At 55.4% G+C, this 213,936-nt stretch carries 178 protein-coding genes, 5 pseudogenes and 2 riboswitches; of the genes and pseudogenes, 83 read left to right on the top strand and 100 right to left on the bottom strand.

Annotated elements, in window-relative coordinates; all coding sequences use genetic code 11:
- Positions 1-186 precede the first annotated feature (186 nt).
- The 4 genes and pseudogenes from FDK21_RS12440 (at position 187) to FDK21_RS12455 (ending at position 6,853) form a co-directional block, all read left to right on the top strand.
- On the top strand, positions 187-822 hold the full coding sequence (locus tag FDK21_RS12440; RefSeq protein WP_138148761.1) for a LysE family transporter: 636 nt from the start codon (positions 187-189) through the stop codon (positions 820-822).
- Positions 823-904: 82 nt separating this feature from the next.
- The gene (meaB, locus tag FDK21_RS12445) at positions 905-1,855 is read left to right on the top strand and encodes a methylmalonyl Co-A mutase-associated GTPase MeaB (protein ID WP_210238767.1); all 951 of its coding nucleotides are present in this window, start codon (positions 905-907) and stop codon (positions 1,853-1,855) included.
- Positions 1,856-4,080: 2,225 nt separating this feature from the next.
- Positions 4,081-4,533: pseudogene (locus FDK21_RS20945) on the top strand (cell wall hydrolase); the annotation flags it as partial.
- Between the two features lie 292 nt (positions 4,534-4,825).
- A complete protein-coding gene (locus FDK21_RS12455; RefSeq protein ID WP_138148763.1) occupies positions 4,826-6,853 on the top strand; it encodes a methyl-accepting chemotaxis protein in 2,028 nt (675 codons plus the stop codon).
- A gap of 80 nt (positions 6,854-6,933) precedes the next feature.
- Here FDK21_RS12455 and FDK21_RS12460 read toward each other — a convergent pair whose 3' ends face one another.
- Entirely contained in the window at positions 6,934-7,854 is a 921-nt protein-coding gene (locus tag FDK21_RS12460) for a uracil-DNA glycosylase (RefSeq protein WP_138148765.1), read from the bottom strand.
- A 128-nt stretch (positions 7,855-7,982) separates the two neighbouring features.
- On the opposite strand from FDK21_RS12460, the gene FDK21_RS12465 reads away from it, so the two are divergent.
- Complete coding sequence (locus tag FDK21_RS12465) at positions 7,983-9,668, top strand: electron transfer flavoprotein-ubiquinone oxidoreductase (RefSeq protein WP_138148767.1); 1,686 nt, start codon at positions 7,983-7,985, stop codon at positions 9,666-9,668.
- Between the two features lie 321 nt (positions 9,669-9,989).
- Here the strand turns inward: FDK21_RS12465 and FDK21_RS12475 are convergent, their stop codons facing one another.
- The gene (locus tag FDK21_RS12475) at positions 9,990-10,709 is read right to left on the bottom strand and encodes a protein phosphatase CheZ (protein WP_171022067.1); all 720 of its coding nucleotides are present in this window, start codon (positions 10,707-10,709) and stop codon (positions 9,990-9,992) included.
- A 342-nt stretch (positions 10,710-11,051) separates the two neighbouring features.
- The gene (locus tag FDK21_RS12480) at positions 11,052-11,435 is read right to left on the bottom strand and encodes a response regulator (RefSeq protein ID WP_114009869.1); all 384 of its coding nucleotides are present in this window, start codon (positions 11,433-11,435) and stop codon (positions 11,052-11,054) included.
- A 558-nt stretch (positions 11,436-11,993) separates the two neighbouring features.
- Here FDK21_RS12480 and FDK21_RS12485 point away from each other — a divergent pair.
- Positions 11,994-12,449, top strand: a complete 456-nt coding sequence (locus FDK21_RS12485) for a MaoC family dehydratase (protein WP_114010401.1) — start codon at positions 11,994-11,996, stop codon at positions 12,447-12,449.
- Between the two features lie 86 nt (positions 12,450-12,535).
- On the opposite strand, the gene FDK21_RS12490 is transcribed toward FDK21_RS12485, so the two are convergent.
- Positions 12,536-13,978: an MATE family efflux transporter gene (locus tag FDK21_RS12490; RefSeq protein WP_138148769.1), complete on the bottom strand. Its 1,443-nt coding sequence runs from the start codon at positions 13,976-13,978 to the stop codon at positions 12,536-12,538.
- A 327-nt stretch (positions 13,979-14,305) separates the two neighbouring features.
- Between FDK21_RS12490 and FDK21_RS12495 the strand changes: the two genes are divergently transcribed.
- Together FDK21_RS12495 and FDK21_RS12500 are read left to right on the top strand one after the other, a co-directional pair.
- Complete coding sequence (locus FDK21_RS12495; RefSeq protein ID WP_138148771.1) at positions 14,306-14,740, top strand: hypothetical protein; 435 nt, start codon at positions 14,306-14,308, stop codon at positions 14,738-14,740.
- Between the two features lie 206 nt (positions 14,741-14,946).
- Entirely contained in the window at positions 14,947-15,939 is a 993-nt protein-coding gene (locus tag FDK21_RS12500) for a bifunctional riboflavin kinase/FAD synthetase (RefSeq protein ID WP_245418451.1), read from the top strand.
- A gap of 68 nt (positions 15,940-16,007) precedes the next feature.
- Here FDK21_RS12500 and FDK21_RS12505 read toward each other — a convergent pair whose 3' ends face one another.
- A complete protein-coding gene (locus FDK21_RS12505) occupies positions 16,008-16,865 on the bottom strand; it encodes an N-acetylmuramoyl-L-alanine amidase (RefSeq protein ID WP_138148773.1) in 858 nt (285 codons plus the stop codon).
- Positions 16,866-17,355: 490 nt separating this feature from the next.
- On the opposite strand from FDK21_RS12505, the gene ileS reads away from it, so the two are divergent.
- From ileS to FDK21_RS12535, 6 genes are all read left to right on the top strand, one after another.
- Positions 17,356-20,274 carry an isoleucine--tRNA ligase gene (ileS, locus tag FDK21_RS12510; RefSeq protein ID WP_138148775.1) on the top strand — a complete coding sequence of 973 codons (2,919 nt, stop codon included), beginning with the start codon at positions 17,356-17,358 and terminating at the stop codon, positions 20,272-20,274.
- Positions 20,275-20,340: 66 nt separating this feature from the next.
- Positions 20,341-20,847, top strand: coding sequence for a signal peptidase II (lspA, locus tag FDK21_RS12515; protein ID WP_114009864.1), 507 nt, complete (start codon positions 20,341-20,343; stop codon positions 20,845-20,847).
- A gap of 263 nt (positions 20,848-21,110) precedes the next feature.
- Entirely contained in the window at positions 21,111-21,872 is a 762-nt protein-coding gene (locus FDK21_RS12520; protein ID WP_138148777.1) for a hypothetical protein, read from the top strand.
- Positions 21,873-22,388: 516 nt separating this feature from the next.
- A complete protein-coding gene (locus FDK21_RS12525) occupies positions 22,389-23,474 on the top strand; it encodes a porin (RefSeq protein ID WP_171022068.1) in 1,086 nt (361 codons plus the stop codon).
- A gap of 114 nt (positions 23,475-23,588) precedes the next feature.
- Positions 23,589-24,233: a hypothetical protein gene (locus FDK21_RS12530; RefSeq protein ID WP_210238768.1), complete on the top strand. Its 645-nt coding sequence runs from the start codon at positions 23,589-23,591 to the stop codon at positions 24,231-24,233.
- Positions 24,234-24,292: 59 nt separating this feature from the next.
- Positions 24,293-24,751, top strand: a complete 459-nt coding sequence (locus FDK21_RS12535; protein WP_138148781.1) for an NUDIX hydrolase — start codon at positions 24,293-24,295, stop codon at positions 24,749-24,751.
- Positions 24,752-25,007: 256 nt separating this feature from the next.
- Here FDK21_RS12535 and FDK21_RS12540 read toward each other — a convergent pair whose 3' ends face one another.
- The 5 genes from FDK21_RS12540 to FDK21_RS12560 form a co-directional block, all read right to left on the bottom strand.
- A complete protein-coding gene (locus FDK21_RS12540) occupies positions 25,008-25,691 on the bottom strand; it encodes a glutathione S-transferase (protein WP_138148783.1) in 684 nt (227 codons plus the stop codon).
- A 108-nt stretch (positions 25,692-25,799) separates the two neighbouring features.
- On the bottom strand, positions 25,800-26,249 hold the full coding sequence (locus tag FDK21_RS12545) for a GNAT family N-acetyltransferase (RefSeq protein ID WP_138148785.1): 450 nt from the start codon (positions 26,247-26,249) through the stop codon (positions 25,800-25,802).
- Entirely contained in the window at positions 26,249-29,761 is a 3,513-nt protein-coding gene (smc, locus tag FDK21_RS12550; protein WP_138148787.1) for a chromosome segregation protein SMC, read from the bottom strand. The genes FDK21_RS12545 and smc overlap by 1 nt, the downstream gene beginning before the upstream one ends.
- 108 nt (positions 29,762-29,869) lie before the next feature.
- Entirely contained in the window at positions 29,870-30,526 is a 657-nt protein-coding gene (locus FDK21_RS12555) for a DsbA family protein (protein ID WP_114009856.1), read from the bottom strand.
- Positions 30,527-30,704: 178 nt separating this feature from the next.
- Positions 30,705-31,346 (bottom strand): class I SAM-dependent methyltransferase, encoded by a 642-nt coding sequence (locus tag FDK21_RS12560; protein ID WP_138148789.1) that lies wholly within the window; start codon positions 31,344-31,346, stop codon positions 30,705-30,707.
- A gap of 290 nt (positions 31,347-31,636) precedes the next feature.
- On the opposite strand from FDK21_RS12560, the gene FDK21_RS12565 reads away from it, so the two are divergent.
- A complete protein-coding gene (locus tag FDK21_RS12565; RefSeq protein WP_138148791.1) occupies positions 31,637-32,269 on the top strand; it encodes a hypothetical protein in 633 nt (210 codons plus the stop codon).
- A 111-nt stretch (positions 32,270-32,380) separates the two neighbouring features.
- Here the strand turns inward: FDK21_RS12565 and FDK21_RS12570 are convergent, their stop codons facing one another.
- The 3 genes from FDK21_RS12570 to FDK21_RS12580 all read right to left on the bottom strand — a co-directional run bounded on the left by FDK21_RS12570 (position 32,381) and on the right by FDK21_RS12580 (position 34,291).
- Positions 32,381-32,803, bottom strand: a complete 423-nt coding sequence (locus tag FDK21_RS12570) for an organic hydroperoxide resistance protein (protein WP_114009853.1) — start codon at positions 32,801-32,803, stop codon at positions 32,381-32,383.
- A 228-nt stretch (positions 32,804-33,031) separates the two neighbouring features.
- Positions 33,032-33,511, bottom strand: a complete 480-nt coding sequence (locus FDK21_RS12575) for a MarR family transcriptional regulator (protein ID WP_138148793.1) — start codon at positions 33,509-33,511, stop codon at positions 33,032-33,034.
- Between the two features lie 234 nt (positions 33,512-33,745).
- Positions 33,746-34,291 (bottom strand): DciA family protein, encoded by a 546-nt coding sequence (locus FDK21_RS12580; protein WP_157967665.1) that lies wholly within the window; start codon positions 34,289-34,291, stop codon positions 33,746-33,748.
- A gap of 533 nt (positions 34,292-34,824) precedes the next feature.
- Between FDK21_RS12580 and FDK21_RS12585 the strand changes: the two genes are divergently transcribed.
- A complete protein-coding gene (locus tag FDK21_RS12585) occupies positions 34,825-35,946 on the top strand; it encodes a site-specific DNA-methyltransferase (RefSeq protein ID WP_138148797.1) in 1,122 nt (373 codons plus the stop codon).
- 221 nt (positions 35,947-36,167) lie between these two features.
- On the opposite strand, the gene FDK21_RS12590 is transcribed toward FDK21_RS12585, so the two are convergent.
- Both FDK21_RS12590 and mutY read right to left on the bottom strand, forming a co-directional pair.
- A complete protein-coding gene (locus tag FDK21_RS12590) occupies positions 36,168-36,656 on the bottom strand; it encodes a GNAT family N-acetyltransferase (protein ID WP_114009849.1) in 489 nt (162 codons plus the stop codon).
- The gene (mutY, locus tag FDK21_RS12595) at positions 36,649-37,740 is read right to left on the bottom strand and encodes an A/G-specific adenine glycosylase (protein WP_138148799.1); all 1,092 of its coding nucleotides are present in this window, start codon (positions 37,738-37,740) and stop codon (positions 36,649-36,651) included. The genes FDK21_RS12590 and mutY overlap by 8 nt, the downstream gene beginning before the upstream one ends.
- Before the next feature lie 169 nt (positions 37,741-37,909).
- On the opposite strand from mutY, the gene tldD reads away from it, so the two are divergent.
- Both tldD and FDK21_RS12605 read left to right on the top strand, forming a co-directional pair.
- Positions 37,910-39,412: a metalloprotease TldD gene (gene tldD / locus FDK21_RS12600; protein WP_114009847.1), complete on the top strand. Its 1,503-nt coding sequence runs from the start codon at positions 37,910-37,912 to the stop codon at positions 39,410-39,412.
- Positions 39,413-39,646: 234 nt separating this feature from the next.
- Positions 39,647-40,594, top strand: a complete 948-nt coding sequence (locus FDK21_RS12605; RefSeq protein WP_138148801.1) for a proline dehydrogenase family protein — start codon at positions 39,647-39,649, stop codon at positions 40,592-40,594.
- Positions 40,595-40,677: 83 nt separating this feature from the next.
- Here the strand turns inward: FDK21_RS12605 and FDK21_RS12610 are convergent, their stop codons facing one another.
- Positions 40,678-42,357 carry a cache domain-containing protein gene (locus FDK21_RS12610; protein ID WP_138148803.1) on the bottom strand — a complete coding sequence of 560 codons (1,680 nt, stop codon included), beginning with the start codon at positions 42,355-42,357 and terminating at the stop codon, positions 40,678-40,680.
- Positions 42,358-43,144: 787 nt separating this feature from the next.
- Between FDK21_RS12610 and FDK21_RS12615 the strand changes: the two genes are divergently transcribed.
- The 3 genes from FDK21_RS12615 to FDK21_RS12625 all read left to right on the top strand — a co-directional run bounded on the left by FDK21_RS12615 (position 43,145) and on the right by FDK21_RS12625 (position 46,972).
- Complete coding sequence (locus FDK21_RS12615) at positions 43,145-44,935, top strand: DEAD/DEAH box helicase (RefSeq protein WP_138148805.1); 1,791 nt, start codon at positions 43,145-43,147, stop codon at positions 44,933-44,935.
- Positions 44,936-45,132: 197 nt separating this feature from the next.
- The gene (locus tag FDK21_RS12620) at positions 45,133-46,617 is read left to right on the top strand and encodes an MATE family efflux transporter (RefSeq protein ID WP_138148807.1); all 1,485 of its coding nucleotides are present in this window, start codon (positions 45,133-45,135) and stop codon (positions 46,615-46,617) included.
- A gap of 142 nt (positions 46,618-46,759) precedes the next feature.
- Complete coding sequence (locus tag FDK21_RS12625; protein ID WP_114009842.1) at positions 46,760-46,972, top strand: DUF2093 domain-containing protein; 213 nt, start codon at positions 46,760-46,762, stop codon at positions 46,970-46,972.
- Between the two features lie 50 nt (positions 46,973-47,022).
- Here FDK21_RS12625 and lpxK read toward each other — a convergent pair whose 3' ends face one another.
- The 6 genes from lpxK to FDK21_RS12655 all read right to left on the bottom strand — a co-directional run bounded on the left by lpxK (position 47,023) and on the right by FDK21_RS12655 (position 53,277).
- A complete protein-coding gene (gene lpxK, locus FDK21_RS12630) occupies positions 47,023-48,042 on the bottom strand; it encodes a tetraacyldisaccharide 4'-kinase (protein ID WP_138148809.1) in 1,020 nt (339 codons plus the stop codon).
- Between the two features lie 27 nt (positions 48,043-48,069).
- The gene (locus FDK21_RS12635; protein WP_138148811.1) at positions 48,070-49,398 is read right to left on the bottom strand and encodes a 3-deoxy-D-manno-octulosonic acid transferase; all 1,329 of its coding nucleotides are present in this window, start codon (positions 49,396-49,398) and stop codon (positions 48,070-48,072) included.
- 342 nt (positions 49,399-49,740) lie between these two features.
- Positions 49,741-50,445 (bottom strand): lysophospholipid acyltransferase family protein, encoded by a 705-nt coding sequence (locus FDK21_RS12640; protein WP_138148814.1) that lies wholly within the window; start codon positions 50,443-50,445, stop codon positions 49,741-49,743.
- Positions 50,446-50,679: 234 nt separating this feature from the next.
- Positions 50,680-50,916 (bottom strand): DUF4170 domain-containing protein, encoded by a 237-nt coding sequence (locus FDK21_RS12645; protein ID WP_114009838.1) that lies wholly within the window; start codon positions 50,914-50,916, stop codon positions 50,680-50,682.
- A 146-nt stretch (positions 50,917-51,062) separates the two neighbouring features.
- A complete protein-coding gene (locus FDK21_RS12650; RefSeq protein ID WP_246657570.1) occupies positions 51,063-51,875 on the bottom strand; it encodes a 3'(2'),5'-bisphosphate nucleotidase CysQ in 813 nt (270 codons plus the stop codon).
- A gap of 31 nt (positions 51,876-51,906) precedes the next feature.
- Positions 51,907-53,277 (bottom strand): TldD/PmbA family protein, encoded by a 1,371-nt coding sequence (locus FDK21_RS12655; RefSeq protein ID WP_138148818.1) that lies wholly within the window; start codon positions 53,275-53,277, stop codon positions 51,907-51,909.
- 388 nt (positions 53,278-53,665) lie between these two features.
- Between FDK21_RS12655 and FDK21_RS12660 the strand changes: the two genes are divergently transcribed.
- Positions 53,666-54,313 carry a DUF6101 family protein gene (locus FDK21_RS12660; protein WP_138148820.1) on the top strand — a complete coding sequence of 216 codons (648 nt, stop codon included), beginning with the start codon at positions 53,666-53,668 and terminating at the stop codon, positions 54,311-54,313.
- Between the two features lie 63 nt (positions 54,314-54,376).
- Here the strand turns inward: FDK21_RS12660 and FDK21_RS12665 are convergent, their stop codons facing one another.
- Together FDK21_RS12665 and FDK21_RS12670 are read right to left on the bottom strand one after the other, a co-directional pair.
- On the bottom strand, positions 54,377-54,994 hold the full coding sequence (locus FDK21_RS12665) for a hypothetical protein (RefSeq protein WP_210238769.1): 618 nt from the start codon (positions 54,992-54,994) through the stop codon (positions 54,377-54,379).
- Positions 54,995-55,111: 117 nt separating this feature from the next.
- Positions 55,112-55,948: a patatin-like phospholipase family protein gene (locus FDK21_RS12670; RefSeq protein WP_114009834.1), complete on the bottom strand. Its 837-nt coding sequence runs from the start codon at positions 55,946-55,948 to the stop codon at positions 55,112-55,114.
- A 220-nt stretch (positions 55,949-56,168) separates the two neighbouring features.
- On the opposite strand from FDK21_RS12670, the gene FDK21_RS12675 reads away from it, so the two are divergent.
- From FDK21_RS12675 to FDK21_RS12705, 7 genes are all read left to right on the top strand, one after another.
- Complete coding sequence (locus tag FDK21_RS12675; protein WP_138148822.1) at positions 56,169-57,425, top strand: AMP-binding protein; 1,257 nt, start codon at positions 56,169-56,171, stop codon at positions 57,423-57,425.
- The gene (locus FDK21_RS12680; protein ID WP_138148824.1) at positions 57,422-58,543 is read left to right on the top strand and encodes a thiolase family protein; all 1,122 of its coding nucleotides are present in this window, start codon (positions 57,422-57,424) and stop codon (positions 58,541-58,543) included. Before FDK21_RS12675 ends, FDK21_RS12680 begins: the two co-directional genes overlap by 4 nt.
- Before the next feature lie 41 nt (positions 58,544-58,584).
- Positions 58,585-58,782: a cation transporter gene (locus FDK21_RS12685; protein WP_114010399.1), complete on the top strand. Its 198-nt coding sequence runs from the start codon at positions 58,585-58,587 to the stop codon at positions 58,780-58,782.
- Between the two features lie 210 nt (positions 58,783-58,992).
- Entirely contained in the window at positions 58,993-60,480 is a 1,488-nt protein-coding gene (locus FDK21_RS12690; RefSeq protein WP_246657571.1) for a sigma-54 dependent transcriptional regulator, read from the top strand.
- Between the two features lie 115 nt (positions 60,481-60,595).
- Entirely contained in the window at positions 60,596-60,862 is a 267-nt protein-coding gene (locus FDK21_RS12695) for a hypothetical protein (protein WP_114009831.1), read from the top strand.
- A 42-nt stretch (positions 60,863-60,904) separates the two neighbouring features.
- Positions 60,905-61,393 carry a GNAT family N-acetyltransferase gene (locus tag FDK21_RS12700; RefSeq protein WP_138148825.1) on the top strand — a complete coding sequence of 163 codons (489 nt, stop codon included), beginning with the start codon at positions 60,905-60,907 and terminating at the stop codon, positions 61,391-61,393.
- Positions 61,394-61,844: 451 nt separating this feature from the next.
- Entirely contained in the window at positions 61,845-62,729 is an 885-nt protein-coding gene (locus FDK21_RS12705) for an AraC family transcriptional regulator (protein WP_138148827.1), read from the top strand.
- Positions 62,730-62,839: 110 nt separating this feature from the next.
- Here FDK21_RS12705 and FDK21_RS12710 read toward each other — a convergent pair whose 3' ends face one another.
- On the bottom strand, positions 62,840-63,376 hold the full coding sequence (locus tag FDK21_RS12710) for an EF-hand domain-containing protein (protein ID WP_138148829.1): 537 nt from the start codon (positions 63,374-63,376) through the stop codon (positions 62,840-62,842).
- Between the two features lie 374 nt (positions 63,377-63,750).
- On the bottom strand, positions 63,751-64,527 hold the full coding sequence (locus FDK21_RS12715; RefSeq protein WP_171022069.1) for an EF-hand domain-containing protein: 777 nt from the start codon (positions 64,525-64,527) through the stop codon (positions 63,751-63,753).
- 416 nt (positions 64,528-64,943) lie between these two features.
- On the opposite strand from FDK21_RS12715, the gene FDK21_RS12720 reads away from it, so the two are divergent.
- The 8 genes from FDK21_RS12720 (at position 64,944) to FDK21_RS12755 (ending at position 74,388) form a co-directional block, all read left to right on the top strand.
- Positions 64,944-65,711 (top strand): response regulator, encoded by a 768-nt coding sequence (locus tag FDK21_RS12720; protein ID WP_138148833.1) that lies wholly within the window; start codon positions 64,944-64,946, stop codon positions 65,709-65,711.
- Positions 65,708-67,258 (top strand): ATP-binding protein, encoded by a 1,551-nt coding sequence (locus FDK21_RS12725; protein ID WP_138148835.1) that lies wholly within the window; start codon positions 65,708-65,710, stop codon positions 67,256-67,258. The genes FDK21_RS12720 and FDK21_RS12725 overlap by 4 nt, the downstream gene beginning before the upstream one ends.
- Before the next feature lie 157 nt (positions 67,259-67,415).
- Positions 67,416-67,940 (top strand): GNAT family N-acetyltransferase, encoded by a 525-nt coding sequence (locus FDK21_RS12730; protein WP_138148837.1) that lies wholly within the window; start codon positions 67,416-67,418, stop codon positions 67,938-67,940.
- A gap of 250 nt (positions 67,941-68,190) precedes the next feature.
- Positions 68,191-69,456: a SulP family inorganic anion transporter gene (locus FDK21_RS12735; RefSeq protein ID WP_138148838.1), complete on the top strand. Its 1,266-nt coding sequence runs from the start codon at positions 68,191-68,193 to the stop codon at positions 69,454-69,456.
- 6 nt (positions 69,457-69,462) lie between these two features.
- Positions 69,463-70,044 carry an ATP-binding protein gene (locus FDK21_RS12740; RefSeq protein WP_138148840.1) on the top strand — a complete coding sequence of 194 codons (582 nt, stop codon included), beginning with the start codon at positions 69,463-69,465 and terminating at the stop codon, positions 70,042-70,044.
- A gap of 316 nt (positions 70,045-70,360) precedes the next feature.
- Entirely contained in the window at positions 70,361-70,648 is a 288-nt protein-coding gene (gene groES / locus FDK21_RS12745; protein WP_114009820.1) for a co-chaperone GroES, read from the top strand.
- Between the two features lie 61 nt (positions 70,649-70,709).
- A complete protein-coding gene (groL, locus tag FDK21_RS12750) occupies positions 70,710-72,362 on the top strand; it encodes a chaperonin GroEL (protein WP_138148842.1) in 1,653 nt (550 codons plus the stop codon).
- Positions 72,363-72,909: 547 nt separating this feature from the next.
- Positions 72,910-74,388, top strand: coding sequence for a PAS domain-containing methyl-accepting chemotaxis protein (locus FDK21_RS12755; RefSeq protein ID WP_138148844.1), 1,479 nt, complete (start codon positions 72,910-72,912; stop codon positions 74,386-74,388).
- A gap of 92 nt (positions 74,389-74,480) precedes the next feature.
- Here FDK21_RS12755 and FDK21_RS20650 read toward each other — a convergent pair whose 3' ends face one another.
- Entirely contained in the window at positions 74,481-74,690 is a 210-nt protein-coding gene (locus FDK21_RS20650; protein WP_171022070.1) for a SlyX family protein, read from the bottom strand.
- A 229-nt stretch (positions 74,691-74,919) separates the two neighbouring features.
- On the opposite strand from FDK21_RS20650, the gene FDK21_RS12765 reads away from it, so the two are divergent.
- From FDK21_RS12765 to FDK21_RS12775, 3 genes are all read left to right on the top strand, one after another.
- Positions 74,920-75,444, top strand: coding sequence for an Rrf2 family transcriptional regulator (locus FDK21_RS12765; RefSeq protein ID WP_157967660.1), 525 nt, complete (start codon positions 74,920-74,922; stop codon positions 75,442-75,444).
- 91 nt (positions 75,445-75,535) lie between these two features.
- Positions 75,536-76,000 (top strand): phage regulatory CII family protein, encoded by a 465-nt coding sequence (locus FDK21_RS12770; protein WP_138148850.1) that lies wholly within the window; start codon positions 75,536-75,538, stop codon positions 75,998-76,000.
- Positions 76,001-76,148: 148 nt separating this feature from the next.
- Positions 76,149-77,189 (top strand): hypothetical protein, encoded by a 1,041-nt coding sequence (locus FDK21_RS12775; protein WP_138148852.1) that lies wholly within the window; start codon positions 76,149-76,151, stop codon positions 77,187-77,189.
- On the opposite strand, the gene FDK21_RS12780 is transcribed toward FDK21_RS12775, so the two are convergent.
- Both FDK21_RS12780 and FDK21_RS12785 read right to left on the bottom strand, forming a co-directional pair.
- Positions 77,171-77,731, bottom strand: a complete 561-nt coding sequence (locus FDK21_RS12780) for a group III truncated hemoglobin (protein ID WP_138148854.1) — start codon at positions 77,729-77,731, stop codon at positions 77,171-77,173. The genes FDK21_RS12775 and FDK21_RS12780 overlap by 19 nt on opposite strands.
- Before the next feature lie 28 nt (positions 77,732-77,759).
- Complete coding sequence (locus FDK21_RS12785; protein ID WP_138148856.1) at positions 77,760-78,518, bottom strand: ChbG/HpnK family deacetylase; 759 nt, start codon at positions 78,516-78,518, stop codon at positions 77,760-77,762.
- A 1,083-nt stretch (positions 78,519-79,601) separates the two neighbouring features.
- A riboswitch (SAM-I-IV-variant riboswitch) is annotated at positions 79,602-79,713 on the top strand.
- A gap of 82 nt (positions 79,714-79,795) precedes the next feature.
- On the opposite strand from FDK21_RS12785, the gene FDK21_RS12790 reads away from it, so the two are divergent.
- Complete coding sequence (locus tag FDK21_RS12790; RefSeq protein WP_138148858.1) at positions 79,796-80,155, top strand: hypothetical protein; 360 nt, start codon at positions 79,796-79,798, stop codon at positions 80,153-80,155.
- A gap of 50 nt (positions 80,156-80,205) precedes the next feature.
- Here the strand turns inward: FDK21_RS12790 and FDK21_RS12795 are convergent, their stop codons facing one another.
- The 8 genes from FDK21_RS12795 to FDK21_RS12830 form a co-directional block, all read right to left on the bottom strand.
- On the bottom strand, positions 80,206-81,306 hold the full coding sequence (locus tag FDK21_RS12795) for a glycoside hydrolase family 3 N-terminal domain-containing protein (RefSeq protein ID WP_171022071.1): 1,101 nt from the start codon (positions 81,304-81,306) through the stop codon (positions 80,206-80,208).
- Positions 81,307-81,450: 144 nt separating this feature from the next.
- The gene (gene hisG / locus FDK21_RS12800; RefSeq protein WP_138148862.1) at positions 81,451-82,431 is read right to left on the bottom strand and encodes an ATP phosphoribosyltransferase; all 981 of its coding nucleotides are present in this window, start codon (positions 82,429-82,431) and stop codon (positions 81,451-81,453) included.
- An 11-nt stretch (positions 82,432-82,442) separates the two neighbouring features.
- On the bottom strand, positions 82,443-83,585 hold the full coding sequence (locus tag FDK21_RS12805) for an ATP phosphoribosyltransferase regulatory subunit (RefSeq protein WP_138148864.1): 1,143 nt from the start codon (positions 83,583-83,585) through the stop codon (positions 82,443-82,445).
- Between the two features lie 60 nt (positions 83,586-83,645).
- Positions 83,646-85,133: a histidine--tRNA ligase gene (hisS, locus tag FDK21_RS12810; protein ID WP_138148866.1), complete on the bottom strand. Its 1,488-nt coding sequence runs from the start codon at positions 85,131-85,133 to the stop codon at positions 83,646-83,648.
- Between the two features lie 293 nt (positions 85,134-85,426).
- Positions 85,427-86,254 carry a mechanosensitive ion channel domain-containing protein gene (locus FDK21_RS12815; RefSeq protein WP_138148868.1) on the bottom strand — a complete coding sequence of 276 codons (828 nt, stop codon included), beginning with the start codon at positions 86,252-86,254 and terminating at the stop codon, positions 85,427-85,429.
- A 168-nt stretch (positions 86,255-86,422) separates the two neighbouring features.
- Positions 86,423-87,073, bottom strand: a complete 651-nt coding sequence (locus FDK21_RS12820; RefSeq protein WP_114009805.1) for a DNA-3-methyladenine glycosylase I — start codon at positions 87,071-87,073, stop codon at positions 86,423-86,425.
- Between the two features lie 130 nt (positions 87,074-87,203).
- On the bottom strand, positions 87,204-87,992 hold the full coding sequence (locus FDK21_RS12825) for a hypothetical protein (protein ID WP_138148870.1): 789 nt from the start codon (positions 87,990-87,992) through the stop codon (positions 87,204-87,206).
- Between the two features lie 167 nt (positions 87,993-88,159).
- Complete coding sequence (locus tag FDK21_RS12830; protein ID WP_114009803.1) at positions 88,160-88,885, bottom strand: protein phosphatase CheZ; 726 nt, start codon at positions 88,883-88,885, stop codon at positions 88,160-88,162.
- A gap of 449 nt (positions 88,886-89,334) precedes the next feature.
- Between FDK21_RS12830 and FDK21_RS12835 the strand changes: the two genes are divergently transcribed.
- Together FDK21_RS12835 and FDK21_RS12840 are read left to right on the top strand one after the other, a co-directional pair.
- A complete protein-coding gene (locus FDK21_RS12835; RefSeq protein ID WP_114009802.1) occupies positions 89,335-90,120 on the top strand; it encodes a DUF2927 domain-containing protein in 786 nt (261 codons plus the stop codon).
- A 295-nt stretch (positions 90,121-90,415) separates the two neighbouring features.
- On the top strand, positions 90,416-91,144 hold the full coding sequence (locus FDK21_RS12840) for a L,D-transpeptidase (protein WP_114009800.1): 729 nt from the start codon (positions 90,416-90,418) through the stop codon (positions 91,142-91,144).
- Positions 91,145-91,348: 204 nt separating this feature from the next.
- On the opposite strand, the gene FDK21_RS20950 is transcribed toward FDK21_RS12840, so the two are convergent.
- Positions 91,349-92,665 (bottom strand): GGDEF domain-containing protein, encoded by a 1,317-nt coding sequence (locus tag FDK21_RS20950; protein WP_157967657.1) that lies wholly within the window; start codon positions 92,663-92,665, stop codon positions 91,349-91,351.
- A 415-nt stretch (positions 92,666-93,080) separates the two neighbouring features.
- On the opposite strand from FDK21_RS20950, the gene FDK21_RS12850 reads away from it, so the two are divergent.
- Positions 93,081-93,470, top strand: coding sequence for a cytochrome c family protein (locus FDK21_RS12850; protein WP_138148873.1), 390 nt, complete (start codon positions 93,081-93,083; stop codon positions 93,468-93,470).
- Positions 93,471-93,612: 142 nt separating this feature from the next.
- Here the strand turns inward: FDK21_RS12850 and FDK21_RS12855 are convergent, their stop codons facing one another.
- From FDK21_RS12855 to FDK21_RS12865, 3 genes are all read right to left on the bottom strand, one after another.
- The gene (locus FDK21_RS12855) at positions 93,613-94,200 is read right to left on the bottom strand and encodes a GNAT family N-acetyltransferase (RefSeq protein ID WP_138148875.1); all 588 of its coding nucleotides are present in this window, start codon (positions 94,198-94,200) and stop codon (positions 93,613-93,615) included.
- 288 nt (positions 94,201-94,488) lie between these two features.
- Positions 94,489-95,925 (bottom strand): TRAP transporter large permease subunit, encoded by a 1,437-nt coding sequence (locus FDK21_RS12860; RefSeq protein WP_138148877.1) that lies wholly within the window; start codon positions 95,923-95,925, stop codon positions 94,489-94,491.
- Positions 95,922-97,016 (bottom strand): TRAP transporter small permease subunit, encoded by a 1,095-nt coding sequence (locus FDK21_RS12865; protein WP_138148879.1) that lies wholly within the window; start codon positions 97,014-97,016, stop codon positions 95,922-95,924. Before FDK21_RS12865 ends, FDK21_RS12860 begins: the two co-directional genes overlap by 4 nt.
- A 610-nt stretch (positions 97,017-97,626) precedes the next feature.
- Between FDK21_RS12865 and FDK21_RS12870 the strand changes: the two genes are divergently transcribed.
- The 5 genes from FDK21_RS12870 (at position 97,627) to FDK21_RS12890 (ending at position 102,525) form a co-directional block, all read left to right on the top strand.
- The gene (locus FDK21_RS12870; RefSeq protein ID WP_138148881.1) at positions 97,627-98,415 is read left to right on the top strand and encodes an FCD domain-containing protein; all 789 of its coding nucleotides are present in this window, start codon (positions 97,627-97,629) and stop codon (positions 98,413-98,415) included.
- A gap of 94 nt (positions 98,416-98,509) precedes the next feature.
- Positions 98,510-99,331 (top strand): (Fe-S)-binding protein, encoded by an 822-nt coding sequence (locus FDK21_RS12875; RefSeq protein WP_114009793.1) that lies wholly within the window; start codon positions 98,510-98,512, stop codon positions 99,329-99,331.
- Positions 99,332-99,361: 30 nt separating this feature from the next.
- Positions 99,362-100,792, top strand: coding sequence for a LutB/LldF family L-lactate oxidation iron-sulfur protein (locus tag FDK21_RS12880; RefSeq protein ID WP_114009792.1), 1,431 nt, complete (start codon positions 99,362-99,364; stop codon positions 100,790-100,792).
- Entirely contained in the window at positions 100,789-101,481 is a 693-nt protein-coding gene (locus FDK21_RS12885; protein ID WP_114009791.1) for an LUD domain-containing protein, read from the top strand. Before FDK21_RS12880 ends, FDK21_RS12885 begins: the two co-directional genes overlap by 4 nt.
- Before the next feature lie 195 nt (positions 101,482-101,676).
- Positions 101,677-102,525 (top strand): hypothetical protein, encoded by an 849-nt coding sequence (locus tag FDK21_RS12890; RefSeq protein WP_138148883.1) that lies wholly within the window; start codon positions 101,677-101,679, stop codon positions 102,523-102,525.
- Positions 102,526-102,783: 258 nt separating this feature from the next.
- On the opposite strand, the gene FDK21_RS12895 is transcribed toward FDK21_RS12890, so the two are convergent.
- A complete protein-coding gene (locus FDK21_RS12895; protein WP_114009789.1) occupies positions 102,784-103,131 on the bottom strand; it encodes a DUF1127 domain-containing protein in 348 nt (115 codons plus the stop codon).
- A 412-nt stretch (positions 103,132-103,543) separates the two neighbouring features.
- Here FDK21_RS12895 and FDK21_RS12900 point away from each other — a divergent pair, with 412 nt between their 5' ends.
- Positions 103,544-104,434, top strand: coding sequence for a LysR substrate-binding domain-containing protein (locus FDK21_RS12900; protein WP_114009788.1), 891 nt, complete (start codon positions 103,544-103,546; stop codon positions 104,432-104,434).
- 108 nt (positions 104,435-104,542) lie between these two features.
- Here FDK21_RS12900 and FDK21_RS12905 read toward each other — a convergent pair whose 3' ends face one another.
- Both FDK21_RS12905 and FDK21_RS12910 read right to left on the bottom strand, forming a co-directional pair.
- On the bottom strand, positions 104,543-105,490 hold the full coding sequence (locus FDK21_RS12905) for an EamA family transporter (protein WP_171022072.1): 948 nt from the start codon (positions 105,488-105,490) through the stop codon (positions 104,543-104,545).
- Positions 105,491-105,689: 199 nt separating this feature from the next.
- A complete protein-coding gene (locus FDK21_RS12910; protein ID WP_114009786.1) occupies positions 105,690-106,220 on the bottom strand; it encodes a TetR/AcrR family transcriptional regulator in 531 nt (176 codons plus the stop codon).
- A gap of 126 nt (positions 106,221-106,346) precedes the next feature.
- Here FDK21_RS12910 and FDK21_RS12915 point away from each other — a divergent pair, with 126 nt between their 5' ends.
- Entirely contained in the window at positions 106,347-107,291 is a 945-nt protein-coding gene (locus FDK21_RS12915) for an oxidoreductase (RefSeq protein WP_210238770.1), read from the top strand.
- Positions 107,292-107,408: 117 nt separating this feature from the next.
- Here FDK21_RS12915 and FDK21_RS12920 read toward each other — a convergent pair whose 3' ends face one another.
- Positions 107,409-107,876, bottom strand: a complete 468-nt coding sequence (locus FDK21_RS12920) for a YHS domain-containing (seleno)protein (RefSeq protein ID WP_210238771.1) — start codon at positions 107,874-107,876, stop codon at positions 107,409-107,411.
- Positions 107,877-109,015: 1,139 nt separating this feature from the next.
- Between FDK21_RS12920 and FDK21_RS12925 the strand changes: the two genes are divergently transcribed.
- Positions 109,016-110,035 (top strand): lipocalin-like domain-containing protein, encoded by a 1,020-nt coding sequence (locus tag FDK21_RS12925; RefSeq protein ID WP_114009784.1) that lies wholly within the window; start codon positions 109,016-109,018, stop codon positions 110,033-110,035.
- Positions 110,036-110,339: 304 nt separating this feature from the next.
- On the opposite strand, the gene FDK21_RS12930 is transcribed toward FDK21_RS12925, so the two are convergent.
- Positions 110,340-111,719 carry a glutamate--cysteine ligase gene (locus tag FDK21_RS12930; RefSeq protein WP_138148886.1) on the bottom strand — a complete coding sequence of 460 codons (1,380 nt, stop codon included), beginning with the start codon at positions 111,717-111,719 and terminating at the stop codon, positions 110,340-110,342.
- Between the two features lie 180 nt (positions 111,720-111,899).
- A complete protein-coding gene (locus FDK21_RS12935; RefSeq protein WP_210238772.1) occupies positions 111,900-112,898 on the bottom strand; it encodes a DMT family transporter in 999 nt (332 codons plus the stop codon).
- Between the two features lie 224 nt (positions 112,899-113,122).
- Here FDK21_RS12935 and FDK21_RS12940 point away from each other — a divergent pair, with 224 nt between their 5' ends.
- Positions 113,123-113,659 carry a MarR family transcriptional regulator gene (locus tag FDK21_RS12940; RefSeq protein ID WP_114009782.1) on the top strand — a complete coding sequence of 179 codons (537 nt, stop codon included), beginning with the start codon at positions 113,123-113,125 and terminating at the stop codon, positions 113,657-113,659.
- Here the strand turns inward: FDK21_RS12940 and FDK21_RS12945 are convergent, their stop codons facing one another.
- Positions 113,660-114,631: a DMT family transporter gene (locus FDK21_RS12945; RefSeq protein ID WP_114009781.1), complete on the bottom strand. Its 972-nt coding sequence runs from the start codon at positions 114,629-114,631 to the stop codon at positions 113,660-113,662. It lies immediately after the preceding gene.
- 97 nt (positions 114,632-114,728) lie between these two features.
- The gene (locus FDK21_RS12950) at positions 114,729-115,379 is read right to left on the bottom strand and encodes a LysE family translocator (RefSeq protein ID WP_210238773.1); all 651 of its coding nucleotides are present in this window, start codon (positions 115,377-115,379) and stop codon (positions 114,729-114,731) included.
- A 213-nt stretch (positions 115,380-115,592) separates the two neighbouring features.
- Here FDK21_RS12950 and yghX point away from each other — a divergent pair, with 213 nt between their 5' ends.
- Positions 115,593-116,480, top strand: a complete 888-nt coding sequence (gene yghX, locus FDK21_RS12955) for a YghX family hydrolase (protein ID WP_138148888.1) — start codon at positions 115,593-115,595, stop codon at positions 116,478-116,480.
- A gap of 86 nt (positions 116,481-116,566) precedes the next feature.
- On the opposite strand, the gene FDK21_RS12960 is transcribed toward yghX, so the two are convergent.
- The gene (locus FDK21_RS12960; RefSeq protein WP_138148890.1) at positions 116,567-117,343 is read right to left on the bottom strand and encodes a 16S rRNA (uracil(1498)-N(3))-methyltransferase; all 777 of its coding nucleotides are present in this window, start codon (positions 117,341-117,343) and stop codon (positions 116,567-116,569) included.
- A gap of 204 nt (positions 117,344-117,547) precedes the next feature.
- On the opposite strand from FDK21_RS12960, the gene xseA reads away from it, so the two are divergent.
- Positions 117,548-119,350, top strand: coding sequence for an exodeoxyribonuclease VII large subunit (xseA, locus tag FDK21_RS12965; RefSeq protein ID WP_138148892.1), 1,803 nt, complete (start codon positions 117,548-117,550; stop codon positions 119,348-119,350).
- 66 nt (positions 119,351-119,416) lie between these two features.
- Here the strand turns inward: xseA and FDK21_RS12970 are convergent, their stop codons facing one another.
- On the bottom strand, positions 119,417-119,905 hold the full coding sequence (locus FDK21_RS12970; RefSeq protein WP_114009777.1) for a peroxiredoxin: 489 nt from the start codon (positions 119,903-119,905) through the stop codon (positions 119,417-119,419).
- A 68-nt stretch (positions 119,906-119,973) separates the two neighbouring features.
- Positions 119,974-120,702 (bottom strand): protein-disulfide reductase DsbD domain-containing protein, encoded by a 729-nt coding sequence (locus FDK21_RS12975; protein WP_171022073.1) that lies wholly within the window; start codon positions 120,700-120,702, stop codon positions 119,974-119,976.
- 385 nt (positions 120,703-121,087) lie between these two features.
- On the opposite strand from FDK21_RS12975, the gene FDK21_RS12980 reads away from it, so the two are divergent.
- Positions 121,088-121,720, top strand: coding sequence for a YqgE/AlgH family protein (locus tag FDK21_RS12980; protein WP_138148897.1), 633 nt, complete (start codon positions 121,088-121,090; stop codon positions 121,718-121,720).
- Between the two features lie 87 nt (positions 121,721-121,807).
- Here the strand turns inward: FDK21_RS12980 and FDK21_RS12985 are convergent, their stop codons facing one another.
- From FDK21_RS12985 to FDK21_RS13005, 5 genes are all read right to left on the bottom strand, one after another.
- Positions 121,808-126,004, bottom strand: a complete 4,197-nt coding sequence (locus tag FDK21_RS12985; protein ID WP_138149033.1) for an EAL domain-containing protein — start codon at positions 126,002-126,004, stop codon at positions 121,808-121,810.
- A 341-nt stretch (positions 126,005-126,345) separates the two neighbouring features.
- Positions 126,346-126,966 carry a GNAT family protein gene (locus FDK21_RS12990; RefSeq protein ID WP_246657578.1) on the bottom strand — a complete coding sequence of 207 codons (621 nt, stop codon included), beginning with the start codon at positions 126,964-126,966 and terminating at the stop codon, positions 126,346-126,348.
- A gap of 565 nt (positions 126,967-127,531) precedes the next feature.
- Positions 127,532-128,806 (bottom strand): pitrilysin family protein, encoded by a 1,275-nt coding sequence (locus FDK21_RS12995; RefSeq protein WP_138148899.1) that lies wholly within the window; start codon positions 128,804-128,806, stop codon positions 127,532-127,534.
- 124 nt (positions 128,807-128,930) lie between these two features.
- Positions 128,931-130,343, bottom strand: coding sequence for a threonine synthase (gene thrC, locus FDK21_RS13000; RefSeq protein ID WP_138148905.1), 1,413 nt, complete (start codon positions 130,341-130,343; stop codon positions 128,931-128,933).
- Between the two features lie 294 nt (positions 130,344-130,637).
- Positions 130,638-130,976 (bottom strand): type II toxin-antitoxin system ParD family antitoxin, encoded by a 339-nt coding sequence (locus FDK21_RS13005; protein ID WP_198662917.1) that lies wholly within the window; start codon positions 130,974-130,976, stop codon positions 130,638-130,640.
- An 826-nt stretch (positions 130,977-131,802) separates the two neighbouring features.
- On the opposite strand from FDK21_RS13005, the gene FDK21_RS13010 reads away from it, so the two are divergent.
- Entirely contained in the window at positions 131,803-132,129 is a 327-nt protein-coding gene (locus FDK21_RS13010; RefSeq protein ID WP_138148907.1) for a PilZ domain-containing protein, read from the top strand.
- 285 nt (positions 132,130-132,414) lie between these two features.
- Here the strand turns inward: FDK21_RS13010 and rnhA are convergent, their stop codons facing one another.
- Positions 132,415-132,861: a ribonuclease HI gene (gene rnhA / locus FDK21_RS13015; RefSeq protein WP_138148909.1), complete on the bottom strand. Its 447-nt coding sequence runs from the start codon at positions 132,859-132,861 to the stop codon at positions 132,415-132,417.
- Between the two features lie 274 nt (positions 132,862-133,135).
- On the opposite strand from rnhA, the gene FDK21_RS13020 reads away from it, so the two are divergent.
- The gene (locus tag FDK21_RS13020) at positions 133,136-133,978 is read left to right on the top strand and encodes a methyltransferase (RefSeq protein WP_138148911.1); all 843 of its coding nucleotides are present in this window, start codon (positions 133,136-133,138) and stop codon (positions 133,976-133,978) included.
- 17 nt (positions 133,979-133,995) lie between these two features.
- Here FDK21_RS13020 and FDK21_RS13025 read toward each other — a convergent pair whose 3' ends face one another.
- Positions 133,996-135,051: a trifunctional transcriptional activator/DNA repair protein Ada/methylated-DNA--[protein]-cysteine S-methyltransferase gene (locus FDK21_RS13025; RefSeq protein ID WP_138148913.1), complete on the bottom strand. Its 1,056-nt coding sequence runs from the start codon at positions 135,049-135,051 to the stop codon at positions 133,996-133,998.
- Between the two features lie 239 nt (positions 135,052-135,290).
- Positions 135,291-135,398, top strand: a riboswitch (glycine riboswitch).
- Between the two features lie 212 nt (positions 135,399-135,610).
- Here FDK21_RS13025 and gcvT point away from each other — a divergent pair.
- Both gcvT and gcvH read left to right on the top strand, forming a co-directional pair.
- Positions 135,611-136,747: a glycine cleavage system aminomethyltransferase GcvT gene (gene gcvT / locus FDK21_RS13030; RefSeq protein WP_138148915.1), complete on the top strand. Its 1,137-nt coding sequence runs from the start codon at positions 135,611-135,613 to the stop codon at positions 136,745-136,747.
- 79 nt (positions 136,748-136,826) lie between these two features.
- Entirely contained in the window at positions 136,827-137,201 is a 375-nt protein-coding gene (gcvH, locus tag FDK21_RS13035) for a glycine cleavage system protein GcvH (RefSeq protein WP_114009768.1), read from the top strand.
- Positions 137,202-137,288: 87 nt separating this feature from the next.
- Here the strand turns inward: gcvH and FDK21_RS13040 are convergent, their stop codons facing one another.
- The 4 genes from FDK21_RS13040 to FDK21_RS13055 all read right to left on the bottom strand — a co-directional run bounded on the left by FDK21_RS13040 (position 137,289) and on the right by FDK21_RS13055 (position 141,732).
- Positions 137,289-139,328 carry a bifunctional diguanylate cyclase/phosphodiesterase gene (locus FDK21_RS13040; RefSeq protein WP_138148917.1) on the bottom strand — a complete coding sequence of 680 codons (2,040 nt, stop codon included), beginning with the start codon at positions 139,326-139,328 and terminating at the stop codon, positions 137,289-137,291.
- Positions 139,325-139,783 carry a molybdopterin-dependent oxidoreductase gene (locus FDK21_RS13045; RefSeq protein WP_171022074.1) on the bottom strand — a complete coding sequence of 153 codons (459 nt, stop codon included), beginning with the start codon at positions 139,781-139,783 and terminating at the stop codon, positions 139,325-139,327. The genes FDK21_RS13040 and FDK21_RS13045 overlap by 4 nt, the downstream gene beginning before the upstream one ends.
- A gap of 366 nt (positions 139,784-140,149) precedes the next feature.
- Entirely contained in the window at positions 140,150-140,830 is a 681-nt protein-coding gene (locus FDK21_RS13050; RefSeq protein WP_138148921.1) for an HAD family phosphatase, read from the bottom strand.
- Between the two features lie 122 nt (positions 140,831-140,952).
- A complete protein-coding gene (locus FDK21_RS13055; protein ID WP_138148923.1) occupies positions 140,953-141,732 on the bottom strand; it encodes an SURF1 family protein in 780 nt (259 codons plus the stop codon).
- Positions 141,733-141,795: 63 nt separating this feature from the next.
- On the opposite strand from FDK21_RS13055, the gene FDK21_RS13060 reads away from it, so the two are divergent.
- Positions 141,796-142,125 carry a hypothetical protein gene (locus tag FDK21_RS13060; protein WP_114009763.1) on the top strand — a complete coding sequence of 110 codons (330 nt, stop codon included), beginning with the start codon at positions 141,796-141,798 and terminating at the stop codon, positions 142,123-142,125.
- Here the strand turns inward: FDK21_RS13060 and FDK21_RS13065 are convergent.
- From FDK21_RS13065 to coxB, 7 genes are all read right to left on the bottom strand, one after another.
- Positions 142,116-142,502 carry a DUF983 domain-containing protein gene (locus tag FDK21_RS13065; RefSeq protein WP_138148925.1) on the bottom strand — a complete coding sequence of 129 codons (387 nt, stop codon included), beginning with the start codon at positions 142,500-142,502 and terminating at the stop codon, positions 142,116-142,118. The genes FDK21_RS13060 and FDK21_RS13065 overlap by 10 nt on opposite strands.
- 145 nt (positions 142,503-142,647) lie before the next feature.
- On the bottom strand, positions 142,648-143,490 hold the full coding sequence (locus FDK21_RS13070) for a cytochrome c oxidase subunit 3 (RefSeq protein WP_114009762.1): 843 nt from the start codon (positions 143,488-143,490) through the stop codon (positions 142,648-142,650).
- 60 nt (positions 143,491-143,550) lie between these two features.
- Entirely contained in the window at positions 143,551-144,180 is a 630-nt protein-coding gene (locus FDK21_RS13075; protein WP_114009761.1) for a cytochrome c oxidase assembly protein, read from the bottom strand.
- A gap of 73 nt (positions 144,181-144,253) precedes the next feature.
- The gene (locus FDK21_RS20655) at positions 144,254-144,415 is read right to left on the bottom strand and encodes a hypothetical protein (protein WP_171022075.1); all 162 of its coding nucleotides are present in this window, start codon (positions 144,413-144,415) and stop codon (positions 144,254-144,256) included.
- A 39-nt stretch (positions 144,416-144,454) separates the two neighbouring features.
- On the bottom strand, positions 144,455-145,420 hold the full coding sequence (gene cyoE, locus FDK21_RS13080) for a heme o synthase (RefSeq protein WP_138148927.1): 966 nt from the start codon (positions 145,418-145,420) through the stop codon (positions 144,455-144,457).
- Positions 145,421-145,555: 135 nt separating this feature from the next.
- A complete protein-coding gene (ctaD, locus tag FDK21_RS13085; RefSeq protein WP_138148929.1) occupies positions 145,556-147,160 on the bottom strand; it encodes a cytochrome c oxidase subunit I in 1,605 nt (534 codons plus the stop codon).
- A gap of 27 nt (positions 147,161-147,187) precedes the next feature.
- Positions 147,188-148,033, bottom strand: coding sequence for a cytochrome c oxidase subunit II (gene coxB / locus FDK21_RS13090; RefSeq protein WP_171022082.1), 846 nt, complete (start codon positions 148,031-148,033; stop codon positions 147,188-147,190).
- Between the two features lie 651 nt (positions 148,034-148,684).
- On the opposite strand from coxB, the gene FDK21_RS13095 reads away from it, so the two are divergent.
- Together FDK21_RS13095 and FDK21_RS13100 are read left to right on the top strand one after the other, a co-directional pair.
- Positions 148,685-149,179: an invasion associated locus B family protein gene (locus tag FDK21_RS13095; protein WP_114010388.1), complete on the top strand. Its 495-nt coding sequence runs from the start codon at positions 148,685-148,687 to the stop codon at positions 149,177-149,179.
- A gap of 78 nt (positions 149,180-149,257) precedes the next feature.
- Positions 149,258-149,677, top strand: a complete 420-nt coding sequence (locus FDK21_RS13100; RefSeq protein ID WP_114009758.1) for a GFA family protein — start codon at positions 149,258-149,260, stop codon at positions 149,675-149,677.
- A gap of 30 nt (positions 149,678-149,707) precedes the next feature.
- Here the strand turns inward: FDK21_RS13100 and FDK21_RS13105 are convergent, their stop codons facing one another.
- The 3 genes from FDK21_RS13105 to ispH form a co-directional block, all read right to left on the bottom strand.
- Positions 149,708-150,352, bottom strand: coding sequence for a hypothetical protein (locus FDK21_RS13105; RefSeq protein ID WP_114009757.1), 645 nt, complete (start codon positions 150,350-150,352; stop codon positions 149,708-149,710).
- A 188-nt stretch (positions 150,353-150,540) separates the two neighbouring features.
- Positions 150,541-151,506, bottom strand: a complete 966-nt coding sequence (locus FDK21_RS13110; RefSeq protein ID WP_114009756.1) for a homoserine kinase — start codon at positions 151,504-151,506, stop codon at positions 150,541-150,543.
- Between the two features lie 77 nt (positions 151,507-151,583).
- Entirely contained in the window at positions 151,584-152,591 is a 1,008-nt protein-coding gene (gene ispH / locus FDK21_RS13115; RefSeq protein ID WP_138148931.1) for a 4-hydroxy-3-methylbut-2-enyl diphosphate reductase, read from the bottom strand.
- A 334-nt stretch (positions 152,592-152,925) separates the two neighbouring features.
- Between ispH and FDK21_RS13120 the strand changes: the two genes are divergently transcribed.
- Positions 152,926-153,558, top strand: coding sequence for a hypothetical protein (locus FDK21_RS13120; RefSeq protein ID WP_114009754.1), 633 nt, complete (start codon positions 152,926-152,928; stop codon positions 153,556-153,558).
- 75 nt (positions 153,559-153,633) lie between these two features.
- Here FDK21_RS13120 and FDK21_RS13125 read toward each other — a convergent pair whose 3' ends face one another.
- From FDK21_RS13125 to FDK21_RS13150, 6 genes are all read right to left on the bottom strand, one after another.
- Complete coding sequence (locus FDK21_RS13125; RefSeq protein ID WP_114009753.1) at positions 153,634-154,413, bottom strand: isocitrate lyase/phosphoenolpyruvate mutase family protein; 780 nt, start codon at positions 154,411-154,413, stop codon at positions 153,634-153,636.
- Positions 154,414-154,596: 183 nt separating this feature from the next.
- A complete protein-coding gene (locus tag FDK21_RS13130; RefSeq protein WP_138148933.1) occupies positions 154,597-155,121 on the bottom strand; it encodes a hypothetical protein in 525 nt (174 codons plus the stop codon).
- Between the two features lie 16 nt (positions 155,122-155,137).
- The gene (locus tag FDK21_RS13135; RefSeq protein WP_138148935.1) at positions 155,138-155,488 is read right to left on the bottom strand and encodes a diacylglycerol kinase; all 351 of its coding nucleotides are present in this window, start codon (positions 155,486-155,488) and stop codon (positions 155,138-155,140) included.
- A 173-nt stretch (positions 155,489-155,661) separates the two neighbouring features.
- Positions 155,662-157,635 (bottom strand): DNA mismatch repair endonuclease MutL, encoded by a 1,974-nt coding sequence (mutL, locus tag FDK21_RS13140; RefSeq protein WP_138148937.1) that lies wholly within the window; start codon positions 157,633-157,635, stop codon positions 155,662-155,664.
- A gap of 141 nt (positions 157,636-157,776) precedes the next feature.
- Positions 157,777-158,868, bottom strand: coding sequence for an alpha/beta hydrolase (locus tag FDK21_RS13145; RefSeq protein ID WP_246657572.1), 1,092 nt, complete (start codon positions 158,866-158,868; stop codon positions 157,777-157,779).
- A gap of 244 nt (positions 158,869-159,112) precedes the next feature.
- Positions 159,113-159,790, bottom strand: a complete 678-nt coding sequence (locus FDK21_RS13150; protein ID WP_138148939.1) for an outer membrane protein — start codon at positions 159,788-159,790, stop codon at positions 159,113-159,115.
- Between the two features lie 308 nt (positions 159,791-160,098).
- Here FDK21_RS13150 and FDK21_RS13155 point away from each other — a divergent pair, with 308 nt between their 5' ends.
- The gene (locus FDK21_RS13155) at positions 160,099-160,674 is read left to right on the top strand and encodes a DUF2975 domain-containing protein (protein WP_138148941.1); all 576 of its coding nucleotides are present in this window, start codon (positions 160,099-160,101) and stop codon (positions 160,672-160,674) included.
- Between the two features lie 132 nt (positions 160,675-160,806).
- Positions 160,807-161,025: a helix-turn-helix transcriptional regulator gene (locus FDK21_RS13160; RefSeq protein ID WP_114009748.1), complete on the top strand. Its 219-nt coding sequence runs from the start codon at positions 160,807-160,809 to the stop codon at positions 161,023-161,025.
- A 23-nt stretch (positions 161,026-161,048) separates the two neighbouring features.
- Here FDK21_RS13160 and FDK21_RS13165 read toward each other — a convergent pair whose 3' ends face one another.
- Entirely contained in the window at positions 161,049-161,531 is a 483-nt protein-coding gene (locus FDK21_RS13165; RefSeq protein ID WP_246657573.1) for a nucleoside deaminase, read from the bottom strand.
- A gap of 60 nt (positions 161,532-161,591) precedes the next feature.
- Between FDK21_RS13165 and FDK21_RS13170 the strand changes: the two genes are divergently transcribed.
- From FDK21_RS13170 to FDK21_RS13185, 4 genes are all read left to right on the top strand, one after another.
- Entirely contained in the window at positions 161,592-163,622 is a 2,031-nt protein-coding gene (locus FDK21_RS13170; RefSeq protein ID WP_138148943.1) for a pseudouridine synthase, read from the top strand.
- A gap of 29 nt (positions 163,623-163,651) precedes the next feature.
- Positions 163,652-164,281, top strand: a complete 630-nt coding sequence (gene rsmD, locus FDK21_RS13175; protein WP_281405410.1) for a 16S rRNA (guanine(966)-N(2))-methyltransferase RsmD — start codon at positions 163,652-163,654, stop codon at positions 164,279-164,281.
- Positions 164,282-164,847: 566 nt separating this feature from the next.
- Positions 164,848-165,684 (top strand): universal stress protein, encoded by an 837-nt coding sequence (locus tag FDK21_RS13180; RefSeq protein WP_114009744.1) that lies wholly within the window; start codon positions 164,848-164,850, stop codon positions 165,682-165,684.
- 358 nt (positions 165,685-166,042) lie between these two features.
- Complete coding sequence (locus FDK21_RS13185) at positions 166,043-168,757, top strand: bifunctional acetate--CoA ligase family protein/GNAT family N-acetyltransferase (RefSeq protein WP_138148947.1); 2,715 nt, start codon at positions 166,043-166,045, stop codon at positions 168,755-168,757.
- A gap of 279 nt (positions 168,758-169,036) precedes the next feature.
- Here FDK21_RS13185 and FDK21_RS13190 read toward each other — a convergent pair whose 3' ends face one another.
- Positions 169,037-169,414 carry a hypothetical protein gene (locus tag FDK21_RS13190; RefSeq protein WP_114009742.1) on the bottom strand — a complete coding sequence of 126 codons (378 nt, stop codon included), beginning with the start codon at positions 169,412-169,414 and terminating at the stop codon, positions 169,037-169,039.
- 368 nt (positions 169,415-169,782) lie between these two features.
- Between FDK21_RS13190 and FDK21_RS13195 the strand changes: the two genes are divergently transcribed.
- A complete protein-coding gene (locus FDK21_RS13195; protein WP_138148949.1) occupies positions 169,783-171,585 on the top strand; it encodes a hypothetical protein in 1,803 nt (600 codons plus the stop codon).
- 81 nt (positions 171,586-171,666) lie between these two features.
- Here FDK21_RS13195 and FDK21_RS13200 read toward each other — a convergent pair whose 3' ends face one another.
- The 5 genes from FDK21_RS13200 to FDK21_RS13220 form a co-directional block, all read right to left on the bottom strand.
- The gene (locus tag FDK21_RS13200) at positions 171,667-173,856 is read right to left on the bottom strand and encodes an ATP-binding protein (protein ID WP_138148951.1); all 2,190 of its coding nucleotides are present in this window, start codon (positions 173,854-173,856) and stop codon (positions 171,667-171,669) included.
- Positions 173,857-174,066: 210 nt separating this feature from the next.
- Complete coding sequence (locus FDK21_RS13205; RefSeq protein ID WP_138148953.1) at positions 174,067-174,582, bottom strand: GDYXXLXY domain-containing protein; 516 nt, start codon at positions 174,580-174,582, stop codon at positions 174,067-174,069.
- Complete coding sequence (locus FDK21_RS13210; RefSeq protein ID WP_171022077.1) at positions 174,575-175,822, bottom strand: DUF4401 domain-containing protein; 1,248 nt, start codon at positions 175,820-175,822, stop codon at positions 174,575-174,577. The genes FDK21_RS13205 and FDK21_RS13210 overlap by 8 nt, the downstream gene beginning before the upstream one ends.
- On the bottom strand, positions 175,815-176,858 hold the full coding sequence (locus FDK21_RS13215; protein ID WP_171022078.1) for a DUF2157 domain-containing protein: 1,044 nt from the start codon (positions 176,856-176,858) through the stop codon (positions 175,815-175,817). The genes FDK21_RS13210 and FDK21_RS13215 overlap by 8 nt, the downstream gene beginning before the upstream one ends.
- Positions 176,859-177,002: 144 nt before the next feature.
- The gene (locus tag FDK21_RS13220) at positions 177,003-178,277 is read right to left on the bottom strand and encodes a multidrug effflux MFS transporter (protein WP_114009736.1); all 1,275 of its coding nucleotides are present in this window, start codon (positions 178,275-178,277) and stop codon (positions 177,003-177,005) included.
- 640 nt (positions 178,278-178,917) lie between these two features.
- Here FDK21_RS13220 and FDK21_RS13225 point away from each other — a divergent pair.
- Complete coding sequence (locus FDK21_RS13225) at positions 178,918-180,660, top strand: cache domain-containing protein (RefSeq protein WP_114009735.1); 1,743 nt, start codon at positions 178,918-178,920, stop codon at positions 180,658-180,660.
- Positions 180,661-180,940: 280 nt separating this feature from the next.
- Positions 180,941-183,847: an EAL domain-containing protein gene (locus tag FDK21_RS13230; protein ID WP_171022079.1), complete on the top strand. Its 2,907-nt coding sequence runs from the start codon at positions 180,941-180,943 to the stop codon at positions 183,845-183,847.
- On the opposite strand, the gene FDK21_RS13235 is transcribed toward FDK21_RS13230, so the two are convergent.
- Both FDK21_RS13235 and FDK21_RS13240 read right to left on the bottom strand, forming a co-directional pair.
- Positions 183,840-185,234, bottom strand: a complete 1,395-nt coding sequence (locus tag FDK21_RS13235) for an MFS transporter (protein ID WP_138148961.1) — start codon at positions 185,232-185,234, stop codon at positions 183,840-183,842. The two genes, FDK21_RS13230 and FDK21_RS13235, sit on opposite strands and share 8 nt — an antisense overlap.
- A gap of 905 nt (positions 185,235-186,139) precedes the next feature.
- Positions 186,140-186,679 carry an acyl-CoA thioesterase gene (locus FDK21_RS13240; protein ID WP_138148963.1) on the bottom strand — a complete coding sequence of 180 codons (540 nt, stop codon included), beginning with the start codon at positions 186,677-186,679 and terminating at the stop codon, positions 186,140-186,142.
- 194 nt (positions 186,680-186,873) lie between these two features.
- Between FDK21_RS13240 and FDK21_RS13245 the strand changes: the two genes are divergently transcribed.
- The 3 genes from FDK21_RS13245 (at position 186,874) to FDK21_RS13255 (ending at position 190,772) form a co-directional block, all read left to right on the top strand.
- Positions 186,874-187,563 carry an SOS response-associated peptidase gene (locus FDK21_RS13245; RefSeq protein ID WP_138148965.1) on the top strand — a complete coding sequence of 230 codons (690 nt, stop codon included), beginning with the start codon at positions 186,874-186,876 and terminating at the stop codon, positions 187,561-187,563.
- 174 nt (positions 187,564-187,737) lie between these two features.
- Positions 187,738-188,763 carry a glycosyltransferase family 2 protein gene (locus FDK21_RS13250; RefSeq protein WP_246657574.1) on the top strand — a complete coding sequence of 342 codons (1,026 nt, stop codon included), beginning with the start codon at positions 187,738-187,740 and terminating at the stop codon, positions 188,761-188,763.
- A complete protein-coding gene (locus FDK21_RS13255; protein ID WP_138148967.1) occupies positions 188,760-190,772 on the top strand; it encodes a glycosyltransferase family 39 protein in 2,013 nt (670 codons plus the stop codon). Before FDK21_RS13250 ends, FDK21_RS13255 begins: the two co-directional genes overlap by 4 nt.
- Positions 190,773-190,844: 72 nt before the next feature.
- On the opposite strand, the gene FDK21_RS13260 is transcribed toward FDK21_RS13255, so the two are convergent.
- The 5 genes from FDK21_RS13260 to FDK21_RS13280 form a co-directional block, all read right to left on the bottom strand.
- Positions 190,845-192,557, bottom strand: coding sequence for a methyl-accepting chemotaxis protein (locus FDK21_RS13260; RefSeq protein ID WP_171022080.1), 1,713 nt, complete (start codon positions 192,555-192,557; stop codon positions 190,845-190,847).
- A 335-nt stretch (positions 192,558-192,892) separates the two neighbouring features.
- On the bottom strand, positions 192,893-194,989 hold the full coding sequence (locus tag FDK21_RS13265) for a cytochrome b/b6 domain-containing protein (protein ID WP_138148971.1): 2,097 nt from the start codon (positions 194,987-194,989) through the stop codon (positions 192,893-192,895).
- Positions 194,990-195,139: 150 nt separating this feature from the next.
- Entirely contained in the window at positions 195,140-196,630 is a 1,491-nt protein-coding gene (locus tag FDK21_RS13270; protein WP_210238774.1) for a multiheme c-type cytochrome, read from the bottom strand.
- Between the two features lie 461 nt (positions 196,631-197,091).
- Positions 197,092-197,784 (bottom strand): Crp/Fnr family transcriptional regulator, encoded by a 693-nt coding sequence (locus tag FDK21_RS13275; RefSeq protein WP_198662911.1) that lies wholly within the window; start codon positions 197,782-197,784, stop codon positions 197,092-197,094.
- A 270-nt stretch (positions 197,785-198,054) separates the two neighbouring features.
- Positions 198,055-199,509, bottom strand: coding sequence for a sulfotransferase (locus FDK21_RS13280; RefSeq protein WP_171022081.1), 1,455 nt, complete (start codon positions 199,507-199,509; stop codon positions 198,055-198,057).
- A 540-nt stretch (positions 199,510-200,049) separates the two neighbouring features.
- On the opposite strand from FDK21_RS13280, the gene FDK21_RS13285 reads away from it, so the two are divergent.
- From FDK21_RS13285 to FDK21_RS13320, 6 genes and pseudogenes are all read left to right on the top strand, one after another.
- The gene (locus FDK21_RS13285) at positions 200,050-200,970 is read left to right on the top strand and encodes a LysR family transcriptional regulator (RefSeq protein WP_138148975.1); all 921 of its coding nucleotides are present in this window, start codon (positions 200,050-200,052) and stop codon (positions 200,968-200,970) included.
- A 592-nt stretch (positions 200,971-201,562) separates the two neighbouring features.
- A complete protein-coding gene (locus FDK21_RS13295; RefSeq protein WP_138148977.1) occupies positions 201,563-202,765 on the top strand; it encodes a hypothetical protein in 1,203 nt (400 codons plus the stop codon).
- A 253-nt stretch (positions 202,766-203,018) separates the two neighbouring features.
- Positions 203,019-204,127, top strand: a pseudogene (locus tag FDK21_RS13300) (IS3 family transposase).
- Between the two features lie 273 nt (positions 204,128-204,400).
- A pseudogene (locus tag FDK21_RS13310) lies at positions 204,401-204,673 on the top strand (MerR family transcriptional regulator); the annotation flags it as partial.
- 214 nt (positions 204,674-204,887) lie between these two features.
- Positions 204,888-205,415: pseudogene (locus FDK21_RS13315) on the top strand (IS21 family transposase); the annotation flags it as partial.
- A gap of 2 nt (positions 205,416-205,417) precedes the next feature.
- Positions 205,418-206,179, top strand: a complete 762-nt coding sequence (locus FDK21_RS13320) for a tyrosine-type recombinase/integrase (protein WP_138148979.1) — start codon at positions 205,418-205,420, stop codon at positions 206,177-206,179.
- A 345-nt stretch (positions 206,180-206,524) separates the two neighbouring features.
- Here the strand turns inward: FDK21_RS13320 and FDK21_RS13330 are convergent, their stop codons facing one another.
- From FDK21_RS13330 to FDK21_RS13350, 5 genes are all read right to left on the bottom strand, one after another.
- A complete protein-coding gene (locus FDK21_RS13330) occupies positions 206,525-207,586 on the bottom strand; it encodes an ATP-binding protein (RefSeq protein ID WP_138148981.1) in 1,062 nt (353 codons plus the stop codon).
- A complete protein-coding gene (locus tag FDK21_RS13335) occupies positions 207,583-208,911 on the bottom strand; it encodes an MvaI/BcnI family restriction endonuclease (protein WP_138148983.1) in 1,329 nt (442 codons plus the stop codon). Before FDK21_RS13335 ends, FDK21_RS13330 begins: the two co-directional genes overlap by 4 nt.
- Positions 208,908-209,366 (bottom strand): very short patch repair endonuclease, encoded by a 459-nt coding sequence (locus FDK21_RS13340; protein WP_138148985.1) that lies wholly within the window; start codon positions 209,364-209,366, stop codon positions 208,908-208,910. Before FDK21_RS13340 ends, FDK21_RS13335 begins: the two co-directional genes overlap by 4 nt.
- Positions 209,359-210,612, bottom strand: a complete 1,254-nt coding sequence (dcm, locus tag FDK21_RS13345) for a DNA (cytosine-5-)-methyltransferase (protein ID WP_281405409.1) — start codon at positions 210,610-210,612, stop codon at positions 209,359-209,361. Before dcm ends, FDK21_RS13340 begins: the two co-directional genes overlap by 8 nt.
- 79 nt (positions 210,613-210,691) lie before the next feature.
- On the bottom strand, positions 210,692-211,933 hold the full coding sequence (locus FDK21_RS13350) for a MobA/MobL family protein (protein WP_138148989.1): 1,242 nt from the start codon (positions 211,931-211,933) through the stop codon (positions 210,692-210,694).
- Between the two features lie 100 nt (positions 211,934-212,033).
- Between FDK21_RS13350 and FDK21_RS13355 the strand changes: the two genes are divergently transcribed.
- Entirely contained in the window at positions 212,034-212,615 is a 582-nt protein-coding gene (locus tag FDK21_RS13355) for a hypothetical protein (protein ID WP_138148991.1), read from the top strand.
- A 233-nt stretch (positions 212,616-212,848) separates the two neighbouring features.
- Here the strand turns inward: FDK21_RS13355 and FDK21_RS13360 are convergent, their stop codons facing one another.
- Positions 212,849-213,625, bottom strand: coding sequence for a hypothetical protein (locus tag FDK21_RS13360; protein WP_138148993.1), 777 nt, complete (start codon positions 213,623-213,625; stop codon positions 212,849-212,851).
- A gap of 99 nt (positions 213,626-213,724) precedes the next feature.
- Positions 213,725-213,936 (bottom strand): annotated as a pseudogene (locus tag FDK21_RS20955) (IS701 family transposase); the annotation flags it as partial.

Genomic DNA, 213,936 nt, shown 5'->3' on the forward strand with positions numbered 1-213,936 from the left:
TCCTGCACTTGTTCGGACCAGCGTGGAATATTGAAATCATCCAAACCCTATATGGACAAGGGGTTGCGCGTTCTTCTCGCTTCACGAAGCTAAAATTCAGCAATAATTATTGACTGCCTCACATTTTTTGACATAATTTATTGAAACAGAGAGAAATTCAGTCAAGTTAATCAATTGGACGGCAATATGATGGAAATATTCCTGAAAGGCGGATTGATCGGTCTGGCGATTGCTGCACCAGTCGGGCCAATCGGATTGCTTTGTATAAGGAGAACCTTGCGTGACGGGCGTCTGGTCGGACTGGCGACCGGGTTGGGGGCTGCCACAGCGGACGGGTTTTACGGACTGGTGGCAGCAACCGGGCTGGCCGTGTCCGGACTGTTGATCAGCCACGGAGACTGGATGCGGATCGGCGGTGGCTTGCTCATTCTTTATCTGGGTATTGCGAGCTTTCGGCGTGGCCTTGACGTCCAGCCGCATGATCCGGCCAAAGCACCCGCTGGGCATGCCCCATTGAAAGCCTATGGTACGACTTTTCTTCTCACCCTGTCGAACCCGTCAACCATCCTCGCCTTTGTCGGCATGATTTCAGGTCTGACCGTGGGGGCAGCGGCAGGGAAAGGGGCTGCTTACTGGCTGGTGTTCGGCGTCTTCAGCGGATCGGCGCTTTGGTGGCTGTTTCTGGTGTCGATGACAGCGATGATGCGCCACTTTGTGTCCGATGGGCTGATGCGGATGATCGACTTTCTGTCCGGTGCGATCCTTGCTGTCTGGGGGGCATGGATGGCTTGGCAAGGGAGTTCCGCCTTAAGCCTATGGTAGATTAGAAGCGCCTTGCCACATGTGCTAGAGGTTGAAGACAGCACATTTTCAAGGCCATTCCAGCAGCAGAGGTCAGACCCTCGTGGCAAAGCCCCACCCCCTCACGCTTGACAGCATCCGAAAAGGCGGCAAACGGGCTCTTGCCCGTGCCCTCAGCGACATCGAGGCCCGCGACGGCAGTCCGGATGTCGCCGCCTTGCTGGATGACGCGACCAGAGCAGCTGCAGCGCATGTGGTTGGGCTGACCGGACCGCCCGGCGTGGGCAAGTCGACCCTGACCAATGCACTCATTCGTCATTGGCGCGCCGCAGACCTGAGCGTTGGGGTGATTGCTGTCGATCCCTCTTCGAAATTCACCCGCGGGGCCTTGCTCGGCGACCGAACGCGGCTCGATACCGATCCAGGAGATCAGAAGATTTTCGTTCGCTCGATGGCGGCGCGGGATCGACTTGGCGGCCTTTCTCACGAGGCACTGGCTGCCATCGTACTGATGCGGGCCGTGTTTGATCGGGTGATTGTGGAGAGCGTCGGCATCGGTCAGTCGGAGGCGGACATTGCCTATGCAGCGGATACGATCATTTTGTGCATCCAGCCCGGCTCAGGCGACAGTTTGCAGTTCATGAAGGCCGGGGTGATGGAATTGCCCGATATTGTCGCGGTAACAAAGGCGGACATGGGAGCGCCTGCCCGGCGCGCCGCCGCAGATGTCGAAGGTGCTTTGTCTCTGGCCCTGCGCAAGGCGGAAAGCTGGAGCGTGCCGGTGCTGTTGGTCTCCGCCACCGAAGGGGAGGGTTTGGAAGCCTTGGTCAAAGCGGTTCAGCACCATTATCATCATCTATGTGAAGGGGGCAGACTGGCGAGGCAACGAGCGTCACAAACCAGAGCATGGTTGATTGACCGGATCCGCTGCAAATTCGGAAGTTTTGGCCTGACGGTGGTTGATGCAGATGCCGTTTTATCGCGATCCAATGGTCCCTTTTCCGCCGATTCAAATATTACAAAGACCCTTTCCGACCGTTTGACGGGTGCGTAAAAGACACGTCGTGGCGGCTCAGGTCCGAAATTCAGGCGGCAATACACGCCTATACACAAGAAATTTACATCACTCACAAGCGCGATTTGCCTATTTTCGTACAGTTGCAGAAATGACCGATTACGCCCGCAAATGCGTAGATATTCAGGCAACCAAGCAACCTAACAAGCGTTTAAATTGCACCTCTGATAGTCACAATCACATATGGAAATTTGCCATAATCTGATAACCCACCCCTAATAATGCACACTTTTCAGGTGATTTCATCGCCATTTCGAGCTAAGTTTGTCAAGTCTGCAGCAAGGCTCGGAGCTTGGCACCGCTTTGGCTCTTGGTGCCGTTTGGACATTCTGCGGGGACTGTTCTTCTTTCGCTCCTGATGTCGGAATTCTTTGCTGGTTTGAATCCGATATGTGAGCCGATATGCAGACACACTTGCCCGGGCCTATCATATAGGTCCGGGCATTTTTACGTCTGGACCACAGTCGCCTTCCTTCTGAGGCCTTCCCCCAAAACCCTCCCTCAGTCAGCGTATTTCATTCAGCATTCCTTTGACGACATTCCCTGCGTGCCTCTCATCAACGCGGCTTTGCAAATTGCATATGTGCCTTTTCAATTTTCAGAGATCCTTTCGCAGTCGTTAAGCAATGACGTCCCGATTCTGAACATCACTCCTGCTGGCAGCCCATCCTGAAAGCTCCCGGTTCAAATGCCGCTCAACCTCGTTACTGGATGGCGGGTGTGCGTGAGCCTTTATCCGCTCGTAGGAACACACGCCAAGCGGGATGCACCACGCCTCCTCGCTCGCCACGCCCTCGCCTTAATGTCCCCTTAAGAGCCTCCCGGTGGGAAAGAGCGGCGTTAACGCTCTTTCAAGGTTAATAGCGCATTATAACTCCAACGGGACCCGTGTGTCTTGGTGTTCCCCGGCTCAAACCGCCCTGTTTGGCGGCGTGAGTGTGTTGTGTAGTTGCGTTGTGTAAATTGGTGACAGAATGTCCAAAACCACGCTTGGCCAGAAGAGCCTTGGTCTTACCACCCGCATGTTGCTGGCATCCGGGCTGGTCCTTTCCATCACGCAATCTCTTGACGAAAGAGGCATGGCAGGCAAGTCTTTGGCCGAGCTTCGGCAGGAAGCATGGACAAAGGAAATTCTCGCAGGCCACACGCCGCGCTTGCGCGGTGGCGACAAGGACGTCCTTGCTTTTCAAGCGCGAGAGGATGAGTTGGTCACCGGATCGATGGTCTCCCGGTTCAGAACCAATGGTCCTGTTGAGCAGGCGTCACTGGATGGTGCCATTATCAAACTGGCGACGACCAGCAAAGGCGAGAGCAACAGCGACACGCAATTTGTAGATCCAACCGCAGCCATGCTCCCCGAAACGCTGGCAGTCGATCGCTCGGCCAAGGGCGCCCGGCGCCTGCGCTGGCATTGGGAACCTTATCGGGTCAGCCATGGCCGCCGCGCCATCGCTCTCAATTGGTCCGGGTCGGTCTGGACGATGAGTGGACCCTTTTCACAGGCCTCCCATGTCGAACTGCCCAAAGCAGCCTTTGCTCCTTCTGATGATCTGAAGCTGGTGATGGCGGACGCCTCTCGCTTCCTGTTGCCAGAAGTGATTGAACAAGCCCCGGAGATCCTCTTCGCCAGCAATAAGAGCAATGATGCCAAACAGCCTGTTCAGCAGATTGCTGCCACCACAGGCAATGAGAATACTGCGCTTGCCTATGCGCCCAATTCCGCCGATGGGCTGGATGCCCCCTTTGATGCGATCCTGACAGAACAGCGGACCGGTCGGATTCATGAAGACAATCAGGTGACCATTCTGGGCGCCGTAGAAGACCTCAATCGCCAGCTGGATGGCGACGAGACACCGGCCAAGTCTGCGCCTGCCGATGCCACGTCCGAGGCCGTGACCATTGCCACCCTGCCTCGCATGCGTGCACCGCGCGAGGAAGAAAACAAAGTGTCCCAGCCCCTTGATGTTACCCCTGTGGTTGCTGCTCTTGAGGCCAAGCACGAGGCCGCAATACAGCAAGAACAGACAGCTCAGACCAAGAATGAAGGCTTGACGCTGGCCAAGAGCAAGGCCGTACGGGCCGAGCTGCAACTGGCCTCTCTGTCCGGTGACAAGGATGTGGTCGAAGAGAAGAAATCTCCCTTCGCTAGCTGGTTCAACTTTTCAAGCAAAAAGAAGAAAGTTGCCAAGATCGATGCGCGTGGCGAGCATGCATGGGTCACCAATCCTCTGCCGAAATCCTCTTTCTCGAAAAAACAGAAAACCTGCCTTGCCAACGCAATCTATTTCGAAAGCCGGTCAGAGCCTGTTGCAGGCCAGACTGCGGTCGCACAGGTCGTGATGAACAGGGTGAAAAATCCGACCTATCCGAACACAATCTGCGGGGTTGTCTATCAGAACAAGCACCGTCGCAATGCTTGTCAGTTCTCCTTTGCCTGCGATCGCATTCCTGATCGCATCCGCTCGAAAGAAGCTTGGGATACCGCTTGGAAAGTTGCCAATCAGGTGGTCAATGGCGAGGTCTGGATGAAGTCGATCGGCTCTTCGACCCACTATCATGCCACCTATGTGCGTCCGCGCTGGGCACGCACCATGAAGCGGCTGAAAAAAATCGGCCTGCATGTCTTCTACAAGACCTATGGCGGCGGCTGGAGCTAAGGCTCCCCACAGGACCAGTCAGACGTTAAAAGGCGGATTGTTAGCAATCCGCATTTCTCTTGATGATTGCAACAGCCGCACAGCCACGCTGCATATTGTCGCATTATACGAATGATAACTGTCTGTTCAGACTTTTTGGATAGTGCTGACAGAAGTCGCTTCCCCGCGCGGCAACGAGGCCGTTTGCGCCCGATCCTTGTTTGATGCCCGACTTTGAATGGCTTCCCCGATCAAGTGATCCACTGTTGCTGCAGGGGTGCGCATCAATGATTGCCCGCAGCAAGGTATCCACATGCTCAAGTCCGCTTATGTCCCCTCCCCCGAAGAGGCCTCCAAGATTGCCTCCGCTCCGACCCGTTTCGGTTTCCTGACAAACATGAAAATCTATTATCGCATCGCCGGTCTAACCTTGTTGGCGGTGCTGTCAGTCCTGATTTTGGGGGGAACCTACTATTACGGCATGACGATGAAAAGTCAGGCCCTGGCGACGATGCAAGGCAACAATTACATGGTTTCCAAAGTCAAGGATATCGAGATTGATTTCCTGCATTTGCGGAAGTTTGAGCAATCCTTCCTGACCAGTGGCGATGCGGCCAGACTGAAAGACTTCAAGGCCGAGATGGCAACCATCCGATCAACACTTGCAGATCTGATCAACCATAGCGCGGCTACTCATGTGGTCGCCGATCTGAAGGAAGTGGACGAGGATTTCGCGCATTACGACCAAGCCTTCGACGGACTGGTCGCGCAGATCAACACCCTTGGCACCCACGGCAAGGATGGATTGCTCGGGGCGGTCAATCAGTCGGCGGCGGCGCTGGAGCAATCCGTGCTGAAATCATCGCAGAGCAAGCTGATCATTCCCATGCTGGCCATGCGCGAACAGGAAAAATCCTTTGTCATCAGTCAGGAAGATGCCAACTGGCAGCAGTTCAACACGCTGCATGACGATTTTCTCGGCCAGCTCAAATATGCGATGCTGTCGAGCAAGGACAAGAAGGGTTTTTCCGCATTGCTGACGGAGTATAAGGCAGCTCTGGATGCCTGGCGCAATTTACAACTGACTGCGAGTGCGGAACAGGCTGCCCTGCATCAGTTGTTTGTCGAAGTTGATCAGGACTTTCAACAGCTGCTCACGATCGCCCATGACGGGTTCGACAAAGCCAATCAGGATCTTCAGGCTGCGAGCAATCTGGTCAATCGGTCCTTTCTCTGGATTGGTGGCCTGACCCTGATGTGCGCGATTGCTCTGGGCATTGTCATCAGCCGCAGCATCATCGGTCCAATTGGTGAGTTGATCTCGGCGATGAGCCGTCTGGCGTCTGGTGACATTGAAACAGACATCCCCTTCCGAGATCGACGCAATGAGATCGGAGATATTGCCAAGGCGGTGCAGGTCTTCAAGTCCAACTCCGTCGAACGGCGTCGCCTGATGTCCGAGACCGAGAAGGAGCAGGAAGCCCGTGCCATGCGTCAGAGTCAGATTGAAGACCTGATCAGCCGTTTCCGCGAGGCCTCGCAATCGATGCTGAATGGCGTCGTCGCGACCACCGACGGGTTGGAAGACACAGCCACCAGCCTGTCGTCAAACTCCACCCAGACCTCATCCCAAGCCGAAGCAGCAGCGCGTGCATCGAGCGAGGCCAGCAACAACATTCAGGCCGTTGCCGCAGCTGCTGAGCAATTGTCCAACTCGATCGCCGAGATTGGAGCGCGCAGTTCGGAAACCTCGCAGGTTGTTCAAAGTGCCGTTGATGCGGCTTCGGAAACCGATGCCAAGGTGGCTAGTCTGGCCAATGCCGCGCAACAGGTGGGTGAAGTGGTTACCATGATCCAGTCGATTGCTGAACAGACCAACCTGCTGGCGCTCAATGCCACCATCGAAGCGGCGCGCGCTGGCGATGCTGGCAAGGGGTTTGCGGTTGTGGCTGCCGAAGTGAAGGAGCTGGCCAATCAGACCTCGAAAGCCACTGAAGCCATTTCACAGCAGATTTCTGGGATCCAGTCGGAAACCGACCATGCAGTCCACGCCATTCGCGAGATTGCCACCACGATGCAGAATGTCGGGTCGGCTGCCACGATGATTGCCTCTTCGGTCGAGGAGCAAGGACAGGCAACCATCGAAATTTCCCACAATGTGCAGCGTGCCGCAGATGGGGCCAATGAAGTCAACCACAATATTGACGGTGTCACCCATGCCGCGGCCAGCAATTTGCAAGCCTCCGAAATGGTTCTGGTCGCAGCACGCGACGTGTCGGCACGAGCGGACGATCTGCAAGAGCTGGTTTCCGGCTTCCTCAATGATGTTGCTGCTGCTTAAGTCAGTCCAACAAAGACAAACCACTAGAGCCGCTCTCCTTCGGGGGAGCGGCTTTTTGTTTCGCTGAGCGAAGCGGATGGTTATCGCAAGCTGTCGAGTTTGGCGGCCACTTCGAGCAGATCCTGCCATGCCGCCCGTTTTTGAGCGGGAGTCCGCAACAGGAAGGCGGGATGAAGCGTCGACATGGCCGGGATTTCACGCCCGGACACCGCATAGGTCCGCCAGCGGCCCCGCAGCCGCATAATGCCCTCTTTGCTGTCGAGCAATTGCTGCGCCGCTGTTCCCCCAAGGAAGACCAGCAGTTTGGGATTGACCAGTTCGATATGGCGATGAATGAAGGGCTGCAGCATGGCCTGTTCATCGATGCTGGGCTTGCGGTTCCCCGGGGGGCGCCACGGCAAAATGTTGGTGATATAGCTATTGGACCGGTCAAGCTTGATCGCTGTCATCATCTTGTCGAGCAATTGCCCGGCCCGCCCAACGAAGGGAATGCCTTGCAAATCCTCATCCCGACCCGGCGCTTCGCCAATGAACATCACCTCACCGTCGGGATTGCCATCCCCAAAGACCAGTGATTTGGCCGATAGTTTCAGGCTGCAGCCCTCAAAGGTTGCCAGCGCCTGTCGCAGATCGGCAAGGGTCTGAGCCTGAGCTGCCATCTGTCGCGCATCCTCCACCACAGAGGCACTGCCGGGATTGAGGAAGGCTGGCGCCTGCCCCTCCTGTTGGCCATGCTGCGGTGCATTCAACGAAGGACGGGATTGATTTGATGATGACTTTGACGTAAGCGTCGACCCGACAGGTTGGGAAGGAGACGCGTTTGCCCTGTTGTCGAAAGCAGCCGCCTTGGCGGTGCGCGCAGAGGCTCTCTCACGGGCCTGACGCTGACTTTCCTCGAACCGATCCTGAGGCAGGTCATCCAAGGCGCAATCAGCCCCCATGGCGCCATACCATTCGATAAGGGCTGCGAGGTCATGAGCAGATGTGACAGTGTTTAGCATTTTGTGCACTTGGATTCCGGCTTCGTTTTCCGCTAGACATATCTTATAGGGCAACAAGTGACCATCGGCCAACTTGAAAATGCATGAAGCGCCAAGACGCTCGACCCAAGAACGAAGAGGACCTGCAGATGGCAGATATGAACGAACTCCCCGAACGCGAAAGCATGGAATTCGACGTTGTGATCGTCGGAGCCGGACCTGCGGGCCTGTCGGCGGCCATTCGAATCAAGCAACTGGCTGAAGAGAAGGGCGAGGATGTTTCCGTCGTCGTGCTTGAAAAAGGCTCCGAGGTCGGTGCGCACATCCTGTCCGGAGCGGTCATTGACCCGGTTGCCTTGACCCGCCTGATCCCCGATTGGCGCGAAGACGATAGTTGTCCGCTGAAAGTTGCCGTCAAAAAAGACACGTTCCGTTTGCTTGGACCTGCTGGCGGGATCCGCCTGCCGAACTTCCTGATGCCGCCACTGATGAACAATCACGGCAATTATATCATTTCACTGGGCAATCTGTGCCGCTGGCTGGCCGAAAAGGCAGAAGCCATGGGCGTCGAAATCTATCCCGGCTTTGCCGCTGCCGAAGTGCTGTATGACGAGCATGGCGCGGTGCGCGGTGTTGCCACGGGCGATATGGGTGTTGGCAAAGATGGCCAGCCGAAAGACACCTACATGCGCGGCATGGAATTGCTGGGCAAATATACCCTGATCGGTGAAGGGGTGCGCGGCTCGCTGGCCAAGAAGCTGATTGCCAAATATGACCTCGACAAGGATTGCGACGTGCCGAAATTCGGCATCGGCATCAAGGAACTCTGGGAAATCGACCCGGCCAAGCATGAAGAAGGACTGGTCGAGCATACCTTTGGCTGGCCTCTGTCTGAAGGCACGGGCGGAGGCTCCTTCCTCTATCACCTTGAAAACAATCAGGTGGTGGTCGGTTTCGTGGTCTATCTCAACTACAAGAACCCGCATCTGTCACCATTTGAGGAGTTCCAGCGCTTCAAGACCCATCCGGCTGTGCGCGAAACTTTTGAAGGTGGCACGCGCGTATCCTATGGTGCCCGCTGTATTGCCGAGGGTGGCTACCAGTCTGTGCCGCGCCTGACTTTCCCGGGTGGCGCACTGATCGGCTGTTCAGCAGGCTTCGTCAATGTACCACGGATCAAGGGTATCCATAACGCAATGGATTCCGGCATCGAGGTGGCTGAAGCCTTGATGGGTGCTGTAGCCGAAGGGCGCAGCCATGATGAATTGACCGCCTATGAAGATGGCTGGCGCAAAGGGCCGATTGGCAAGGATCTGTTCAAGGTGCGTAACGTCAAGCCTTTGTGGGCCAAATATGGCCTGACGTTCGGCGTCTCCCTTGGGGGACTCGACATGTGGCTCAACAGCCTGTTTGGCTTCTCGCCATTTGGCACTGTGAAACATGGCAAAACCGATGCGGAAAGCACCCTGCCCGCCGAGAAATGCCGACCGATCAACTATCCAAAACCGGACGGCAAACTGACCTTTGATCGTCTAAGTTCGGTTTTCCTGTCCGGCACCAACCATGAGGAAGACCAACCTTGCCATCTGGTGGTCGGCAATATGGAGCTGCAGAAGACGTCGGAGCATGATGTCTATGCCGGTCTGTCGAAGAATTTCTGCCCGGCCGGTGTCTATGAATGGGTTGAAGACGAGCAGGATCCGTCCAAGGTCAACTATGTCATCAACGCCCAGAACTGTGTCCACTGCAAGACGTGTGACATCAAGGACCCGAATGGCAACATCATGTGGACTGTGCCGGAAGGCGCGGGTGGGCCGACCTATCCGAACATGTAAGGATGTCACACGCATTCCTGCCGATAGGTTTGTCATGAGCGCCTAGCGCTCATGGCCTATCTGGTGACATCAAGGACCCGAATGGCAACATCATGTGGACCGTGCCGGAAGGCGCGGGTGGGCCGACCTATCCGAACATGTGATTTGATTCCGTCATCCCGAACGAGCAAGCCGCATATGGGGTCCTATGCGGCTTGTTGTCTTTCTTGGTCTGTTGCTTGTCCCTGTCGGGCTGAGGGATTTCCGGCCAGCACGAAAAAGCCGCGCAAAGCGCGGCTCCAAGTGGCATTTTGTCTGAATAATCGCTACGCCGATCAACACTCAGTCAAACAGGGCGTCGATCTGATCCTGAGCGGTCGCCTCTTCTGACTTGCTCGGCTTGGCGTTGAAATCGAGATCGGCCAGCATCGCATCGACGTCGTTCTGGTTGACACCTTCGCCGTCATGTTGCGGACCATGCAGGATTAGCTCGCGTTTGCGGCGATCATGCTCGCTTTCTTCAAAGTCATCGCCATCGATATTCTGCATCTTCATGCGATCCACAAAAGTGGACACACGCTCATCGATGACATTCAAAGCATGGACAACCTTGCTGATGCGCTGACCGGTGATATCCTGAAACGAGCAGGCTTCGAAGATCTCGATCACCTTGTCATTGACCAGAGCCTGATAGGCATCTGAGTCACTGGGATCGGCGCACATGATTTCCTCAGCCGAGGACATGATAACATTGGTAGCCTTTTCCGTCGCCTCGACCACAGCATCGAGCTCACGGCCGGCTTCGGGGATGGCATTGTGGCGCATTTGCGCTGGGCGAAGCGCCGCGATTTCGTCTTTCATATTCGAAATCTCAGCGGCAATTGCCAGAAACTCGTTGTAAAGCGTGCCGTCCATGCCCTTAAGATGGGAATCCAGACTGTCCGCCATGACCTCTGCCAGAGACATGATGTCTGTCAGGGAGACGTCCTCGCCCTTATTCTGTTCAAGAAAGGCGACCAGTTGCGCAACTTTGTCCGCGCTGATTTGTTTTGCCTTCGACATTTTATGCCCTCACAGGTCGGTTCGTCTGTTGCGTGTCAGCCCTTGCTGACGAAAAGGCTTCACCCTATCCGGCGCCCAAAACACTATCGTCGTTATCGGCCGCACAATCTCGCATTCAACAGCTACACCGGCTCTTTTTCGCACGGATATGTACGAAATGGCTTGCCGTTTTTGTGTTGAATGGGTCTGCAACTGCGCGCTTACCGTCCATCCGATCTGTCTGGTCCTGTCCGGGGCGTTGGGCCGGGCATATCGCCCGGCACCTGGCCCGACCAACCAATCGAAATGGCGACATGATCACATCAACAGTCTGGCGTTGATGCGATGTCGCACTGGTTTGACTTAGTTGTCGAAAACAGCGTCGATTTTGGTTTTCAACGTTGCCGCGTTGAATGGCTTCACGATGTAGTTGTTTACACCGGCCTTTTTCGCAGCGATCACGTTCTCGGTCTTGGACTCGGCCGTGACCATGATGAATGGGGTCTTGGACAGGCTGTCGCTTGCGCGCACCTGTTTGAGCAGCTCATAGCCGGTCATCGGTTCCATGTTCCAGTCGGAAATCACGAGGCCGTAACGACGGTCCTGCATTTTCGCAAGCGCTTCGGTGCCATCTGCTGCATCATCTACATCTTCGAAACCCAGCTGCTTGAGCAGGTTCTTGATGATCCGGATCATGGTTTTATAGTCGTCGACAACCAGTACCGGCATTGAAAGATCGAGGGCCATTTATTTACTCCAAACTCACACTGCTTTGCCGCCTTTAATAGCGGACTTTTCGACTTTTCAGACTGTTGGTCTCTTTGATGTCATCAGGGTCAATCGCCTCCCTGATCAAGATTGGAGACTAGCTCAAGGATTTAAAAAAGCGGTTAACTGGCCTCTCGTGCCGTCAGTAGAAATTATACGAAATTGACCCGAAATACTGTCAAACAGGCTGAAATTGCTCAAATATTTACTCAACTGTAGGGTTTTGTTTAGTCTTTCATAACCTTTATTTTGATTAACCATGTTTCAGCGATGTTATTCACCGCTTCGCCCCACAGGTGCGAATACGTGTCTTTACGTACATGCGCTGACGGCGGGTTTCTGCCAAGAAACAGGTTGGCAAGCGCTCTTTTTTGGTTTTATTGACAGTTTGTTGCATTGCACCATTTCCTATTGTTGCCTAAGCTCAAATCAAACGGCGCTGTAAAAAAAAGCAGGCTGACCATGCAATCAGTCATCCATGGTCCTGTTGCCCTGTTGAGATCATCGCCAAACAAGAAAAAAGAAGGAGGGGCACCCATGAAAGTGCAAGAAACCAGTCAGCCAGCAACCACCGTCTATTTCGAGGATATGTCTGTTGGCCAAAGTGTCAGCCTGACCCGGATTGTGACCGAGCGGGACATCGCCTCGTTCGCGGACCTGTCCGGCGACTATAATCCAATCCATGTGGACAAAGCCTTTGGCGAAGCAAGCCGCTTTGGAGGCAACATTGCCCATGGGATTTTCACCGCCAGCCTTGTCTCCACCCTGTTGGGCATGCAGCTGCCGGGTGTTGGCACGATTTATCTGGGTCAGTCCATGCAGTTCAAGGCACCCGTTCGTCCCGGTGACGAGCTGGTCGTCTCGGTGACCATCCGCGAGCTGGTGCCACGTGGTCGCCGCGTCATTCTCGATTGTCTGGCCAAGGTGGGGGATGTGGAGGTGCTGACCGGTGAGGCAACCGTGTTGGCACCGAAAAAGCCCCTTGCCGCTTAGGCGCGCCGACACCTGATCATACATATCTTATGCAAAAGGCCCGAACCGGTTGTTCGGGCCTTTTGTGTTGAAGCCAATGCTGACCATCAGAATTTGACCAATCCCAGTCTTTCTCTGTATTGAAAGCGGAACGCCAGAATGACGCCGGTCACGGCCAGTCCGATGGCCAAACCGGCCCAGATCCCCTCACCCTGCCAGCCAAACTTGAAACCGAGCAGATAGGCGATCGGGAAGCCACAGCCCCAATAGCCAAACAGGGCAATCAGCATCGGCCCACGCGTGTCCCCCAAACCACGCAGCGCCCCTGCTGTCATGGCTTGCAATCCATCGACGATCTGGAACAGGCCAGCATAAGCAAGAAAGGTAACCGCCAGGCCGTAAGGCACCAGATTGATCGCTTCATTCGGATCAAGGAACAAACCGATAAAGAAGGTTGGCATGGTCAGGAACAGAGCGCAGGTGCCGACCATAAAGCCGGTGCCCATGACAATAGACACCCAGCCAGCAACCTTGATGCCGTGGCGGGACTTACGGCCATAGGACAATCCGGTCCGGATGGTTGTGGCCTGACTGAGCCCAAGTGGCACCATGAAGGCAAAGGCGGCACATTGCATGGCGACCGTATGGGCGGCGAGCGCATCCTTACCCAGCCATCCCATCAACATGGTTGCGGCAGCGAACAGCCCCACCTCAATCATGATCATCAGACCGATTGGAATCCCGATGCGCAGCATTTCCCAAAAACGCGGCCAGTCGGGCTTCCAGAAACGGGCAAACAGATCATAGGGGCGGTAGGTCTTCTTTCTGGCGACATAGAACAGCATTGCAACAAAGACGAAGCTGTTGACGATAGAGGTCGACAAACCAGCGCCAGCCAGTTCCATGCGCGGAAAGCCGAAATGGCCGAACATCAGCACATAATTCCCCGCCGCATTGACAAAAATGCTGACAATGGTGATCAACAGAATGACGGCGGTTTCGCTGTGGGCAGCCACCAGTCCGCGCATCGCCAGAAAGCCGAGCGCCGGAAACAGGGCAAAGGCCGCATAATTGAGATAGGACTGGGCCATGGCCGAGGTGTCCTGTTCCTGCCCTGCGAGAAGAAAGATCTTCTCACCCTGAAACAGGATTATCATCAGCAAGACCGCAATCAGGAAAGCAATCCAGATGCCCTGCCGGGCGGTGCGGCGAATGGATGGCGTATCGTCGGCCCCAATCGCCTGAGCGACCATCGGGGCAACTGCGGTCACAGCCCCGATGCCGAAGACCAGAAGGGGGTGCATCAAGGCACTGGCCAGCGAGCCGCTGGCCAGATGATCACGCCCCAGCCACCCCATCATAATGACGTCGGTGGTTTGCAGGGAAAACTGGGCCACTTGGGTCAGAACCAGCGGCCAGGCAAGCGCCAATGTCGCGCGGAACTCTGCGCCGACAGATATATAGGTGCCTTTTTCATCGGGCGTGTAAGCAAGGGATGCGTCAAAGACAGATTTCCCTTGCCCTTCAGGCCCATTGGACTGGTCGAGCATAATGTATCACCAATTGAACTGAAGATCCGGAATGACTGCGTGATCTGGGGGCCAAACGCTTGGCGACAGGCCCCATCCAACAGAGTGAATCGGCTCGCCTGCCAAAGGGCGCCATAATCCGGCAGCACCGGAACTGTAACTTGAGCCGACACACTATCCATGTTGCCAACAGAAGTACAGGCATAAAGTTTGCTGCTTTACGACGGCGTGACTGGACATTGGCACGTTGCTGTCGCAGGGTTGAACGTGGCGTTTCACCCGCGCTTTAATCGAAAGACCAGACCCCATAGTGACCAGTTTATTTTCAAACCGATGCAAGAGGATTTCATGCTCAACACCAGATTTCTCCCAGTGCTTTCCCTGCTGATGATCGTGGGACTGTCGGCATGTCAGACCGTAACCGAGGGCGTTGGCTCGATGTTCCCGAGCGGCACGCGGGTTTCCGGCGAGGTGCAATGGTTGTTTGCGGCTTCGCAGGGAGACGTGGTCTATCTCTCGCTTCAGGATGGCTCGCGCACTTTGGTCGCGCAGGAATTGCTACCCACCCCCGGTGCCAAGCATGTGCCATTTGATCTGGTCCCCGCCAATGCGGATGCCCGAAACTGTGCGCATGGTCTGTGCGCCTATTCGGCGCGCCTGATGCGTGGTGAACAGGTGCTGGCGAGCGGTCAGGCCGCCTACCAGAGCAGTGGCAAGGTGCGGATCGTTCTCACCACCGCTGGGGAGACCCAGCAAGGCGATCCTGAAAGCCCATCGGAATGAGCAAGTCTGCGCTTTCCCCAATCGGCTGCCTTGATGTGCGTGGAAAAACGCCTAAATAGAAGTCCTCCCTTGACGTTGCCTTGCGAGTTGGGCAACGTCCCGCCAGAAACAGGATGGAGAGTCCGGGCCGCCAATGGCCGAATTGTCCGTCATCCCACTCAATCGACAGCCTTTTCGACACAGTCGGCAGGACGGACCTTGCCCGCATGATGGCCATAGCCCCTTCTTTCATCGATCTCCAGCATCCCCAGCAGCCGCTGCCTGAAGCTTTGCGCGGCGGAGTCGTGGCGATCGGCAATTTCGATGGCATGCATCGCGGCCATCAGGCAGTGTTGGAAGATGCCATGCTGGAAGCCCGCGATGCGGGCCTGAAAGCCATCATGCTGACCTTCGAGCCGCACCCGCGCTCGGTCTTTCGCCCGGACCATCCGGTCTTCCGGCTGACACCGCACGCGGAAAAAGCCCAACTGGCCAAGGCGCTCGGTCTTGACGGCATGGTCTCACTGGCCTTCACAACTGCCTTTTCGCAGCAATCCCCTGATCGCTTCATCGAAGACATGCTGATCGACGGGCTGGCTGCGAAGAAAGTGATTTCCGGTTATGACTTCCATTTTGGCAAGGATAGGGCCGGCACGCCTGACTATCTGCGCGATGCTGGCAAGGCACGGGAGTTTGGCGTTACCATTGTCGACATGAAAGCCGATCGTTCAGGGGACGCGGTCTCCTCAACGCGGATTCGGCAGGCGCTGGAAGATGGTGCGGTTGACACCGCCAACCGATTGCTTGGCTACAGGCATTTCTTTACCGGCACCATCGTTCATGGCGCCAAGAATGGCCGCAAACTCGGCTATCCCACCGCCAACATGACCCTACCGGACAATAGCCGTCTGCGAGAGGGTGTCTATGCGGTGCGACTGGTGCGAGAGAATGGCGAGATGCATAATGGCGTTGCCAGCTTTGGTCGGCGGCCGATGTTTGACAACGGACCGCGTATTTTTGAAGTCCATGTGTTTGATTTTTCCGATGATCTATATGGCGAAGAGGTCAAGGTGATCCTGTTTGGCCATCTGCGGGAAGAGGCAAAATTTGACAGCCTTGATGCGTTGGTCCAGCAAATGGACCGCGACAGCGCCCAAGCTCGTTGTCTGCTGTCTGCCGTCCCTCCCCTGTCCGAGCTGGAGCAGCGTCTCTGGCTCTAGCGCAAGCGCAGGCGTGGCCAGCGGGAAAAACTGCCACGCCTTCTTGCTTCAGGCCTTGTCTCCACGGATCAACCACCGAGATCGACCAGTGAATGGTGAAGCCAGCCTTGCTGGCCATCGGCTTCGACCAGATGCCAGATTTCCGGATGGCCGAGGGCATTGTAGGTGCCCGAGCGGATGATATGGATCGACGCGCCTTTCGCCAGAACCTTGATGATATTGTCGTGATAGGATGGCCAGCGGCGCAGATTGGCGTCGGCCATCAGAAGTGGTCCGGCCTGATCGTCTTTCTCTCCAAACAAGGTGGTACGCAGGTTTTGCAGCGGGAAGAGCGGGTTGGGATCGATCTTGCGACCCGGCGAAATTTCCCAGTGCCCTGCAATAAATGACAGATCATAGCGCGCAATCAGCACCTGACAGAGCGCAGTGAGGGTGCGCAACTGTGCCTCGGTATAATCAAGCCACCAGCCTTTGCCATGGGCCTTGCTGGAAGCAAAGGCAAAGGACAGGCCATCGGCGCCATCGCGATAGCGCTCCTTGAACCAGCTTTGCAGGTGGCTGTCGCGCAACTTGACGCATTTGCCGACATTGACCAGTTCAATGCCGAAGGCGAAGGCATTGACATTGTCCATGTCGCGATAGTGGCTCTTGCCTGCATGCCAGGCGCGGCGATCAAAGCCCACTTGCTGGGTGACCGAGCCGTCGCGCTCAATGGTCAGATGGGCGGAGGCGCGGGCCTCGGCCTTCAGGAACCAGTTGACCGCATGGCCCTTCTCCAACCGTCCGGCAGTGTCATGGAGAATGATGCCGCGGGGGGCAAAGTCTGCAGACTGGTTGGGGGAGCGCAGAAAACGGATCGGATTGCCCAAATGGAACAGGCGGTGATTGCGGATCGTGTAGGGATTGGGTGCGAAAAGATCGGTCATGACAGGCCCTTTTGTCGGTTGGCAATTGCCTTTGAGCCTTGCATGGCCGCAGCGAGTGGGAATAAGGGGGGGAAGGCGGTATAAGGGCCAAAAGAGAGGGCTTGTGCTCGTCAAAGGCTTGAATTAATGTCGCGCCCGAACCGGAAGGCAGACATGATGCTGATGAAAAGTGCGCCTTGCACGCTGTTTGAAATGAAATTTGCCAGTTTGCGGTGCCCGCCGCCGCTCTCCCCGATTGCCATAGGCCAGACCGCCAGTCGAATTACTGGCCCGGCCTTCGCGTGATCGGCGCATTGCCTTGCGCCCGCGAGGGACCGGGATTGATAGAAGGGTCGGAGCGTTTATCACGCGCGCCTGCTGCCCTCATCCCCAACTCATCAGATGACGAACCCAATTTCCTTGCCGGGCCTGACCGTCCCCTTACAAACAGAGAGTGATGGTCCCATTCAATGAGACACCCCGGCAATCCATTCACGAGAGTGAAAGAAAAATGACTGAAGCACGCGATTACTCCAAGACGCTTTACCTGCCCCAGACCGAATTCCCAATGCGCGCAGGCCTGCCCAAGAATGAGCCCAAGCTCACCGCCCGTTGGGACGAGATGGACCTTTACCGCAAGCTGCGCGACCAGTCCAAGGACCGCGAGAAATATGTGCTGCATGATGGCCCTCCCTATGCCAACGGCAACTTGCATATCGGCCACGCGCTGAACAAAACCATCAAGGACATCATCACCCGCTCCTTCCAGATGCGTGGTTTTGATTCCAACTATGTGCCCGGCTGGGACTGTCACGGCCTGCCCATTGAGTGGAAGATCGAAGAGAAATATCGCAAGAAGGGCAAGAATAAAGACGCTGTCGAAATCAACGAATTCCGTAATGAATGCCGTGAATTTGCCCAAGAATGGGTCGGCATCCAGTCTGGCGAATTCAAGCGCCTTGGCGTGATTGGCGACTTCAAGTCCCCTTACCTGACCATGAGCTATGATGCCGAAGCCCGGATTGCCGGCGAGCTGATGAAGTTCGCCATGTCCGGTCAGTTGTTCCAAGGCTCCAAGCCTGTCATGTGGTCAATCGTTGAGAAAACCGCGCTGGCCGAGGCCGAAGTGGAATATCAGGATCACACCTCGCACACCATCTGGGTGCGCTTCCCTGTGACCGGTGTCCATGGCACCGTGGCTGAAGATCAGCTGGATGCGCTGCTCGATGCGGATGTGGTCATCTGGACCACCACCCCATGGACGATCCCCGGCAACCGCGCCATCTGTTATTCAAAGGCCATTTCCTATGGTCTTTATGAAGTCACGCAAGCTGCGGACGACAATTGGGGCAAGGTGGGTGACAAGCTGATTGTTGCTGACGCGCTGGCTGAAAGCATCTTCAAGGCTGCTCGCGTCGATGGCTATGAGCGCAAGTTCGATGTTGACCCGAGCCAGATTTCCGAATGTGCCCACCCATTCAACGGGGTGGAAGGCGCTGAAGGCTATTATGACTTCGACGTGCCGGTGATTGATGGCGACCATGTCACCGACGATGCTGGTACGGGCTTTGTCCATACCGCTCCGGGTCATGGTGCAGAAGATTATGACGTCTTCATCGCCAACCGCGAGCGCTTTGCTGAATGCGGCACGCCGGAAGTGCCGCACACGGTGGCCGAGGATGGCTCTTATTATCCGCATGTCACCCTGTTCCAAGGTCTTTATATCCTCAACCGCAAGGGCGGCGAAGGCACCACCAATTCGGCGGTGATCGACAAGCTTGTGGAAGTTGGTTCCCTGCTCGCTCGCGGCAAGGTGAAACATTCCTATCCGCATAGCTGGCGCTCCAAAGCCCCGCTGATCTTCCGCAACACGCCGCAATGGTTCATCGCGATGGACCGTAACATTGATGGCGAAGGGGATACCCTGCGCAAGCGGGCCCTTGATGCGATTGACGCGACCCGCTTTGTGCCAGCCACCGGCCAGACCCGTTTGCGTTCCATGATCGAAACCCGTCCGGACTGGGTCATTTCCCGCCAGCGCGCATGGGGTGTGCCGATCACCATCTTCATCAAAAAAGACGACCCAACCGTTGTTTTGCAGGATGAGAAAGTCAATCAGCGCATCTTTGACGCCTTCATGGTGGAAGGGGCTGATGCTTGGTTCGCTGAAGGAGCAAAGGAACGCTTCCTTGCTGATGAATATGATGCGAGCGAATGGGACAAGGTCGATGACATTCTCGACGTCTGGTTTGATTCTGGCTCGACCCATGCTTTCTGCCTTGAGCAGCGTGAAGATCTGAAATGGCCAGCCGACCTTTATATGGAAGGCTCTGACCAGCATCGCGGCTGGTTCCATTCGTCCTTGCTGGAAAGCTGTGGCACCCGTGGTCGCGCGCCTTATGACGCGGTTCTGACCCATGGCTTCACCATGGCAGAAGATGGCCGCAAAATGTCCAAGTCTTTGGGCAACACCATCGCGCCTCAGGACATCATCAAGCAATATGGTGCCGACATTCTGCGCCTTTGGGTGGCGACCTGCGATTATACGGACGATCAGCGCATCGGGCCAGAAATCCTGAAAACCAGCGCCGATGCTTATCGCAAGATGCGCAACACCATCCGCTGGATGCTCGGCTCACTGGCCCATTATGATGGAGAAGCGGTTGCGCTTTCTGACATGCCGGAACTGGAGCGGCTGATGCTGCATCGGCTCCACGAGCTTGATGCCATGGTGCGCTCTGCCTATGACAATTTCGATTTCAAGCGGATCATGCATGAGTTGAACTATTTCATGGGCATCGAGCTGTCGGCCTTCTATTTCGACGTGCGCAAAGATGCCCTTTATTGTGATGCGCCAAGCTCGGCCCGTCGCAAAGCATCGCTCTATGTGATTCACGAGCTGTTCATGCATCTGACCGCATGGCTGGCCCCAATCCTGCCATTCACCATGGAAGAAACCTGGCTCAGCCGCTTCCCGTCTGACACGGATTCGGTGCATTTCCGTCAGTTCCCAGATGTGTCTGCCGATTGGCAAGATGCCGAGCTGGCAGCCAAGTGGAGCAAGATCAAGGCTCTGCGCCGCGTTGTCACTGGCGCACTGGAAATCGAGCGCAAAGAAAAGCGCATTGGCTCTTCGCTGGAAGCCGCGCCACAGGTCTTTGTTACCGACAAAGACATTCTGACCGCCATGGAAGGCATCGATCTGGCTGAAATCGCGATCACGTCTCAAGCGGAGTTGATCGAAGGCAATGCGCCTGAAGGTGCCTTTGCTATTGATGACGTCGCTGGTGTGGGGGTTGTCCCTGCTCTTGCCAAGGGCAACAAGTGTCAGCGCAGCTGGAAAATCCTGCCTGAAGTGGGCAGTGATGCGGAGTATCCGGATCTTAGCCTGCGCGATGCGGCCGCCATGCGTGAAATCGAAGCGGCCTGATCAGGCCGACAATTCTGCGCCGGGCCTAGCGGCCCGGCTGCGATCAGGTATCAATTGGAGTGCGCTATGTCTGCACGAATTATCGGCTTTGCCGTTGCCGCCTTTGGGCTAATCACCGATCAGGCTTTGAAATTGTGGCTGTTGCTGGAATTTGATCTGTACAACAAGGTCGCCAATAACGGCCCAATTCATCTGACATCCTATTTCGATCTTATTCTCGCTTGGAATAAAGGGGTGTCCTTTGGCCTGTTCCAACAGGATGATCCGCTGGGACAGATCGTGCTGATCATGGTCGCTGCTCTGGCTGCAGGCCTTCTGGTTGCCTGGATCCGCCGGATGCAGTTTGGTCTGCCGGCTGCCGCAGCCGGTCTGATCCTTGGCGGAGCCATTGGCAATGCCTTTGACCGGATTATGCATGGTGCGGTGGTTGACCTGTTTCACTTCTACTGGGGTGACTTCAGCTGGTATGTCTTCAATCTGGCTGATGTGTGGATTGTCCTCGGTGTGCTGTTGCTGGTCTATGACAGCTTCTTTGGCCCCAGCGCCAAGGCGGAAAAAGCGGCGGGAAAGTGATCGCCGCATTGATGCCGCAAAGTCGTGATTGGTGACGACGAGCAAGCCAAGTGCAGGCAGAATCGGCCCTGACTACCCATCCGCCGATGAATCAGGCGGATTGCAGTCTTGATCTCAAGCATCAATGCGCAGTATGTCTAGCGACACTTGGTTCATTGCATGGCTCAATGTCCCGTTAAGACGGGATTGCTGCCTTTGAAGCGCCAAGACGAAATGCTGCCGACCGGACGGTTTCGCCAGCGCGTGTGTAAAGTGAGTGTGACATGTTGAATGTGAAGAAACAGAGCGCAAGTGCTCCTGCTGCCGAAGCGTCGGCCGACCAGACCGCTCCGGTCGCGTCTCGTTTTGCGACTCTGGCTATCATCGGCTCGGTCAGCATCGCCTTAACCGCATGCTCCAGCATTGGCGGCACCACTTATGGCACAGGCAAAAGCCAGGAAGCAGAACTGCTGAAAACGGTCACCACCGGTTTCGGAATTCTCGGCGATGAAGAAAAGAAAGAGCCGATCGACTATTCCGCACGCGGAGGACTGGTTCTACCGCCTGAAGGCGCACCGATGCCGACACCGCAGACAAGCCAACCCGCCTCCAACAGTGTTGCGACTGACTGGCCACAGGATCCGGACAAGCTGCGGAAACTCTATCACAACCGCCTGACCAACATGACAGAGCAGGAACGCAAAGCCTTGCTTGCCGAAATCCGCAAGCTTCCAAAGGAACAGCGCGACCAAATCTTCAAGAATGACCCCGCGTCAACAGAATTTGCCAATCAGATCGAGGAACCCGACTATAGCACGCATGTCTCGCCCGCTCAGGCGAAGGCCTATAGTCGTCAGGTGAAAGAGCGCCTCGCCTTGATCAAGGAGAGGAATGGCGAGAATACAAAAGGCCGGAAGTATCTGACCCAGCCGCCGACACGCGTGACACAAGTTGGCCCGGAAGTGCAGCAGGAACTGGACAAGCTTGCGACCGAAAAACAAAAGGAAGAGAAAAAAGGTGGACTGAGACGCCTTTGGCCTTTCTGACTATAAGTTCTATTGCGTCGCCCCGCCCTCTGCCACAGATCGACAACAAACCTGCCTTGGTATCACCACGGCAGGTTTTTTATTGTGTCGCAGCCCTTGGGGGAATCGCCACTGCCGTATGCCTCACTCCGCGCGCATTTTGCGACTCGCATCCTACCCAAATCGGTTTTCGGTCGGTGATTCCGTATCTGGCAAGCAGATAAGTTTCTCGGATTCGTTCTTGTGAAGGCCCTCGGATCGGCCTTGATGCAAGAATGTCGTCTTTTGTTCAAGGCGATCATATAGGTAAATTCCATTAACCATTCGGTAACGAATTGGCAGAAATCCGGGGGTTAGAGGCATTTTTGTGTTTTTTGTGCAACAGTCGATGCAAAGCGATCCGGGCAAAGGGTGGAGAAGATTGCAACTCCGTGGGAAACGAGTATTGTCTCCCTTGTCGCAAGCAGTGAACGCAAATGTCTGACTGGACTGGTCACTGCCCTAAAAAAGTTTTTATGACAAATGAAGGTCAGAAACATGAACATCAAGAGCCTTATCCTTGGTTCCGCAGCTGCTCTCGTAGCAGCTCCTGCAATGGCTGCAGATCTGCCTGTAGCTGAGCCAGTAGACTACGTTAAAGTATGTGACGCATACGGCGCTGGTTACCACTTCATCCCAGGCACCGACACCTGCCTGAAAATCGGCGGTTATGTTCGTGCAGAAGCTCAGTTCACCGAGCGTTTCGCACGTGCTGACAACAAGTTTGAAATCTGGTCTCGTGGTCTCGTAACCGTTACCGCTAAAGAAGAAACCGAACTCGGTACCCTCGTTTCCTTCATCGAAATTCAGGGCGACACCGATGCTTCTGGCATCGAAATGACCAAAGCTTGGTTGTCCCTCGGTGGCATGTATGCTGGTTACATCACTTCCGCTTCCGTAGTTGACCACGTTGGCGGCATGTATCTCGGCGATTTCGACCTTGGTGACCAGACTGTTGGCGCAATCGGCTACAATGCTGACCTCGGCAACGGCGTATCCGCACACATCGCGATTGAAAACGAAATCGTAGAAGGTGCTTCTGCTGTTGTTGGTGGTATCGAAGCTGGTCAGTCCATGCCGGCTGTTGCTGCTCGCATCAAAGTAGACCAGGCTTGGGGTTCTGCTTCCTTGGGTGCTGTTGTTCGTCAGGTTAACTACAACAACGCTGCTACTGACTCCGATCTCGGCTTCGCAGTTGCTGCTGGTATCACCGGCAAATTCGACGCTCTGACCGCTGCTTTGAACGCTGTATATTCCGAAGGCGCTCTGGGCTACACCGCGTGGGTTGGTGGCGAAGACGCTCTGGCTGGCAGCCTCAGCGACGTATGGTCCATCTCCGGTATGTTGAAGTATGCATTCGCTGACAACGCATACGGCTTGGTAGCTGCTGGCTACGGCGAATATGACGGCGTTGGCGCTACTCCAGACTATGACGAATGGCAGATCACTGCTGAAGTTGGTTACACCCCAGTGAAAAACTTCACTGTTAAAGCAGCTGTTCTCTACAAAGATCGTGACTCTGTTGTAGCAGCTAACGACCTGGAAAGCTGGGAAGGCAAAATCCGCCTGCAGCGTGACTTCTAATCTAAGCCTAGCTTGGATTTAGAAACGCAAGTTTCTAGGGGCCCCGAGAGTTCATTCTCTCGGGGCCCTTTTTGTGTTGTTACTATGCTGAGCTGACTGCAGGATCATTGCAGCATGTTGGTGTTGTTGAGACTTTGCTCACCTTTTCCGGCAATTTTCGACATCTCGTCAAGCATTTGGAAACCTAGCGCTTTTAGTCTAGGGCTGATTGCACCTTGTCAATCAACAGACGGTCAAGGCGGGCCCAGTATGTCAGAACAAGCACCCCTTCCTGATGAAGCAACACTTCGCGCGGCAAACATCAATCCGACGACGTTGCTTGCGACGGATTATCTCAATCATTTCAATGAAGTTCTGATGCTGATTGAAATGCTACCGGATATGCCTGATTGCGCCGAGGATCTTTTTTCCTGGCGGCCCATGACCTATTGCGACTATTTCGCCCAATCCACCTTCAAAGAAAAGCAGTTGGCGATTTCGCTCTACGATTCGGTTGTCCTGACCATTCGGGAACGGTTCGAAAACTTGATCGCGGATATCGACGCTAAGGTTTTGCTTCTGATCGAGAAAATCAGCGCGTCGGATGGCACGCCAACGGTGGCCTCATTCGAAGCCTTGGCCTTTTCCGCCTCTACGGAAATTCGCCCCTTGATTGACCGTGCAAGCGCGCTGATCAATGATGCGGATACGGTGACCGACTGGATGCTGGCCATTGATCATCCAACCGCTCAGGATGAGGTTGATCGTCTCTTCGGATGATGCTGCTGGATCGTCTCGGATCCTGATACGTCACCGGAGTGATGAGAGGAATCGACACCATGGCCAATGATCGCTCCTATCCGGCTCGTCCCTTCTTGGGCGTGTCTGCCCTAGTTCTGCATAATGGCCGTGTTTTGCTGGCTCAGCGCGGCAACCCACCAGCAATGGGCGTCTGGAGCCTGCCCGGTGGTGCGGTTGAAACAGGCGAGGCCCTTTCAGCAGCGATCAAGCGGGAACTGATGGAAGAAGCTGGCCTACAGATAGACCCTCTTTATGTTGCCGACCTTGTCGAAATTCTTCGCCATGATGCCAGTGGGCGCTGTGAGCGGCACTTTGTCATTGCGGTTTTCTTCTGCACGGCGCGCGACGCCGATGGAATGTTGCCCCCTGTCGTGGCTGGTGACGATGCCATGGACGTGCGATGGGTGTCTCCAGATGCGCTTTCTGACTATGCCCTGACCGATGGCACGCTGGCGGTGATCGAAAAAATCCTGTCAGGAACACGCATGCTGACCTAGCCGGTCTGGTTTCGATCTCTCTTCAGCATCCCTCTCACAATTGTTTGACGCCAAGTGATTTGGCTTGGCTTTGTGTCTCTGCCACTCTGCTGCAGCGTGCCGACAGGCAAGCCGAGGGCCAGTAAGACAGATGCCCGAGAAATCTCTTTTTTCCAGGCTCACTATTTTCAACCAGATTGGGGACAGACTGTGCTGTATTTCGCATCCCAGACACAGTCATCCCCTTAGGAGGAGGGTGCGGCATACCCCAGACCCCTCATGCCTCATCCTCCTCCACTATCCAGCTTTCCTCAAGCGCTGCCGCTTCCCACGCTTGCCAGGATGGCAGCGCTTTCATGGCGCTCTTGTAGGCGTGAAAGACTGTGCTGTCACTAAGAGCATAGATCTCGAACCGGTTGATGACCGGAGCGAACATCGCATCCACAGCCCCAAACGCACCAAACAGGAATGGACCGCCCGAAGCGTTAAGGCATTCGGACCAGATGTCTTCGATCCGTTCGACATTCTTGACCACTGCGGCGGCACTATAGGGATCGAGATCAAGCGCTTTGACCGGACGTCGCATATTCATCGGGCAGGACCCGCGCAGACCGAAGAAACCGCCATGCATTTCCGTTGCAAAAGCGCGAGCCTTGGCACGCTCAATCGGATCAGTTGGCCAGAGCGCCGCTTGCGGGAACAGGTCGGCAACAGCCTCGACGATGGCGAGGCTCTCACAGATCGTGACGGGGTCCTTGCCTGCGCGCTCGATCTTGAGGGCAGGCACCTTCTTGGTCGGGGAGAATTCAATGAAATGGGCATGCCCGGTGGATTCATCAAAGGGCGACAAATGCTCAGTAAAGGGAATGTCTTTGGTCTTTAACGCCATCCAGGGACGCATGGACCAGGAAGAGTAGTTTTTGTTGGCAATGTAAAGCGTCAAGGCAACCTGATCGGACATTTGTTTCTCCCGTCTTTCTCATTGGGACCTCAGACTAGTGGGAATCCCCTTCAAAGCAAAGGATTTTTGCCTTGGAAAGCGGGTGGAGAATGAAGGTTGGCGTTGCAGCTACAGCGTAATTTCCATTTGCGGAAGCGAGCGATCCGGGTCCACTTCGGACGGAACGGCTCCGATTTGTTGCGCGCCATATTTGCGATAGAATGGCTCTGCAAAAGGATCCGAGGCGAGCATCATGCGCTTGGCGCCTGCGCTCCGGGCTTTGTCCATTGCCCATTCGAGCAACATCTTTCCCACGCCCTTGCCCACGGACTGAGGATCAATAAACAGCTTTTCAAGCTCCGCCTCGTCCCCCTCGATGCCAAGTTGGACGACTCCGAATATCAGGCTTCCTTCTTCGGCCACCATGACATGATCCGTTGTGAGGTCCGCAGGATGAATGGTCAAAGGCGTGCGGCAGCCTTCCAAAAACGCGGGTTCATAGTCCCACAGGCTCTTGGATCTTAAGCAAAGATCCGACAGGGCGGACAATTCGTCTAGGCGGGCTGGGCGAATGATCATTAAGAACCTACCGAAGGATGATTGGGTGGGATGGTGGCGACAGCGGCCTTTTGTTCATCTTCCGCGATCAGTTCCTCGGCCGCTTCAAGGCTAACGGAGACCAGCTGCGATATGCCCCGCTCGGCCATGGTCACCCCAAACAGCCGGTCCATCCGGGCCATGGTGATCGGATTGTGCGTGATGGTGACAAAACGGGTTTCAGTCAGCGCCCGCATTTCTTCGAGCAAGGTGCAGAAGCGCTCCACATTGGCATCATCCAGCGGTGCATCAACCTCATCGAGCACGCAGATCGGGGCCGGATTGGTCAGGAACACCGCAAAAATCAGCGCCATTGCCGTCAGGGCCTGCTCTCCACCGGACAACAGGGTCATGGTTTGCGGCTTTTTGCCCGGAGGGCGGGCGATGATGTCAAGGCCTGCCTCAAGAGGGTCATCGGCATCGGTCAGTTGCAACTCGGCCTGACCGCCGCCAAACAGCTTGGAGAAGAGAGCCTTGAAGTGCTCATTGACCACATCGAATGAGGAAAGGAGGCGGCTGCGGGCTTCTCTATTGAGGTTGAAAATACCGGTCCGCAGTTTCTTGATTGCCTCGATCAGGTCGTCTCGTTCGGTCTCCATGGTCTGGAGCTGGTCGGCAATTTCACTGGCCTCTTCATCGGCGCGTAGATTGACGCCGCCAAGGCGTTCTCGTTCGTTTTTCAGACGGTCCAGCTTGCCCTCTACGGCCTGCATGGTTGGTAGGGGCGCATCCTTCTTCAGGCCCGCAAGACCGAAGGTGGCAGCAGGAGAACAGTCGAGTGCTTCGGCAATCTGGCGCGTCAGCTCTTGTTTGCGCCCCTCAATTGCCTTGACCCGTTCATCGGCCCGGATGCGGGCTTCTCGCGTACTGCCCAGTGATTCCATCGCCAGCTTTGCAGCGACACCGGCTTCCATAGCGGCACGTTCTGCGGTGGCCAAAACATCGCTTGCTTGTCTCTGGGCGTCTTCAGCCTTGGAGATTTCTGAAAAAAGTGCACGGCGCTTTTCGTCGATGGCGTCGGGATTGTCCTTGAGGGTCTCGATTTCGGCCTCAGTGTCGGCCAGACGTTGGCGCAATGTGGCGATCTGTGCATCGGCATTCTTGGCGCGCATTTCCCAGCTGCTGCGCTCACGGGCAATGGCCGACAGGCGACGCTCGCGCAATTCGGCTTCCCGACGCAGCCCTTGGGCGTGAGCCCGCACTTCTGCCAGATGACTGCGTTGTTCACTCTGAAGCAGGCGAGCTTCGTCGCGTTCCTGTTTCAAATGGTCAAAATCCGGCAGGTCAGATTGTTGCTCTTCCGCTTCCAAAAGCGCTGCGCGGGCTTCCTCTTCCTCTTCTTGCAAGCGGGCCAATGTCGCTTCCAGAGTGGCCTTGCGGGCCAAAAGCTGGTTGGCCTCACGTTCGGCTTTGGCCAGCATGTCCCTCAGGTTCGACAGGCGTTTTTGCATGTCCCGTGCCTGCATGCGGGCGGTCTGCTCCGCCTTGGCCTTGTCGACGGCGACGTCTCGCATGATCTGGAAAGCCTGACAGGCGGCATCGAGCCTGCTTTCGGCCTGATTGAGACTGGCTTCCACTTCTTCCAGCCGGTTGCGCTGTTCGAGCCGCTGGGCGGCGGGCGTGGGAGCGCCTGCCTTGATCACCAGCCCGTCCCAACGCCACAGGTCCCCTTCCCGACTGATCAGCCGTTGGCCCGGAGCCAACTGTGCTTGCAACCCTGCACCGAGATCCGACTCAACGATACCGATTTGCTGCAAGCGACGCGTCAGCCGCTCAGGCCCCTCGACATGGTTGGCCAAGGATGGCAAATCATGCGGCAGGGACGGATCGGTTTCCAAAGGATCCATTTCCCCCCAATGACGCGCCGCATTGGCGTCGATGGGTGCGTCGAGATCTTCGCCCAAGGCAGCGGCCAGAGCCACTTCGAACCCTGCATCAACCTTGAGAGTGCCAACAATCGGTGGAAAGCGATCGTCCTGTCCCGCATGAACCACTTTGGCCAAAGTACGGGCCTCGGTGTCCAGTCGGTTGAATGCGGCTTCTGCGTCGGCACGGGCCCGCCTTGCATCGGTTTCCGCGTCGCGTGCCTTTGCAACATCATTGCTGGCAGTTTCGGCTGCCAGCTCCAAGGTTTCAAGCTGCGCTATTGCCACTTCCACTTCTTCGCGGCGTGGCTCCAGACCATCGTCGTTGTTGAGTTCGTCATTGACCCTTTGCAAGTCACGCGCGGTCTGGGCCGACTGGCTGGCCAGACGGGCCACCCGGCCGCGGGCGGCCTCAGTTGCCTGATGCAATTGGCGCGCGCGCCCTTCGGCTTCAGCCAGACGTGTGGTCAGCTCACTGGCTGTCGTTTCAACCTCTTGCAGCTCATATTCTGCTGCGGCCTGTGCCTCTTTGGCCTCCTGTTCAACCTCGGAGCTTTCGGCATCTTCTGCCATCAATTGGGCTTTTTCGTCATCGAGTTCCCTTAACAGATCGGCATTTTCTTCGACCAGCTGGCGCTCGCGCTGCTCGTCCGCCTTCAATTGCTCAACGCGCCGACCAAGATCGGCGAGCTTTTCACGGATCCGGGTTTCTTCGCTATCCAGCTCTCGGGCAGCAAGGGTCAAGCGCTGCAGCGCCGCAGCCTTGGCAGCTTGGGCATCACGCAGCTCGGGCAGCTTGTGACTGACGATGGCTTCTTCGCGGGCGGCTGTGGCCTGTGCGGTGGTGGCTTCGGCAACGCTCAGATCCGCCTTGCGCAGGTCCTGCCGTGCGGCCTCCTCCTCGTCCAGGAGCTCCCGCCAGCGTAAATGGTATAGCGTCGCTTCCATGGACCGGATATCGGACGACAAATTGCGATAGCGGCTGGCCTGTCGGGCCTGACGCTTCAAGCCTTCAAGCTGGGTCGATATCTGCGCCATGATGTCTTCGAGCCGTTCAAGGTTGCTCTCGGCAGCTTTCAGACGCAATTCTGCTTCGTGGCGGCGGCTGTGAAGACCGGAAATGCCAGCCGCTTCTTCCAAGAGGCCACGGCGCTGGGTTGGTTTCTGGCTGATGATCTCGCCAATGCGGCCCTGCCCGACCAGCGACGGGGAACGGGCGCCGGTGGAAGCGTCGGCAAACAGCAATTGCACGTCACGGGCGCGGACATCCTTGCCATTGATCTTGTAGTTGGACCCTGACTCGCGCTCGATGCGGCGGGAGACTTCCAGATCATCGGCATCATTGAAGCCGGCGGGCGCGGTGCGGGTGCTGTTGTCGAGATAGACGGTGACTTCCGCGGTGTTGCGGGCCGGCCGATTGGTTGAACCGGCAAAGATCACGTCATCCATGCCCGATGCGCGCATATTCTTGTAGCTATTCTCGCCCATGACCCAGCGCAGGGCTTCGACCAGATTGGACTTGCCACAGCCATTGGGACCGACCACGCCAGTCAGCCCGGGCTCGATGTGAAAGTCCATCGGCTCGACAAAGGACTTGAAGCCCAACAGGCGCAGTTTGGTGAATTTCATCGCGCACGCCTCCGGCCCTCAGGCACGGATACAAAAAGGCGCGCCGCGCAAAGCACATCATGCTGCGGGCACGCCTTTGAAGCGGCTTGACTGGGTAAGTTGCCGGACCTAAGTGAGCAGAGGCTCCAGAATTTTGTCGAACTCTTCACTCGACAGGGCTCCGACATGCTTTTCGCCATTCACAAAGAAGGTTGGCGTTGAATTGATTCCGAATTCCTTCGTACCACGTTCCCGCACTGCTGTAATATCGTCCAGCAGTTTTTGGTCGGTCAGACAGGCATTGAAGCTGTCCTGTGTAAAACCTGCCTGTCTGGCAAAGTTGAACAGGCTCGAGACCGGATTATCCGAGTAGGCCCAAATTCTCTGATTGCCAAGCAACACATCGATCATGGCAACCGCATTGTCGCCCGGCGTGCAACGGGCCAGCATAGCTCCGGCTGCGGCCAGCGGATCAAGAGGGAATTCGCGCAGGATGAAGCGCATCTTGCCTTCTTTGATGTAGGTCTCTTCCAGATGCTTGAAAGTGGTGTTGTGGAAGTTTGCACAATGACCGCAAGTCATCGAGAAATACTCAATAACAGTCACCGGCGCATCTTCCGGCCCAAGCACGATATCGTCGAGTGTGCCCTTTTCCATCAAGGCATCGAGATCGACACTCTGGGCATGGGCGGGCAGACTGGTGGCAAGGCCGAAGCTGCCAAGGGCAGCCACGCCGAGGCTTAATTTCGATGCCGATACAAGAAAATCTCTACGCGTCAGGGCCATTGTCTCTTCCTAATCATTGGCGACTGGGTCAGCCGGGTTTGGGGCATCTTAGCGAGCCAGAGCCCGTCAGTCCTTGGTATTTTCCTACTTTTCAATCACATTTTGGCGATGAAAGGGCAAGGTTCAAGCAATTTCTTTTCGTTACATGTTTGTAATTTTCAGTCTATCGCAACTATGCTCAACGCACCTTCCGGGCCACCACGAAATGGGCCATCTTCACCTTGGCAAAATTGCCTTCTTCGACAATCTCGAACCCGGCCTCCCGCATCATGCGCGCAAGGCGCTTGGCCGAGATGAAGCGGACGGGTGGTGCCTTGCCAAACAATTGCATGAAGAAGATGGGAATGCGTAACAAGCCATACAGTCCAGACAGGCAAACGGTTTTGGAAATCAGCAAACCGTCCGGCTTGATCAAGCCATTGATGCGCTTTAGGGCGTCCGGCGTGTCTTCGAACAAATGAATGACGTTGAAGGCCAGAAGCGCGTCATAGGGCGCTTGCTCATCGAGGCTTTCGGCGTAGAGATCGGCCTTGACGAATTCCAGGTTGGCCTGATCGGACTGTGCCAGCTTTTCATTGGCAATGGCAATCATTTCGCCGGAAATGTCACTGGCACGATACTGCCCGACATGATTCGCCAGAAGCAAAGCGGTGGAACCGGTGCCGCAGCCCAGTTCGAGCACAGACGCATCCGTTGAGAGATAGTGTCGCACCCGATCCAAGGTCTGCTCGTAAGCCTCGACATTGGAGATTGGTCTGGCAGCATAACGGCGCGCCAGCTTATCCCAGAAAACGGCAGATTTGGGCGTGGTTTCAGACATGGGCAATTACTTTCAGGTTGTAACAATGCCCCATATATAGGTGTATTCCCTGCCCATGCCATGGCTGGGGCAGCATAAATATGGAAGCGCTGAATATAATCATCCGCTTATGGACACACCATCGGTTTTATGAGAGGTTACGCACTAACCTGTAGATGAAATTCATGAAGCCCACTTTTGTTCAAATCTCCCTCCTAGCCCTGTTTCTTCTTCATTGTCTGCCAGCCACATCGACGCGTGTTTCTGCTGCGGAGATCGGTTCACCCCGACCTCTCATTCGAAACTATCTGATGGCATCGGAAATGCTGAAGCGCTGCCCAACTGCGTCAGCAGATGAGCGGATTACCAGACGGCAAAGCCAGATCGCCCAGTTCGGGGAGTTTCTGATCAACAGCCTTGCCAGCAGGGCCACCAAACTGTCGCCGGGCCTGACCAGTGATGCTGCCGCCGGTCAAGTGCGCATGTGGCTCAGTCGTCAGGCCAAAAACACCAGTGATTACCGGCTCTGCACCATGGCATCCAACAGCCAGTTGCTGAAAGTCATTGCCAGCTTCCAGCGCCTTGACACCCGTCGTTGGTTGCGCGCCTATGCTGCGCGGTCTGACGTGAAAATTGAACCCGTGCCGCTGGATAGCAACAAGCTCTTGAAAAGCTACGCCTTGCCCGCTTTTCAGCAGGTCGTGTTGAAGTCCATTGCCAAATCTCACAGCCCACGGCAATGCACACAACCCTTTGTCGAAAAGATTGATCTGATCCGCAAGAAGCGTACCGAGACGATCAATCAACCAGCCTATGTTCTGGATGCACTGTCCTTCATCGAGCGATGGGAGTTTTCCTGTATCGGCCGGCGATACTGGGTTGAAGTATCCTTCTCGCGCGACAATGACGGTATGCTTGGTCTTTATTCCATCAGCGGCAATTGATGCCGTTTTGATCATCGGTTGGCGTCTTCAGACATGAAAAAGGCGGCCCCAGTTTGATTGGGCCGCCTCGAGCGCAACTCGTGTGGGGACAAACGAGTGCTGCCTAATAGGTTATTTCACAGTCAGACCGACGCGGATATTGTCTCGGGTCGCGTTGGAATATGGACAAACCTGATGGGCCTTGTCCACCAGTGCAACGGCCTCGTTGCGCTCCAGATCGCCCAGATCGATTTCCAAATCTACCTCAATTGCAAAGCCAACACCCTTGTCATTCGGACCAATCCCTACAGTCGCCGCAACCGTGGGTTCGGATGGAAGAGCCAGTTTTTCCTGTGCTGCGACAAATTTCATTGCACCGAGGAAACATGCCGCATACCCGGCACCAAACAATTGTTCTGGGTTGGTACCCGGTCCATTGTCTCCACCCATTTCCTTTGGCGTGCTCAGGGTGACGTTCAGTTTTCCGTCTTCAGACTTTGCGTTGCCTTCACGGCCGCCTGTTGCCATCGCTTTGGTGGTGTAGAGAATGCCCATATTCGTTCCTCTTTCATTCGGTGGTTACTTGTCTTGAAACGGATATTTAGTTATCGCGATAATTAATTCAACCCATAAATGTTGCGCAACCCGGTTGAACAACCTGTAATCCACACCTTTGTTATCGCGATAACTATTTCAACAGCGCTCTCGGCCACTCCTTTTGAGAATGGGTGTCGTTTTCAGAACAAGGGCATTATTCGGGCTTTTGCTGCACAAAAAGGCGGTTCAAGCCTCCTGTGATGCATCAATGGAGTTGATCAGATTGTCCCGCAACTCGATCAGCTGGCCATGCAAATCCATCAAGCCATCAAAAGAAACACCACAGGCCCCAACCACACCGGTGCCAACATTCGCGGCTTGAGCCTTGAGCGCCCGTCCATGATCGGTGAGCCGGATGTTCAACGCCCGTTCATCCGCCTCATCGCGCACACGCTCCAGAAACCCCTCCTGCTCCATGCGTTTGAGGACCGGGGTCAATGCGCCGGATTTTTGGCCGAGCATGGTGCCAATTTCCTTCAGTGTCCGCCCGTCCTTCTCCCACAGGATCAGCATGATGAGATATTGTGGATAGGTCAGTCCCAGTGGTTTCAGCAGAGGTTTGTAGATCTGCGTTAAGGCGAGCGAAGCGGAATAGAGCGCAAAACACATTTGCTTGCTCAAAGGCGCAGGGCCGGCAGATGGATCGTCGTGAATGCTGTCAGCCATTGGGCGCGTCTCGTTGTTCGGCATGGATGTTTTGTGTGGGTGATTTGCAGGCAACACAGTGGTTCTTATTTAGTTATCGCACAAAGTAAATCGAGAATCGGCAAAAAATCAAGCTGCCGAACCGATTTTTGACGCCTTGCCCCAAAACAGCCTCGAGCTATGCATTGAGCAACTCTCACAAGTGAAAGGCGCCTTTGGGCGCTGTTATTCATGGTCAGTTTGATTGCCTGGTCGTCAGCCCTTGGCCATGACGGCAGCACCAAAACGGCGCAGGGCGGCAGCCATCCGATCATCATTAACCCCTTCAAGCTGATGCTCGAGTGTCTGGGCCTCATTGCGTGTCAGTGACCGCAACGGAGCTGGACGGCTGGATTTCTTGGTGTTGATGGGGCGCTGCAGGATCTGGATGCGATCAATTGCCGGATAACCGAAATAGGCGTTGACGCGCTGGATGATCGTTGCCTGCTCATGCTGCAGAAAGACGGACTGTGCGCCCTCGCAATGCAGAACAAGGGTACCGGGCTTGAAACCATCGCCTTCCCCCCGTCGTGGCCAACGGATGCGGTCGGGTTCGGTACAATCGGCAAATTGCGGCCCAACGATCTCGCCCCAATAGCGCAGGATGTCAGCGGACGCAAAGCCCTGCTTGCGGCAAAGCGGTGTCAATGATGATCCAATCAGGTCACCCAGCGGTCGCGCACCTTTCTTTCGGGCTTTTTCCAAAGCCACGATGTCGGCGTTCCTACGCGTTCCGTCTCGATTGTCTTTCTGTTTGCTCATGTTCCAGTCGACCCCATCAATCCAGTGATGGTCCCATTTCGGGATGCTTAATCCCAAATCATGCGCCCCAGATTCTGTTTTAAGCTGATTTGCGGATTTGCGCCAGAGTCCGCAACAAGGCCGCGCAAAATATGGTGAAGATTGGGGCAAATTTTCGCCCGCACACATAAAAATCCCCTGAGGATCGAGATGCTTGTCGTGTCTTTTCACTTCTTTGCGATCTCATTTCGTCTCTGGGGCGGCTGATGGTTCGCTTATCCGGGCCGGGGTGATCTGAATAGTATATTGCGTTGGGACCGTCCCTCCGCAAGCATCGTAACTATTCGTTAAGATCAATCTTTTGGTAACTAATATTAATCAGTTGTTATCGATAAGAATCCGATTTTGACAAACATTTTGTCGCATTTCGCGCAAATTGTTCATTGAAGTGAAGAAGTTTAACTGGTGGTTTACCATGATCACGCAGGATGGCCTCAGTTGCGGGCGATATCTTGGCCCGGTTGTGTTTCTGTATTCATCAGTTGAGTAGGCGTATGCGTTCCAATCAAACCACTTTGTCGGTCCACGATCAGTCAATAGCCAACCAACCTGATTGGCTGAACACCATTCTCAAGGGCGATTGCATTTCGCAGCTGGAAAAGCTGCCAAAGCATTCGGTCGACGCGATCTTTGCTGACCCGCCCTACAATCTTCAGCTTGGCGGCGGCTTGACCCGCCCGGATCAGTCCGAAGTCGATGGTGTGACCAACGACTGGGACCAGTTCGAGAGCTTTGAGGCCTATGACGCCTTTACCCGTGCATGGTTGCTTGCCTGTCGCCGGGTGCTCAAGCCCAACGGGTCGATCTGGGTGATCGGCTCCTATCACAATATCTTCCGTGTCGGCGCAATCATGCAGGACCTGAATTTCTGGCTGCTGAATGACGTGGTGTGGCTGAAAACCAACCCGATGCCGAACTTCCGCGGCAAGCGCTTTACCAATGCTCATGAAACCATGATCTGGGCTGGCAAGGACAAAGCTTCGAAATGCACCTTCAATTATGAAGCACTGAAGACCTTCAATGACGATGTGCAGATGCGCTCGGACTGGACCCTGCCAATTTGCACGGGAGGCGAGCGGCTAAAAGGCGAAGATGGCAAGAAAATCCATCCGACCCAGAAGCCTGAAAGCCTGCTTTACCGGGTGCTGCTGTCCTCGACCAATCCGGGCGATGTCGTGCTGGATCCGTTCTTTGGCACCGGCACCACCGGAGCGGTCGCCAAAAAGCTTGGCCGCAATTTCGTCGGCGTTGAGCGGGATCGCGACTATATCGCAGCCGCAAACGCGCGGATTGAGGCCATTGAGCCGGTTGATCTGGGCGCTTTGAAAGTGACCCAAGGCAAGCGAGCCGAACCGCGCATTCCGTTTGGCCGCCTGTTGGAAAATGATCTGCTACAGCCGGGCACGGTGCTGACCGACAAGAAAGGCAAGCATTTTGCCATGGTTCGGGCCGATGGCTCGCTGATTTCCGGCGCGCATACTGGATCGATTCACAAGGTCGGTGCTTTGGTGCAGGGACTGGATGCCTGCAACGGCTGGACCTATTGGCACTATGACAATCAGGGCACGCGCGAACCCATTGATGCGCTGCGCCAAATCATTCGGGACGCAGCGTAACAACGCAAGGTTCCACACACTGCGGGCCACGGCCCGCCCAGAAAAGTTTAAGGCAAAAGGAAGAGTTCTGAGTTCCAAACCTTGGTGAAGTCCAGTTCTGACCGGATATGCTCAGCCGATTGTGCTGCGTAACTGAGCATCGGTCGATTGGTATTTGCGACATCAAACTTCACCTACCTAGGGCGTTTTGTGTCTCCGCCGAGCCGCAAAGCGCCCTAATTTTATGGAGACGACGGTTTGGTTTTGGAAAGCCTCTTGCGCATGGTGATCGAGGTTGGCCGGTCATAGCCTTCATGGGCATCTTCGCCAGTCTTGATGAAACCGAACGCGCCAAAGGTGCGGTGATTTTCCACCAACTCGATCCGGCTTTGTAGTTCCAGCCAGTCATAGCCATGGATGTGGGCTCTTTCCTCAGCCAGCTGCATCATCCGAGAAGCCAACCCCTGCCCGCGCGTTGGCTCGTCCACCGTTACCTTGCCCAGATAGAGGCAATCTGGCTTCAAAGTCATGAAGATGCAGGCAACAGGCGGCGAGCCAATGGTCCAGACCTCGCCGTCTTCGCATTGTGTTTCAATGGCTTCAACACTCAAGCGATGCATCGAGCTGGGCGGATCAATGCGGCTCTCCATGTAGGCGAAATTGCGCTGAATGAGGGAAAGAATGTCATGAAGGCTCGGATCGCCTGCTCTGATGCGTCTGGGTTTAATCATCTGTTTTCTCGGAAAAGTCTACCACCTTGCGAAAGACCGTCGGGAGAGCTTCACCGCTGATGGCGTGAGGTTCTGACCACCACCCCTCAGGAGTCGGGGCAGGTTGATCGGTGTTGGCGTGATAGACATCGAGTTGGAGGTGGAAGTGGGTGAAAGTGTGGGTCACCTGCCCGACCTTCTTGGTGAATATCAAGCTTTCGGGTGCGTAATCAAGGGCGGTGGCAAGGTCAAACGCCTCCCCTTCCCTTTTGTCGAACCAGTTGGTGGTTGGCACCTGCGCCATCGAGGCAAGCAACCCCTTGGCGGGGCGTTTGCCGAGCCACAATGCGCCATCTGACCGTTCGATCAGAAAGGCAGCGCCGCGTCGGGTCGGCTTTTCTTTTTTTGGCGCTTTCACCGGATATCGCTCCATGTCGCCCGCCCGTTGCGCTTCACAAGCGCCTGAGAAGGGGCACAGGCCGCAGGCGGGCTTTTTCGGGCTACAAAGGCTCGCCCCCAGATCCATCATGGCCTGAGCAAAGTCTCCGGGGCGCTGGGTCGGTGTCAGCACAGCCATTTTTGCCTTGATCGGCTTTTTGGCGCCGGGCAAGGCCTCGTTGATGCGGTAGAGGCGCGAAATGATCCGCTCGATATTGCCATCGACCACCGCAACAGCTTCGTCAAAGGCGATAGCCCCTATGGCCGCCGCTGTATAATCGCCAATGCCGGGCAAGGTCTTGAGCTCTGCTGCGCTGGATGGGAAGCGACCTGCATGGTCTTCGACCACCTGCCGCGCACATTTGTGCAGATTGCGGGCCCGGGAATAATAGCCAAGCCCGGCCCAGGCCTTGAGGATATCGTCTTCTTCGGCGGCGGCCAGATCAGTCACTGCGGGCCATTCGGCGACAAAGGCGGTGAAATAGCTTTTGACCGCACCGACCGTGGTCTGTTGCAGCATGATTTCCGACAGCCAGACATGATAGGGGTCGGGCACGACACCAAGCGCGGCATCCTCCGGCGAGACACGCCATGGCAAGGTGCGGTGATGGCGGTCATACCATGCAAGCAAAGCGTCGGCGTTCGGAGACGCAAGGTGCTGGTCCATAGGGTGATCCTTGTTTCTTATGCATCACAAAGCCCCACTCTGTCGGTCACAGGACGTAACGTAAGGTGCGGCCAATTGCGATCAAGACTTTATTCTCTTCTGGATATTCGCGGTCAATCCCCTTATGTCTAGGTGAAACACTTTTGAATGCCAACCGATACGGGTTCCAATGCTGTATACAAATGCCACTCTGCCAGCCTCCCTTCAGGACATCACCCCTGCCGCAAGTCTCATTCCGGGGGAAGGCAAGGATCTGCTGGAAAGTTACGGGCTGGACCGCGAGACCGTGTGCCGGCTGTTGGCTGACACCCTTGACGGTGCGGATGATGGCGAACTGTTCCTTGAACAAACCCAGTCGGAAAGTCTGGTCTTTGACAATGGTCGCCTGAAAAGCTCCACCTTTGACACCGGCCAGGGATTTGGCATGCGAGCGATTGCCGGCGAGATGGCAGGCTATTCGCATTCCGGCGAAATCGACATGGGCAGTCTCAAGCGGGCTGCTGATGCGGTGCGCAGTGTCGGTCAGGGCTATGGTGGCGTTCTGGCGCTGGCCCCCAACAAGATCAATCGCAATCTCTATGACAGCCTCAATCCGGTGGATTCGATGGCTTTGGGCGCGAAAATCGCGCTGCTGGAAGACATCAATGCCTATGCGCGGGACAAGGATCAACGGGTCCGGCAGGTTACCGCCTCGCTGTCCGGCAGCTGGCGGCGGATTGCCATTTTGCGGGCAGACGGCTCCTTCGTGGAAGACATTCGCCCCTTGGTGCGGATCAATGTCGGCGTGGTTGTGGGCGAAGGGTCCCGACAGGAAGCAGGCAGCCACGGATTTGGCGGTCGGAATGCCTATGACTTCTATCTGGAAGAAAATGGCCTTGAGGGTGGCTGGCAGAATGCGGTGGATGAAGCCGTCCGTCAGGCGCTGGTCAATCTTGACGCCGTGGATGCGCCAGCCGGAGAGCTGGATGTCGTGCTGGGGCCGGGCTGGCCGGGGGTATTGCTGCATGAAGCGGTGGGCCACGGCCTTGAGGGCGACTTCAACCGACGCAAGAGCTCGGCTTTTTCCGAATTGATGGGCCAGCAGGTCGCAGCCAAAGGCGTGACCGTGGTGGATGATGGCACGCTTGGCGGCAAGCGTGGTTCATTGACGATCGATGATGAGGGCACACCGACACAACGCACCCCACTGATCGAAGACGGCATTCTGGTTGGCTATATGCAGGATCGGCAAAATGGTCGCCTGATGGGCGGCCAGTCGACCGGCAACGGGCGTCGCCAATCCTATGCCCATCTGCCTATGCCGCGGATGACCAACACGATCATGGAACCCGGAGAGCACGCGCCCGAAGAGATTCTGAAGTCCGTCAAGAATGGGCTCTATGCAGTCAATTTCGGCGGCGGTCAGGTTGATATCACCTCGGGCAAATTCGTCTTTTCCTGCACCGAGGCCTATCGGATCGAGGATGGCAAGATTGGTGCACCGGTCAAGGGAGCGACCCTGATCGGCAACGGCCCTGCAGCGATGAAGCGTATTTCGATGATCGGCAATGACATGGCGCTCGATACCGGCATCGGCACTTGCGGCAAGCAGGGACAAGGCGTGCCGGTCGGCGTTGGACAACCAACCTTGCGAATCGATGGCATCACTGTGGGCGGTACAGCAACCGGCTGATGGGCTGCAGCTCCACACCTTGCCACACTTGCGCATGAAAGTGATGTCCTTTTTGATTCATAATAGCCCCAATATGTCCATTTCAGGAGCATGGTGTTCGCCTGTGGTGTACACGGATACTGCCTGCGGCAGCTTAGCAGTGGGGCACTGAAACGTTTGCTTGTTCCTTAAAATTATACATCCTAGTCTGGCATTCCATTCTTCACAGATTCATGTTTTTGGGGAAACAGAGTCATGCGCCGATTTTGGCAAAAGGGGATGATTGCGCTTGCGCGCTCTTCCCGCCTGAAACACTTCATGCAATCCAATCGCGGAGCCTCCAAGCTCGCCACCCGCTATGTGGGCGGCGACAATGTTGTCGAGGCATTGGATTGTGCAAACCGCCTTTCTCGCAGCAACATCCGCAGCTCCCTGTTCTATCTGGGCGAGTATGTCGACACCCATGAGTTGGTTGATCGCAACATCACATCGATCAACCGTGCCATTGACATGATCAGCTTGTCCGAATTGGATGGGCATCTTTCCGTCGATCCCACTCAGGTGGGGTGTTCGATTGACTGGGACAAAGGCGCAGCAGCCTTCTGGCCGATCGCCGAAGCGCTGAAGAAAGCGGTTGGCGAGCGAGACGGTGTGCATTGCCTGATGATCGATATGGAAGATGACAGTGTCGTCGAGAGAACCGTAGCGCTCTATCATGCCTTGCATGCGGATGGTTATCCGGTTGCACTCACGCTGCAGGCTTACCTGAAGCGCACGGAAGGTGATCTTGAAAAGATCATCAGACAAGGCGGCAAGGTACGGCTGGTCAAAGGTGCCTTTGTGGCCGGATCAGACATAGCCCATGTGGGCAACGCCGCCGTGAAGGCCAATTACTATCGCCTCGTCGACAGGATGTTGTCGAAGGAAGCGCTGGAATATGGCTTCTATCCAATCTTCGCGACCCATGATCATGAAATTCACGGCTATGCCATCGAGACAGCACGCGCCAATGGCTGGCCGCAATGCAGTTATGAAATCGAAATGCTTTATGGGGCACGCGATGATGTTGCCGAGGAGCTGTCTGCCCATGGGGAGCGGGTCCGTCTCTATCTTCCCTTCGGCGCGGATTGGTGGCCCTATGCGATCCGGCGGATTGGTGAAAATCCCAAAAACTTGAATCTGCTGTTGCGCAGCCTGATCTGAGCGAGCATAAGCCAGAGACGAAAAAGGCGACCGCACGGTCGCCTTTCGTTTGTCCTGGGCCAAAGCAAAAACTGCTTCTGCGATCAGGCAGCCACTTCCCTGAGGAAGGTTTCAATCTGAGAGCGCAGGATATCGGTGCTGTCCTTGAGCTGATCGGTTGCGTCTTTGACGGTTTCTGCCGACTGGGTGGTCACCTGCGCCCGGTCCATCACGTCTCGCATATTGCCAGAAGCGCTTTGGGTGCTGGCAGCAGCTTCCTGCACATTGTTGGCGATCTCACCGGTTGCTGCGCCCTGCTGATCGACAGCTGAGGCAATGGCTGTCGTGTAACCGTCAACTTCACTCATGACGCTGGCAATCTTGGCAATGGATTCCACCGACTCCCGGCTGGAAGACTGGATCGCGGTAATCAACATGCTGATCTCTTCGGTCGCCTTTGAGGTCTGATTGGCCAGTTCCTTGACTTCGGAGGCCACCACGGCAAAACCTTTGCCGGCTTCACCGGCACGTGCCGCTTCGATGGTCGCATTCAGCGCCAGCAGGTTGGTCTGCTCGGCAATGGCCTGGATGAGGCTGACGACTTCGCCAATCTTACGCGAGGATTCATCGAGCTGCGCCACCTTCTCATTGGAAATGCGCGCGTCTTCGGTTGCAATGGCGACCACTTCCTTGCTGCGCACCGCCTGCTGCATGATTTCATTGATTGAAGCCGTCAGCTCTTCTGCCGCAGACGCAACGGTCTGCACATTGTTCGAAGCATTGGTCGACGAGTTGGATGCCTCGCGCGAGCTGCCTTCGGTCTCAATGGCGATTTCCTTCAACTGAAGGGCTGCCTGTTCCATCTCAATGGTGCGTCCATTGACGATGCCGATATTTTCCGAGACCTGCTTTTCGAAGCTTTCGATCAGTCTGCGGGTGCGCTGGGCTTCCGCCATCCGCTTGTTGTCATGCTCTTTTTCCTGTTCTTCGAGACGAAGACGTTCAATCGCATTGACGCGGAAGGTTTCAACGGCACGGCTCATATCACCGATTTCGTCGGTGCGTTGGGTGCCGGATACCGGCTCATCAAGTTTGTTTTGTGCAATCGCCAGAATATTCTGGTTGAGGGTGGAAACCGGACGCGCAATCGACCGTGCGAGCATGAAACCAAAACCGACAGCAACCAGGATCAGCAAACCTGCAATGCCTGCGCTGGTCAGGGCCGCTTTCCAGAAGGCTTCTTCCACTGCCGACATCAGCACGCCTGAACCGATCACCCAACCCCAAGGCTGGAAGGCTTTGACATAGCTGAGTTTATCCCGGCTCTTGCCCTTGGGATCTTTCCAGACATAGTCGACATAGCCAGAACCGTCGCGTTGTGCCAAATCCACAAATTCCTTGACGTGGAACTTGCCATCACCATCGGTCGACTTGATCTTGTTGGTGCCCTCGGTATCCGGTTTGACCGGATGAACAACCGTGTTGCCTTTATAGTCAAAAACAAACACGTAATCCTTGCCCTGATACCGCATGCTGCGCAGGGAAGTCTTGGCACGGACTTTGGCTTCGTCCTCGCTCAAGGTGCCGTCCTTGAACATCGCATGATGTTTGGCGATCACATTGTGCGCGACTTCAACCACGCTCTTGATTTCATTGCGCTTGAAGGAATCGAGGTTCCAACCCAGCGTTTGCAGCTGATAGACAAGCATCACGACAAAAGACAAGGTAAAAAAGGCTACAAGCGCATACAGCTTGCTTGATAGCGAACGAAAAAGCTTAAACATCCCACTGGCTCCAATTGCAGAGACTTCTAGCAAGAGATGCCATCAAGTTCCTCTGCACCCCACGCTTCTAGATCTATGTCAAGAATCTAGGCAATTTGTTTCAAAACCGTTTAACCATTGGAAAAACTTATATCCATAAGGCTAGGAACTGGCTGAAATCCGCAGCCTTTGCCGTTATATGTTAATTTCTTATTGCATATCTCGCTGGCACAACACGGAAGCTCAAATCGTCGCTAGATGGCGAGTTATGTCCATAATGTCGCAGGGTTACGTCTCAAATCTGCCTAAGGAGTAAGCAGATGACAGCGCAGTTCTACCCACAATGACACGCGTCAGTTTGCCGCACCCATAATACACCGGAATAAAAAGAGCCTGCAGAGCCGGGTTTCCCATGGCGTTGGGCGCCGCGATCTGAGTTCACGCGGGCGGAAAGGCCGCACAGCTCAACTGATTGTCATTGCAGGAAATCCAGCTACCAGCGGTATCAGCCTGCAGACGGGCACAGGTCTGCCAGGAGGCGACCATGGTTTTCTCCCAAACAAAGAAACCGTTTTACGGCTCGGTCTTTTTACCGTTTGTTGCGAAATGTCACGCTTTCTCTTCGGGAGGATTTGACCTTTCGCCTTCCCTCCAGTACAAGAGCCGCTCACCCCGTGCAAAGTGGCCTATTTGACGATGGACGACAAACGAGATCCATCCGACAGGGGTTTGGGCTTGAGACCGCGGGAAAACTTGACTGGTAAGTCAGCCTTGTGCTGACAGGGATTTCCCGGAAAGCCAAATACTCATGACACAATATGAAAATGTGCATCCCGCGCTGGGGACTGCACTGGATGCGCGCGGCTATGAAACTCTGACGAGCGTTCAGACCGCTGTAATCGAACCCGAAGCCAAGAATCGCGATCTGCTGGTTTCTGCACAAACCGGATCGGGCAAGACTGTCGCCTTCGGTATGGCCATGGCAGAAACCCTGCTTGGAGATGCTGAACGCTTTGGCCGCGCCGCCGAACCGCTGGCCCTTGTGATCGCACCGACCCGCGAGTTGGCCCAACAGGTCAAGGCAGAGCTGACCTGGCTCTATGCCAAATGCGGCACCATTATCGCCTCTTGCGTTGGTGGCATGGACATCCGCCGCGAACGCCGCGATCTGGCGCATGGCTGCCACATTCTGGTGGGAACGCCGGGGCGCCTGCGCGATCACATCGAACGCGGATCGCTGGATCTGACATGGCTGAAAACGGTCGTGCTTGATGAAGCTGACGAGATGCTCGATCTGGGCTTTCGCGAGGATCTGGAATTCATCCTGTCCAATGCTCCGCAAGACCGTCAAACCTTCCTTTTCTCGGCCACCGTACCCAAGCCGATTGCGGAACTCGCAAAGACCTATCAGCGGGATGCTCTCAGGATCACCACGGCCGAAGAGCGCAAGCAGCATGCGGATATTGATTATCACGCCCACCTGATCGCGCCCAAGGACAAGGAAAAGGCAGTCATCAATGTGCTGCGCTATCATGAAGCGACGAGCACGATGATTTTCTGCTCAACCCGCGAGATGGTCCGTCATTTGTCTGCCCGCCTGTCCAATCGCGGTTTTGCAGTCGTGGCACTGTCTGGCGAGTTGAGTCAGGCAGAGCGCAATCATGCACTGCAGGCAATGCGCGATGGCCGTGCACGGGTCTGTGTGGCAACGGACGTCGCCGCCCGCGGCATTGACTTGCCCAATCTCGATCTGGTGATTCATGCCGATCTGCCAAACAATTCCGAGACCCTATTGCACCGTTCGGGCCGGACGGGTCGCGCGGGACGTCAGGGCAATTGCGCGATCATCGTGCCGCAAAATAAGCGTCATCAGGTCAATCGCCTGCTGAAATTCGCCAATCTGCGAGCAACCTGGTCGCAGATTCCGGGCATTGATGCCATCCTCAAGCGCGATCAGGAGCGGATTTTTGCCAATCCCATGCTTCAGGATGTGCCGACCGGTGACCAGCTGGAAAATGCCCAGAGCCTGTTGGCCATCTATGGTCCTGAACAGGTGGCAGCCGCCTTTCTGGCCACGCAACAGTCCAATTATCCGGCACCTGAGGAAATCATCGAGATTGCGGATCGCTTTGAAGAGCGCAGTCCGTCCCGCGACCGGGCCGATTTCGACGATGGTGTCTGGTTCCGGGTCAATGCGGGCCGCAAGCATCGCGCCGAGCCACGCTGGCTGTTGCCGATGATTTGCCGTATTGGCGGATTCTCGAAGAAGAAAGTCGGTTTCATTCGCATTCTGGAAGCCGAAACCGTGTTCGAACTGTCCCCTGACGTAGCGGACACTTTCTTTGAGACTGCCCAGACCGAAGGGACCGGCGAAAAAAGCCTTCGGATTGAGAAAATCGGGGATCGCCCCGCGAGCATTGGCAGAAATGACGAAGGCCCTCGCGGCAAGGGTGGTCGCGGCAAACGGGGTGACAGTCAAGGTCCGGATCGCTTCAAGCGCGGCAAACGTCCCGAAGGCCGGGGCGGACGCAAGCAGCATGGGGACTATAAAGGCAAGAAGACCTTTGGCGGCAAACCCCGCAGCAAAGCGCGCGACTGAGCTGTAAAGCCAGTCCAGTGAGATCAAACGGCAGGACAGGGATTTCCCTGTTCTGCCGTCCTTGTTTTGGGCCATAGCAAAGAACCATGGCAAACCCGCTTCCCTAAAGTTCCTCCTTTTATGCGGCTCGCTCTTTTTCTGACCCGCCGCAATCCCTATCTTGAGGGCTCCCTCCTTTGAGTCCCAGCGGAGTTAGCATGACGGATCAAAAAGCGCAGTCAGACGAGCAAACCTCCGAAGGCAACGGCGCACCGCAATCCAGCAAGAAAGATGTCGGCAAGTTCGTCACCGGCTCGATCTTCCGCCACGTGGTGACAATGACCGGGGCGGGGTCTGTCGGCTTGATGGCCGTGTTCGCGGTTGATTTTGCCAATCTTTTCTATATCTCCCTGCTTGGACATACGGAGCTGGCGGCGGCGATTGGCTATTCTGCGACGTTGATGTTCTTCAACACATCGGTCGGCATTGGTCTGGCGATCAGCGGCTCGGCGATTGTTGCGCGCGCAATTGGGGCGGGAGACAAGGATCTGGCAGGTCGGCGCGCAGGCAGTGCCTTGGTCACCGTTGCCCTTGTGATGAGTGTGATAGCCGCTACGGTCTATTCCTTCATCCCACACCTCCTGACCCTGCTTGGAGCCACAGGTGAAGCCCATACGGTCGCGGTCGACTTTCTGTCGATTGTGATCCCTTCCCTGCCCTTGCTCGGCATTGCAATGATGCTGGGCGGGATCCTGCGTGCCAACGGCGACGCCAAGGGGTCGATGATGGTGACACTCGCCGGGGGCTTTGCTTCGGCGATTCTGGATCCGATCTTCATTTTCGGCCTCAATATGGGGGTGACAGGCGCTGCGGTCGCTTCAGTTTTGTCGCGGATGGTGATGATTGCTGCCGGAGTGCAACGCACCTTCCTCAAGCAGAAACTGGTGCATATGCCGAAAAATGTCGCTGAACTGGTCAGCCATTGGCGCGTCTTGTTCCCGATCGCTATTCCGGCCATTGCCACCAATGTGGCGACACCCGTCGGCAATGCCTATGTCACCATAGCGATTGCCCGTTACGGGGATGCTGCAGTGGCAGGCTGGGCGATCGTCGGACGCATCATTCCGATTGCCTATACCGCCCTGTTCGCCCTGTCGGGATCGGTCGGGCCGATCTTCAGTCAGAATCTCGGAGCCGAGCGGTTTGATCGCGTAAGAGCGACGCTTAAGGACAGCATGACCTTCATCCTGATCTATTCTGTCAGCATCTGGCTGGTTCTGTTTCTGGCGCAGGATTTGATCGTCATATGGTTCAATGCGCAAGGGGAGACAGAGAATTTTGTCCGCTTCTTCTGTAACTGGGTTGCGGCAAGCGGGATCTTTATGGGCTTCTTGTTTGTTTCCAATGCAGCGTTCAACAATCTGGGCTATCCGACCTATTCGACCTTCTATAACTGGGGCAAAGCAACGGTGGGGACCATACCGCCGGTGATGTTGGGCACCTATCTGGCAGGCGCAGAAGGGGCCATACTGGGTCAGGCTGTAGGCGCGCTGGTGTTCGGCACTCTTGCGATTGTCACCTGCTTCCGAGTGATCCATCGCCGCGAGGAACAGGCTCCACAAGCAGGCGATGCCACAGGCAGCGATGCTGCGATCTGGCGCCGTGCCCTTTCGGGATTGTCATCGGGCAAGGCAAACATGTAGGCTTGAAATTCATGCCCAAAGCCCTGCTCCAACCCTTGCCAAGTGCGACGCCACTCGCTAGAGCAGGTCTTGACCAAAGCCCTTGGGGCCTTTGGGCATCCTCAGGTCAGAAATATACAAATTCGACAGGACGTGACAGATCATGATTTCCCTTACCGGCGCAGGCAAAGAAGCCCAAATCCGCTATCTCGACGGCGACTATCAGGTGCTGGCAGGTGGCACATTCGTAAAATGTGCCGTCACCGGACGTGCCATTGCGCTGGAAGATCTGAAATACTGGTCCGTCAAACGGCAGGAAGCCTATGTCGATGCTGCGGCTTCCCTTGAAGCTGAAAAGCGTTCAGAGACGGTCTGATCGGCTCTCGGGCGCATTTGTCTGCTCCTTGAAAGCCATCTGATGGCCTTCTAGCGCCGGGAATATTTTCGTTGGGCCTGTTCCAGCACCCGGCGCGGGAAGGTCGCATCATCGAACTGCATCTTCACATCGATGATATGGGTCTTGCGCGCCAGGGTCGCAGCGGCCTCGCCAATGCCAATCAGTCGGACATGGTCCTTGGCGGTGGTGACGATGGTGAGATTCTGCTCTTCGGCTTTTGCGAGAATTTCGTGCGCTTCCCCGTTGGTGTAGGGATGGTGGTCAGCAAAGTCGCGGCTGTCGACAATGTCAAGTTCCAAAGCCTCCACAGTGCGGTAGAACTTTGCTGGCTGACCGATGCCGCAAAAGGCAAAGACCCGTGTGCCACCAATCAGATGACAGCGGGCGGGCTTGATATAGGCATGGTTTGACGCCTTGCCCAATTGGGCTGCCAATTGCCGCAGACGGGGACCGCGATCCCCTTTCCCCACAACCACGAACTGATCGGCCCGCCGGACCTGCGGCACCAAGGGTGCCCGCAAGGGGCCTGCCGGCATGACAAAACCGTTGCCGATGCTCTGCTGAGCATCCACCACAACCAGATTGAGATCTTTGAACAGATAAGGATTTTGAAAGCCATCATCCATGATGACAATGGCCCCTTCACGGGTTTTGGCCAGCTCTTCAGCCTGACGTGCGCCTTCAACCCGGTCCTGGGCCACGATGGTCGGCGCAATGCGGGCCAGCAACAGGGCTTCGTCGCCCACGTCTGCCGAAACATGTTTGGTCGGGTCCACCAGCAAAGGTCCTTCCTGTGCCCCACCAAAACCACGGGTCAGGAAGATCGGCGATAGACCAATGGAAACAGCCGTTTCTCCAAGCGCCAGCGCCATTGGTGTCTTGCCCGCTCCACCGGCAACCAGATTGCCAATGCAGATAACCGGCAAACGGGCTTTGTACCGGGCCGGTTTGTTGAAACGGGACAGGGAAAGCCGGCCATAAATCAGGCTGGCGGGATACAGCAGCCATGCGAGCAGGCCGCGCTCGTTCCAGAAACGGGGCGCTTTCAAAGCCGGGTCCTCTTCTCTAACTTTATATCAATGCCCATTGTCCGCGCCGTTGCCAGAGCGCTGCAATTCTGCGTTGATTTTGAGCGGATTGAGGAACGGCGTCAAGGCCATGACGGTGCGATCCAGTGCACCTGCAAAAGGATGCAGGGCATGGCGCGCCAGCTCAGACCGGCGATGAACGTCTGCCGGGGAAGCAAACATGCGTGACAGTGCCTGAATAAGATCGCGCTCCGCATTCAGACACTCGGCTCCACCAGCAGCATCGAGTGCATTATAGATGTCGGCAAAATTCTGAGTGTTGGGGCCATGCAGAATGGTGCAGCCAAGGCGGGCCGGTTCAATCGGGTTCTGACCGCCATGGGGAATGAGCGACCCTCCAAGGAAAGCAATTCGTGAGAGTCGATAGAGCAAGCCCAGCTCACCAAGCGTGTCGCACAGATAAATCGAGGTATCCGGCTTCAAGGCGGGGTCCTGCGAGCGGCGCTGAACGCGTTTGACAATGCCGGACAGTTCTTTTTCCAACTCTTCTCCCCGTTCGGGATGGCGTGGCACCATGATCGTCAGAATATTGGGCAAGAGGGCAGCCATGCGCCGGTGCGCCTGAGCCAGCACACGCTCTTCGCCCGGATGGGTGCTGGCGGCAATCCAGACCGGGCGTGCGCCAATGGCTGCGCGCAAGGCGGTCAGTTCGGCTTCATCGGCGGCGGGCGGCGGCACGTCGAACTTGAGGTTGCCGGTCACTTCCACATGAGACACGCCAAGCTGGGCATAGCGTTGACCGTCTTCCTCGCTCTGGGTCAGGCACAATGGCACATTGCCAAACATTTCCCGCACGGCAAAGGGAAAGCGAGACCAGCGGTCGAAAGACCGTTCCGACATACGGCCATTGACCACGATCAGAGGGACATCGCGATGATTGAGCTCGGACATGATGTTGGGCCACATCTCCGATTCAACAAACAAGGCAAGATCCGGCATCCAATGATCAAGGAAACGGCGCACGAAAGGCATCGCGTCAAAAGGCACGAACTGATGAAAGGCCCCTTTTGGCAGTCTTTGCTCGGCCACTTGAGCCGACGTCACTGTCGTGGTGGTCAAAAGGACATTGGTGCCCATTTCGACGATCTGTTCGAGCAACGGCATGACCGCGTTGGTTTCACCAACCGAAGCTGCATGAACCCAAACAAGTGGTCCCAGTGGCCGCTTCAATTTGGACTTGCCATAACGCTCACCACGTCGAGCCCGGACTTCCTTGCCGCGGGCACTGCGGATGGCAACCAGCAAAGGCGTCAAAGGCGTGACGGCATAACCTGCTGCGCGGTATGCTGAAAGGGCAATGCGTCCTGACCAATCCATCAAGTGTCCGTTCTCTACTCTGCGATTCGTGTCGTTCTGGACCGTGTTAAAGATCAAACATGGCAATTGCTGGAAGACGCTTTGCCGTGCAAGAAGGAAAACCGCTTTTGCACCGCTTGTTCAGGCCAGCAACAAATATAGTGCAATTTTGCACAAAAAACGGATCTTTCAAATGGACTTGGCTGATAGGAATATATTGATAGCCTCTTTTCGGCGGATATTTCCACAGTCAGCGGCTCTTCGTCCCGTTTGTATCGCTATGTCTGACCGCCTGTCGCAGGGGCATCATGTCCCATATGTGCGACTACTATCCTATGCAGGCCACAGTAAATGCAAGGATATTCAACCCTTGGCGATACCACTGATGGCGTAAGCCTCTTCAGTGACCCCATTCAACCCAGCTTCAACCGCTTTGCGCAATCGCTCCATTTCGGCATCGTCTGCATCACGAGGAACATAGATCGGCTGCCCCACCTTCAACGCGGCGCGACTGAAAGGCAGATTGATGACGGCACGATCCCAGCTGTTCAGCTCGATATATCGGGAGGAGGCATAGGCAACCGGAACGATCGGTCGTCCAGACATTTTTGCCAGAGTGATCACACCCATGCCGCATTCACGAGCGCCCGTTTTGGGGACATTGACCGTCATCACCACACTCAGACCTTCTGCAAGTGTAGAAATCAGGCTCTTGAGGGCCTGGATGCCGCCTTTGGAAAGGGTCTTGGCCCGGTTGCGCCCACCGGAGCCACGCACCACCTCGACACCAAGGCTTTGGGCTGCAATGGAATTCAGATGGCCATCGCCAGAGCGGGAAATCAGAGCGCGGACATGAAAGTCTTCGCGTCTCATGAAAGGCACCATCAGATGCTGACCGTGCCAGAGCGCGACAATGACAGGAAACTCGTCCTTGATGCCATCATATTGTCGTGCCGGATCCTCAGCCATGCGCGTCGTGGCATGGACAAAACGAAGCCAATAGGCAATCGCCAACCCGCCAATCGTCAGGACGGTCTTGGAACGGGTTAATTTCTTCAGTCCGGACACGGTTTGGTTTGTCTCCCAAGGGGACAACAGCCGCAGAGACCTTCAAGGTCTTGCGACTGAGTGGCGCTTGCTTATGGATGCAGCTTCCATATAGAACCATTTGTCCATAAATGAAAGGGCTACCCAAAGGTGGGGCTATCCCGATACACAGGCGTGGTGGCAATCTTGCATGCTCTTGCCTTGCCAGCTCTTGCCTTGCTTGCCGGGATTCCGGGCCCTTGTGGTCCGTTGGCCTTATTTGGGCTCTTCAGGATCCATCAAGCGGTGCATATGGACGACAAAGTACCGCATATGCGCATTGTCTACCGTGCTTTGGGCTTTGGATTTCCAGACGTCATAGGCGGTGGCATAGTTTGGGTAGATGCCAACAATATCGAGATTGTCCAAGTCCTTGAAGTCCAATCCATCAAGGCTGCTCAATTCACCACCAAATACGAGATGCAGGAGTTGCTTCTGCTGTTCTTGCGCCATCGTCTCTCTCCGCTAAAGTTGATGATCCTCAGAATTCCTGTTCTGTAACGGCAAAATGCCTCAAGAACCAGTGCAGAGGACGGGATTTTCAGCACAAAGGCTGTTTCTCCGTCGAAAGTAGACCCTTGTTGTGCCATTTCAGGGCGTTATCGGCGCACAGGGAAGGACAGGCGCGCCATCATTGGCTGAACCAGTTCGCCCAAATGGGCATTGGCCGCATAAAGGCTGGCATGGCGCGTCTGGGGCTGATTATACAGCAAATGGCTGCCATTCTTGTCGCGCAGCTGGCCTTTGGCCTCTTCGACGATCAGGTCGGCGGCGGCAAGATCCCAGTCATTGGCATGTTCACGGGCAAGTGCCAGATCAAGGGCTCCGGTGGTGATCATGACAATGCGGTAGGCGAGCGACCGAATATAGTCGTGGCACTCGACGCCTGCACGGGCCAAAGGCCCCTTGCGGATGGCACTGCCGGGACCGGCTGCGCGGGCGCCCTGCAGCTTTTTGCGGTCCGGGCAGACCAGTGTCTCCCCATTCAGCGTCGCCCCACCATTCAAGTGGGCGCAATACATTTCATCGCGCACGGGAGCAAACAGAGCGGCAGCCACCGGACGCCCCCGCTCGACCACAGCCAGCGAGATGGTCCATTCGGTGCCAGCATCAATGAAGGCGCGGGTGCCGTCAATCGGATCGATGACAAAGATCCGATCCTTTTGCAGACGGCTCTTGTCGTCCTCGCTCTCTTCGGACAACCAGCCATAGTCGGGGCGGCGCGCCATCAGGGTCTTGTGGAGATATTTGTCGACGGCAAGGTCGGCTTCGGTCACAGGGCTGCTATTGCCTTTGGTCCAGACTTGTGGATCGGCCTTGAAATAGCCAAGCGCGATGGCACCGGCCTCTCTTGCGGCTGTTTCGAGCAGAGCGAGATCGTCCCGATCTTCACTGGTTGGCTTGATGGTCACTTGTGACACCTTTCCCAAAGACTATTTGGCCTTAGCGGCCCGCAATCGTCATGCCCTCGATCAGAACAGATGGGGCGCTGACGGCGCTTTCAAATTTCAAATCGTCGGCAGGCACCATCCGACCAAACATGTCGATCAGATTGCCCGCGATGGTGATTTCGGAAATGGATTCGGCCAGTTGCCCGTCACGGATCCGGAAGCCCGACGCCCCGCGGGAATAGTCACCGGTGACACCATTGACCCCGTGGCCAATCAGGTCGGTGATGAAGACGCCATTCTTGACGCCTGCAATGAGGTCTTTCTGGCTCTGGCTTCCCGGCTGGAGAGTCAGGTTGGTGGTCGAGGGGTAGGGATTGGCTCCGGATCGCGCAGCCCTGCCGTTGGTTTTCATGCCCAACTCGGCTGCCGTGGCGCTGTCGAGGATCCACTGGTTGAGATAGCCATCGGCCACCAGATCAAGCGGCAGGCAATCGGCCCCTTCGCCATCAAAGGGGCGCGAGCCCAGTCCCCGCACCATGGTCGGATCGTCGGTGATGTTGAGCCCTTTTGGGAAAATTCGGCGGCCGAGCTTGTCTTTGAGGAACGAGGTGTGACGGGCCACCGCCGAGCCATTGATGGCTCCGGCCAGATGACCAAGCAAGGTGCCCGCAACGCGCGGCTCGAAAATCACATCATAGGTGCCGGTTTCGACCTTGGCGGGGTTGAGACGGGCAACCGTCCTCTCCCCTGCACGGCGACCGACATGGGCAGGCGACTTGAGATCTTCGCGATGCACGGCGGTGGAGAAGGAATAGTCTCGCTCCATTTGCGTACCCGTACCCGCAATGGCGGTGGTGGAGAAGGAAATGCGCGAAGACATATAGGAGCCCACAAAACCGTGCGATGTCGCCAACACCATGCCACCGAGAAAATGCCCGGCACTGGCGCCTCCGGATTTGCTGACACCATGCTCTGCCAAGGCGGCTTCTTCGGCACCTTGCGCCATGGCAGCCAACTCTTCAGTGCTGGGAATGGTCAAATCGACCGGATCCAGTCGGTCCAGTCTGTCAGCGATCAGTTCCGGCGAGAGCAGGATGTCTCGGGCGGCCAAACGGGCAAATGGATCAGGTGGCGACAGGCGCGCCATGGCGACGGCCCGTTCGGCAAGGTTTTTCAGGATGTCCGGATCCGAGGTCGTGTTGGTCGAGATCGATGCCTTGCAACCGTCGATGAAGACGCGCAGGGCCATGGAGTCATTTTCGGAATGCTCATTCTCTTCCAACTTGCCATCCCGATAACCAACGGAGCTGGAGGCTGACCGTGCGGCCACAGCATCAGCAGAATCTGCGCCCGCCTTGAGCGCGGCTTCCACCAGATGTTGAGCCCGGTCGAGGATGATGGATTGATCAAGTAAATCGGACATATCGCTTCTAACAATCATAAACTGGGTCAGGCCGGAGGCGGCACAGATCGTGCGCCATCTCTTCCGGCTCGGCTGCTTGCATGGTCAGTTCGGCCCCAGACTGTCCCGACTTGACCCGGATAGCTGGCTCCATGCTGCATCATTCACATCCCTAACACTTAGGTCCTGTTGCCCATGGGGGCAAGCAAAAAGGCATGAAGCCTCTGCTTGTGGGCAATGAGGGCGTGGTTAGCAAAAGATGAAGGCCAATATCTGGTAACCAATCTCTAACCCTATAATATATCACGATTTTTTAACCCTGCCGCTTAAGAGAATAGCGAAGCCTGCCTGTTAGAGTGAGCGCATACAGAAAGAAGCACCCGAAAATGGGGCTCGCAGGAGAAGGCACGTGAGGCGTCAAGACAATCATAAATACACACAAGCCATTTCCTATCAGGTTGAGGGGTCGGCCCGGATCGACCCCCACAATCTCAAGAAATTTTTCCAGACATCAGAGATCCGCAAGAAGGCAGCCACGCTGACCGGCTTGCCGCACGCCATCCTGTTTGGTGAGAGCCGCTCCGGTATGGTGCAGATCAAAAGCGACCACGCCCTTGTGGAATGCGCGTTGACCTGTGGTCTGCCGCTAATCGTGCGAGTGCCGATGGGCTATTATCAAGGCATTGGTGCGCGCTTCGTCGTTGGCAATCGCGAGGGCAATCCGCTGGTTTGCATCCTTGAACTGGTGCATAAGGATCCAAGCCTTTCGGTTCCGGTGGCGGTGTCGACCGACCTCGAGGATATTGCCATTGACTGGCAGAGCTGGTCGCGCCGGTATGATCTGACCATGCTGCATCAGCCGCTTGGTTCTGGTGACTATGTTGCCGCAGAATCCAATGGTACATCCCTCTCCGGGCTGTCCGTGGCCAAACAGCAGCCAAGGCGGCCACATGCGCAGTTTTCTGCCCGCCGCCCACGCTTTCTGGCCCGCCGCAAAACCGGCCTTGCCGGTCAGATGCCCGCCCTCAAGGGCCGCGAGATCATCGCCCGCGACTAGTCGGGCGCTTTCCCCTCATTCCCTTTGCAATAGCATGAGCATCAGCATCATCTCTATGCTGGCCTATTGGCAACCATTGTGCTTCTTCCACATGGCCGGATCATGGCCTTTTGGAACGGAGCTGCATGGATCATCCTTGGCATATCCACGCAGCGTATTGTAAAGCGCGATCTGCTGTTTTGTCAGGATGGCGGGTGTCTTCAAATGGGCTGAGAGATGAATGTATCGCAGGCTCTCACGCGCTTTTGCGATCCGATGCAGACTGTCCTTGAGTATGGCATCTGTGATGCTGCCGGACCGAAAATGCGTTTCCAGTTCCCGTTCCAGATCAATCAAGGCCGCGCCCTGCAGCCTTGCCTGTTCGTTCATCTCGTCAAACAGGCGCTGAAGAGCCGCGATCTGTTCGGGCGTCAGCGTGATGTCTTTCTGCATTTCCAGCAGATGAGCAGGACCGGGAACACCATTCAGCTCAGCGGCCTTGGCCAATCCCCAGCCGGCACCACGCTGCAACTGGGCAATATCCTCTTCTGACAGGCTTTTAATGGCGCGGTTTTCCTGCCCTGCATAGGTCGAAGTATGTTGATGAGGCGGTTTGTTCGTACTGGCCACGGCCGGCAACGAGCTGGCCGCCATGGTCGCAATGGCCAGCAGTCCTGCCAGTCGTCTGTCTCGTTTCAACATTATGCCCACCTTATGTGATTATACGGATCACCACACCATATCACAGAATGAGCAAAAGCAACGACGCCTCGCGGAAGTGTTATCGATTCCTTAGCGGTGATTTGCCTGCAGAAAGCGTTAATGGCTCAGCATGGCGTCAAGGGCGTGTTTGACATCCTCCTTGGTTTGTTCGCTCGCCTTGAGGATTTCGTCTGCCTTGAGAAAATCGAGGGGCCGAAAGGCGCCAATACGCGGATGAACCAGCAGATCAACCCGGTCATGGCGCATTTTTTCGCGTTGAATGGTCTGCATCAGGATCTGTGACGCTCCGAACCCCATCTCAAACGCCCCCAACTTGCCCTCATCCGGGGTCTTGGGCAGGCCAACCACATCCACCGCCACCACGATATCGGCCAAGGCGCGAACGTGATCGACGGGCATGGGATTGACGCAGCCACCATCGACCAGAAGCTTTCCATTCAGGGTAACGGGTCGAAAAATGGCGGGAATGGCCATGGAGGCGGCAAGCGAAGGCAGCACCGCACCTTCCTTCAACACCACTTCCTCACCGGAAAAATAATCGGTTGCCGACAGGCTCGCTGGGAACAGCATGTCTTCAAAGCGCCGTTTGATCTCTTTGGGAAAGAAAGCTTCGGCAATCCATTCCGGATCGAACTGCACCCACGCACCGACCGGCGAGGAGTTTGACCAGAAATCGGAAAAGCTTTTGGGGCGATTCTGCCAGACGCGAGACAGGACTTCTGTCCTGTTGGCAAAGACCCGCAAACTGAAGTCATGCAACTCTGCCCCGCTGATACCGGACGCATAACAGGCCGCGGCAATGGCACCGATCGAGGTGCCGGACACGGCGACGGGCGTCACGCCCAGTTCATCGAACGCTTCCATCACCCAGATATGGGACAGGCCGCGCGCCCCGCCGCCGCCAAATGCAATGGCTACCGTCTTGTCGCTCATAGCTTCAGTCTTTCCGTCTTGATGTTGATTGAGGGCCAATATGCGCCTTTTTTCACCTGAACAGCAACCAAGCTTTGTTCCATCAGCACCGCAAAACTGGCATAGCTCACCCCCTTAGGGCGCAGACTTATCATTTAGGCAGAATTGACTTGGCAGCAATCCCCCCGATAGGGTTCGATTGCACTTGCTTTATGGCAATTGCCTTGTGACAGGAGCCCCCTTGAGTAACGAGACTTTTCAACGCGCTGATGACGGCATGATCCGGCTTGCCAGTGGGCGGGCTGATGTTGAACGCGACATTGCCCTGCTGCGGCAGTGCCTTGAGGATAGGCATTCAATCCTTGCTGGTCATGCAGGCTATGAAGATTGGGGCAAGAGCAAAGCAGGCGGTGGTCAAATGCTCTATTGCCAGAGCTCGGGCTCAAGCGACAAGGCCAAGACGATCCGTCGGACGGCCCTTTCCTGGGTCCAAACCTTTCGCAAGACCCGCTCGTTGTTTCATCTCTCCGCGCAGGACCCCTATGCGGTTCTAGGCGCTCTTAGCCACTCCCTCACGCTCTATGGCATCCTTGAAGGACTGGAGGTGGGCGGCGGTGTCGATGTGCTCACCGGCCTCACGCCGCGCCATCAGGCAGTGGCTCTGGCACAAGCGCAAAGCGCGGTGCTGTATGCGACCCCTTCGCAATTGCGGTTGCTATTGGAAGGGGCAAAGATTGCACAGATCACCCTACCCGTAATGAAACTGATCTGGAGCGGCGGCGGCAAGCTGGACCCGGATTGCCGAACCGGTTTGGAGGCACTCTGCCCCAATGGGCAAATTCTGGAATTTTATGGCGCATCGGAAACCAGCCTGATCACCCTGTCGGACAAGGAAACTCCTGTTGGCTCGGTCGGCAAGGCCTATCCCGGTGTTGATGTTCAGATTCGGGATGCTGACGGGGCTGTGCTTTCAGCGCCCGGTCAGATCGGCGAGATATGGATCAAGAGCCCCTATCTGTTTGATGGCTATGAGGTGGGGTCTAGCCGCGACACGCTCTGGCGGGATGGATATTTGACCGTCGGCGAGATGGGATCGCTCGATGCCAATGGCTTCCTGTTCCTGAAAGGCCGGAAAAGCCGCATGGTGACGGTGGCCGATCAAAATGTCTTTCTGGAAGATGTCGAAGCGGTGTTGCAATCGAATCCGTCGGTTCGGATCTGTGCGGCCTTCGCAGTGCCGGACAAGCATCGCGGTCACGTGGTGATGGCGATTGTCGAACGCACTCCGAGCGCGGCCAGCGATGGCGAGGATGCTGGCACGCATGTCGATCCGTTAGCCACTCACTTGCAAGCGCAATGTCGTGCGGTTTTGGGACCTCTGGCAACGCCCAAAGCGGTTCATTTCATCGATCATCTCCCCCTGCTGCCAGCAGGCAAGCCGGATCTCCTCGCCTTGTCTGAATGGCTTGAGGGTATTTTGGCGAAGGAGCGACCATGAGCAAGAGCTACTTGATGGCCGCCAGACGCAGTGCCGTGTCGCCGCGCCATGGCGCTTTTGCCGATCTGTTGCCGCATCAATTGGCCGTGCCTGTGGTCAAGGCAGTGCTGGCCGATGCTGGGCTGGACACTTCGGATGTGGGTGAGATCATTGTCTCCAATGCACTGGGGGCTGGGGGCAACCCGGCGCGATTGGTGGCCCTGGCCAGCGACCTGCCGGAACGGATCGGCGGTCTGAGCATTGATCGGCAATGTTGTGGTGGTCTGGATGCCCTGCTGCTGGCGGACGCGATGATCCGCTCTGGCCAGCATGATGTGGTGGTGACCGGGGGCGTGGAGAGTTATTCCCGCCGCCCACTTCGCTCCCACACCTTTGCCGATGGTTCCGAGCCTCAGCCCTATGATCAGGCCCCCTTCACCCCATGGCCGGAACGGGATCCCAATATGGCGGTTGCTGCTGATCAGCTGGCTCAGCGGCTCTCCATTTCCCGCGCTGAACAGGATGATTGGGCTATCCACAGCCATGCCAAGGCACTGGCTTCACAAGACAAAGCCGCTTGCGAGATCGTTCCGATCGCTGAGCTTGCCCATGATCCGTTTGGCCGCAAACTGAGCCAGCGGCTATGTGACCGCTCCCCGGTGATCGCTGGCAGCATCACCAGTGCCAATATGTGTGTGGCAGCCGATGCGGCGGCCTTCGTCGTGCTGGTTTCCGAGCGGGTGGCGAAAAAGGCCCCTCACCCTTTGCCCGAATTGCTAGCGGGAGCGACAGTGGGCGGAGAGCCTGACATGCCAGGCCTTGGCCCTGTGCCTGCCATCCGGGCAAGCCTTGCCAAGGCGGAGTTATCGACCGGCGATCTGACGATTGCCGAAATTATGGAGGCCTTTGCCGTACAGGCGATTGCCTGCCAGCGTGAAGCCGGTATCGATCCGGCCATCGTCAATCCATTTGGCGGGTCGCTGGCGCGCGGCCATCCCATTGGTGCATCAGGCGCGGTTTTGGCTGTGCGCCTGTTTCATCACTTGCAAAGGCAGAATGGTGTCGGTCTGGCAGCCATTGCTGCGGCCGGTGGGTTGGGCACAGCCCTGATTGTCAAATCGGGCACGCCGGGCCTATAGTGAGCGTTCATCGAAGCACCCAGATGTCAGGGACAAAGAGCATGATCAAATTGACAGTACAGGAAATGGCTTGCGGCGGTTGCGTTAAATCCATCAAGGAAGCGCTGACCGCGCTTGACGGATCAGTTAACGTCAATGCCGATCTGGAATCAGGCACCGTGGAAGTCACCAGCTCTGCGGAACCGGAAGCCATCCGCGCCGCAATCGAGGAAGCCGGTTTCCCCGCACAATTGGCCTAATGCCGTTAGGGCATGTTAGGTGGCGAACTTATGCAAAGGCGTTTCCCACGGGAAGCGTCTTTGCTGTTTTTGGACAAAAACAGCGTAAAACCCTCGCATTCTGCATTGGTTTCGAGGCTTCTTTGGTAAAGATTTCGATTTGCAAAGACTTTGTTTACCCTGTTTGAGCAACATGGCGTCGTAAGTAGTTTTTAGAAAGGCGCCACCATCATGTTATCAGGACACGCGGATGCCAATTCCGTCCGCATTGCCGTTGTCAGTTCTGACCCCGCCTTCCGCCGCATGATCAACGAGCAATTGTCGAGCATGCTGGAAGAGCGGTTGATGCAGCCCTGTGATTTTCAGATCTTCGACGACAAGGCCCCGGCGACCTTCCTCATGGAGCCGAGCTGCGCCCTTGTCACGTTCGATGACGAGGAAGACCTCAAAAGCCTGTCGCGCCTTGCAAGCCGTCATCCCAACATGCTGCTGCTGGCCTTGAGCGAGAATGGTTCGGTGTCACGCGCGGTTGCCTCGATGCAAGCTGGTGCCCATGATTTCGTCGCCCGCCCAGTGAGCGCCGCCGCACTGGCGAGCCGGCTGACCGAATTGCTGGCCCAACACCGCCCAGCGCCCCATCCAACACGCATAGAGGCGCCTGCAACAGCAGAGACCGCTTTGCATGTCTCCAATGGGCAACCGATTTCCGTGCAGGACAACTCGGAAGCGATGCGCGATTTTGAAGGCTTTATCGGCAAGTCTCCCGCCATGCAGGGAGTTTATGACCAGATCCTGCGGATTGCCGCCTCCAAAGCGCCGGTCTTCATCACAGGTGAATCCGGCACGGGCAAGGAAGTCTGTGCGCAAGCGCTGCATACGCGCTCCAGCCGTGGCGAAGGCCCTTTCATCGCCATCAATTGCTCAGCCATTCCGTCCGATCTAATGGAATCGGAATTGTTCGGACATATGCGCGGCTCATTCACAGGCGCCACCGAAGACCGCAAGGGGGCTGCTGAACTGGCCGATGGCGGCACGCTGTTTCTGGATGAAATCGGCGAAATGCCCCATGATCTGCAAGCCAAGTTGCTACGCCTGATCCAGACCGGCACCCTGCGCCGGGTCGGAGGGCATGAGGAAATCTCCCTCGATATCCGCTTTGTCGCTGCCACCAACCGGGATCCGGTCGAGGAAGTGCGTGCGGGCCGGTTCCGCGAAGATCTGTTCTATCGGATGCATGTCTTGCCGATCCATTTGCCGCCTTTGCGCGAACGCAGCGGGGACATCATGCCGCTGGCCCAATCCTTCCTGACGCAGTATGCGCAAGAGGAAGGTAAGGCCTTTGCCCTGTTCAGCACCGAGGCCGAACATATGCTCAAGGCCTATCGCTGGCCGGGCAATGTGCGACAGTTGCAGAATATCATTCGCCGACTGACAGTGATGTATGACGGGATGATTGTCGAAGCCGACTTCCTGCCTGATCTGATGCATAGCGACGAGCATTATGAAAGCGATCTGGATCACGCCATTTCCAACCTGCGCCATATCGGATCGGTGATGGCGGAGAGTATCGAGCCCTTCTGGATGCAGGAAAAGCAAATCATCGAAGGGGCTCTTAGTCATTTTAACGGCAACATCTCACGCGCGGCTGCTGCTCTGGAGATCAGCCCTTCAACGATCTATCGCAAGCGTATGAGCTGGGCGCAGAAGGAAGTCTGCTAGGCTTTTTCGCGCATCCTTGGAGCCGTCCAGTTGCTCCTGGACAAAGATAGCCTCTCGACAGACGCGTTTCTGCCGACTATGAGTGGGCAGATCCAATGTCTTGAAGAGAGATGGCATGATTTTCTGTATTCAGGGGCGGGCCAGCGAGGCCCCAAAACCACCCCAAACCAAAGCACAGCGTCGCAACTTCGTGGTCTGCATTGATAGTGACCATCCGCGTACCGCGCAGGAAGAGGCTGAGAAGGCGCTCGAAGCGATCGATTGCAGCTTCATCACCGTGACCCGTATTCTGGAAGTGCGTGGCGAGACGCGCGATCCGGCACTGGCCAAAATCGTGGACGAAGCCCGCAGAAACGGCCTTGGACTCGCGATCTATCGCTGAGTTCCGACCCGCTTCCCTCTGCCTGCAACGAAAGAGCCAGTCATGAGCTATACGTTCATTCGCCCTGCCACCGATGAGGATGGCCCGGCACTCAAGCGTCTGATCACCGAGATTTTTGCCGATTATGACAATTGTCTCTTCGTGGATGAGGAATTTCCCGAACTGGCCCACCCCGCCAGCTATTATGTGGCACTGGGTGGCCAGATGTGGGTGGCGGAATCGGACGGTGAGCTGGTTGGCTCACTGGCAGTCGGCGAGAGCCTGACGCCGGGCGTGTTCGAATTGTTCAAGGTTTATGTGGCCCGGAAGGCGCGTGGTCAGGGTCTGGCCTGGTCGATGTATAATCTGGCCACCGATCTGGTGGATAGCCGTGAAGGCCATACTCTCAAATTATGGACGGACACACGCTTTGTCGAAGGCCATCAATTCTATGAAAAGGTTGGCTTCGAGCGGGTTCCGGTCACACGCTATCTCAATGATGCGTCTGACACATGGGAATATTGCTACCGGCTGGACGCCCATGACGGCTAGTTCCGTTGACGATTGGACATAGAAAAGGGCGCTCCCATCCGGAAGCGCCCTTTTTTGCAAGGCCTTACGATCATTTGCCCTCAGCTCAGCGCCCAAAGGGCAAGGCTGCAAACCACGATATGCAGCAGGATCGGCCACCAAATGGGGCTTTGCGGCAAGTCTGGCAGGGACAATCCAGATCGCTTCGATCGTTGCGATTCCAGCTGCGGCATTTGAGTCCAATGGTCCAGGATACTCATGTCTGGCCTCCATTTCCCGGCATTCTGGACGAGCAAAATCTCTCACCCGCGCCTGTCTGAGGCTGGGGCTGCTTCCGTCTCAAAATCCCGTATTTTTGCGTTTACAGGCTGTATTTTATGGTTTGATGCATGAAAAGAGAATGATCGCACTGGCCAATATGATATGCTCAATGGTAGTCCTTGCATGAGACAGAAACCAAGAGGCCGGACGCATGGAAAATGGTCATAAATATCTGCTGCGCACCGACAGCTTTCCACCCTGCAATCATCCGTCGGGGGAAAGCGGCAACCTGAATTACTCCCGCAGTCTGGGCACAGATGGCAACTGGATCGGCTGCGGCTTCATTGCGCAGGTTCATTCGGACGGCAATTATTACAATATCAAGTTCCCCTATTTCTCCCTCGTTTATGTGGCCTCCGGCACGGGCAGTTATATCGATCAGGATGGCAATGTCTTTCCATTGTCGGCAGGGTCGGTGTTCATGCGTCTTCCCGGTATGGTCCATTCCAGCACGGTGGATGATGTCGCCAAATGGCGCGAATATTATCTCGACTGCGATCAGGCACTCTATGATCAACTGATACGGCAGGGACTGTTGTCCGCCAAGCTGCCAGTGTTGCAGCAATCCCCTTCTGATCGCCTGATGGGGCGGCTGGAAGACATGCTTTCGAGCCTCAAGCATGGGGTGGAGAGCGATCTGGCAGAGATCCAGATTCACTTCCTGTCCTTGCTGGTTTCCCTTACCCGGTCACAAGAAGCTGGCAGCAAGGAAAGCCAGATGCACAGACGGATCACCCAAGCCTGTGAGGATTTTGACCAGATCTATGCTGGTCGGCTCGATCTGAGGGCCTATTGCATGGACAAGGGCTGGTCCTATGAGCATTTCCGCAAGGTTTTCAAACAGCATACGGGCATCGCACCGCGAGACTATCTGATCCGACGGCGGATGGATCATGCCTGCCGCCAGTTGCGTTCAAGCTCCTTGCGGATCTCCCAGATTGCCGACCAGTTGGGCTATGCTTCGCAATATGAGTTTTCAAACCAGTTTCACCGTCATTTCGGGGTCTATCCGAAGCATTTTCGCAATGGGCATTAGCAGCCCGAACTGCTGCCCCCCGAGGAAGAACGCAAAAACTCCGCCATCCTTGCGAATGGCGGAGCAGGCAATCGTGTCAAATGTCGGTGATGGATAAGCGGGTCATCTAATCAGGATTTTGGCGCGTCTTGCGGGGCTGGCTGCTTCTGCATGGAGCGGCCCCATTTGCCGCCGCGGCGGTCGGATTTGTCGATTTTGCCGTCATCATTGCGGTCCATGCGCTCGAACATAAAGCCCGCCGGTTCGCTGATTTCTTCAAGGGTCACCTTGCCGCTGCCGTCGCGATCCATGCGCTGGAAAGCCCGCACCATACGATCCTGCGTCATGCGCATCCATTCAGCCTTGAACTCCTCAAGATCAACGGCACCGTCGCCGTTGGCGTCATTGTCCTTGATCTTTTTGGTCAGGCCGGCATCCAGCTCTTCCTTGGTCAGGGCGCGGTCGCTGTCGGTATCAAACTCCTTGAACAGCTGCATGGGACCTTTCATGCCGCCGCGCATGCCTTTCTTGTGCCAGCCGTGATGGCCTTTGTGGCCATAGTCATTGCCCCATCCCCGTGCGGAAGCCGGATCGGCGGAAACCAGAGTGGTTGCAGACAGGCCAGTCATCAGGGCAACAGCCAATGCGATTTTCGATGCGTTTTTCATATCATTTCCTCTCAATGTATGGCGCCAGTTCGGTTGGCGTTTTTAGGGCGATTTGGTTGCTCAATGTCGCGTTCAAAGTCAGAAACTCATTGCGCTCGGGCGGGCCTTTCAGCCCCTCTTCCCTTGCGCCACATCCAACAGATAGGGGGCAATTGCCGCGAAAAAATGCTGAAATTGCGCCATTTTGTCGCGCTCTGTAACCATCTTGCGGCTTGATACATTCGGTTACAAATTTCCCAACCATCGGCTGGAGACGCCTTTCATGGCCCATATGTCTCGGCATCAAGCCCGACTGCAGCCCCCCAAAAAAAGAAGCCCCGCCACCGATGGCGGTGACAGGGGCGTGATGTCAGATCAGAGTGAGATCTACAGGCTTAGTTGACCTGTGCCAAAGGGGGCAGAGGCGGCTGAGGGGCCTGCTGGGCCTGTGGTGTCTGAGGTCCCTGCGGGGCCTGTGGACCGAAACCCGGACCAAAGCCTTTGGGGCCGAACTGGCTGTTTTGTGGACCAAACTGGCCGTTTTGTGGTCCGAAGCGTCCATTCTGCTGGCCGAACTGAGGACCATTGGGGCCCTGCTGCATATTGCCTTGCTGCCAGCGGCCACCATGGCGTCCACCGCGACGGCCATCGTCGTCACCCCAGCGTCCACCGCGTTTCCCCATGCGCTGTTGCGGGCGGTCGGCCTTGTCGATTTTTCCGTCATCATTGCGATCCATGCGGTCAAACATGAAACTGGACTGCTGTTGCAATTCTTCCAGCGTCACCTTGCCATCCCCGTTGGGATCAAGGCGCTGGTAGGCACGGACCATCATCCGTTCGGTCTGCTTGGCCCATTCGGTTTTGAATTCTTCAAGCGTGATCGCCTTGTCACCATCGGTGTCATTGTCGGTGATTTTCTGCTCCAGCGCGGTCGCCAGCTCTTCCTTGGTCAGCACACCGTCCTTGTTGATGTCAAACTGCTGGATGCGCTGTTCTGGCCCCATTCCGCGCGGTCCACCCTTGAAGCCACCACGAGGGCCCATGAAATTCTGACCCTGTTGCGGGCCACGGTCGTTCCAACCGCGTGCAGATGCCGTATCAAGGGACAGTGCGGTTGCTGATACACCGCCGATCAAAGCGACTGCCAGTGCGATTTTGCTAAAGTTTTTCATTGATCCATTCCTTTGTTCAAGGGGCCAATTCCTCATTGGCCTTGGGGCCGTCTCACAGGCCGGTTTGCGCGTGATGACCCGCCCATTTGTTGATTGGGCTGGCCGGGTGATGGTCGGCGTGGATGCTGGCCAGTTGGTCTTGGTTTGGCCGTTCTGCCGATGCACTGAAGTTAGGAAGGATTTGTCGCAGAACTATCTCGCAAAGCGGCAGAATTGTCGCGCTCTGTAACCGCGTCCCAAACCGTTACAGAGCGATACAAATTACCGGACTTTGCGTTGAAAAAACCCGCTATTCTGGCTTTGTTGATAAGGAAATCATGCTATTTGAAGAAGCATGACCCACGCTAACCCGCACAGACAGCTTCTGTGAAGTGGCGCGTGCATCACACAGACGACGAGACCACAAGGAGAGACACATGGAGCAATCAGCACATATTCTGGTGGTTGACGATCACCGCGACATTCGTGAGCTGTTGTCAAAGTATCTTTCCAAGAATGGTTTTCGCGTCTCGGATGCCGATGGGGGGGTGAAAATGCGGCAGGTGCTGAAGACCGCCGCCATCGACCTCATTGTGCTCGATGTGATGATGCCGGGCGAAGATGGGCTGACGCTGTGCCGTCATGTGCGCGAGAATGAGAATATCCCGGTTATTCTGCTGACGGCTCTGGGGGAGGAAACCGACAGGATCGTCGGGCTGGAAATCGGTGCGGATGATTATGTGTCCAAACCCTTCAGCCCGCGCGAATTGCTGGCGCGCATCAAGTCGGTTTTGCGCCGCAGCCAGTCGATGCCACCGGAAGCCCAGCGTACCGAGGAGCCCGAGCTGCTTCGATTTGATGACTGGGTGCTGCATGTGCATCAGCGCGAGTTGGTCAGCCCGAAAGGGGTCACGGTTCCCCTGAGCGCGGCAGACTATCGGCTGCTGGTCACCTTTCTCAAACGCCCCACCATGGTGCTGTCACGCGATCAGTTGCTTGACCTGACCTCTGGTCGGACAGCCCAGATCTTTGATCGTTCCATCGACAATCAGGTCTCCCGCTTGCGCAAGAAGATCGAAGAAGACCCCAAAGTGCCCAAACTGATCAAGACCGTCCGCGGAGGCGGCTATGTCTTCACCGGCAAGGTGACTGGCAAAGTCTCTGATGCCGACCTGCCTGACATGGATGAGGAGACCGGCCTTTGATCGATAAAAAGCAGCCCACAACCAAGTCTGACGACAAGAAGCGCCCTTCCCCTGCGCGCTCCTTCCGGCTCTGGCCAAGTTCATTGGCCGGACAGCTGGTGGCTGCCTTGATGATTGCATTGGTGGTGGCCCAGGCGGTGACCATCTTGCTGTTTGCCTATGAACGCTCGAACATCGCGGTAACGACGACCCGCGGACAGGTACTGGACAGAACGGCCTCTGTTGTCCGGTTGTTGAATGAAACAGACGAAAGCCTGCATCAACGGGTGATCCGAGCGGCAGAAGGGCCGGACATCCTGTTCACCCTGCGTGACAAGACCAGCCTTTTGGTGCCGCGTTCAGGAACCAAGGAATCCTTTCTTGTCCGTCGTCTGGAACGCCGCGCAGGCCTCGAAGAGGGCACTGTGCGGATCAGTGATCTTCCGCGCAAGTTGACCTTCAACAAATCCGATCCCCAGTCGCGCAATGACGATGCTGTGCAATCGGATGACCGCTGGCGGAAATGGAAAGAAGAGAGGGACGAAGCCCGCAAAAGAGGCTTTGAGGCCTGGAAACAGCGTCATGACGACCGGATGCGTGATCGCAACTGGCGGGATCGACGCCCCAAGCTTGCTGCTCTGGACATGACCCTTGCTGTGCCCCTGAATAGTGGAAAATGGCTGCAGGTGCGCACTGGCTTGCCCAAACCGCCCGAAAAGTGGGGCCGGCCTTTTCTGATTTCACTGGTGACAACAGCGAGTTTCATCTTTCTGGTGGTCATCTTCACCGTTCGCCGTTTGACGGCACCGTTGCGCGATCTGGAAAATGCCTCCCGCAAACTGGGACGGGGTGAAACCATCGAGCCATTGGCCGAGAAAGGGCCAAAGGAAGTGCGCGGCACCATCATCGCCTTCAATGCGATGCAGGAACGCTTGATGCGCTTTGTTCAGGACCGAACCCGGATGTTGGCAGCGGTCAGCCATGACTTGCGCACCCCCATCACCACCCTGCGCCTCAGGGCCGAGTTTATTGATGATGAGGAAATGCGCGGCAAGGTTCTTGAGACGCTCGAAGAAATGCAAGCGATGACCGAGGCTGTGCTGGCCTTTGCCCGCGAGGATGCGACAAGTGAGGAAACCCGCGAGGTGGATATTGCCGCAATGCTGTCGTCGATGGTGGATGACTATCAGGAAATGGGCAAGGATGTGCGCTTCGAAGGGCCCGACAGCTTGATTCAGCTGTGCCGGGCGGTGAGCCTGAAACGGGCCATGCGCAACCTCACTGAAAATGCCTTGCGCTATGCTGGGGATGCGACGGTTCAACTCGCCAAAACAGCAACGGGGCTACGGATCGATGTCTGTGACCGTGGACCGGGCATTCCCGAGGATAAGCTTGAAGAGGTCTTCTCGCCTTTCTTCCGGGTGGAGGGATCACGCAATCTGGAAACAGGAGGCGTCGGGCTTGGATTGTCGATCACGCGCACAATCATCCGCAGCCATGGGGGCGACATCACACTGACCAATCGTTCTGGCGGCGGGCTGAAAGCAACCATTCAGCTGCCACGCTGACAGATGTGTCGAGAAGCGCGAAGGTTGGGCACAGCGTCACATTATTGTCATCTGTTTCAGTGCATAACCGGCAAGAACCAAAGAACCCGTTCAAAGTCGGCCGCCATCGCCATTCGGGCGAGGCCCATGTCAGGCCGGTTGATATAAGGATAATCCGATGACAGCACAATTGCGTCTCGCCAAGGCCGAGCAGATTGCTCATATCCGGCCACTCATTTTCTCCGCCTTCTCCCCCGTTGCCGCTCGCATGAAGAAGACGATCCCGGACGATGCCTGGTCCGATCTTGGCGACTATGTCGATCAGCGCAATCTCTATATTCTGAAAGACGAGGACGGTGATGCCATCCTCGGTGTCCTTTGCTTGAGAGAAGGCAAGGACCATATTCATGTCGATACGGTGGCGATCCATCCTGATCATCAGGGACGTGGACTGGGCACGATGCTGCTGCAGGATGCCGAAATGATTGCCGAGTCTCGTGGATGCCCACATTTGCGGCTGCACACGCCGGAAGTCATGGACGAGCTTCTTGGTTTCTATGAGCATCTCGGTTTCAGGGAAACCAAGCGCGCCCTGCCCAGCCATGGCCGCGATGACATTCTGCGGGTGCATTTCGAAAAAGAGATCGCCCATAGCGACTTGCGGGTCGATCCAGAGTTTGAGCATGATCGTCAGCTGTGCTGACTTTGCATGGCATCAGGGCCTGTTTCGCCCTTCCAGCTATCCCATCCATGCATTGCAGCAATGCCCGCCTCTTTCAGTCGAAGGCAGGGCTTGAGCCGTGAGAGCAAAAGCCTTAAGCAGGTCGTAATCTATCAGGCCAGCCTTTTGCCGTACCCTCTCGACAACACCTATTCGTGTCTAGGATGGCCTGCCCCCCGCGTGCAGGGGCAGAGCGCCCGTTCGCACGCCTTTTGTCAGGACAGGCTGATCCATGCGCCAACCAAAGCTACTGACCACCCTTCGCACGTATAATCGCCGCGCCTTTGCAGCCGACTGCATGGCGGGGATCACGGTGGCGATGGTGGCGATCCCGCTTAGTCTGGCGATCGCCATTGCGTCGGGGGCTGATCCGGGCAATGGATTGATCACGGCGATTGTTGCCGGTTTCTTCATTTCGCTGCTGGGCGGCAGCCGGGTCCAGATTGGCGGTCCAACCGGGGCCTTCATCGTTGTTGTCTATGACGTGATTGCCACCCATGGCTATGATGGTCTGGTTTTGGCGAGTTTCATGGCCGGGTTGATTTTGCTGGTGGCGGGGTTTTTCCGGGTCGGGCGCTTGATCGCCTATATCCCCGATGCGGTGGTCAATGGCTTTACCATCGGCATCGGCATCATTATCGGCTCCAGCCAGATCAAGGATTTCATGGGGCTGGATCTTGCGTCGGTTCCAGCGGATTTCCTTGAAAAACTGCCCGTCCTGTGGAATGGCCTCGACAGCTTCAATCTGGCCGCCTTCATCATTGCTTTGGGCACGCTGTTGTTGATTGTCGGCTTGCGCCATGCCTTGCCACGCTTTCCCGGCCTGATCATTGCGGTCGCGGTTGGATCGGTGATGGTGGCCCTGCTGCAATTGCCCGTGGATACGCTGGGTGGACGCTTCGGGGCGCTGCCAAGTCAATTGCCGGTCCCGGCATTCCCGGATCTGTCGATTGGGCGGGTCATTGAGCTGTTTCCTTCCGCGCTGATCATCTGCTTTCTGGCTGGGGTCGAATCCCTGTTGTCAGCCATGGTGGCGGACCGGATGATTGATGGCAATCATCGCCCGAATGCGGAGCTGTTGGCTCAGGGGGCTGCCAATGTGGCCTCGTCCCTGTTTGGCGGCATGCCAGCCACCGGAGCCATTGCCCGCACGGCAACCAATGTGAAAGCAGGTGGCAAGACCCCGGTTGCGGGGATTGTTCATTCGATTGTGATCCTGCTGGCCATGCTGTTTGCCGCCCCGCTGGCGGCTGGATTGGCGATGCCCGCGCTTGCCGCCCTGTTGATGTTGACCGCATGGAATATGTGCGAAGTCCACAAGTGGGGAGAATATCTGCGTGGAGACAGAACCGAGCTTGCGCTGCTGCTGCTTACGCTTATTCTGACAGTCCTAGTGGATTTAACCGTCGCGATCGGTGTCGGGGTTTCGGTTGGCCTTGCCATTCGTCTCTCGCGCCGCAAATCTGTCGAAAGTGACTGGCACATGCCGGAACGGTGAGTATCAATGGCTGTTTCACGTTTGCCCCGCCTTGTCCTGACCGGGCCTGAAAGCACTGGCAAGACAACCCTTGCCAAAGCCTTGGCCGAGCATCTGGATGGTGTTCTGGTACCGGAATATCTGCGAGACTATTTCCAAGTGGAAGGCAGCCTGACACTGGAAGATGCCATCCCGATTGCACAGGGCCAGTGGGTAAATGAAGAACGCGGTGCCGAACTGGCCAGCGAGCAGAACCGGCTGCTGGTTTGTGACACCGATCTCGTCTCCTCATTGGTCTATAGCTGTCATTATTACGAAGATGAGATCAACACCCCGCTCTGGGCCTTGTGGGAGCAATGGTCGGAGCGCCACAAGAAGCGCCTCGCCACCCCCCCCTATACGCCCCGTCTCTATATATTGTGCGATGTGGACTGGCCTTGGGTTGACGATGGCCAGCGTGATGCGCCGGACCTACGCGAGTTGTTTCTCAAACGCTTCAAAACCGAGCTGGAAGCCTTGGGCCATGATTTTATTTGCGTCACCGGCTCTCTGGATGAACGGCTGAGCAGCGTTCTTGCCCATCTGGTACGCCATCATGCAAACAGATAAGGTCCTTTGGACCGCGCCTTGAGATTTCCAGCCCTCCCCCCTTTGGCACACAGCCTCTGGAAACCGTTTGGAGACCAAGCCCTATGGTTTTTGTCTGTCAGCGAGGCGCCAGATGGCAAAAAAATTTGTCTCAATTGTTGACTTCTCCCTATGCCTTGCCTAAATGAGAGACCGTCGTTAGCACTCGCCTATTAGGAGTGCTAATACACTTGTTGAACGAGGAGCAGATCGCTCGGATGCCGCTATAAATGGTAGGGGCATAGCATGCCCAACCAGGGTCCGGGGACTGCATAACAGATTAGGGAACGTTTCAGAGATGAAATTCCGTCCTCTGCATGACCGCGTCGTTGTACGCCGTTTGGAATCCGAAGAGAAAACCGCCGGTGGCATCATCATTCCTGATACCGCCAAAGAAAAGCCGTCTGAAGGCGAAGTTGTTGCTGTAGGCAGCGGCGTTCGTGACGAAGCTGGCAAACTGGTTGCACTTGACGTGCAGGCTGGTGACCGTGTGCTGTTTAGCAAATGGGCTGGCACCGAAGTCAAGATCGACGGTGAAGATCTGCTGATCATGAAAGAGAACGACATTCTCGGCATCATGGGCTAAGGCCGGATCCGACGTCGTATCGCCTCACATTCCAAGTTTATAGATTTCAGGAAGAGCTCAAATGGCTGCTAAAGAAGTCAAGTTCGGTGCTGATGCACGCGAAAAAATGCTGCGTGGTGTAGACATTCTTGCCAACGCTGTAAAAACCACCCTGGGCCCTAAAGGCCGCAACGTGGTTATCGACAAATCCTTCGGCGCTCCACGCATCACCAAAGATGGTGTGACCGTTGCCAAGGAAATCGAGCTGGAAGATAAGTTCGAGAATATGGGCGCACAGATGGTGCGTGAAGTGGCTTCCAAAACCAACGATATCGCTGGCGATGGCACCACCACGGCAACCGTTCTGGCACAGGCCATCGTTCGTGAAGGGCACAAGTCTGTTGCTGCTGGCATGAACCCAATGGACCTGAAGCGCGGCATCGATCTGGCCGTTGCTGAAGCGCATAAAGCTCTGGAAGCTGCTTCCCAGCCAATCAACAATTCTGACGAAGTCGCTCAGGTTGGCACCATCTCTGCAAACGGCGAAGCTGAAATCGGCAAAATGATCGCCGATGCCATGCAGAAAGTCGGCAACGAAGGTGTGATCACCGTCGAGGAAGCCAAAACCGCAGAAACCGAGCTGGAAGTCGTTGAAGGCATGCAGTTCGACCGTGGTTACCTGTCTCCTTACTTCGTGACCAACACCGAAAAGATGATTGCTGATCTGGAAGATCCGTTCATCCTGCTGCACGAGAAAAAACTCTCCAACCTGCAGCCAATGCTTCCAATTCTGGAAAGCGTTGTTCAGTCTTCCCGTCCGCTGCTGATCATTGCAGAAGACATTGAAGGCGAAGCACTGGCAACTCTGGTTGTCAACAAGCTGCGCGGTGGCCTGAAAATTGCTGCTGTTAAAGCGCCTGGCTTCGGCGATCGTCGTAAAGCAATGCTCGAAGACATCGCGATCCTGACCGGTGGCACCGTGATTTCTGAAGATGTTGGCATCAAGCTTGAGTCTGTCACTCTCGACATGCTCGGCACCGCCAAGAAAGTCAACATCACCAAAGAAACCACCACCATCGTTGATGGCGCTGGCGACAAAGACGGCATCGAAGGCCGCGTTGCTCAGATCAAAGCTCAGATCGAAGAAACCTCTTCTGACTATGATCGTGAGAAACTGCAGGAGCGTCTGGCTAAACTGGCTGGCGGTGTTGCCGTTATCCGCGTTGGCGGTTCGACCGAAGTGGAAGTGAAAGAGCGCAAAGATCGTGTTGACGATGCTCTGAACGCAACCCGCGCTGCCGTTGAAGCTGGCATCGTGACCGGTGGTGGTACCGCACTGCTGCGTGCTTCCAAAAAAGTTGCTGAGCTGTCTTCTGATAATCCTGACATCACTGCTGGCATCAAAATCGTGCTGCGTGCCCTGCAGGCTCCGATCCGTCAGATCGCCGAGAATGCTGGTGTTGAAGGGTCCATCGTGGTCAACAAAGTCCTCGAAGGCAACGACACCCTCGGCTTTGACGCTCAGAACGAAAAATATGTCGACATGATCGAAGCTGGCATCATCGACCCAACCAAAGTGGTTCGCACTGCCCTGCAGGACGCCGCTTCCGTTGCTGGCCTGATGATCACCACCGAAGCCATGGTTGCTGACGCACCCGCCAAAGAAGGCGCTGGTGGCGGCATGCCTGATATGGGCGGCATGGGCGGCATGGGTGGCATGGGCGGCATGATGTAATAAGCATCACCGTTCAGTACCTAGCTGAAATTGAGGGCAGTCCCGACGGGGCTGCCCTTTTTTTTGCACCCATGCATTCCTGCATTTATGCGCTGCCTGCACATGGAGGCGATATAATGCCAGCATAACCGGTCAACATCTGACTGAGATTGTAGGCAGTCACGAAGGTGCCGCTTTTGAAATCTGCATATATGGAACTGGAACCAATTCTTAGATCAACCATTGGTTGCTTCGCAAATATTGACTGCAGTTACAGCTTATCGACACAAATTGCCAGTTCACCATCTGTTATTAGTATAAATACGCATCAAAACCGGAGCGTGTAAAACCAAACCGCGCCAGTCTTACTAAATTATCTGTAAATAACTAATCGCCATATCCATTTATTCCGCATTTGTTTTTAAACCAGTTTCTAATTTTACTACCTATAACCATCAGTATTTCGACATTAGTTCTTCTCCTTAGATCAAACACTATCAGATTTAATGATAATTTTACTGGATACAGTCAGTGTCATGGAAAATCTTTGATCTTGTGGGGTCACTCTATGTTTAAACTTTCAGGAAATCTCGATAAGGCACGTCTGAATGCAATTGGTGAGTCTTGGGCCGTGATCGAGTTCGATCTCGACGGCACCATTCTCACGGCCAATGACAATTTCTGCAACGCGCTGGGCTATTCATTAAATGAGATCTTGGGGAAGCATCACAGTATCTTCGTCAAGGATGATCTGGCCAGCAGCTCATCTTACGTTGAGTTCTGGAAGGCCCTTGCCTGCGGCAAAGCGCAAACGGGCGAGTTTCCACGCATTCGAAAGGATGGCGAGACCATTTGGATTGAGGCCAGCTACAGCGTCCTCAAGGATGGTTCCGGCAAACCATACCGCGTGATCAAGATTGCAGCAGATATCACACAGAAGAAACTGGAAAATCTACGCTCTGCCGGTCAGATTGCTGCCATCCAGCGGTCACAGGCGGTGATCGAGTTTGAGTTGGATGGCACGATCATTGATGCCAACGAAAATTTCTGCAATGCACTCGGCTATGCATTGTCGGAAATTAAGGGCCAGAACCACAGGGTCTTTATCGATCCCTCACAGGTCAACAGCCCGGACTATGGCAACTTCTGGAACCACCTGCGTTCCGGACAATACCATTCCGGGGAATTCAAACGAATTGGCAAGGGTGGCAAAGAGGTCTGGATACTGGCCACCTACAATCCGATCCTCGATGACACAGGCAAGCCGATCCGGGTTGTGAAGTTTGCCACAGACATCACGGATGTCGTTGAAAACCGCCTGCGCCGAATGACGATCCAGAAAGACATTGATGCTGATCTTGATCTGGTCGCAGATGCCGTCACTGGCACCAACCAACAGGCAGCAAGCGCCGCCAGCGCCGCGACGCAGGCCTCCTCGAGCGTTCAGACTGTGGCAGCGGCATCAGAGGAACTGGTCGCATCGATCGAGGAAATCAGCCGTCAGGTGGCGCAGGCCAGTTCGGTTTCGGGTCAAGCCGTGCAGGAGGCCAACCAGTCAGAAGGCATCATGGCAGGCCTGTCCGAAGATGCTCAGAGTATTGGTGAGGTCATCGAGCTGATCGAGAATATCGCCTCCCAGACCAATCTGCTGGCCCTCAACGCCACCATCGAGGCTGCCCGTGCGGGTGAAGCTGGAAAAGGCTTTGCCGTCGTGGCCTCCGAAGTCAAGGAACTGGCATCTCAGACCACCAAGGCAACGGAACGGATTTCAGCGCAAATCAGTTCGGTTCAGTCCTCAACGGGCAACGCCGTCTCCGCCATTCAGCAAATCAAATCCGTTATCCAACAAGTCAACGCCATCTCGGAGAACATCGCTGCAGCTGTCGAGGAACAGGCTGCTGTCACCCGCGACATTTCCGACAATATGCAAATGGCCTCCACGGGCGTCGCGACCATCTCCGAGAATATCGAGACCATTTCCAAGGCGACGGCACAGATGCAGGATTCCACCATCAAAGTTCGAGCCGCTTCCAAAAAGCTGGCTTGACCGTCACGCATAATTGCAACAAAAGGCCGCCTCATTGGAAGGCGGCCTTTTTGTTTGTCCATTTCCCAAGGCGGCTCAGCCCTCAGTAAAGCTCAGTAATGCGGCGGCTTCTGGTTGGCTGGTGGGCCGGCATTGTCTTCCAGTTCGACGACAGCCTCTTGGAGGAACTTCATCTTGCGGGTCAGGCGATCAATCATGTCCCACTGTCGAGAGACCATATCGGACAAGTCCTCGACCGTCTTGGTTTGATGGGCGAGCTGGATTTCGAGATCGACGACGCGCTCTTCCAATGGGTTTGACATTCCTCTTTCCTCGTTCTGGCTTGTTTGCTGGTTCATGGGATATCGCGCGCGCGTTGCTTTGTCGAGAGCCTTCTCCGGGTTGCGTTGTCCCGCCCCTCGTCCCATGGATGCGACAACAGGACAAAGGAACACCCTAAAAGTTCCCCTTTTTTTCATGAATTGACGCAGCGCAAGGAAAAATGTGCCAACTTCCGCAGAAATGTGGGGCGTCAAGCTTGAGGAAACAACGATGAGACTGGCCAAAGGCACTGATTATGCCTACCGCATCCTGATGTTGGTGGCGATGAATGATGATCGCAATCTGACGGTTGAGAGCGTTGCGAGCGCTTTGCATCTGTCGCGCACCCATTGCATGAAAATCATCGCGAAGCTGTCGAACAATGGTTTTCTGAAAACCATGCGCGGGCGCGGTGGCGGATTGGAGCTGGGCAAGGAGCCTGCCGAAATCCGTATGGGCGATGTGGCCAAGGTGATGGAGGCGGATTTCGGCTTTGTCGAATGCCTTTGCCCTCGTTGTGAGGATGCCCCCCAACCAGACTGTCCGATGTTTGGCGGCTGCGAAATGAGCCGTCTTATGTCCAAGGCGGTCAAGCAGTTTGTTGCCAGCCTCAATGAGAACAGCCTAGCGGACATCCTTGAACGCTCCAAAAACACACCCAATCTGGTGATGTGTGGCTGTGAAACCGGTCGCGGCACGCCGGGAAAAGCCGATGAACTTTCGCAATCGGCCCCTGTTTCTCTCGCTGCGGACTGATCCGAGCTGAAAGTGTTAGAAGCCCTACACCCGACTTGATATTAAAAGTTGCACTGTCTATTCTGGCACTCGTCTTTTTGGGGAGGGGCGAATGCTGGATGATGTGCATGTCAAGGATCGCGGGGCGCAGTTTTCCTTTCTGGTGCGTCAAGCCATCTCGCGCAGCGAGAGGTATGATATCAAAACCATCGCCAAGCGCATGGGACTGAGCTATCAGGCCTTCTATCAGCGACTGAATGGGTCCACCCCTTTTGCTGCGGACGAAATCCGTCGTCTGATTGCCGTCTTTCCCGACCCTTCCATCGTCAGCTATTTGCTGCGTGGCACGGCCTATGTCGCCGCCGAGCGGATTGGAGAAGCGGAAGGCGACCCCGAGGACACCCTTTACCAGGCCGCTCATCGGGTGGTTCTGGAGGCATCCGATGTGTTGCGCGAAATTGATGTTGCGCTTAGAGATCACCGGATCGACCATCGCGATACGGCTTCCATCGTCAAGGAAATCGAGGATGCAGAGCGCAGCCTGATCTCCTTGCGCACTTTCATTGCCGGGCGATAGTTGCCCTCCCCTCCAGATGATTGTTCACGCCAGCTTAAAAACCCGTGGCGTTTTTTTAGCGACGGCATACCCCTTTCCTTGCCATGTCTGGTGCATCAGACGCCGCGCACCGGTGAACCGATGTGCGCCTGCGCAAAGGAGATGCGAAATGCCATTCGATGCACCCCATGCCCATCACCAAAGCCTTCATGAGGGCCCTGTCACCCATTTGACGCCTCCTGCAATTGCACCATCAGGTGTCGAACTGACGCATTTGCTGGCCCATCCGCAAGGTCAGTGTGATCTGGAGGGCCTTGCGGCTGCAATCAGCATGCAGGACCTGGCCTTTGAATGCGAAGGAGACGGACAGCTGGCTCAACATCCCGCCTTTCCCGCAGCCGTGCGTCAGGTGATCGGGTCGGAACTGATGTCGACAGCCTCGCGCGAGGCACTGGCGGGACTGCCCTGCCCCTGGGGCCCGGCCTGCGGCCTGCATGTCTTTTTCAATGGTCAAAGCAACAAGCAGATGGCCGGACTGGCCTGCCCTTGGCTAGTGCGGACAGACAGCACTGGCGCGAACAGCATGCGCGTCACCTTGCGATTGTTCGGGCTGGGGCAGCTTTGGTGCAACAGTTTGGGGGAAGCAGCCCATCGGGCACTGGAGCGGGGCATCAATCTGGCGGGGGTGAAATCGGCATGCCAAGGGGTGCTGATCCGTTCGGTGGATCGTCTCTGGTCTCCCTTGCAAGACCCGGTCCCGACGGCCAACAGGGCACTGGTGCACTTCACCACGCCCTTCCATGGGGCAGCATCAACAGAAGAGTTGATGGATAGCCCTTCTGATCAGGCGACCGTCGGGTCGCAGTTCCTGAGCAGCCTGCTTTCGCGGGCAGAGGATATTGCACGCTGGCATGGCCTTTCGCTGGCAGTGGACCGTCAGACGCTGGATGATGCCTTTGCATCGGTTCAGATGACGATGGACGCACTTGATGTAAGCGAATGGAACCGGGCCATCAGCCAGAGCGGTACGGCCCGTATTCCCATGCGGGGACATACAGGGCTGTTGCAGTTGCAGTTGGGACCGGCGCAGGATCCGGCTCTGTTGCGGCTGCTGCAGATTGGCTCACAGCTTCATTGCGGCCAGGATCTAGCCTTTGGACTGGGGCGCTATGAGCTGTTCCTGACTGCCGATCAGGACTCGTCCTGTTGATCCTTGCGGCGGACGAAAGCGAGGAAGTCCTTCGACATGACACCGTGATCAAAGGCATCGGGTGGCGCGATCCGACCTTGCATAAACACTGCCATTTGCAAGGTCTTGGCGATGGTCTCCGCCCGGCTGATATAGAGATCCGCCGCCGCCTCGGGACACAGATCACGCGCGGTTTGGCGGAACAGGGTCAACCAGTCGGCGAAGTCTTCCGGATCGAGCCCCTCGAGCTTGAGATGGGCAGGAACAGGCTTGCCGCCATATTCCCGCGTCTGCATCAACATTGAGCGCCAGAATGCCTTCATCCGGTCCAGATGCTCAGGCCACTCCATGCTCAGGCCACCGGCAAACAACATGGCCAGCCGGGGATGCTGGCGGACCTTGCCGTAAAATGTGTCGACCAGATCCGAGACCTGCTGCTCGGTGATGGATGCGTGGAGCGGTTTGCCGGTACGTTGCTTTCTCACCAGAGGACGCCCGACCAACTCTTCGCTGGTAGCCGTGTGGGGGGCCTTGCCGAGATCGTTGTCGTCTTCCTGCTGCATATCACTTTCTTTCCCGCAAGCCAGTATTCTAGGTGTTGAACCAATCCATTTGATCAAAACGCCTTCCCGGGTCATTGTCAAAACGCTCGAGCCGAGCCCGGTCACGTTCCTCGTCAAGAGAGGGGCGCACTGCGTACCATATCTGGGTGTCTTGTCGCCAGCTGGATTTCTGAGGCAGTCGTTTGAACTGTTTGACTTCCACCAGCATCCGGCGGTTCCAGCTCTGGGCCTGATGCAGATCGCTATGCCAAACGAAACGGCGTGCCATTCTTTCACGCAAACCACCGGGCCGTGACAGGGTGGGCACAACCATGGCAATGGATCCGAGATTGAAATGCCCCAGACTGGCAGTCGCTCCCAACACTGCCGGTGCAAACATTATGATGGCCTCTTCCAACAGAATGAAAGCCGGCGATCTGCCCATATGCGCAATGAATCGCTTGATCTGGGTACGGAACTCCCCTTCCAAAATGCGCGCATCCAACCCGCCAAACCGCGCGGCAGCAATCAGATCCTGCCGACGCGGCAGTGATCCCTCAGAAAGGCGGTTGGCTGGAGCAAAGCCACTGCTCAACGGAGAGAATGCGCCTGTCAGGCTCAGATGCATTCCGATGACAGCTGACAGAGCCGGATTTTCGACCACCTCCTCGCGCAAGAGCCGAGCACTCTGGGGCCAAAGGTCCGACACAGGCAGACAGGCAACCGCTCCGAGAACCTGATGCCGCACGAGCTGCAGAACGGCCTTGTTGATGCCATCGGTCATCGCATAGTCCAGAGCACAGAGCAAGGCGAGTCCTTTTCATTCTTCAGCCGGTTTGGGCACCATGCCAGTGCAACTCGACCCATCTCCAGACATAAACCGTTTCATATTGATGGTCAGTTGGCGCTTCTATTCCGCAGCATCAATAGGCTCTTGATCGAACCTGTGCAATATGTGTTTTCGGGCCGGAATGATTCGTTGACCTCAACGCGAGACCTATTTTTCTTCGTGCGTACAAGGCGATATCGACTTATTTCCGAAGCGGCGGGTTCAGAACTGTTAAAAACACCTTTTGACAACTGGGCAAGGCGATCGGGTCTGGTCAACAAATTGGGCTTACAAGACAGACCATTCCAAATGCAGGATGGTCTCAATATTTCGGCAGGAAACCTGCATGCGACCATGGGTCCTGAGATTTGAGTGAAGAAATTGGTATTTAAATTCCAATCCACTTACGTCATACTCAAATCTTCGCCTTCTCATATATGAGGTTATTTTTCCGCGCGCCCAATTGTTCGTGTAAATAAAAACAATAGTAAATTCAGGACTAAACCCCACCTTAACTCTCAGCATTCCAATGCACAGCCCAATTTCAGCCTATCAATTAATTTTTCAGTTTAAAAAAAATCATTTAACAATAACTAAAGTCATAATTACAGCCATACATCACTGAACAAAATTAAAATATGTTTTTATCAAATCACAATACTGTCAATTTATAAATATCATAAAATTATTTTCCTGTATTTTTATAGATATTCTTTTTATTGACTATTAAATACACTTTTCTCCTAACTTGATAAGGAAAAAATCTGGCCTTTTTCAAGAATTTCCCCGTAGAACCACTTTTACTATGGAAAAGTGATCTCCTGTAAAATATACTGAAACACGGAGAAACCAAGACTGCCCGACCGGCATTTGTCCCCCAAATCGATGCCGTATAGGAGCGCGGTTTCTCCCAAGACGGTCCCCACATCTAACCGTCACGAGAGGTCGTCGGCAACGACGGCCTCTTTTTGTTAACTGTTGCCCTTGCGCCACGCCAACAGCCTGAACAACCGCTTCTTCATTAAACCACCTTGATCTGGCCGCAATGTCGCCGTATGGTTTGGCCATCATCATGAGAAGGGCTGGCGCCCTCGCCAACCTGCCAACCGCGGCAAGGTGGCACCTATTACGGGATGTGGCGGCATCTTTGCAGACCGCGAAGATGGCGCAAACACGCGGATATTCCCATATCGTCGCCAGTCTTCCAAACCGTGTCAGGTGCACCAGGCGCTTTGACATGCAAGGAAGGAACAAAAATGTTTGAAGCAGCCGATTTCGATCGTCACCATTCTGCAGAGTCCGATTCCATTCTGGCACAAGGACATGGAAAACGGATTTCATCTCCCCTGAAAGCACCTGTCGATGCGACCGCCTATGAACGGGCGGTACGCACCATTCTCGAGGCTGGGTTCAAGGCGCGGGTGTTGTCCTGGCGATCTGCCTATGATCTGGGCGCACAGAACAATCTGTCCCTCGAAGCGCTGCGGGAGCGCGTCAGCCAATGCGTCCGGTTGATTGATGCCGGTCTGGGTTGTGCGATTGACGAAACCCTGTTTGCGGCTTTGGTTTTTCATTATGCTCCGCTTGCGCGCGGTATTGCCCGTCAGCCCCGTTGATCCAACTGTGTGCACGGGTCTCAACGCACCCTCAGCTCGGTCTGTCTTCATCAGGTTGAGCGGGAGCGCTGGATTTTGTCTGCCGATTGGAAAATCCGACCTTCCTGAATGCGCCCCTCGCGGATGGCCGAGCGGATCCAATCGACCGCTTCGGCCGGGTGATCCGGGTCGGGCTTGAGACTGTTGGATAAAAGCAGCAAGTCATAACCCGCTTCCACTGCTCTGAGCACCGCTTCACGGGGTTTGGCGACCTTGCGCACGGCTCCCATATCGAGGTCGTCAGTCATGGTCAAACCCTTGAATTGCAGGCCCCGCTGCAGCACATCCCGGATCAGGGTCCGTGAGAATGTGGTCAATTCACCATTGTCCTGCTGGGAAATCCGTACATAGAGATGACCGGTCATGATGATGTCGGCCAGCCCCTGTCGGACCAGCAAGGAGAAAGGTTTCAGCTCCTCCGGATCCCAACTGTCGCGAATGTCGACAAAGCCGTTATGGCTGTCCTTGTTGGACAGGCCGTGGCCGGGAAAGTGCTTCAGGGACGTGTTGATGCCATAGCGGCGATGGGCGCGGATGAAGGCAGCCGCATAGGCGACAACCGTATCAGCATCAGCGCTATAGGCGCGCAGGTTGCGGCCTATGACAGGATTGTAGGCACGATGAAGATCTGCAACGGGGCCCAGATTGAGCGTGAAGCCCATTTTGGCCAGTTCGCGGGCCGCCACTCCATAAAGTTTTTCTGCACCCGCCACATCTCTTGTCTGGGCGACACGCAAGGCAGACGGTAGACGCGTGAAGCCCTGCTTCTCGCGCAGGCGCTGAACAGCCCCACCTTCATGATCAACGGCAATATGGGTGACCTTGGCATTGTGAAACAGGTTGTTCAGCCCCTGCACATCACGACCCGAGCCAATATTGCCCGAGAGATAGACGACTGAAGAGGCCCTGCCCTTTGCCACATGATTGGCAATGGAGCGGGCAAAACGACCCTTGGCGCTCTTGCCGGAAAAGCCGATCATGATCAGACGCCCAATCGCCCGATCCAGATCAGCGGCATTGACGATGTCGGCCTTGATCAAGGCAGGCGCAGCAAGAGAACCGGCAGCCAGTTGCAAGGCCCGACGACGAGAAAGCAAGAAAGGCTGCTGCATGGATAGGTCCGCTGTTTGTGCCCGATGGATCCGCTTGGACGCGTCAAAACCAAGGCACAGGCGTGCTTGCATGATTCTGACGAGCCGATTTCGCTTCCCTTGAAGCCAGAGCTTTGAGTCGAAATCAAGGCTTCGGCAAAAAGCCTAGTCGTCGAGGCGCGCGATCAGGTGATCAAACAGCGGATTGGAGGCTTCGAAAATATAATCGAGGCTTTTGACCGACACTTCCGTCGCCCCCAAAGCCCTGAGGCGTGCGGCGATCGGATAGACGAAGCCTTCGGGCGCATGCAATGTGACGAACCCTTCCCCATGGCCGAGCGGCGCATAGACATTGGCGTCGGCAAATTCATCACAAATCTGCTGACTGACAGAGGCGGCATCAAAATGGGCGGCGGTGATTTCGCGCCGGGTGCGGGCAGCTTCCTCGGCCTGAATGCGATCGAGAATTTCGCTCAAGGCAAGGCGGGCCTCTTCGGACCAGTCCGCCGTGAGGGAGGCGACCAGATTGGCCTCGGAGCGCAAGATGACACCATCGTCCAAGATCTTGAGATTGTTGGCTTCAAGGGTCGAGCCGGTCGAGGTGATGTCGACAATCACATCTGCGGAGCCTGCTGCCGGAGCCCCTTCGGTCGCGCCAAGGCTTTCGACGATCTTGTAATCGACGATGCCGTGGCTGGCAAAGAAGCTGCGGGTCAGGTTGATATATTTGGTCGCGACCCGCAGCCGGTGGCCGTAGCGGGCCGGCATGTCGATGGCAACGTCGCCGAGATCTTCCATGGTGCGGACGTCGATCCATGCCTTGGGCAGGGCGATCACCACATTGGCGTGGCCAAAACCGAGCTTGATCAACAGATCGACATAGCGCTCCGGCGTGGTCAGATGCTCGCGGATCAGATCCTCGCCCGTCACCCCAAGATGGACGGAGCCGGCCTTCAGTTCCTTGGCAATTTCAGAGGCTGACAGGAAGGCGATTTCGACATTGTCGATGCCTTTGAGGTGACCGCGATAATTGCGTGCTCCGCCGGGACGGGCGACTTTCAGCCCAGCACGGGCGAAGAAGGCGTTGGCGTTTTCTTGCAGGCGGCCTTTGGAGGGCACGGCGATGATGAGAGGTGACTTGCTCATGATAATCTTCCCTAGCCCTCAGCTTTGTTCAAACGATCCAGCCAGATCACAAACCCGATGGCAGGCAGGGCCTCGAGCGAAAGATTTGCATCAACGCGCGGGGCCAACAGGCCCAGCAGGCGATCATAGCGCCCGCCACCGGCAACCGGGCTGGCTTCGCCTTCAAAATTCAGCTCGTAATTGAAGCCGGAATAGTAATCGAGGCGGCGGCCGAAATCGGCCTTGAAGCAGATGGGTGCATCGGAAGCAACAGACGCCTTGATCGCATCAACGCGCTCGGCAAACTGGCTCAAGGCGCCTCCCAACGGATTGCCTTCAGCCGCATCAAAGGCTTGCAACTGAGACAGGCTGTCATCAAGCGAACCGGAAATGGCGAGATAGCGAGAGATGGTGTCGATTTTCCCAGCGTCCCAGCCTGCATTGGCTGCCAGCTCGGCCTTTTCCATGTAACGCTCGGCAATGTCGCCGACAGACCGTCCGCCAACCGCCGCAAGGCCTGCAATATCGAGCATTTCCTCGACTGCGTCGCGCACGGCGGCAGGATCCTTGCCTTCGAGAATACGGGCAAGACCGGCAGAGGCGTCCTGATCATCCGCCCCACCCTGAGCCAGGCGCTTGAGCATCTTGTCGAGCAATGTCCGGTCGCCGAACGCCCCTTCAAGGCGGCGCTGCCAAACGGTTGGCGTTTCCAGCGCCGTCAACAAGGCCGAGAAGAGCGCATTGTCGCCAATGGTGACAATCGGGGTGCGGTTCGACAAGCTTTCGACAAGCTTCAAGGCCCCGGTGAGGCTGTTGGCGTCAAAGCTAACACCACCTTCAGGGTCGAACTGTTCAAGGCCCGCCTGCCAGCTTTCGCCGGGCAGATCGTCGCCACGCTGGCGGAAGACCGGACCAACACAGGCATAATTGGCAACTTGATCAATCGGGGCCGAGGAGAGATGGTGCAGGCAGGCAGGAATGGTGAATTCGGGCCGCAGCGCCATGGCTTCGCCATTGGCACCGGGGGCCACATAGAGCCTGCGACGGATGTCTTCCCCGATCAGATCGACAAAGACATCGGCATGAAACAGCACCGGCAGATCGATTGCGGTGGCACCTACGGCTGCAAATTGCTCGGTCAGCTCGGCCCGCATGGCATCGGTCATATAGGTCATGTCATCTCCTTACCCGGTTGCCCGGGGATCTTGGCGGCCCCTGTAGCCGCTGAGCCGAATTCACCCGGCAGCGTTGGCTGCAGAGCGGTCGGCGGCTTGGTCGGCCAGCATCTTCTTGACGGTATCCACCAGATCGGCAGTGGCCACTTCGACCTGTGCCGGGCGGCTTTCGCGCCAGGTGGCATTGTCCTCGATCTCGGCGGACAGGCGCTTGCCCTCTTCAAGATCCTTGATCTGAACGATGCCTTTTTCTTTCTCGTCCGAGCCCTGAATGATGGCCAGCGGACAATCGCGCTTGTCGGCATATTTCAGCTGATTGCCGAATTTCTTCCAGTTGCCCTGATAAAGCTCTGCCCGGATGCCTGCGGCACGCAGGTCCTGCACCATTTTCATGTAATGGCCGAGGCTTTCCACGTCGCCATCCATGACGGTGACCAGAACCGGGGCGACCATTGGGTCATTGCCGAGTTTGCCGAGATTTTTCAGCGCGGTCATCAGGCGGGAAACGCCGATGGAGAAGCCGGTGGCAGGCACATCACGGCCAACAAAGCGCTTAACGAGGCCGTCATAGCGACCGCCACCGCCGACAGAGCCAAACTGAACCACTTCGCCCTTTTCGTTGGTCACATCAAACAGCAACTCGGCCTCATAGACCGGGCCGGTATAGTATTCGAGGCCGCGGACGACAGATGGGTCAATCAGGATGCGGTCCTTGCCATAACCGCAGGCATCGAAAATCTGCTGCATGACTTCGAGTTCGCGGGTGCCGTCATTGTCCATTTCCAGCGTGCCTTCAGTGAAAGCAATCACTTTCTCGACATTCTCGGCGCTGAGGCCTGCGCCCTTGGTGAAGTCGCCGGACTCATCCTTGCGGCCTTCGCCAAGCAAAAGGCGAACCCCTTCGGGGCCGAATTTGTCGAGCTTGTCAACCGCCCGCAGCACCGTCAGGCGGCCTTCGACATGCTCATCGCCACCAAAGCCGATTTCGTCCATTACGCCATCAAGCACCTTGCGGTTGTTGACGCGGATGACATAGTTGCCGCGTTCGATGCCCAAGGCTTCCATCGTGTCGGCCATCATCATGCAGGCTTCGGCATCGGTCTGGACGCCCGGCGCGCCGACGGTGTCGGCGTCAAACTGCATGAATTGGCGGAAGCGGCCCGGCCCCGGCTTTTCGTTGCGATAGACATAACCGACGCGATAGGTGCGGTATGGCAGCTGGATTTCGTTGATATTTTCCGCGACGTGACGGGCCATTGGCGCGGTCAGATCATAACGCAGGCTCATCCATTGTTCGTCATCATCCTGCACGGAGAAGACACCGGCATTGGGGCGATCGGTGTCGGGCAGGAACTTGCCCAGACAATCGGTATATTCGAAGGTAGGCGTCTCAATCGGGTCAAAGCCATGATGCTCATAGACGGCCTTGATCTTTGCGAGCATGTCTTCGGTTGCGCGAATGTCTTCGGCAGTCCGATCCACAAATCCGCGCGGCAGGCGGGCCTTGAGCTTGTTGGGCTTTTTCTTGTTTGCCTTGTTCTGGGCCATGATTGGACGTCACTTCGTTCGGGTTGAAAGAGGTTCAGGCTGCCTTTGTTGGAGCGGCGAAAACCTGCCAGATCCACAAATGCACCCTGTTCGGTCTCTTCCCTAGCCCATCACTCAAGGCGCGACAAGGTTTTAGCCAGAAACAATTGGCGCAAAGACCCGATTTTCTCTCGCTTGTCGACAAGCATCATCACTTTGCCGTATCAGCAAAAGGTTGCGCAGACATGACAAAGGCAGCGCCTCAAGGCGCAGCCTTCGCAATTCGAGAAGTCGGTGAAAGGCTCTCGCGCCGGTCAGCCTTGCGGTGCTTCGCCTTTGGCCTCTTTGAGGACTTCAACCTGATGGGGATAGGGAATGGAAATACCATTGGCATCAAAGGCTTCCTTGGTGGCCTTAATGAAGGCGAATTTCAGCTCCCAATAATCAGCCGCCGCGCACCAGAGGCGGACCGTCAGATCGACCGAGGAATCCCCCAGATTGGTCACCCGTACCCATGGGGCAGGCTCCTGATGGACGCGCTCATCCGCATTGGCCAGATCGAGAAGGACTTGCATGGCCTTGTCCATATCGTCGTCATAATCGATGCCAAAGACGAAATCACAGCGGCGGACCGGATGAGCGGAATAATTGGTGACAATCGATCCCCATGCTTTGGAATTGGGCATGATGATCTGCACATTGTCCGGCGTCGCCATCTCGGTCACGAACAGATTGATATCCTTGATCGTGCCAGCCGTGCCGCCAATGTCGACATAGTCGCCCATTTTGTAATGGCGAAAGATGATCAGCATGACGCCAGATGCCACATCGCTCAAGGTGCCCTGCAAGGCAAGACCAATGGCCAAAGATGCTGCACCCAAGACCGCGACAAGGCTGGTTGCCTGAAACCCGAAAAGCTGAAGGACAGCGATGCCGACAAAGGCCAGAATGAGCCAACGAACCATAGACGAGGCGAAACTGACAAGGGTCTGATCAAAGCGGCGTATGCGCGAAAGGCGATTGCGGACAATCCGTCCGGCCATTCCAGCCACCAGATAGCCAATGATCAGGAAGGTGAAGGCCTTGACGACATTGATAATAAGGGGTGCATAGGCCCCCAGTTCGTTGATCAACTCATTCATGCTAAAACTGCTTCTGGTTTGAACGATGTGTTACCTTGCTGATCCGATCAGTGAACAGAGGGAGTTGTCGATCGCAACAGCAAAGTAGATTTACCTACACTCTTATATCAAATGCAAAGCAAAGCAAATGGTTGCATTGCCACAGGCCTCAAAACCGGCTTTGGGTGATCAGGCCGCATTGGGCCGTGTGAAGCTGTCGCGTTCACCCTCGATCACGTCACGACAATAGCAGCCTTCAACATGATCATTGACCAGTCCCATGGCCTGCATGAAGGCATAAATGGTGGTCGGGCCGACAAAGGACCATCCACGCTTTTTCAGATCTTTGGAAATGGCTTTCGAAATGTCGGTTTGGCTGAGCTTGACCAGTTCTTCATAGATCGGGCGGTCTGGACGATCTGAGGCACCGGGTTCATGGGCCCAGAAATAGGCTGCCAGCGAGCCGAACTCGCGGCGCAATTCCTGCGCCCGTTTGGCATTGTTGATGGTGCTTTCAATCTTTTTGCGGTGACGGACGATGCCCGCATCGGCAAGACAGCGCTCAATGTCGGCCTCGGAGAAGGCTGCCACCTTGTCCATGTCGAAATTGGCAAAGGCGGCGCGAAAATTCTCGCGCTTCTTGAGGATCGTGTACCAGCTCAGCCCTGACTGAAAGCCTTCAAGGCAGATCTTCTCGAAAAGTGTCCGGTCATCGGCAACCGGGTGGCCCCATTCGTCGTCATGATAGGCCTGATAATCGGGTTTACCACCGTGCCACCAGCATCGCGCCTTGCCATCTTCACCGATGATCAGTCCGTTGTCTGCCTGTTGATCTGCCATTGTGCTTCCCCCGCTCAATCAGCGCACACGTTCCGCCTTTGTTCTTATTGTGATTCCGTTATGGAGTCAATCAGGCGCACGCGCGGACCGAACCAGATCGACGCAGGGCGGACCGATGATGCGCTTGGTGCTATTCCGAGGGGGCTTGCGGGACGTTGATGGGCGCCGCCTCATTGGCTACGGATCGTGTTGCCTCATAGGCAGCGACCCATGCTTCATCCGGCATCTTGGGACATGGACGATAGGTCTTGTCATAGTCGACCAGACGCGGCAAGAAGGTCAGATCCGATCTATCGGTTGGATCGCTTTTGAGGAAGCCCATCTCCTCGAAGGTGAAGGCGATCCGACCATCATCGGTCTTGGCAGTCACCGCTTTCTTGAGTGATTGCCCCGTTTCCTGCCCGCCAATGAAGGACAAGGTTCCCTTGCCATCAAAACGGAACATGCGCATCGGAATGAGCGTATAGTTGGGAGAGGTGAAGGCGTAAACATAGCGCAGGCTGTTGGCATTGCCAGCATCGTCGAGGGTGGCCCTGTTGTTGGCGTCGCTCTGCTTTTCCCGCACACGCATGCCCACGGCCCGCAGAACGGCATGCGACATGGCAAGGCGGTGATAGAAGCCATCAAGGCCCTCAACCGCATCATTCAAGCGGTAGGCCAGCGACTTGTGCATCACATCATCGACCGGCCATGGGTGAGACCCGTCAGGAAGCGGAGGCCAATAGTCTTTTGCTCGCTGTTTCACGTCTGCCAGATAGGCTCGATATTGTTCATTGGTGACCGGGCCAAAACTGCACGCGTCCTGATCCGATTCCCGATAGAGATATGGCCAGGCAATGTTGGCCATATAAATGATCAGGATGAGGGACAAAAGAAAGCGGGGAAGAAGCGATACCAAACGCTTGGCAAAAGGCGGCATGTCAGTCTCCGGTGGTCAAACAGCACGTCCGGGCACGACCAGTATGGTCTTGTCTGGGCAAGAGGAAGCTTGTTTCTTTCTGCTTCTTCCGAGACGGAACAAACAACAAAAAAAGCCCAAGGGTATAGTCCCTAGGGCTTTTAGACCATTTTTTGCAGATTGTGAACTTAGTCGAACAGGGCGTCGATGTCGTCCTGGCTGGCCACACCTTCTTCGCCCCCCAGAGCCGGGCCGTTGAGCAGTGCGTCGTCGCCGGTCTTGGCCAACGGATTGTCCACTTCGATTTCCTGGAAGTGGTCGATGCCGCCCCAGATTTCCATCATGCTGACGATGCGCTCTTCGATGAAGCGCAGAACATTGACCACCTTGGTGATGCGCTGGCCGGTGAGATCCTGAAAGTTACAGGCCTCGAACATCAAGACAACGCTATCCTGAATTTCATGAGTCCATTGGTCTTCTTCACCGGTCAGAACCTTGGACAATTTGTTGGCATTGTCATCGATCGTCTCGGCTGCGGCCAAAATCTGCTCGGTCGCCTGCTCGGTGCCCTGCACAATGGCGTCAAGTTCGTCGGTGACCCTGTTCATCTCTGCGGAATGCAGGCCATTCACATGCAGGGTGGCAATTTCGCGCTTGGTTTCGGCGATGGCTTCATAGATTTCGTCCATCTCCTTTTTCAATTTCAGCGCTTCATTCATCTCGGTGCGGTAGGTCTCCACCAGATTGGTGTTGAGTTCCTGAGCCGGCTCGATCAGGGAGCGAAGAGCTGCCAGCTCTGCCATGATCTGGTTGTGCTGCTCACCCGTCATCGCCGAATTGGCTGCTGAGGTTTTTTGTGGCAAGGCATCGCCCAGAATTTGTTCGATTCGAAATGGTTTCGTAGCCAACGCCATTTCCACTTTACTCCCACAGATCATACTTCGGATGCGCTCCGCCCTATTAATAAGTAGAAAAACTTAGTGAGCGGCCGCACTATTTTCATCAAGGGTAATCCTTGCGTTGCAGAAGTCTATCTTGGCTTTCGTTAAGATAGGGTTTTTGGAAACTGAAAAATGAAATTTTTATCTACCTGTATTCGTTGTAGAAATCTTGCTGCTTTTCTCACTCCTTGCCATCGACGCAAAGATTGTCACTGTGGTGCCATATGTGCTGTTTGCTTTCTGCAAGACTAACAAGCAAAGAGAAGAAACCGGACCGACCCCTGTCGGATTTTTGATTGGGCTGGTGACTGGCTTTTTTTCGGTCTGTTGGATAGTGTCTTTTCCAGTCAGACAGACAGCCCTCCCTGGATGGGTTGCAAAGTCCGTCCAAATGCGACCGATATTCAGTAAGACATGCCCAGATGCTCCGATTGTTCGACAGATTGCCGTTCCCTTTTGCCATGCTTGTGATTGGTGCCAAGCGGATGGCATGCATCATGCTGGCTGCTGCCTGCCTGACCCTGTCGGTTCAAGGGTCTGTTTTGCACGCTGCCAATTTTGCCGACACCGATATCGCCGACGGGTTTTACAAGACGGTGTTCGGGGCAGAAATCCGGTCCCTTAGCTGGGGAAGCCAGACGAACCGGGTCAAGAAATATGTCACACCGGTAAAGATCTGGATCGACAATCGCGCCCGGCTCAATCGACTGAAGACAGTCAGGCAGTTTGTGCGCAATCTGCCCAGACAAATTCCCGGACTGAAGGTTCGCTTTGCCCGGACTCCTAAGGATGCAAATTTCCGTATTTATATAGTCGATGCCAAAGATTACGAGGAAACGGTGCGGTATGAGGTGTTTGGCCAGGCCAACATGGAGGTGCCGGGGCAGTGCATTGTGCGGGTTCTGTCCCGCAGATCGGGCATCTTGCGTTCGGACGCGGTGATCGTATCGGATCAGGGCCTTTCCCTGTTTCGCCGCTGCATGGTGGAAGAAATCCTGCAAGGACTGGGGCCCCTGAACGATGATGCAAGCCTCATCCACTCCGTTTTCAATGATACCAGCACGTTTGATCACTTTACCCGTTACGACCGGCTGATCATGAATATGCTATATAATCCGGATGTTAAACCGGGCATGACCTTAAGGCAGGTGCGTCCAATGACCCCTCGCCTGCTTAAAGAAGCCAAACGGATCGTTGGCGCGCGCTAAGCCCTCTGACCTGCAGAGGCGCCTCATCCTGACAGGGTGTTTTACTCCGCTCAGTCTGGATCACGCGCGTCGGGTTGGTAAAGAATATTGGTAAATTTTTCCTTTTTTTACACTTTCTTTACGCTGACTCCATTCAGGCATCCAAGCAAGCTTTTGTTTACCTTTTTGTTTGGTTTCAAGCCTACACTGAGATCCATAATTCGGGAGCATCCTTTGAATTTTGCTCCATAAGTCAGCTATTCGCCCCGGCCGCTCAGTCGCCGGATGACGTCGATAATGTGTTGTGAGTCTGTCGATGAAGCGTCTTGTTTATTCTCTTTGTGCTGTTGCACTGAGCAGCGGCGGTGTGATTTCCACGCCCGCTGATGCCACTTCCCTGCGCTATGCACCGCCACCGCCGGTGATGCTGAGCGCTGACCGGATCGATCCATGGATCATGCAGTTGCGTCCCGGTCAGGTCCGCGCCGTTCCAACAGAGGTGCGGCCAAAGGTCAATCGCAAGCATTATGCCTCCGTACCGCGTCAAGGTCGGACACAGGCGCTGTCGGCGAAAAAGACCAAACGCCGCGCCCCCACCATTGATCCACGCTTCTTGCCCACGGTGGTCGATTATCAAGGCCCGCACAAGCCGGGGACCGTGATCGTCAATACCAATGAGCGCTATCTCTATCTGATTGAACGGGACGGCACAGCCCGCCGCTATGGCGTTGGTGTCGGACGTCCCGGCTTCGAATGGGCGGGCGCCCACAAAATCACCCGCAAGGCCGAATGGCCAAGCTGGCGGCCACCGGCAGAAATGCGCGCCCGTCAGCCGGGTCTGCCTGAATTCATGGAAGGTGGTCCACGCAATCCACTTGGTGCCCGCGCCCTCTATCTGGGGTCCACCCTGTACCGAATTCACGGCTCCAACGAGCCCTGGTCCATCGGCCAGGCGGTCAGCTCCGGCTGTATCCGGATGCGCAATCAGGATGTTCAGGACCTTTATGAACGGGTCGGTGTCGGCACCAAGGTGGTGGTCATTTAAAACCGCCTCTTCAATAGCATTTATAAAGTCAAAAAAGTTGAGAGAGAGATCCACATTGGATCTGTAAACTGGGCTTCCTTCGGGAAGCCCTTTTTTTGCGACGGCTCCAAAAACGAAAGCCCGCATCCAATCTCACGGACCGACGCATGGCATCAAAGCTACGGTCCAGCCGCAGCATGGAACAGTCAAACCGGTTGAGTGGGATCAGATATCGAGTTCGATGAAGGAAACCGAACGTAGGCGCTTGTCATGATACATGCGGGCATCGGCAAGGGTCGTCAGCGAAGACATGGAGCCATCGCCTTCGAAGAAGTGGACCACCCCCATGCTCAGGCCGAAGGACTCGAACCCCTTCTCGGCCAGCGATTGCTCGACTTCGTTGATCTTTGTGCGCAGGTCCTCGGCCTCGAGCGCCCCGGCACGCGGGAAAATCTGCACGAATTCATCGCCGCCCAAACGGAAGACCCGGCTATCAGGGTCGATTTCGGACAAATGCTGCGCCACAAGGCGCAGGGCACGGTCGCCTTCTTCGTGCCCCAGACTATCATTGATCCGTTTGAAGCCATCAACATCGACCAACATCACGATGGCATTGCGCATGGCATTGGGATCGAACATCGCAAGAACCGGTGAATCCTTGGTTTCGAAAGCCATGTCATCAAGGCATTCCTGCAAATAGGCTTCACAGGCCCGGCGGTTGCCTTTGCCGGTCAGGGCATCGGTATTGGCTTCAGCGACCGCAACCCGCGCCTCCAACTGGGCATTGTCAGCCTGAAAGAAGGGGCCATACAGAGCTCGCACTTCGCGCAACAAGGTTACGGTCTCATGGACATTGCCCGGTTCGTGATCATCAGCCAGAAGCGCAAAGCCAACGCATTCCTTCTGCATATCCTTGAGCGACACGCCAACCAGATGCCTGATGCCCAGTTCCTCGGCCAACTCGTGCCGGGCGAAGCATTTCGAAATGGCACTGGTGGTGATGATCGAACTGCAGAAGTCCATATCATCGTCCGGCGCGATATCGGGGATGATGCCCGAGCGGATTTTATCGCCGTCAAAAGCCACATCAAAGGTCACCGCTCCGACCTCGGGATCCTTCGTCCCAATGGCAACCCATCGGGAGGTAACAAATTTGCGCAAGACCTGCATGGCAGCCAGACTTGGTGTGACACCATCAACCACCTGACGGCTGAATTCTTCGCGCAGTCGCTCGATGCGCTCAACCAACTGGCAATCCTGACGGAAAATATAGGCGGTGTTGGACCCGACCGGATGGCAGGACACAGTCCAGCCTTCCAGTGAGTTGTCGGCAGCAGGTTCCCAGCACTGATCGTGGCCGCCGCTCCCGTTCACCTTGCCATTGTGGTCAAGAACATGATTCTGGAGGAAATCCGGCAAAGAGGACATGGACGCGTTGCGATAAATGACGCTGCCCGCAGCGGACACAATCATCACCCCGTCACTCATTCTCTCGAAAATCGCATAGAGATCCATTTCAGGAACCCGCAATGTCGCCGTCATTCTGTCGTCCCCACTTGACATGCTTGCCTTAACTATCGCGGGGAATTGATAAAATCTCATTAAACAAGGGCAATTATACATACATGCCCTGAAAAGTTGCGCAGCGCTTGGGTGACAAATCACCAAGAAGCAACCCAAAGTATCGATTTTCATGAACAAATTCTTGCAACAAACACAATATATGGTGCGCATAGGCGTCTGTGGGTATCTACGTAGAAGTTCCCCACAGCTTCCCCATGCCAAAGTCGCATCTCGGCATGCTGACGCAGCGGCAATTTGCCGCGAAGGAGAAAAAATGTTGCTTTTGATGTTTGTCATTAATCCAAGCATGCAATTGATGCGATATAGAAATGAAGTGTTCGGGGTCGAGGATGGATAGGGTCCTGAACGACAAACTCTTACAAAGGACCAAAACATGAAGCGTCTCGTTTCCGTTGCCGCGATCGCGGTACTTGCAATGACCGGTGCAGCCCTTGCTGAAGGCGATGCCAAAAAAGGCGAAAAAGTCTTCAAAAAGTGCAAAGCCTGCCATCAGGTTGGCGAGAAAGCCAAGAATAAGGTCGGCCCGATCCTCAATGGCATTGTTGGCCGCAAGATCGCATCTGTCGAAGGGTTCAAATATTCCAAAGCCTTCACCGAGAAAGCTGAAGCCGAAGCGGATTTTGTTTGGAGCGCGGACAATCTGCACGCTTATCTGACCAAGCCCAAGAAATTCATCAAAGGCAACAAAATGGCATTTGCTGGTCTGAAGAAAGAAAAAGACCGCGACAATGTCATCGAGTATCTCAAAGGCTTTGCTGAATAAGCAGCCTTGATCGCCTGCCCGACCGGGTGCAGGCTCGATCTGACAAGACCCCTCTGGCCTCGCTGTGCCGGAGGGTTTTCTTTTTGGCCTCACATGGTGCGCTTGGCATTGTCTGTTGCAAGAGCAGTGTCTCGTGGAAGGGTCAGGCGATGGATTTGAGGGTCAGGCGCGTCCGCAACTGACGCAGATCACGCCAGAGCCACCCCTTTTCTCGAAACGCGATGCGTCCATTGACAATCTCGACCCGCTTGCCTTGCTCCTCACCGCCGATGGCCTGATAGAAATTCTCCGCCTTGTCATTGCCGCCAACCATCCAGAGGCCGGCCATGGCATAGCCTGCATCAATCAGTCGCTCGGCCAGTCCCGCGAAAAGCTGCTTGCCAAAGCCGGCACGCTGGCGTTCGGGATGGATGTAGATCGCATAGATTTCCGCGTCGGCATCAATTTCCGATCCTTCCCGATCCCCTTTGCGCATGGGGCCGGCAAGACCATAGCCGATCAGATGTCCTGCCTCTTCCAGTACCAGAGCAATGAGACCGGAGGTCGTGTCTTCCAGCCAGTCGCGCCAATGGGGAGCTTCAGCCCGGGCGTCCAGACTGGCCAGCGCACTGTCCGGCATCAATCCGGCATAACTATCCCGCCAAGTGATCACTTTAAGCTCGGCGATGGCCATTGCATCGTCCGGAGTGGCAGGGCGTATCGCAATGGCATCAAGGGCGGTCTTTTTCATCTGGTCTACCGATATTCTCAATCTTAAGGGAATGGATGAGAAAGCTGGATCCGTGCCCACGGTCTGCCCAACACGAGACGCGCGTCACGCACGAGATACGCAGATTGATATGGTATGGGATTTCGAAACACTGGCCCGGTTTCCGGCATCAGTTGGGTAGGCCAGGGAGGTTTTGTTCACTCCCCAGCCTGACCCGGCCCCCTCGCAATTCGACGGTGCATCGCTGGCGGCGACGCAACTATCAGCATGATATCTCGTTCGAATTGGACACAGAGGTCCGGCGCGCCATCACTGTATCAAGAGCGAAGGCAGCCACAGTACGGTTTCAGGCCTGATCAGACAGGCCGCCAACCCAATCAACTGAAGCATGATGAACAATAGCAAGCTGATCGGGCCAGTTTGAGTCTTTCTGAGGTCCGGCGCAAGTGTTTTTATAACCAATTCGCCATTTTGCTTGGCGTAGGTGACCAGCCCCGAGATAAGGGAGAGCCACAACAGGGCTGCGAACCAGAGCTTCGCCTGAATGATTATCTCATTGGCCGTCAGCAAGTTAGATGGTTGGATTGAGGCCAGCCGGGTGCCAATGCCGGCCCATTTGGGCGTCAGAAGGCTGTTGAAATCCATATGCGTAAAAATGGGCATCAGCAGGGGAACCACCATTACCGCCAAGATCAACGAGTCCAAAATCAGCCCCAGCAAGGCCAACGCTGCCAAAAGGGCAATCAGGGCCAGCCATGGTTGCGGCCCGCTATCAGGCGGCACGATAAGCGATGCCAGTTGCTCCAGCCTCAGCGCGCCACCAAGATCCAAATAGACCATATGGAAACTGTAGGCAGCAATAAGAATGGCCGCGACGGCCCCTGCGGTCACCGCCGCCCGGTTCATCACCTGCAACAGAAGGCTCGGCCCCAAACGCCCCTGACAAATGGCAACCAGAATGAGACCGAGGGAGAGAATGGCAAGGGTCGCAAAGAGGGACACCCGATATTGCGTTAGCAGGATGAGCGCACCACCACCCAACAGAAGCGGTGGCAACAAACGCATCAGCATGGAAAATCGGGACGGCTTTCTGCCTGGAGGCGGCGCCCCCTCAGGATAGCCGGTGGCACCGGAGAGCCAGTCCTGTTTGAGAGTCTGATGGCCCAACTCAACCCACATACCAAGGATCCAGTTGGTCACATAAAGACCCACCAGAACAAGAGCGATGGGCAACAAGCCAAGGGTTAAAAATTCGGTTGGTATTTCAAACGTCCGCGCCAGGACGATGCCGAGCACGGCTCCGGGGACAAAGAGTGTCATGAAGATCGAGCGTTCCGGAGCTTGAGGCTTGCTGGATTTTGGTCGTGAATTCCGGGGTCGGTGCGGTTGAGCCGCTGCATTGGCCACTGAACAGGGCAGTTGGAACTGACTTTTGAGCGCGTGGGAGAGGCCGGCCATCTGCCCGGTTTCGATCATCAGTTCGCAGAAGAACAATAACAAAGGCAGAGCGAGCAACGCCGGATCGAGCAGGATCTGGTTGAAAATCTGGGCTGGAAGGCTGTGATAGTCGGCAAGATGAACAAGCCCGGACAGATCACCAAACAGAGCAAACAAAAAAGCCAGACCACCAAGAATGAAGGCGATCGGATAGCCGGTCAGCAGCATCAGCAATGCGGCAATCAACAGCAAGTCAGGCGCGTGGCTTTGCCAGATTGGCAGAAGTGTCTGAACGGACGCCTCGATCATGCCAACTGTTCTCCGGACGAATGTTGTTTGGTCGATTGATCTTCGTCCAGTTTTGTTTTGGTTCTAGCCGGGTTGACCCGTCCTTCCGACCTTGAAGGCACAGCCGACGGCTGGTCACCTTTTCCGGTTGACCCTGAAACAAGCTCCAGATGGGTCGCCGAACGCTTGACCAGATAGTGGGGGCCGTAAAGGAAGATCAGCGAGCGCAGAATGAGACTGAGGCCCGCCAGCCCGAGGAGCAGGAACGCTGCGGGAAACATGATATAGAAGCCCCATTGCGGCACCGACAATCCGGGCAAAAGGGCGTCGAGCGCCATGGTGACCGCACTTTGGTCGCGCGCCAAGGTCGCATGGGCCCAACCAGCCTCAGTCATCACCCAACAGGCAGGCAGCAACAACAGCAGTGATCCGACAATATCGAACCAGGCCTGTATGCGAGGGGACTGCTTCTGGCGTATCAGAAGATAGCGATGATGAACATTGCCAACACAGGCCGCCGCCATGCCACCAAGCATGATAATGGCACTGAACCAGACAAACATCTGGATTTCCGGTCTGGCGGACAGCATCGGTGCATCCTGCCAGGACACCAGATTGAGCGGCAATTGATCGACCGGCTGAGTGGCGGTGGAAGCAAAATAGAGGGGAAGGATCAGCAAGGGCAGATAAAACAGGGCCGACAAGCGAGCAAACCCGGTGATCACACTTTCAATATCCCCGCTTGCTTCATAGGCGCTGAAACGGGCCCCACCGGGATGCTTGCGGCAACTGATCATAAACACCAATGCCGCGATGAATAGCGCACCAAGCAGAGCTGCAATGAAATGAACCAGATTGCCCAGATCCATGGTGACGCCATGGGGTGAGCCAAAGCGATTGATCACCGCCTGAAGGCCAAGAGGATGAATCGCGAACACTTCCGCGCCAATCAGAAAAGCGAGTAACAGGAAGATCGGTCTCGCCTTGCGGATGACCGCGACAAACGCCAACAGAGCAGCCAAAATGAAAGCAAAGGCCACCAGATCCGGGCGCAGAACAAAACATGCCAACGCAGCCACCACAGACAAAAGGGCGCAAATCAAGCCGGTCATCTAAGCGTTCCCCCTTTCGCTCTGGTCATTGGTTACGTCCGATAGGGATGCGCCCCATCAGCAATTCCTTCGCGCAGCATGACACAACAAAGAAGCAGACCGCACCCAACCGCATCACAAAGGTCATCATACTTCGCAATGGCTTGGGATCAATCATTCGTCCCTTTTTCGGCCTGACAATGCCGCCTATCAAGTTTGACACAGATTGCGACATTTCGGTTCATGCTAATCACTTTTGTGCAGCATTTTGTTTAGACATTGTTAACGACGCCCCCTCTCAACAGATGCTTTTGCCAATGGCAACTCCTGATGCCCATCACCGGCTTGAGCCATGGGTTCAGCATCGGGCTGCAGGGCTTGCTTGCGGCAGGATCATCCGGCATGGAAGGTCGCGGTGGGACACGCAGTTGAGGCACACAATTTCTGCGGTTGATTGATTTCCAAAAATTGGTAAAATAAATTTACCAAATCAGCAACGTCGCCCTTTGAATTCCGGCATCGTAAATGCAATAGTGGTTTTGAAACAAGACCTACTTTGGCTGACATGCTCCCTGAAACACGCGACAGACCATAGTCTCGCCCCCTATTCTCCCTTTGGAAGCAACCATTCATGATTTTCAGCTCCATCAGTCAGAATCGTACATCAGACGCCGTGGTCAATCAGTTGGAGCGGCTGATTCTGGAAGGGGTGCTGCGCCCGGGCGACAAGCTGCCACCGGAGCGCGACCTCGCCACCCAGCTTGATATTTCCCGTCCGGTTTTGAGGGATGCTCTGAAGGATCTCGAACAGCGCAACTTGCTGCGCTCGCGTCATGGAGGCGGCACTTATGTGTCCAATGTGGTGGGTACGGTCTTTACCGATGAGATTTTTGACCTGATCCGTCGCCACCCGAAAGCCCAGAGTGACTATTTTGAATTTCGCCGCGACATGGAGGGCATTATCGCCGAGCATGCTGCCTTGCGCGCCACCGATGCGGACAAGCTGATCCTGACCCGGATCATGAAATCCATGCGTCGCTATCATGAAGAAGGCGACCTACAAAAAGAGAGCGAGGCGGATTTCGAGTTCCATCAGGCGATCGTTGAAGCTTCGCACAACATGCTGATGATGCATACGATGCGCTCCTGCTATCGGCTTCTGTCGGAAGGCCTCTTTTACAGTCGCATCCGGCTGTATGAATGGCCGGGGGTGCAGGAAGCCTTGCTGGCCCAGCATGAACAGATCCACGAAGCCATCATGAACAAGCAACCCAAGGAAGCCCGGATCGCGGCCCAGCGCCATATCGACTATGTGGAGCATACCATCAACCGCACCCAGCAAGCGGGCAGCTGGGAAGAGATTTCCCGCATGCGCCTGTCGCAACTGGCAGACCGCAATGGTGGCAAGCAGGGATCGTGATGAATGAAGGGATTTCTGGCGCAACAGGCCGCGCCTGCCCTTCCCAGACTTATCAATCAAAAACGCAATCACCCAATGAACCGGACCGAACAAGATGGACCAAATCGAATTGAATCTGGAAGCTGAGGCTTCGAACGGCGAAGAGACACAGGCCAAGGGCAAACGGGTCGGCCTGTTTGTCACCTGCCTTGTTGACCTTTTCCGCCCCTCTGTCGGCTTTGCAGCAGTCAAGCTGATTGAAGCGGCGGGCTTCTCTCTCGAGGTCCCGCGGGATCAGACCTGTTGTGGCCAGCCGGCCTATAATTCGGGCGACAAGCAGGATGCCAAAAAGGTGGCCAAACAGGTGATCAAGGCCTTCGAAGACTATGATTATGTGGTCGCACCATCGGGGTCCTGTACCGCGATGATCGTCAAGCATTATCCGGGTCTCTTCGCCGATGAACCAAACTGGGCCGCACGGGCGGAAAGCCTGTCGGGCAAAACCCATGAATTGGTCAGTTTTCTGGTCGATGTGGCAGGGCTGGAGAGCGTTGCCTCACAGTTCGAGGGCACTGTTACCTATCATGACAGCTGCTCGGGGCTTCGCGAGTTGAAGATCGAAAAGCAGCCACGCAAGCTGCTCTCCTCGATTGACGGGGTGGCGCTAAAGGAAATGCAGGATAGCGACGTTTGCTGCGGCTTTGGCGGCACCTTCTGCGTCAAATATCCCGATGTGTCCGACGCCATCGTCACCAAGAAGACCGGCAATGCAGAAAAAGCCGATGTGACGACCCTTTTGGCGGGCGACCTTGGCTGCCTGATGAATATGGCGGGCAAGCTGAAACGGCAGGGTTCGGCCATCGAAGTGCGCCATGTGGCCGAAGTGCTTGCGGGCATGACCGACCAACCGGCCATCGGCGAGAAGCCGGGCCGTTGACCCTTCGGGGACCAGCCTTAGGGGACCAACATGAAAATCACCTCACCGACCTTTAAAGAGAATGCCAGAGACGCGCTGGCCAATCAGACGCTGCAAAAGGCGCTGAAAAATATCGAAACCGGCTTCATTGGCAAGCGCCAGATGGCAGTCGACGCCCTGCCGGAATTTGAGGATTTGCGCGATGTGGGCCGGGATATCAAGACCCATACCTTAAAGCATCTGGACCTCTATCTTGAGGAATATGAAGAGAAGGTCACCGCCAGCGGAGGTCATGTCCATTGGGCGGAAACCGCTGAGGATGCCTGCAAAATCGTCAAGCAGATTTGCGAATCCGTCAATGCCAAGACCATCACCAAGGGCAAGTCGATGATTTCCGAAGAAATGCAACTGAATGCATTTCTGGAGAAAGACGGGCTGAATGTGGTCGAAACGGATCTGGGGGAATATATCATCCAGCTGCGCGGCGAGCATCCAAGTCACATTATCGCGCCTGCGGTGCATGTGACCAAGGATCAGGTGGAAGAGGATTTCCGCCGGGTCCATACCCATCTGGCCGCCGATCGTGATCTGAGCGAGGCGACCTCGATGCTGGGGGAAGCGCGTGAAGTGCTGCGTGAGCAATATTTCGCCGCCGATGTGGGCATCACCGGGGCCAATTTCCTGATTGCCGAGACGGGCTCGTCGGTCATCGTGACCAATGAGGGCAATGGTGATCTGACTCAGACCCTGTCGCGGGTGCATGTGGTGTTGGCGTCGCTCGAAAAAATCGTGCCAACGATGAATGATGCGGACCAGTTGCTGCGTCTGTTGGCCCGTTCGGCCACCGGGCAGGAGCAGAGCGTCTATACCACCTTCTCGACCGGCCCCCGGCGAGAAGAAGACCCGGATGGGCCGGAGCAATATCATGTGATCCTGCTCGATAATGGTCGCTCGTCGATGCTTGGCACCGAGTTTGAGGAAATGCTGCGCTGTATCCGCTGCGGGGCCTGTATGAATCACTGTCCGGTCTATCATGCGGTCGGCGGCCATGCCTATGGCTGGGTCTATCCCGGCCCGATGGGCTCGGTGCTGACCCCGTCGCTGATCGGGGTCGACAAGGCGGGCCATCTGCCCAATGCCTCGACCTTTTGTGGTCGCTGCGAAAGCGTCTGCCCGATGAAAATTCCGCTGCCGAAAATGATGCGCCATTGGCGGGAAAAGGAGTATGAACGCCATCTCAACCCATCGACCCAGCGCTGGGGTCTCAAAAGCTGGGCCTTCCTTGCCACGCGCCCGGCGCTCTATCACGCGCTGATGGGCTTTGGCATGGGTGTGATGAAGCATCTCGCGCCGATGACCGGCCTGATGCAGAAGCTGCCGATGACCGGGGCCTGGACCAAGCATCGCGAATTGCCGGCCCCAGAGGGCAGCACCTTCCAGCAAATGTGGGCCGCAGAACAGAAGAAGAGGAAAGCCTCATGAGCGCGCCATCATCCGCCAAATCCGCGATCCTAGGCAAGATCCGCCGGTCTTTGGGCTCGGCTGCCAATGACGAGGGTTTGGAACAGCGTAAGGCCGCGGTGGCCGAGCGGCTTTCCAAGCGGGACCGGGGCATTTTGCCTGCCCGCGGTCAGATCGAGCATGAGGCTCAGGTGCAGATGTTCCTTGATTATGCGGAAAAAGCCGCCTCGACGGTCAACCGCATTGCCGATTATGACGCCCTGCCCGCTGCGATTGGTGCCTATTTGCGGGGTCGCAACCTGCCTCAGCAAATCCGCACCGGGTCTGACCCGCGACTGGCATCCGCCAATTGGGCATCCGAGCCACAGCTTGAACGCAAAGTCGGCCCGTCGGACGGCACAGATCTGGTTGGCGTGACCCATGCCTTGGGTGGCGTGGCTGAGACCGGCACCGCGATTTTCCTGTCCGGTCCGGACAATCCCACCACGCTCAATTTCCTGCCCGAGGATCACATTATCGTGGTCCATGCAGATGATATTGCCGGGGATTATGAGAGCGTGCAGGAGCGCCTGCGCGATGAGCAGGGTGTGTCACAAATGCCGCGGGTCATCAACCGGGTAACAGGCCCGTCGCGCTCCGGCGACATTGAGCAGACTATCCTGTTGGGGGCACACGGGCCGAGGTCTGTTCATGTCATTGTTGTTGGTTGAGGCCTGAAACAGCAATCAGTCGAAAAATATCGACTGATTGTCCACCCTCGCGCCTCGCCTGCCCCACTCTGCGTGCTTGCTTGACGCCCTGTGAGGGAACAGGCATGCTGGTTGTCGGAATTGGTTCGTTTTCTCAATATCTTGCACAGAGTTGGAAATGGACGCGAAGGGTGTCAGACAGCAGGGAGGCGCGAGATGGGCAACAGCATGGGCAAGATGGCGAGCGGATATCTTGATTTTCTCGAAGGGCTTTATGGCCGCGCTGCGATCGATCAGATGATGGAGACATCCGGCCTCGACAGGGCGGAGATTGAGAAAGCCAGCGACGCTTTTGCCCCTGCCTTCCTTGATAGCCTTGCCAAAATGCGTGACCAGTCTCTGGCAGCATTTGGCAATTCGGCCGCGACCTCAGACCTGTCTAGCCTCTGGCCGTCAGAAATGAGCGACCTGATGCAGGGCTTCCTAAAAGAGGCCAACAAGGCCGCCCAGTCCTTTGCCAAATCCCCCGATACCGACGCCAACGCGTCGGCCTTTCCCTTCTCCCTCTATGCAGAGCAGATGGACAGAATGGAGAAGCTCAACACGGTGTTCATGGGGCAGATGGCACAAGCGCAACTGCTCGAAGAAGCCACCCGCACCACCGGTATTTCCGCCAGCCAACTGAAGAGCCTGTTCCCGATGCTGACCACCTTCGGTCTGATGCCCTTGATGCCGCAAATGGCGACGCCGTCGCTCAATGATCCGACAAGCTGGATGGAATATCTGGGCGCGATGGGGCGCCGCAATTTTCGCGAGGCCAATCGGGATTTTGACGCGATGCCAAGCCCGCTCCATGCCGCGTTCGAAGGATTGTTGGCGGGCCTCTACCCCCAAAAATCAAAGGCCCCTTCGCCGTCTTCCGCTGCCAAACCGGACAGGGCGCAAGAGATGCAGACGGCTGCGATGGAACTGCAGGCCAATTATCTCAAAGGGTTGAACAGTTTGTTCGAGCATTATGTTCCAGCGCGAAACCAGCCATCTGCCTCGAACGACGATCAAACCTAACGGTCTGACCCAAAGAGGCGCTGACACCGACATCCTTTTCAAGACAAAAAAAGACCCGCCAGTGGCGGGTCAAGGGGTTGGGGATCTTTGCTAAGATCCCCGGCTGCTTAGCCGTGGGCGCCTGACCTCTGAATGGTGTTGCCGAGGCACTTGGCGCAATAAAAAATGTCCTTTGAGGCCCCCCAACACGACCGAAGCCGTGAAAATATGCGGAGCGGGGCGAGTCTGCCTCAAAGGACAAGGCAGTGATGGATCAAATCAGCAAGCACCGCTTGCCGGCTTGCCACAACGAATGGTGCGCGGTGCCAAATAGGGCTGCTCAGGCATCGGGCGCGGCCAGCGCGCCAGAGCCTCAAGCTCCGCAGCCTTGATGCGACGCCGGTCTTCGAACGGATCGATCAGGAATGGGTCCTGGTAGAATGGCATGACACGGGCAGACACAATGTCACCGCGGGTCAAGCCAATATCAGCCAGAGTGTGGGCATCGAGTTCGTCAAGACGGCTGAGCGCACGACGATTACGCGAAATGGTTGTAAGAGTGGATCCGAGGCGGCGGAGGCCGCGTGCCGCGGATGACAAGGCAGAAAAAAGGCCTGCAGTCAGCATGGGTATCTCCGTTATGTGTTGCGGTCTCAGGCATAAACCCTTCGACCCTTTCAAATTTATGGACCGCCTCCCGATCCGCGAGGATCCCTTTGAAAGCGGAACCGCCCCACCCTGATGGACTTGCTTAAGGCTTCATCAGAGTACAGACCACCGCACCGAAACCAGCGACAGCAGTGGCTGTTGCAAGATCCGGTTGAGAGAAGGCTTTGTATCCTCATCGGTGTTGAATTGAATATGATGTCTCCGGTCCAATAAATCCAACGAATGTTTTTTATGGAATCCATCTTATTTTGTGATAAATAGAAAAGAGACAGATAAAGAGCATCAATCAATCCGATGACCGGGACAGGCATTATGCACCCTGCTCTCTTCGCGGAGATGCTGCACTCGATTGGGAAACAAGGGGAATGCCATGCATGCATTGATGGATCTTGACCAGTTGCGAACTTTCATTGCCATTGCCGAAACCGGGAGCTTCACGCGGGCTGCCGAACAGGTCAACAAGACCCAATCGGCCGTATCGATGCAAATGCGGCGACTGGAAGAGCGCATTGGTCAAACAATCTTTGTGCGGGATGGTCGCCAGAGCCGGTTGACCGATTCCGGTGTGCGGCTGCTCGACTATGCAAGACGCATGCTGTCACTGAATGCGGAGACGGTCGCGGCCTTTTCATCCGATGTCATGTCGGGCAAAGTGCGGCTTGGGCTGCCTGATGATTATGCACCGCGCCTTTTGCCAACCGTTCTGGCCAGCTTTGCAACCACCCATCCCAATATCGAAATTGAAGTGGTGTGCGAGCAAAGCTCCTGCATTCATCGGCGGATCGAAGATGGACGGCTGGATTTGGGTATTGTCACCCATGGCGACTATCAAAAGGCTCGCAACGGGCGGATTATCCGCTCCGAGCCGTTGCTCTGGGTGTCATCAGCCCATCACTCGGTTCATTGCCAATCGACAATCCCGCTCGCCTTGGGCACAAAGAACTGTTGCTGGCGAGCAAGCGCCACCGAAGTGCTGTCGAGGGCGGGCAAGGCCTATCGTATTGCCTATGTTAGCTCGACGGCAGCCGGATCGTCGGGGGCTGTGATGGCAGGGCTGGCGGTTGCGGTTCTGCCTGAAAGTGCGCTGATGCCAGACATGCGGGTTCTGGGACCCCGGGAGGGCTTCCCTGAATTGCCTTACTGCAATATTGCGCTCATTCGCTCTGACAATGCCAAGGACCGCATCCATACCGCATTGGCGGCCCATATCGTCAATGCCCTCGACAATGTGTCGGGCAATGGAGCAGTGGCAGCCGAATAGAGCAGCTGAGCGCGTCGCCTAGCTTCAGACATGACAACGCCACCCTCTGCATATCAGCAGGGGTGGCGTTTTCGTTTGTTCCTGTCGCTTGCTCAGGCAACCTTTTGCTCAGGCAACCTTTTTCTGGTGCATTACCAGCACGTTGCCTGCAATGATCGCGGCCAGCCCGAGCATGCCCGGCAGGGTCCATTGATACTCTTCAAAGATTGTCGACAAGACCAGCGCAACAATCGGAAACAACACCGTCAGATAGCCTGCACGCGCCGGGCCGATATTGTTGAGCAGGGTCATGTAGCCCCAGAAGGCCACGACCGATGCCATCAACACCAGCCATGCCATGGCGATCCAGTATTTGCCGCTCCAGTCCATCATGAACGGAATGTCGAGCAATTGGGAGAGAAACAGCAGCCAGAGGGTCCCGTAGAACATGCCCCAGGCATTGGCACTGACCAGTGGTAGATTGAGTTTCTTGTTGGCGACGGTCAGCATGTTGCCGGTGCAAAAGCTGAGTGTTCCCGCAAGACCAAGACCCAGCCCGATCAATATGCCTTCCTTGCCTGCATTGGCGGCAATTTCGGGCCAGAAAATCATGCCAATCCCGCAAAAGCCCAGCAAAGCCCCGACAATCGCGTTGCGGCTCGGGCGTTGACCGAACAGGATCGCGGCCAGTGCGGTATTGATAAGACTGGTCGTCGAAAAGACCACAGCCATCAAGCCAGAAGCCATATAGGTGGCTGAATAATAGAAGAGCACGAAGTTACTGGAGAAAATGAAAATACCCAGCACCATGAAACGCAAATGAATACGCCAAGGGAACCGCAAGGGATGGCGGGCAACCAACGCCCAGATGAAGGTCGCAAGGGCAGCGAGCGAGAAGCGATAGACCCCGGTGATCAGCGGTGGCACCACATCAACCTGATTGGCCATGGCAATCCAGCTGGTTCCCCACACAGCGAGCATCATCGCATAGAGTCCCATGTCGCGTGGCGACATGACGTTGATCATGGTGGGTGGCAAAGGTGGGGTCGTTTTGTTGCCCAAGCTGGTGTCAGACATCGGATGATTTCCCTCTTCGGGTACCGCTCGGCAGTCGGCGGCCATAGTCCGGTTGCGTAGGGCGGCAGTTTATCAAGGAGAAACCATCAAGACTAATGACAAATTTGGGATTATTAATCACCAAAAATGATTGTTGGCATGCCACCAGCGCAGCGCGTAGCATGCTTTGACCCAGTGAAACTGTCAGCAGTCGCCTTGCTCAATCAATCAGAACGGTCTTGATGATCCGTTCCATATCCAGACGGAAGGCATCACCGGTCTCGGTCTTCAGCATCACTCCCTTGGATGCCATGCCAAGCACAAAAGCCTTGTCTGCAGCCGCTTTGCGATCGCGCACCAGATCCGCTTCAAGCATCAGATCTTCAAGGGCCCGATAGAAGCTCTCATCATGGCTGGAGCCACATTGGCTGACCGTGTCGATGGCGCGATCAAGAATTTCACCCCCATGCTGGGTGCTATGCAGGATCGAGACGAATGAGCCGATCCACTGATCAAAAGCATCCGCCATGCGCTGTGCCAGTGGATTGTCCGCGTGGGACAGGGCTTGCAAAGCCCCGGTCAGTGCGGCTTGCATCGTCGCTTCGATCACCCATTCAAAGACTTTTTCTTTCGATCCGAACTTCTTGTAAATTGACTGTCGCGAGACACCCGCTGCCTTGGCGATGTCCTCCATCGACGCCTTGCGGAAGCCGTATTGACAAAAAACCATCATGACCGCGTTGACATTCATTTTGCCGCCACCATATCTGCCATCGTGACATAATTGACAATTTTGATCAATTATGTAAACTTTGTAAATCTTCCTTCAAGGGTATCCCCTTCCCGGTCCCTTGGCAACCGCATACGGAACTTGATGATGGCTGAGAAAACCATTTCGACCCTTGGCGTCACTGACTGGCGTGAGGAACGTCTGCCAGATTTGAAAGGCAAGATCTATGTGATCACCGGCGGCAATTCCGGCATCGGCTTTGAAGCAGCGCGCATGCTTGGTGAGGCTGGCGCCGATGTGATTTTGGCCTGTCGCTCACCGGAAAAAGCAGAAAGCGCCCGTCTCCAGTTGCTGACAACAACCAAGGGCAGCGTGTCGCTGGTGGGTCTTGATCTCGCCGACACGGCGTCCGTCCGCGCGGGAGCTGAAGGCGTGCGGGGGATGACGGACCGGATCGATGGTCTGATCAACAATGCCGGCATCATGCACACCCCTGCACTCAAAACCAAAGACGGGTTCGAGTTGCAGTTCGGCACCAATCATTTGGGGCATTTTCTCTGGACTGCCTTGTTGCTCGATCTTGTCGAAGCCGCCGCGGGACGGGTGGTGGCAGTTTCCTCACTGGTGCACAAGACGGGCAAGAAGACCATCGACTTTGACGATTTGATGCTGGAGAAGCGCTATTCGCGCTTTGATGCCTACGCTCAGAGCAAGTTGGCCAATCTGATGTTTGCTTTCGAGCTTGACCGCCGTTTGGCAGCGAAAGGGTCTCCGGCAATTGCCGTTGCCTGTCATCCCGGCTATTCGGTCACCAATTTGCAGACAACGGGGCCCTCTCGCTTGCTTGCCATGCTTTACAGCGTCATCAAGCATGGTTTGAGCCAGTCGGCCCATTTCGGGGCTCGGCCAACGGTGCTGGCCGCTGCTGGCGTCGAGGCAAAACGGGGGGCCTATTATGGTCCAACGCGCCGGAAGGAATTGCTGGGGCCGGTGTCAGATGCCCGCGTTTCCAGTTACGCGCTCGACCAGTCGGTACAAAATCGCCTTTGGCAAGAAAGCGAAAAATTACTGGGCATTTCTTTCCCGGCCTGATGCCTGCTTCCGCTCGATGTCTTCGCTCTCGCATCCCATAAAAGAAAACGACCGACCAGATGATCCTGGTCGGTCGATGGGGCAATCGAGGGTCTTGCTCGTAGAGCTCGCAGACTCTTAGAGATCGCTAGGCTTTTTGTCGACGATTTTGGTCCATTTGTCGTCTGCCTTGACGATGTAGCCTGGAATATCGGTTTCCCATTTGGCCTGGATTTCGTCGGACAGGTTCAGGTAGAGTTCACCATCAACGATTTTCCAGTTTTCCGGATCGCCATCGAACTTGTAACCCATGGACGCACCAAAGGCACAGAAACCGCCATACTGCGGCAAGTATTTGTCTGGGTTGGCTTCGAATGCAGCCTTGTGCTCTTCACTGGCAAAACGGTAGGTCACATCCTGATGGACAGCCGTGATTTTGTAGCTGCCTTCGGTTGGTTTGCCCATGGTGAAGTAAGCTACCGGGTCATAACCCTGCAGGGCCAAACCAGTGTTGGAGGTGTTGAACTGGGGGCCAGCCGCAAGAGCGGAGGTGGCAAGGGTCAGGGAGAGCAGAGCGCCTGCAGCGATTTTATTCAGGATTTTCACAATCAAATTCCTCAAGTCAGTTGGCACAACACCAACAAGGTTTCAGTTGATCCCGCACGCCTCGTTGTCGGGAGCATTGCAGGTGCAACTCAATTAGGAATTAAGACCGATCGGTACAAATGAAGTCACCGTGAGGTATATGTGATCCATCCCAATCTCACCCCTCAGCCGAGCCTTGGAAGTTGCGTTTGAGAAGCATCTATGCCGACTGCCTTGCTCTCAAGTCGACCTGTCTAATTGAGCCGAGATTCGCCGGATCATCCAACCATTTGCTGGCAAAGTGCCGCATCAAAGGGACAGCAGATTTCTCCCTCGCCCCTGAGGAGGCCAAGGTCTTGTTAGCCACTTCAGGACCTAACACCTTTGTGAGATGACCCGTTTCGGCGGCACAGAAAAAATTTCAATCCAACCACGGGGCAAGCTTGCAGCCGCACGGTGTCCCCAAAATGGGCAATTATCGGGTGAAGGAAAAGACGTCTTGAGAGAATTAAGCTTGTCCATGCTCCACATCAGCAACCAAGTTTGATTGTCCAATAAACACGATACGAATCAATTATTTCCACATGTTTTAGTGGTCACATCAGTACAGATATGCAGGGGCTATATAGTTTTCATTGTTTAATTTTGAATCCAATTTGAAGAAGAGATTGAGTTAATAGAATATTAAGTATTTTACATTTCGAAATTAATAAAACAACTTGACGAACCCACATAGTTGTCGCTTATCATATCCTTATAAAAGGCCACACTTTTGCCGGGTCAAGTAAGGAAATGTTCCTCAAGGATATCCCGAATTTAGCCCAATCATTCCATTTAACACGGGCAGGGACTCCACGGCTGAAGTGGCAATAGCAAAAACAATCGACAATGTTCAGGGATGCATTCACGAGGGGTTGGGCGGGTTCGTTCTGCATATGCAAGCTCCCCCAATAAGAATTCCCAATGAAGATGCCGCCGGGAGGGCCGCATCTTCCTTTCGAATGACCCCAAGGGCGCATCGTCCTTCAGGCAGCAAAGACTGCAAAGACTGATCAGCGCCCCTGACCGCCTCGCGCGCCAGACCCTGACATCAGAAATACCCCACTGCGGCAGCTCACATTTTTGCCGGTCTACCTACTGTTCACAAGGGAGGCCCTACAATGATTCCGAGATCAAAGACCGCGACAGTTGCAACCAACTTCGTGCCCGATGTTGCAATGTCGACACCGGTTCGCCATTCCAATCTGGAGCATGATCTTGCCTGGCATCAGGGCAAGCATCCTATGGAATCCTGGCATTTCGCCACCAATCTGCGCGGCGATGGCAAGCAATATAGCTTCCGTGTCCATTTGGTAATTGTCGAGACCGATCAGGAGGAACCACAAGTTTCCATCGGCCTGTGCCTGATCGATCAGGACACTGGATGGATCCGGGAGATCGAGAATACGGTTCCGCTCAGCGATATCGTCATTCGCAGCGATGTCCTGCAGATATCGTCACAAGCGCTGGAAATCCGCAGCAAGGGCACCGACATGTCGCTGACAGCGGAACTGCCAGACGCCTTTGTCGAACTGTCCGGCACCGTCGGAACCCCGATCCTGATTAACAACGGGCAAGGCAGCATCAGCTTCTTTGGCGCACAACAATATAAGTTCGCCTTCCCGGGCATGCAGGTTTCCGGTGCCGTAACCCTGATGGGCAAGCGGCAAACGGTGACCGGGGCAATGTGGTTCAACCGCCAATGGGGCGACCTGCCACGACGCTTCACGCTCGACCGCAATCTGGAACAAAGACAATGGATCTGCCTGTATCCCTCACTCAGCAACGGGGTTAGCATCAGCGCCTCTCAGGTCTGGGATTTCCGCACCAGCCGCGTGGATACCAACTGCACCGTGGTGCTGCCGGACGGCACGCATGTGGTGGAGAAAATCCAGCCACTGGAGCTGAGCGATTATGTTGACAGTCGACGCTCGGCCCGGCGCTATCCACGCCATGTGATCCTGTCCAATCCAGCGCTGGAAACCTGTCTGCAAATCAGCCTTCCTTATCAGGAACGCGAGATCGTTTCCAAGATGGGCGGCATGATCAAGTTTGATGGCAGGATGGTCGTCGACGGATTCATCTTCGGAGACAGGGTCACTGGCGATGGCTTTGTCGAAATGGTTGGCCGCTGGCGTTAGTCGCCTTTTCAAGCGGCTACCTTTGCGAGACGATCAGGCGCCGGGCTTTGTCCGGCGCCTTTTTTATGGAGAATGGGAGGCTCGCTGATATCACGAGTCGACCGGTCTACCCAAATTGGCATGCAACCAGTTTAAAGCCAATTGACCACCGATCCGCCAGCAACGGCTCAGATCCCTATGTCTTTGTGTCTGGCATAAACCCGATGCCATCAGAGCGCTTTATGGGGCTCTCCTGCCAGCCTGCCAGCCTGCCAGCATGTCACAATCAGGCGTGTCTTTGCTTGCCCGCACCCTTCCCGATGGATCAGTAGGCGAAATCTTCGAACACCCGATTGATGTTGCCGCCCCATTCATTGTTGAAGCGCATCAACAGCTGATCGGCGGGAGAAAGACCGAGCGTCACGGTTTCTTCCAGCGCTGCGAGATACTGGGTTTCATCGAAGCCAGCACCATTGAGGCGATCCCGAGCAGCCAGTCCCTTGCGGGCGATGGTGACCACTTCCTTGGCGATGGTCTGCACCGTGGTGTCCCGGAACTTTGTTCTAAGGCCATCCTTGGCCACGCCGATGCGCAGGGCGTCGCGCTCCTCTGCTGTCCAATCCTTGACCAGATCCCATGCGGCATCCAGACTTGGTTGATGATAGAGCAGACCGGTCCACAGAGCCGGCAGCGCACAAATTCGGCGCCATGGGCCACCATCGGCACCACGCATTTCGATATAGCGCTTGAGGCGGACTTCCGGGAAGACGGTCGTCAGGTGATCTTCCCAATCCTGCAGGGTCGGTGCAGTGTCTGGCATGCCATCCTTGCGTTTGCCGCCTAGATACTCACGGAAGGTCAATCCGGTCATATCGTGATAGGCGCCGCCACGGGTGATGAAATACATCGGAACATCGAGCACATAATCGACATATTGCTCATAGCCGAAGCCCTCTTCGAACAAGAAGGGCAGCATGCCGGTGCGGTCCGGGTCGGTGTCCTGCCAAATGGCGGCACGCATCGACTGATAGCCATTTTTGTGGCCATCCAGGAACGGAGAATTGGCGAACAAGGCCGTGGCGATCGGCTGCAAAGCGACACCGACGCGCATTTTCTTCGCCATGTCTGCTTCACTGGAAAAATCGAGATTGACCTGAATGGTACAGGAGCGGAACATCATGTCGAGGCCGAGCGAACCGACCTTGGGCATGTAATTCATCATGATGCCATAACGGCTCTTCGGCATGACCGGAACGTCCTCCCGGTGCCATTTCGGAGAGACGCCAAGGCCGAGAAAACCGATGCCCAGCGGATCTGCGACTTCGCGCAACTGAGCCAGATGGTTATGCACTTCGCGGCAGGTCTGATGCAGATTGTCGAGCGGTGCGCCGGACAGTTCGAACTGGCCGCCGGGTTCGAGCGAAATTGCGCCCCCGTCAACGGGATCAACCAGACCGATAATCTTGCCCTTGTCTTCGACCCGTTTCCAACCAAGCAGGCCTTCCATGCCTTGCAGCAGGCGCTCGATGCCACGATCCCCTTCATAAGGCACCGGCTCCAAGCTGTCCTTGTAGAAGGTGAATTTCTCGTGCTCAGTGCCGATGCGCCAATTGTCCTTTGGCTTTTCGCCTTGAGAAATGGTTTCGATCAGGGTTGCACGATCATCAAGGGTGATGGCGACGGCGTCGGTGTCGGAAGCGGCCATGAAACAGGCTCCTTGCAGATTGGCAGGGCGCGACAGGGCTCTTGCCTCTATGTCGCGTTCTGTCAAATTAGGGATTCACCCGGCGGGTTACAATGGGTTGATTTTGATATCCGCAAAATGTGCCGCAAGCACAATCAAAGAAATGTGACTTTGTCAAATCCCTTCGTAGCGAGCATGGTTTTACCCAACATCTTCCCTTTTCCGCGCGGCCGCACGCTGGAATAAAAAGACACCGATGGCAACAAGAAAAGCCGCGAGGCCAAGATTGGGGGGCAATTGCTCACCCAAACCAAAGCTGGCGACACCCGCACCCACCACAGCTGCGACAGAGCCGATTTGACTGAGATAGACGGGGCCAGCAACCTTTTGCAGGATGAAGTAGAAGAAGTAGAGCGACGAGAAGGTCAACATCTGCCAGACCAGAATCACCACCGCGCCGTACGTGATCGCGGATAAAAAGCCATTCCCACCTTCCACCACCAAAACCAGAGGCAACAACACCAATCCCGCCATCAGCAGCATCTGGCTGGCAAGAAACAGGGGTGCAACGCCATAGGGCCATCGCAAGGTGCGATAAAGATTGCCTGCCGCAATAACGAAGGGCCCACAGAGAGTCAAAATGATCCAGATCAGCGGCGCATCGCCCAGACTGGCCTTTGAGGCTGCCAGCAGTACCCCACCGGCGAGGCCGATGAGGACCGCCACGGCTCGCAACAGAGAAAACCGCTCCAGACCCGCGATCAGGGCAAGACAATAGGTAATCAGGAGCGGAAACAGAAAGGTCATGGAAATGAAGCCTGCCCCCACATACCGGACTGCGAGAAAGCCAACGATGTTGGGCAGCAAAAACAACAATCCGGCGACCATCCCATATTCCAAGACCCGCAAGGACAGACGCGCGGCCTGCCGTCGTATGATGCTCAAAAGCCAAAGGCCCAGACCGGATCCCAGCAAGGCAAGACACAAGAAGGCCAGCGGGGCAGCGCCCGCATTGATTGCCAGCTTTCCAACAATCAAAGAGCAGGCGAGCAGGCTACCAACCAGCAGAACGAGCAGCATGGGAAGGCATGAGCGCCAGCGTGAGACGGTCATGTCTGAGTCTTTGGTGTCTGGCTCTGCCTTTGAAGTCAGCTGTCGCTGCTCGGACGGGCTGATCGTGACCTCACAAGATTCCGTCATGATTGATTTGAGTCCATTCGGGTTGTTTCTTGGCCTTACGGACTTGGGCCAAGCCCAGTTCGAACGGCATTAGATGGTTGCCACTTACCTTGCAATTAATTATCTTAATGTCAAGATACTTATTTAAAAGACAAATTGATCTTGGTCTCTCACAGCGTTAAACTGCCGTCGTTTTAGGGGCGGCCATGTGCGGCCGAAGCAACTTACGCAAGAAGGTCAGGGCAATGGACAGGAAGACAGCGGACCGGGCAGCCTTTGCGGTTGGGCAATGGAAGCAGGAGAAGCCGGATTGGGATTTCTTGCCAATGGAGCTGATCGGCCGGATTGGCGAGGCATCGCAGGTGATCCGCAACGGCCATATCGAGCCATTGTTCGCCCGCTACGGCTTGCAATCAGGCGCTTTTGATGTGCTGGCAACCCTGCGTCGGGCCGGACGCAACAAAGCGGGGCTTTATGCCCTTACCCCATCGCAAATGTATGATTGCACGATGGTGTCGTCGGGGGGCATGACCAACCGTCTCGACAGGCTGGAGAAAAAGGGGCTGATTGCCCGCCACCCCAATCCCGAGGATCGACGCGGCACGCTGGTGGCACTGACCGAGACAGGCCTTGCGCTGATCGAAGAGGTGCTGACTGCTCATCTGGCCAACGAGACGCGGATTGTCTCGCCTCTCAGCCGGGATGAACAGGCGCAATTGTCCACCTTGCTGGGCAAACTATTGGCGGGCGTGGAAACGCTTGGCACGCCCGAAAGCAAGTGATTACAGGGGGGCTGCGCTCTTCTCTGCAGTGAGCTTTCGTTCCGCCCGCTGGGCCTGCTGTTCGCGATAGATGATATAGAGCCCGGACGCCACCGTGACCACGATGCCGAATGCGGCAAGCTGATTGGGGAGATCGGAAAAGATCACCCAGCCGATCAGGGTGGCAAACGGGATTTCGAGATATTGCATCGGCGCAAGGGTGGCAGCGGGTGCAAAACGGATGGCCGCTGACATCAGCAAATGGCCAATCGAGCCGATGATTCCGGCCATGACCAGAAAGGGCCAATCTGCTGCTGCAGGTTCCACCAGATCCCATAGCGGCCAGGCCTCGCCATTCAACAGCACAATCGGAATGGCAATGAGGATCAGCGCCATGGTTCCGGACACGGCCTGAATCGAGACCGGATCGACTTCACGGCTCATCTGACGGGTGGACAAGACAAAGATCACAAAGGTGAAGGCTACGGCAACGGGCCAGAGCGCATTGAGACCCACCGCGACGAAATTCGGTTGCACCACCAACAAGGTGCCAACAAATCCAACCAGCGCGGCGATGGCCCGGTGGGGGCCAACCTGTTCCTTGAGATAGAAGTGACCGACAATCAGCATCAGAATGGGAAAGATAAAGGCAATTGCAGTGGTGTCAGCCAGAGGCATGTATTTCAGACCGTAATACATGCCGATGATGCCAAAAATATGCATCGTGGTACGCCAGAAAAGATGCCACCAGGCCCGCCGGCTGTAGCGTAGAATATGGGCAATGCCACCCTTCTGCCACACCATTGTTGTCCCCATCATCAGAACCTGAATGGCATATCGAATGACCAGCAGTGTCATGACCGGCACGGTTTGTCCCAGATGCTTGACCAGCGCATCGCCAAATGGAATGACGGCGCAGAAGGACAACATCAAGCCGATGCCGAGCAGCGGATTGTCTTTCAGATCAGGCAGTGGGAGCGGTTTTGTGGACATTGCGCGACGCTATCGGAACCCCTGCCCTTTCGCAAGTGAAAGAAACTGATCCATCCCCCCTGTTTCAGTGATGAATGGACAGCTCTATTCAGGCTGATCAGTCTGTCAGTGCCAAACGGACCCCGAGCCCCATCAGCAAACCACCAAACATCCGATCCAGCCAGAGGGCAAAGCGTTGATTGGACCGCAAATAGGCTCCTAGTGGAGCGGCGGCAAGCACGAAAAAAGCCTCAACGATCAAACCGATGACGATCACGATGCTGCCAAGAAGGCATGTTTCAAAAAAGACCTGCATGCTGGTTTGCGTGCCATCGTGGCTGAGAAACTGTGGCAGAAAAGCCAGAAAGAACAAAGCGACCTTGGGGTTGAGAATGTCGATCAAAACGCCTTGGCGATAGGCAGACCAGACAGTCAGGACCTTAAGGTCGCTGGCTTGCGCGTCCATGGTCAGACTGCTTTCACGCGACAAAAGCGCCTGACAACCCAACCAGACCAAATAGGCAGCGCCGACATATTTGACGATCGAGAAAACCAGAGCCGATGTTGCCAAAATGGCCGAAACGCCAAGCGCGGCCGCCATCACATGCACCAGCGCACCAGAGCAGACCCCGAAGGAGGCGGCGAAGCCGATTTTTCGGCCATGTCCAATGGCCCGCGACAGGATGAAAATCAGGTCCGGCCCCGGTGCCACATTGAGCATGAAGCAGGCAATAAGAAACAGGCCCCAGGCCTCGGCTGACATGATCATGGACTTTTTTCCGATTGCAGGATTGCACCAAAACCAACCCTTCCCGGTACGGGCCAAAGAACGGCCTCCAGAATGGAGCGGTATCCTGCTTATGAGAAATCACAAAGTCCCCGTCAAGCCCGTCTGCCACTGGCGCACAAAAGCGTGTGGTCCATGCGGCCTATAATCGTGGTATAAATACTTATTTCAGTCTGGCTTGGAGGGCCAAACCCAATGAAGAGAATGCAGGCGTCTGATTTTCATCCCAAGTTGCTTGAATTGTATGATGGTTATGTGCACGGCAAAATGTCGAAGCGGGACTTCCTGACCGGAGCCACACGCTATGTCGCCGTCGGTGTGACGGCGATGGCGGTTCTGGAAAGCCTTCAACCCAATTATGCCTTGGCCAATCAAGTGGCCGAGGATGATCCGGACATTGCAGTCAGCAATGTGACCTATCAAAGCCCGGACGGTCACGGCGCAATCAATGGCTATATGGCGATGCCTGCTGGAGCGACTGGCAAACTGCCCGCTGTTCTGGTGGTGCATGAAAATCGCGGTCTCAATCCTTACATCAAGGATGTGGTGCGCCGGGCGGCAAAAGCGGGTTTTCTTGCGCTGGGGCCGGATGGACTGTCCCCGCTTGGGGGCTATCCGGGCAGTGATGACGAAGGCCGAACCATGCAGAGGACACTCGACAGCGCCAAGCTGATGGAAGATTTCTTTGCCGGCTTCGAGCATCTGGTCGGCCATGAAAAGTCCACCGGCAAGGTCGGGGCGGTTGGCTTTTGCTATGGTGGCGGGGTCTGCAATGCGCTGGCGGTGGCCTATCCCAATATGGCCGCATCGGTGCCCTTTTATGGCCGCCAGCCTCGGGCTGAAGAGGTGCCAAAGATAGAAGCGCCTCTGCTTTTGCATTATGCGGCTCTGGATGAGCGGATCAATGCCGGTTGGCCGGATTACAAAGCCGCGCTTGAAGCCAATGGCAAACGCTTCGAGGCGCATATCTATGAAGGCGTCAATCATGGCTTTCACAATGACACCACCCCGCGCTTCAATGAAGAAGCCGCCAAGCTGGCGTGGGAGCGCACGGTCGCATTCTTCCGGCAGCATCTGGCCTGAGGCCGTTGTCACACATACGCGCATAAAAAAGGCGTCTCGACTTCAATCGAGACGCCTTTCTTGCATTAAGCCTTGTTCGCCGTGGATTATTTGTCCGTCCAGTCACCGAGCACCGACTGGACAATCGCCAATGCGGCAATGGCGGCGGTGTCGGCTCTGAGGATGCGCGGGCCGAGTGGGATCGGCGTGACAAAAGAGGCAGCACGCAGCATGTCTCGCTCTGTTTGCGAAAAGCCACCTTCGGGGCCAATCAGCAAAGCCAGTGGCGGCACGCAATCGCCTTCGCCACGAATGGTGTCGAGGATCGAAAGCGGGTCCCTGCCCAGTTCGCCCTCATCGCAAAAGATGATGTGACGCCCCTCTTCCTTCTCTTCCCAAGTCTTTAGCAATTCGGTCAGGCTTGCTGGCTCGTCGACAGGGGGAATGGTCAGGATGCCGCATTGCTCGGCGGCCTCGATGACATTCAACCGCATTTTGTCGAGCTTGGGGCGGCGCTCCTGGGTATGCTGGGTGAAGACCGGACGCAGACGGCAGGCACCCATTTCGACAGCCTTCTGGGCCATATAGTCGATGCGGGCAGATTTCAACGGCGCAAACAGATAATGCAGGTCGCTGGCCAGTGGATCGGGCTGTGGGCGCATCTGCTCAATGGGAATGAGGGCGCATTTCTTGCGGCCAAGCGGCTGAACCTCGACCTTCCACTCCCCATCCCGGCCATTGAAGATCAGCATTGCGTCGCCTTCTTCCATGCGCAGCACATTCAATAGATAGTTGGCTTGAGCCCGGTCGCAGGGAATGGCGATCCGTTCCTGAATATCCTGCTCCACCCACAGGCGTTGGCTTTTGAAATCGTAATGGGACATGACATCTCGCTGTTGCTGCAACCCGGCTGCATTTTCGGGGAGTTTTGCGCTCTTTCGCTCTGCCTTGCAAGTCCCCGGACCAAACGCGTCAGCGGGATGGGCGTAATTCCCCCGGGATAAAGGGCTGTTCTATTGACCCGGTGGCAAAAGCTGGGCACCAATGGGGATTAATCTCAACGAGCACGAATCTGTCTGGAAAGCGCCATGTCCGAGTCTACGGCCACCAATGCAGCCGAATTTACCGTCTCTGAACTGTCCCATGCGGTGAAATCTTCCATCGAGGATCAGTTCGGCTATGTGCGGGTGCGTGGAGAGCTCGGCCGGGTATCTCGTCCGGCATCTGGTCATATCTATCTGGACTTGAAGGATGATAAATCGGTCCTGTCCGGGGTCATCTGGCGCGGGGCGGCAGCCAAGTTGGCGGTCAAGCCGGAACAGGGCCTTGAAGTCATTGCCACGGGCAAGTTGACCACCTTTCCCGGTCAATCGAAATATCAGATGATCATTGACCGGATGGAACCGGCTGGCGAAGGGGCGTTGATGGCGCTCCTGGAAGAACGCAAGAAGAAGCTCGCAGCCGAGGGCCTGTTCGCACCGGAACGCAAGAAAAAACTCCCCTTCCTGCCAACCGTGATCGGCGTGGTCACCTCCCCCACCGGCGCGGTCATTCGCGACATTCTGCATCGGGTGCGCGACCGCTTCCCGGTCCATGTGCTGGTCTGGCCTGTGCGTGTGCAGGGAGAAAGCTGCGCCGAGGAAGTGGCCAACGGGGTGCGCGGCTTCAACGCCCTGCCTGAAGGCGGCGCTATTCCGCGCCCTGATGTTCTGATCGTGGCGCGCGGTGGCGGCAGCCTTGAAGATCTCTGGGGTTTCAACGAAGAGGCTCCGGCCCGCGCCATCGCCGAAAGCAACATTCCGGTGATTTCTGCGGTTGGCCATGAGACCGATGTGACACTGGTCGACTTTGTCGCCGACATGCGCGCGCCAACGCCAACCGGGGCGGCGGAATTTGCCTTGCCGGTGCGCAGCGAGCTGGTGGCGGGTCTTGGTGATCTGCACTTGCGGCAATATGGGGCTGTGAGCCGGATGATGGATCGGCGGCGCGCGGATTTGCGCTCTGCCAGTCGTGCCCTGCCTCAGCCGCGGGACATTCTGGCCTTGGCGCGGCAACGGTTTGACATGGCCTCCGGCCGACTGAGCCAGAGCCTGATCAGTTCGACCCAAAGCAGCCGCTCGCGACTGGATGCGACCGCGGGACGCCTACGCCCGGCGTTGGTGACGGACCGCCTGACCTTGCAGAAAGAACGGCTCGGCGACCGAACCGACCGCCTGAACCGGGTGGCCCTGCTCACGATGGAGCAGAAGCGTAAGCAGCTGGATTCCACCAGCCGTCTACTCGAAAGTCTGTCACATAAGGGCGTGCTGGCGCGTGGCTTTGCCTTGGTACGCGACAAGGACGGCACGCCAATGCGCAGAGCCGAGGCGATCCATGCGGGACAGGCCCTCAATATCGAGTTTGCCGACGGCTGCATCAATGCCACCACGTCCCTGCTTGATCCCTATTCTGATGCACCTGCCACGATGCCCGATCCGGATATGTCCGCCTCCGATGCCTCACACCCTGAGGAAAAGGACGCCGAAGTCGGGGCCTTTGGCATCATGGGGGCGGATGCCATTTCAGCGGAAGATATCGAAGCGCATCTGTTGACCATTGCAGGCAAGCGGGCGCGGCGACGCACCGCCAAACCGAAGGTCGAGACAGCGAAGAAGCCCACGCAACCCACCAAGGACACGGAGCCTGTGGCTGCCCCCGTCAAACCGGAGACTGCCGTTGACAGCGGTTTGGTGGAAGTGGAAGCGGAATCTGCGGAACGGCTTGAAAGAGCGACGGCAAAATTGACCGAGGCGATCGAGCAGGAAATTCTGACGCGGATCAAGGAACAGCAAAAAGCCACCCGCAAGACCAAGAAGGACAAGGATGACGACGCGCAAGGCACCCTGTTCTGAGTGGACTTCCTTTTTGCAAGAAAAAAGCCCGGACATGGTCCGGGCTTTTTCATTTGGTTGGTTTGATCAACCTTGTAGCTGTTCGATGATCTGCACAGCACCGGTTTTTTCGGCAACGCCCGGATTCTCTTCAAGATTGAGATGGGTTACCACACCATCCTCGACAATCATCGAGAAACGCGTGCATCGGGTGCCCATGCCTGCGACCGTCAGGTCGATATCAAGTCCACAGGCCTTGGCAAAGGTCGCGCTGCCATCAGCCAAAAAGGCAATCTGCCCCTTGCCGCCGCTGGCGGTGGACCAGGCATCCATAACGAAGACATCATTCACAGCGACCACGGCGACCTCATCAACGCCGAGCGCGCGAATGCCATCGATCGAGTTGATAAAACCGGGCAAGTGATTGCGGTGGCAGGTCGGAGTGAACGCACCCGGCACACCAAACAAGACCACTTTGCGGCCGTTGAAAATCTCGGCAACGCTTTTGGTTTCCTTGCCTTCCTTGCCCATTACGAGAAAGTCTGCATCTGGCAGACGGTCGCCAACCTTGATCATATTTGCCCCTCTTTTCCTCTATTGATGAAACCTGACCATCAGGTTCCCTTCGAGATGGTGATCCCATCCTATTTTTGCAACGTGATGACTTGTTCGACTGCTTCCTCGCCATTGGTCAGCGTGAAGCGGAGATCTGTCCCCTTGCTTTGCCCGCCTTCAGGCAGGCCGTCAAGCGTCAGGGCGAATTGCTGGTCACTGACCTTGGCGCTCGGCTGCTTGACCGTCAGGGGCAGCAGCCAGTCCTTTGGCCCCTCGACAAACAGATCCTTTTCCCCGTAACCATCGGGGATCCGGGTGGTGATGACCAAGCGGTCCGGCTTGCCATCCTGCCCTTTGTCATGGCTGATTTTGGTGATCTTGAAGCCATCAGAAGCCGCAACAGGCACCAACGCCATATCCCGGTCGATTAGCAATTCCACCCCGGGCGCCCGGCTGCCACCTGCCGGAATATCAAGGGACAGATCCGCTGCCATGGGGACGCAAAGATCAGAGCAAAGACCCAGCTGCACATTGATGGCGAGGCGGGTCGGCTGGTCCTTGGCCTTAGGGGTCACCAAGATGGGAAAGATGATCGCATGCTTGAAGCCGAGAATTTCGGATTGACCAACCTTGATCCTGCTTGGCACCGGCCAGAGAATGTCCATGTCAGCGACATTGCCGGACGCAGCACCATCAAGCACCGGCGGGATGCCGCTGTCACCGGGTATCTTCCAATAGGTTTTCCACCCTTCATCCAAGACGATTTCCAGCCCTGCCTTGTAGCGGCCGTAGCTGGTGCCGCCGGCAATGAGGCGCACCTTGCCTCCCAGCGTCTCCTGCCATTCGGTTTGCATTGCCTGTGCAGGGACAGCCAAACTGCATGATAGGGCGACGAATGCCAACAGATTGCAGATGGACAACTTCCCTAAATTACTGAAATACTTCACCTATATCACTCTTTTCAAGTTCGCCGAACCAGCCAGTCCAAAATTCACATTGTTGACATACGGGCTTGTAACCATTTTGCCAATTGCCAAGCACGGAGCTTGGTGTTCATGCTATCTGCTAACACTGCTATCATGGCGAGGTGATGGCCGGGCACTAAATCCCGAAGGTCAGATGCTCATTTTTTTGTGATCAGCCAATCCTCCGCCGCACCGAGTGGTCTTTACATTCAGGCACTCTCAAAGGTACCCTTAGGTCATGGTTGATTTGGATGAACAGGATATAGCGGGCACGCAGCCTGCCTCGTTGGCCACTTCCCTCGAAGGGAAGTTTCTGGTGGCCATGCCGACGCTCAAAGGGCCCTTCTTTGAGCGTTCCGTCGTCTATTTGTGCAGTCATTCCGATGATGGCGCGATGGGGCTGGTGGTCAATCAGATCTCGACACAAATCACCTTCCCTGACTTGTTGCGCCAAGTCGATATCTTGAGCGACGACGACCAGTCGATCAATTTGCCCGCCCCTGCCCGCAACATGCAGGTGCTCAATGGCGGTCCGGTCGATCAGGGACGCGGCTTCGTGCTGCATAGTGCCGATTTCAAGCTTGAAAGCTCGACGCTGGATGTGTCCGACGATATCTGTTTGACGGCGACCATCGAGATCCTGCGGGCACTGGCGGAAGGCAAGGGACCGCAATCGGCCTTGCTGACACTGGGCTATGCGGGTTGGTCCCCCGGCCAGTTGGAAGAAGAGCTGCAAAGCAACAGCTGGTTAACCTGCTCGGCCGATCAGTCGTTGTTGTTCGAATGCGAGGCAGAAGACCGCTACCAGCGCAGCCTTGATCTGATGGGTATCGATCTGACCATGCTGTCCAGCGAAGCAGGCCACGCCTGATCCGGTTATACCTGAAATGACTTGTCGTATTTTATGATCAAAAGATCAGGCATCTGTCCCATACGGATCAGATGCCTGTCTTTCCCGTCAGTCTTTCTTGCCACCAATCATCGCCTGCCTGATGGCTGATGCGATATCCTGATCAATGCCAGACATGTCCGGCATGGCAAAGGGCAACCCGCCATCCTGCTCTGTGTCGGGCTTGCGGCCCGCCGACACGGCACGGCCAATCACCGGGGACGCCGGGGCTGGCTGTGGGGATTGAGGCTGTTCAGATTGCTCAGACTGTGTGGTCTCTTCGCCTTTGTCAGCTTCCCTATCCTGTTTCGCGTCCTTTGCGGCAGATGATATCTGCTGCTGTTTGGCGTCATCCATGTCAGGAGAGGAATCCTCATTCACCCTTGGGGCTGCATCTTCCCGCTCGGATGGCTCCGGTTTCGGGGTGGATTCAGCTGCGGGCTGTTCCGATGAACGGTCTTGGACCACAGTCTCGACCGCTCCATCTGCTGCCGATCCCTTGGAGGCAGCATTGGTTCCCTGTGGCGCCACAGAGCCAAAGTTTGGCATATTCAATGTTGCGACCGGAGGCAATGGAATGACCGAAGCCTTGGCGCTGGCAGCTTCCTCTTGCTTGGGTGGGACCAGAGCCTGTTCAGCATCCGAGACTGTTGGCGGTGTGCCCAGATTGTCGACGCCGATGGCCTCGGCCACTGCGGCACCGATGGCGTCTTCCAGCGTATTTTCGTGTGCGCCTTTCAATTCTGGCTCAGTTGTCGACGTCTCTTTGGTCTCTTTTGAATCTGCAGCCGCAGCGTCTAGGGGAGGCAACACGGGTCCGGATGCTTGCTGAGGCTCGCCATGCCGATGCTGCGGACCAGAGGCTGTGTTGCTTTTCTCAGTCTGCCCCTTATCAGCGCCTTCATTCTCGCGCGGCGTAGCGGTGCCGTCCTGCTGTTCGGCTTTTTTGGCCGTGTCGGGTTGTTTTGGCGGCACAGGGTTGATCACTGGCGGATTGACCGGTGCGGTATTGGGTTGTGCCGCACTGGGGGACCTTGGAGCATTTGCCGGGGCGGTTGCGGAACCATGGGCTCCTCTTGCTGGCTGCATCCGGGGCGCAGGGTGAGCGGACGGGTGCGATCCCGAGACTGGCACACCCCTTGGCTTTGCCGGACCCTTGTCGGTCAAGTCCAAAGCGAGACCTTCCGCAAGCCGGGCTTCCAGTGCATCAGTTGGGTGTGGTCCTGCGGCTTTTACCGGCTGTTTCGAGGCATCCGGCTTTGGCAGGCTCTGCTCGGCGATGGAACGGGCATAGGCCTGTTTGCGCTCAAGCTCTTCTGTTTCCTTGCGGCGGCGCTCTTCACGGGCGCGACGCTCTTCCTCTGCCTTGCGGGCCTGAGCTTCAGCTTCCTGCTGCTTACGGCGCGCGGCCGCTTCTGCCTGCACCTGCTTGGCATGTTCAATCTGACGAGACAACAAGCTTTCAGCGTCCGCAGAGACCAGTGGTTTGCCGAACAGATAGCCCTGCCCCATCGGACAGCCCATCTGGGTCAGCTGGGCAACAGCCTCCTCATTCTCTACCCCCTCGGCCACGAGATTGAGACCAAGGTCATGCGCCAGCTTGACAATCGATTGCAGAATGACCGGTGTCACGCCTTTGCCATGGCCAACGAAACTCTTGTCGATTTTCAAGGTGTCGAACGGGAAATGCTGCAAGTAGGCCAGCGAGGAATAGCCGGTGCCGAAATCATCAAGTGACAGACCAGCGCCCAGCGCCCGCAACTTGTCGAGCACCTGCGAGGCATATTCCGGATTCTCCATCACCAGGCTCTCGGTCAGCTCGAGCTTAAAGGTGCCCGGATTGACGTTGGAGCGCGACAGAATGGTTTTCACATCATTGAGCAGATCATGGCGCAACAGTTGTTCTGAGGAGACATTGACGCTCATGAAGAGACGGTCAGCGCCATCCAGCTTTTGCTGCCATTCGGTCAACTGGCGAGCAGCCTGTTCCATGATATGCAGGCCAAGCGGCACAATCAGGCCATTGCGTTCAGCCGCCGGGATGAAATCGGACGGCGGAATTGGTCCGCGTTGCGGATGATTCCAGCGGGCAAGCGCCTCGAAGCCCTTGATCATGCGGTCTTGCAGATTGACGATCGGCTGGAAGACCACATCAATTTCCTTGCGGTCAAGTGCGGCAATCAGATCCTTGTCAAGAGAGCTACGGCCCCTGCCCTGCTGACGCAGGGATGGGCGGAACGGTTCGATGCGGTCACCGCCCATGCGTTTGGCATGATAGAGGGCCAGCTCGGAATCGCTGAGGATCTCGCCTGCGGCCTTGTGAGACTGAAGATCGAAGATCGCAATGCCAAGCGATACCGACAGGGCAATTTCCCGCTCACCGAACGTAATCGGCACCTTGAGCACCTTGCGCACATTATCGGCAAAGACTGCAATGCGTTCTGGCTGTTGCTCGGAAATGAGGATAATGGCGAACTGATCGCCATAGAAACGAGCGATGGAATCCTGCGGCTTGAGCAGGCGCGACAGGCGACGGGCCACTGTCAGCAGAAGGGAATCGCCGATCGACAGGCCGTAGCTGTCATTGATCTTGCGGAAATTATCGATATCAACCAGCAGGACAGCCGGTTTGGCAGCGCCTTCGGCCTGTGTGCGGACCATCGCAGCAGACAGACGATCCTGCAGCAACTCGCGGTTTGCAAGGCCGGTCAGATTGTCATGCACCGCATCATGCAGCAGCCGCGTTTCGGCTGTGCGCTGGTCGGTGATGTCAAGCAAGGTGCCAACGCAGCGGACCACTTCGCCATCGGTGCCAACGACCGGGCGCGCGCGCAGCTTGAACCAGCGGTAATGGCCATCGTCGGCACGCAAACGGAAATCCTGATTGACCCGCCCACGGCGCTGATCGATCACCGCATCAAGCATGGCGGAGAATCGATCCTTGTCCTGCGGGTGCAGCATTTCCAGCCAATCGCGGGCCGGACCATCAAGGGCGCCTTTTTTCAGGCCCAACAGCTTTTCGGCTTCGTGGGTGGTATGGATGCGATCGCGCGGCACGTCCCAGTCCCAGACCATGTCGCCGGAGCCAACAATCGCCAGAGCTCGGCGCTCACTGTCGGACACGATGCCTTGGGCCAGAATGCCGCCTGAAAAAGCGTGCTGCATGATGGTGAAACAAAAGAGCAGCACCAACAGAACCATGCCACCGCTCAAGGCTGGCTGGACGAGATCATTGTCGATCATGCCCGACACCGCCGCCCCTGCGGCCAACAACCAGAGCAGCAACAGGATCCAGGTCGGGATCAGCATGATGGCGCGGTCAAAGCCGGTGAAAGAGAGATAGATGATCACGGCAAAACCGGCCAGCGCGGTGACGACCATCGACAGCCGGGCAATGCCAGCGCCGAGCGATGGGTCATAAAGGGCGAGGCCCAGAATCACGACAAGGAAGATCAGCCAAATGCCCGATGCATGCAGATAGCGCACATGCCAGCGATGCAGAGTGAGATAGGTGAAGAGCAGAACGAGAATCGATGCCGAGAAGATCACCTCTGATCCGGCGCGCCAAACCGGCTCATAATTGGTCGGAATGTCGAACAATTGCGGCATGAAGCCAAAATCAATCGCCAGATAGGCCAGAACCGACCAAGCCAGCAAGGCCGCAGCGGGGAACATGGCCGCGCCTTTGACGACAAACAGGATGACCAGAAACAGAGCCAACAATCCGGCAATGCCAAGCACAATCCCTCGGAAAAAGGTGTAGCTGTTGACATAGTCCTTATAGGCTTCAGGCTGCCAGAGATTGAGGCTGGTCAAGCTGCGATGGGCTTGCTCACCAACGAAGGTGACCACGTTGCCCGGATCAAGGGTGACGCGGAAAACATCGGCTTCGGAATCGGGAATCCGCTCCGGCGCAAAGCCCTGCGAGGTGGAAATGGCATAGACCCGCTGAGCGCCGAGATCAGGTTTTAACAGACCGGAACCGGGCAGCCGGAAATGGGGGACCACAAGATAGCGGTCGATCTGTCGGTCGGTATTGTTGGCCAGCGCGAAGACAAACCAGCCCGGAATGATGCCTTGCTGGCGGGCGCGCACTTCGATCCGGCGGACAATGCCGTCTGGTCCGGGTGCCGTTGAAACCTGAATGCGATCGCCATCGCCATCATAGCGTTCGATGACATCACTGAGGTCGAGAACCAGACTATCCGCTTTGACATCGACAGCCTCAACCGCTCCAGCCCCGCTGAGGGACGCAAAACTGAACATGGCGGTCAGCAACAAGACAATCAGAACGGATACGCGATTCACCAGAGATCCTCATAATTCAACGACCTGCGCTTTGACGATAGGCGCAGAAACAGTGCATCATAGTTAAAATTTTGCTACCCGCCACACAAGACGAAATTCGCAAACTTGGCCTTTTTCAAAGGAAAAGGCCAAACTTTTCGCCCTGTCGGTTAGGAAGCAGGAACGAAGCCAAAGGGAAGGCGCGTTGTCTCGCCAGACAATTGGCTGGAATCACCTTGTCAAAAGCCGATCAGAGCAAGCCTTGCATAGCGCTCACCTCTCCCATACCTTCTCATCAATAGCCTTGGGCAGCGCATGCCTTACGGATAGTGAGGGACAGGGCCAGTTTGAACGCGAGGCTGGGCGTTTGGTGCCTGCAAATCCGAGCGCAGAACCGAATAGAGCAAGTGATCTTCCCAATTGCCATTGATGCAAAGATAGCTACGCGCCTTGCCTTCAAATTGAAATCCGCATTTTTGCAGAACCGACATAGAAGGTCCATTGCTTGGCAAGCAGGCCGCTTCAACACGGTGAAGCCCTTCATGATCAAACAAATAGGGCAATAACAAGGCTACTGTTTGCGTCATATAGCCATGACCTGCGAAATCTTCCCCCATCCAGTAGCCAATCGAGGCGGACTGGCAGATACCACGTCGGATATTGGAAACATTGATGCCGCCAATCAGCCGATTGTCTTCATGGCGAAAAATCAGAAAAGGCAAGGCACGGCCAGAACGGCGGTCTTTCTGATATTGTTCCAGACGACGGCGAAAACCGTGAGGCGTCAGATCGTCAGCCCCCCACAAGGGTTCCCAGGGGCGCAGGAAGTCAGCACTGGCAGCGCGCAAACAGGCCCACTGATTATAGTCTGCCTTGGAAGGATGGCGCAAATAGATCAGTGCGTTGCTCAGGGGGGACGAGTGTGGTGGCGGTGTAGGGATACCGGTCCAGACAGACCCCAGTGAGGCCGAGAAACGCCGAATCGGGTCTGCACCTTTTCGGGTTTCAAAGTCTGCGCGCATGCGAGGACGCATAAGCTTGCCTTTCACTGCATGCAGCAAAAGGGTCATCCAGGCTTTACCGGACCCAACCTGATCGCCAGCCATATCGTTCTTCCAGCCTTGCTGTTGCCGCCTCTGAACAGTGTCAATTCACCGCCAGAGGTTCGCATGAGCGGGTGTTCAAATATGCGAACCGTCAGGATCTGCTGCGCGGACCCACAAAGGTTGCAGATCCATACTAATAGAACAACCGCATTTCCCCTAGCCCGAATTGAGGCCAACCGAATGCGGTGCAGTTCCCCTTCTGGCGCTTGCACGGGCTTTGACACGCGGATGGTGCCATCGCCCCCTTTCCCGTTACGGATGCGCACGATGACAAAGACCATCAGGCAGGCACATATACGGGACTGACCAAAAAGGAAGTCTTCTCTTTTTAGGTCAGTTAACGGCGGTGGACCAGTCGTCTGTCAGTGCGAATCCGGGAAACGCACCGCTCGTCCCCATGTCAGTTTGTCGCAGACCCCATCCGTTCGGCCACTTCATCGGCCCACATCAGCTTTTCAACTGGCCCGACCGAGGCAAGGGATGGCTTGGAACCGGTGATAATATCGGCAGCCAGATTGCGAATGTCATCAATGGAAATCTCGGCGATGGCGTCAACCATTTCCTCAAGCGAACGTGGCTGGCCGAAAATCATCCGCTGGCGGGCCAACTGGCTGGCGCGGGCCGACGGGCTTTCCATACCCATCAGCAAACCTGCCTTGATCTGGGCACGGGCGCGATTAAGCTCAGCATCGGAGAAATCCTCTGCAGCGCGGGCCAGTTCTCCCGTGATGACCGGCATTAATTCTTCGAGATCTTCAGCGCTGGTCGCCGCGTGGATGCCGAACAGGCCGCTGTCTGCAAAGCCCCAATGAAAGGCATAGACGGAGTAACACAGGCCACGCTTCTCGCGCACTTCCTGAAACAGCCGCGATGACATGCCGCCACCGAGCATGGAGGCGAGAATCTGGGACTTGTAGAAATCCTCGCTCTTGTAGGAACGGCCCTTGAAGCCAAGGATGACCTGCGCTTCCATCAGATCCTTTTGCAGATCCCGTCTTTCACCGCCCACATAGTGTGCTGGCACCAGCGGTTTGGCCGGCTGATCGGCAAAGCCACCAAATGCCTGCTCCCCCAAGGCCACCAGCTCTTCGTGGCGCACACCACCAGCTGCAGACAGGATCATCGAAGGTCCATGATAATGCTGCCCCAGATAGTCATGAATGGCGTCGGGCGTGAAGGACTGGACCGTCTCAGCGGTGCCCAGAATGGTGCGACCCAAGGGTTGATCCGGGAAAGCCAGTTCCTGAATGTGATCGAAGACCCGATCCTCGGGCGCGTCATGGGCTGCACCGATTTCCTGCAGGATGACATGCTTTTCGCGGCGCAGTTCTTCAGGATCGAAGGTCGAGTTGCTGAGGATGTCGCCAAGAATGTCGATGGCAAGCGGAACATCCTCTTCAAGAATGCGCGCATAGTAGGACGTGCTTTCGATCCCGGTTGCCGCATTGACCTCGCCGCCCACGGCCTCAATCTGCTCAACGATATCGGTCGCAGACCGCGTTGCCGTGCCTTTAAAGGCCATATGTTCGAGCAAATGGGAAATGCCATGCTCATCGGCCCCTTCAGACCGTGAGCCCGCTGCAATCCAAACCCCGACAGCGGCGCTTTTCAAGTGAGGCATTTCATCGGACAGAACGGTCATGCCGTTGGTGAGACGGGTCATGTTAACGGTCAAATGCTTTCCTCCCTTTCCTGACAGCGTCAGGGTTTATGGTCAGACGCTCCCACCCGCATGGCAGCGAGCAGGAGCGTCTGGCGGTCTGATTGATCCGTAGTTTTAGGATCTGTGGCGTTGCGGATCAAGCCTCATGCAGGGCGCGAGCCCGTTCTCGCATGAAGGCCTCGACGGCATCAGCGCTGTTTTCCAGTATCGAGAAGCGCTCTTCACGACCCATCAGGTCCGACAGCCAGAGGGGCAAATCCGGATATTGGCCCGAAGCCTCTTCAACTGCAGCCGGGAATTTGGCCGGATGGGCGGTTGAGAGAACCACCATCGGGCTGTTTGAGTTGTCTGCTGCAGCCACCTTGCGGGCCACATGCACACCAACAGCCGAATGTGGATCGAGCAAATAGCCCGTGTCGGCCAGCACCTGACGAATGGTTTGCGTGGTGTCTTGCTCACTGGCTCGATCAGCTGCAAAACCGTCACGCAGGCGAGACAAAGGCCCCTCGGCAATTGTGAAAGAGCCGGACTGCTTCAGACCGGACATCATACGCACAACGCTGTCGGCGTCCCGATCATGGACCTCAAACAACAGCCGCTCGAAGTTGGACGAGACCTGAATATCCATGCTCGGGGATGCTGATGGGGTGACACCAAGCACTTCGTAGGCACCATTTTCCAGCGTCCGGGCCAGAATGTCGTTCTGATTGGTGGCGATCACCAATTTGTCGATTGGCAGTCCCATCTGCTTGGCAACAAAGCCGGCGAAAATGTCACCAAAATTGCCCGTTGGAACCGTGAAGGAGACGGTGCGATGCGGCGCGCCCAGCGACAGGGCAGCGGTGAAGTAATAGACCACCTGCGCCATGATCCGCCCCCAGTTGATAGAATTGACGCCGGACAGAGCGATCTCTTCACGGAAGGTCTTGTTGGCGAACAGATCCTTGACGATGGCCTGACAGTCATCGAAATGGCCCTCAAGCGCGATGCAATGCACATTGTCATCGAGCACAGAGGTCATCTGGCGCTGCTGAACAGGCGAGACACGGCCATTGGGGAACATGATGAAAATATCGGTGTTGGAGCGCCCCCGGAAGGCTTCGATCGCCGCCCCACCAGTGTCGCCAGAGGTTGCACCGATGATGGTGGCACGGGCGTTGCGTTCGGCCAGCACGAAATCCATCAGGCGGGCGAGCAACTGCATGGCGACGTCCTTGAAGGCAAGGGTCGGACCATGGAACAGCTCAAGCACAAATTCATTGGCACCGGTCTGGATCAGCGGCGTTACCGCATCATGACGGAAGGTGGCATAGGCCTCGTCAATCATGGTGCGAAAGGTGTCGTCAGGAATTTCGCCTTCGACAAATGGCTTCATCACCGCAAAGGCGATGTCCTGATAGCTTTTGCCCGCCAGTGCCGCCATGTCCTCGGTGGTCAATGTCGGCCAGGTCTTGGGTACATAAAGCCCACCATCACTGGCAAGACCTGCCAGAATGGCATCACAAAAACCTAGTTCGGGGGCCTGCCCCCTGGTGCTGACATATTTCACGACGAATGCGCCCTTTGTCTCCTGAGCCTGAGTTGTTTCAGGCTCCTTCTTTCATTACGCGCGGCACCCTACATGGTCCGATCAGGCAGGGCAAGCCTGACGCGACGCACGGCCACCAGCCACAGCGATTGCGATGTGGATCGCCCACATACGCACGAAGCGGATGCGGGGATGTCGCCTGAATGAGGGATCGAACATGCCGGGCTGAAGACAGGCAAAGGAAAAGCAGCGCAGAGTTGCTGCACTGCTTTTCCGGAAAGGCTGTCGCCCCGATAAAGGGGGATTCTGAAGCGCTTATTCTGCTGCGATTTGGGAGCGCAGCAGGCCCTTGGTGGTCGGGATCACCGGACCAGCAGGAGCGGCGCTAGATGCCAGTGCACGCATGGCGTCTGCCATGGAGTGCGAAATTTCGGATGTTTCATGCGTCAGGGCTTCGAGATCCTTTTCAGACCTGTCGTGCTTCGAGACGAGTTCGGACTGCTGCAAGTGGAACTGCAGCATTTTTTCTTCAAGGAGCCTCAAACCGGCCTGCAACACTTCGGCATCGCTGCCAAAGCGCCCGGAAGCGACCTGTTTTGAGATGAACTGTTCGAAGTAGGAACCGATTTCCACCGCTTTGTTATCCTGTGTCACGACAGTATTGCCTTTCCTTTGTTTTGGTCTTGCCATCCAAGAAAACCAATCTCGGGTGAAAGTGTGCCGCACCCACCCGGGACAGATTTTGACACAGACAAACCGAGCCGCGATGGCACCTGAAAGTGCCAAGCCTCTTTGTTCGCGGCTTGCGCCACGGATCGGAATTTGAAGTAATCGAAACCAGAAATAGGTTGCCTCGATCAGACATCCGCGCTTTGTCTGCATCTGGCGCTAGTCTGGCAAGGCTGTGCGGATTAGGAAACGATTCTTTAACGTTCTTTTCGCGGTAAGCTGACAAGCCTTTTTTTGGCTTTCCACATATCCCCAATGTGCGATGCGATAAGCCTCTGACTCTTCGACTATCCTTGCGAGTCAAGATTGACGCGGGGCAATTTTTCCACCTATTTCGCATTTTGGGCTTCCCTTCACTTATCCCCAATTCGTACTTTATTTGTTCCTCTTTTAACTAATCTGTTTTTGATTTCTCAGGACAAGTACGGAGATTCTTTTTTGCCGCTCAATTGCCTCGCGCGCGGTGTGGTCATTTTTATTCTTCACTGCTCAGAAACATGGAAAATAACCCATAAACCATTTTAAGACATTGAAACTTTGAAGCAAAAAATAGTGTCCACACGGAACACTGCCGTCATTAACCTTTAATTAACCTCCGAATCACTTCTCCCGTGCAGACGCAATCGGAAATTGATAAAATTCAAATCAAATGCGGTCCGGCCTCTCCGGATCCGTAATGATGGACGCATCGGTGGAAACGGTCCGCGCGACGCAGGATCCGGCCAGCCGAGCATTCAGGGGGATTTAAACAGTGACACACACACCGGAACGCCGCACGGAAGATCGCCAGCGCGTCCTGAAAGGTGGCAAGGTCTTCTATAACAATTTCGCGATCAGCCTTGATTGCGTCATTCGCAACGAGAGCAGCCACGGCATGCAAATAACGCTCGACCCGAACTGCGCCCTCCCCAACGAGTTTTCCCTGCTCAATCGCAAGGAAGGCACATTGGCCGACGCCAAGGTTATCTGGAAGAACGGCGACAAGATGGGCATCGAATTCTGTTCCAAGATGCAGGATGTGCGCACATTCGCCAAAGCGGATATCCGCCGGATGTCCATCATCGCAACGCGTGGCTGATTGCCCGGCCACACCAACGGCTTGAAGACGATTGCAAGAAGTTGACCATCCTCTCCTGGCATCCCCATCTGGGAGAGACGGTCTCGCGCGGCCCCTTGTCTGAGCGGTTCAGGATGAACCGGACAGGCAAGGGTCTGTGCGCCCTACAAAACCCTGAAAGGCTGATCAGTCCCCCAATTGTGTCAGCCTTTCAGAAATTCCGAACAGCTTGATCTCACACGACCTCACTGGTGGAGCCCTTCGCGGGTTCCACCCTTTTCTTTTGGGGCTAGCCCCAAGCTTTTGTCAGCTGCGTCCAGCCTTGAAGGGTGCCATGCCACGACGGGCCAGCTCATCCGCCCGCTCATTGCCTTCATGGCCCGCATGCCCCTTAACCCAGTGCCAATTGACCTTGTGCCGTTTCAACGCTTCGTCCAAGGCCTGCCAGAGCTCGGCATTCTTCACCGGTTTCTTGTTGGCAGTCTTCCAGCCATTTTTCTTCCAGCCGTGGATCCAGCCAGTGATGCCGCCTTTGACATATTGGCTGTCAGTCCAAAGATCGACCTCACAGGCGCGCTTGAGGGCATTCAGCGCTTCGATCGCCGCCTGCAATTCCATCCGGTTGTTGGTGGTCTCGGCCTCTCCACCGCACAATTCCTTTTCATGCTCACCAAAGGTCAGCAAAGCCCCCCAGCCGCCCGGCCCCGGATTTCCAGAACAGGCTCCGTCTGTATAGATCGTGACTGTGCTCATTTTAACGTCCTTGCTTCACTCTTGGCGGCTTCATCTTAAGGTTTCGCGTCCTCGCGCTAATCGCGCTGCGGGCGACATGGTCAGGATTTCGCGTCCTCGCGCCATAGGCGCTGCGGGCGTCGAGGGCAACGAGGGTTGGCGAATCTCAATTGGTTCAGTTTATCTAGCCAGAGGTTGGGCAGGTTTCAAGCCACGCGCCATTGGAGCCTGTCATTCTGACTGGACCTTTTTACACTTGCCGTGTAGAGCTTCTGCCATATTCATAGCAGGCAGAATGATCATGAGCGAAATCGACACAGACGCCCTCGCGGAAGCCTATAATCGTGGGCTGGAGTTGGAAAAGGCGGGGCAGAAGGCCGAAGCGGCAGAGGCCTATCGGCAAGCCCTGACCATAGACCCGGATGATCATGCAGGCGCCTCAGTTCGACTGGCAGCAATGGGGTTGGGGCCACAGCCCGACAAGGCACCGGTTGCCTATGTCGCCACCCTGTTCGATCAGCACGCGGCGGCGTTCGAGAAAATCCTCGTTGATGATCTGGGCTATGCGGTGCCGATGATGGTGCGCGAGATGATCGTCCAATATCAGCCAGAGCGCCGTTTTACCCGGATGCTTGATCTGGGCTGCGGCACCGGGTTAACCGGCATTGCCATGGCGGAGAAGGTCGACAACATGATCGGCGTCGACATTTCAACCGGCATGCTGGACGAAGCCTATGACAAGGAAGTCTATGACGATCTCTATGCAGGCGACGTGGTCGAGTTTTTGCGCGACATTGAAGATGACGGCACCGGCGAGGAAGGTGGCTGGGACCTGATCGTGTCGACTGATGTGCTGCCTTATCTGGGCGAGCTGGACGAGAAATTCCATCATGTTGGGCGCTGTCTCGATACCAAGGGTCTGTTTGCCTTCTCGTCAGAAACTCTGCCGGAAGACGAGTTTGGTGACGCCTCCTATAAGGTAGGACGCCTTCAGCGCTTTGCCCATTCGGAACGCTATGTCCGGGCCTTGCTTGATGCGAATGGCATGGATGTGAAGCATTTCCAGATGATCATTGTCCGCACCGATGAGGGCAAGCCGATCTATGGCCATCTGGTGCTGGCGGAAAAACGGGCCTAATCATTGGGTCAAACAGATCAGGCGCTGCGATAGCCCTGCTCGAGTTCGATCAACTTTTGCTTACGCCAGAGGCCACCACCGTAGCCTGTGAGGCTGCCGTCGGCGCCGAGGATCCGGTGGCAAGGCACGACGATGGCAATCTGGTTGGCTCCGTTGGCGCGGGCCACAGCCCGCACGGCGTCGGGTTTTCCCAAAGAGGCCGCCAGCGCCCCATAGGTTCGGGTGTCGCCAGCAGGGATTTGTCTCAAGGCATCCCAGACCGCACGGGTGAAAGGCGTGCCGTGATAGGCAAGTGGTGTGCTGAAATGAGCCGCCTTGCCGCTGAAATAGGCCTCCAATTCCTGCGCGATGCGTTCGGTGGGAGCGGTGCTGCCAAAGCCGAGACTTCCCTTAGTGGCCTTGAATAGCGCCCTTAGCTCGGTCGGCAGAGCCTTGCGGCCGACAAATTCCAGCAAATGCAAATGGGACGCGTCACTGACCGCGATCATCGCCCCCAGCGGCGTGTCGATCCAGTCGGCTTTCAGCATGGCGTCCGCTTTGAAGTCTGACGGCTTTAGCCCAATCAGCCGGGCAAAAGCCTGTCGGAAGGCAGAGGCCGACTCAAATCCCGCAGCCTGTTGTGCATCGATCACCCGGTCGCCATCGGACAGGGCTTGAAAACTGTCGCGCAGACGGGAGATGCGGGCCATTTCCAGAAAGGTCATGCCGAAGCGGCGCTTGAATGTGCGGCGAACGGTGGAAGGATCCAGCCCCAGGCGGGCAATGTCGCCTTCGCGCCAGAGGCGACTGGTGTCGGCCTGAAGGGCAGTGAGCAATTGATCAATGAGTGGATCCGGATCCCCACCTGCACTAAGAGGATGGCACCGTTTGCAGGGGCGAAAGCCTTCCTGCAGGCAAGTCGAAACACTCTCATGGAAACTGCAATTTTCCCGTTTCGGCTTGCGGGCAGGACAGGTCAGGCGACAGAAAATTCCGGTTGAGCGAACCGCAACAAAGATGCGTCCGTCAAAGGCGGGATCACGGTCCAGCAGAGCCTGATAGAGGCTGTCATCGGTGGGGCGTTCATACAACATAGTGTCTCTATAGCCGAAATCGCGGCTGGCTGCGGTCGAAAAACGGGCAGCTATTGGGGAAATGTGTGTTTGCGCCCCCGCAGCAACCGGCCCAGCTGGCCGCAATACCCCCAAGAAGCGCGGCTTTATCGCCTTTTGCTGCTTGACTTTGTCCTCCTCGCCACGCACCTTGTCGGGACAGGATTGTTGTCGCAATTCTGGTTCCGTCTTTCCCCTTTCGTGAGGGTTTGGGCGGGAAATAAAGGTCAGCGGGAGAGCGCTTTTGGCGCGGATATCGCACCGCCCAGACGCCGCCGAAGGAGCAACCGCCTCGGAAACTCTCAGGCACAAGGGACCGCCCGACCAGCGACACTCTGGAAAGCAGTCATGAGCCCGGTTCGGGTTCTGGGCTCACCGAAGGAAGCAACCATGCCTCCCGCTTGCGGGCCATGGGAAATCTCTCAGGTTCTGGGACAGAGGAGGCACCGATGCAAAAGCTGTTCGCGATAGTGCGAAAGGCCAATGCACCCGTGCAACCCCGAGCGCTGCCAAATGCGCGCGCCAGACTATGAGGTGAGAGATGGCCGACTTGTCCGCTGCCAAGAAGACACCCCTTTATGATTTGCATGTCGAGCTGGGCGGAACGCTTGTCGATTTTGCTGGCTATGCCCTACCCGTTCGCTATCCGGCGGGCATTATGACCGAACATTTGCATTGCCGTGAACAGGCCTCCCTGTTCGATGTCTCCCATATGGGACAGGCTCTGCTGGTTGGGCCGGATCACGAAACCACCGCTCGGGCGCTGGAAGCCCTGACCCCGTCTGCCTTCACCAAACTTGGCCTTGGGCGGATGCGCTATAGCGTTCTGCTGAATGAGGACGGCGGCATCATTGATGACTTCATCGTGACGCGCCCGGAAGATCCTGCCCTTGATGGCACTTTGATGCTGGTGGTCAATGGCGCCTGCAAAGAGGGCGACTATGCCCATCTGGAAGCCAAACTGCCGCAAGATGTGACCCTCACGCCATTGCCGAACAAGGCTCTGATTGCCATTCAGGGGCCAAAGGCCGTTGATGCACTGGCCCGCCATTCCACCAAGGCTGACGCACTCACCTTCATGTCTCACACAACCGATGTCATTGATGGCATTGAGGTAGTGATTTCGCGCTGTGGCTATACAGGTGAAGACGGGTTCGAGCTGTCCTGCGATGAAGCCGACGCCGAGCGTCTTGCTCGCCTTCTACTCAATGAGCCAGAGGTGGAAGTGGCCGGTCTTGGTGCCCGCGACAGCCTTCGTCTGGAGAGCGGGCTTTGCCTTTATGGTCATGACCTCGATACCAACACTGACCCGGCGGAAGCTGATCTTGGCTGGGCCATTCAGAAGCGCCGCCGCGAGGAAGGGGGCTTCCCCGGTGAAGCACGCATTCTCAAGGGCCTCTCTGAAGGCCCATCGCGCATTCGCGTTGGTTTGTCGATCCTTGGCAAGGCCCCTGCTCGCGAAGGCGCAGAGATTCTCGACATGGATGGCAATGCAATCGGTGTGGTGACATCCGGCGGCTTTGCCCCGAGCCTGCAGCAGCCAATCGCCATGGGCTATGTCACCCCGGCCTTTGCGCAGGCAGGTTGCAAGGTTCAGCTGCAGGTGCGCAAGCGTCTGCTTGAAGCGGAAGTGGCCGCCATGCCGTTTGTTCCACAGCGCTATGTTCGCAAACCATAAATTACCCCATCCAACACCTTTTATCGGGGATGCGGCATCCATCCCCAGACAGTTTGAAGATCCAAGAGGGACCTGATCAATGAGCACCTATTATTCCGAAGACCATGAATGGATTTCCGTTGAAGGCGACATCGCCACCATCGGGATCACCGATTATGCCCAGAGCCAGCTTGGTGATGTGGTGTTTGTTGAGTTGCCTGAGGTGGGCGCCAGCATGAGCCAGGGCGATGAAGCCGCTGTTGTCGAAAGCGTCAAGGCGGCCTCAGAAGTCTATGCCCCGATCGATGGCGAAGTTACCGAAGTGAATGAAGGTTTGGAAGAGGACCCCTCCAAGGTCAACAGCGACGCTGAAGGCGACGCATGGTTCCTCAAGATGAAGGTGGGCGATGCCGGGCAGCTCGAAGGCCTGATGGATGCCGACGCCTACAAGGCCTTTGTTGCCGAACAAGAATAGGCTTACACGCCAGATCAACCATGAAAAAGGCCATTCCGGGTGATCGGAAAGGCCTTTTTCTTTGTCTTTATGCGTCTTGCCGTGCCGTCAGGCGATGCAGCGAATCTGAGCGCGTGGCTCGCTGAGGCGCTGATGTCTGAGCCGAGAGAACATTTTGAGCTTGTTCACCGGCCGACCGAACAGATAGCCTTGCCCGATGGTGCAGTTCTGATCTCTCAGGAATGCCAGCTGTTCCTCGGTTTCGATGCCTTCTGCAACGACCTTGAGACCCATGCCATGGGCAAGATTGATGACGCCGAGCACCAGTTTGCAATTCTCGCCCCCCTGCTCGATGCCAGAAATGAAGCTGCGATCGATTTTCAGGATGTTGAGCGGCAGGCTGTTGAGATAGCCAAGATTGGAATATCCAGTGCCGAAGTCATCCATTGCCAGCGAAATGCCCCGATCGGCCAGCGTTGAAAGCATCCGGGCGGCGGCCTTGGTGTCCTGCACATCAGCGCTTTCGGTGATTTCCAGCGTCAGATAGTTGGGGTCAAAGCCGCACTGATCCAGATGAGACAGAATCTCGTTTGGCAGATTGGGATTGTTGAGCTGCAGCGGTGACAGATTGACCGACAGATTGATCCTGTGACCAGCCTGATGCCACTGAACCGCGTCGTCACAGGCCTGACGGATGATCCAGTCGGACAGATCATCAATGATGCCCGCTTCTTCGGCGATCTCGATAAATTCCATCGGTGGAATATGGCCGCGTTCGGGATGGAACCAACGCACCAACGCCTCGGCTCCCGTGATCTGCCATTCATGATGCTCGATGGCATGGCTCGATTGTTCGGCCAGATTGACCTGCGGCTGGTAGTAAACTTCAAGACCGCCATCTTCGTGCAGCATCGCCCGCCGCAAATCGGCTTCGAGCTGCATGCGATGCTGAATGGCAACCCCCATATCGCGCTCATAGAAACGATAGGTCGCCCGGCCATTATTCTTGGCAGCGTAAAGCGCCAGATCCGCATCGCGCATCAAGTCGTCGGATGAGCCCGACAAGCTGGGAAAGCTGGAAATCCCAATCGAGGTGGAAATGCGCACTTCCAGATCGCCGAAGGTGAAGACCGCGGAAAGCGCATCGATAACCTTGAGCGACAGGGCAGCGGCCTGTTTGGTGCTCGACTTGGTCAGAATGGCAAACTCATCACCACCCAGTCGCGCCACAATGTCATCTGTCGAAGCAAAAATCCGCAGCAGCCGCGCCGCCGCCTTTTTCAGCAACCGATCCCCCATCGGGTGGCCGTAGGTATCGTTGACATTCTTGAACTTGTCGAGATCCAGCAGCAACAGGTGGAAACCTTGCCCATCCTCGTCAGCATCGCGCATATATTGGCACATTTTCTGATTGAGAAAGGCGCGATTGGCCAGTCCGGTCAGTGGGTCATGTTCTGCGAGAAACCGCACCCGCGCCTCTCGCGTTCGGGTTTTGCGTTCTTCACGCCGGGCGCGATAGGCCTCCGCACCGAACAGGGAAAGCAGAAGCCCGGCCCCGAGTGCGGAAGTGGTCAGCAGATTGTCCATCGACATCAGCACGGTTTCAAGGCGATCTTGCAACTCGACGGCCCGAAGCCTTTTGAGGTGGCTGATTTTCGCGGCGGCATTGTTGAGGATTGCCCCATAGGGATCAAGTCGCTTGCTAATGATTGCCTGCTTGTCGAGGTCCCCCGGTTCGAGATTCTGAACATAGGGCTCGATCTGGCGCATGGTGCGCTTGAGACCATTCAGGATTGGCTCGAGATTCCGCACCTGTTCATCTTCCAGACCGACGGTTGCCGAGTTGATTTGGAACACACGGCTCCAGAAAATGTCAAACGCCACCAGAACGTCGTCATGGCTGGTCCGGTTGCCACCAGACGCCGTCTCATGCCCGGACATCCGAACATAGGAATATAAGCGATCACGAAATCTGCGGTAGTCCAGTTCAAGTCGAACCCCTTCGTCCTGACCTGAAATCAAACGGTGGCTTTCTCCGATCTCCGCGCGCAACTTGTCGACTTTCTTGAATTGTGAGAATTCAAGCGCCAACAGAATGACGACAGAGACCATGTAGATAAAAGCGAGAACTTTAAGGTGCGTCTTCATCGGACCACCATTCTGGAAAGCTGCCAGACAAGCCGCATGCCGGAATCATGAGTCCGCAACTCCTCGTACTGGTCATAGGGATAGATGAGACGGGTTGGACCACGGGTGCGCACAGACAGTTGCTTGCCATCATTCTCCATCGCCAGAATCACATCATATTTGTCAAAGTCGTCGCGCGGGATCGTCATCCGGTAATTGTCGAGTGCAATGGCTTCGATTTCCGTGCCCTTGGCGCCAACATAGGCCAGCAGGTCTCGCATCAGCACACCACGCCAGATGGACGACTTGGTCGACGCATAGCTGCGGGTTTTGAGTTCGTGCATCCCGATCTGCTGTAGCATTGCGCGATCGAGGCGCACCTCGCCTTTGCCATTGTGGTGGGAAAGCTTGCCGGAAATGGTCAGAATGACCTTACCCGTTGGTTCGGGCAACATGCGCGCAGACGCATCGTCCACGCACAAGGCCGTTGCTGCGATGCCTATCAACATCAAGAAAGAAAGAAGTGCGCCGTGTCGCGCGCAGCAAGACCCTCTTTTGATCATATTTGCTTCCCCATAAGACTGGAACTGCCCCCCAGATCGCCCACGGGCCAGATGATCAAACTTGCATTCACAAATCGTAAAGTTTGAAATGCACAATCTCTTTTTGGTCAGTCCTGCATGGGATTTGATACGGTATGGTTAAGGATGCCTTATCGACACGGCCTCAAACCAACAGACCTCGCACCCAAAGCAAAAGAAAAGGGCGCTCCCGCCGGAATAGCGGAACCGCCCATGCATGGGACACAGGTCATATGCACAAAGGCCCAAAACAGGACCCGATCACCCGGATTGCTCGTCATGCCAGTTTTTAAGGGCTTCAATCGTGGCGGGCAGGTCCGCCAGACGGCGCACAACGGTTTGCGCACCCGCATCCATCAGATGCTCCCCATGGCCGGGATAGGTATGGCCGCCGCCAATGAAACCGATCACCCGCATGCCGGCACTGACACCTGCCTTTGTGCCGTGAAAACTGTCTTCAATAACGATGCAATCCTTCGGATCGACATCCAGAATGGTTGCCGCATGAAGGAAGACATTCGGGTCAGGCTTGGGGGCCTTGGTGCCCACTTCAATGGATGAATAGACATAGGGGCGGAAGCGATCCCACAGATCGGTGCGCCGCATGTTGGTTTCCAGATCTTCCGAAGAGCTGTTGGAACAGATGCAACGGGCATAGTCGAGCTGGTCGAGCATCTCGTGCGCACCGGCAAGTGCCTCGACCTTCTCAATCTTGAGCATGGCCCGATCCTCGACCCGTTGAACGATATCGTGGGGGATGCCGCGCTCGAATTCCTCTTCAAGCTTGGGAATGATTTCCTCGTGGCGCATGCCCGCATAACTGCTGGAAAAATCCTCGATTGTCATTTCCATCTCTTCTTCAGCCAACACTTCAACGGTGGCCTGTGCCCAGAGATATTCAGAGTCGACGAGCGTTCCGTCGAAATCAAAGAGTACCAGCATTCAACAAGTTCCTTGCAGTCGGATAGGCGGGATCTGCGGCCAATGGGTCTGGCAGCGCCACAGACATGGACCCTACGAGGGCGAAGGTCAATGGCTGGCCCATCACTTATGCCTACAGTTTTTTACTCAGATTCCGGTTCGGCCCGAGAGGGCGTTGCACGCACGGTGCGGACCAGCCAGACCCCGAAGACCAGCACCAGCACGCCTGCCAGTCCGAACCAGGTCAGAGCATATTGCAAATGGGAGTTGGTGAAGGTGATCCGGGTTTCGCCCCCCTGTGGCAAACCGTCAACACCTTGCCCCTTCGTCAGATCAACCCAATAGGGTGCAGTCTGCTCCTTGGATAAGCCCAAATAAGCGGCCATTTCAGAAACTTGCCGGACGATCCAGACATTCTTGACCTTATCGGCAGCCGGGCTGTTCCAGTTTTTGGGCTCATCAAATCGCATCAGTCCGGTCAGGGTCAGCTCTCCGGTCACCAACGTGTCGGGACGGCTGGTTGGTTCTTTCAAGGGATCGGGTACGAAGCCGCGATTGACGATCACGTCCCATCCAGCTGCGGTTCTGAAGGGGGTTAGAATGAAGTATCCCGGTCCGGCATAAGTGCCCCCCTGCGGCTTGCCAAGGGCAAACCAGACATGCACTTCGCGGCTATGGTCATAGTGTCCACTGACCGTGACCGGCTGATAGACATGGCTGCTTCTGGTGACCTTGTCCCATTCTTTCGGTCCGGGTGCGGTGATGGGTTGGCTCGCAACTCGGCTGTTGACGTCAGCAATCAGCTGTTCTTTCCAAGCCAATCGGCGGACCTGCCAGTTGCCCAGTGAGATGAGAATGGCAAAGGCGGCCAGAGCACAGAGGCAAAAAATCCAAAAGGACGGTCTATTGATGGATTTGGCCACGCATCTCTCCTCGGGTCGTGCTAAACAAGCTCACAAAACTCTGCCATAGGACAAGAGCCTGCAATGAAACTCAAGACCGACAGCTATGCTTTTCGCTTTTTTGCCCTGAACCTTTTTTTCCCTCTGGGTGTTCATCTGCTGGTTGGGCTGATCGGACTGTTCGGGCCTGATTTGCGTCAGCTCTGGGTGGCTCTGCCGGTGATCATGATGATCAACAGCCTCAATCTCACCTATGCCTTTTACTGCCGGGCCTGGCAGAGAACCGGACTGCTGGTGATTGTCGGCTTCAACATCATTTCGCTGTTCGCGATGGGGGCATTGAGCTTCCTGACTTCATTGTTCGGCTGGGTGCATATTGTGCCAGCCTTTGTCAGCCTGCTATTTCAGCCCTGATCTTTGTGGCCCTGCCCTTCTCGTTGTCCCTGCTCGGCCTTGGTCAGATATTGCTGGCCAATCAATGCGCCCTTCAACCAATAAAGGAATGAGAGGCACAGGATTACCGTGAGCGGTCCCCAGATAGAGACCAGTAGCCAAAGGGGTGGTTCATAGGTGAATTCGGTATAAAGCACGCCGCCGGTGGCAAGAAAGCCGACAATCATGATCACGAACACGGCCGGTCCGTCGCCACTGTCAGCGAAGCCATAGTCCAGACCACAATGGTCGCAATGATCAGCGACCTGCAAGAAGCCATCATAGAGCCTGCCCTCACCACAACGGGGGCAGCGGCCACGCAAGGCCGTTTTCCAAAGACTGCCAGTTTGCTCTGCCATCTGCTGATCCTTCCCGCTTCAGCCGAGTTTTTTGTTCCGGCCCAGTTTGTTTTTCCGGCCCAGTTTGTTTTTGCCATCAAACCATCTGCTATCAAACAAAAAAGGGTGACCGACGGCCACCCTTGAATTTTTCCATCCGATTGGATCAGTGGTGGGCGATCACACCACCTGCATTGCCCCACAGATAGATGGAGACGAACAGGAACAGCCAGACCACATCCACAAAGTGCCAATACCAGGCAGCTGCTTCAAAACCAAAATGCTTGTCGGTGGTGAAGTGACCCTTCAGCGCCCGCACCAAGCAAACAATCAGGAAGATCGTCCCGATAAAGACGTGGAAGCCGTGGAAGCCGGTGGCCATGAAGAAGGTCGCGCCATAGATGCTTTCCTTGAAGGCGAATGGAGCAACAGCATATTCGTAGACCTGCACTGCGGTGAACACAGCGCCCAACAGGACGGTCAGGATCAGGCCCCATTTCAGGCCTTCACGATCATTCTCGAGCAATGCGTGATGCGCCCATGTGACCGTGGTGCCTGAGGTCAACAGAAGCAGGGTGTTGAACAAAGGCAGGTGCCATGGATCAATCACCTCAATGCCTGCAGGCGGCCAAACGCCACCGGTATATTCTGCACGCAGATATTGCTGGGTTTCCCCGGCAAACAGGCTCGCATCGAAGAAGGCCCAGAACCAGGCAACAAAGAACATCACCTCAGAGGCGATGAACATGATCATGCCATAGCGCAAATGCAGCTGAACCACCGGGGTATGGTGACCCTGATGGGATTCCTTGATCACATCGCCCCACCAGCCAATCATGGTGTAGAGAACACCACATACACCGACGAGAAACAGCCAAATCGGCAGAATTTCGTGCATGTAGGTGATTGCGCCGATGGCCATCACAAAGGCCGAAATCGAGCCGATGAAAGGCCACGGGCTAGGATCGATAATGTGATAGTCGTGGTTTTTGGTATGAGCCTCAGCCATGTTTGGGTCCTCCCAAGCTCCTGATGTCAATTGGGCGCGCAGCGCCGCATTGTCTGATATTTATCCGCCCGTCTTCACCTCGGGCCGAGCGCGATCCTTGGCGAACGCGGCCGTTTCTTTCTCATCTGGAAAGAAGGTGTAGGACAGGGTGATGGTTTTTATTGATTTCATTTGCGGGTCATTATCGATGTCAGGATCGACAAAGAACACCACAGGCATGTCGACAGTGCCGCCTGCTGCCACCGTCTGTTCAGTGAAGCAGAAGCATTCCAGTTTGTTGAAATAGATGCCGGCGGCAGCGGGGGTAACATTGAAGGTCGAAGTGCCTGCGGTTGGCACTGAGGCATGATTGACCACCTGATAGGCGATCTGCGCGGTCTCGCCGACATTCAGTGTTACGGGTTTATCGAGGGGTTTGAAATCCCAATTCAGGCCGCCCGCCACGTTGGCGTCAAAACGAACCGTGATCTTGCGGTCGATCACCCCGTCAGCCTCGACTTCAGCGGTCTGGGTGGTGCCGCCATATCCGGTTACCTGACAGAAAATCCGGTAAAGCGGTACGGAGGCATAGGCCATGCCGATCATGCAGCCAACAAAAATGACGAGACCATAGGCGAGACGCTTGTTGGCCTTGTCCGGGTTTGTTTGGCCCGGATCTGCTTGTTTCGTCTCTTTTGTCTGTTCGCTCATTCGTGTTACCGCTGATCTTGCTTGTTACCGTCGATCTTGTTTATGGGATGTTTCCTTGCTTCAAGGTGCCCAGCTACATCGGGCGGTTCAGCACCTCAGCGCCCATTTTGACCAGCGTGATGGAGTAGAACAGCACCACAAGCGCGCCCAGACTCAGGGCAATTGCAAGGGAACGCTTGTTGCGGCGTTTCTTCTGATCTTCGGTCAGATGGATTGTTTCAACGATCTCGGTCATGTCAGATCTCCTTATCGGGATGAATGTCTCGCTCTCGCGCTAGAGCAGCGCAGGCAGCATGGACAGTCCCAGCAAATGCTCAGCCAGCAAGGTGGCGTAGAGCGCAAACAAATACAGGATGGAGAAAGCGAACATCTGGCCAGCGGACTTGCGCGCCAGCGCCCCTTCCCGGTTGCGATAAACCCGCAAGGCAGCCAAGAGGAACAAGGCCCCGAGCACGCCCGACAGGATGGCATAGGTCAGGCCGGCAAAGCCTAGAGCGGCAGGCACCATGCCAAGCGGTGCCACCACCAGCGAATAAAGCAGGATCTGCGAGCGGGTCACCGCTTCGCCTGCCACTACTGGCAGCATCGGCACGCCAGCATTCTTGTAATCGTCATTCTTGATCAGCGCCAAGGCCCAGAAATGGGGCGGCGTCCACATGAAGATGATCAGGAACAGAGTGATGGATTCCAGCGTCACTGACCCCGTGACCGCGGCCCAGCCGATCATCGGAGGGAAAGCACCAGCTGCACCACCAATCACGATATTCTGCGGTGTGGAGCGCTTCAGCCACATGGTATAGACAACGGCATAGAAAAAGATGGTGAAGGCCAGCACGCCCGCCGCCAGCCAGTTGACCAGCAGACCGAGCATCAGGGTCGAGGCGACAGACAGGGTCAGGCCAAAGCTCAGCGCTTCGCCCGGCGTGATGCGGCCAGCGGGGATCGGGCGATTGGCGGTGCGCTTCATGATGCGGTCGATATCGGCATCATACCACATGTTAAGCGCGCCAGAGGCACCGCCGCCAATGGCAATGCAGGCAATGGCAATGAAAGCTTCGAGCGGATGGAGATGGCCCGGCGCGATGGCCAGCCCTACAAAGGCCGTGAAGACCACCAGAGACATGACGCGCGGTTTCAACAGCGCGATATAATCGCGCACTTCCGCTCCACCGAAATCGGCGCGCGCAAGGTCAGTTGCCCCAAGGGCTGCGGTGTCATTGGTCTGGTCAACAATGGTCATGGTCTTCAAACTCCCTTGAATAGAACCCCGTCTGGTGTGCCGTTGGACCGCGTGATCCGGGCATATTGTTTCGGGATTCGGAGGGACCGCCAGTGGCGATCCCTGATCGTATCGAGCCAGTTGAACAAGCGGCTCTTACTTGATGCGTGGCAACTCTTCCCACTGGTGGAATGGCGGTGGCGAAGACAGCTGCCATTCAAGGGTGTCTGCCCCTTCACCCCATGGGTTGTCTGCGGCCTTGCGCTTTTTGGCGAAAGCTTCGAAGACACCGAACAGGAAGAAGGCAACGGCCACCATGGTGATGTAGTAGCCATAGGACGAGATGGCGTTCCAACCGGCATAAGCATCCGGATAGTCGACATACCGGCGCGGCATACCCTGCAGGCCAAGGAAGTGCTGTGGCATGAAGATCAGGTTGACGCCGATAAACATGATCCAGAAATGCAGCTTGCCATAGAGCTCGTTATACATGTAGCCGAACATTTTCGGGAACCAGTAGTACCAGGCCGCAAAGATCGCGAAGACGGCACCGAGCGAGAGCACATAATGGAAGTGGGCAACCACATAGTAGGTGTCGTGCAATGCGCGGTCGAGGCCCGCATTGGCCAGCTGCACACCCGTCACACCACCGATGGTGAACAGGAAAATGAAGCCGACAGCCCAGAGCATTGGCGTTGAGAAGGTGATGGAGCCGCCCCACATGGTGGCAATCCAGGAAAAGATCTTCACCCCTGTCGGAACCGCAATCACCATCGTGGCAAACAGGAAGTAGGCCTGCGTGTCGACATCAAGACCAACCGTATACATGTGGTGGGCCCAGACGATGAAGCCGACGACGCCGATGGCAACCATGGCATAGGCCATGCCGAGATAGCCAAAGATCGGCTTCTTGGAGAAGGTGGACACGATGTGAGAGACCACGCCGAAGCCCGGCAAGATCAGGATATACACTTCCGGATGGCCGAAGAACCAGAACAGATGCTGATAGAGGATCGGATCACCGCCACCGGCCGGATTGAAGAAGCTGGTGCCGAAGTTACGGTCGGTCAGCAGCATGGTGATGGCACCGGCAAAGACTGGCAGAGACAGAAGCAGCAAGAAGGCAGTGACCAGCACCGACCATGCAAACAGAGGCATCTTGTGCAGGGTCATGCCCGGCGCACGCATGTTGAAGATGGTGGTGATGAAGTTGATCGCCCCAAGAATGGACGACGCACCGGAAACGTGCAGCGACAGGATCGCAAAATCCATCGCAGGACCAGGATGGCCACCAGGACCGGCGCTGGAGAGCGGTGGGTAAGCGGTCCAGCCACCACCGAAGCCATTGGCACCAGATGGACCTTCAACGAACAGCGAAATGATCAGCAGCGCGAAGGATGGTGGCAGCAGCCAGAAAGAGATGTTGTTCATGCGTGGGAATGCCATGTCAGGCGCCCCGATCATGATCGGCACAAACCAGTTGCCGAAACCGCCGATCAACGCAGGCATCACCATGAAGAAGATCATGATCAGGCCATGACCGGTGGTGAAGACGTTGAACATATGCGGGTTGGAGAAATATTGCAGGCCGGGTTCCTGCAATTCGAGACGAATGCCACCAGACAGGGCGCCGCCGATCAGACCTGCCATAATGGCGAAGATCAGATACATGGTGCCGATATCTTTGTGGTTGGTCGAATAAACCCAGCGCCGCCAGCCGGTTGGCGTGTGGTGCGCATCATGGGCAGCCGTTGAGGACATGGTCTTTGCTCCCTTAGCTTCCAGCGCTTACTGCGCGGCGAGTTTCAGATTGGATTGGGTGGAGAGCGATGCCCGAAGCGTCTTGTTGGCTTCTTCAACATCGTCAGCGGCGGCGGCCAGCCAGGCGTCATATTGCTCCTGGGAGACAACGCGCACAGCCAGTGGCATGAAAGCGTGGTCCTTGCCGCACAGTTCCGAACACTGGCCGTAATAGATGCCTTCCCGGTCGGCTTTGAACCAGGATTCGTTCAAGCGCCCCGGCACGGCGTCCATTTTCACACCGAACGCAGGCATGGCGTAGGAATGGATCACATCAGCGGAGGTGATCTGAAGGCGAACGATCTTGCCGACTGGCACGACCATCTCATTGTCGACGGCCAGAAGGCGCGGCTCGCTGGTGCCTTTTTCGGCACGCTCCTCGTCATTGAGCATGATCGAGTCGAAGGAAACAGCCTCGCTGTCCGGATATTCATAACCCCAGTACCACTGGTAACCGGTTACCTTGACGGTGAGGTCGGCGGCCGGAATTTCCATCTGCTTATACAGCAGGCGGAAGGATGGGACTGCCAGTACCAGCAGGATCAGGATCGGCACCACGGTCCAGACCACTTCGATCAAGGTGTGATGCGAGGTCTTGGACGGGGTCGGATTGGCCTTGGTATTGAAGCGCAGAAGGACGATGGCCAACAAAGCTGCCACAAAGACGACAATTACGCCGATGATCCAGAATGTAAAATTGCCGAACCAGTGGATGTCGTCCATCACGGTGGACGCAGACTCTTGCAGATTAATGCCCCATGGGGTCGGCTGAGCCGCCTGGGCACGGTTGCTGCCGAACTGCAATGCAGCAACCAGCGCCATGATGGCAGCCATTGCATTCAGACCGATTTTTTGGCCAAGCTGACATGCCATCTTGTTGGCCTTGGTAAGACGTTTGGCGATCAACACGTCCTTGATCCTCCCTTTTGCTTCGCTTTGGTCATTGCGAAGATCTTGCGATCCCGACATAGACCCGCACTTTCATGGGCAGGTCCGGTCAAGTCTTGCGTTAGTGTTCTGCGTCGGGTGACTGAAGCAACCGCTTGGTGTTTTCCAGATCCAGCTCAGCCGATATCCGGTTTCCGGTCTTTGTTCGGACCACCCTATTGATCCAGATCAAATTATATCTATAGAGGCACATGCGACCGTCTGTCGCAACCTCTAGAGATAGGAAATTAGTGCGACAACATGACACACTTCCCAATGATCATTAATGAATTCCACGAACTTCCTATCCGGGTTTTCCCCTATTTGTGAACCTAAATTATCATTATCCCCAATGTTTTCTTGCCATAATTGGGGGTTAGAGAGGCGGCTCCACGCAAAATTGCAGCATCGCTTTGACGAATCAGGCAATTAGTCTGATACAGCTGTTTCACGGCCCATCGTTGGGCAAAACTTCATGGTGCGTTCCCTATGAGATCCAAGCGCGAGCCTTTTCTAACCTCGATCAAGCAGGTGCTCCGGGCACCGTTTGGCCTGTCGATGGCCCTTGTAACCTGTCTGGCGGCAATTGCCGCTTCCGGTCTGTCGGTCGGTCCGGCTGAGGCACAGGGGGCTGTGCGCTCGGTTCATGGTGATTGGGAAATCCGCTGCGACACCCCTCCGGGTGCCCCTTCCGAGCAATGTGCCTTGATGCAATATGTGACCGCATCGGATCGCGACAATGTCGGTCTGACGGTGATCGTATTGAAAACCGCTGACAAATCAGCACGGATCCTGCGGGTTCTCACCCCTCTGGGCGTATTGCTGCCGCATGGTTTGGGCCTGAAGGTGGACGCAACCGATGTGGGCCGCGCGGGCTTCGTTCGTTGTCTGCCGCAGGGCTGCATCGCTGAGGTCATCATGGATGACAAGCTGGTTTCCCTGCTCGGACAGGGCAAGACAGCCACCTTCATTGTTTTCCAGACCCCGGAAGAAGGCATCGGAATCCCGATTGACCTGAATGGCTTTCAGGCCGGGTTCAGCCAGTTGAAATGATATTCAAAGCTGTTTGACGCATCACTTTAAGAGGCCTCCCTGTGAGGCCTTTTTCATTTGACCATGGGAGGAACCGTCATGAAAGAGGATCAAAGGGAACGTCTTTCAGGGACATGTCTGTGCGGAGCAGTTGCCTTTGGCGTCAGCGGGACGATTGCAGGCTTTTATCTCTGCCACTGCCATCGATGCCAGAAGGCCAGTGGCTCAGCCCACGGCGCCAATCTTTTCATCAAGGATGGAGCCGTTGATTGGCTTTCGGGTCAGGAGCATGTGAAAAGCTATCAGCTGCCGGACAGCAACAATGCGCGCAGTTTCTGTTCTTGCTGTGGATCCCCTCTACCGCATTTCCACGAGGCGATCGGGCAGTGGCAGATACCTGCAGGCAGCCTCGACACCCCGATCACGCGCGCTCCCGATGCCCAGATCTTTGTTGCGTCGCGCCCAGACTGGAGCGAGAAACGCGACACGGTTCGTTGTTTTGATGCTTTGCCGGAATAAGGCCTGCCCTGCGTCGGCTTGGCCGCGGGCCTAATGCAGCAAAGGGCCGTCTTTGGGCATGCCGCCGGGCGAACAGGTGCCACAAGAGGATCGAGCGGTCTGTGCTTCCATCGAGCGCTTGAGTGCCGCCAACTCGGCCTTGGTCCAGTTCTGATCTAGCGCTGACAGGCCGTTGGGACGATGCCCCATCAGGGTGGTGATCTTTTCGGCTTCCTGCTGGGAGGGAAAGGCCCCGAAGGCGGGCAACATGGTGCCGTCGTCCCGCATGGCGTGAATGGAAAAGATTTCTTCGTCTCTTGCCCAAGCCGGTTTACGCAGCTCGATGATCGAAATATCGGCGAATGGCACCCGTTCCTCATGGCGCCTCAGCAGCCAGTCCCGCGAGGTCTGAACCAGTTGCTGGCAGACCAGATCAAGGCGGGTTTCGCGTGCTTCGCCAATCAGTGACGAGACAATGAACAAGCCGCCTCCGACAGCCCCGGCCACACCGATCAGGCCAAAGGGGATCAACAACCAGCTGAAATGGTTCCATTGCGGGGCAATCAGCAGGGAATAGGGCAGAAGCCAAAGAACAAGGCCGAACAAACCGACCATGACACGCACCGGCAGTGGGAAATGATTGCGAAAGAGGAATGGATCATCCTTGGCTTTGGTGCCGGTGCCACAACTGCTCATCGCTTCAGTCCCTTTGCCTGTCTGCTTCCGTCTCGACCCGCTCCAAAGGCGCAGGCAGAGCGGCTTGATAAAGATAGGGGATTGTCCTCCCCTCCTCTATATCGTACCAAGACCGCACGAGACAAGAGCGGGCATGATCACGCCATGTTGATCATACCCTCTTGATGATATCGGGCTTGCCGCTTTGCTCAGATCCCGATGCCATAATCGGCAGACGACCGGATCGAGCGATGGAAGCGCAGCTTCTTGAGATATTCCAGCGGATCCTTCGGCACAACCAGAGCACCTTCCGGTACGGTCAGCCAGTCATAAAGCCGGGTCAGCAGAAAACGCAGAGCCGCACCGCGGGCGAGCAGCGGAATTGCCTTATGCTCCGCCTCGGTCAGGGGGCGCACCGACTGGTAGCCTTTCAAGAGGGCTCGGGTCTTGGTGACATTGAACATGTCGTCAGGCTCGAAGCACCAAGCATTGATGCAAATGGCCAGATCATAGGCCAGCAGATCATTGCAGGCAAAATAGAAGTCGATCAGGCCTGAGAGCTGATTGCGCAGGAAGAACACATTGTCCGGGAACAGATCCGCATGGATCACGCCCTTGGGCAAATCGGTCGGCCAGTTGGCTTCAAAGAAGTCGAGCTCTGCAGCGATTTCGGCCTTCAGCCCGGCTTCCACCGAATCGGCACGGTCGGCACACATGGCAAAAAGCGGACGCCAGCCGGAAACCGACAGGGCATTTTCACGGGTCAATTCAAAATCGGCCGCTGCCGCATGCATGTTGGCGATCGCGACACCCAGCTGTTCGCAGTGATCGACATTGGGGCGACGCACCCACATGCCATCAAGGAAGGTGACCATGGCTGCAGGGCGCCCGGCCAGATGACCAAGGCTCTTGCCCTGTCGATTGCGCAAAGGCGTCGGGCAATTGATGCCATGCTCGGACAGATGCTCCTTCAACCCCAGAAAGAAAGGCAGATCATTGGGATTGACCCGCTTTTCGTAGAGCGTAAGGATATAGCGACCGGTTTCGGTCTGAACGAGAAAGTTGGAATTTTCGACACCTTCGGCGATGCCCTTGTAGGAGGTCAGCGCGCCAATATCGTAGCTGTTAACGAAAGCATCGAGTTCTTCGTCGCTGACTTCAGTATAGACCGCCATGCGCAGTCCCTTTCTTTCTTCTTGTCTGTCTTGTTGTCTTGATCGTGTGCCTCGGTTCCAATGGCATGGTGGCCCGGTCAGTTGACCGCAACCGCCTTTGGTCCTTCTTCCAGCACACCGGCGGCAATGGCCGCTTCTCGCAACTCACGCGGGATATTGAAAATGATGTCTTCCTTGGCCGTGACGACAACATCGAGGGTCACATCATAGCGGGCGCGGAAGGCCTCAATCACCTCTTCAACCAGCACTTCCGGAGCGGAAGCACCCGCTGTGATGGCCACCGAAGAAATGCCCCCCAAACTGTCCCAGTCGATCTCGGAGGCCCGTTGCAAAAGGAGTGACTGGCGGCAGCCAGCCCGTTCGCCCACTTCGCGCAGGCGCTTGGAGTTTGAGCTGTTCGGTGCACCGACAACGATCATCACGTCGGCCTTCGGCGCAACGATCTTGACCGCTTCCTGCCGGTTGGTGGTGGCATAGCAGATATCATTCTTGTTCGGTCCCGTAATGGCGGGAAACCGATCCTTGAGAGCCGCGATGATGTCGGCGGTATCATCAACCGAAAGGGTGGTCTGGGTGATCCAGGCCAGATTGTCCGGGTCGCGCGGCTCGAAGGCGGCGACATCCTCGACGGTTTCGATCAGCTTGACGACGCCCTCTTCCAACTGACCCATGGTACCAATCACCTCCGGATGGCCTTCATGGCCGATGAGGATGATTTCATGGCCGCGCTTGTCATGCAGCATCGCTTCCTTATGTACCTTGGAGACCAGCGGGCAGGTGGCATCGAGATAGAAGAAATTCAGCTCGCGGGCATTTTCCGGCACGGATTTCGGCACGCCGTGAGCAGAAAAAATCACGGGCTGTTTGGTCGCCGGCACTTCGTCCAGTTCTTCGACAAAGACCGCACCCTTGGCCTTGAGGCTTTCGACGACGAATTTGTTATGGACAATCTCGTGGCGCACATAGACCGGCGCGCCATAGGTTGCCAAGGCCAACTCGACAATCTGGATCGCCCGATCCACCCCGGCACAGAATCCGCGCGGGGCACAGAGATAGATATCAAGTGGTGGCTTTGTCTCGGTCATTGCTGATTCCCTATTGCGCCCGGTTGGTTGACCCGCACGAGCTGGCTCTTTTCGGATGAGGCCGGATCGGAAACTGGCTCCGCAAACCTCGCTGATTTGACCCTTGAGGATAACAAGGGCATTGCGCCCCTTTCTGTCAAGTCAGCAACAAAGACAAATGGCGCAGACATGTGTCTAAAGCATCGCCTTTTGCCAGTTTTATGCTAAAAGAGTGGCCGAATTGGCAGCGTGACCTTGTCTATTTCCCTTCGCTGGGTCAAGAATGCGTCACGTGCCCTTGTCTGCATGGCTCCTGTTATGGAGTTCAGGGTTTTGAGTATAGAAAGAGTTGAGAATGCCGGTGTCCCTTTCCAAACTTCGCGCAATTGGTGCTGTCAGCGCCCTGGGTCTCCTGCTGGCGGGTTGTGCCAGTGGTGTGAGCCTGCCGACCTTTGGCAGCAAAGCCGAGAAAACATCATCGGCCAATGGCGTTGAGATGACGCAGGCCGAAGCGGCCAATGCGGGCGCAATTGTCGACGACACAACCCGGATGATGCTGAGCAATCCGAAAAAGTTTGCCGGCTATTGCCCCTCGGTGTCCATTCTGGGGGACACCAATGTGGTCCAACGGTTCGACAAGCGCGGTGTTGGCAGCAAAGACCAGAATCTGATCTATCAAGGCGTCATCAACCAGACAGCCCGCGAATGCGCCATGTTGGGTGCGGAAATGTTCATCAAGGTCGGCGTTGCCGGACGCGTTCTGGGCGGGCCGCGTTCAACCCAGAAAACCGTAGCCGAATTGCCGCTGCGCATTGTTGTGCGCCAGCAGGACAATATCCTTTATTCCAAGCTGCATAAGATCAAGGTGTCGCTGAACACGCCGGACCGTTCCGCTTTGTTTGCCAAGGTCGACAGCGGTATCGCCATCGTGACGCCGTCCGAGCGCAATGTGCAGGTCCTTGTCGGTTTTGACAGCCAATCAAAGTGATCGCCTTCTGCATGCATCAAAAAAGCCCGGTCCTTGCGGATTGGGCTTTTTTTTGTTGTGACGGAAAGACGCCGTTCAGTCCTTTTCGTGAATGCGCCGGATCAGATCGACGATCGCCACACGGTAAGGGGACGGTCCGTAGCTGATGCGGGCGATACCGAGTTTGGCCAGATCCTTGTTGGAGGCAATGCCCGGCCGTTTGAAGGCGTTGACCGGTAGAATCAGGTCGTTACACAACTCAGCCAGCAGGTCACTGTCGCGCAGCCAAGGCACGAAGAAACCATCAGCGCCAGCCTCGGTATAGGCAATGGCGCGCTCCTTGGTCTCACTCATCAGGTCCTTGTGCTTGTTGTCATCATGGGCATGCAGAAAGATATCGGAGCGGGCATTGATGAAGAAGGGCAACCCCAAAGCATCCGTTGCTTCGCGGATGGCGCGAATGCGTGCGGCCTGCTCCTCGATGGAATAGAGGTCTTCGGTGCCAATGATCTGGTCCTCGAAATTGCAGCCGATGGCTCCGGCAGCAACCAGACGCAAGACATTCTCCGCAACCCCTTCCGGGGTCTGAGCATAGGCCCCTTCAAAATCGATGGTCACTGGCAGATCGACGGTCGCGGTAATGCGCTCGACGATCGTCATGACCAGATCGAGCGGGATTTCCTCGCCATCACCATAGCCATGGGCAGCTGCAACTGATGCGCTCCCGGTTCCAACCGCTTTCTCGTCGCAATCGGAAATGGCCTTGGCGCCACCCGCATCCCAGATATTATACAGGACAAGGGGACGCCCCTTGACATGCAGGGAGTGGAAGACCTTGGCTTTCTCGATTTGCCGGTCGGTGACTTTAATCGTCATGGAGCTGGGTTCCTTGCTAGAAGATCTTAGCCGAAGGGTGCAGAGTCTTAAGACTAGCCCCCATCAAACATGCTTCCATGGTGCAAGGCAATTGCGATGGCTCAAATCTGACGCCAATTCTACAAATTTTTTTCGACAAAAGATGCATCAGCATGATTCCTGATGCAAATGGTTGCCGTAATTTTACTCAATCCCCACTGCTTTCTTGGCAGCGGCGATTGCACTACGCAATTTTACAGCCATTTCTTCAGCATCTTCCATGGTCTCGAACATACCTGCGCGAACGAAGGCACGACCATCAGGGGCGATGACTTCAATCATCCCCTCGCCTTCCAAAGCCCCTTCTCCGGTGATGTTGCCCGGTTGGACTTCAAGGCCCTCAATGCGGATGAAGGGCACGACATAGGGACGCGAGCGTCCGAAGATGGTGCCGGACACCTGACGGATTTCGCATTTCTCGAAATCGTAGTCATATTGTTTCGACCATCCCATCAAGGCCTGGGAGATACCGGCCCAGCCCAATCCGAAGCAGACAAAGCCACCAGCAAGGATCATGGCTTGCAACATGACGCTGACTTCAGAACGGGGTCCGAAAATGGCCAGAAAGGCGCCAAACATCAAGGCAACGCCCAGCGCGCCTTTTCGCGCCCGGACAAGAGGGGAAAGATGATTGCGGGTGGAAGTGACATGCGGGTTTGATTTTCTCATGGATGCGCAGCAGTCCTCAAAGATTCAGATATAGGACATAAAGGCTGAAAAGGCTCATCATAGTCAAGCTACAAAAGACGGCAAAGGAACCTAGATCTTTGGCCTGTCGGGCAAATTCCGCATATTCATTTGTCAGGTGATCCACAAGCACCTCAATGGCAGTATTCAGCGCTTCCAGAGCGATCGTGGTGAGAAACAGGAAGCTCAGAATGACAAACTGCAACGGACTGGCCCCGATAAGCGCATAAAGACCGAGAAGCCCAACAAAAAAGATAATCTCTGCCTGCGCCGCCGTTTCCTCCAGCAACCGCCTGAAGCCCGCAAAGGAATATTGCGCCGCCATGAAGGTGTGCTGGAGATGCCGCATGCCGATTTTGTCCTCTATCCTTGCTCCAGCCCCAGCCCATGAATGACCGAGTTGGGGCCTTGATCGTCTGACGCTGGCTGTAGCTGCGCCAAGGTGACCTTCCTTTCCCTGTTTTGTGTGACAGGGACATGACGAAAGGGCCGCCGATCAAGAGAGGTGCAATATTCCAAGGCTTAGGAACGGCCAAACAGGCGTTCAATATCGCCAAGCTTTAGTTCCACATAGGTGGGGCGGCCATGGTTGCACTGGCCCGAATGGGGGGTGGCTTCCATCTCCCTGAGCAGGGCGTCCATTTCCTCAGGACGCAATCGGCGACCGGAGCGAATTGACCCGTGGCAAGCCATGGTGGCGGCAACATGGAGGATCTTTTCTTCAATCCGGGTGGCCTTGTTCCATTCGGCCAGATCGTCGGCGATGTCACGCACGAGCGCTTCGATATTGGGTTTACCCAGAATGGCAGGGGTTTCGCGCACGGCGACCGCACCGGGGCCGAAGGCTTCGAGCGTCAGGCCGAGCTCGGTCAGTTGATCGCTGGCCTCTTCGAGGCGGGCGACGTCGTCTTCCTCCATTTCAACCACATGGGGGATCAGCAAACCCTGTCGGGCGATGGTCTTTTTGGCCAGTGAAGCCTTGAGCTTTTCATAGACAAGACGCTCATGGGCGGCATGTTGATCGACAATCACCAAGCCATCATCGGTCTGGGCGAGAATATAATTCTCGAAAATCTGGGCGCGTGGAGCCCCAAGCGGGCGGGCCAGTTGCTCATGGCTCGGTTCTGCCATGTTGGCGCGCGTGTCGGCGGATGGGCCAGCGACGTCAGCCATGCGTCCCTGCATGGGTGGGACATCCAATGCTGCGGGAACTCCGCCATCATGGCTATCCGCAAATGGTGAGAAACCCTGTTGTGGTTGCTCCGCCATGGCGGGCGCTGCCCCGGGTGTCGCCGCCTCATCCTGATCTTGGGTGGGACGGTAGACGCTTTGCCGCCAGTCCCAGTCCATCGGCGCTTGCGGTCGATAGGGTTGGGCTGGGCGGAATGGGGCTGCAGAATTGTGACCCTGTGCCATCTGGGTGTCGCGCATGCCGTCCGGGCGCAAGGCCCCAAGGGTGTTGTCGCCGCCCGTAGACGAGGAGCGATGGCCCGCTTCAAGCAAAGCCTGCCTTATGGCCCCGACCACCAGCCCGCGAATATGGCCCGCATCACGAAAGCGGACATCAGCCTTGGTGGGGTGAACATTGACGTCGACCTCGTGAGGGTCGAGATCGATGAACAGAACCGCGCATGGATGTCGACCACCGGCCAGAAAATCGGAATAGGCACCGCGCAGGGCCCCGAGCATCATCTTATCGCGCACCGGGCGTCCATTGACGAAGATGAATTGATGCAGGCTGTTGGCGCGGTTCAGCGTTGGCAGTCCAGCAAAGCCTGTCAGGCGCACCGTGTCGCGCAAGGCATCGATCTCAACTGCATTATCACGGAACGCCTTGCCCATCACCTGCCCCATCCGCACCAGATGGGCGTCCGGGCCTTTGGCAGCCGGATAGTCAAGGCGCGAGCGGTCCGCGCCGGTGACCGTGAAGCGGATGGAAGGGTTGGACAGCGCAATGCGTTTGACCACATCAGAGATGGCGGTGTTTTCCGCCCGGTCGGTCTTGAGAAATTTGAGCCGCGCAGGGGTGGTGAAAAACAGATCTTCGACATCGATCCGGGTGCCCGCAGTCAGTGCTGCGGGTTTGGGGTCTGTTTCCCGGCCCCCTTCCACCGAGATTTCCCAGGCATGGGGTTCGGTTGCGTGGCGTGACAGAATGGTCAGGCGGGCGATGGAGCCAATGGAAGGCAAGGCCTCGCCACGAAAGCCCAGATGACGGATATCCATCAGATCATCCGGATCGAGCTTGGAGGTGCAATGACGCTGGATCGCAAGGCCCAGATCGGCGCGGGTCATGCCCTTGCCATTGTCGATCACCCGAATGAGATTTTTGCCGCCGCCCTCTGTGATCACCTCAATCCGATCCGCGCCTGCGTCAATGGCATTTTCCACCAGCTCCTTGACGACGCTTGCGGGCCGTTCCACCACTTCGCCAGCGGCGATCTTGTTGATGGTGGCTTCATCCAGCTGCAGGATGCTTGAGACGGTCTCGGTCATGGATACGGGCTCTTTGCGGGGGCTGGTGGTCAAAGGGGACGCAAGGCTGACAAACAGAATCAGCACGGTGCATCCCATGAGAGCGCGAAGATGCCACAGGCCATCCCCGTAGCGCAATCGGGTCCGCTTTGCGTTGACATGTCAGGCGCGAGAAAGAAAGTCCAGTATCAATACAAGGCAGTCTTCGGGTGCTTCCTCAGCAACGAAATGCCCGGCGGTCACCGTGTGGCAAGTGAGATCACTTGCCCATTGGCTCCAGATGGCCCGTTGGCCATCTGCATCTGAGGTTTTGCTGGCCGGGCCAGAGATCACCATGGTCGGGCAGGCAATCTTTTTGCCCCTCTCCCGGTCGGTTTGGTCGATCTGCTGGTCGATCCCCCACCCGGCGCGGTAATCCTCGCAGACCCCATGAATATGGTCCGGAGTGGTGAAGGTTGCGCGATAATGGGCCATCGCATCGGCATCAAATGCCGAGAGATCACGATTCAAAGCCCAACTGGCGATGGTATGGTCGAGATACATGGCGGGATCGGCTGCAATCAGCCGTTCGGGCAGCGGATAGGGTTGGGCCAGAAACTGCCAATGATAGGCCGCCATACCGCGCGAGGCGTTCATGCCCTGCCACATATCAAGGGTCGGGATGATATCAAGACAGATGAGCCGGGTGACGCACTTTGGATGATCGAGGGCCATGCGATAGGCGACGCGCCCGCCCCGGTCATGGCCGATCACAGCAAAGGTCTCATGGCCCAGCCGGGCCATCAGCCCGACACACAAATCGGCCCAGTGACGCTTGGCATAGGCTTCGTGGCTTGGCTTTTCTTCGGGGGTGGCCATTGGCAGGCTGCTGTATCCATAGCCGGGCAGGTCAGGGATGATCAACGTGAAATGATCAGCAAGGTCGGGGGCAATCCGATGCCAGCAAACATGATTTTGCGGATAGCCATGCAACAGCAACAAAGGCGGGCCATGGCCACCAGTGCGCAGGAAAAAGGTCTGGTCATCAATGGTGAGTGATGCACGCTCGAAACCGGGGAACATGTCGGGCAGAGCATCATACGTGTCACGAGAAGGCGAAGAAGCGGTGGTGGCGGGCGACTGGAGATTGCTCATGACTTGAGGGTCCGTTGGCAAGGAAAGGTGACAACCATCCTGCCAAGGGTGAGCCAAAGGCACAAGGGAGAGGCCCTTGGGCTTTAGCCAAAGAAGCGCCATTCCTTTTGTGCCTGCCATTTCATTCTCCAGCTCGGCAAACAGATGAGGCTGAGGCATTTCAGATAAAACAAAGCATTCATTGTCTCTCTCCTTGGAGAAAAAGGGTTACCCGGCAAGCAAGGCAATCATGAGGATCAAGGCTGCCAAAAGGCTTGAAAGACTGAGCCAGCCAATAAGCCGCGACAAAAGCCCTTGGGGTGGATGGTCTCTTCTTTTGGCCAGCAACTTCATCACTCGGTCCCCATGCCTGCCGGGTTCTCGGTTAAAACTGATAGCTGACGCCGAGCATCAGACGATGACTGCCGGCGGTGCTCTTGACGCTGGTGCCGCCGAAATTTTTGCGCATGTCGTTGACGCCATTGATCGAATAGTCAGCCCGCAGATGGACCGTATCGGACAGGGCATATTCGACACCGGCCCCGAAATTGACAGACAAGTTGGTGGTGTCCTTCTTGGCACCGTTGGCACTCAGTTCGAAGTCGGCCAACGTGACGCCAGCGGACAGGTAAGGCATGAAGCGATCAATCGGCAGACCGACGCGTCCCTTCAGGCCTGCGGACCAGTTATTTTTGGCCCGCACAGTGCCCAAAGTGGCGTGGTTGAAGGTCTTTTTGTGGCCCAGATAGGTGAAGTCTCCTTCAAGGCCGAGGACGGCGCGTGACATCTGCCAATTGTAACCCGCAAAGAGTCCGGCAGCAGTGCCGCCTCCAACATATTCCTTGGTGCCGGTTGCCTTGACTTCGCCAAAGAGGTGACCGCCACCGACCTGTGCGCCGACATACCCCCCTTCCCAACGAAGTTGAGGAGCTGGGCCTTGCGTGCTGTAGAGGCCGGGCATATCAGGGAAATCCGCGGACTGGGCGTGCATCGGCAAAAGAGATGCAACGAGACAACCGGCGGCAGCGGCAAGGGACAGAGAGGAAATGGTGTTCAAAGCCATGATTTCATTACGCTCTTATTCTGAGCGCCCTTTCAGATGTATTTTCTAGTCAACTCGCGATAGAGACGGTCGGCACTGCCCACCAAGTTTCAAACGATCATAAATCACTGTTTATTTCTTATTTATTATCGTTTGACGATAATTTTTAAATCATATATGTTCATTCATAAGTCAAGTGGTTTTTTCAAAAAATCACTGTCCACTTTCCATTGGTCGCGCTAAAAGCGTGGCCGGTTCACAAAAATCTCCAAACATTTCCGCAGTTTCTCTGGCGAAAATGTTCAGGCACTCTTTGAGGGAAGACAGATATGGCGAAGCAATCGGGTGAACAGCTTGTCCGGATTGGCCGCATCGCGCGGGTCAGTGGCATCATGAAATGGGTTCTGACGACCTTCATGGCGCTGGTTTTTCTGATTGGCATCCTGGTGCTGTTGCTGCTGCTCAATCCCGACTGGCTCGAAGCAGGCAATGAAGTGATCGACTTTGGCGATAGCGGACGCACCTATGGGGATGTGCCACAGCTTCAGCGCTGGACATTGGCTTTCTTCTATGATGCCTGTGTCGGGACGTTTCTGATGACGCTCTGGTATATGCGCAGTGTCTTTGCCCGGCTGCAAATCCTTGATTTCTTCTCCTCCAAGACCCTGTCAGCGATGGTCTGGTGTGGGATCTGGTTTGTCGTCTTCGGATTGATGGACTTTCTGGAGGAACCCGTGGCCTCTGTGTTGACCACCCTTGATCTGCCTGAGGGCCAGCGACAGTTGGCGATTGAACTGGAGGGCGGCGAGATCTTCTTCATTATTTTCGGTGTGATGTTCATGACGCTGGGCTGGGTGATGCGCGAAGCGGCTCGCCTGCAGGAAGAAAACAACCAGTTCATTTGAGGCTTTGCCCCACTGTGCGATCATTGGAGAATACGAGGAATCATGTGACATGAATGGTGCAGACCCCGAATCCCGCCCCCGCTTGGTCCTTCCCGGCCACAAAGGGACAAAGACAAGGAGGGCAATGGCACGATGGCAATAATCGTCGAACTGGATGTGATGCTGGCCCGGCGCAAGATGAAGTCCAAGGCCCTGTCGGAGCTGATCGGCATTTCCGAACAGAATGTCTCGTTGTTGAAATCGGGCAAGGTGAAAGGGGTTCGCTTTGAAACCCTGAGCAAGATATGCGAAGTGCTCGAGTGTCAGCCCGGGGACATTCTGATCTATCAGCCAGATGAGGATGAGACCTGATTGGCCCCTGCGATCAGATCGCTTCAATCACGGCGCTGGCGGAAGAAATCCCGCAACAAATGCGCTGATTGGGTTTCATTGATGCCGGAATAGACCTCCGGCGCGTGGTGGCAGATGGACTGGCTGAAATAGGCAGAACCGCTTTCGACCGCGCCACCCTTCACATCCTGTGCCCCATAATAAAGCCGCCGGATGCGGGCAAAGGAAATGGCCGCCGCACACATCGGGCAAGGCTCCAACGTCACATAGAGATCGCAATCGGGCAGTCTTTGGGACTGGAAGTGGGTGCAGCCTTCCCGGATGACCAGAATTTCTGCATGGGCTGTGGGGTCATTCAGCGCGATGGTTCGGTTGCCAGCCTTGGCGATGACTTGCCCGTCATGAACCAGCACAGCACCGATGGGCACCTCGCCAAACAGAGCCGCCTGACGCGCCTCATCAAGCGCCAATTCCATGAAGCTTTTGCGCTGCGCCCGATCAACTTGATAACCATGCGGTCTGTACATTGCTGACCTTTCCACTTTCTTCTCGATTTTTCTTATGAACCTGTGGTAAAGGCTTTCGCCATGGAACGCAAATCTGCTCAAAAAGGACGCCGTTCTGCCGACGCGAGGTCGCCAGACGCATCCAAACATGCGCGCCGGGATGGCGCCCATCATTCATCAAAGTCCGGATCTTTCAAGAAAAAAGGGTCATGGACGAAGGACAAACCCAACGCCAAGCCTTCCGGCCGCGACCGCAAGGATGACGGCTGGTCTCCGAACGTCGATGCACGCCGTGAGACGCCGGATGAGCGCGCCTTGCGCCAGCCAGGTGATCGCAAGACCGAGCCCCGGACCGGAAACCGGTCGGACGAGCGCCGGTTTGATGACCGCAAAGAGGGTCGTGGGTTCAGCAAAGGCCCCCGTTACGACAAAGGCTCCCGCGATGACCGAGGCCCACGCAGCGACAGAGGTTCGCGCGATGATCGGGGCCCACGCGATGACAAAGGCCGCGGCCGTCCGGATCGCCCGATCAAGGACCGTCCTTTCAAAGATCGCCCATTTAAAGATCGTCCAGCCGCCCAAGCCGACAAGCCCAAAGGCCCGGCCTACACACCACCGACCCGTGCTCTGGAAGAAGGCGAACGGATTGCCAAAATCATGGCACGTGCGGGCCTGTGCTCACGTCGTGACGCAGAAAACTGGATCAAGGCAGGCCGCGTGAGCGTCAATGGCAAGCTGCTTGACAGCCCGGCGATCAATATTCACCCAAAAGACAAGGTTCTGGTCGATGGCGCACCGCTGCCGGTGCGAGAGCGGACCCGTTTGTGGATGTATCACAAGCCGCGTGGTCTGGTGACCACCACGTCCGACCCGGAAGGTCGGCCAACGGTGTTTGAAAAGCTGCCGGTGGGTTTGCCGCGCGTCATCACCATCGGGCGTCTGGACATCAACACCGAGGGCCTGTTGCTACTGACCAATGATGGCGGTTTGGCGCGGGTTCTGGAATTGCCGACCACCGGCTGGCTGCGTCGCTATCGCGTGCGGGCCTATGGCAAGGTCACGCAGGCCCAGCTTGATACGCTGGCCGAGGGTGTGGCTCTGGAAGGCGTGCTCTATGGCTCGATCGACGCGCAGATTGAACGCGAAGTCGGCGACAATGTCTGGATCACCGTTGCCCTGCGTGAAGGCAAGAACCGCGAAGTGAAGAAGGTTTTGGGGCATCTTGGCCTTGAAGTGAACCGTCTGATCCGCGTCTCCTATGGTCCTTTCCAGTTGCTCGACATGAAGGAAGGTTCGGCATCGGAAGTGAAGAGCCGCGTGCTGCGCGACCAGCTCGGTGAGCGTCTGGTGGAAGAATCCGGGGCCGATTTCGATGCGCCGATCATGACCGAAGTGCCCAAGCCAGAAGAAGTCAAGCCGGAGAAGAAGGATCGCAAATCGTCCGGTGGAACGCGTGCAGGCTTCATGTCGGCCAAGGAAGGGGCACGCGCCTTTTCCGACACCAAAGACGGCAAGCGCGGTGAGCGTGGGGATCGCCCTGATCGTGGCGACAGGGGTGACCGTCCTGACCGGGGTGATCGCGGAGAGCGCGGTGGTCGCGGCTTTGGCCGGGATCGCGATGATCGTGGTGATCGTGGTGATCGTGGTGATCGTGGTGATCGTGGTGATCGTCCGGAACGCCCAAGCTACAATGCCATTCCGTATGCCGAACGCAAGCCGTTTGACCCGGCAGCGCCACGCCGGACCAGCTTCACCTATCGTGAAGAAGGGGCCGATGGCAAAAAGCCGGTTGGCAAATCAGTCCGCAAGGTTGGTGGTCGTCCGCAAAAGACGGATCTGCTCGATCCGAATGCTCGGATCGAAAAGCGCAAGCCTGCCGCAAGAACAACTGGCAAGCCAACTGGCAAACCGGGTGGCAAACCAGCTGGCAAATTCGGCAACAAAGGTGGCCGTTCATTTGACAACCGCGATGGGGGCCGTGACGGGGGTCGCCCTTCGGGTGGACGCTCTTCTGGTGGTCGTCCGGGCGGTCGTGATGGCGGTCGTCCGTCTGGTGGTCGTCCATCTGGCAAGTTTGGTGGCAAGCCCGGCGGGCCGCGCGGACGCGACTAGCCCACACTGAAAGACCAAAAAGGGGCGACATCGCCCCTTTTTCCTTCTCTTCACAAACACAATCCCAGCCCTCCTTCTCAAGAGAAAGCCAAAGCATGCGCATTGTTGGTGGCCGCCTCAAAGGCAAGACCCTCGCCAGTCCGAAAAGCCAGTCGATCCGCCCGACGACGGATCGGGTGCGGGAGACCCTGTTCAACATTCTGGCCCATTCCTATGATCATGCGGTGACGGATGCACGGGTGCTGGATCTGTTTGCCGGAACAGGAGCGCTTGGGTGTGAGGCTTTGTCACGCGGCGCAAAAGCCGCTTTGTTTGTCGAGGATGGCATCGAGGGGCGCGGCCTGATCCGCTCCAACATGGAGACGTTGGGTCTGAATGGTGTCGCCAAGATCTTTCGGCGTGACGCAACCAAACTTGGAGCGGCAGGCACAATCGAACCATTCAATTTGGTCTTCATGGACCCGCCGTACCTAAAGGCTCTCGGCGAGCAAGCGCTGCAAAGTGCGGTTGATGGTGGCTGGCTGGTCCCCGACGCCCTGATTGTCTGGGAAGAGGATGCCAAAGCAGAATTGGCGATCCCGCAGGGCTTTGAAAACCTTGATCAACGCAACTATGGCGACACCCAGTTGGTCTTCTTGCGGTATCTTGGTCAGGAGTAGGCCTTCAAAACAACGAAATCCCCTCCTTGGTGCGATCAGTGGGACGATGGCACCACAGCGTTAAGTGACGTGCTGTCAACCGACCAGTTCAAAGGACCCTGATGAGGAGCAGAGCTGCCCCCTGTATGGAGACATCGACACCATAACCGCGGCCGCCCGCTCGAACTGGTCATGAAGCGGCAAAAAAATGTCCATCATCTCGTGATCATCAAGAAATACCGCCAGACCAGACACTTGTCCGATTTTATCCCTAGCAGGTGGCGGCTTTGGTGGTGTTTGTACCCTGACAAATCACCGCTTTGCAGATTGCCACCATGACGCGGTACAGGCCAGCTACGCAGCTCTACGACGAAAGTGGTTTGTACGCCTTTGCAAATTCCCTTTTCGCTTGATCCCTATCAAAGCAGGGGTCCGAAGCGATAGGCCATAGTTTGTTCAGAAGCCCCGCCTGCGGCTTCGAGGATCCAATCAAAATTGAGCGACAGACAAGCTCGGGACGATCCGTCTGCAGGCCAATCAAGTCCGGCTCCCCATTCACCGGACACATTTGGGAGAGGAGGCCAAAAATGGCCATCAAAGAAATCATCTGCCTTCTGGACATCGAAACCGATCTGACAACTGCTCCGGTGCAGATTGCAAGTGAGCTAGCCAACAAACTCGATGCCCATCTGACCGGCGTTTCGCCGCTGATCGAGCCCGTCGTTCCTGCCCTGATGGTGCAGCCGGTGCCAGATCAGTTCATTTCCGATGCCCGTAACCGGGCTCAGGAAAAGGCTCACTCAGCCCTGGAACGCTTCAGCGAGTATGGCGAGCGGTCAGCCAACGCCTTCGAAACACGGCTGATGGATCTGACGCCCGGCGGTTTGGACACTTTCGTCAATCATACCCGCATGTGCGATCTCTTGGTGGTGGGTCAGGACAATCCGGACCGGCCCGAGCCTCTGCGCGCCGAACTGATTGAAGCGGCTCTGTTTGATTCCGGCCGACCAATCCTGATCGTGCCTTATGTCGGAACGGAGCATTTCTCCGCCAAGAAGGTCATGGTTGCCTGGGATGGCTCCAAAACAGCAGCCCGCGCCATCCATGCCGCCATGCCGATCCTTGAAATGGCCGATGAAGTGCTGGTAGTGATGGTGGAAGCCCAGAAGCTGCATCTTCCCGGTGATCCGGGCGCCGATCTGGCCGTGTATCTGTCTCGACATGGGGTCAAGGTCAGCGTCGAGAAAATTCCAGCACCGGCCTCCGGGGTTTCTGATGCACTGCTCAACTATATCTCCGACAACCAGATTGATCTGGCTGTGATGGGTGGATATGGCCACAGCCGTGTGCGTGAATTCATTCTGGGCGGTGCCACGCGTGGCATGCTGCAATCGATGACCGTGCCTTGCATCATGGCGCACTGATATCACCGGAGTGTTCCTCATGCCCCTGCCCCATGTGAGCTCGGAAACCTGCATGACAGGTGATGCATGAAGGACGAGAGATTGAGGCCGAAGCCGTTGGTGGCTTCGGCCTTTTTTGTACCCAGCCCGGGATCAAGTGAGCACAAAGACAGCTTTAAGACAGGATAGCGCCGTAAGTCTCCCTATCACCGAAAGTGGTCCTCGCCATGGACGACCATTTGTGGGAGGCTGACCGCGCAACAAGGCCCAATTCTATCAACCACTTCCGGTGAGCTTTGGCATTGAAGTTTGATGACCTTCTATTCCTGATGACCCGACGGATGAACGACCAGACACTGGACAGGACCTCGTAGAAACCATGAGCAGCTATAATCTCGACGTGTTTTTCAGACCTCGCAATGTCACAGTGATTGGTGCCTCCGCACGGGAAGGCAGCATTGGCAATGCGATTGTACGCAATCTTCTTGCGGGCAAGTTCAAAGACAAGCTGACGCTAGTCAATCCCAAAGGTGGCCAGATCGATGGGCATAACGTTCTTTCCTCCCTTGAGGAACTGGAGGGAAAGCCCGATCTGGCGGTGGTGGCGGTCGCAGCCCAGTCGGTTGTCGATGTCATCGAAACGTTGGGCAAGAAAGGCTGTCGCGGCGCGATCATCATCACGACAGAATCGAGCGGTGCCGATCGATCAATCGCCAAACATGTTGCCCAAATTGCTGCAGGCTATGGCATGCGGGTTGTCGGGCCGAACTGCGTGGGCATTTTAGCGCCAAGGACTGGTCTGAATGCCTCCTTCTGCCATTTGCCGGGACTGCAGGGTGATCTGGCCATGATTTCCCAGTCCGGCGCCATTGTCACGTCGGTGGTCGATTGGGCCACCCGCAAACAGATCGGGTTTTCCGGCGTTGTATCACTGGGAGAAAAATCCGACGTCGATTTTGGTGACTTGATGGATCACTTTGCCATGGATCCCTTCACCCGCGCCATTCTGCTCTATGTGGAATCCATTCAGGATGCTAGAAAATTCATGTCGTCGGCCAGGGCCGCTGCCCGCGCCAAGCCGGTGGTGGTGATGAAATCCGGGCGGCACACTGAAGGGGTCTCCGCAACAGCCTGGCGCAACAATCGTTTGCCAAGTGAGGATGCCGTCTATCAGGCGGCCTTCGATCGGGCGGGGCTATTGCGGGTGCATGATCTGGATGAGTTTTTCGATGCGGTCGAAACTCTCACCCATGTGCGCAAGTTGCGCGGGGCGAACCTAACCATCATCTGCAACGGCACTGGCCTAACGGCATTGGCTGCGGACGACCTGGTCGATCAGGCCGGATCGCTCACCGAACTGGATGATGCGGTGATTGCCCAGCTTGATGCTGTGTTGCCGACGAAATGGTCGCGGTCCAATCCGATCAACATTCTGGGGACCGCCGGGCCGGACGCCTATCGTCAAAGCCTCGAAATCCTGATGGAGGACAGGAACAGCCACGCTATCCTGATCATGCATTGCCCGACGGCACTGAATGATCCGGTCGCAATGGCGCAAGCCGTCATCGATCTGTTGGCTGAACGCAAGAAAAACGGCAAGCGGCGGCTGCCGGTCTTTACCTGTTGGCTGGGCGGCGGGGACAAGGTCTGGACCATGTTCGAAGAGGCAGACATCCCCCATTATGCCACCCCGGCTGATGCCATGCGGGGCTATTCCTATGTGATTAAATATATGCAGGCGCAGGATCAGTTGATGCGAATGCCGCCTGCTTTTGACGACAGCAAACCTGACCTTGAGGTTGCCCGCAAGGTGATTGGCGGCGCGCTGGCCCGCGGTGAAGAACGGTTGACGGCGGTGGAAGTGTCTGCCCTTCTTGAAGCCTATGATCTGCCGATTGCCGCCGCGATCCCTGCTGCGAATGCACAAGAAGCCCAGCAATTGTCTATCCCTCTGATTGCCCGCCATGGGGCGGTGGTGGTCAAGATTGACAGCCCGGATGTGAGGTATAAATCCGACATTGGCGGAGTGGTGCTCAACCTCGTGACACCGGAAGCCGTGGGCGAGGCAACCACTGCTGTGATGGATCGGGCACGGGCTGCCTATCCGGACGGTCGCATTCATGGCGTCACACTGCATCCCATGATCCGGCGACCTCACGCGGTTGAGCTGACTGCAGGCATGCATGTGGATGCAATTTTCGGCCCGGTTATGGTGTTTGGCCGTGGTGGCACTGCTGTCGAGGTGATCCGCGACAAGGCGCTGGAACTGCCGCCGCTGGACATGTTGACGGCGAAGAGAATGATCGGGAAAACCCGGGTGAACCGTCGTCTGGCAGGCTATCGCGACACCCCTCCGTGCGATCGGGAACAGCTGGCTTCGATCCTCGTCAAACTGAGCAGGATGGTGGCTGATTTGCCCCAAATCACCGCCCTCGATCTCAATCCCCTGCTGGCGGATAGCAATGGCTATGTGATCACCGATGCCAGTGTTCATGTGGCACCTTCCAGCATCGGCATTCATCCGCACAAGCGCTTCGCGGTCAAACCTTATCCCAAGGAATGGGAGCAGGTGAACAAGTTGAAGGATGGGCGTTCTGCCCTTATCCGGCCGATGCGGCCGGAAGATGAAAGCCTGTTTCCGGATTTCTTCGATCATGTCACCGATGATGACCTGCGCTTGCGATTTTTCACCGCAGCCCGGTCGATCAATCATGCTTTCATTGCCCGCCTGACGCAAATCGACTATGCCCGCTCGATGGCCTTTATCGCCCTTGATCAGGAGACTGGCGACATGCTCGGCTCGGTTCGACTGATGGGGGACGCGGATCACAACAGGGGTGAATATGCGGTGATGGTCCGCTCTGACCTCAAGGGTCTGGGACTGGGCTGGAAGCTGATGAAACTGATCCTGCTATATGCGGAGAAAGACGGCTTCAATCAGGTTGAGGGAGAGGTGCTGCGCACCAACCGCACCATGCGCGAAATGTGCGAGGCGCTCGGGTTCAAGACACGCATGGATCCGGATGACCCTGACCTCGTTCACATGGTATTTGATGTGCCCAATATCAGCGACAAGATCAACGCCTTGAAATGACAAGAAACGGCGCTTCGCACCAAGAAAAAGGGAGCATGGATTGCCCATACTCCCAATCTTTTTGAAACCGATCGCCGCATCGGCCTCAGTCCGTTCTCTCCAATTTGTCATGCCTTACGGGTTTGTCTGATCCGTTTCAGTATGACATCGGCCGGTGTAGGTGGGGACCTGAAAGGGTAATTAGACCGGCCTAATTAGAAAAGCTGCGAACTACCCTAGATTGCATTTAGCGATGACCCACGCATTGATCGTTCTCAAATCGCACAAAAAACTTTGCGCTCAAAGCGTGTCAACGGTGACGACCTGAAAGGTGTATAAATCGCCGTCTTCATCCTTGATCGAGACATATTCTCCGGGCTTGAAGGCATGCAGACCAAAGCGATAACCTGCCTCGTCATCATCTTCCCCATCGATGTCATAGGTGAAGGCCCAGCTGCCTCCGGGGCGATGGATCAGATGACCATGTTCATCCTTTTCGCCCTGCCAGAAACGGCGCACCCGGCATTGTGTCCGGTGTTTTTTCCAAACCGCCGCATCGATATGGCCGTCCGCATCCAGTGGTGCAACAAACTCATAGCCATGCTGTGCACTGCCAGAAGGATATTCTGCGTTGCGAGCCAGATTAAGCCGAACTTTCTTCATGATTCCATCAGACATCGCGTCCTCCTTACTTTGTGCAATGGCTCTATATTGATGCATATCAAGCAATCTGACAAACAAAACCGCAGCAAGTTATTTCCACAGCAAATATTGTTTACTTCAGCGCTCCAAATTGCCGCACGATCTCGGGTTTTGTGCAGCCTACTCCCAATTGGCTTAAAGCGCTGATTTCCAGACGGTTTTCGCAGGATATGACGAGACATTTGATATTGGAATTGTCGCATATGGTCGGCTACTTACCTTGATTTCTATCAATGCGATTCCTTCTTCCAACCGCCAATGTTGAACCAACCTTTGTTGTGGGCACCCCTTCGTTGCGTTTGAGACCCACCTCGATATTGATACCCCTTTTCGGACATAATTGGATGGCCCCTCTCATATCCCCAATTGAGGCTCAAAAGCCGCAAAATGGCAAACAGGACGATCGCGTGCATCACGGTGGTCGCTCGTCTGTGGCCGCCCTGCCGCTGGTGGGGGATGTGGGTCTGCTGGCCTTTCTGGATGATGTCAAAAGCCATACCATGACCAAGACGGTCGAGCGGGTTGACGCTGCCGACTGTGTGCTGTTCCTGACCGACAGGCATTGTTACAAGCTGCGGCGCGAAATGCCCTTGGAGCAAACCCACCGTCTGAGCCTTGTGCAACGCCGTGAGCGCGCCCTTGAAGAGATCAAGTTGGGCAAGAGCTTTGCACCAGATCTCTATTTGGGTCTTGTGCCGGTCCGCCTGAGAGAGGACGGCCCCTATATCGATCATACTGCGGCCGAGGATGGCAGCAATCGTAGCGTGCGGATGGCCGGGACCAATACGGATCCGGTGATCGAATGGCTTATCAAGATGCGTCGCTACGACGTTTCCAAGAGCCTGAGTAAAAGTGTCGAGATTTATCGCCCGAACTTCACCGAATGCCATAAGCTCGCCGACTTGATCGCAAAAAGCCCCGAAGCCGCCCAAAGTGTGAACCATCAGAAGGCCGACGTCTGGCAGCAACATCTGGCGCAGATGCTGGCACGTTTCTCACCGGTGGTTCGGCAAATGGAGCAGAAGACCAAGAAACAGACACTCCGTGCCTGCCTGAATCGTGCACTCTATCGGCTGGGTGCCTTGCAACCTCATCTTGAGGACCGCAGCAAGGGTGGTTTGTTCGTCGAGATTCACGGCAATGTCGGCCTTGAGAATGTGGTTCAAACCCCCAAGGGCTTACGGTTGGTCAATCCTGCGGTCGGTCAGATCGAGTCAAGCAGTCAGGCATGGTTTGGCGATCCGCTCTATGACCTTGCTTCGCTGGTCGCTGAAATGCGGGCGCGTGGGCTTAACCGTCAGGCTAACTGGGTCTTTTCCCACTATTGCAACAATCTGCTCGACAGCCATGCTGTGGATGGCTTGCAGGCGATGGATCTCTATCTGTTTGTCAGCGCATTTGAAAAGGCCCGCCAGCTGTCCGAGCTGCAATCCGTGCGTTCTTCCGGCAATAGTGAAGAGGATGGGCAATTCCGCGGCTATATGCAGACGGCTCGCGACAGTCTGGTTCAGGATGAAGCCAAGTTGCTTGTGCTTGGAGGCAGTACACAGGCCAACCGGTCGCATCTGGCGCGCCTGTTGGCGCCAATCATCGGTCGGATGCCCGGCGCGGCCTACATGTCTGCCTATCAGGAACTGTTGTCGCTGTATGATGTTCGCCATGAAAGCGATCTGCCCCCATCGGCGCATCGCCGGTCAGTCTGGCATCTGGTCTATCGGCGACTGGCAACCAAGGCCCAAATGGCGCTGGAGGCTGGCTATTCGGTCATTCTGTCGGGTGCGTTCGACAGCCCAAGCAGCCGTCAAAATCTGACCCTGTTGCAGCAGGAAGTCGGCCCGTCAATCCAGTTGCAGGCCTTTCATTTGTTTGACCCGGTGGGAGAACAGAAAGCCAGTGGACAAGGTGAGCGAGTGCAGCCCTTTATCCGCGATCTGGAGCATCACAGCCGCGCCGTTGCCGGCAAACCACCGTTTGAGGACAGCCTCTCGCGAGACAGCAATCTGATCCTTGGCAGCGCCGGGGAAAAGCTCGATTGGACCAACTGGGTTGAACTGGACGCCTCCAGATCAGTCAGTATGCTGGTCGATCAGGTGCTCGGTCATATCAATCCGGTTTGGGTACCAAGCACCGAGGGCACCTTGCATTGATCCTCGCCCGGAATGGGGCCAATGCCGTTACAGCCAAAGGGTGACGGCATTGGATGCGCAGGCCTTCAGTCAAGCCCGGTATCAGGCAGCGGGCTGCCGCTCACGATCGATCTTGGCTTGAATCCTGCGGAAGCGACACTGGACCAGAGTGCCAAGGCCTTCCTGACTGGAAATCGAGATTTCGCCACCAACAGCATCGACCAGACGCGCAACCAGCATTAAGGGCAGTACCTGCCCCAGACCGATGGAATCGAGCGCATGCTCTTCCTTGAATGGCTCTAAAATTGCGCGAATTTGCCGTGGCGACAGGGCTGAACCGGTATCAAGGCATTCCAGAACGATGCCATGCCCGTGGCCTTGCTCTCGCAGTTCGATGCGCACTGGTTGGGCGTCCTTGCTGTTCAGGCGATTGAGCGCCGCCTCGACCATCAGATATAGAATGCGATTGAAGGCATTGTGATCACCGGCCGCAAAGAGACCGGAAGGCCCCGGACTGTCAATCTGGATCGGGCTGTTGCGGATCTCGGCACAAGCGGTGAGATAGGTGGATTGCTCTTGCAGCATCTCGGCCAGATCGCATTCATGATCGCGAGAGAAGAAGCCGCGGGCCCGGGCATCAGTGAGATCGCGCATCAACTCAATGCGGTGCGCGCAACGGGCAATGCCATCCGCAGCGGTGATGACAATGGTCTCGATTTCCTGCAAATTCGCCTGAAGCTGCAAATGCCGGGCAAATTGCTCCAGATCGCGCATCACCGGTTCCATCAGAATTTCGAGCGCCTGAGACAGCCACGCCTGAAACTGGGCCCCTCCCAACTGAGAGTTCCGCCCTTTCAGGGTGTTTTCCAGCAGCAACAGAATATCTTCGGCCTTGACCCGCAGGGTGTCCTCAGCCAGACGGATGCTGGTGGTCATCAGTGCGGCCTGTTTGGAATCGGTGCTGGTGGCCTGAATACGGTCCGTTGCCCGATGGGTTTCCGTCCGCAGCTTGACAACCACGTCGCTGAAGCTGGAGGACAATTGGGTCAGATGGACGGTGTTGCTGTCTGGTGTTCCATATTGCTTGCCGGTCGAGACGAGCAATTGCGAGACGAGAAAATCGAGCTCGCTTTGCAGTCCGAAGTGAGCACGGGACAGACCAAGGGCCTCGGTTTCTTCGCTGACCCGCAGATTGGTCACCATTGTCATGATCTGGGCTGCGACATAGGTCAATGCGAAGGACCAAGCAGCAATGACGGCGATGCCCAACAGCTGCACCATCAATTGGTCAATCGAGGAAAGGCCACCGCCCTGCCATAAGGCGGGCGCGAGCAAACCACCAATAAGACCGCCCGACAGGAAAGAAGCGATCAGATCGCCGGGGTCATCAAGTTCGATGGTCACCAGAACATGACGCAAACCGATGCAAACTGTACCGGCAAACAGACCGGTGAGCGCCGCATTGGCATTGGTGCTGTGTTGAGCGAAAGCAACCAGAGCCACCGCTCCTGCCAGCGAGGCTGCCAAAAGATCGATGGCCGACCCTATGCCCGATTGGGGCCGGATGAGCAGCAGACAGATGGAAGCAATGGCAGCAAAGCTGGCACCGAGCAACACCTTGAACATCAACGAAGGCATGGCTCCGATGGTTTCAACCTGACCGGCACTGAGCAGAGCCAGCCCAAAAATCATCAGAATGACGCCAATCGCCTGATAGGTGGGGCTGTGACCGCGGGGTCGGTCTGATTGCAACGGAAAGCGGTTGTGCCGTGGGCCGATCGTACTGCTGGCGGCAAGCGCAACAAAGCCTGCAGACACAAAGATAACAACAGAGCCGCCATGATCGATGAAGCCCTGCGCTGCGAGCCATCCGGGCTCCCCTGCCCCAGATGCCCACGCCCAGTGGGCAATGATCGGCACGACGCAAATCGCAACAAACACCGACAGGATGGTCCCACCAACAAAACTGCCGCGCTCAACCATGGCTGCGGTGACGAGAATGGGCGGGATGGAAAACAGATAGACGGTGCGCAGATCTTCAGCGCCATTGAACAGTTCCATCTGATCGAGCAACAGGAAGCCGGACCCGACGAAGCCGAGATAGCTTTCGCCTTCAAACAGGCCATACCCGAACATCCAGAAGCAGACCAGCGACAAGCAGAAGGCCGTCATGATGCGGGTCACGGTGTCGAGTTCGTTACGGCTTTTCACACGGCCAGACAGCAGCAACAGTACCCCCATCGGGAGACCAAGGCCAGCAATCGTCATCAGCAATTGCGCAAGTTCCAGCATTTCAAACCCGTTTCGTTGACGCCTGCTGCCATTTGAGACCTGTTTCGATGTCAGGCTTTTGCGCAGGTAAAGTCAGGACGCCTTGATATTGGCGCGCCCAATCAAATCTCAGCATAGGGGAAATATGGTTAACCACTGGCTAATTGGCCCGGAAATGGCGCATGACATCAAGGCAACCCGGCCTCGATATCAGGCTTTCACGAGGGCAGGTCAGGGCGTGATGGGTCGCCCCTCATCGTCTGCAAGGCCAACCAGTAGATGAGCACCATCCGCAGCAACGCGCATCAGGCCGAAGCGGGCCTCTTGGTAGAGTGAGGCATGGCCTTCCTGAAAGAAGAAAGACGTTGGGGTCAATTTGAGCCTCTGAGGCTTAGCAAGGCGACGATGCTGGACGGACAGGAGCTGTTCGCCGTCACCCAGAGCTTCACCATGATGCAGGCGCTTGAAGGTCGCCTGCTTGTTCTGAGCCAACGCCAGCACAAGGGCTGTCACTTGAGTGTCGGCGCTCTCTTCCCCGACCTCAGCATTCAATGCCTTGTTCGCCTCTTCGATCAGTTTATAGCGCAGGCGCATATAGTCGCCCTGCATCAGCGAACGCGGATCGACGGGGGCAAGTTCGATCAGGATCAGGTCGCCATTGCGGCGCAGATCCTCTTTGAGGAAGATGGAAAGATTGAAGAATATGAGGATCGGCAACAGGATCAGTGGAATGGCAAAGTTACGCATGGTGCTTGTCTCCTTGCTGTTCCTCTGACGAGGGAGGAGGACTTGACAAGTCAGCGGGCTTCCGAGCCCAGCCGCGCCAATGAATATAGCCAGCGGCGGCCAGTAGCAGGAGCCCCGAAGCGACGAGGATGGCCGATTTTTCCAGCAGCGTCAGATTGAGCGCATAATAAAAGCGGGTGCCAAAGCCAAGCGCGAAGAGAAAGCCCAATATCGAATGCGCTGGACGGTGGGTCGCATATCCCAGCACCAAGAGCCCGAGAGCCAGCAGGATTCCGGGATCGGACAATGCCCCGAGAAGAATCCCCCCGATGATAGCCAGCACAAGGGGATGATCGAGCGCGACGGGGCCGGATTGCACCCAACGTCCCCGCCCCGCCCAAACGATCAGCGCGATCAGTGCCACGGTCATCAGAATTTGGGTTGGCGAGGTGTAGAAGAAGACATTGAAGTTGAGGCCCGAGGCAGGGCTGACAGCATCTGGCAGGACGAAGGCGGCCCAATCAACAAAGGTTGCGACGATACCCACCCCGATACAGAGCGACACCAGCAATGCATCATAGAGCGAGGTGAGATGCCGACGCCAGGCGCTCCAGCGCAGGAAGGCTCCAAGCGCCAACAGATGAAGCAGAATAAGACCGGAGAAAGACATCACCCCGGATGTGTCCAACCCATCACTGACCATGGCAGCCCAAAGGGCGACCAGAAAGGCCATGGCCGCCAGAAAACGCTCCAGCGACGATGGGAAGAAACCAAAACTCAGGATGCCGACCAGCCCAAGGGCTGCAACGATCGGCCAGATCCAGCCGATATTGAGCAAGGGTTCAAAATATTGCACCAACCCGGCGACCAAGGCCAGCTTGCCCGCCTGTAACAAGGTGAGCGCCAGTTGGAGGGCGAAGTCTTGCGCAAGACCGGTCTTTACGATCCCAAGGCGATATAGCAGCATGGCGGCAATCATCAGACCGACGCCATTCATGGCGAGACTGATGGGTTGGCTGCTGAAGAGGCCAAACAGATAGAGCAGATAGGCGACCAGAAAACCGGCAATGATTGCACCGATGCCGGTTAGAGCGCGCAAATAGAGCGGCGTTTCCTCTCGCTGCTGGCCATGCAGCACAAAAAGGCCATCCAGGATGGTGCGTTTTTGCTCTGCCGACACAAGGGCATGGCTTTGATCGATTTGGGTCAGCCATTGACGGGCATCCCTGCCTTTGGTCGTCCATTGGAACAGATCAGACATTGGCCCCTCCTTCCCGGTCGCCGGCTTTGGCCAGCAGGCCACGCAAGTAACCCGCAGACAAGGCAAAGACGCCGATGGCGACAAGAGCGGTGAGGAAGGTGATGCCGAGGCTCGACATATCCAGAGCATCGAGCAGATTGGCAAAGAGCAGCACAGCCAGCAGGCAACCCAGCAACAGGATCATGGCCAGCGCCGGGATGTCCGGCACCGCCAGCCGATAATTCACAAACATGGCGCCAATCACGATGGAAGCGATTATTGCGGCGGCCAGCAGCAACATGCTGTCAGCTGGATCGGAATAGCCCTCATAAAGGAAGGGGAAACTCGATACCAGTATCGCGGCCAGCAGCAGCCAGCGGGTCCAGAGCGGGGCAAGCCAATGGGTTGGTTTGCCCCGGGTCAGCGCTTCACGCACGGTGAGCAGGCCCAGATTCAATGCAGCCATCAGCATGGCCAGCATGTCTTGCTTGTGGCTGCCTGCATCGATGGTCTGGTCCCACCAGAGGGACAGAGCAAGATTGACCAGCACAAACCAAACCAGCCAGTGAAATGGCGAGCGGCTGAGGATTGTCCATGGGGTAATGGCAACAGCCCAGATGGCAAACAATGTCCAGGCGTCCGCGCCACTTTGATAGATCTGGCCGAACGCTGCCATGAAGACCCCGACCAGAACCGATGCGGTGATCAGCAGCAACTGGCCGACGATCCGGCCTGTGCCGAACCACCAGGCACCAAGGGCGGCAGTCAGCAAGGCTGCCTGAATGAGGCCAAGTTTTGCCAGATGAGGCAGGCTCGCCCAATTGAAGGCAAAGAAGAAGAGAATACCAGTCAGGACCAAGGCGGCGCCAAAAGCCAACAGCAAACGGATGACCCACTGGGTCCACATATGGGGTGGATGAAGCCATTCAAGGCTGGCGCGGCGCAGATCCGCATCGATGCAGCCCTTTGCGGCCAGCGCATCGAGCATGGAGCGGTCAATCACGATATCTGACAGATCGACGGCTTCTGCCTGTTGCGGCTTTTTCTGCCTCTGCATCTTAGAAGATCCCCACCTCTTGCGGCCCTTTCGAGCCGGTCTTGCCTTGTCGCATCCCGAGCCGTTTGACAGGATCCTTCCCACGAGCCTTGCATGCAGGCATGAAAGCGGAGGAGTGAGGCGCAAATTGGGCCAGCCTGACATTTAGGCCGGAGCAACAGACCGCAGACGCTCGGTGATCCAGATGATGACCAGATTGAGGGCTCCGCAACACATGAAACTGGCCGCCAAGGTGATGATGGTGCCATCATAGAAAAGCCCCAGCAAGGAGGCCAAGAGCATGGCAATGATGGTGGAGACGGAGCCAACAACCGCCGACCCCATGCCAGCGACATGGCCAACCTCTTCCATCGCCAATGCGTTCATATTGCCAAATAGCAGGCCCATGCAGAAGAAAAGCGGGCTGAACAGCAACATGAACAACCACAATGGCGGCACAAAACCATTGGGTGCCGAGACCAGCAGAGCCAAGGCCGTCAGGCCCACCATCACCGACAATGCCGTTCTGGCCAGAAAGCGCATGCCAAACCGCATCACCAGCTTGGAGTTGGAGAAGGAGGCCACCCCAATCGACAGGGCCAAGGCAGCGAAGAAATAGGGGAACAGGTCCCCCACATGGTAGGTATTCTGAAACAGATCCTGCGACGTGCTCAGATAGAGCAAAAACGGCCCCATGACGATACCTGTGGCGATCATATAGCCAACACAGCTGGGGGTCGTCAGGACGATCTTTATCCCTTGCCAGATGGTGGATGGGGTCAGCTTGCGGCGTTTTGAGGGCAACAGCGTTTCCTTCTGTCGGACCATCAGCCATAGACCACTGATGACACACAGGATCATGAAACAGAAGAAAATCGATCGCCAGCCTGCCAGCTGGGCAACGGTTTGGCCCATGATCGGGGCAATAACCGGCACAAAGATGAAAACACCCATGACAAAGGACATCACGCGCGCCATGGTCCGACCGGCATAAAGGTCCCGCACAAGCGCTATCAGGACAATGCGCGGCCCGGCGGCACCGAGACCTTGCAAAAAACGGCCCAGCAGCAATTGATCAAAGCTGACGGAGGCCCAACTGATGACGCTGCCAACAAAGAATAGGGTCAGACCAATATAGATGCTCTTCTTGCGCCCAATCTGATCGGAGATGGGACCATAGATCATCTGTCCAATTGCAAGACCGGCAAACAGGAATGTGATGACCTTCTGTAATTGTTGCGGCGCGGTCTCTCCCATTTCCGGTCCGAGAATCTTCAATGCGGGCAAAATACCATCAATGCTGAGCGCCACCAGAGACATCAACAGCGCCATCAGAACGATGAATTCTCCAAAGGCCAAGTTCGGCTCAACAGCCTTCGATGAAGGAATCTGGCCATGCTCGGACAAGTCATCCACCGAATTTGTGGCTTTGTTCTGCATTCAAGTCTCCTGACGGATGAAGATCGGGCATTGGAACATTTGTTGCCGATCAAAAGGACATTTCTTGCTAGCAGGTCGGAGCTGGCTTTGCATCCCTTTTCTTGGCCCCAGTCTCATGAACAACGGCACGCAAGATCGATGATCAGGATTTTGGACAACAACAACCATAGGTTATAAATGGTCAAATGGGATCGTAATTTCGGCACAAAATTATTACAAACTGCAGTTGCAACGATTTAACATGAGATAAATTTACAGTTAGCATTCTTACTTACGTTATAGACACCAATATTCATTACACCCTAAAATTACATCAGAAATACTACGTAAATCAACAGATCATTCAACCAATTCGGATTGTAACACAACAACCCGTCATTTCAGATCATATCCTCAACAATGAATTACAATCCAAACGGCTGAATTTCTCGTTTCACGGACATATTGGCATTTATATTGTCAGAATTATCAAGCAACAATCCACTATTAACTTAGACATAAAGCCCCCTCTACTGAAAGTTAGGATGCGCTTACGACTTTGTTAACGAAAATCGATAAGTCTGACGACGGACAATCATCGGTTGACTCCCCCTATCCGGAAGAAGCCATCGCTCGGTGATATGCAACGGAGATTGCAAACATGCTCTCATCGCTCTTTTCCTTTTTGCCTGCATCCTTCCGAGGCTTGACGGCTAAAATTTACTTCATTGTTTTTCTTGCAATCATCGGCATCGGTGTTCTGACCCTTCAATCGGTCATTTTTAGCCGCATTGATCTTGAAGACTCGAAAACGCGTGAGCTCAAGCATCTGGTCGAAGCCGCCATGTCTACGATCGAAGCGCAATATGCTGATATGCAGGCAGGCAAAATTTCCGAAGCCGACGCGAAAGTGGCTGTCACGGATGCGCTGGCCATATTGAAATACAACAAAGGCGACTATTTCTGGATCAATGATACCAAGCATCGCATGGTCATGCATGGGGGCGATAGATCGGCCGTCGGCAAAGACTACAGCAACACGACCGATCCAAATGGCCTGTATCTGTTCCGCGCGTTTGTCAAAACCGGCAAGCAGCCCGATGGCGGACTGGTTGAGTATATGTGGCCTCGCCCTGGCGATAAAGATCCCCAGCCGAAAATGGCTTATGTCTCCTATTTCGAGCCATGGGACTGGATCGTCGGCACGGGCACTTACATTGACGATCTCAATGCAACCTATTGGTCCAACCTGCGCAGCCTGTTTACCAGCACGCTGGTCATCTTCTTGGTGATTGCGCTGGCATCCACCCTGCTCGCAATGTCCATCACCCGTCCGGTGGCAAAAATCGTCGAGACCATGCTGATGCTGTCGAAGGGCAGTTTCTCCATGGACATTCCCTATACCGAGCGCGGTGACGAAATTGGGTCCATGAGCAAGGCCCTTCTGGTGTTCCGTGACAATGGCCGCGAGCGGGCGCAACTGCGCGCCCAGCAGGAAGCACAGAAGAAAGAGGCCGAGGCCAAGCAGCGCCAGATGCTGCTCGATATGGCCGACCAGTTTGACCAACAGGTGGGTGCCATCGTTGACAGTGTCCAGACCGCGGTTGCCCAGCTGGGTGACGAAACCAAGCTGCTGGCCACCCGCTCTCATGAAAACAGCTCACGGGTCAACTCAATCTCCTCTGCTATGGAGGAATCAAGCGTCAGCGTCGAGACCGTGGCGTGTGCATCGGAAGAAATGACGGCCTCGATTGTCGAGATTGCCAATCAGGTATCCGATTCCAGCAATGTTGCCTGCTCGGCGGTCGAAGAAGTCAAGAAAGCGACCGAAGTGGTCTCGACCTTGTCCGATGCGTCGCAGGCGATTGGCCGAATTGTCGGCCTTATTCAGGATATCGCAGAACAGACAAACCTTTTGGCGCTCAATGCCACGATCGAAGCGGCACGTGCTGGCGAAGCAGGCAAAGGCTTTGCTGTGGTGGCCTCTGAAGTGAAGGAACTGGCAGCACAGACAGGCAAGGCAACGGAAGAAATTTCCGGCCAGATCAACTCTATCCAGAGCAACATTGCCAACGCTGTGGATGCCATCGGGCTGGTCGAGAAAACCATTGACCGGATGACTGCCATTGCAGGCACCATTGCAGCGGCCGTCGAGGAGCAAGGCACTGCGTCGGGCGAAATTTCCCAGAATATCGCCATGGCTGCCGCAGGCAGTCGTGAGGTTTCGGACAATGCGGACGCGCTGAACAATCTGGCCAATGAAAACGGCCAGTCGGCAGCCATGATGTCTGAAAATGCCGATGGTTTGTGCAAGGAGATGAATGTTCTTGTTGCCCAGATTGAGACTTTCCTGAACACCATTCGGGAACAGAACCAAGACGACAGAAGTGACAAGGCAGCCTGACCCGGTCCTTTCAAGTCTCATCAATCAAAAGCGCAATCATTTGAGGTGATTGCGCTTTTTTGTTGCGCCTAGACAAGCTTCACTCTCGATTGGTGTGTGAACAAGTGGGTTTGTCCATTCAGTTGCTTTATCCATATTTCAATACTTTTCGGGCATTCTCACCTTCAATGGAGGCAACAAGGCTGTGAATTGGCGAGATATGACAGCCCTTTGGTTTGCCTGACGGGATGCAAATAGCATGACGAGACGGGTGGTTACCGTCACGTTCCGGGGTTGAATGATGAAAACACTGAGATCGATCGGTCGAGATCGCTGGACCAGCATCGGGCCTGTAGCAGCCATGATATCAAGTGCCGGTCTGCTGGTCGCCGCTCTGTTTCAAACGGATCGTCTCATTGCCATCCTTTTGACCGGAACGGCCGCTGGCCTGTTGCTTGCAACCATTGTCGGTCTTGTTGCGTTGGCGCGTCACAACCACACCCATGTTATGTCCCGTTTTGAGGTTATGTTCAGAGAACAGGACAAGGCGCGCAAGCTTGTCAAGAAACTGACCTCCCATAAGCTCTGTATCGATTCCCATGCCATCGTGTCGATGACCGACGCCAAGGGCCGGATTACCTATGTCAACGACAAGTTCTGCGAGATTTCGCAATATAGCGAAGCGGAACTGCTGGGGCGCAATCATCGCATCCTGAATTCTGGCTACCACGATGACAGCTTTTTCCAGAAGATGTATGAGACGGTTCATAGAGGTGAAGTCTGGTCAGGCACCGTGCGCAACAGGGCCAAAGACGGCAGCTTTTATTGGGTGGAGACCACGGTCGCGCCTGTTTTGAATGAAAAGGGCGAACTGGAAGAACTGATTTCCGTGCGCACGGAAATTACGTCGATCAAGGAAAAGAAAGACGAACTTGCGAAGTCCAACCATCTGCTGCAGTCGATCTTTGACAATTTCCCGGGCGCCATTTCGGTCTATGACAAGGATCTCAAACTGACCTTGTCCAATGCAGCCTTCCACGAGCTGTTGTCCGTCCCTGCGGATACATTTCCCATTGGCACCAGCCTTGAAGATGTCTTGCGCTACAATGCCCAGAATGATCTGTGCGGCATCAAGATGACCTCGGAGCAGATCGATGCTAGGATCAAAGAGCATCTCGATCAGGCCCGTGCCCACTTGCCCTATGTCTTCACTTGCGAAGGCAAGAGCGAGCAGGTTCTGGAGGTCAAGGGCTGGCCCCTGAGGGACAAGGGCCTTTTGTTGACCCACATCGATGTGACCGAGCGCCACGCGATGATCCGCAATCTGAAGGCCAAGCATGAAGAAGCGCAGCAGACCGCGCAAAAACTGCAGGTCGCCCAGCGCATCCAGGCCAGCACGCATGAGCAACTGCTCAATTCCATCAACTCGATGCATAATGGTTTGGCGATATGGGATTCCCAAGGCTATTTGCAGCTCGCCAACAGGGCGTTTCGCGAGTTTCATGCCCCGATTGCCGATCAAATCCTGCCTGGCATGGCCTTTGAAACCTTCATGCGGCTGAGTTGCGAAAAAGGCTTGCTCGTCTTTGACAAAAAGAGTTCAAACGACGCTCCTGATCTCGATCACTGGATCAAGCGGCTTGTCGATGAGCATCTCACACAGGACCATATGGAAAGCAATCTCACTCTGCGCCCCGGCACCAAAGTGGTGCTGCAGAAGAAACGTGTTTCCAACGGCAATATCATCACGACGATGATCGATGTCACCGCCCAGCGGGCGCGTGAGGAAGAGCTGAAGCGCACACGGGATGCACTTGAGCATATCGCCTATTTCGACGCATTGACCACCCTGCCGAACCGGGCCCACGGGCAACAGGATCTTGAAGCCTTGCTGCGCAAAGGGGATCAGAACACCAAGTTTGCCATTGTCCAGATCGATCTGGACAAATTCAAGCGCGTCAATGACACAATGGGTCACGCGGCGGGGGACCATTTGCTCAAGGTTACCGGATCACGCTTGTCGTTCCTGTCTTCTAAAGTACCGGCGTTCCGCCCCTATCGCTGGGGCGGCGACGAATTTGTGGCCATCGTTCTTCTGGATGACGACTTCGATCTTGAAGGGCTTTGTCAGGAGATGACCGACCTTGTAGCCGTCCCGGTTCCCTATGAAGACACGACATTGTGGCCGACGACCAGTTTGGGCATCGCGACCTATCCAGATGATGCCACAGATCTGGAATCGCTGATGATCTATGCCGATCTGGCCCTGTACAAGACCAAGCGGATGGGACGCGACGGCTATCAGTTCTTTTCTGCGGAAATGAAGGAAAAGGTCGACAGCGACAATCGCATTGAGCTCGGTGTGCGCTCGGCGTTGGAAATGGATCAGTTCGAACTCTATTTCCAACCACAGATCAGTGCCCTTGATGAGAGCATTGTCGGAATCGAAGCCCTTGTGCGCTGGAACCATCCAGAGCGGGGCCAGTTGCCTCCGGGGCTGTTTATGCAGGTGGTGGAAAGCCACGGTCTCGCCGCTGCGCTGGGCCGAACAGTGTTCGACAAGGCCATGATGGCCGCCAAGAAATGGATGGACGAAGGCCTGTCCTTCGGGCGGCTCGCGATCAACTTGTCTCCGGGCCACATCCAGAAGGCGACACTGGTTGACGATTTCTGCGATAGCCTTAACAAATATGACGTCAATCCGGATCTGCTGGCTGTCGAACTGCTCGAAAGCGTCTGGCTGGATGATTCCGAAGGCAATATTGAAGAAATCTTCCATCGCCTGTCAGCGGCGGGCGTGCATGTGGAACTTGATGATTTCGGGACGGGCTATGCTTCCCTTACCCATCTGTCCAGCTTGCCGATTGACGGAATCAAGATCGATCGCTCCCTGATCAGTGCCATTCCTCATGGCGACAAGCAACGCGCCATCCTTGAGTTGGTGATGTCGATGACAAAATTGATGCAGCTCCGGGTGGTGTGCGAAGGGGTCGAAACCGTTCAGCAGCTGGAGGCGGTCTCAAAGATTGCCAACTGCTCCATTCAGGGTTATCTGGTTTCCCGTCCCCTGAGCTTTGATCAAATGACATCCTGGATGCGTGACCAGCGCAATATCGGTTCGCTGAAACCACGCGAACCGCGGGTTCAACAGATCTCCCCTCCTCCGTTGGCGGTCAATGCACGGGCGGGATTTGATCCGGCTATATAACCGGATCAAAACTCTTCTTGGTAGCGGGTTCAGACTCGCTATCGTCCCCAACGGTCTCATCCGATAGAACCTCTGCCGCAGCCTCAGGGGAATCGGCCTCGTCCTCTGACGTCTCACCGCCTTCCCAGTCATCGGGCACGACCACATACCGGTCCTCTTCCGATGGCAGTTCCGGCGCCACGACGGCACCCACAGAGGCCGATGTTGCAGCCATGTCGAAGTCTTCCTTCTGATCGTCGCCCACAGCATCCTTGCGCAGGATTCGCTGCCAAAGATAAAAGGCGAGAAAGGCCAACAGGCAGCCGGGGAAGAGGAAGAGCGCATCCGGGCTCAAATTCTGCATCAAAAGTGCGGTCAGGAATGGGCCCAGAGACGAGCCTGCCCCAAATGCAACAAGCAACCCTGCGGCCATACGCAGATAGCCGTTTTCGCTGGCATGGTCATAGCCGTGGGCGGCGGCCAGCGAATAAGCCGGCTGGGTCACTGCGCCGATCAAGGCACCAACCATCAAGAAGACGATGAAATCGACATCCTCAAGCAAGGTGATGCCGATGGAACTGATAACGCCGACAATGCTGATCATCAACAAGACCAGACGACGGTCGACGCGATCAGAAAAACGCCCCAGAGGCCACTGGCTCAGCATCCCGCCAAGGCCAAGCATGGCCGCAAATACCGGGGCCTGCGTCAGGGGATCATACCCCTTGTCGATGGCGTATAGAGGGGCGAAGGTCAAATGCGAGCCTGCCACCATGCCGATGATGAAGGCCGAAATGATTGCGGCTTGCGAGGTTCGGAACACCTTGCCCAATTCGAGCTTGACGATGGCGATCGGGGCTGGTTGGGCCGCCTTGGTCATGGCAACGGGCATCACGGCCACGGAAATGATGATAGAGGCCACCACGAACAGCAAAAAACCGTTTGGTGGTGTCAGGGTTGCCATCAACTGACCGGACGTGAATGCAGCATAGTTGACCACAATATAGATCGACATGATCAGGCCACGATTGGAATTATCGGCGAACTCATTCAACCAACTTTCGATGATCAGATAGAGCCCGGAAATGCAGAAGCCGGTGATGAAGCGAAACAGGATCCAGGCCTCGGCATCTTCCACCAAAGGGTGCAGCAGAGCTGCCGCTGACATCGAGGACACCATGACAGCAAAGCCACGGATATGGCCGGCACGCACCACCACATGCGGAGTGATGATGGCGCCCATGACGAAACCAAGAAAGTAGGCCGAGGCACCCAGACCGATCATCAACTCGCCAAAATCCAAAATACGCGAGGCAAGCGGAATGATCGTGCTTTGTAGCCCGTGGCCAATCAACAGCAAGGCAACAGAAAATAATAGAGACGCGACCGGAGCAATCATCTTGGTCATGGCACTCACCCATTCTCGAAATCGATTCCATCAGACCGGATCTGTCCGGCAATCTGGTGGCTGGCATAGATTCTAATCACCATGTTGATGACAATTTGTCCATCAACATGGCTGACATTTTCTTCACGGCAAATCGCCGATGCTATCTGGCACGCTTCAAAGCGTGACCTTGGCGCATGATCTTCGTTTCTTGTCGCGGCTCTTCAGCATCGATTACACCACTCAAGTCATCACCAATGCCTTTCATGCGCGGTTCCCTTGCCATAGGTGCTGATAGGAACAATCACACGCGCGTCCATCCGGCTTTGGGCTCGCTGAACGTTTGAGTGATCGCAAAACTGCGGAGGAAATGCGTCGACAAGAAGGTAAGATAGCGACCCGATATAACGGTGAGACGGAGCAAAGGGACGACAGCCCCTCGTAACGCTTTTGCTAGCGGAAATGCAAGGCCGCTATCACCGCTATTCAGCAAAAAATTCGACACAAAAAGAAACACCGGACTTACGGGAGCCCGGTGTTGTGTATCATTGTCGCGATTATGTTCACATTCGAAGGCAACACCTACGAAAAAGAAAGAAACAAACTGGTTATTCAAAGTAACAGGTTATGTCTAATAATATGGCTTGTGGTTGCATGATTGGCATCCCCCCAATGGGTGATGACAGGACTAATAATAGACATTTCTTTTCATAATTATGCATAGCTTGCGAACAACAAATGCAAAAATGAGATCAACATGGACATTTTTGCAGCATACTGACGACTTTGGAGACATATTATTGCGTAAAGGCAAAAGTATGCCTCTCTGACAACTATACCGCAGCCAGGAGCGACACTATCGCACAGGGTCCACTGCCGACCGGTTTTTCCCATCGGTTTTTCCCATCGGTTTTTCCTATCGGTTTTCAGGGAGCAGGAGGCCATGGCCGGATCTTGTCGGCTTCATTCCAACTGGTGACCCAGTCGGGGATGGCAAGTTGCCAGTCCGGTGCGCCAATCGCCGTGCGAACCTCAGCGGTTGGAATGGAGCGACCCCGAGCGGTGATACAGGTGCGCAACAAAACCGACGACGTCGGCTCCCCTGCCACCCACATGCTTTGGGCAATATAGAACCAGCGCTCATCCATGCCGACAACCTGACTGCGCATAGTCACCTTGTCGAACAGCCGCACCCGTTTGCGATAGCGCACGGAACTACCCGCAACCGCAAGGCCCCACTTTTGCCGTTTGAGCACATCCATCAGGCCACAGCGGATGGAAAGATCAAAACGCCCCAGATCATAGAGCGTCAAAACACGGCCATTGTTCATTTCCATGAACATGTCGAGGTCCCACGGGCGGCAGCGGAAAGAAATTTCACTCACTGCGTCGAAGGCCAGAGATTGTTTTTTCTGACCGCGTTTGGCTTCGAGGATGGCAAGCAGCAACCGGCTGACGGGATACATGGCAAGGCCTTGAGAGATTGGGTGCGCGGGACGGGGGGCGGCCCTTCCCTTTACGCAAAGGTTATTTTGCGCTTCGTTCTAGCCGATTTTGTAGCACCGGGCAAGGGGAGCATGCGGGCGGACCTGAGACTATGAAGACGGGCCAACAGTCTGTAAGATCGCCGCCATTGAAGACGACAGGGAGACTGGAATCAATGTGTGGACGCTTCACGTTGCAAAAATCATGGTCTGAAATCCACCAGATGTATAATCTGGTTCGGCCTGAAGACGTGAACCGCAATGTCCCTGCCCGCTTCAATATTGCACCGACACAAGATATCCTGTTCGTCGCCAATCTGGCCCATGAGCATCTTTTGCTGGAGGGGCGCTGGTGGCTGGTGCCTCACTGGGCCAAAGAGGTGCAGAGTCGCTACCCCACCTTCAATGCCCGATCGGAGGAGGTGATGAACAAGCCCTCCTTCCGCGATGCCTTCAAACGCGGCAGATGCCTTATTCCGGCCGATGGCTATTATGAATGGACCACCAATCCGCAGGATAAGAAGAAAGACCCGCATCTGCTGCATTTTCCCGATTTCGAACCTTTTTCCTTTGCCGGACTGTTCGCCTTAAATGAGCGACTGGACCTGCTCAGTTGCACAATTCTGACGGCTCCTGCAGTGCCCGAAATCAAATCCATCCATCCAAGGATGCCAGTGATCCTCAAACAAGAGGCCTATGAGGCCTGGCTTGATCCTTTCCGGTCCGCGGAGGAGGCTCAAGCCACCTTGTCCGAGCATCGCGACAGCGAATTGATCCATTATCGGGTCGACCGGGCCGTGGGCAACAGCAAGGCCGAGGGCGAACAGCTGATCGAGCCGGTGCATGCCCAGACCTCCCTTTTCTGACGGGTTATCAAATTCTCTTCCCTTTTTCGGCAGGCTCTTTGCCCCTTTCGCCCGACTCCATACCCCTCACAATGGGCAAAGAGGATTGAATCATAGCGCGGAACAGCGTAGGAAACGGACAATCTGACCCGCCTTTGGGGCGGGCTGTCCTGCCAAAGATCAAAGAGACCTGATGTGACCTCTTCTCCTTCCGATCAACAGAAAACCTTTGTTCAGACCGTCAAGGGTCCGGACATGAATCGCAGCCGCACCATAACCCTGTCTCTGGTTGTTCCCGTTTTCAACGAAGAGGATGGCATTGCCCCTTTTCTCAAAGCGGTGCTGCCAATTGTCGAGGCCACGGGTCAGGCATGCGAGATCCTCTTCATCAATGATGGCAGCCGCGACAACACCCTGATGGCGCTACGGGCAGCGAGCGCCAAGGATGCAAGGGTCAAGGTGATTGATCTGTCGCGCAATTTCGGCAAGGAAGCGGCCCTGTCGGCGGGGCTTGATTTCGCCAGCGGCGACGTGATCATCCCGATGGATGTGGATTTGCAGGATCCACCCGAGCTGATCCCGGATTTCATTGCCAAATGGCGCGAGGGCTTTGACGTGGTCAATGGGGTCCGGGTTGACCGGTCGCAGGACACGACGGTGAAGCGCAACAGTGCGGGCCTGTTCTACTGGCTGTTCAACAAGCTCTCCCCAACCCATCTGCCGAACAATGTGGGCGATTATCGCCTGCTCGACAGGCAGGTGGTCGAGGCCATCAAGGTGATGCCGGAGCGCAACCGGTTCCTCAAGGGCATTTTTGCCTGGGTCGGTTTTCGTACGACAGAGATCCCTTTTGCCCGACCGGAACGCACGGTCGGGACTACAAGCTGGAATTACTGGAAGCTCTGGAATTTTGCGCTGGACGGGATGCTCGGCTATTCGACGGTGCCTCTGCGGGTCTGGACCTATACCGGATTTGTGCTGGCCCTTATCTCCTTCCTTTATGGCGCCTTCATCATTGCCAAAACCCTGCTGTTCGGTGCTGATGTTCCCGGTTACCCTTCGCTGGTCACCATCGTACTGTTCTTGAGCGGAGTGCAGATGATTTCTCTGGGCGTGATCGGAGAATATGTCAGCCGGATCTTCATCGAAGTGAAAGAGCGCCCGCTTTATCTGGTGCGTGAGGTAATCGCCACCCTTGACCATCAGGACGGATCCAAGTGACCTTCTCGCGCATTTCCGCCAAAGAGTTGCTCACCCTGATGCGGTTCGGCATTGTCGGGATTGGTGCCACCCTTGTCCATATGGGGGTGGCTGCGTCGCTGGTCCATTTCAATATTGCCCCTGTCTTTGTCGCCAATCTCGTCGCCTACTTAACCGCTTTCCTGTTCGCCTTCACGGGTCATTTCGTCTGGACCTTCCAGAGAGGCGCACCGCTGAAACAGGCGATATGGCGCTATTTCGTCATTTCCGCCAGCGCCTTTGGCGTGAACAATCTGGTGCTGCTGAGCCTTGTAGAGAGCGGGCTGGTGAGCAAGGTGGCCAGTGTCGTGATTGCCGCGGCCATTGTTCCGGCCATCTCCTATGTTGCAAGCCGCCTTTGGGGCTTCAAGGACGCTTCGGAGCCAGACGCGCAGCCCGCGCAACCAACCGCCCCCTTTTTTGACAAGGGTGAAGATACTGCAGATGCAGCAGACCTTGCCCCAGTCAACAGCGGCCTGCATGGCCGGGTGATGAAGCATCCCTCTGTCTGCTTCTGGACGTTCATGGCGCTTCATCTGGTGATCTGGACCTTGGTGCCGACGCTGGTCTACCGCAATCTGCCGCTTGATGTGATCGAGTTGGTCACCTGGGGGCATGAATGGCAGCTTGGATACTTCAAGCATCCGCCCCTGCCCTCTTGGCTTTTGGAAGGGGCGACCATGCTGTTTGGCAGCAGCGCATGGCCTGCCTATTTGCTCAGCCAGCTGTCAATGATCATCGCTTTCTGGGCCATCTGGCGCTTGGGGCGGGCGATTCTGGGTGCACAAGCCGCCTTGCTGTCTGTGTTCCTGACATCGCTGATTTACTTCTATAATTTCCCAACGCCGGAATTCAATCACAATGTCTTGCAGGTGCCTGTCTGGGCGCTGATGGCGCTTTGTGGCTGGTATGCGCTCAAACAGGACAAGCTGTGGCAGTGGCTGGCGCTGGGGCTGCTGACGGGTTTCGCGGTCTATATCAAATATTCCATGGCAATCCTCGTGGTGGCCTTGCTGCTGTTCTTGCTGGTTGAGCCAAGTGCCCGGCAACGGCTCAAAAGCTGGGGATTGTGGCTGGCCGCCCTGTTGGCCCTGTTGGTGGCCGCGCCGCATCTTTATTGGTTGATCGACAGCGATTTTCAGTCCCTGTCCTATATGTCGGCCCGTTCGGCACCACTTGAAGGCATCGTGGCTCGTTTGCTTGGATCACTTGGCTTCGTCGGGATACAGATTGGCCATCACGGCGCGTTGCTGCTGGTCCTTGCCATCGGCGGCGGCTTGCTTCCATTCTGGCGCAAGGGGATTAGCGCCGGCGTCTCCTTCCCCTTTGCGGCAACGCTCGAGCGGCGCTACCTGATCTGGATTGCTCTGGTGCCGATTGCGCTGACGATCCTTTTGTCCGTGGTCAATGGCAGTGAAATGCGGCCAATGTGGGCAGCTCCGATGTTTTCCTTCTCGGCGCTGGCGCTGCTGGGCAGCCTCAAAACAGCCTATTTCAGGGAACGGTTTCGCTTCATGGCAATCGGCTGGGCGGGGGTCTATTTCGGCACCCTCATCGTGATTGCCTCGATGGGTTTGTTTGGCTCATACGTCATCAAGAAACCGTTGCGGGTCGATTGGCCGGGCGCACAGATCGCCAGTCACATTGCCAGCCTGTGGCAGAGCCAGCAAAATCAGCCACTGGCCTATGTCGGCGGCGATGCCTGGATCGGTGGCAATGTTTCCTTCTATGCCGCGACACGTCCGTCTCTGGTGCATCTGGAGGACTGGGGTAAGAGTCCATGGGCAGAGCCTGCACAGGTGCGTTGCAAAGGGGTGATGATCCTGTGGCAACAGAAGGACGGCGATGAGCCGCACCTGCCAGAGGCTTATGCGTTTGACCCGCAACGGATCGCCGCTTCCGGTATCGAAGTTTTTCAATGGAAGGTCAAGGACAAGCCATTCCGCATCGGCTGGGCCATGGTGCCGCCAGACCCGAGTGCTTGCCAATAGGTTATCAGAAAACAGAAAAGGGCGACCTGATGGCCGCCCGTCTTTGGGTAAGCGTCGTTGAGGCCCTTAAGGTCAGGCCGCGTCGCGTTTGCTCTTCTCGATGAGATCCAGCGCCAGCTTGTCCAGCCGATCGACGACTTTCTTGCTTGAAATATCAAGCTCTCTTAACGCCTCAAGCATTTTGACGTCGTTGCCGGAGGCATGGGCCTCAAGGGCACGCTTGGCGCTGTCATGCACCTCTTTGTGTGGTTCGACCAAATCCCTGAAGGACTGCAGCTCTCTCACGGCCGGGTCCGTGATCTTGTCATACCACTGACCAAGACGGCAATTGTGATGATCAGGCACTTCGTGGGTGGACCAGTTGTCATCTCCGGTACAGGTATTCAGAACCCGTCGCTTGAACAGGATATGTTCAATCTTGGCGACGTAGCAGAGCGAAGCTGCATTGTCTTCCTCGAACATGTCACGGGCGCTGTTGGAAAAATAGTCAGTGCTTTCGGACAGGGACTTGGCAACCATCGACACCATATCATCATTGTCCGTCGCAATGTCTGCGATCTTGCCGATACTGGCGGCCACTTCGGCGCTGGCATCTTTCTGACCGGACAGGATATGGGAGATTTCCAGCATGTTGCCGGACACCGAACCGATCTGGCCGGATACCCGTTCCATAAGGTCCGAGGTTTCGTTGATCGCAGCTTCGCCATCCAGCACCGCATTGGTCGAGGCTTCCATGGTTTTCTGGATGTTGGCCATGCCCTCGCGCAGCTGCGCCACCTTCTGAATAATGTCTTCGGTGGATCGCGAGGTTTGGTTGGCCAGACCCTTGACCTCAGCGGCCACAACGGCAAAGCCCTTGCCAGCTTCGCCGGCGCGTGCCGCTTCGATGGTGGCATTGAGCGCCAGCAGGTTGGTCTGGGCGGCAATATTCTCGATCACCGCAATGATTTGATCGATCTGCTCGGAAGCGGTTGCCAGCTCGTCGACGCGGCGGGACGTCTCATCCACCGAGTTGGCAATGTGGGACATCGTGCTGGACATTTTCCGCACCGTATCCTGACCATTGATCACATTGGAATTGGTTTCATTGGCTTCTGAGCTGACCCCGTCCGTGTTGCGCGACAATTCTTCTACCGAAGAAACCATTTCGGTCGCGGCAGCGGAAATGGTCTGGCTGTTGCGGGCCACATCCTCGGAGTTTTTGCGCAACAGGGCAACCTGCAGCATGATATCGTTGATCTCGGCAATCGAGTGGGACATCTTACCCAGATTGGAAAGATTGGCTTCACGCAGCTCTTTGGTGGCCATGTCCACCGAGGCCCGCTCGTAACCTGAGATCGAAGCACTCATATCGGCAAAGGCACGATAGAGCAGATTGGACAGCACACCGTCCAGTTCCTTGCTGCGGAAACTGTATTTCTTGGTGACACTTGGAATCATCTTCATCAGGGCGCGACCATAGGCGGCGACATACCATTCCGTCGGCAGGCCGATGCGCTGGTGGATCGCACCTGTTTTGGAGGCCCGCGCTTCGGATTCTTCATCAAATGGCTGAGAGAAGAGCCGCTCCCAGTGGGTTTGCTGACGCCCTTTGAGATTGCTGATCCCGCTTGGGCTATCTGGCAACAATTCTGCAATGCAGCTCTTGCCGAGAGCCGTGTAAAATTCGGTCAAAACATCCGGCAGATCCTTGGTTACATTTTTGTCCAGAGCGTTTGTCTTCCGATCTTGTGGTATTCCGCTTTCGAGGAAGTCTAGTGCTTCCTTGCAATTCTGCTGGTTCATAGGGCCCCCGGTAAATTGGCTCACGCAATAGTGTCCAAAATCCCGAAATAAAGCTAACAATGCGTTTACGGCTGACAAAATATCTAGAGTAATTTTCCATAAAGCACTGCAACCAATAGGTGTTTTCTCAACTAATCCGTGAAACACAAAGTAACAAGCGTACGTTTCACAAGACCAGTTCCAACATGCCAGGGAATAGTACTGACCCGCTCGATTGTCTTTTCTGGCCATCGGCATGGCAGTCGGACAAGCGCGAAAAAGAACAGGGCAGTTGCCTAACACAACCGCCCTGTTCTTTGTCAGATCTGGCCGGACCGCATGCCGGGATATGCGCCCTAGCCGAAGACGATCACCTCAAAGAAGCCCCAAATCACCAGCACCAGCAAGATGACGCTGACGACGATGAGGAACATGCCAAGCACTTTCGACCAGAAAGTCATGCGCTTGGATGGCGCCTCAACGATATATTTGTCGAGTTCGCCAGAAGCGACGAGGCGATCATATTCCACGGTGCGTTCATGCTTGAATTCTTCAAGCGGCATGGTGCCCGTCCAGATCACGATATCCTGCGGGATCTTGTCCGGTCGCCAATGGCAGTTGAAATAGTGCACGGTAAAGAGGAAGACGGCCGCCAGGAAGGCCTCTTCGCCATGAACGATCGTGGCGATGTTGAAGACCCAACCGGGCAGGTAGGCGGCGGTGATATTGTGGAACCACAGCATCGCGCCGGAAATGCCGATGATGAACATCCCCCAGAATGGAGCCCAGTAATCAAACTTCTCCCAATAGGTCCAATGATCGAAGACCGGGCGTGGCCCCTTGCCGAAGAACCATTTGCCCATGGCCCAGATGTCTTTCGCATCCTGCCAGCGTGGCAACAGGGAGTAAGGCCCGAACCACTTGAAGTCCTTCTTGATGAAGAGCACGTTGATGAAGGCATAGAAGATATGGCCAAAGAAGACGATGGCAAAGGCCGTCGCACAGACGCGATGGATGATGCCAGCCACCTTGACCCCGCCAAGTAGCTTGATCATGTAAGGCGCCCAGGCACTTTCGGCATAGAGCAGCGTCGTGCCGGTCATCACCATCATAATGACGGCGACCGCCAGAATGCCATGAGCCCAAATTTCCCAGCGTTTGAAACGACGCACATGCTTGCCCGCCAGCGGGTCTTTTTCTTTTGGCTCGGGGCGCGGCACCTCAACCAGTTGATCGCCATTGACCAGCAGGCGTTTTTTGGCCTCTTTCTTGTCTTTCCATTCGCGATAGAACCAAAGGGCGGAATGAAGCCAGAAGAGGAAGAAGACCTTGACCAGCAGGAAAATCATGAATTTCTGAGCGATCCACATATAGGGATATTTCTCGAAATCATGGGTGTTGCCATGGGCGTGGAACGAGGCAAAGCCGTCCGGTGCATCTTCATGGCACTGCTTGCAGGTTTTGAGCTTGTTGTCCGGATGGACCTTGGAGCGCACATCACTGACAGCGCGAACAGTGTGGGACTCGTGACAGTCGAAGCATTTCGCCGTCTGGGTTTCGCCAAGGCTGACCACCTGCCCATGATAGGTGTGACGGTAGCTCATATAGGCGTCGTCGTGGCAGGAGCCACAATTCTGGGTGATCAGCAATTTGGCCGGATCTTTTTCCGCATCTGATATCTGGTGGGCGGTGTGACAGTCCGCACAAACAGCTGCGTCCTTGTTGCCGAACCGCATCACGGCAACCCCATGCACGGAGTCGGTAAACTGGCTCAACTGCTTGTCGTGGCAACGGCCGCAGACATTCGGCGTGGTCAGGCGATAGGTCTCGCCTTCCTTGCTTTCCATCGGATAGACATAATGCGCGGTGTGGCAATCGATGCAGGTGGCATTGGGTTTGGACGGATCCGATTTGTTGGGCGCTGCATGGATCGATGCCATGTAGAAGTCGATCTGCTTGACCACATTGGCAATGGTATCGCCGTCGATGCCCTGTTCCTTGGCCTTGATGGCGGCTTGGGTCTTTTCATGCACGTCAGTGTGACAAGTGACGCAATCGACCGCACGGTCCAGCTCCTTGCGATGCGGCAAGGCCTTGATATCCGTGTGACAGCTGACACAAAGCTGCTCACCATGGGCACTTGAATGGAAGGCTTCTGCGTTGAGGGACAATTGCCTCTTTTCGGTCGCACCATCCGCACCGGTCGGCACGGCGAAGCCCGCGACCCCGTGACAGCTGGTGCATTTGGCATTTGGCGTGTCCTTGTCAACCGCGATCGGTTCAAGCCCCTGAATGGGTTGCGATACCGCGCCATTCGTCGCGCTTTTTTGTGCATCGGCCCCGGATTGGGCGAGCGCGTCAGGCACCATGATGCCAAGGGCACCCAGCAACAGAAGGGATCCGATCACGATCTGGTGGCCGGTGCGCGCAAGCGAGCGAAGCGTGGCATACATGAAACTGGTCCTTCTCTTGGCGAGCGTTTCAGGTGCGGTCAAAAAGAGCAAATATTTGGTCAGGCGCACGATGGCAAAGAAGGAGATGGCGACCGTTCACGCCGTCATCTCCCTGAATGGCGGAAGGCAGAGACTGCCTCCCGCAGGGACCTATTTCTTGTCGCCATAGCCTTCCTTGGCATTGAACTCCTTCATGAACTGCTTGCGCATTTCAGCATGAGCCTTCTTGCCAGGGGCGGTCTTGCCGACGAACCACATATGTTCCGGACGATCGAGCACTTCAGCGATGAATTTCTCGATTTCCTCGACCTCAGCGGTTTTGCCGTGTTTCTTGCCTTCTTCAAGCAGTTCGCGGGCTTCCGGAATCAATTCCATATAGAAGCGTTCGGCCACTTCGAAGAAACCATGCCACTGGACATAGTCCGGTGCCTGCATTGCTGCGCCATGGCGGACGCGGCGGCCCTCATGGTGCCAGAGATAGAACCAGGTCCATTCGATTTTCTCGTCGAACGCGGTCTTGGTTCTCAGGCCTGCATCGAGAAGCATTTTCATGAGCGTGCTGCCGGGTTTGGCAAACTTGTCATTGTAGGTATGAACGACAGAATCAAACTGCTCATACCAGTTCTCGACCCAGCTGACCTGGTGGCAAGAGGTGCAGACAGACTTCATGTCCTTGCGGCGATCAATCCAGCTCTTGACGTCCTTGCCCATTTTCTTGGCTTTTTCGTCAATTTTCGCGGATATGGCCGGACGCAAGGTCCAGGAAATGCGGTCCCCGATGTCATGGGTGATCGGCAGATCCTTGGTGGCGGACATGTGACAGGTGGCGCAGGTTGGGGCTGCAGAATAGTCCTCGCCCGGAATCCACTTGGAAGAATTCAGATTCATCTTGTCGACATTGCCGTAGAAGGCGATGCCATGCTTGGATTCTTCGTAGATTTCCTTCTGAGGATGATCCGGTCCCAGATGACATTTGCCGCAAGCCTCAGGCCGACGGGCCTGTTCCTGGCTGAAGCTGTGACGCTGGTGACAGGCAACGCAAGCCCCCTTGGTGCCATCCGGATTCAAACGGCCGATTCCGCTGTTTGGCCAGGTTGCCGGGTCCAGTTTGCCATCAGGCAGAACCTTGACCGGAGAGCCGTGACATTGCCAGCAGCCCTGAACGGCAGCGGCAGATTCACCGCGAATGGCCATGTTGCCATGGATGGAACCTTCAACCACTTCGGCAAGGAAGTTGTCGAGGGATCCGATGATCAGGCCACCGGTCGCATGGTGCGACTTGTCAAACTCCTCAACCTCGCGCGCGTGGCAGGTCGAGCAGTCTTTTGGAGACACGATGGTGGAGATCAGGAAGTCCTTGTGGCGCACAGCATCTGCATCGCCCGGTTCGGCTTTGTGACATTCATAGCAACCAACATTGGCGCCATAATGCTTGGATTCACCCCACTGTTGGTAAAGAGCGGGATTTTCCTTCATGTGACAGGAAACGCAAACAGCGCTTTCCTTGGAGAGCACTTCGAAAGTCGGCGTTGGACGAGGAGCTGGCTCCTCCGCCTTCATTTCGCTTTTGCCCACGGCCGCGGTGGCCGCGGACTTGTTGTCCTGGGCATAGCCCGAGGTGACAGCAAACAGAAGTGACACGGAAACAGCAATCCCCGCCATCTTCAACCCGCTGCAGCCTACACGGAACCAACTCATTGGCATCGTATGGTCCTTCCCCGTTTATCGCCTGCGCGCCTCAGGAAAAGGGCCCGCAAAACGATGCGATCGTCCCCAAATTCACCTTTTGATTGGTCAGGAAAATGCGAAAAGGGGAACATTACAGCAGTGTAATGTTAGGGGAGTGGGCGGTACGACTCTTGATATATGTTAAGTCGCGCTGCCCTTTATTGCAGCAATTCAAAATAGGTAAAATACGTACTTGTTTCAAAAAATGCCAACTTATTGTGCAACTGTCACTTTCTCAGCTACAATATTTTTGGACATTATCGACTGTTGCAGATGGCCGTTATGAAAAAATTTCCCATATGTTTCGCGCACTTGTTGATAAGTGGGGCAAGCGGCATCGATGGGTCGAATGGTCAAACCGGGGGCGTGATCCCTCAGTCCTTGTCAATCAGCTTTTGCAATGCGCGCAGCTCGTCTATCACCGCGTGATTCTGCTGAATGTCGACCCCATGCTCGCGCAGGCGCTTGAAGGCTCGAGAGAGGCTCTCAGGCTTGATGCCCAGACGCCCTGCAATCAGGGCCTTGTCATAGGGTAGCTGCACCATGCAACTGCCTACGCGGGAAGATGTCTGGTCAAGCAGGAACTCGGCCACCCGCTGCACGCCGGTTTGGGCCTTCAACTGCTCGATCTGTTGAATCAGCATATGCAAGTGCTGGGAGGTGGAGGCCAGCATGGCCAAACCCATTTCCGGATTTTTCTTGATTGTGGCGATCAAGCGCGCGGATTCCAGTCGCAACAACCGGCAATCCGTCACCGTCTCACCCGTCGCAGGAAATTCCCCCCCGGTAAAGGCTGCCGCCTCAGCGAAGCTCTGGCCGCGGGTGAACACACCGATCACAGCTTCTTCGCCATTGGGATTGATGCGGAAAATCTTGACCCAGCCTTCCAGCACCACATAGAAGCAATCAGCTGGTTCATTCTGGACAAACAGAGTCTTGCCACGGGCATATTGGCGTGGCCGCGCGGACAGAAGCAACTCATCCAGCGTTTCCTCGGCCAGGCTTCGAAAGATTGGAGCAAGACGGAGCGTACCGATTTCATCCGGTGTCAATGAGGTGGTTAGCACGCATCTGCTCCATTGTCTTCGTGTCAGTTTTCGACACTGTACCGGCTTTTTCACGTTGTTCAACCGTCAACCGCTCAGCGATCCACTTTGCCTTTGTCTGACCTTGCGGGACAACGCCTCTCCCGCCCGTGACAGCAACGTTTCGGTCATCCCGACGAGCGGATAGGTGATGGCATCCAGCGCGCATGAATCATCATGGGGCACGGTGCTTTGGTGACTAGCTGTGGTGACTAGCTGTGGTAACAAATGGAGGATATCCGGGACCGCTGATTACAGACCGTCAAAGGCCCCTTGCAGATAGGGCTCGAACTTCTTCCAGTCTTGCGAGCTGCCCTGATAGACCTGCTGACGCACCTGCTCAACCGAAGCGGTTTTCACCGCCCGCTTGTTTTGATGCGGCGACAGACAGGCATCCTGCCAGCCCAGATCAAGATAGTTGATGAGTTTACGGGTCTCAGCGTCCTGTTCGACGGTCAGGCGTTCATAATCCAGATCATAGATGCGCCCCGGAAACAGTGCGTGCCAGAACAACATCAGCTCACGATAGAGCCTGTAATAGTCGGCAACCGATTTCAGGTCATGGCTATAGCCCAAAAATGGCCCCTGAAAATTGATCTTGAAGTTCGACCAGCAGGTGGCGGCTGGATCGCGCATGGTGTGAATGATTTTGGCTTCAGGCAAGGCACTGCAGATCAGTCCAAGCTGGAGGAAGTTCTGCGGCAGTTTGTCGGCCACGAATGGTTTGCTGGCCGAGACCTTGGCGAGATCGGTCAAATAGGCCTTGCGGAAGCGCTCAAGTGCCAGCTTGTCTGGGCGCTGTTGGCCAAGACTCAGTTTGCGGCCATGACGTCCCAGCAAGCGCAGTTCACCGCCGCCATGGACATCGGAGTGGCTCGAAATAATCTGCTCTACCAGAGAGGTGCCCGAGCGCGGCATGCCAAGAATGAAAATAGGTGTAGACTTGGCCTTCCTTTTCGGCGCTTTGAGGGCGGCAGCCTTGATGGCAGGTGCAGCCTTCCTGATGACCGTGAAAAGCATCTGATCCGTTTCAAAGCGGTAACCAAGGGATTTTTGTCGCAAGCACCCCGCAGCCTTGTAGTGATCCAGCGCCTCCTTCAACTGGCCGGTATCTTCCTTCATCTTCGCCATGGCGTGGTGCAAATGGCAGGTTTGCGCATCGTCCAGACCGCCCTTTTTCAGCAAGGCAGCAACCTGAGCAATCTGCCCATCAATTGCGTCATACTGGATCATCTGACTTAAATATTGATGGGCCAAAGCATCGCGTGGCTCAATCGCAATGGCCGTCCGGTAAGCCTCGATCGCTTCGTTGCGCCGAGCGCCCTGTTTCTGCAATATGGTGCCCAGATTGGTATAGGCCTGATGAAAGTCGGCCTTCAGTGCGATGGCGGTCCGCAAAGATTGCTCTGCCTTGATCAACTTGCCCTCTTCTTCATATAGAACAGACAGGGCAAAATGGTCGTCGGCCCGATCGGGTTCTATCAGAATGGCTTTGCTGAAGGCGCTTTCAGCCTTTTTCAGTGACCCCATCCGCATTGCGGCCTTGGCCAACAGGCGCCACAATTCGGCAGAATGCGGAAACTGCCGGGTCAACATCTCCAGCTTCTGGATTGCCGCCGGATAGTTTTGCGCGTCGAGTAGGCTTTTGACCTGCATGACAAGCGCCGGGGATGGCTGACTTACACTGGAGTGAATGGTGGCTCTCACTTTTTCAGCGCCTTCCAAAGCTTGTTGATTGCCGGGGAGCTCTCTTAGGATCTTTACGTATTTCTCGAGAGACGCGAGGAGATCTCCTTTTATCAAGCAGGCCCCTGCACTCTTCAGATTGTGGTCGATAATCGTTTTATTCATTCGAATGCCAGCATCCCTGAAAATTCGGTTTCCAATCAGAAATAACGAGCCACATCGACGGCGCGATCTGGTTAACCTTTTGAAGAAAATTGTTTTTTTGTGTCTTCTTGATCAAATCGTCGCGATGAACCGAAACAGAAAGCTCGTAGTCCGATGAAAGTCGCAACCTTCCGCTTCGCATTCTGGTTTGGGGCCAAGGCGGCGCTGCTTATTAAGCCCAGATGTGCGAAAGGTATGTGTCGTTCGCGTTGTCTTAAATAAGAACGCTATAGCGGTATCAACAAGATACGGAAATGCGCATGCACTGCGCATACATGTTACCTATCGGAATGTTGACTGTGTGTGAGATTAACATATCTGTAACTGGTAAGGCCGCAACTCTGAGAAAGGGCATGCATGGAAAATTGGGTTGAGATCCAAACAGCCTATCAAGTGGCAAAATTGGGCACAGTCAGTGCTGCGGCTCAAGCTTTGGGAGTGCACAGGGTAACCGTCAACCGCCATGTTGAAACCCTTGAAGCAAGGCTCGGCACCAAGCTTTTCATGCGTCATGGACGTGGTTATGTCCTGACAGAGCAGGGAAAGGACTTTTTATCAGTTGTCAGCCGTGCCGATGACCTGTTGAACGATTTCGCCGGACGGGCGCGCATGCAGAATGCAGAATTGTCCGGAGAACTGATCCTGACCACGACCCCCGCCTTGTCGCACATGCTGATGCGCCCCATCGTTTCCTTCCGTGCGCAGCATCCCGGTGTCAGAGTCACCGTGCTCAATCAGTATGATTTGCTCAAGCTGGAATATGGCGAGGCCCATATTGCCCTTCATGTGGACATGGTCAAGCCAGACAACCCGGACTATGTCGTCAGCCTGTTCAAGAATGCCCAGCTTGGCCTGCATGCCCATGACAGCTATATCCAGCGTATGGGCATGCCTGAAAGCGTGGAGGACTTCAAACACCACGATTTCATCCGCAATCTCGAACGCTTTGCAGACAATGAGTTTCATCGCTGGCTGGATGAAAATGTACCCGCAGACCGGTTCGTGGTGCATTGCGAGCATCCAAGGATTGCACTCGAAGCGGTGACAGCTGGCGTCGGGATCGGCTTTCTTCCCAATTATTTCGCCAAGAATAGCGGCCAAATACAGCGCATCAAGGCGGTGCAGCGCAGCTGGGACTTGCCGGTCTGGCTGGTCACCCATGTCGATTTGCATCGCACCGAGAAGGTACAGTCCATGCTGCGAGTGATACGCGAAGAGTATGACGGCTTTCTGGGCTTTGGGTCCCCAGACTCTTCCCACAGAATGGAAGATATCTAGCCATCCGCACAGCGCTCGTGCAGGCTTGTTTTGAAGCGGGGCTTGAGAAAAGGCTTTTGCCTTTTTGGTCATGCCCCCGTCACGCCGATGCGGACAGCCAACGGCCCAGTTGCCCGCGCTCTGACGCATGCCCGGCGTCAGAAGATTCAAACCGAGCAGCAAAACCCACCTGAGTGAAATTGATAGTTGGAGGCGGCCGCTTGGTGACGTGGATCACGTCAGATACAGCCCACCTTCACGGGTCCAGATATAACTGGAAGCCAACCTGTTCTGCTTGGGGGATCTGATGGTCAAGGGTCTGGTCGGCGGTTGATATGCGAGCATAAAGGGCAGTGGTCATGGCAGTCTCAAGTTGCCCTCAGGGGTGACGACCGCATAGAATCATGTCCAGAATTCCATATCAATCCATAGGGACACACTTTTCTGGGTACTAGTGAATGACTGTTGAGGTATATTTTAACGGTATTTAGAATGGGTTGCATCGCGCCAAACCGAAATGGCATATTTCAGCAGCAAACTCTTATCAATGGTCCTTCATATTCAACGTACTAAATGGTAACTGTCTGCGAGACAAATTTTTTAAATATACGGAATGACGGACGATGCCGATGGGGTGGGAACGATGAATTGCAGCCATGCATTTCAATGTATGAACAGACATGCAAATCAAAATAAGAGTATCGGAGCCTTGGGCCTTTTTAGGGTTTCGTTCGATGCGGTGTTTTTGTGTCTCGTCTCTGTTGTTGCTTGCGGTTTCAACAAACTATTCCATAAAAAAACGGCTATCGCTCTTTCAGTTTCTAAGAAGGAGAAATTAATTATACGGGCTGAAGTGCCTGATGCAGCTTTGGTTTTCAGTGGAAGAGTGCACAAAATATCAGGGAAATCGGTTCGGTTAGGCGGAATATTTTCCGGGGCTATCAGCCATCTTCTTAAGTTGGCAATCGAATCTGGGAGCTATGTCTATGTGAAGGGCTGTGCTGATCGCGAATGGGGACTTTCAATTCCTGCTCATCCCCATTTTAGAAGGATTGAAGTGAGCATTTGGGGGGCGAGCGCAACGAATGCGAAGGCTAACTTTTTCTCGTATGTTTCTGATGCCAAAGGAATTTACTATGATGGGCGAGTTGAGACTGAGCTTGAGGTAATACTCAACTCCCTGACATCCAAGTCTTGGCGGGATTGCGAACTGACGAAACGGTTTATTTTGAATCAAAAGGAAGCAGGAATTCAAAAGTATCCAGAAGTGGATGGCTTTCTTGATACGGTTCCTCAAGATGATGCAATCCTCATTGTCGGACAAGTGAGTGGCGACGCCTCAACTTTGCATACAGAAACCCTAGCTCACGGAAATTATGAACTTGCTAAGCTAGGTAGGGAGTTGTTTCCCGAAAAACCCTTGTATTACAAGCCGCATCCCTATGAGCGTGAAAATGGTGAAACACGCAGAATATTGCAAGATTTCGATATTAGCCTTGTTCCTGCAAACGCTTCGTTTGAGAGCGCGGCAAAGCGGTTTGATGCGGTGCTCGTGAATACCTCAGGCGCAGGCCTTGAGGCTGCAATGCTTGGCTGCAAGGTCTATACTGCGGGAACGTCTTTTTATAGCCACTGGGGGTTCACTCAAGACTGTATTCAGCCGCATCCTAGAAGGCACAACAAGCTGAGTCCCGAAGATGTGTATAGCGCGTTTGTGTGCCGATATGCAAAATTTTTAACCTTCGATGAAAACACAAATACCGCTAAATCCATTTCTTTCAGACAGTTTTTCGAACTGCAAGAGCGTGTCAAATGAGCGCAGCCGCACTCGACAACTCCAAGATCGGCGTGATGACTTTTTAGGTCTAGCCCTCTTTTGAGGCCACCGCTGGAGGCAGAACTGATCAGCCCCACTTGAGTGGTCCTGTTTAAATGTTAGTGCATCGCGGGCCTTTGTTCCATCGGAATGATGGTTTCGGGCTCGGACGTGCTCTGCGCCCTGAAAACTGGATCGTTTTGAATTAGAGTTTTCCTCGCTATTCTTCTGGCTGGGAGAAGGAGAGAACGCGATGAAAGCCTCGAAGTTTTCGGACGCACAGAAGGCGTTTATTTTGAAGCAGGGTGATGATGGCGTACCCGTTGCAGAGATTTGCAGGAAGGCGGGGATCAGCCAAGCGACTTATTTCAACTGGAAAAAGAAGTATGGTGGATTATTGCCTAATGAGATGCGCCGTCTAAAAGCCCTTGAAGGCGAGAATGCCAGACTGAAGAGGATTGTTGCGGATCTGACGCTGGACAAGGAAATGCTCTAGGATGTTGTGTGTCGAAAGCTCTGAGGCCTGCCCGCAAGCGCAAGCGCAAGCTGGTGGATGGGATGCTTGTCGATTGGGGGATTTCGATCAGGCGAGCCTGTAACGTTCTTCTGTTCGATACCTCAAGCTATCATTACAAGTCTCGTCGTACCGGTCAGGCCGCCCTTGAAAAGCGGATCAAGGAGATTTGTGAAACACGCGTACGATATGGATATCGTCGCGTCCATGTGCTGCTGCGTCGTGAAGGTTGGTTGGTCAACATGAAGAAAACACGTCGGATCTACAAAGAGTTAGGACTGCAGCTCCGGAACAAAACGCCGAAACGCCGGGTCAAGGCCAAATTGCGGGAAGATCGTCAGGAGGCCGTCAGACCGAATGATATTTGGGCGATGGATTTTGTTCATGATCAGCTGGCAACAGGAAAGAAACTCAGGATTCTGACAATCGTTGATATCCATTCACGCTATAGCCCTGCTTGTGATCCACACTTCAGCTATCGTGGCGAGGATGTCGTTCAGACGTTGGAAAGGATCTGTTATGTCAGCGGCTATCCATCAACCATCCGGGTCGACAACGGCAGTGAGTTCATCTCACGCGATCTTGACCTATGGGCCTATGTAAACGGAGTGGTCCTGGACTTCTCAAGACCAGGAAAACCGACGGACAATGGCTTCATCGAGGCCTTCAACAGCAAGCTTCGCTCGGAATGTCTGAATGCAAATTGGTTCATGACCCTTGCGGATGCGCGCGAAAAGTTGGAGACTTGGCTCAAGCACTACAATGAGGATCGGCCTCATTCGGCAATCGGATACAATGTCCTAATTGCCCTGCACAATCCCGGTGGCGGAACCAGCCCGTCACTGTGATGAAAGCCGGAAAATCTAATTCCCGGCGGTCCAAACTTGGGGCTCACTGCATGATCGTCTCCCTCAGAGATTGAGGGTTGGGTCGAAGATGCTAAACGTGGCATGGAGAATAGCCTGCGTGCCAATCCCCTCGACATTCACGCCCAGTATGAGAAGCAATTGTTGAATGTCACTGAGAACTGACCCGGTATGGAGTAAAATTGTCACTGAGAATTGACCCATGCGAACACTGGTTCCCGACGGTTTTAGTCGGGGAGATTTGGAGTGATCGACATGGGCTTTTTGAGTGTCATTCGACGTTGGGCATTACGTGACAAAATGCCAATTCGCGAGATTTCTCGCCGCACGGGATTGTCTCGGAACACCATCAGAAGATATCTTCGTGAGGGGGTGGTTGAGCCGAAGTTCAAGACACCACTTCGAACAAGCAAATTGGATCCTTATGCAGATCGGTTGTCTGCCTGGCTCTTATTACAGCTGCGCAAACCACGCAAAGAGCGCCGGACAGTGAAGCAGATGCATACTGATCTTGTAAAACTCGGCTATGCTTGCCCAGCGACAATCAAGGTGAGACAGAGCGACAATCAGGATGAGACTTTGCGACTTGAGCGATGCGGAGGGAGGGCGTAGCCCGACCGGAGGGTCGCTCAAGTCGCGTCGCCCAATTTGGGATCTGTGATCGCGGTCGGCCTGCTACAGTGATGGTTTTTCACATTGGAGAACCCTCTTTGTGCCAGGTCGCCATTTTACCGATCATCAGATGAGGCTTTTCATGAAGCTTAGACAAACCCATTCCATTGAGATCGCCGCAGCAAAGGCTGGCATAAGCCGGGCGACGGGATATCGTATTGCGCAGGATCCATGCCTGCCATCACAGAAAAAACAACCTCGAGGGCGTCGGCGCCCTGATCCGCTGGAAGACATATTCGAGGCGGACGTTGTTCCCTTGCTTCAATCTGCGCCTAGCCTTCGCCCGGTTGCCATTTATGAGGAGATGTTGCGCCGTCATCCCAAATTGTCGCCGGGGATCCGCCGCACATTGGAGCGCCGGATCCGTTCTTGGCGCGCCATACATGGCCAGGAGCAGGACGTAATCTTCCGGCAGGTTCACCAGCCTGGCCAACAGGGGCAATCTGATTTTACCGACATGGGCTCAATCGAAGTGACGATTGCAGGCCAGTCACTAGCCCATCTACTTTACCATTTCCGTCTGCCATGGTCGGGCTTTGAGCATGCCGATGTCATTCTTGGCGGCGAGAGCTATGTCGCTCTGGCTACAGGGCTTCAGATATGTCCAGAATTGTAGATCCATCTATTGATGATCCAACCATTACCGGTAGAAGGGAACGCGTTTTGCTTGAGGGCGAAATCGCTGCGATCTATCCGTTGTTGACCTATCCACCACATCCCGACCTTCAGCGTCGCATGATCCCACTGGAAAAGGACTTCGGTCCGATTGCAACGCGTTTTTTGCTTTTGACCCTCTCCCGCCGCGAAGAAGTGGCGGAGGCCAGATGGGGGCACATTGATTTCAAGAACGGAACCTGGTTCAAACCAAACACAAAATCAAAAGAAGCAATCAGAACTCAAACCTTACCTCTTTCTTTTGCCGCACTTGAGCTCTTGCGTTCTCTTCCGGGATCGGATCAAGACGATCCTTCGGCATTTGTTTTTCCAAATCGTGATGGAGGCAAACTGGGCAACTGGGGGCGCATTTCAAAACAAGTGCAGGAAGCGAGCGAAACCAGCGGTTGGACGCGTCATGACCTGCGGCGCACTGGAGCTACCCTTCTAAAGGAATTGATGATCCCTTTGCATGTGATCGATGAAATTCTCGATCATAAAAATCCGCTGTCCAGTTCAGACACAAGTAATGCATTGATTAATTATTTCGTCTCAATGCCAATTCTAACGATGCGAGAGAACCCAATCGTTACCGCTCTAAATATACTTCATGAAGCTTTTGAAGCAGTGGTCTTTGAACAATCGGCTGTTATTCCAAAAGTCACACCTGAAAACTTCAGGTTCATTCGGCGAGCGGGTGAGAAATAGAAAAACAAAGAGGGGCGGCGGACCATCAAGTGTCAAGCCGCCCCTCTTTGCTGGCCTTAAAGGCCACTGAAAAGTCGAGCACAAGCAGTCTCTTTATGGATAAGCTTTTTGTATATCGAAGAAATTTATAGTCCAAAGTTTCATTTACAAGTTCTGGCCCACCTGTGACAAATCAGGTTCCGCCACAATCTCGATTGTGGACAGGTGGCAGAGTGGTCGATTGCATCCCATTGAAAATGGGACGGGCCTTCTGGGTCTCGCGGGTTCGAATCCCGCCCTGATTTGAAAGCCGCTCCCTTCGCAGGTTGAGCGGCTTTTGTAAACTTGAGATATAGATTGTTTTTGCTAAGCTTTTTGTTCAAAAGCAGCAATTTTTTCTTTGCTTCCAAAAGCCCGAATTGCTTCTAGCGGATTATTTCGTATTTTTTCTTGCAGCGCTTCTATACCCCTGCGAGTGATATATCTCCGTTTTATCTTTTTATCGTATTCATGAAATGGCATATGCTCAAGGTCGTAAAAAACAATAAGCTTGGTTATCTGCTGGGGAGAAATTCCCATATCTTGTCCATAAATTTCATGAATCAGAGGGGTCAGTATTCTAGAAACTTCCGATGGAAGGTTTTTATCTTCGTCTTCCAACGGAGCATGGATGACCTCATTCAATCTCACCTGCCCAGCAACGACATATGCCGGAGCGCCTTCTTCTTCGGATTCAACGAATTTTCCTTTGTCGATAAAATTCATGCCTTTTGTGGCTTCTTTCGAAATATAGAGATTGGTCACACCATCCTGTTTTGCCAATGCAGAGGTATCCACAATCCCAACTCGTTCATATCCAACCCTGTCGATGATCTTCAGATTCTCCAATATCGCCTTCATTTTCTTCCGTTCCCGCTCATCAAGTAGAGACTGTAGTTCAGAATAGTCAATTGACCGAGATTGAGCAGAATAGCGGAAATAGATTGTGCCTTCAGTTGTTATGGGTTTGTCTTTTGAGGAACCGTCATTCTTACGGACTGTTTTTGATCGTCCTTTTCTACAAATAACTGGAGGATTTGCAGATTTGACAACTTCAATAGCAAAAACAATGTTTCCGTTATAATCGTAAGTTTTCGTCGAAAAGGGGATCTCTGGATGATAGCTATCTCGAAGATGGCTTACTATATCGGCTTCATCACAAAGCTCTGCTTCGTCAAATCCCTTGACCAAGCGTGGTTTATCCGAAACCCCAAAAATAATTGTTCCACCATCTGTATTGGAAAAGGCTGCTAGTGTTTTTCCATAATAAGCCAAGTTTGCACGATCAAATACGTCTTTAAACTCGCGCGTCTTGCCCTCTCGACTTGAAACTCGAGATGTTTCAACATCAAACTCGATTAATTGTTCTAGTCGGTCAGGAAGTGTCATTGTACTTCCAATTCCACAATTTCACTCTGGTGATACATTTGCGTCAGATCGATGTGCCGGATTCGAAACTGGCTCCGTTTTTTGGCTACAGGCCGGTCTGTTGAAGCCTTTTCCAGCTTTATACCGGGATCATAATAAACCACGCCGTCAGCCACCGCCTGCAGAAAAAGGGTCAAATCGGTTTTTTCGCAAAGCAGGATTTTCGGTCCATAGCTGTATTCTGGAGGAGGGTTTCGAAACAGAGATGGTATATATGCTGCCTGAGCGTGTTTGCGGTTCCAGTGTTCAATAATACCTGAATATTTCCACAATGCTGCCAGATCGTCCTTCTGGTCGAGCAAAGCAATCCCGCCATTCATATCGGTGATCTTGGATTTTTCCGGATCATACCCCACCATTCGAAGCTTGAGACCGGTCTCTGCATGAGCAGCTTTGTTGCAGGCATAAATTCCACCAAAATTGATACGATCCGGTTTGCCGCTCTTATCCGCATAACCGTATCGCCGGAGAAACTCGATTACGCCATTTTCCCGATAGCATCCGCCTGTCGGCTCTGGCGTCATCAGGGTAACCGGGGTTTTGGCCTTGAAGGTCTCAAAATCATTTACACCATACTGTTTAATTTCCCAGCCAAGGTAGTCTGGTTCGGCGTATCCGTTGGGGGAAATCCCAAGCTCTGATTCAAGGGTATATCCTCCGCCATTGCGAGCCATGTAGGGATGTGGAAGCCCATCTGATCCAATCTTTTGGGACGGTATCCAGTGTTTTCGATAAATGGCGGTCAATGTGTCAATCAGGCGAGAGCGAGTGTCGGCTTCACCCAGCAACGTCGGTATCTTTAGAAATACCCCTGTTTCTTCCCAAAAGTCCTGCGCATAAACAGCCTTAGCCAGTGAACTGTTTGCCGCAGCTGCATAGCCCAAAACCCGGCCATCCCTTGTGACGCCCAAGAAAAGAACACGCCCTTCATCCCTCACCCGCATAACATCTCCAGGTGCATTTCGGCAGCCCTTTAGAAAACCAGACATTCTCACTTCTGGATACTTTGGGTAAAGAATAAGCTGGCAGTTCGGAGCGTCGTATTTGCCTTCCTCATCCATCCAGTAGAATTCAACAGGAGCCTTGGCGCGATGCCGGACACTTCCGGCCATCTCCGTTTCGTCAGTCTCGACAGCACCATGGGGTAAAATGTTCAGGACAGAAAAATCTCCACCCAGATAAACTTGGTTTTTGGAATTATCGTTCGGGGAAAGTTTTTTGGTGTAGATGAGTTCGGCACCATCCTGCCTCATCAAACCACACAATGCCTCAAGGGTTTCAATCATGCCGCGACTCCACGGATTTCGAGCGTGCCGGCATTTCCCTGAAGCCATTCGGCAAGTAATGACAGAACTTCTTCGCTATCCAGCCTCTCCTTCCCTTCTAAAGCGCACCCCCACACAATTGCAACCCGCCAGCCCGCAGTTTTAAGGCTTTCCACTACCCGATCGTCTCGTTCAACATTTCCGGCAATCTTTTCACGCCAGAAGTCAGCTCTTGAAGCAGGTAACCGAAACAGATGGCAGTCATGTCCGTGCCAAAAACAGCCATTCACAAAAATAACCGCCTTCCATTTTGGAAAAACCAGATCAGGCTTTCCCGGTAACCCCTTCACATGTAGGCGATAACGAAATCCTGATCGATGGAGGGCTTTACGGACCAAGAGTTCGGGTTTCGTATCCTTGCCCTTGATTCCCGACATCATCCGACTTCGCACATCTGCAGTGACAATATCAGCCATTGGCCACTGCTTTATCCTCCAAGCCATCGCCTTCGGCAAAAGTGGCAGCGTCGTCACTTTGACTATTTGGCAACCAAGCGCTCATTGCCTCTGCGATTGCCTCAACAACAGGAACCACGACTGCATTCCCGAACTGCTTATAAGCTTGGGTATCTGAAACCGGAATTTCCCAAACTCGATTTCCTCGCTCGAAGCCCATAAGACGTGCACATTCCTTGGGAGTAAGACGGCGGGGTCGCTTACCCTTTCCTTGGTCAATCAGTATCTCGGAGCCATCTTTATAATATCGTGCAGAAAGTGTCCTGGCGACATCGCCTGGACCAAACAAACCAAATCCGAAGCCATTCCCTTTGGCTGTGTGCTTTGCCTTGTAATCTTGGAGATATTGCCAAAGCTTCGGCGTCAAGGTGTATTTTTCCGGTACACTGGGAAGCAATACGCTTGCCAATGTCGGTTCAGGGCCATCTGGAAACACGACATCATCAAAAGAAAATTCGGCCTCGAGATCCAAGAACCCAGCAATGAAAATCCTCTCCCGTCCTTGAGGAACCCAAGGCTTTGCACTTATAACTCTTGTTTCAATCCGATAGCCCAGCTCATCCTGCAGGACGCGCATTATCGTCTCGAAGGTCCGACCTTTGTCGTGACGCTGAAGATTTTTTACATTCTCCAGAAGGAAGGCTTTCGGTCGATGATGCTTGATAATTTTGGCCACTTCAAAGAAGAGGGTTCCCTGAGTTGCATCTAGGAAGCCGTGAGGCCTTCCCAAGGCATTTTTCTTTGAAACGCCTGCAATAGAGAAAGGCTGGCACGGAAAGCCTGCCAAAAGAACATCGTGCGCTGGAATACGGGCAAGGGCTTCGTCGCTCTCGGAGTATTCACGGATATCACCGGCAAAGACGTGGCTTTCGTCATCAGGAAAATTTTTGCGATATGTCTCTTGGGCGTATTTGTCCCATTCGCTCGTAAATACGCATTTGCCACCAATATTTTCAAATCCGACTCTCAGCCCTCCAATCCCTGCAAAGAGATCGATAAATCGAAACCTTTTAAGACCGAGGGAATCTCTCTTTTCTTCGGCCAATTTCGACAAAAGATCCAAGGCAAGAGGAGATGGAGAGCATTCTCCATTTTCATGACGATAGGCTGATCGTAGCGAAACTTTCGTAAATTCGGCAGCCTCTTCCAGAGTGAGGCCAGCTTGTTCCCTCAATCGCGTAAAATCGGTTTTCAACTCTTTCTTCAAAACAATTCTTCCTGAATCAAAACTGTGTCATTTTTTGACATTATGGCAAGACATGACTCAGGGCGCAACGGATTTTGTTTCATCTTTGTTCTATTTTTGGTATTTGTTCTCTCCTTTTCGAATTGCAGTTGGTGGAAAGATCTGATTGTGAAAGCGGCTCCTTTTTAAATGGCCCTGATTGAGAGCTGATTGATGATTTCAATTGCTTCTCGTGTTTAGCCTTTAGAGTGTCGCGAAGCATTGTCAGTGTTCGAAATACCCTCCGGACACGACGCCGACGAAAAACACGAGAAACAAAACCCAGAAATGAGGGAATGTGGCCTTGGTCTTTTCTTGAGTTAGGCTTTCCGACAGCAGGTCGACCTTTTGGATCAAACTGTGCATCTGGGTTTCCATACTGACATTTTGGGCCTCCAGTCTCTCCAGCATTTCCGGAAATTTCACCCCAAGAATTCGATCGTGAGTTTGCTGTGTCTTCAAAAGGCAGGCGAGCCCGGCCACCGCACTTTCGCTCCTGTGGGATGCTGCTTTTGCCGCACGTTCGGTCGAGATCATCAGATCTTCCCAGTCTATTGTTAGATTCATTGACATCATCAGTCCTTTCAATCAGTTTATTTATTTCACGGATAATATTGTTGGCTTCAGAGCGAGTATGGCCTTCATCAATGTGCCGCCATTCCTTCTTTGATTGTCGCTTTCCAGGAGAAATAGATCGGGAGGTTGGGCCTTCATGAATGGTCGGGATTTGGTCGATTCCTCTGTCCGCATATGACAAATGACTGATAGTTGAAGACTTGCCATAACCCCAATCAAGCATCATACGGTTATGGATTTCAGCCCAATCCCGCGCTGCATTTTCAATGGCATTCTTCCGGGCAAAGCCCAATATACTCTTGGGTCTTCCTCGCCCTCCGGAGCACTCAAATACGTCAAACAGCACGAAGTGAACATGAGGATTATTTATGTCATTGCCGTGTTGATCGTGGATAGCTGCAATGAAGGCGGCTTTTCCATTGGTCAGGTGATCGCCATACGCCTCAACCATTTCTTTCCTTTGCTCTGGCGATGCTTCGAGCGGCAATGCAACAATCAGTCGTTCACAGACCCGCCCCTTACGTTTCAACGCATCGGCCTCAGCTTGTTCTGCGACTGCAGCATCTGATGGGGCAAAAATCCTTTTACGTAAAACGATACGTGCAGCTTGGGTCCGCGTAATATAACGCAGATGAGACTCAGTTTGCCCCACCTTGGCAACGCGCTTTTCTGATCTACATCTATTCGAGAAAGTTTTTACCGAATGCCTTAGAGAAAACAGTGACATCTATATTGCAGGCTTTCAGGATAAAACATTGTTTTATCCGTTGTGCGCCTTCACCCCTATATTATTTACTGAACTTATTTATTGAAATAGGGAAATTGAAATGAATACAAAAATTTTAGCTTCACTTTCTTTCAACAGACAAAAGAGCCAACAATATCTTTGCATAAACATACTCTCATATATGAGAGACCACCGCATGATGGACTTTGGCAAAATCCAGCTCAATCAAGAAAGGATATCTGAATTTGCTCTGGCAATAATGGATCTCTATCAGAAGCGGTATGAACAGGAAATCCAGTTGGTACCAGAGGAATACCAGAGAAAAGTCGATGCCAACCAACTTTTGGATAAAGAATGGAGACGCGCACGCGAATTGCTGGAAGGAGCAGAAGCAGATCAAGAGTATTCGGCATTGCTAGGACGGAAATGTATATTGCTGATGGATATTGTCCATAGAGCAGCTCACATTATGAAGCTTTATGACCTTCGCGACTTGAATGCCCTGTATTTGCCCAGAAATACCATATACAGGATTGGATGCGAAATGATCGATTTGTTCGAAATGAAGCTTCAAGCATTATTACAAAACAACACAAATTCAAGCCGATCAGACAAAATCACCGCTACACAACCGGCAACAAATAGCGAAAGACAACTTTATTCACGAAACGGGCAACGTTGATACGCCACTTATTTATTTTACCTAGAATGGGATTTCAGTTCTATACATTCCCTTCCCCTAGTTCTTCACAGATCTCCTTTGGAAAATAGTATTGTTTTTCTAAAAAACAACATTAAAAATAAATTTTCAACTCACAGATTCCGAACCTAAACTTAGGAATTTCATGTTTGCTGATACTATTATCGCCGCCGTTTCCAAATCGGCGACGATAAAACTTGCATGTCACGGGGCGACTAGGACTTTGCATTTTTCTTCAAATCACGCAGCCTGCGTTCATTGCGCTTTCGTTCATTGAGTCTCAAATTATCTTCCACGCGGTCTCTTTCAGCAATCAGAGCTGATGATATGGTCTTCAAATCATCAGCTTTATCAAACAGAGGTGGCACGTGCTCAATCTGTTTGAGCACGGACACAATTTCTGACATTTCGCCCGGCGAAAATTTTTCCCTTTGAGGTACACTCATACTCCTAGAGACATCGCGGTATTCCGAGGATTTGCCATTGTCATTCAGCGATTTCATTTTTGAAGCTATGAGCTGAACATTGCTTGTTGCAGCAGCATGGTACATTTGCACAAGCGCCAGCGTACTGTGCAAATGAAATTCGGCAAAGCTGGTGGCTAATTTTGCGGTTTCTAGGTCAATTGGATTGCGAGATTTACCGAGCAAAAACTGAAAGACAATCAAATACCGAAAAATTGCGAAACCAATCCGCCGAATAAAAGATGGAGGAAGAGAGCTGTTGCCCCAGGTTTCCCGCAGCCCAAGCCACCATTGCTCCAAATAAGGTCTTACATCTTTGCAAAGCGTGTATTTGCCACATGCGGCCTTTTGCAGACATAAAGCGTCCCAAATCTCAGCAAGAACCTTTCGCCGATGATCAAAGCGCTCTCCTGCGAAATGCAGGAGATGGTCAAACATATCTGTATCTTTGCGTAGTGTCGCGAAGTAATAACAAAACCTTTGCGCAAAGCCATCTAATCCTACTGCGTCACTTTTCTGGCTGTGCATTTTTGTCTATTCCATTTTCTTCGACAACATGGGCAGAATTCGAGAGATTTCACTAGGGATTGTGCGATGAGAATACGCAAGGTTGCGATTGAGGTGGGATTATGCCTTTGCAGCCTTGCGGGTGGCGGCCGGTTTTTGTGACGTTTTGGAAATGGCAAATTGCGTGACGATTTGGGCTTTAGTTGGTCCTGAGGGGGAAATGGCTGCCTGTTGGCAGATAAGGAACCCATAAGCAGCGATGCACAGACTGACATGATGATGAAATCCACGCCAACTTCTTCCCTCATAATGGTTCAACCCAACTTCCTGTT

It is taken from the genome of Cohaesibacter sp. CAU 1516 (assembly GCF_005771485.1).
GTDB classification, from domain to species: domain Bacteria; phylum Pseudomonadota; class Alphaproteobacteria; order Rhizobiales; family Cohaesibacteraceae; genus Cohaesibacter; species Cohaesibacter intestini.

Bases quoted from the DNA above. Each gene is read 5' to 3' on its own strand.
- FDK21_RS13215 (WP_171022078.1), bottom strand. From the start codon at position 176,858: ATGCAGAGGCAGAAAAAGCCGCAACAGGCAGAAGCCGTCGATCTGTCA.
- FDK21_RS13110 (WP_114009756.1), bottom strand. From the start codon at position 151,506: ATGGCGGTCTATACTGAAGTCAGCGACGAAGAACTCGATGCTTTCGTT.
- FDK21_RS12780 (WP_138148854.1), bottom strand. From the start codon at position 77,731: ATGCAGCAGGAAGACGACAACGATCTCGGCAAGGCCCCCCACACGGCT.
- FDK21_RS12890 (WP_138148883.1), top strand. From the start codon at position 101,677: ATGGGCAACAGCATGGGCAAGATGGCGAGCGGATATCTTGATTTTCTC.
- FDK21_RS12635 (WP_138148811.1), bottom strand. From the start codon at position 49,398: ATGGATTGGTCAGGACGCATTGCCCTTTCAGCATACCGCGCAGCAGGT.
- FDK21_RS12945 (WP_114009781.1), bottom strand. From the start codon at position 114,631: ATGTCCACAAAACCGCTCCCACTGCCTGATCTGAAAGACAATCCGCTG.
- FDK21_RS12460 (WP_138148765.1), bottom strand. From the start codon at position 7,854: ATGCTAAACACTGTCACATCTGCTCATGACCTCGCAGCCCTTATCGAA.
- FDK21_RS12860 (WP_138148877.1), bottom strand. From the start codon at position 95,925: ATGATCGAGGCGTCCGTTCAGACACTTCTGCCAATCTGGCAAAGCCAC.
- FDK21_RS12895 (WP_114009789.1), bottom strand. From the start codon at position 103,131: ATGCTGACTGCAGGCCTTTTTTCTGCCTTGTCATCCGCGGCACGCGGC.
- FDK21_RS12535 (WP_138148781.1), top strand. From the start codon at position 24,293: ATGGCCAATGATCGCTCCTATCCGGCTCGTCCCTTCTTGGGCGTGTCT.
- FDK21_RS13240 (WP_138148963.1), bottom strand. From the start codon at position 186,679: ATGTATCCCGTCAGCCGGTTGCTGCTTGCCATCCTCGAAGCCAAACGC.
- FDK21_RS12560 (WP_138148789.1), bottom strand. From the start codon at position 31,346: ATGTCTGAAACCACGCCCAAATCTGCCGTTTTCTGGGATAAGCTGGCG.
- FDK21_RS13235 (WP_138148961.1), bottom strand. From the start codon at position 185,234: ATGACCAAGATGATTGCTCCGGTCGCGTCTCTATTATTTTCTGTTGCC.
- FDK21_RS13155 (WP_138148941.1), top strand. From the start codon at position 160,099: ATGGCGAAGCAATCGGGTGAACAGCTTGTCCGGATTGGCCGCATCGCG.
- FDK21_RS12870 (WP_138148881.1), top strand. From the start codon at position 97,627: ATGATTTTCAGCTCCATCAGTCAGAATCGTACATCAGACGCCGTGGTC.
- FDK21_RS20650 (WP_171022070.1), bottom strand. From the start codon at position 74,690: ATGTCAAACCCATTGGAAGAGCGCGTCGTCGATCTCGAAATCCAGCTC.
- FDK21_RS12740 (WP_138148840.1), top strand. From the start codon at position 69,463: ATGGCTGTTTCACGTTTGCCCCGCCTTGTCCTGACCGGGCCTGAAAGC.
- FDK21_RS13220 (WP_114009736.1), bottom strand. From the start codon at position 178,277: ATGCAGAACAAAGCCACAAATTCGGTGGATGACTTGTCCGAGCATGGC.
- FDK21_RS13150 (WP_138148939.1), bottom strand. From the start codon at position 159,790: ATGGCTTTGAACACCATTTCCTCTCTGTCCCTTGCCGCTGCCGCCGGT.
- FDK21_RS12765 (WP_157967660.1), top strand. From the start codon at position 74,920: ATGAGACTGGCCAAAGGCACTGATTATGCCTACCGCATCCTGATGTTG.
- FDK21_RS12875 (WP_114009793.1), top strand. From the start codon at position 98,510: ATGGACCAAATCGAATTGAATCTGGAAGCTGAGGCTTCGAACGGCGAA.
- FDK21_RS12605 (WP_138148801.1), top strand. From the start codon at position 39,647: ATGCGCCGATTTTGGCAAAAGGGGATGATTGCGCTTGCGCGCTCTTCC.
- groES (WP_114009820.1), top strand. From the start codon at position 70,361: ATGAAATTCCGTCCTCTGCATGACCGCGTCGTTGTACGCCGTTTGGAA.
- FDK21_RS12700 (WP_138148825.1), top strand. From the start codon at position 60,905: ATGAGCTATACGTTCATTCGCCCTGCCACCGATGAGGATGGCCCGGCA.
- FDK21_RS12815 (WP_138148868.1), bottom strand. From the start codon at position 86,254: ATGAATGAGTTGATCAACGAACTGGGGGCCTATGCACCCCTTATTATC.
- FDK21_RS13245 (WP_138148965.1), top strand. From the start codon at position 186,874: ATGTGTGGACGCTTCACGTTGCAAAAATCATGGTCTGAAATCCACCAG.
- FDK21_RS12705 (WP_138148827.1), top strand. From the start codon at position 61,845: ATGGAAAATGGTCATAAATATCTGCTGCGCACCGACAGCTTTCCACCC.
- FDK21_RS12565 (WP_138148791.1), top strand. From the start codon at position 31,637: ATGGCATCGGAAATGCTGAAGCGCTGCCCAACTGCGTCAGCAGATGAG.
- FDK21_RS13180 (WP_114009744.1), top strand. From the start codon at position 164,848: ATGGCCATCAAAGAAATCATCTGCCTTCTGGACATCGAAACCGATCTG.
- FDK21_RS12970 (WP_114009777.1), bottom strand. From the start codon at position 119,905: ATGATCAAGGTTGGCGACCGTCTGCCAGATGCAGACTTTCTCGTAATG.
- FDK21_RS13100 (WP_114009758.1), top strand. From the start codon at position 149,258: ATGAAAGAGGATCAAAGGGAACGTCTTTCAGGGACATGTCTGTGCGGA.
- FDK21_RS13070 (WP_114009762.1), bottom strand. From the start codon at position 143,490: ATGGCTGAGGCTCATACCAAAAACCACGACTATCACATTATCGATCCT.
- FDK21_RS12820 (WP_114009805.1), bottom strand. From the start codon at position 87,073: ATGGCAGATCAACAGGCAGACAACGGACTGATCATCGGTGAAGATGGC.
- FDK21_RS12960 (WP_138148890.1), bottom strand. From the start codon at position 117,343: ATGTCCCATTACGATTTCAAAAGCCAACGCCTGTGGGTGGAGCAGGAT.
- FDK21_RS12710 (WP_138148829.1), bottom strand. From the start codon at position 63,376: ATGAAAAACGCATCGAAAATCGCATTGGCTGTTGCCCTGATGACTGGC.
- ispH (WP_138148931.1), bottom strand. From the start codon at position 152,591: ATGACCGAGACAAAGCCACCACTTGATATCTATCTCTGTGCCCCGCGC.
- FDK21_RS12695 (WP_114009831.1), top strand. From the start codon at position 60,596: ATGATTTTCTGTATTCAGGGGCGGGCCAGCGAGGCCCCAAAACCACCC.
- FDK21_RS13120 (WP_114009754.1), top strand. From the start codon at position 152,926: ATGCCGGTGTCCCTTTCCAAACTTCGCGCAATTGGTGCTGTCAGCGCC.
- FDK21_RS13135 (WP_138148935.1), bottom strand. From the start codon at position 155,488: ATGCGGCATCTCCAGCACACCTTCATGGCGGCGCAATATTCCTTTGCG.
- FDK21_RS12455 (WP_138148763.1), top strand. From the start codon at position 4,826: ATGCTCAAGTCCGCTTATGTCCCCTCCCCCGAAGAGGCCTCCAAGATT.
- FDK21_RS12615 (WP_138148805.1), top strand. From the start codon at position 43,145: ATGACACAATATGAAAATGTGCATCCCGCGCTGGGGACTGCACTGGAT.
- FDK21_RS13360 (WP_138148993.1), bottom strand. From the start codon at position 213,625: ATGCACAGCCAGAAAAGTGACGCAGTAGGATTAGATGGCTTTGCGCAA.
- FDK21_RS13065 (WP_138148925.1), bottom strand. From the start codon at position 142,502: ATGGCAGAGCAAACTGGCAGTCTTTGGAAAACGGCCTTGCGTGGCCGC.
- FDK21_RS12680 (WP_138148824.1), top strand. From the start codon at position 57,422: ATGAGCAAGAGCTACTTGATGGCCGCCAGACGCAGTGCCGTGTCGCCG.
- FDK21_RS12655 (WP_138148818.1), bottom strand. From the start codon at position 53,277: ATGTCCGATTTACTTGATCAATCCATCATCCTCGACCGGGCTCAACAT.
- FDK21_RS13050 (WP_138148921.1), bottom strand. From the start codon at position 140,830: ATGCTGGTACTCTTTGATTTCGACGGAACGCTCGTCGACTCTGAATAT.
- FDK21_RS12730 (WP_138148837.1), top strand. From the start codon at position 67,416: ATGACAGCACAATTGCGTCTCGCCAAGGCCGAGCAGATTGCTCATATC.
- FDK21_RS12830 (WP_114009803.1), bottom strand. From the start codon at position 88,885: ATGGCGTTGGCTACGAAACCATTTCGAATCGAACAAATTCTGGGCGAT.
- FDK21_RS13075 (WP_114009761.1), bottom strand. From the start codon at position 144,180: ATGAGCGAACAGACAAAAGAGACGAAACAAGCAGATCCGGGCCAAACA.
- FDK21_RS12685 (WP_114010399.1), top strand. From the start codon at position 58,585: ATGATCAAATTGACAGTACAGGAAATGGCTTGCGGCGGTTGCGTTAAA.
- FDK21_RS13060 (WP_114009763.1), top strand. From the start codon at position 141,796: ATGAAACTCAAGACCGACAGCTATGCTTTTCGCTTTTTTGCCCTGAAC.
- groL (WP_138148842.1), top strand. From the start codon at position 70,710: ATGGCTGCTAAAGAAGTCAAGTTCGGTGCTGATGCACGCGAAAAAATG.
- FDK21_RS12915 (WP_210238770.1), top strand. From the start codon at position 106,347: ATGGCTGAGAAAACCATTTCGACCCTTGGCGTCACTGACTGGCGTGAG.
- FDK21_RS12485 (WP_114010401.1), top strand. From the start codon at position 11,994: ATGAAAGTGCAAGAAACCAGTCAGCCAGCAACCACCGTCTATTTCGAG.
- FDK21_RS13350 (WP_138148989.1), bottom strand. From the start codon at position 211,933: ATGTCACTGTTTTCTCTAAGGCATTCGGTAAAAACTTTCTCGAATAGA.
- FDK21_RS12825 (WP_138148870.1), bottom strand. From the start codon at position 87,992: ATGCCGCCTTTTGCCAAGCGTTTGGTATCGCTTCTTCCCCGCTTTCTT.
- FDK21_RS13340 (WP_138148985.1), bottom strand. From the start codon at position 209,366: ATGGCTGATATTGTCACTGCAGATGTGCGAAGTCGGATGATGTCGGGA.
- FDK21_RS13285 (WP_138148975.1), top strand. From the start codon at position 200,050: ATGGAAAATTGGGTTGAGATCCAAACAGCCTATCAAGTGGCAAAATTG.
- FDK21_RS12575 (WP_138148793.1), bottom strand. From the start codon at position 33,511: ATGGCTGACAGCATTCACGACGATCCATCTGCCGGCCCTGCGCCTTTG.
- FDK21_RS12665 (WP_210238769.1), bottom strand. From the start codon at position 54,994: ATGTTGAAACGAGACAGACGACTGGCAGGACTGCTGGCCATTGCGACC.
- FDK21_RS13040 (WP_138148917.1), bottom strand. From the start codon at position 139,328: ATGAAGACGCACCTTAAAGTTCTCGCTTTTATCTACATGGTCTCTGTC.
- FDK21_RS12525 (WP_171022068.1), top strand. From the start codon at position 22,389: ATGAACATCAAGAGCCTTATCCTTGGTTCCGCAGCTGCTCTCGTAGCA.
- coxB (WP_171022082.1), bottom strand. From the start codon at position 148,033: ATGGCTGCCATCATGGCGCTGGTTGCTGCATTGCAGTTCGGCAGCAAC.
- FDK21_RS12720 (WP_138148833.1), top strand. From the start codon at position 64,944: ATGGAGCAATCAGCACATATTCTGGTGGTTGACGATCACCGCGACATT.
- FDK21_RS12555 (WP_114009856.1), bottom strand. From the start codon at position 30,526: ATGGCCCTGACGCGTAGAGATTTTCTTGTATCGGCATCGAAATTAAGC.
- ileS (WP_138148775.1), top strand. From the start codon at position 17,356: ATGACTGAAGCACGCGATTACTCCAAGACGCTTTACCTGCCCCAGACC.
- FDK21_RS12985 (WP_138149033.1), bottom strand. From the start codon at position 126,004: ATGTTCAGTTTTGCGTCCCTCAGCGGGGCTGGAGCGGTTGAGGCTGTC.
- FDK21_RS12500 (WP_245418451.1), top strand. From the start codon at position 14,947: ATGATGGCCATAGCCCCTTCTTTCATCGATCTCCAGCATCCCCAGCAG.
- FDK21_RS12475 (WP_171022067.1), bottom strand. From the start codon at position 10,709: ATGTCGAAGGCAAAACAAATCAGCGCGGACAAAGTTGCGCAACTGGTC.
- FDK21_RS13105 (WP_114009757.1), bottom strand. From the start codon at position 150,352: ATGAGCAGTTGTGGCACCGGCACCAAAGCCAAGGATGATCCATTCCTC.
- FDK21_RS13145 (WP_246657572.1), bottom strand. From the start codon at position 158,868: ATGGCAGGCACAAAAGGAATGGCGCTTCTTTGGCTAAAGCCCAAGGGC.
- lspA (WP_114009864.1), top strand. From the start codon at position 20,341: ATGTCTGCACGAATTATCGGCTTTGCCGTTGCCGCCTTTGGGCTAATC.
- FDK21_RS12735 (WP_138148838.1), top strand. From the start codon at position 68,191: ATGCGCCAACCAAAGCTACTGACCACCCTTCGCACGTATAATCGCCGC.
- FDK21_RS13095 (WP_114010388.1), top strand. From the start codon at position 148,685: ATGGCCCTTGTAACCTGTCTGGCGGCAATTGCCGCTTCCGGTCTGTCG.
- FDK21_RS13195 (WP_138148949.1), top strand. From the start codon at position 169,783: ATGGCCCCTCTCATATCCCCAATTGAGGCTCAAAAGCCGCAAAATGGC.
- FDK21_RS13330 (WP_138148981.1), bottom strand. From the start codon at position 207,586: ATGACACTTCCTGACCGACTAGAACAATTAATCGAGTTTGATGTTGAA.
- FDK21_RS12855 (WP_138148875.1), bottom strand. From the start codon at position 94,200: ATGAAAAAGACCGCCCTTGATGCCATTGCGATACGCCCTGCCACTCCG.
- FDK21_RS12880 (WP_114009792.1), top strand. From the start codon at position 99,362: ATGAAAATCACCTCACCGACCTTTAAAGAGAATGCCAGAGACGCGCTG.
- FDK21_RS13355 (WP_138148991.1), top strand. From the start codon at position 212,034: ATGAATACAAAAATTTTAGCTTCACTTTCTTTCAACAGACAAAAGAGC.
- hisG (WP_138148862.1), bottom strand. From the start codon at position 82,431: ATGAGCAAGTCACCTCTCATCATCGCCGTGCCCTCCAAAGGCCGCCTG.
- FDK21_RS13130 (WP_138148933.1), bottom strand. From the start codon at position 155,121: ATGAGAAAATCAAACCCGCATGTCACTTCCACCCGCAATCATCTTTCC.
- FDK21_RS13190 (WP_114009742.1), bottom strand. From the start codon at position 169,414: ATGTCTGATGGAATCATGAAGAAAGTTCGGCTTAATCTGGCTCGCAAC.
- FDK21_RS13185 (WP_138148947.1), top strand. From the start codon at position 166,043: ATGAGCAGCTATAATCTCGACGTGTTTTTCAGACCTCGCAATGTCACA.
- FDK21_RS12980 (WP_138148897.1), top strand. From the start codon at position 121,088: ATGGTTGATTTGGATGAACAGGATATAGCGGGCACGCAGCCTGCCTCG.
- FDK21_RS12545 (WP_138148785.1), bottom strand. From the start codon at position 26,249: ATGATCATTCGCCCAGCCCGCCTAGACGAATTGTCCGCCCTGTCGGAT.
- FDK21_RS12520 (WP_138148777.1), top strand. From the start codon at position 21,111: ATGTTGAATGTGAAGAAACAGAGCGCAAGTGCTCCTGCTGCCGAAGCG.
- FDK21_RS13125 (WP_114009753.1), bottom strand. From the start codon at position 154,413: ATGACGATTAAAGTCACCGACCGGCAAATCGAGAAAGCCAAGGTCTTC.
- FDK21_RS13160 (WP_114009748.1), top strand. From the start codon at position 160,807: ATGGCAATAATCGTCGAACTGGATGTGATGCTGGCCCGGCGCAAGATG.
- FDK21_RS12540 (WP_138148783.1), bottom strand. From the start codon at position 25,691: ATGTCCGATCAGGTTGCCTTGACGCTTTACATTGCCAACAAAAACTAC.
- FDK21_RS12625 (WP_114009842.1), top strand. From the start codon at position 46,760: ATGATTTCCCTTACCGGCGCAGGCAAAGAAGCCCAAATCCGCTATCTC.
- FDK21_RS12935 (WP_210238772.1), bottom strand. From the start codon at position 112,898: ATGACGGAATCTTGTGAGGTCACGATCAGCCCGTCCGAGCAGCGACAG.
- FDK21_RS12850 (WP_138148873.1), top strand. From the start codon at position 93,081: ATGAAGCGTCTCGTTTCCGTTGCCGCGATCGCGGTACTTGCAATGACC.
- FDK21_RS13165 (WP_246657573.1), bottom strand. From the start codon at position 161,531: ATGTACAGACCGCATGGTTATCAAGTTGATCGGGCGCAGCGCAAAAGC.
- FDK21_RS12715 (WP_171022069.1), bottom strand. From the start codon at position 64,527: ATGAAAAACTTTAGCAAAATCGCACTGGCAGTCGCTTTGATCGGCGGT.
- FDK21_RS12570 (WP_114009853.1), bottom strand. From the start codon at position 32,803: ATGGGCATTCTCTACACCACCAAAGCGATGGCAACAGGCGGCCGTGAA.
- FDK21_RS12610 (WP_138148803.1), bottom strand. From the start codon at position 42,357: ATGTTTAAGCTTTTTCGTTCGCTATCAAGCAAGCTGTATGCGCTTGTA.
- FDK21_RS13265 (WP_138148971.1), bottom strand. From the start codon at position 194,989: ATGTATGCCACGCTTCGCTCGCTTGCGCGCACCGGCCACCAGATCGTG.
- FDK21_RS13225 (WP_114009735.1), top strand. From the start codon at position 178,918: ATGCTCTCATCGCTCTTTTCCTTTTTGCCTGCATCCTTCCGAGGCTTG.
- FDK21_RS12905 (WP_171022072.1), bottom strand. From the start codon at position 105,490: ATGTCTGACACCAGCTTGGGCAACAAAACGACCCCACCTTTGCCACCC.
- FDK21_RS12910 (WP_114009786.1), bottom strand. From the start codon at position 106,220: ATGAATGTCAACGCGGTCATGATGGTTTTTTGTCAATACGGCTTCCGC.
- FDK21_RS13025 (WP_138148913.1), bottom strand. From the start codon at position 135,051: ATGTTGTATGAACGCCCCACCGATGACAGCCTCTATCAGGCTCTGCTG.
- FDK21_RS12645 (WP_114009838.1), bottom strand. From the start codon at position 50,916: ATGGCGCAAGAACAGCAGAAGCAACTCCTGCATCTCGTATTTGGTGGT.
- gcvH (WP_114009768.1), top strand. From the start codon at position 136,827: ATGAGCACCTATTATTCCGAAGACCATGAATGGATTTCCGTTGAAGGC.
- FDK21_RS12795 (WP_171022071.1), bottom strand. From the start codon at position 81,306: ATGCAGCAGCCTTTCTTGCTTTCTCGTCGTCGGGCCTTGCAACTGGCT.
- FDK21_RS12950 (WP_210238773.1), bottom strand. From the start codon at position 115,379: ATGATCATGTCAGCCGAGGCCTGGGGCCTGTTTCTTATTGCCTGCTTC.
- FDK21_RS12885 (WP_114009791.1), top strand. From the start codon at position 100,789: ATGAGCGCGCCATCATCCGCCAAATCCGCGATCCTAGGCAAGATCCGC.
- FDK21_RS13320 (WP_138148979.1), top strand. From the start codon at position 205,418: ATGTCCAGAATTGTAGATCCATCTATTGATGATCCAACCATTACCGGT.
- cyoE (WP_138148927.1), bottom strand. From the start codon at position 145,420: ATGACCATTGTTGACCAGACCAATGACACCGCAGCCCTTGGGGCAACT.
- FDK21_RS12775 (WP_138148852.1), top strand. From the start codon at position 76,149: ATGCCATTCGATGCACCCCATGCCCATCACCAAAGCCTTCATGAGGGC.
- FDK21_RS12495 (WP_138148771.1), top strand. From the start codon at position 14,306: ATGCTCAACACCAGATTTCTCCCAGTGCTTTCCCTGCTGATGATCGTG.
- rnhA (WP_138148909.1), bottom strand. From the start codon at position 132,861: ATGAGCACAGTCACGATCTATACAGACGGAGCCTGTTCTGGAAATCCG.
- gcvT (WP_138148915.1), top strand. From the start codon at position 135,611: ATGGCCGACTTGTCCGCTGCCAAGAAGACACCCCTTTATGATTTGCAT.
- FDK21_RS12465 (WP_138148767.1), top strand. From the start codon at position 7,983: ATGGCAGATATGAACGAACTCCCCGAACGCGAAAGCATGGAATTCGAC.
- FDK21_RS12835 (WP_114009802.1), top strand. From the start codon at position 89,335: ATGCTCCGATTGTTCGACAGATTGCCGTTCCCTTTTGCCATGCTTGTG.
- FDK21_RS12440 (WP_138148761.1), top strand. From the start codon at position 187: ATGATGGAAATATTCCTGAAAGGCGGATTGATCGGTCTGGCGATTGCT.
- FDK21_RS12590 (WP_114009849.1), bottom strand. From the start codon at position 36,656: ATGATTAAACCCAGACGCATCAGAGCAGGCGATCCGAGCCTTCATGAC.
- mutY (WP_138148799.1), bottom strand. From the start codon at position 37,740: ATGGACCAGCACCTTGCGTCTCCGAACGCCGACGCTTTGCTTGCATGG.
- FDK21_RS12805 (WP_138148864.1), bottom strand. From the start codon at position 83,585: ATGACCTATATGACCGATGCCATGCGGGCCGAGCTGACCGAGCAATTT.
- tldD (WP_114009847.1), top strand. From the start codon at position 37,910: ATGCTGTATACAAATGCCACTCTGCCAGCCTCCCTTCAGGACATCACC.
- xseA (WP_138148892.1), top strand. From the start codon at position 117,548: ATGTCCGAGTCTACGGCCACCAATGCAGCCGAATTTACCGTCTCTGAA.
- FDK21_RS13020 (WP_138148911.1), top strand. From the start codon at position 133,136: ATGATCATGAGCGAAATCGACACAGACGCCCTCGCGGAAGCCTATAAT.
- smc (WP_138148787.1), bottom strand. From the start codon at position 29,761: ATGAAATTCACCAAACTGCGCCTGTTGGGCTTCAAGTCCTTTGTCGAG.
- ctaD (WP_138148929.1), bottom strand. From the start codon at position 147,160: ATGTCCTCAACGGCTGCCCATGATGCGCACCACACGCCAACCGGCTGG.
- FDK21_RS12530 (WP_210238768.1), top strand. From the start codon at position 23,589: ATGTTGGTGTTGTTGAGACTTTGCTCACCTTTTCCGGCAATTTTCGAC.
- FDK21_RS13335 (WP_138148983.1), bottom strand. From the start codon at position 208,911: ATGATTGAAACCCTTGAGGCATTGTGTGGTTTGATGAGGCAGGATGGT.
- FDK21_RS20950 (WP_157967657.1), bottom strand. From the start codon at position 92,665: ATGACGGCGACATTGCGGGTTCCTGAAATGGATCTCTATGCGATTTTC.
- FDK21_RS12670 (WP_114009834.1), bottom strand. From the start codon at position 55,948: ATGAGCGACAAGACGGTAGCCATTGCATTTGGCGGCGGCGGGGCGCGC.
- FDK21_RS12755 (WP_138148844.1), top strand. From the start codon at position 72,910: ATGTTTAAACTTTCAGGAAATCTCGATAAGGCACGTCTGAATGCAATT.
- yghX (WP_138148888.1), top strand. From the start codon at position 115,593: ATGAAGAGAATGCAGGCGTCTGATTTTCATCCCAAGTTGCTTGAATTG.
- FDK21_RS13210 (WP_171022077.1), bottom strand. From the start codon at position 175,822: ATGTCTGATCTGTTCCAATGGACGACCAAAGGCAGGGATGCCCGTCAA.
- FDK21_RS12930 (WP_138148886.1), bottom strand. From the start codon at position 111,719: ATGGCCGCTTCCGACACCGACGCCGTCGCCATCACCCTTGATGATCGT.
- mutL (WP_138148937.1), bottom strand. From the start codon at position 157,635: ATGACCGAGACCGTCTCAAGCATCCTGCAGCTGGATGAAGCCACCATC.
- FDK21_RS13200 (WP_138148951.1), bottom strand. From the start codon at position 173,856: ATGCTGGAACTTGCGCAATTGCTGATGACGATTGCTGGCCTTGGTCTC.
- FDK21_RS13230 (WP_171022079.1), top strand. From the start codon at position 180,941: ATGAAAACACTGAGATCGATCGGTCGAGATCGCTGGACCAGCATCGGG.
- FDK21_RS12925 (WP_114009784.1), top strand. From the start codon at position 109,016: ATGATTCCGAGATCAAAGACCGCGACAGTTGCAACCAACTTCGTGCCC.
- FDK21_RS12580 (WP_157967665.1), bottom strand. From the start codon at position 34,291: ATGAGCAAACAGAAAGACAATCGAGACGGAACGCGTAGGAACGCCGAC.
- hisS (WP_138148866.1), bottom strand. From the start codon at position 85,133: ATGGCCCAGAACAAGGCAAACAAGAAAAAGCCCAACAAGCTCAAGGCC.
- FDK21_RS12490 (WP_138148769.1), bottom strand. From the start codon at position 13,978: ATGCTCGACCAGTCCAATGGGCCTGAAGGGCAAGGGAAATCTGTCTTT.
- FDK21_RS12900 (WP_114009788.1), top strand. From the start codon at position 103,544: ATGCATGCATTGATGGATCTTGACCAGTTGCGAACTTTCATTGCCATT.
- FDK21_RS12840 (WP_114009800.1), top strand. From the start codon at position 90,416: ATGAAGCGTCTTGTTTATTCTCTTTGTGCTGTTGCACTGAGCAGCGGC.
- FDK21_RS13260 (WP_171022080.1), bottom strand. From the start codon at position 192,557: ATGAACCAGCAGAATTGCAAGGAAGCACTAGACTTCCTCGAAAGCGGA.
- FDK21_RS13295 (WP_138148977.1), top strand. From the start codon at position 201,563: ATGACGGACGATGCCGATGGGGTGGGAACGATGAATTGCAGCCATGCA.
- FDK21_RS13170 (WP_138148943.1), top strand. From the start codon at position 161,592: ATGGAACGCAAATCTGCTCAAAAAGGACGCCGTTCTGCCGACGCGAGG.
- FDK21_RS12770 (WP_138148850.1), top strand. From the start codon at position 75,536: ATGCTGGATGATGTGCATGTCAAGGATCGCGGGGCGCAGTTTTCCTTT.
- FDK21_RS12480 (WP_114009869.1), bottom strand. From the start codon at position 11,435: ATGGCCCTCGATCTTTCAATGCCGGTACTGGTTGTCGACGACTATAAA.
- FDK21_RS20655 (WP_171022075.1), bottom strand. From the start codon at position 144,415: ATGACCGAGATCGTTGAAACAATCCATCTGACCGAAGATCAGAAGAAA.
- FDK21_RS12790 (WP_138148858.1), top strand. From the start codon at position 79,796: ATGTTTGAAGCAGCCGATTTCGATCGTCACCATTCTGCAGAGTCCGAT.
- FDK21_RS13205 (WP_138148953.1), bottom strand. From the start codon at position 174,582: ATGCGTAACTTTGCCATTCCACTGATCCTGTTGCCGATCCTCATATTC.
- FDK21_RS12940 (WP_114009782.1), top strand. From the start codon at position 113,123: ATGGACAGGAAGACAGCGGACCGGGCAGCCTTTGCGGTTGGGCAATGG.
- FDK21_RS12690 (WP_246657571.1), top strand. From the start codon at position 58,993: ATGTTATCAGGACACGCGGATGCCAATTCCGTCCGCATTGCCGTTGTC.
- FDK21_RS12620 (WP_138148807.1), top strand. From the start codon at position 45,133: ATGACGGATCAAAAAGCGCAGTCAGACGAGCAAACCTCCGAAGGCAAC.
- FDK21_RS12505 (WP_138148773.1), bottom strand. From the start codon at position 16,865: ATGACCGATCTTTTCGCACCCAATCCCTACACGATCCGCAATCACCGC.
- FDK21_RS12585 (WP_138148797.1), top strand. From the start codon at position 34,825: ATGCGTTCCAATCAAACCACTTTGTCGGTCCACGATCAGTCAATAGCC.
- FDK21_RS12865 (WP_138148879.1), bottom strand. From the start codon at position 97,016: ATGACCGGCTTGATTTGCGCCCTTTTGTCTGTGGTGGCTGCGTTGGCA.